Genomic DNA, 225163 nt, shown 5'->3' with positions numbered 1-225163 from the left:
ACCGGATTGGGGTTGGCTTTGGTTGCCAAAATCGTGGGGGATCTGGGGGGCATTGTCGAATTCGACAGCACGCCTCGCCGCACCGTGTTCAAGGTGATGTTGCCCATGGTTCAGGAAGGGGACGAGGGCTGATACGATGACCACCAATTCCACCATTCTGGTTGCCGACGATGATCGCGGCATCCGCACCGTTTTGGCCCAAGCCTTGGGCCGTGCCGGCTATGAGGTGCGCACCACCGGCAATGCCTCGACCCTGTGGCGCTGGGTGTCGGAAGGCGAGGGCGATCTGGTCATCACCGACGTGGTCATGCCCGATGAAAGCGGTCTCGATCTGTTGCCGCGCATCAAGAAAATCCGTCCCGACATGCGCATCATCGTCATGAGCGCGCAAAACACCCTGCTGACCGCCGTCAAGGCCACCCAGCGCGGGGCCTTCGAGTATCTGCCCAAGCCCTTCGACCTGAAGGAGCTGGTGGCTGTTGTCAATCGCGCATTGACGGCGCCGCGCTCGGCCCCGGCGGAAGGTCAGCCCGGCGACGATGACGAGGAAAAGCTGCCGTTGATCGGCCGCTCGCCGGCCATGCAGGAAATCTACCGCACCTTGGCGCGGTTGATGGGCACCGACCTGACGGTGATGATCACCGGCGAATCGGGTACCGGCAAGGAACTGGTGGCGCGCGCCCTGCATGATTACGGCAAGCGCCGCAATGGTCCGTTCGTCGCCATCAACATGGCGGCCATCCCGCGCGAACTGATCGAAAGTGAATTGTTCGGGCATGAAAAGGGCGCCTTCACCGGCGCCACCCAGCGGGCCACCGGTCGGTTCGAGCAGGCCGAGGGCGGCACGCTTTTCCTGGACGAAATCGGCGACATGCCGCCCGAGGCCCAGACCCGGTTACTGCGTGTGTTGCAGGAAGGCGAATACACCACGGTGGGCGGGCGGACCCCCATCCGCGCCAATGTGCGCATCGTCGCCGCCACCCACCGCGACCTGACCCAGTTGATCCGCCAAGGCCTGTTCCGCGAGGATCTGTTCTATCGCCTTAACGTGGTCCCTATCCGTCTGCCGCCGTTGCGCGAACGGACCGAAGATATTCCCGAACTGATCCGTCACTTCCTCGCCCAGGGCAGCAGCGAGGGCTTGCCGCAAAAGAGCATCGATTCCCAGGCCATGGACCGCTTGAAGCGTCATCGCTGGCCCGGCAACGTGCGTGAGCTGGAAAATCTGGTGCGCCGTCTGGCCGCGCTTTATTCGCAGGAAGTCATCGGTATCGAGGTGATCGAGGCCGAATTGGCCGGCGGTGCGCCGGCCAGCGATGCCATGAGCGCCGGCGACGGCGAGGGGCTGTCGGCCTCGGTCGAGCGGCATCTGCGCGAATATTTCGGCAGCCACGAAGACAGCCTGCCGCCGCCCGGCGTTTATGACCGGGTGCTCAGGGAGGTCGAGCGTCCGCTGATCGCCCTGGCCTTGGAAGTCACCCGCGGCAACCAGATCAAGGCGGCGCAGATTCTGGGCCTCAACCGCAACACCTTGCGCAAGAAAATCCGCGAATTGGATGTTTCCGTCGGGCGTGGCGGCTTCAAGTAACGGGGGATCGCATGGCCGTTGACCGCCGTCGCCTGGGGCTGCGCCTGATGATCTGGGCGCGCAATGTCGGGCTGGCCCGCAAGCTGGCTTTCGGCCTGACCCTGGCGGTGGTTCCATCGGTGGTGGCCACCTTCCTGGCCTTGACTGTTTCCGGTCCCATCGGCCCCGACCCCAAGACGGTGCTGTCGCTGATCGCCCTTGACGTCATGCTGCTGGTGGCGCTGGCGGTGGTCATCGGCGTGCGCATCATCGGTGTGTGGCGGGCCCGGCGGCGCGGGTCGTCGGGGTCGCGCCTGCATTTGCGCTTCATCGTGCTGTTCGCGCTGGTGGCGGTGACTCCGGCCATCGTCGTTTCGGTGGGCTCCACCGTGTTTTTCCGCTATGGCGTCGAAAGCTGGTTTTCCGACCGCGTGCGTACCGCGCTTCAGGCCTCGTTGCAGGTGGCACGGGCGTACTTGGAAGAACACCAGCAGATCATCGGCGGCGATGTCCTGGCCATGGCCAACGATATCAACCGTGAAGGGCTGTTGCTCAGCCGTAATCCCCAGCGCTTTTCCAGCTTCATTTCCAGTCAGGCGGCGTTGCGCGGTCTGACCGAGGCTTTGGTTTTCGACGGCCAGGGGCGGGTGCTGGCCCGTACCGGTCTGGCTTTTTCCATCGAATCCAGCCTGGATCAAATCCCGTTCTGGGCCTTGGAAAAAGCGCGATCGGGCGAGGTGGCGGTGCTGACCACCGAGGACGACGACCGTGTCCGCGCGCTGGTCCAGTTGCAGGGCTTTTTCGACGAGACTTTCTTGTATGTGGGCCGCTTCGTCGATCCCAAGGTCATTGGCCACATGGAACAAACCTCGGCGGCGGTGGCCGAGTATGAACACCTGGAGGGGCGGCGCCTGAGTCTGGAACGCGCCTTCTCCATGATCTTCGCCATCATCGCCTTGCTGCTGCTGCTGGCGGCGGTGTGGGTGGGGTTGAGCATGGCCATGAGCTTGGCCACCCCCATCGTCCGCCTGATCGATGCCGCCGAACGGGTCCGGTCCGGCGATCTGACGGCGCGGGTGGCGGAAGGCAAGGGGGCCGACGAGATCGGCTCGTTGGTCCGTGCCTTCAACCGCATGACCGAGCAATTGTCGGAACAGCGCCAGGAATTGATCGACGCCAACCGCGAGTTGGACGAGCGCTCGCGTTTCACCGAAACGGTCCTTGCCGGCGTTTCCGCCGGCGTGATCGGCCTGGACCGCGACGGCAATATCCATCTGCCCAATCGTTCGGCCTGCGACCTGCTGGCGGCCCCGCCTGAAGCGTTGATCGGCCAGCATCTGACCGAGATCGCGCCCGAATTCAGCACGGCCTTCGATGAAGTGGTGCGCCGTCCGGAAAAGCTGATCCAACACGAAATCAAGCTGGTGCGGCTGGCCCGCCAGCGGACCTTGCTGGTGCGGCTGGCGGCGGAGCGGCTGGAAGGCGAGACCATCGGCTATGTGGTCACCTTCGACGATATTTCCGAGTTGGTGTCGGCCCAACGCACCGCCGCCTGGGCTGACGTGGCCCGCCGCATCGCCCACGAAATCAAGAACCCGCTGACCCCGATCCAATTGTCGGCGGAGCGGTTGAAGCGCAAATATCTCAAGGAGATACAAAGCGACCCTGAGACCTATGCGACCCTGGTGGACACCATCGTCCGCCAGGTGGGCGATATCGGGCGCATGGTCGACGAGTTTTCCTCATTCGCCCGCATGCCGGCGCCACAAATGAAAAAGGCCGATCTCGCCGCCATCTGCCGTGAGGCCTTGTTCCTGCAAAAGACCGGCAATCCCGGCGTCCGCTTCACCAGCGCCATCCCCGACCATCCGGTGCCCATGCTGTGCGATTCTCGCCTGTTCGGTCAGGCCTTGACCAATCTGCTGAAAAACGCGGTCGAGGCCATTCAGGGCCGCGATGGAACCGATTTGCCTCCCGGTCAGGTCTCGTTGGCGCTGTTTTCCGACAAATCGCGCATTACCATCGAAGTCAGCGATAACGGCAAGGGCCTGCCCAAGGAAAACCGTGACCGTCTGACCGAACCCTATGTCACCACCCGCACCAAGGGCACCGGATTAGGGCTTGCCATCGTCAAGAAAATCGTAGAAGACCATGAGGGTGATCTTCGACTGGAGGACGCGCCATCGGGTGGTGCCCGAGTGTGTCTGGTCTTCCGCGAAGGTGACGATTCCTCGCAGGTTCCCGCTGCCGAAATGACGGCTCAACATGGCTCATGACATTCTGATCGTCGACGACGAGGCCGATATCCGCGCGCTGATCGCCGGCATTCTTGAAGACGAAGGTTATTCCACCCGCGAGGCCGGAAATTCTGATGCCGCGCTGGAAGCCGTGCGCGCGCGTCGTCCCAGCCTGATCATCCAGGACATCTGGTTGCAAGGCTCTGATCTGGACGGTTTAGGCATTCTGGCGGCGGTCAAGTACGACCACCCGGATGTGCCGGTGGTGATGATTTCCGGTCACGGCACCATCGAGACGGCGGTGGAGGCCATCAAGATCGGCGCCTACGATTTCATCGAAAAGCCGTTCAAGACCGACCGCCTGCTGATCATTGTCGAACGCGCCATCGAGGCCGCCAAGCTGCGCCGCGAAAATGCCGAGCTGCGCCTGCGCATCGGCAATCCGGTAGCGGTGGGCGATCTGGTCGGCGCCTCGCCCTTCATTCAGCAGATCCGCTCGGCGGTGGATAAGGTGGCGCCCACCAATTCCCGCGTTCTCATCACCGGTCCCGCCGGATCGGGCAAGGAAGTGGCGGCCCGTATCATCCATGCCCGCTCGCGCCGGGCCGAGGCCCCCTTCGTCGTACTCAACTGTGCCGCCATGCACCCCGACCGCATGGAAGTCGAACTGTTCGGCACCGAGCACGGTGACGGCACCGACGCGCCGCGCAAGATCGGCACCTTCGAGCAGGCCCATGGCGGCACGCTTCTGTTGGACGAAGTGGCCGACATGCCGTTGGAAACCCAGGGCAAGATCGTCCGCGTCCTCCAGGACCAGACCTTTGAACGTGTCGGTGGCGGCACTCGGGTCGAGGTGGATGTCCGCGTCATCGCCACCACCAACCGCGACCTTCAGGCCGAGTTGGCCGCCGGGCGGTTCCGCGAGGATTTGTATTATCGCCTGAACGTGGTTCCCATTCGGGTGCCGTCCTTGCGCGAGCGCCGGGAAGACGTTCCGGCCCTGGCCCGGCATTTCATGCAATTGGCGGCGCAAGCCGCCGGTACCCAGGGGCGCCCCTTGGGCGAAGACACCTTGGCGGCGTTGCAGGCCTATGATTGGCCCGGCAACGTTCGGCAATTGCGTAACGTGATGGACTGGCTTTTGATCATGGCCCCGGGCGAAGCGGGCGAGATGATCCGAGCCGACATGCTGCCGGGCGAGATCAGCGCCATCACCCCGGCGGTGCTGCGCTGGGAAAAATCCAGCGAGATCATGACGCTGCCCTTGCGTGACGCGCGAGAATTGTTTGAACGGGAATATCTTCTGGCCCAGGTCAATCGTTTCGCCGGCAATATTTCGCGCACGGCGGCGTTTGTCGGCATGGAGCGTTCGGCCCTGCACCGCAAATTGAAGCTTTTGGGTGTCAATACCGACGACAAGGCCAAGCCCTGAGCCGGGCATGGAGTAGGGGACGGATATGAAGGTTATCGTCTGCGGCGCCGGACAGGTGGGCTTCAACATCGCCCATTATCTGGCCAGCGAAAACAACGACGTCACGGTCATCGACCAGCGTCCCGAACTGATCCGCAAGATCACCGACACCGTCGATGTGCAGGCCGTGCTCGGCCATGCCTCGCATCCGTCGGTGCTGGAACAGGCCGGGGCGGGGGATGCCGATCTGCTGATCGCGGTGACCCAGTTCGACGAAGTCAACATGGTCGCCTGTCAGGTGGCGCATTCCCTGTTCAACGTGCCGACCAAGATCGCCCGTGTTCGTGCCCAATCCTATTTGCAGCCCATGTGGGCCAATCTGTTCACCCGCGACCACATGCCCATCGACGTCACCATCAGCCCGGAAATCGAGGTGGCCCGCGCCATCACCCGGCGCTTGCAGGTGCCCGGCGCCATCGACGTCATCCCCATGGCCGGCGACAAGGTGCGCCTGATCGGTGTGCGCTGCAACGAACAGACCCCGCTGATCAACACGCCGTTGCGGCAATTGACGGTGTTGTTCCCCGATCTCAACATCGTCATCATCGGTATCGTCCGCGACGGCAAGCCCATCGTGCCGACGGCAGAAGATCAGATGCTGGAAGGCGACGAAGTCTATTTCGTTGTCGACACCCAACAGGTGGACCGAGCGCTGGCCGCCTTTGGCCGCGAGGATTGCGCGGCGCGGCGCATCGTCATTTTCGGCGGCGGCAATATCGGCCTGTTCCTGGCTCAGCAGATCGAGGAGGCCCATCCCGGCGCCACCGTCAAGATCATCGAGATCAACAAGGAACGGGCCGAATACGTGGCCAAAAGCCTGCACCGCACGGTGGTGCTGAACGGCGACGTGCTGGACACCGAAATCCTGACCGAGGCCAACGTCGCCAATGCCGAAACGGTGGTGTCGGTCACCAATGACGACGAAACCAACATCCTGGCGGCGTTGCTGGCCAAACGTTACGGTGCCAAACGGGCCATGAGCCTGATCAACAAGACCACCTATAACGCCCTGATGGGACCTCTGGGCATCGACGTGGTGATCAGCCCACGGGCCATCACCGTCTCCAACATCCTGCAACACGTGCGCCGTGGCCGCATCCATGCGGTGCATTCCCTGCACGAGGGCTTCGGCGAACTGATCGAGGCCGACGCCCTGGAAACCTCGAGCCTGGTCGGCAAGCCGCTGCGCGAGGTCAAGCTGCCCAACGGCGTGCTGCTGGGGGCGGTGGTTCATAACGGCGCCATGATCAGCCCGCGCGGCAATACCGTGGTTCAGGCCGGCGACCGCATCGTCCTGTTCGCCGCCGCCGAGGCGGTGAAAAAGGTGGAAAAGATGTTCTCGGTCCGGCTGGAGTACTTTTAAGGTGCCGCGCGTCAGCTATGTGAACGGGCGTTATCTGCCCCACGCCCAGGCCACCATCCATGTGGATGATCGCGGTCATCACTTCGCCGACGCCGTCTATGAAGTCCTGCCGGTGGTCAAGGGCCGCCTTTGCCATCTGGATCAGCATCTCGACCGTCTGGAACGGTCCTTGGGCGCCCTGGCTATTTCCTGGCCGGTGCCGCGTCGGGTGTTTCCGCTGATCCTGAATCAAATCATTAGTCGGAACCGCCTGACCGACGGTTTGGTTTATATTCAGGCCAGCCGTGGCGCCGCCCCGCGCAATCACGCTTTCCCTCTGGACACGCCGTCCAGTCTGGTGGTCAGCGCCTGGCCCCATTCCGGCCCGGCGACCGCGCTGGTCGAACAAGGCGTGCGCGTGGTCAGCCAACCCGATCTGCGCTGGAAACGCCCCGATATCAAGGCCACCGGCCTGTTACCCAATGTGTTGGCCCGCCAATCGGCGCGCGAGGCCGGCGCCTCCGAGGCGTGGCTGGTCAACGATCGCGGCTTCGTCACCGAGGGCAGCGCCACCAATATCTTCATTGTCGCGCCCGATGGCGCGCTTTTGACCCACCCCGCCGACAATTCCATCCTGGCCGGGGTGACGCGGAGCAATGTCTTGAAGTTGGCCCGCAATTTGGGGCTGGAAGTGGGCGAACGCCCCTTTACCCTGGCCGAGGCCTTGCGTGCCCGCGAAGCCTTTATCACCGGCACCACCATGATGGTGATGCCGGTGGTGAAAGTGGATGAGAGCGTCATCGGCGATGGCTTTCCCGGCCCGATCACCCGCCGCCTGCGTGAACTTTATCAGGATTTGCGCCGTCCATGAGCCGACCGCACGCCATTTTGTTCGACTGGGACAACACCTTGGTGGATTCCTGGGACTGTATCCAAGCTGCCTATAACGGCACCTTCCGCCATTTCGGCATGCGCGAGTGGAGCCGCGAGGAAGTCGAACGCAATGTCGCCAAGTCGTTGAAGGATTCGTTTCCCGACATGTTCGGCGAAAACTGGATCGAAGCGCGCGACGTGTTCACCCGGACCTTCGAAGCCATCCATCTGGACTATCTGCGCCCGCTGCCCGGAATCGAGGATATGCTGCGGCGCCTGCACCAAGAGGGGCTCTATCTGGCGGTGGTGTCCAACAAACGTGGTACCTTCCTGCGCACCGAAGCCCGGGCCCTGGGATGGGACATCTGGTTCGGCGCCTTGGTCGGGGCCAGCGACGCCGCCGCCGACAAGCCGGCGGTGGACCCGGTGACCCTGGCCCTGGCCCCCAAGAATCTTCAACCCCAGATGCAAGTCTGGTTTGTCGGCGATTCGCCTATCGATATGCATTGCGCCGTCAATTCCGGTTGTACTCCGGCATTGTTACGGGCGGAACCCGCCCGACCGGGTGAGTTCGATGCCCACCCGCCGACTTATTACTTTCCCAGCCCTCAAACTCTTCTAAGCCGATTAGACGAACTATCGGTTCCCAAGCCCGCGATTTGATGATAACCAAGGGAATCTAGGGAGGTCTTCTCGAAGACCTACGAAGAACAATCTCGGGCAATAAGAACGGAACATCAACCATGTCCGCCGAAAAGTCGCAGAACGTGCAGGATGTGTTTCTCAATCACATCCGCAAGCAAAAGACCCCGGTTACCATCTTTCTGGTTAACGGCGTTAAATTACAAGGCATCGTCACCTGGTTCGACAATTTCTCGGTGCTGCTGCGCCGGGATGGCCATACCCAATTGGTGTACAAGCATGCCATTTCGACGGTGATGCCGTCGGCTCCCATTCAGCTGTTCGAGCCGCCCGTCAAGGACGGTGGCGAAGAATAAGTGTCTGAAAACACGAACGAAGGCATTGCCTCTCGTCAGCGGGCCATGGTCGTCCATCCGGCCATCAAGGTGGCCGATGGTGGCTTGCGCGATCCGCAATCGCGATTGGATGAAGCCGTCGGCCTGACCCAGGCCATCGATCTTGACGTGGTGGCCGCCGAGCTGGTTCCTGTATCCAAGCGGCGGCCCGCCACCTTGATCGGCAAGGGCGCGGTAGAGCGTCTGGCCATCATCGTCAAGGACCAGGACATTCAGGTGGCCATCGTCGACGGTCATCTGTCGCCGGTCCAGCAACGCAATCTGGAAAAAGAATGGGCGTGCAAGGTCATCGACCGCACCGGCCTGATCCTGGAAATTTTCGGCGCCCGCGCCCGCACCCGTGAAGGCTCGTTGCAGGTGGAACTGGCGGCGCTGTCCTATCAGCGCTCGCGGCTGGTGCGATCGTGGACCCACCTGGAACGTCAGCGCGGCGGCTTCGGCTTTTTGGGCGGCCCCGGTGAAACCCAGATCGAGGCTGACCGCCGCATGATCGGCGATCGCATCGTCAAGCTGAAGCGGGAGTTGGAAGAGGTCAAGCGCACGCGCGAGCTGCACCGCTCGGCCCGGCGCCGGGTGCCTTATCCCATCGTCGCCCTGGTTGGTTACACCAATGCCGGCAAGTCCACCTTGTTCAACCGCCTGACCCGGTCCGAGGTGCTGGCCAAGGACATGCTGTTCGCCACCTTGGACCCGACCATGCGCGGCCTAAAACTGCCGTCGGGCCGCCAGATCATCCTGTCGGATACGGTGGGCTTCATCTCGGACCTGCCGCATGAACTGGTCGCCGCCTTCCGCGCCACCTTGGAAGAGGTGCTGGAAGCGGACGTGGTCGTGCATGTGCGCGACATGGCCCATCCCGATACCGAGGCCCAGGCCTCCGACGTGGAACTGGTGCTGAAGGAATTGGGCCTGGGCGACATGGTCGATCGCGGCCTGGTCGAGGCCTTGAACAAGATCGACCTGCTGCCGGAAGGCGGGCGCGAAGGGGTGGTCAATCAGGCGGCGCGCAAGCCGACGGCCTTGCCCATTTCCGCCCTGACTGGGGCGGGGGTGGATGCCTTCTTGGCCTGTATCGATGAAAAGCTGTCGGAAAACCGCCTGATCATCGATGTCAGTTTCGATCTGGGCGACGGTGCCGCCATCGCCTGGATGTATCGGAACGGCGAAGTCTTGGAACGCAGCGACGACGATACACAAACCCATTTGAAAGTTCGCCTGGACCCGGCCAATATCCAAAGATACCAACAGATGCTGGCCAACGGGGGGATCGGGTGAAGGTTGATGTGGTCAAGGTTGCCGGCCTGATCCGTCAGGCGGCGGAAGCGGAGATCCTGCCGCGTTTCAAGAAGCTGAGCCGCGATCAGATTCGCGAGAAAAAGCCGAACCAACTGGTCACCGATGCCGATGTCATGGCCGAACGGCTGTTGACCCGGCTGTTGACCGAGGTCGTTCCCGGCGCGGTGGTGGGGGAAGAGGCGGTGGACGGCAATCCCGCCCTGCTGGAGGCCCTCAATCACCCCGGTGTGGTCTGGGTCATCGATCCGGTGGACGGCACCGGCAATTTCGCCAACAACAATCCGCGCTTCGCCGTCATCGTCGCCCTGGTGGTCGATGGCGTCACCGTCGCCGGCTGGATTCACGACCCCATCCCCAACCGGACGGTGATCGCCGAAATCGGGCAGGGGGCGTGGCGTGACGGCACCCGGCTGAAAGTGGCGGCGGAAGTGCCGCTGCCGCAGATGACCGGATCGGTGAAAAAACGCGGCAAAGTCGCCGATTGCGTCCTGCACGTGGCCCGGCGCGGCAGCGCCGCCCATGATTATCTCGATCTGGTCACCGGACGGCAGCATTTTGCCCATTTCCGCCGACTGATGCCGTGGGACCACGCCGCCGGTGTGCTGATCCATGTCGAAGCTGGCGGCCATGCCGCCATGCTGGGTGGCGAGGTCTATACCCCGGTGCTGCATGCCGATGGCCAATTGCTGCTGACCCCGGGGCCGGAAAGCTGGCGGCAACTGGCGCCGTTGGTGGATTAACCGCGAAACACCGTCAATCCGGCGGGCGCCTGTGACACCGGCATCAACTCGATGCGGTTGATGTTGACGTGGGCGGGTAGGGACGTCGCCCAAACCACTGATTCTGCTATATCTTCCGATGTCAGCGGCGTGGTGCCGTCATAGACCTTGGCCGCCGCCTCGGCATCACCCTTGAAGCGCACCAGTGAAAATTCCGACCCAGCGCACAGCCCGGGTTCGATATTGGTCACCCGCACCTTGGTCTTGACCAGATCGGCGATCAAATTCAGTGAAAACTGGGTCACCGCCGCCTTGGAAGCGCCATAGGCATTGCCGCCCGGATAGGGATAGGTGCCGGCGATGGAGGATATGTTGACCACATGGCCTTGATTGCGCTCGACCATGCCGGGCAGAACGGCGCGGGTGACATACATCAGCCCCTTGACGTTGGTGTCCATCATGGCATCCCAATCATCCAGATCAGCCTGATGCGCCGGTTCCAGCCCCAGGGCGAGGCCGGCATTGTTGACCAGAACATCGATGGCGGCAAAATCGGCGGGCAGGTCAGCAATAGCCTGTTGTACCGCCGGACGGTTGCGCACATCCAATTCCAGCAGGTGACACGGGACCGCCAACTCTGCCTGCAATTCACCCAGCCGCTCAGCCCGCCGCCCACACAGGATCAAGCGCGCCCCCAAGGCCGCATAGGCGCGAGCGATGGCGGTGCCGAAACCGGCGGTGGCACCGGTAACGAAAACGATGCGGTCGGTCCAATCGGCCATGGTGCGATCCTTCAAAGCGGGCGGTTGGGGTCGGGGTCGCGCAGCATCACCAAGGTGGGGGTGGCCGACAGCGCGTTTTCGATCTTCCAGATATAGACCTTGTACTGGCCATAGGGACGCACTTCGGTGGCATTGTGCCGCACCACATTGGCGTCGGTGGTGATGCGGAATTCACCTTCCATGCCGATGCCCAACTCGGCCATGCGCTGGGCATCACCGGACTTGACCCCGTTGGCATCGATGATGATGCTGCCGTCCTCATTGGATTTCAGGGACAACAGGCGGGCATCGCGGCGCAGGAACGAACTGAGCTGCACCTTACCCAGGCGACCCTGGCGCTCGAACTTGACGCGGAAGCGGCCCTTGCCGACGCGCTGGATGTCCTTGATGGCCGGATCGCGCACCAGATCCTTATAGATGTTGTCGTTCTTTTCCTGCTCGTTCTCGGGGGTGATCCGGCCACCGGCATAATCATGCATGATCGGTGCATAGATCAGGTCACCCTGATAGGTCAGGGCGTAGTCGCCATAACGCGACAGCCGCAATTCTCCCTTGAACTTGTCGGGGATATAGCAAGATGCCAAAGGCAAGGCGAGCAATGCCACGGTCAACAGCCGCAGCAGGGGCCGGATAGCGGCAATCATCGGCCATCTCCTTGGCGTTCCAGCATTTTGGCATCCAGCCACAAGGCTTCCATGGCCTCTAGCCCAGCTTCGCCGATGGGCTGGCCGTTGCTCTCAAGGCTTTTTTCGATGTGATTGAAACGGCGCACGAATTTCATATTGGCCCGGTTTAGCGCCCGTTCCGGGTCAACCGACAGCTTGCGGGCCAGATTGACGCAGACGAACAACAAATCGCCGACCTCGTCCTCGAGCCGCTCAAAGGCCGCATCGGCGTCGATTTCGGCTTTGATCTCCGCCACTTCCTCGGTGATCTTAGCGATCACATCCTTGGCTTCGGCCCAATCGAAACCGACGCGGGCGGCGCGGCCTTGCAACTTCAAGGCGCGGGTCATGGGCGGCAACGAGCGAGCGATACCATCCAGCACGCTGTCATGACCCTTGGCGGCGCGTTCCTCGGCCTTGGTCGCCTCCCAGGCGATGGTCTGGGTTTGGGCGTCGCGCTGTTCGGCGTCGCCAAAGATATGGGGATGACGGCGGATCATCTTGGCGGTGATGGCCCGGGCCACGTCGTCGAAATCGAAATCCCCGGCCTCGGCGGCCATGCGGGCGTGAAACACCACCTGAAACAGCAAATCGCCCAATTCATCCTTCAGCGCCGCCATGTCGCCGTGGTCGATGGCGTCGGCGACCTCGTAGGCTTCCTCGATGGTGTAGGGGGCGATGGTGGCGAAGCTTTGTTCGCGGTCCCAGGCGCAGCCGCGCACCGGGTCACGCAAGGTGGCCATCAGTTCAAGCAAATGGTCGATCGGGCGCATGGATAACTCGACAAGGAAACCGGGTCTTAGAATAAGGGCGGAAGCGCCGCGAGGCCACATGGATTTGTCTCTGCGGCGACCCTACACCACCACATCGCGGTGCCCCAGGCCAGCGCCACCGAAGATGGCCCGATAGCGGGCGACTTCCGCCGCCGGGCCGGTGGGTTTGGCCAGGTTGTCCGACAGCTTGATTGCCGGTCGGCCATTGGCCCTGGTCACCTTGCACACCAGACTGATGGGGGCAAGGTCGTCGGCGCCGCGCGGATGACAGCCACGGAAGTCGTTACCGAACAGCGTCCCCCAGCCGAAGCCCAGCCGGCAGCGGCCACGGAATGCCTTGTCCAAGGCCAAGATGTCGCCCACGTCGAGGCCGTCCGAGAACAGCACCAGCTTGCTGCGCGGATCGCGTCCCCTGGACGCCCACCAATCGATGGCCTCTTCGCCTGCTTCGAAGGGATCCTTGGAATCCACTCGCAAGCCGGTCCAGTCGGCCACCCAGTCGGGGGCGCCGCTCAGGAATTGGGTGGTGCCGAAGGTGTCGGGCAGGAACACCTTGAGCCGACCGTCATAGGTCTGCTGCCACAATTCCAGCACACGATATTGGCTGGCGCGCAATTCCGCCTCGGTCTCGGCCAGAGTGGAGAGGACCATGGGTAATTCGTGGGCATTGGTGCCGATGGCCTCGAGCCCCAGCTTCATAGCCAAGGCGACGTTGGAGGTGCCAAGAAAACCGTCGCCCAGATGGTCGGCAGCGGCCAGAAGCGCCCATTCCTGGTACAGGAAATCAGCCCGGCGCCGGGTGGAGAAATCGGCGATGCCGGTGATTCCGGCATCGGCCAGACGATCCAGCTTGCCCCACAGCTTGGCTTTGGCGCGAGAGTAGAGAACATCCAGTTCCAATTCGCTCATGCGGGCCAGACCGGCGCGGTTGCGCAGGGTGTTGACGATGGTGATGGCATAGACTTCCCACAACATCACCTCGGCCCATGGGCCGGAGAAGGTCAGCTCGTACTGGCCATCGACGACCTCGATCTCATATTCCGGCAGCCGTAAGGCGGAAAGCCAAGCCAGGAAATCGGGGCGGAAGATGCCTTCGGTACCATAGAAAGTGTTGCCGGCCAGCCAGATACGTTCCTGCCGGCCCAACTGCAAGGTCCGCACGTGGTCGAGCTGAGCCTCCAATTCGCGGCGCTCGACCATATCGGCCAGCCGCACCGTCCAGGTTCGGTTGATGAGCGAAAAAGTCACCGGTACCGCGGCAAAATGCCGGTGGATCAATTGCAGCATCAACAGCTTGTAGAAATCGGTATCGAGCAACGAGCGCACGATCGGATCGATGCGCCAGCGGCGGTCATAGGCGCGGGAAGCGAAGTTGATCATGACGGCGACTTCCGTTGGTGATGGGATTGGCCAAAACGGTCAAATGATCTGGTCGAACTCCATCAATGTTCGTTCGGCGGCCCGGTAAAGCTGGGCCGGGCGATGGGCGCCGTAGTGCTTTTCCCCCGGCACCGGAACGACGATGCCCTGGTTCTCGATCTTGCGGCGAAAGCTGACCTTGTTGATCCCGACCCCCATGACCTGCTGGTAAACGGCATGAAGCTCGTCGAAGGTGAATTTTTCCGGCAGCAGAAACGTGGGGAGGGATGAATAGGACGCCTTGCCCCGCAGCCGCCGTGAAGCGGTCGCCACGATTTGGTTGTGATCGAAGGGCAGGGCGGGCAATTCATCCACCGGTGCCAGCCGCAAGCTGGTGCCGACCAGTTCCGTCGCCGGCACCACGGCGTAATAGGCGACACTGAGCGACCACGCACGCGGGTCGCGGAACTTGCCGGAAAAGGTGCAGAGTTGCTCGAGGTAGGGGACGCGCAGTCCGGCCTTGCCGCGTAGAACGCGACGGGCGCAGGCCTCGGCGTCGTCGTCTTCGGTCACATGGATGTAGCCGCCGGGCAGGGCGAACACGCCGGGGAATATCTCGGAATCATCGGGCCGCTTGGCCAGCATCACGCAAAGCCGCCCCTCCGAGACGGTGAACAAGGCAACATCCACGGTCGCAATCGGCGTTTCGAACATCCCCATAGTTATTCCATGAGTGGTGTAATCGGAGGATGCTAGGGCTCCGCCATCAGAACCGCAAGTATAACATTGGCTGTTGACATGGATTAAAACTTAATCCAACTTCGGTTTATGTGTTTGGCCATTTTTGGTTTAACAGCCTGTTTCCCGCCCTGGCCGGGTTACCGGGAAGGAGATCGTCATGTCCGATCGCATTCGCCTGCTCATCATCGACCCGCAGATGGATTTCTGCGATGGACCGGCCAATGGCGCGCTGCCGGTGCCTGGGGCCTATGCCGACATGACCCGATTGGCGACCCTGATTGACCGCCTTGGGGGGCGGATAGGGGCCATTGATGTGACCATGGACAGTCACCACGCCCTTGATATCGCACATCCGACATGGTGGCAGAATGACATTGGTGAAAACCCGCCACCTTTCACCATCATCAGCGCCCAGGACGTCGCTGCCGGGCGGTGGCGGCCACGCAATTCGGCCTGGGGTCAGCGGTCGCTGGACTATGTCCGTAAATTGGAAGGCAACGGCAAATACGCCTTGGTGATCTGGCCGCCGCATTGCCTGATCGGCTCGTCCGGACATGCCGTCCAGCCGGAATTGTTCGGTGCCTTGCGGCGGTGGGAAGAACGCGCGCTCAGTCCGGTCAACTTCGTCGTCAAAGGCGCCAATCCGTTTACCGAGCATTACTCGGCAGTGGCGGCGGAAGTCCCCGATCCGGCAGATCCGGCGACGTCGCTGAACAGTGATTTGCTTGAAAGGCTGACGGATTGCGATGTCCTGCTGCTGGCCGGGGAGGCGCTCAGTCACTGCGTCAAAGCCACCGTTAGCGATATCGCCGATAACATTGACCAAGCGCATATCCACAAGTTCGTCCTCCTCACCGACTGCACCAGCCCAGTGCCGGCGATCCCTGGTGGACCGGATTTTCCCGCCGCCGGACAGGCCTTCATCACCCATATGCGGGCGCGCGGCATGCGGGTGTGCGCCAGTTCGGAATTTAATTGAAGCCCGAAGGACGAGGGGGCTCTCTCTTGTCCACCCCCGTTTGTCGCATAATATATATTATGACGCTACTGGGTATTGCATTTCCGCTGCCTTCATATCACTATATCAGCCATGACGCCCGTATCTGAAGCCATCGCCCAAATCTTTGCCGCCATCGATCTGATCGGTTTGGCGGTTTTCGCTATTACCGGCGCCTTGGTCGCCGCCCGCAAGGAAATGGACCCGGTCGGCTTCATGGTCGTCGGCACGGTCACCGCCATCGGTGGCGGCACCGTTCGCGATCTGATCTTGGGCGTTCGTCCCGTATGGATCGAAGATACCACCTATCTGGTCGTCAGCCTGGTGGCGTCGCTGGCGACGTTTTGGGCGGCCAAGCCGTTCACCCGCATCCTGCCCTTGCTGCTGTGGCTGGATGCCTTGGGTATGGCTCTGTTCGCCGTGGCCGGGACGCAAAAGGCCGCCGCGCTGCAAGCTCCGGTTCTGGTCTGCGTGATCATGGGGGTGATGACCGCCAGTTTCGGTGGGCTGATCCGCGATATCTTTTGCGGTGAAAAACCCTTGATGTTCCATCGGGAAATCTATGCCACCGCTGCGGCTGCCGGGTCCATGGTCTGGCTGGCGCTGCACCACTTTTCCACCCTGCCCGAGTTCGGACAGACGGTTCTGGCCATTGCCGCCGGCTTCGCCATACGCGGTGCCGCCATCATCTGGGGGCTGCATTTCCCCCAGTACAAGCCTCGATGATCAATCCGTCATGGGCCGGTCGCACGTGGGGCGGCAGGATATTGCACAAGGTGTCGTAGTCCAGGCTTGGCGTCATATGGGTCAAGATCGCCTGACGTGGACGGATACGCTCGATCCATCCCAGCACCTTGTCCAGATGAGCATGGGTCGGATGCGGATCATAGGTCAGACAGCCGACGATCCAGGTATCGATTCCGGCCAGGATGTCGAAGGACGTTTCGGGCAGTTCCACCGCATCGGTGGAATAGGCCAATGGGCCGAAGCGGAAGCCGGTGGTTCGGCAATAACCGTGATCCTGGTCGAAAGGAATCACCTCCGCCCCGCCCACAGAAAAAACCCCGTCGATGGGATACAGGTCCAGCAGGGGCTTGTATATACTCTGCCCCTCCCCTACCCCCCCGACCACATAGGGAAAACGGCTGCGGATACAGTCGAGAACCTCGGCGGTGGCGTGGATGGGCAGATGGGCGCGCATGGCCCGGTTGACCTCGCGCAGGTCGTCGATGCCGTGCATATGGTCGGCATGATCGTGGGTGTAGAGCACCGCCGCCAGCCGATTGATCCCGGTATCCAACAATTGTTCACGGCAATCGGGCGAGGTGTCGACCAAAATCGCCCCTTCCGGTCCATGGACCAGGATGGACGGGCGGCGGCGGCGGTTGCGTGGATTATCGGGATCGCAGGCCCCCCAGCCCCGGGAAATGCTCGGCACGCCGCCTGCGGCCCCGCATCCCAGGATGGTGGCTTTCATGGCCGGACCTTGGAAAACAGCGACAGAAAATTAGCGGTGCTGGCCGCCGCCAATGCCTCGGGGGAAATCCCTTTCAATTCAGCCACCTTGGCGGCGGTGTGGGCCACATAGGCCGGCTCGTTGCGCTTGCCGCGATAGGGGATGGGCGCCAGATAGGGGCAATCGGTTTCGACCAGCAAACGATCCAGCGGAACGCTGGCGATGACCTGCTGCAAGGCCTCCGCCTTCTTGAAGGTGACGATACCGGACACCGAGACATAAAGTCCAAGTTCAACAGTTAAATCAGCCAGTTGTTGGCCAGAGCTGAAGCAGTGGACCAATCCCGGAAACGCCCCCTTGGCCATTTCCTCGGTCAGGATTTGGGCCATGTCGTCATCGGCATCACGGGTGTGGATGATCACCGGCAGGCCGGTCCGGCGGGCAGCGTCGATATGGACACGGAAGCTGTCGCGTTGGCGGTCGCGCGGGCTTTTGTCGTAATAATAATCCAGCCCGGTTTCGCCGAAGCCGACCACCTTGGGGTGCTCGGCCAGGCGGATCAGGGTTTCGGCATCGGTGGCCGGTTCGCTGCCGGCTTCGTGCGGATGGATGCCGACGGTGCAATAGACGTCGTCAAAGCGTTCCGCCACCGCCAGAACCTGGGGGAACCGGCTGACATGGGTGTTGATGGTCAGCATCAACCCCACGCCGCCTTCGCGCGCCCGTTCCACCACCTGATCGAGTTCGTCGGCGAAATCGGGGAAATCCAAATGGCAGTGGCTGTCCACCAGCATCAATCGGCCCCCTGCTCTTCGACAAAGCGCGGAAAGACGCCTTGCGGCACCGGCAAGGGGGTGCCCGGCTTCAGGGCGTGATGCGAGCCGCACTGGGACAGATCGCGCTGATCGGCGGCGACGGCCAATTGATCCAGCAGCTTGGCCGAGCTATCGGGCATGAACGCCTGGGTCAGCAGGGCCAGATTGCGGATGGTTTCCGCCAGCACCCATAGCACCGTGCCCATGCGGGCCGGGTCGGTCTTTTTCAACGCCCACGGCGCCTGACGATCCACATAGCCGTTGGCGGCGCGGATCACCACCCAAAGTGCCTCCAGGCCTTCATGGAACAACTGGCGGTCCATGGCGTCGCGCAGCTTGTGCAGCAGGCCGTGGGCGGCATCCAGCATCTCGCGGTCGTCGTCGTTGAACGCGCCATGGGCGGGCACCGCATTGCCGCAATTCTTGCCGATCATGGACAGAACACGCTGCGCCAAATTGCCGTAATCATTGGCCAATTCGCTGTTCATGCGCATGACCATGGCGCGGTGGCTGTAATCGCCGTCATTGCCGAAGGGCACTTCGCGCAGCAGGAAATAGCGCACCTGATCCAGGCCGTATTTCTCGATCAGGCCCAAGGGATCGATGACATTGCCCACCGACTTGGAAATCTTCTGGCCTTCATTGGTCCACCAGCCATGGGCGAACACCCGATGGGCCGGCTTGATGCCGGCAGCCATCAGGAAGGCCGGCCAATAGACGGCGTGAAAACGCACGATATCCTTGCCGACCATATGCAGATCGGCCGGCCAATAACGGGCGTATGCGCCGTCCTGGTTGGGATAGCCGACGGCGGTAATGTAATTGGTCAGGGCATCCAGCCACACATACATGACGTGGTCGGCATCACCGGGGACCGGAATGCCCCATTTGAAGCTGGTGCGCGACACCGACAGGTCTTGCAGGCCACCCTTGACGAAGCTCATCACCTCGTTGCGACGCGATTGCGGCGCAACGCAATCCGGGTTGTCCTCGTACCATTGCAACAGCTTGTCCTGCCACGCCGACAGGCGGAAGAAATAGCTGGGCTCCTTCACCCATTCCACCGGCGCGCCGGTGGGGGCCAGCTTGCCGCCATTCGGGCCGGCGACAAGCTCGTCCTCGCCATAGAAGGCTTCATCGCGAACCGAATACCAGCCTTCGTAATGGCCCAGATAGATGTCGCCGGATTGCACCAGCTTGGTCCACAACGCCTGCACCGAGGCGACGTGGCGCGGCTCGGTGGTGCGGATGAAATCATCGTTCGAGCAGTTAAGACGGGCGGCCAACTCACGGAAATTGGCCGAGTTCATGTCGGCCAGGGCTTGCGGCGAAATCCCCGCCGCCTCCGCCGATTTTTCCACCTTCTGGCCGTGTTCGTCGGTACCGGTCAGGAACTTGACGTCATAGCCATCCAGGCGCTTGAAGCGAGCCAGGACGTCGCAGGCAAGCGTGGTATAGGCATGGCCGATATGGGGCTTGTCGTTGACGTAATAGATGGGCGTGGTCACGTAAAAGGTCTTCTTGGACCCGCTCATGATCGTCTCCTTGGTATTCTTGTTTCCATCGCCGGCGGTCAGGCGCGGGGTAATCTTTCAACGGCCAGGAAGGCCGTCAACAAGGCCTGCTTGCGATCCAGGTTGACCGCGTCGGTCCGGGCAAACAAGGCTCCGGTCTTTTCCCACAGGTCAAGCCAACGATCAAGGCTGGCGGCAGCCAACAGCCGCGCCATCAGTGCGGCTTCACCCGGCACCACCTCGGCCATGCCCCGGCCCTGACGCCCACCGGCGCGCACCAGACGGGCCAACCACCACACGGTCAATTCGGTCACCGTGCGCCAGGCGGTGTCGGCGTCGTTTTTGCCCACCCGTTCGGCGAAGCCGTGCAGTGCCGGGACATCCAGACGCGGCAAGGCCGACAGCAGGCCGATCAGATCGCGATAAAGGTCCAGCCCGCCCTCGGCGGCCAAGGCCAAGGCCTTACCCAAGCTGCCTTCGCCCAGATTGGCCAGGGCGGTCAGTTCGGCATCGGTCAGATCGGGGCGATTCCGGGCCAGCAATTGGCAAATGGTTTCTTGCGGCAGCGGATTCAATGCCAGCCGCCGACAGCGCGACCGAATGGTCGGCAACAATCGCCCCGGACTGTGCGAAACCATCAAAATCAACGCCTTGGTCGGTGGTTCCTCAAGAATTTTCAGAACCGCATTGGCGGCATTGCGGTTCATTTCGTCGGCGGCGTCGATCAGCACCACGCGCCAGCCGGCATCGGCGGTCTGATGGAACAGGTCGCCGATCTTGCGGACGTCGTCGATGACGATTTCCGTGCGCATCTTGGTTTTCTTATCGTCGGTGAAGCCGCGTTCGACCACCTTGAGGTCACGGTGGCCCTGGGCGGAAACCTGATGCACCACCGGATGAGAGGCGCTGATCGCCAGAGTATCGGGCGGCCCGCCGAACAGCACCCCGCCCTCGCCGCCACCGGACAGGACGAAACGGGCGATACGGTAGGCCAAGGTGGCTTTGCCGATCCCCTTGGGGCCGGTCAACAGCCAGGCATGGGCCATACGCCCGGAAGTCCAGGCATCGAGAAAATCCCGCTGCGCCTGGGCATGACCGATCAGATCCAGGACATCGCGGGGATGGGCGATCTCGGTCACGCCGAGAAGTCCAGCCGGGTGGTGATGGCGGCCAGGATATCCTGGTGCACTGTCTCTGGCGGACGGGCGGCATCGATCACGGCGCACCGCCTTGGCTCAGCGGTAGCGATAGCCAAAAAACCCTGGCGCAGCCGCTGGTGGAAGTCCAGGCCCATGCGCTCATAACGGTCCTCGGCGCCGCCGCGACCGCCGGCACGGCGCAATCCCTCTTCCACCGGTAAATCCAGGATCAGGGTCAAATCGGGGCGGAACCGCCCCATGGTCACCTCGACCAATTGCTCGATCAGGGCGCGGTCCAGACCGTGACCATAGCCCTGATAGGCCAGGGTCGAATCGGCGAAGCGATCGCAGATCACCCAGGCACCGCGCTCCAGCGCCGGCCATACCGTCTTGACCAGATGGTCACGGCGGGCGGCGCTGTGCAGCAGGGCTTCGGTACGGGCATCCCAGCGATCGACAGCGCCGCTGACCAGCAGGGTGCGAATGGCCTCGGCCCCGTCGGCCCCCCCCGGTTCACGCGTCAGCACCACCTCACGCTTCCGACCGCGCAGAGATTCGACCAGCAACCGCACCTGGGTCGACTTGCCGGCCCCCTCGCCGCCTTCAAAGGTGATGAAACGCCCGTCGGTCATCAGCGCTTGGGCCCCAACAGGATATGGCGCAGCGCCTCGGACATGCGTCCGGTAAAGCCCAGCTTGGCCACGTTGGCACCGGCCACCAGCGGCAATTCCACATTGGCCTGACCGGGCGCGGTGATCAGCAGCTTACCCAAGGTTTCACCCTTGCGGATGGGGGCGGCGATGGGGCCGTCGTAGACGGCGGTCACCTTCATCTCGCGCCGGGCCTTGCGCGGCATGGTTACTTCCAGCTTTTCGCCGGCGACCAGCGGCACGTTGGCGGCTTCGCCCAACCACACTTCGGCGTCGGTCACCATGTCACCCGGCTTGAACAGGGCGTAATTATCGAATTCGCGGAACGCCCATTCCATCAGCCGCGCACTTTCCTCGGACCGCTCCTTCATGGATTTCAAGCCGTTGATGACCATGATGATCCGGCGCTCGCCGCGCTTGACGGTACCGACCAGACCGTAACCGGCGGCTTCGGTATGGCCGGTTTTCAGGCCGTCGGCACCGGAGACGCCGTATAAAAGCGGGTTGCGATTGCCCTGGCGGATGCCGTTGAAGACGAATTCCCGCTCGGAATAAATGGGGAAGTATTCAGGAAAGTCGGAAATCAGGCGCCGGGCCAAGGTGGACAGGTCGCGCGCCGTGGTCAGGTGTTCCGGGTCGGGCCAGCCCGAGGCGTTGCGCAAAGTGGTGTGGAGCATGCCCAGGTCACGGGCCTTGCGGGTGGCTTCCTCGGCGAAGGCTTCCTCGGTGCCGGAATGGGCCTCGGCCAGCACGCTGCAGGCGTCGTTGCCGGATTGAATGATGACGCCGCGGATCAGATCGCCGACCTTGGCCGAAGACCCCACCGGCAGGAACATCAGCGAGCCGCCGGATTTGAAATGGCGCTTCCACGCGGTTTCCGACACCGGCAATTGGTCGTCCATCTTCCAACTGCCTTCCTTGAGCTTCTCGAATACCAGATAGGCGGTCATCAGCTTGCTCATGGACGACGGCACCATCAGCTCGTCGGCATTCTTTTCCAGCAAAATGGTGCCGGTCTTGTAGTCGATCAGGATGGCCTGACGCGCCTGGGTCTCGATGGTTTCGGCTCGGGCCGCGGCCCCGCCAAGGGTCAGAGCGGCGCAAACAAAGACAAAACGGGCCAGGGAAAACGGGGATTTCAACAACGCAATCATCCTTGAGGCTCGAAAAATAAGATCAATCGACGATGACGCGGGCATCTTGCTGCCCGGCGGCAATCACGCTTTCCAGCAAGCGGTCGGCTTCATCCACGTTGGTCATGGGACCAAAGCGGACGCGATACCAAGTCTTGCCCTTGACCGAAACCTGTTCGACATTGGGGCGACCGACCGCCGACAACCGGGCCGACAGCCTGAGCGCGTTGTCGTGGCGGCTGAACGAACCGGCCTGAACATAAATGCCGGTGCTGTGCACGGGAACCGACGACACTTCCTGCGAAGCCAACTTGCGTTCGGTCGCTTCCACCGCCGCCGCACTGCGCTGGGCCGAAGTATCGACCTTGGCGGCACTGGCGACAATCGGGCGCGATGGCTCGGAACTGCCGGGCGGCGGCAGACTTTCCGCCGTGACGCTGCCACGCGGGGCGGCAACGATTGCCGGCTCTTGCGGTCCACCCGATGGCGCCAGCTTGCCGGCCAGAACGCGGCTTTCCTCGGCCATGATCTCGACACGGACACGGGCGGTGCCTTGGCCTTCAAACCCCAACAACTGGGCGCTCCGCCGCGACATGTCGATGACCCGGCCATGGGCGAAGGGACCGCGATCGTTGACGCGCACCACCAGCGAACGCCCGTTTTCCAGATTGGTCACCCGGACCACTGACGGCATGGGCAAGGTCTTGTGGGCGGCAGAGACGGCGTTCTGGTCGAAAACCTCGCCGTTGGCGGTCAGTTTGCCATGAAAATCAGGGCCATACCACGAGGCGATGCCGGTTTCGTCATAGTCGAAATCTTCTTGAGGATAATACCACACGCCCTTGATTTGATAGGGCTTGCCGATCTTGTAGGTGGCCGCCGCCGAGGCGTTGGCCGGCGGCGGTTCAGAGGTGGCGCGCTTGGCGTAATGGCCGAACAGATTCATCTCGGCGCAGCCCGAAAGCATGGCGGCGGATAGGACGAGAACGGCCACACGCGTTCCGGCCCGCTGTCGCTTACGCATCATCTAGCTGCCCCAAATCTGTCTTACCCAAAGATGTTGTAGTCTACTTGCCGCCAATGCGCTCCGCAAGATGGCCGACGGCCAATGCGAAAAAGGTCGAGCGGTTCCACTTCAGCGTGGTGCGGAAATTGTCGTAAACCAGGAACGCGGCGCCATCGCCCCGATCGGGCATGACCAACGACGCTTCCAGATCGGCCTTGGGCAGCGGCTTGCCACCCGTGCTGGTCACCCCCAACTTGGCCCAATCCGCCAGCGGCTTACGGGTATCCAGACCGACCAGGCTCTTGTCGAAGCCCGCCGGCAGTTTCACCGCCCGGCCCCAGGTCTGATCTCCCTTCCACCCCGATTTGGACAGATAATTGGCGGCCGAGGCCAAGACGTCGGCCCGGGTGGTCCAAATGTCACGACGACCATCGCCATCCCAATCGGCAGCGAAACGCAGGAAGGATGACGGCATGAACTGGCATTGCCCCATGGCCCCAGCCCACGATCCCAGCATGCTGGCAGGGGCGATATGGCCTTCATCCAAAATCTGCAAGGCGTTCATCAACTCGCCGCGAAAATAGGTGGAACGGCGACCGTCATAGGCCAAGGTGGCCAGGGCCGAGACGACGGAATAACCGCCGGTGACCCGGCCATAATCGGTCTCGATCCCCCACAGGGCGACCACGTATTTGGGTTGGACACCGTATTCCCGTTCGATATGGGCCAGCACCGCATGGTTCTCGGCCAGCATCAACCGCCCCTTCTCCACCTTGGTCGGGCTGACCACCCGATCCATGTAGGTCTTGTAGGTCATGGTGAATTCAGGCTGGCGGCGGTCGAGCTCGATCACCTTGTCGATGTGCTCGACATTGGCCAGCGCCGTTTCCAGGGTCTCGGGGCGCATGCCCTTTCCCGCCGCCTCGGCCTTCACCCCTTGCAGGAAGGTGGCAAAATCGGGCACCGCCTTTTCCTGCGCCATGACCGGGCCGGCCAATAAGAGAAGCCCGCAGGCGAGGTATCCCGCTTGGGCCAGTTTAGCCAGGGTGGTCATGCTTTATCCCCAGGAATGGTGTCCAGATCCCCCTTTGTGCCACAATCCTTGTGGGGGCCGCAACCTCAGGGTCCGGGAAACATGGCGTGGGTCCACCCCCGCATCCGGTAATACAGCAAGCCCAACCATTCATGCAGGCCATTGCCGATATTGGAAAAGGCCGAGCCCAGGTCGAAGGCGAAGCCGCCCCCCTCCCCGGTGGTCAGGTAGTCGACGGGATAGGCGATCACCGGCCAATCCACGGCGGCGAAGGCCCCCATGGACCTGGGCATATGCATGGCCGAGGTCACCAGCAGCCATACCTCGCCGTTTTTGGGGGCCATCAATTTCTTGGTGTAGACGGCGTTTTCACGGGTATTGCGCGACTGATCCTCGAAAACGATGCCGCTGGTGTCGAATCCCAATTCATTGAGATAACGCCGCGCCACCGGCGCCTCTTTTTTATCCGGGGTGGTGACGCTGCCTGAACCACCACTGAACACCAGCCGCGCCTTTGGATAATGCCGCCCCAGCCAGATCAGGGCATTGACCCGTTCGACCGCACCGTTGGCGGCAACCTGATCCCGCGCGGCGCTCACCACCGGGTCGAGCGCGCCACCCAAGACGATCACCCCGTCTACCCGTTGTGGCAGGGAGGACGGGCCGGGAAAGCGGTTTTCCAGGGGCTGAACGAGAATCGCTGGCCAGGGCACGAAGGCGACAATTGCCAATCCCCCGACCAAGGCCAGCAGTAAGGGGCGCTGCCATGCTTTCCAACGGGTGAACCCCAGCAGGCAAAGCAAGGCCAGCAGAAGGAACAAAAGATTGGCTGGTGACGACAGCAGGCCGAACAGCTTGGAAAGCACGAACATGAAGGAAGCCTCATCCAACAATTACGGCAATGGGTTCCACCAAATGCGCATGGGTGTCAATCAAAGTCGGTGCAATCTGGGGGTGCTTTGTCACAGCGATCATGGTAAAGGGGTGCCGCGCCGACCATAGCGGAGGAATGCATGGACCAGATGATCGAAGGCTTTAAGCGGTTCCGCGACAATTATTTCGCTAAGAACCGGCCCTTGTTCGACAACCTGGCTCAGCAGGGCCAAACACCCAATGTATTGCTGATTGGCTGCTCGGATTCTCGCGTCGACCCGGCGATTATCTTTGATGCCCAACCCGGCGAAATGTTCGTTCTTCGCAACGTCGCCAACCTGATTCCGCCCTTTGCCCCCGACAACGGCCATCACGGTACCTCGGCGGCGGTGGAATTCGCCGTGCGCGGCTTGAAGGTGGGCCACATCATCGTCTTGGGCCACGCCCGTTGCGGCGGTGTCCGCGCCCTGATCGAAGGCAACCCCAACGACCAGTCCGACTTCATCCGCGGCTGGATGCAGATCGCGCGGTCGGCCCGCGACCGGGCCCTGGCCCTGACCCTGTCCGCCGGCCAACCCATCGAGGCGGCCCGGCGCATGTGCGAGCAGGAAACCGTGGCCATCTCGCTGGGTAACCTGATGACCTTCCCGTGGATCCGCGAACGGGTCGAGGCCGGCAACCTGATGCTGCACGGCTGGTTCTATGATATGGAAGACGGCCTGCTGTTCCGGCTTGACCCGGTGACCAACACGTTTCAGCAGGTGTGACGATAACGCGGATGGGTGGCCGAGTGGTTTAAGGCAGCGGTCTTGAAAACCGCCGTAGGTGCAAGCCTACCGTGGGTTCGAATCCCACCCCATCCGCCAGAACCTTAGGATTTCTGCGCCTTTTAGGCGTTTTCGGAAATCCTATCCATGTTCATACCCATGTTTTGATGCGCGCTCAATCTGATACGAAATGGCGTCTCAGGGCGTATTTTTTCTCTTGCTTCCTACAACCCCGAGGGGTTATGAACGAGGAACGCGAGAGCCATCCGCACCGCTTTGACCAGAGCGCAGAAAATAATGGTTTAGCCGAGGTAGCGCCTAGGCACGAGGACACGTTAGTCCGCCCCGTACATGGCTCGACAACCCCAAACGCAATTCATTGCGCGGGCGTCGTCGAGCCTTTTTGATTCAGGCCCACGTCACCGCGTTGACCGTGGAGTCTATTATGCTGCCCGCCTCCGCCTCGAACCATTCCAGCAGGATGTCGCCATGACCGATTTCACCGATGAAAAAATTCAGGCGACCTGGGAACTCGCTGAAAAAATCAATGATAACAACGTCGATCCGGCAACTCATCGGATGGTTGGGCTAAACCTCGCTACAATCATCCGTGACAAGTTCAATATCAAGGGGCGGGGCGGCTGGACGATCAAGGACGGGCGCCCTGAACAAATACTGACGCCCGGCCAAATCAAGGCCAAGGCTGAAAAGCAAAACAATCAACGTTTCCTGGAGTCCCGGTAACAGGGCACTGATCCTGGGAATGGTCGGAGTGCGCTGTCACCCACCCCACGCTGACGGCCCTCGTCAGGACGTGCGCCGTAAGGAAGGCATTGCGGGACCATAGCTGCGTTCTGGAATTTCGTCATCGCCGTTCTCTATAATTACGAAGAGGACCCCCGATGCGCCCGTCGGAAGGCGTTATCAGATACCGTGAGGCGCTGCAGGCCACCGCCGGACTCCGTGACCGCATCGTCCATGAATACTTCCGCACCAACACTCGGCGTATCTGGGATGTGGTGCAAGACGACCTTGATCCACTTGAAGCAGCCCTACAATCGGTCAGGCCGTTTCGCCCTAACTTCCCTGCTTCTTCGCCATCACGTATTGCAGCTTGCGCAAGGCGGTCTGCTTCAACATGGCCTCGCCCGCCTTGGGATCGCCGGCAATGGTGACCTCGGTCCCGGTCACCGAATCGATGGCGGAAACCCGCATATAGCTGCCGATGCGGCGGAACTCGAAATACACTTCCCTGCCCGTCATGCCACTGTCTCCGAACCGTCCTGGTCGCATTGTAATGCCGGCGTTTCGCCCTGCATAGATACCCACTCTATTTCACATATGATTACTGGTTAATATAATCCAGCCAACTTGACACACTTAATCGGCAGTGTTCAACTTCCGCCCCACGATTACCGGCCCACTGGGGTGGGCGTATATTCAAAAAGGGATGACACAGGCATGGCCATCAACAGCAAAAACCCGGAAACCATCGTTCTCCACGCTGGCTGGCGCGCCGATCCCACCACCGGGTCGGTGGCGGTTCCCATCCACCAGACCACGTCCTATCTGTTCCGCGATACCGACCATGCCGCCAATCTGTTCGCGCTGTCGGAGTTGGGCAATATCTATACCCGCATCATGAACCCGACCCAGGACGTGCTGGAACAGCGCATCACCGCCCTGGAAGGTGGCGTCGCCGCCCTGGCCACCTCGTCCGGCCAAGCCGCCAGCACCTTCGCGGTGACCAATCTGTGCCAGGCGGGCGACAATTTCGTCACCTCCACCGATCTGTACGGCGGCACCTGGAACCTGTTCGCCAATACCTTGAAGCAGTTCGGTATCGAAGCCCGCTTCGTCGACCCGACCGACCCCGAGGCCTTTGTCCGCGCCACCGACGACAAGACCCGCTGCTGGTATGCCGAGACCCTGCCCAATCCCAAGCTGCAGGCCTTCCCCATCAAGGAAGTGGCGGCGCTGGCGGAAAAGACCGGCGTGCCGTTGATCATGGACAATACCGCCTGCCCGGTTCTGTGCCGCCCGATCGAGCATGGCGCCCATATCGTCGTCTATTCCACCACCAAGTTCATCGGCGGTCACGGCACCTCCATCGGCGGCATGATCGTCGATTCCGGTAAGTTCGACTGGGAAAAGCATGGCGCCCGTTTCCCGCTGCTGACCCAGCCCGATGCCAGCTATCACGGCGCGGTGTGGACCGAGGCGGTGAAGCCCCTGGGCCCCATCGCCTACATCATCCGTGCCCGTGTCATCCTGCAGCGCGATATCGGCGCCGCCATGAGCCCGCTGAACGCCTTCCAGTTCATCCAAGGCCTGGAAACCCTGCCCTTGCGCATGCGTGTGCATTCCGACAACGCCGCCGCCGTCGCCCTGTGGCTGACCAAGCACCCCAAGGTGGAAAAGGTGATCTATCCCGGCGTCATGCAGGGCGAAAGCCGTCGCCGCGCCGATGCCATCTTGAAGCATGGTTACGGCGCCCTGTTGGGCTTTGAACTGAAGGGCGGGGCCGAGGCCGGCAAGCGCTTCATCAACAAGCTGGAAATGTTCTATCACGTCGCCAATATCGGCGATGCCCGCTCGCTGGCCATCCACCCGGCCAGCACCACTCATTCCCAGTTGTCGGATGCCGACAAGCTGGCCACCGGCGTCACTCCCGGCTATGTCCGCCTGTCGGTCGGGCTGGAGCACATCGACGACATCCTGGCCGACCTGACCCAGGCCTTGGACGCCGCCTGAGCCGTTTGACCTGATCATGGGGCCGGCCTTGAAAAAGGCCGGCCCTTCGTCTTTGATGGACAATTGTTCACTTGGCGGCAATGGGCGGACATGCGATGTCCGTTACCCGCCGTTATTCAGCCGGAGTCGCCCGCCGTGTCGCTGTTCCTGCCGCAAACCACCTGCCCCGATACCCGCTTGCGCCGCCCGCGTCGGCACGATTGGTCGCGCCGTCTGGTGGCGGAAAACGTCCTCACCGTCAACGATCTGATCTGGCCGTTATTCGTAGTCGAGGGCAATGGCGTGCGCCAGGATATCGCTTCCATGCCCGGCGTGCAGCGCCTCAGCATCGATTTGCTGGTGGATGCCGCCCGTCAGGCCGCCGATCTGGGAATTCCCGCCATCGCCGTCTTCCCCTCGGTCGAGGCGACCTTGAAGACGCCCGACGCGCGCGAGGCGCTCAATCGCAACAATCTGGTGTGCCGGGCGGTGAGCGCGGTGAAAAAGGCCGTGCCGCAGATCGGCATTATCTGCGACGTGGCGCTGGACCCGTTCAATTCCGACGGTCATGACGGCATCGTCCGCGACGGCTATGTGGTCAATGACGAGACGGTGGAAATTCTGGCCCGTATGGCCGTGGTCCAGGCCGAGGCCGGCTGCGACATCGTCGCCCCCTCGGATATGATGGATGGCCGGGTCAAGGCCATCCGCGACGCCCTGGAAGCGGCCAATCTGGTGGACGTGCAGATTCTGTCCTATGCCGCCAAATATGCGTCGTCGTTCTATGGCCCGTTCCGCGACGCGGTGGGGTCGAAGGGGGCGCTGAAAGGCGACAAGAAGAACTACCAGATGGACCCGGCCAACAGTGACGAGGCGCTGCGTGAAGTGGCCCTGGACATCGCCGAGGGCGCCGACATGGTCATGGTCAAGCCCGGCATGCCCTATCTGGACATCGTCCGGCGGGTTAAGGAAAGCTTCCGCCTGCCGACCCTGGCCTATCAGGTATCGGGCGAATACGCCATGATGAAGGCCGCCGCCCTCAATGGTTGGCTGGACTGGGACCGGGTTATGCTGGAAAGCCTGATGGGCTTCAAGCGGGCCGGGGCCGATGCGGTGCTGACCTATTGCGCTCCGGAAGCGGCCAGGATTCTTGGAAAATAAACAGACGAAAACTGTAGTTAGCCAAAGTCAATCAAAACTACTTCCCATAAGGATTAGCCTACCTGAATTCCACATAAAACATTAGCATATTGATTTATGCCGATGTTTGAATATCAGGAGGATGCGACCTTGCGGATTAATCCACCTCTCGTCTGCCTGCTTACCATGCTGGCGACATCGGCTTGGGCCAATGACAAGGAAAACGTCAACCCAAGTTGTCAACTGGTCCCCGAGGCTAATTGCGGCTGGGCCGAGTTGCGCAAACTGAAGGCGCCGGGTATTGACCTGCACGACGGCCAATTCATGGCGACGCGTCTGGATGAGGCGGAACTTGCCGGTGCCAACATGTCGGGGTCGCATCTGCAACTGACCAATTTTTACAAAGCCAATCTGCGCGGGGTGGATTTTTCCCAGTCGCACATGCATGCGGTCAACCTGATCGGCGCCAATCTGGAAGGCGCCAATCTCGAGGGCGTCAATCTGCTGGATGCAAATCTATCCGGAGCCAATTTGAAAGGCGCGAAAATCGACCGGGCGCTGTGGACCGCCGCCAATCTCAGCGGCGCCACCTGGGTTGACGGTCGTGTCTGCGCCCAGGGATCGAAGGGGGAGTGCCGTTAGGCCTCCCCTCCCCGTTTCGCAGCCAAGCGCCATTCGGCCAGGAACGGCAGGGACATGACCAGCACCATGGCCGCCCAGACCAGCATTTCGCCATTGGCTACGGCGATTTCCGCCATCAGCGGGATTTGTTGATCCAAATCCGGGTGCATGGTCTGGAAGTCCTCGCCCAAGTAAAGGGCGACGGCTTCCGACAGCGGCCCGGCGACGGCGGCGATCCACAGGCCGATGGTCATTTCCTTGGCCGGCCCCAATTGCGCCGGCATGGCCCCGGCGAACAGATGACCCACGGCGAAGGCCTCGGCCCACGGCCTACCCAGCACCAGCATGCGGATCAGCCCCCAGGCGGTCAGGCCCAGGCAGGGCACCAGGAATTCCAGATTGGGGATGTCGCGGTAACGACCGTTAAACAGCAGCAGCATGCTGATGGCGAAGGTGCACACACCATAGACGATGATCAGGCGCTCGCCCCAGCGACTGGGCTGGGAATGATCGTCGGGCCGCAGGGCCAAGGCGGCGGTCTTGAAGATGAGGCCCGCGAAAACCGCCTGCAAAACGATGCGCAATAGCGCCCAGCCGTCCTGAAACAGGCTATAGGCGATCCACAGGGCATTCAGCCCCTGCCAAACCACGGCAGTGGCAAGGATTTGCGCCAGTACCGCCAGAACGACGACGCGCAGCGGCGTATAGACCACCGGCTTGAGCAGGAAGAACAAGGCCGCCCCAGCCCCCAAGATGGTGGCGATCGCCGCGTGCATCAACCAATTGGCATTGGCTTGTACCGCCCCCGACATGCCGAATTTGACGTCGCGGTGGGTATCGACCACCCCCCAGAAGCCGCCGACGGTGCCTTCCAGTTTGGCTTTCCACGGTTGATCAAAGGCTTCGACCACGTTGTAATCAAAGCCGTTTTGCTTGGACACCTGAGCCAGGGTGCGAACGAAATAGGCGGCGTTTTCCATGTTCACCGCCGCCGGGCCGCGATTACGGCCCCGGGTCGGCCAACCGGCCTCGCCGATCAGGATTTTCTTGCCCGGAAACCTTTCCTGGATCATGCGATAAATCTTGACGATATGTTCGGCCGATTGCTCGACCCCGATGGGTTCGTCTTCCCAATACGGCAGGATGTGAATGGTGAGGTAATCCACCTCGTCCGCCACCTGCGGATAGCGTAAATAAAACGCCCAGACATCGGCATAGGACACCGGCTGCTTCACCGCCGCCTTGACCTGACGGATATAGGCGATCAGTTGTTCAGGCGACAAATCCTGGCGCAGCAGCACCTCGTTGCCGACGATCACCCGTTTGATCACGTCCGGGTTGGCGTTGGCGGATTTGATCAGTTCCTGCACTTCCTTAGCGTTGATATCGGTTTTCTTACCCAGCCAAGCGGAATGGGTGACCTCGATACCATGCTTGCGCGCCAGGGCCGGCAGTACGTCCAGACCTTCGCGGCTGGTATAGGTGCGGATACCCTTGGTCACGCCGACCAAGCTTTTCAAATCCTCTTCGACCTGGGCCGGCGACGGATAATCGCCGGTGATCGGGCTTTGACCGCGCCGGAAAGAGGCGAACGACACCGACGGAAACGGCTCGTCGAAGGTCAACGCCATGGGAACCGGACGATTGAACCACCACCAGCCGGTCAGGCTGATCAGGGCGGTGACGGCGACGGCAATCAAAACCAGCACAATGCGCATGAAAAAACTCGTTCCGATTCGGCGAAGACCAGACAGCCGGCATCATGCCAGCCAATGCGGCTTCATCAATAGGCTGGGTGGCCAGCCGCGTCAATCGCCGGATAGGATCAGGCTATCCCAGGCTGGCGGCGAAGGCGGCCAAACCGATCAAGGCCGAGACGATGAACAAGCCGCCGACGGCGGCAGCGGGAAAGACGGCCATGCCGCCGACCACACCCAGAGCGACCACCGCAATCCCGGTCAGGGCGGCACGCCAGGGAAAACCGTTTGGGGCGAGAATAATGGGATTCGCGTTCATGGACCTCTCCTGTGTTTCGGTCGTTTGTTTTTTCTTATCATGTCATTGAAATGACACATCTTCTAGCCGTGGATATCACTTAGACGGGAAATCGGCTATGATGTCCGTCAATCAGGACTGGAGAGATCATGTCCGCCATCGGCAGCGTCATCGCGACGCCCCATGGACCAGCCAGAATCCTTACCATCATGCCCGGGGTACAGACCGAAGCCGGACAACAGGTTTCCCGTGTGCTGACCACGCCGCTCAGTCAGGCGGGAACGCAGGCGGCGGGGGAAGGCGATCTCAGCCAAACCGAACGGCAGCAACTCAAGCAATTGCAGGATGCCGACCGGGCGGTCAAGACCGAGGAACGCCATCACGCCGCCATCGCCGGGGCCTATGGCGGTGCTCCGCAATACCAGTATGTGCAAGGGCCGGACGGCAAATATTATGCGGTGGCCGGCAAGGTCGAGGTGGGGGCGCCGGCCAATGCCTCGGATGAAGAGACAGCCCGCGCTCACAAGGCCATTGCCGCCGCCGCCACCTCGGTGGCCAGCCCCTCTTCCGCCGATTATACGGCGGCGGCGCAAGCCAGTCGTCAGGCCAGCGAGGCTTATGGCCGCTTCACCGCCGGGGATGGGCGCGGCAGCCTGTTCGATTTCAGCGGTTAGATTTCTTCCACATCGACCACGCCGGATACCGAGCGCAGCGCCCCCATGAAGCCGGGGCTGAGGCTGATGGTGTTCTTCAACCCCACCTCCACTTCGCGCGTGCCCAGTTGTGAGACGATGGTGATGCGGTTGCGGCCCTTGGCTTCCTTGGCGATCAATTGGACCAGAGTGGGAATGGGGGCATCATCGCGGATGAAGATTTTCAGCCCTGCCGCCGCCTTGGCCGCCTCCTGATCAAGCGAGGCGATGCGCTGGCAGGTCAGACGCAACTGCTCCTCTTCCAACCGGGCATCGACTTCGAACAACAAGGGCCCTCCGGCTTCCAGGATTTCCCGCGATGCCGCCAGCACCTCGGAAAAGCAGGTGACTTCGTACATGCCCGACGAGTCGGAGGCGGTGACGAAGGCATAGCGGCTGCCCTTGGCCGAGGTGCGTTCCTGCTTCGACAGCATGGAACCAGCCAGCTTGACCCGGCTTTTGCCGCCGGCCTGCAAATGCTTGGGTAGTTCCGATATCTTCAACACCCCCAGGCGTTTAAGGCTTTTGCTGAAAGCATCCAGGGGATGAGCCGACAGGTAAAAACCGATGGCGTCGAATTCCTGGGTCAGCTTTTCGTGCGGCGACCAGTCCGAGGCGTTCTCCAGCTTGGGCGGCGGGGCGACGTTGCCACCCAGCAGACTCATTTGCGACGATTGGCGCTGCTCGGCCTCGCCGGCACCGTAGCGCAGCAGGCCTTCGCAGTTCTTGAACACCTTGCCGCGATTTTTTTCCAAGGAATCGAAGACACCGGCGCGGACCATGTTCTCCATCTGCCGGCGGTTCAATTGCTTGGTATCCAGGCGGCGGGCGAAATCGAACAAATCCTTGTACGGGCCGCTGCGCTCGCGTTCCTCGGCGATGGAGCGGCACGCCCCTTCGCCCACATTCTTCAAAGCCGCCAAGGCATAGCGTACGGCATGGCTGCCATCGGCCAGCTTCTCCACCGAGAAGGTGGCCTGCGACTTGTTGATGTCGGGCGGCAGCAGCTTGATCTTCAAGCGATCCAGTTCCTGGCGGAACGAATTGAGCTTGTCGGTGTTGGCCATTTCATAGGTCATGGTGGCGGCCATGAACTCGGCCGGATGATTGGCCTTCAGCCATGCCGTCTGATAGGCGATCAACGCATAGGCGGCCGCGTGCGACTTGTTGAAACCGTATTCGGCGAACTTGGCCACCTTGTCGAAGATCATCGACGCCTGATCGCCATCGACGGCGCGGGCAACGGCGCCATCGACGAAGGTCTTGCGCTGGGCCTCCATCTCTTCCTTGATCTTCTTACCCATGGCCCGGCGCAGCAGATCGGCGCCGCCGAGCGAATAGCCCGACAGTACCTGGGCGATCTGCATCACCTGTTCCTGGTAGACCATGATGCCGAAGGTTTCCTTCAGGATCGGCTCCAGCAACGGGTGCATGTAATCGGGCTGTTCCAGACCGTGCTTACAGGCGATGTAGCGCGGAATCTGATCCATCGGACCGGGCCGGTACAGCGCCACCACGGCGATCAGATCTTCCAGCCGGTTGGGCCGCATCTTGCGCAGCACGTCGCGCATGCCCGAACTTTCCAACTGGAACACGCCGGCGGCATCGCCCCGGGTGAGCAGTTCATACGTGGCTTGGTCGTCCAAAGGCAAAGCGGAAAGATCGACATCCAAGCCCTTGGTTTTCTTTATATGTTTGATGGCGGTGATCATCACCGTCAGGGTCTTCAGGCCCAAAAAGTCGAACTTGACCAGACCGGCGGCTTCCACCCATTTCATGTTGAACTGGGTCACCGGCATGTCCGAGCGTGGGTCTCGGTACAGCGGCACCAATTCGTCGAGCGAGCGGTCGCCGATGACCACGCCGGCGGCGTGGGTCGAGGCGTGGCGGTACAGCCCCTCCAGCTTCATGCCCATGTCGAGCAGATGGGCCACTGCCTCGTCGCGCTCGCGCGCTTCCTTCAGCAGCGGTTCGATCTCCAGCGCCTGTTCCAGTGTCACCGGACTGGCCGGGTTGTTGGGCACCATCTTGCAGATGCGGTCGACCTGACCGTAAGGCATCTGCAAGACGCGACCGACGTCGCGCAACACGGCGCGGGCTTGCAATTTACCGAAGGTGATGATCTGGGCAACCTGATGATAGCCGTACTTGTCCTGAACGTAGCGGATGGTCTCTTCACGCCGGTCCTGGCAAAAGTCGATATCGAAGTCAGGCATGGAAACGCGTTCGGGGTTCAAGAAGCGCTCGAACAGCAGCCCCCAACGAAGCGGGTCGAGATCGGTGATGGTTAGCGCCCAGGCCACCGCCGAACCGGCACCCGAACCACGGCCCGGCCCAACGGGGATATCGTGGGCCTTGGACCATTGGATGAAGTCGGACACGATCAGGAAATAGCCGGGAAAGCCCATCTGCTCGATGACACCGATTTCGTATTCGATGCGCTCACGATAGGGCCGGGCGACGTGCTCGCGCTCTTCTTCGGTCATGCCGGGCTGGAAAACGTGCTTTTCCAGCCGTTGCGCCAAACCGTCCCAGCACATCTTACGCAGCACCTCGGCCTCGGTCAGGCCGTCCATGCGAAATGGCGGCAAGATCGGCTTGCGCTTGGCCACCATGAAGGCGCAGCGCTGGGCCACCACCAGGGTGTTGTCACAGGCCTCGGGCAGGTCGGCGAACAATTCGCGCATTTCCGCCGGCGACTTGAAATAATGTTCCGGGGTCAGCCGCCGGCGCTCATCCTGGGCCACATAGGCGCCCTCGGCGATGCAGATCAGGGCGTCGTGGGCCTCGTACATGCCGCGATCGGCAAAGAACGGTTCGTTGGTGGCGACCAGCGGCAGGTCATGCTTGTAAGCCAGATTGACAAGGCCGGGTTCGGCCCGGTTCTCGTTTTCCTCGCCGTGGCGCTGTAACTCCACATAAGCCCGACCGGGAAAACCTTGGGCCAGCCGCACCAGCAGGATTTCCGCCTTGTCGTTCTGGCCGTCGGCCAGCAACCGGTTGACCGGCCCCTTAGGGCCGCCGGTCAACAAAATCAGGCCTGCCGAGCGGGTTTCCAGGTCGTGCAGGGTCACCTGCGGCGTTTCACCGGCATCGGTTTCCAGATAGGCCTTGGATACCAGTTTCAGCAGATTGGCATAGCCGGTTTCGCTTTGGCACAACAGCACCAGCCAATCGGGATCGGGCTTGCGACCGTCGCGGGCCGGCGCCTCGCCCTCACGTCGCACGGCGACCTGGCAACCGATGATCGGCTGAATGCCGGCATCGGCGCATGAGGTGGAAAATTCCAGCGCCCCGAACAGATTGCCGGTATCGGCGATGCCGATTGCCGGCATCATCTGTTTCTCGCACAGCTTGATCAACTGCTTGAGCTTGATCGCCCCTTCCGACAGGGAATAGGCGGTGTGCGTGCGGAGATGGACGAAATCGGCATGGATCGGCATGGCCGCATCATGCATCCCTGCCCCCTGTTTCGTCCACGGCCTTTACGCTTTACCAACCCATTCCAAGCTCCTATCCTCTTTGCAAGATAAGGCTGTGAATGCCATGCCAGCGGAAAATCCCTCCACTTCCTTGCCGACGTTGAAGGCTTTGGCCGTCGCCAGCTTGGTGACGATCGCCGCCGCCGCTGCCGTGATGTGGATCGCGGTTTCTCAACATGAGCGGCAATTACAAAGTTTGCGGACGGAGACGGTGGAACGGCTGGGCCGCATTCGCGCCAATATCGAAAGCACCCTGAACGGGTCGCTGACCTTGACCCAAGGGGTGGCCGCAACCATCCATGCCCATGGCCAGTTGACCGATGCCGAATTTGCCACGATTGCCGAACAATTGGTGGGATCGCGCCGCGATGTCCGTAATCTGGGGGTGGCCTACGGCACCGTCCTGCGCCAGGTCTATCCCCGCTTAGGCAACGAAAGCGCCATCGGCCTGGATTACCGGCAAAACCCCAAACAATGGCCAAAGGTCGAACAAACCATCCAAAGCGGCAAGACCGTGGTCGACGGCCCCCTGCCCCTGGTCCAAGGCGGTATCGGTGTCATCAGCCGCACCCCGGTGGTGCGGCCCAGCACTCCGGGCGGTCCAGCCAGTTATTTCGCTCTTGTCTCCATCGTCATCGACCTTTCCACCTTGCTGGATCAGGCCGGGATATCGGCCCCCGATGTCGGGCTTAATTTGGCGATCCAGACCAATGGGCAAGTCTTTCACGGGGATTCAAAGCTGCTCGAGCAAAATCCTGTGGAACTCGACATCAGCTTCCCCGGCGGTGTCTGGCGGATTTACGCCGTTCCGGCATCCGGCTGGCCGTCGGATTGGTGGCGCCAAGACCCGGTTATCAGCACGATCGGGCTGGCCTTGATCCTGGCAGTGGCGGCCACGTCGTTTTATGCCGCTTTTGCCTGGCGGCACCGGACACGGTTGTACGAATCCTTGCGTGAAAGCGAAAGCCGTTACCGCCACCTGCTGGATACAGCACCGGCAGCCATCGTCCTACATCGTCAGGGCCGTGTTATTTTCAGCAACCGCGAAGCGGTCCGGCTGATGGCCGCCCACGGTCCCGAAGATTTGTTGGACCGCCCGGTCCTTGATCTGCTGCATCCGGATTACCATTCCGTCGTCACCGACCGCCTCGCCGCCTTAAAAGCGCCCGGTGACGAAGCCCCGCCCTTGCGACAAAAGCTGATCACCTTGGATGGCCGGGTGATCGATGCCGATATCGCCTCGTCCGCGGTGATGATCGGCGGCGAATTGGCGGTGCTGGCGATCGCCATTGACACCACCCGCTCGGTCCGGGCGGAAGCGCAGCGCCAAGCTATCCTCGACGACCTGCAGCGGTCGAACGACGAACTGCGTCAGTTTACCTCGGCCGCCAGCCACGATCTGCAAGAGCCGCTACGGCAGGTAGCCACCTATGTGCAGATGCTGGAACGACGTTACGGCCCGGTTCTGGATCAGGATGGGCGCGATTTCATTCAATATGCGGTGGATGGAGTGATCCATATGCGCCGGCTGCTGCACGATCTGGGCCTCTACGCCCAGGTCAAGGCGGCAGGGGCACCGCTGAAGCGGCTGGAGATCGGTCCGATCCTCGATCGGGTTCGCGAAACCCATGACGATCAGTTGCGCCGCCTCGGTGGACGGATCGACCACGACCCCCTGCCCCCGGTGATGGGTGACGAAGGTCAGATCCAACAATTGCTGAACAATCTGTTGGACAATGCCCTGCGCTACAGCCGTATCGGAATCCCCCCTCGGATCAATGTTTCGGCGACCCGTCAGGGAGCTTTCTGGTTGTTCCGATTCCGTGACAACGGCATCGGCATCGCGCCGGAATACCAATCGTCCATTTTCGATGTCTTCACCCGCCTGCACGGCATCAGTCAAAGCCAGGGGACCGGATTTGGCTTGGCCATCTGCCGCCGCATCGTCGAACGCCATGGCGGCCAAATCTGGGTCGAGTCCGAACCCGACCAGGGCAGCACCTTTCTGTTCACCCTGCCGACGGCCTAGCTTTCCGTCAGCTTGCCCTCGGCCAGCCGTACCACCCGATCCATACGCTTGGCCAGGTCGGGGTTATGAGTGGCGATCAGCGCCGCCACCCCGGTGGAGCGCACCAGATGCAGCAACTGGGCGAATACGCCATCGGCGGAATGCGGGTCCAAATTGCCGGTGGGCTCGTCGGCCAGCAACACTTTGGGTTGGTTGGCCAAGGCCCGGCAGATGGCCACGCGCTGCTGCTCGCCGCCCGACAACTGACCGGGACGATGTTCCGCCCGCGGCTTTAGCCCCATGCGGTCCAGCAGATCAAGGGCCCGCACCGACGCGGCCTTGCGCGAATGGCCTGCGATCATCTGCGGCAGGATGACGTTTTCCACCGCCGAGAATTCCGGCAGCAGATGGTGATACTGGTAGACGAAGCCCAGATGCGAGCGGCGCAATTGGGTGCGCTTGGTTTCCGACAGCTTGCCGCAAGGCTGGCCGGCCAGCCAGACCTCGCCGCCATCGGGACGTTCCAGCAGACCGGCGATGTGCAACAGCGTGGACTTGCCGGCACCTGACGGGCCGACCAGGGCAACGATCTCGCCCGGCTGGATGGCCAGTTCCGCCCCGTCCAGCACATGCAGGGCTTCCTTGCCCTGGGTGAAACTACGTCGGATATTTTCCAGACGCAGACCGGGGGCTTGCGGCTCACTCATAACGCAGGGCCTCCACCGGGTCCAGATTGGCGGCCCGCCAGGACGGATAGATGGTGGCGGCGATGGACAGGCCCAGGGCCATCAGCACCACCACCACCACTTCGCCGTATTCGACGCGGGCCGGCAATTGGGTAAGGAAATAGATTTCGGCGGCGAAGAGTTCTCGCCCGATGATCGACTGGATGAACTGGCGGATCTGTTCGATATGGGTGGCGAACCACACCCCCAAGATGGTGCCGAACACCGTCCCCACCACGCCGACCGAAGCACCGGCCAGGAAGAAGATGCGCATGATCATGCCGCGTGTCGCCCCCATGGTGCGCAAGATGGCGATGTCGCGCCCCTTGTCCTTCACCAGCATGATCAGCGACGAGATGATGTTGAAGGCGGCCACCAGGATGATCAGGGTCAGGATCAGGAACATGACGTTGCGTTCGACCTGGACAGCATTGAAAAAGCTGGCATTGGCCTGTTGCCAGTCATAGATGCGGACATTGCCCTGGGTCAGGCGGAAGATGGCGTTGCGGGTTTCGGTCACCTTGTCGTGGTTGTCGAGAAACACCTCGATCTGGGTGACGGCATCGGGAAATTTGAAATAGGTCTGCGCGGCTTCCAGCGGCATGAACATGAAGCCGGAATCGTATTCAAACATGCCGACATTGAAGGTGCCGGCCACCGTGTAGCCGCGCATGCGCGGCACCGTGCCGAAAGCGGTGGCGTTGCCCTTGGGGGAGATCAGGGTGACGGTGTCGCCGATTTGCAACCCCAGCTTCTCCGCCAGACGATAGCCGACCAGAACACCATCGCCATTTTTGAATTCTTCGCCGCTACCGCCCAGGCCTTTGGCGAAAATCTCGCGCGCCAGCAAATCATCAGGACGGACGCCACGGACAATGGCCCCCGAAGCGCTTGAGGCCGAGGTGGCCATCACTTGGCCCTCGACGGTGGGAATGACCCGGACCACGCCCGGCAACCCGCGAATGGACTGGGCCAACGGATCGAACTGCGCCAAGGCCGGACCGGTGCCATAGACGCCCATATGGCCGTTGATACCCAGGATGCGGGTCAGCAATTCCTGGCGGAAACCGTTCATCACCGCCATCACCACGATCAGCGTCGCCACCCCCAGGCCGATGCCCAGGAGCGAAAAGCCGGCGATAACGGAAATGAATCCTTCCTTGCGGCGCGCGCGGAGGTAGCGGAAAGCCACCATCCGCTCGAAGGCGTCGAAAATCATTCCTTCTCCTTACGCGGTCAGCTGGGCCAGGGCGGCCTCGACCGACAATTCCTGCTTTTCGCCGGTATGGCGGTTCTTCAATTCGACCAAACCGGCCGCCACACCCTTGGGGCCGGCCACCAATTGCCACGGCAGGCCGATCAGGTCCATGTCGGCGAACTTGACCCCGGCACGGTCGTCGCGATCGTCATACAGCACTTCGACACCCTGTTCCGACAAGGCCCGATACATATCCTCGCACACCCGGTCGCAAGCGCCGTCGCCGGCCTTCAGGTTGATCAGGCCGACCTTGAAGGGGGCGACCGCTTCCGGCCACTTGATGCCACGGTCATCGTGATAGGCCTCGATGATGGCACCAACAAGGCGGGAGACGCCGATGCCGTACGACCCCATTTCCACATGCACCGGGTTGCCGTCGGGGCCGGCGACCACGGCGCCCATCGCCTTGGAATACTTGGTGCCGAAATAGAAGATGTGGCCAACCTCGATGCCGCGCGCCACCTTCAGCCGGTCCGCCGGCGGGCATTCGGGCGAATTGGGGTCGTGCTTTTCGTCGGTGACGGCGTAAAGCTTGGACAGGGCTTCCAGATCCACGGCGTCCTTGGCCGCCAGTTCCTCGTAAGCCACGTCATAGAACACGCCCGATTCGCCGGTTTCGGCCAGGACATGGAATTCGTGGGTCAGATTGCCGCCGATGGCGCCCGAATCGGCGACCATGGGGATTGCCGTCAGGCCCATGCGCTTGAAGGTGCGCAAATAGGCGTTGAACATGGCCTCGTAAGACCGCTTGGCACCGTCGAAATCGATGTCGAAGGAGTACGAATCCTTCATCAGGAATTCGCGGCCCCGCATGACGCCGAAGCGCGGGCGCACCTCGTCGCGGAACTTCCACTGGATGTGGTACAGAATCTTCGGCAGCTCACGATAGCTTTTGACGTTGTCGCGGAAGATCTGGGTGATCAATTCCTCGTTGGTCGGGCCAAACAGCATTTCGCGGTCATGACGATCGACGATGCGCAGCATTTCCTTGCCATAGGCGTCATAACGGCCCGATTCGCGCCAGATATCCGCCGACTGGATGGTCGGCATCAGCAATTCCTGGGCGCCGGCAGCATCCTGTTCCTCGCGCACGATCTGTTCGATCTTCTGCAATACTTTCCAGCCCAAAGGCAGCCAGGTATAGATTCCCGAAGCCGATTGCCGGATCATGCCCGCGCGCAGCATCAGGCGATGCGAGGCGATCTGCGCCTCGGACGGGGTTTCCTTCAGGGTCGGCAGGAAAAAGCGGGACAGGCGCATGGGGATCCTCGAAGACAAGCGGAAACGCGGGCACCCGGCCCGCCAAGGCGCGTCACTTTAGGCAATGCCCACGCTTATGACAAGGTCGCGCCTGGACTTAGCGTACACCGCGCTTGGCACAGGCCTCGGCCAGAGCCTGCTGATCGGCCCCACCCATGGGTTCGCCATTAAAGGTAAAGGTGTTCTTGGTGATGTCGTAGCGCACGATGCCCAGTTGCGACGTGGTGTCGTCAAGTCCGTGGGTCGCATAAGCCTTACCCTGCATCGGCTTGATATTGATTGGTATTTCCAGAACGTCCGGGACCAGATTGGGAATGGCGCCGGCACCGCTGCCGGGAACGTCGGCAGGGGCCACCCGTTTCCCCCTCACGCCTTCGCCGGGGCGGAACGCCACGTCATCGGACGGCGTATGACGGACCAGCCGCGAGCAATCGGTCTTGGAAATGGTGATCCGCACCCCTCCCGGTCCGGCACTGTCGGCAGGAGCCTGGGCGAAAGCCGGGACGGACAGCGAAAAAACGGCGGCAATGATAGTTAACCGGTTGGTGGACATGGGCTTTCCCCATCGCTTTGACGTATGGACCAGCCTGCACCAACCCTATGGCAGCATCAAGGCATTCTACCGGTAATACCTTTTGCGAAACTTTCAGGAAAAAAAATGGTGACAAACGTCAGGAAATTACGTAGTTTCCTCCTCGACCCGTTTACGGGAGCGATGGGGCAAGTCGAAACTGACACCCATGCTGCGGCTCAAGTTTAGGGAGGAGGCCGCCGGATAGCTGCAAAGCAATCCAGGCGCGGAGACGCAGAGAAGGCAAGGCCGAAGGTCTTGCCTTTTTGCTTTTCAGGCCTTCATCCATGGCGGCTGTATTTTGGTGAGTTCGGCGAAGACCGGGCAATCCGGGTGATGGGCGCCGGGCATATAGCCGATGCTCATCAGGAATTCCCCCACCACCTCGCCCCCCATGAAGACGAAAGTCTGGCGAAACAGCTTTACCCAATCGGCCTTATCACGCGGATGATGGGCGGCCAGCCAATGGGAAAAAGACCCATGATCTACCTGTAACACCTTGAAACGTTTTGCGTTTTCGATAGTAGCGGCGATCTTGCGGCGATTGCGGATGATGCTGGCATCGGCCAGCAGGCGGGCAACGTCCCCATCATCATAGCCAGCAACACGGGCTGGATCGAAGCCGTCAAAGGCCGCGTTCAAGGCTGGGCGCTTTTTCAGTACGATCAGCCAGGACAGGCCGGCCTGAAAGATTTCCAGACACAACCGCTCGAACAGCACCCTGTCGTCGGCGACGGGAAAGCCGTACTCACTGTCATGATAGGGACCGTGGATCGGGTGACCGGGGGCGCTGTGGCAATATCCGCTCATGACGCCCTCCGGTTCCCGGTTGGATAATCAGGCCTGTTCCAACTCGACCAGGGTGCCGCAGAAATCCTTGGGATGCAGGAACAGGACCGGCTTGTCATGAGCGCCGATCTTGGGTTCGCCGTCGCCCAGAACACGGGCGCCCTCGGCCTTCAGCTTGTCGCGCGCGGCCAGGATATCCTCGACCTCGTAGCAGATATGATGGATGCCGCCATTGGCGTTCTTTTCCAAGAAGGCGGCGATGGGCGACTTTTCCCCAAGCGGATGGAGCAATTCCACCTTGGTGTTGGACAATTCGACGAACACCACGGTGACGCCGTGCGCCGGCTGCGGCACCGGATCGGAAACCTTGGCCCCCAAAGTATCGCGATAAAGCTTGGTGGCGGCGTCCAGGTCGGGGACGGCGATGGCGACGTGATTGAGTTTTCCGATCATCTGATCCTCGGTGGATGAATTGGCTGCATGGCTATACCACAGGGTTAAAGGTCTGGGAAATGCCATGCGGTCTGGCGTCATTATACTTGCGCGCCCGGCCCCTTCCAATTACCACTTGCCCCCAAGCCCTTTGCCCCATCCCTGGCCTTGGAGCCATTCGTGCAGGATTCACCTCTAGACTCTCAAAGCCCCAAGCAGGCGGAAACCGTCTTCTTCGGCAAAGAGATGAGCCATTGGGGCTGGATCGCCAATATCCTTGGCCTGACCTTCCTGGCCGTGATCTCCGTCGCCTTCGTCTGGATCATGAGTTCGCTGCCCCGGGTCGAAGGCCGGGTGCCAGCGCGTGGGATGGAATATTCCGCCTCGATCACCCGCGACGACGCGGGTATTCCGCACATCACCGCCCGTTCGGGCCACGACGCTTATTTTGCCATGGGCTGGATTCATGCCCAGGACCGGTTGTGGCAGATGGAATTGCAGCGCCGCATTGGCGCCGGTCGGCTGGCCGAAATTGTCGGCGAGGCGGGACTGAAAAGTGACCGTTTCATGCGCACCTTGGGGCTTTATCGGCTGGCCCAGGGATCGCTGGCCCAGTTGGACGACCCGACTCGTGACGCGTTGCGCGCCTATGCCGAGGGTGTCAATGCCTGGATTGACGACAATCGCCATCGGCTGCCGCCGGAATTTCTGCTGCTAGGCTTCTGGCCGGAACCTTGGACTCCCGCGGATTCCCTGGTCTGGGGTCGGATGATGGCGCTGCAGCTGACCGCCGATTGGCGCGACGAAGCCCTGCGCGGCAAGCTGGCGGGGCGCATCCCGGCCAAGCGGCTGGCCGAATTGTGGCCCGAAGCCACTGATAGCCCGATCACCGTCGCCGCCGGACTTATCGACAAGGTGCTGGCCACTCTGCCGGAAACGGCCGAGCCGCATCTGGCCTCCAATATCGTCGCCATATCGGGCAAGCGCAGCGCCAGCGGCGCGCCGATTCTGGCCAACGACCCTCACCTGCCCTTCCAGGCGCCGTCGCTTTGGTATCTGCTGTCAGTGGAAGCCCCCGGCCTGCGCCTGACCGGGGCCATGGTTCCTGGCATTCCCTTCCATCTGATCGGCCATAACGGTCGCATGGCCTGGGGCACCACCACCACCCATGCCGATACCGTCGATCTGTTCGTGGAAAACGTGGTCGGCGACAGCAGTTATCAGAACGGCAAGGGCGCCCTGCCCTTCACCGAACGCCAGGAAGTGATTGCCGTCAAGGATGGCCAGCCGGAAACCCTGACCGTGCGCGAAACCCGCCACGGTCCGGTACTTTCCGAGCTTAAGGCCGGGCAAAAGGACACCCAGGTCATCGCCTTGAAATCCACGGCGCTGGAGCCCGATGACCGCACCGCGCAAGGGTTGTACCGATTGGGCCGCGCCGTCGATTGGCGCAGCTTTGTCGGTGCCCTGGCCGACTTTCATGCACCGGTGCAAAACTTCGCCTATGCCGACCAAACCGGCAATATCGGCTTCATCACCGCCGGTCGGGTGCCGTTGCGGGGCAAGGGCGATGGTTTTTCGCCGGCAGCCGGCTGGACCAATGCCGGCGATTGGACCGGCTGGGTACCCTTCGCCAAGATGCCGCAAAGCCTGAACCCGAAATCCGGCACCATCGTCAATGCCAACAATCAGGTGGTTGGGGCCAAATATCCCTATCGCCTCACCACCCGCTGGCCGGAACCCTACCGCGCCCGCCGCTTTGACGAGTTGCTGGAAGATCAGACCAAGCTTGATGGGACCATGCTGCGCTCCATGCAGATGGATGCCCAATCGGTGGCGGCACGCGAGTTGAAGGAACTGCTTGAGGTGCCCGACACCTTGTCGCCCCAGGCCACCCAGGCCGCCAAGATGATCGCCGCCTGGGACGGCGGCATGGGCCAAGACCGACCCGAGCCGCTGATCTTCAACGCTTGGGTGGACAAGCTGTGGACACGCATCCTGGCCGACGAATTGGGGGAGGACATGGCGTCCATGCGGGCGGTCCGCCCCACCACATTGGGGGAGATCCTGACCGTCAACCGCCATTGGTGCGACGATACCACCACCGAGGTGGCGGAATCCTGCGACGACCTCGTCGCCCAGACCCTGGAATCGGCGGTGAGCGAACTGGCGGCGAAATATCCTGGCAAATCTCCGACCGAGTGGCGCTGGGGCGATGTGCATCAAGCCCGTTTCGCCCATCCGGTGCTCAGCCGGGTGCCGATTTTGCGTAATCTGTCGGACAGCCAGGTACCCAGCGATGGCGATGATTTCACCATCAATCGCGGCACCTTCGTCCCTGGCCAGTTCACCCAGGTGCATGGTGCCGGTCTGCGAGTGGTGTTTGATCTGGCCGACCTGAATAAAAGCACCTTCGCCCTGGCCACCGGCCAGTCGGGCAACCCGCTGTCGCGTCATTACCGCGACCTGCTGGCGCGCTGGCAGATCAATGACGGCGTCACCATCACCAAGCCGGCGGAAGGATCGGCCTCCATCAGCCTGGAGCCCAGCTATTGACCGTAACCATCGATCAGGTCAGAAGCGCCGCCGCCGCTCTTGACGGCAGCGTCGCCCTGACCCCGGTGGTGGCGGCGCCCAAGCTGGCCCAAATGACGGGAGCAGCGCAGGTTTGGCTGAAACTGGAAAACCTGCAGCATTCCGGCTCGTTCAAAGCCCGAGGCGCGCTCAACCGCATCCTGGCGCTGAATACGGCAGAACGACAAGTCGGCGTCATCGCCATGTCGGCGGGCAACCACGCTCAGGGTGTCGCCCTGCATTGTGCCCGACTGGGTATTCCGGCCACGGTGGTGATGCCACGCTTCACCCCACTGACCAAGGTGCAACGCACCCAAGCCTATGGTGCCACCGTGGTGCTGGTCGGCGAAACCCTGGCCGAGGCGCAACAGCACGCCCACATCCTCGCGACCGAACAGGGACTGATCTTCATCCATCCCTATGATGACCCGCTGATCATCGCCGGCCAGGGCACCGTCGGGCTGGAACTGGCCCGACAAGTCACCGATGCCGACGATGTCATCATTCCCATCGGCGGCGGCGGTCTGGCCGCCGGCATGGCCATCGCCTTGCACGACGCCCCCACCCCGCCCCGCCTGACCGGAGTACAAAGCGCCAGCTTCCCCACCCTCGTTCGTCAACCTGTGGCTGACGCCCCGCCTTCACCCCAGACCCTGGCCGAAGGCATTGCCGTCAAATATCCCGGCAGCCTGACCAAGCCGATCATCGACCAGCATTTCGACGACGTTTTCGCCGTGAACGACACCGCCATCGAACAGGCCATCGTCTGGCTGATGGAAGAACAGAAGATCGTCGCCGAAGGCGCCGGGGCAGCGCCCCTGGCCCTGCTGATGACCCAATCGGCGCGTTTTGCCGCGAGAAAGGTGGTTCTGGTCATTTCCGGCGGCAACATCGATAACCGGGTCATGGCGTCCATTCTGATGCGGGGACTTGTGCGAGCCGGTCGTCTGGCCCGCCTGCGCATCGAGATCAGCGACGCTCCAGGCACGTTAGCCCGCGCCACCAGTCTGATCGCCGAACATGGCGGCAATATCCTGGAAGTCTATCACCAACGCCTGTTTCAGGACGTGCCGGTGAAAAGTGCCGAATTGGACGTGGTGGTCGAAGCCACCGATTCCAGCCACGTGGAAGCCATGCTTGGCGCCTTGCGGCAAGCCGGTTTTCCGGCACGCAGGCTGGGGTCCATGGCCAGCCTGCCGGAATGAACGATCAGACCCCGGCGCCGCAATCCATGTAAGCACCACGGAAATACAAAAGCGGCGAACCGCCTTCCTGATAGTGGATGTTTTCCACCTGACCGATGAAAATCACATGATCGCCACTGTCAACCGTATTGACAAGCGAGCATTCCAGATTGGCGATGCAGCCGCCCAGCACCGGCACGCCCCCCAGGCCGCTCTCGGCGACGATTCCGGCCCACTTGTCCTCGACCCGACTGGCGAAGCGGATGGACAGGTCGCGTTGGCTTTCCGCCAGGATGTTGATGACGAAACGCCCGGAACGCTTGAAGGAATCCAGGCTGGACGTCTTATTGCCCAGGCAGAACAGCACCAGCGGCGGTTCCAGCGAGAGCGAAGAGAAAGCGCTGACGGTCACCCCGATGGGCGTGTTGTCATCGGGATTCACCGTTGTCACGACGGTGACGCCCGTGGCGAAACAGCCCAAGGCCTTGCGGAAGGAACGCGGGTCGACGGTCATTGCACTCGCTCGATGTTGATGATGACGGATATTGAGATTACTGGGGTTGACCGCCATAGGTCAAATGCCGGCTTTAACGTTTTCCCCCAAGGCCTGTCCGCATCATGTTTTTTTGCCAAGAACGCAGTTGACTCGGGACACAGGCGACGAAATATAGCATTCTCCGAAACGATCAAGTGGTCGTGTGGTGTCCCGATTGGACCGCAGCAGGGGAAGTGAATGTTCGCGATCATCGGCATCGTGGTGACAATTGCGAGTGTGATTGGCGGTTATGCCGCTGCGGGTGGTCACCTTGATGTGTTGTGGCAGCCTTTCGAGTTCATCATCATTCTTGGCGCGGCCTTCGGGTCAATGTTCTTGGGCAATCCCAAAGACATCGTCATGGGCGTGTTCAAGAAGATCGGCATGGTGTTCAAGGGGGCGCATTACAAAAAGGACGCATATATCGAGATGCTGTCCATGCTGTATGCGGTATTCAAACTAGCCAAGACCAAGGGCGACCTGGCCTTGGAAAGTCATGTGGAAAAGCCCGATGAAAGCCCGCTGTTCCAAAAGTTTCCCGGCTTTTCCAACGATCATCACACGCGGACCTTCTTTTGCGACTATCTGCGCCTGTTGACCTTGGGCACCTCCAACGCCCACGAGCTTGAATCCATCATCGATGGCGAGTTGGAAGCACACCACAAGCATTACCACGAGATTTCCCACGCGGTGAACCTGATGGCCGACGCCATGCCGGCCCTGGGCATCGTCGCCGCCGTGCTGGGCGTCATTCACACCATGGGGTCGATCACCGAACCGCCGGAAGTGCTGGGGCATCTGATCGGCGCGGCGCTGGTCGGCACCTTCACCGGCGTGCTCATCTCCTACGCCTTCTTCGCCCCCATGGCGCGCAACATGCAGATGTCGTTCGATTCCGATCACTATTATCTGCTGGCCATCAAGGCTGGCCTGCTGGCCCACATGCAAGGCTATGCCCCCCAGGTCTCCATCGAATTCGCCCGCAAGATCCTGCCCGACGAATTGCGTCCGACCTTCCAGGAGCTTGAAGAAACCGTCACCAATCTGCCGCCAGATTGATGAGCTGGTAAGGCGAAAGCGCGATGGCCGAAGGTCAGCAGATCATCATCAAAAGGGTCAAGAAGGTTGCGGCCGGCCACCATGGTGGCGCCTGGAAGGTGGCCTATGCCGACTTCGTGACCGCGATGATGGCGTTCTTTTTGCTGCTGTGGTTGCTGAACGCGGTGACGGAAGAACAGCTGACCGGCATTTCCAACTATTTCGCCCCCTCCATGGCCTCGAAAAGCGCCTCGGGTGCCGGCGGCCTGCTCGGTGGTCAGGTGATCGGTCAGGGCGCTCAGGTGTCGCAAACCAGTTCGCCCAGTCTGGTCCAGCATCTGCCGCCGTCTTCCATCGGTCCCGGCGGCGAGGACATGACCTCGGAAAACACCGAACCCATGGAGGGCATGAGCGAAGAGGATTTCCGCGAGAAGATGGCCGAACGCGAACAGCAGAAGTTCGACAAGGCCAAGGAAGTCCTGGATAACGCGCTCAAGGGCATCCCCGAACTGAAGCAGTTCGAGGGCTCGATGATGGTCGACAACACCCCCGAGGGCTTGCGCATCCAGATCACCGACCAGGAAGGCTTGGCCATGTTCCCGTCGGGCAGTTCGGCCATGTTCGGCCATACCCGCGCCTTGCTTGATCTGGTGTCGCGCATCGTCAACCAGATGCCCAACAAGATTTCCATCACCGGCCACACCGATGCCATCCCCTTCCGCGATCCCTCCGGCTACACCAATTGGGAATTATCCGCCGACCGCGCCCTGGCCAGCCGCCGGGCCTTGCTGGGCTCGGGCGTACCCGAAGAGCGCATTGACCGCATCGTCGGTCGCGCCTCGTCCGAGCCCTTGGTGGTCGACGATCCCAAAGCGCCGCGCAATCGCCGCATCAGCATCATTTTGCTGCGCGAGAACGACCTGACCGAACCGCCACAAACGCCTGTCCCTGCCACCTCGCCGCCCCCGGCACAAACGCCCGCCCCCTCCCCGGCCAATGGCGGCAAAAAGGGTTAACCCTGGCACGGCCCCCATGGCGAACCTAAATCCCAAGGGGACGGCAGGAGAAACAGCGTGAACACCCACATCACCATCATTCCGCCCGGGCAGGACATGGACCCCATGCGCCAGCCCGAATTGTTCAGTGGCATCACCTTGAAGCGGATATTCGCTTACCTCGTCGATCTGGTGGTGATCTCTATCCTGGTCGTGGTGGCATGGGTGGCCACCGGCCTGCTGGGGGTCTTAAGCTTTGGCCTGCTGTTGCCGCTGCAAGCCGTGGTCGTTGTCCTGCTGCCTTTGGCCTATCACACCTTGCTGATCGCCAGCCAAGCCTCGGCTACCTTGGGTATGCGCGTGATGGGGATCCAGGTTGCCACTGCCGCCGATGGGCTGCCGCCATCGCCGTTGCAGGCCTTGATTTTGACGGTGGCGTTTTTTGGATCGGTGGCGCTGACCGGCTTTCTGGTGCTGATTATCGCCTTGTTCAACCCACAAAGACGGACCTTGCACGACTTCCTGGCCGGAACAGTGGTTATCAACGCTAAAACCCGCTTATAATAGGCGCTCGCCCTGGCCGAGACCGGTTTCGATGGATCACATTCCGCTCAAGCGTCCACATTTCTTCTTCACGACGGCGGCTTTGCCCTGCCCCTATATCAATGGTCGGCTGGAACGCAAGATCGTTACCGAGTTGAATGGGCCGGATGCCGAAATTCTACATGAGGCCCTGTCGCGCGCGGGCTTTCGCCGCTCCCATTCCATCGCCTATACCCCGGCCTGTCCGGGATGTTCGGCTTGTATCCCGGTGCGCATCGCCGTCCGCCGCTTTCAGCCGGATCGAACCATGCGTAAGGTCTGGCGCCAAAATCAGGATCTGACCGCCGGCATGGTGCCGGCGCGGGCGACAGCGGAACAATACAAGCTGTTTTCTCAGTATCAGGAATCCCGTCACAGCGGCGGCGACATGGCGCTGATGGGATTCTATGACTACCGATCCATGGTCGAAGACAGCCCCATCGACACGTCCTTGCTGGAATTCCGCCAATCCGACGGCACTTTGACCGCCGTCTGCCTGACCGATCGCATGAGCGATGGTCTGTCCGCCGTCTACAGTTTTTATGCCCCCGACATGGACAGGCGATCGCTCGGCACCTTCATGGTGTTGTGGCTGATCGATGAGGCGCTGCGCCTGGGGCTCCCTTATGTTTACTTGGGCTATTGGATCGCCGAAAGCCGCAAGATGGCCTACAAATCCCGCTTTCAGCCGCTGGAAGCCTTTGGCGTCAACGGCTGGCAATTGCTGGAAGGGGATGACTTCCCCAATCCGGTTCCGCAATTCCGCTGACCCCTATTACGGAAATCCGTAATGCATGGGCCATCTGGCCTTCGTATTGACACCATGTCATAGTGCGATTGTCCAAGAGGTAATACCGGTACAGGTTCTAGGGAGGTTCCATGACGCTGCTGCTGAAACTCAGCGGCCTGATCGACCGTCTGAATACGATGGTCGGCAAGTCGGTATGTTGGCTGATCCTGCTGGCGGTCATCGTCAGTTCGGGTAACGCCGTGATCCGTTATGCGTTCAACGCCAGTTCCAACGCATGGCTTGAAGTCCAGTGGTATTTGTTCTCGGCAGTGTTCCTGCTGGCTGCGGGCTACACCTTGCTCCGCAATGAACATATCCGCATCGACGTGCTCAGCAGCGGGCTCAGTCAGCGGGCTCAGGCCTGGATCGACATTCTGGGGGGCCTGTTCTTCCTATTCCCCATGGCGATCATGATCATGTGGCTGTCGATCCCCATCTTCGTCGATTCGTTCGTCACCATGGAACATTCCAGCGATGCCGGCGGCTTGATCCGCTGGCCAGCCAAACTGCTGATCCCGGTGGGCTTCGCCTTGCTGGTGCTGCAAGGCTTGTCGGAAATCATCAAGCGCGCAGCCTTCCTGAGCGGACATATTGACTCATACGGCGCCCCTGCCGCCGGCCATCACGGAGGGGCCAAGGAATGACCGCCTTCATTATCGCCAATATGGCGCCCTTGATGTTTGGCGCCCTGGTTCTGTTCCTGCTGTGCGGTTATCCGGTGGCTTTCGCCCTGGGCGCCAATGGCCTGCTGTTCGGCCTGCTGGGCATGGAACTGGGCCTGTTCCATGTCGAACTGTTCCAGGCGCTGCCTGAACGTGTGTTCGGCATCATGCGCAACGAAACCCTGCTGGCCATTCCGTTCTTCACCTTCATGGGGTTGATCCTGGAACGCAGCGGCATGGCCGAAGACCTGCTGGACACCATCGGCCAGTTGTTCGGCCCCATCCGCGGCGGTCTGGCCTATGCGGTCATCTTCGTCGGTGCCCTGTTGGCCGCCACTACCGGTGTGGTCGCCGCCAGCGTCATTTCCATGGGTCTGATCTCGCTGCCGATCATGCTGCGTTACGGCTATGATCCGCGCCTAGCCACCGGCGTCATCGCCGCTTCCGGCACCTTGGCCCAGATCATCCCGCCGTCCTTGGTGCTGATCATCATGGCCGACCAGTTGGGCCGTTCGGTCGGCGACATGTACCAAGGCGCCATGTTCCCCGGTCTGGTGCTGACCGCCATGTATGCCGGCTTCATCGCCTTGACCACCATCTTCCGCCCCAGTGCCGCCCCGGCCCTGCCGCTGGATGCACGCACCCTGCGCGGCTTCAAGCTGGTGCAGAAGGTTTTGTTCTCGCTGGTGCCGCCGCTGGTGCTGATCTTCCTGGTCCTGGGGACCATCTTCATCGGCGTGGCGACGCCGACCGAAGCCGGCGCCATGGGGGCCGCCGGTGCCCTGATCCTGGCTGTCATCCGCCGCCGCCTGTCCGTGGATTTGATGAAACAGGCCATGGAAAGCACCGCCAAGCTGTCGTCGTTCGTGCTGTTCATTCTGATCGGCTCGACCGTCTTCGGTTTGGTGTTCCGCGCCGTCAACGGTGATTTGTGGGTCGAGCACCTGCTGACCGGCCTGCCCGGCGGCGTGTTGGGCTTTCTGATCGTCGTCAACATCCTGGTCTTCGTCCTCGCCTTCTTCCTCGATTTTTTCGAGCTGGCCTTCATCATCGTCCCGCTGCTGGGGCCGGTGGCGGAAAAGCTGGGTATCGATCTGATCTGGTTCGGCGTGTTGCTGGCGGTGAACATGCAGACCTCGTTCATGCATCCGCCCTTCGGCTTCGCCCTGTTCTTCCTGCGTTCGGTCGCGCCCAAGGATGATTACGACGACAAGGTGACAAGGCGCCGCATCAAGGGCATCAAGACAACCGATATCTATTGGGGCGCCATCCCCTTCGTCTGCATCCAGATCATCATGGTTGGCTTGGTCATCGCCTTCCCGTCGCTGGTGGAAGGCGGATTGGGCAGCCGGACCAAGGTGGATGTGAACACCATCCACCTGGAAATCGATGCCCCCGCCTATGGCGCCCCTGAAAGCAGCGACACCCCGTCGGAAGAGGGAGCTGCGGAAGATGCGCCGGAAGACCCGATGGAGGCATTGAAGCGCCAGCTTCAAGAACAGAAGTGATCTCTGTTCTCTCCCTTGGGTCCGCGCCCAAGGGAGAGGATTAGAGCATTTTCACATCGAGCGTCCATATCCGTCGTGGGCGAAGAAATTGGCGCATTCCTCGGGCGGAAACAGGTCGATGAGTTTTCCGATCACGTCCCATAAGGTGTTGATGGTGCGGGCTTGCGCCTTTCGCAGCAGGCTCTTGAGCTTGGCGAAGGCGAGCTCGATGGGATTGAGGTCTGGGGAGTAGGGCGGCAGATACCGCAGGGTGGCCCCTCGGGCTTCGATGAGTTGCTTGACCCCTGCCACCTTGTGGGCGGGCAGATTGTCCATTACGACGATGTCGCCGGGCCGCAAGGTCGGAGCCAGGACCTGCTCGACATAGGCCAGGAAGATCGCGCCATTCATCGCCTTGTCGATGACGAAGGGGGCGGAGATTCCGTCATGCCGGAGCGCCCCGACGAAGGTGGTCATTTTCCAATGACCGTGCGGCACCGCAGCCAGCAGCCGCTGACCGCGCGGCGCCCGTCCGTAGCGCCGGGTCATGTTGGTCGATGCCCCGGTTTCATCAAGGAAGACCAAGCGGGTTGGGTCCAGCGCCGGCTGCTCGGCTCGCCAGGCGATGCGTCCTTCGGCTACGTCGGGACGTTCCTGCTCGGCAGCATGCGCACTCTTTTTTTCAGACTGAGGTCGAGCCGCTCAAGCGTGTTCCACAGGCCGCCGACGCTGATCGACACGCCCAATTCGGCCAGAACCCAGGCGCGCAACTCAGCCAGCGTGGCATCGGGCTCGACCTTGATCTGCGCCTGCAACGCCTCAAGGTGAGCCGCCAGCTTCTGTCCTGGCCGCCCAGGCCGTGGCTTCACCGTCGTCTCGCCGGTGGCCCGGCGGCGGCCTTGGGCCTTGTAGATGTACGAAACGCTCACCCGGAACAGCGGCGCCACCTCGTAGGCGCTCATGCCGCTGTCCACAGCCGCCAAAACTCTATCGCGCAAGTCCTGAGAATAGGACTGCCCTGAGCGCCACGTCATCGCATCATCCTCGGGAGCGTTGTTACGTATCCCTCCGGCGTGGACCGCCTTCCCGGCCGGGTGAGCTTCGGCGAAGCTGATCGCCTGATTGGCGTTGAAGTTGGCGGAAGTGTCCACGGATTCATTTATGGACAGAAACTCGACCGGGCGGCGGCGGAACCGTTCTTGGCCTGAGGATCTGAAGCGGGAGATCGTCGCGGCGACCTACGAGCCCGGGGCCTCTGTGGCCGGGGTGGCGCGGCGGTACGGGGTCAACGACAATCAGGTTTTCACTTGGCGCAAGCGTTTCGGGGGACAACAGGGCGAGACGGTGCCGGCCCATATGGTGCCGGTGGTGGTGGCCGAGGACATGGCGGCCTCCGGGCGGAAGGAAGCCTCTTCTTCTGCCGGCGTGGTGGAGATCGATCTGGCTGGTGGCTACCGTGTCCGTGTCGGCGATGGTGTCGGTGCCCAGCTGCTGTGCCGGGTCTTGGACGTGCTGGAGCGGCGATGATCCCGGTTCCGACGGGCGTCCGGGTCTGGCTGGCGGTCGGGCGGACGGACATGCGGCGCGGCATGAACGGCTTGGCGCTGCAGGTGCAGGAGGCGCTCGGCCGCGATCCCCACGCCGGTGACCTGTTCGTTTTCCGGGGTGCTCGGGGGGATCTGATCAAGGTCCTTTGGCACGACGGCCTGGGCATGTCGCTGTACGCCAAGCGCCTGGAGAAGGGGCGGTTCATCTGGCCCTCTCCGGCTGACGGCGTGGTGGCGATCTCGTCGGCCCAACTGGCCTACATGCTCGACGGGATCGACTGGCGCAACCCGCGCCACACCTTCCGCCCGCGAAGTGCCGGATAGGGCGGAAACCCACATTTTTAGCGAGTCAGCGGCCGGGTTTTATGATTCCATTGGGGCATGGAAATCGGCCGCGAGACCCCGACAGACGACATCGACGCCCTGAGGGCGGAGCTGGCGGTCGCGCGCGCCAGGGCCGCCGAGGACCAGGCGCTGATCGCGCACCAGAAGCTGCAGATCGAGAAACTGAAGCGCGAACTCTACGGCCCCCGGGCGGAACGCTCGGCCCGCCTGATCGACCAGATGGAGCTGGCGTTCGAGGAACTGGCGGCGGCGGCCACCGAGGACGAGATCACCGCCGAGAAGGCCGCGGCGCGCACCACCAACGTGGCGGCCTTCACCCGCAACCGGCCTGCCCGCAAGCCGTTTCCCGAGCATTTGCCGCGCGAGCGGGTGGTCGAGCCGGCTCCGTCGGCCTGCTCCTGCTGCGGCGGTGACCGTCTGCGCAAGATCGGCGAGGACGTCACCGAGACCCTGGAGGTGATCCCGCGCCAGTGGAAGGTCATCCAGCGGGTCCGCGAGAAGTTCAGCTGCCGGGACTGCGAGAAGATCAGCCAGGCGCCGGCGCCCTTCCATGTGACCCCGCGCGGCTGGGCCGGCCCCAGCCTGCTGGCCATGATCCTGTTCGAGAAGTTCGGGCAGCACCAGCCGCTGAACCGCCAGGCCGAGCGCTATGCCAAGGAGGGTGTGCCGCTCAGCCTGTCCACGCTGGCCGACCAGGTGGGCGCCGGCTGCGCCGCCCTGGAGCCGTTGATCCGGCGCATCGAGGCCCATGTGTTTGCCGCCGCGCGTCTGCATGGCGACGACACCACGGTGCCCGTCCTGGCGAAGGGCAAGACCGACACCGGCCGATGTTGGGTCTATGTCCGCGACGACCGCCCCTTCGGCGGACCGGCACCACCGGCGGCCATGTTCTACTATTCGCGCGACCGGAGAGGTGAACACCCCCAGGCCCATCTCGCTGGGTATGCCGGGCTGCTCCAGGCGGACGCCTATGGGGGCTATGGCGCACTCTACCTGCCCGACCGAAAACCCGGGCCAATCCTGGAGGCCGCCTGCTGGGCGCATGCGAGGCGTCCGTTCTTCGCCCTAGCCGACCTGGCGGCCAATGCCCGCCGCAAGGCCGAGGGCCGGGCTGCCTCGGTGATCTCGCCCCTGGCGCTGGAGGCGGTCCGGCGCATCGACGCCCTGTTCGAGATCGAGCGCGCCATCAGCGGCCAGGACGCCGACCGGCGGCGGGCGATCCGCCAGGAGCTCAGCGCCCCCCTGGTCGCCGACCTGGAACGATGGCTGACGGAGAAGCGCGCCGGTCTGTCGCGAGGCAACGATCTTGCCAAGGCCATGGACTACATGCTGAAACGCTGGCCCGCCTTCACCCGCTTCCTCGACGACGGCCGCGTCTGCATGACCAACAATTCCGCCGAACGCGCCCTTCGTGGCATCGCGCTCGGCCGGAAGTCCTGGCTCTTCGCCGGGTCCGACCGCGGTGGACAGCGTGCCGCCTCCATGTACAGCCTCATCGTCACAGCCAAGATGAACGACATCGATCCGCAAGCCTGGCTGGCCGATGTCCTTGCACGGATCGCGGGTCACCCCGCCAGCCGCATCGACGAACTCCTGCCCTGGAACTGGCGGAACGCCAACCCGGCCTCCGCCGTCGCCGCCTGACGCCGCCCCCCCCCCTGCGTCCTTCACCGGATGGATACGTTGTTACCGAAGATGTTGAATCACAAAATGACCTCAGGGGGAATCCTCTACCGATTCCGCTCGGCGTGAAACCGCTCTAGACAACAAAAAAGCCCCGCCGAAATGGCGGGGCTTTCCTTTTGGGCGCTGCCCTTACTTCTTCTTCTTGCCACCCACCGGGTTGGACAAGACGAACGAGTCGTAATTGAACTCGGCCACCCGCCACCACAGGTGGATGTCCTCGCGGAACTTCTTCCAGTTGGCCAGGATGGCGGCAAAGCCGGGGTTTTCCTTGGCGATTTCGTCATAAAGCTCGAACGCGGCGTCCTGCGCGGCGATCATGACGTCCTTGGGATAGGCCCGCAACTGCGCACCTTGGCCGACCAGACGCTTGATGGCGTCGATGTTGAGCACGTCGTACTTGGCCTGCATGTCCAGATTGGCTTCGGCGCAAGCCGCCTCGAACGCAGATTGATAGTGCTTGGGCAGCTTGTTGAACTGATCCAGGTTGCAGTACTGGGAAATGGTCGGGCCACCTTCCCAGAAACCCGGATAGTAGTAGTACTTGGCCACCTTGTGGAAGCCCAGCTTTTCATCATCGTAGGGGCCGACCCATTCGGCGGCATCGATGGTGCCCTTTTCCAACGACGGATAGATGTCGCCGCCGGCCAATTGCTGCGGCACCACGCCGATCTTGGCCATAACGCGACCGGCAATGCCGGCGATGCGCATCTTCAGCCCCTGCATGTCTTTCAGCGACTTGATTTCCTTACGGAACCAGCCACCCATCTGCACGCCAGTATTGCCGGCGGGGAAATTGATGACGTTGTACTTCTTGTAGAACTCGCGCAGCAGCGGCAGGCCGCCGCCATGATAGAGCCAGGCATTGTTCTGGCGGGCGTTCAGGCCAAACGGCATGGCCGCTTCAAAGGCGAAGGTCGGATCCTTGCCCACGTAGTAATAGGAAACCGTGGCGCCGCATTCGACGGTGCCGGCCTGGACGGCGTCCATGACCTGCAAACCGGGAACGATTTCACCGGCGGCGAAGACGCGAATCTGGAACTTGCCGTCGGTCAGTTCGGCAACGCGCTTGGCGACGAATTCACCACCGCCATAGATGGTGTCCAAGCTTTTCGGGAAACTGGACGCCATGCGCCACTTGACCTCGGGATTGGTCTGCGCAATCGCCGGGGCGGCAATGGCGGAACCGGCGACGCCGATACCGGCAGCCTTCAGAAAGGAACGTCTTTCCATGCTTTCCTCCTGGTTATGGCAAGGCCATTAAACCTGCGGCCCTGCCTTAGTAATTACAGATGGGGCGATCCTGGCACGAAAGAACTGGTCTGACCAGTCCTCAGGTGAATTTATTGGCTCTCGGAAAACCCGTAGGCGGCAGACGACCAACCGAAGCCCGCTTGCCCAGCCACGGGGTCAAGTCTTGTTCGGTACGGGTGCGTTCACCTGACTTCCACGACAAGCCATCGGCCAGGGTGAATACCTTGATGTCGGCGACGCCACCATCGCGATACTTCTGCAAAAGCACGCCCCTACCCCGGGCCATGACCGGGATTTCCTCGGCCATGAACACCAGAAGCTTGCGGTTGTCGCCGATAATGGCCACCGCATCGCCCTCGGCCGGCAGGCAGAAGGCGGCCTTTTCGCCCTCGTCACCCAGATTCAGCACCATCTTGCCGGCCTTGGTCTGGGCCAGCACCTCGGCCTCCTCGACGATGAAGCCGCGCCCGCCCGACGACGACAGCAGCAACTTGCGTCCCGGCTTGTGGGCGAAGACACACAACACCTCGGCGTCGTTGGCCATGTCGATCATCAGCCGCAAGGGTTCGCCGAAGCCGCGCCCCGACGGCAGCTTGTCGCCGCCGATGGTGTAGAAGCGGCCATCCGAGGTGAAGACCAGCAGCTTGTCGGTGGTCTCGGCCTTCAGCGCCAGTTTCAATTGGTCGCCTTCCTTGAACTTGACGCCGTCCAACTGGTCCACATGGCCTTTCATGGCCCGAATCCAGCCCTTTTCCGACAGCAGCAAGGTGATCGGCTCGCGCTCGACGAAGGCTTCGATGGGGACCACCACCGCCGACGGCGCATCGGCCAGTTGGGTGCGGCGGTCGCCCAAGGGAGTACCGGGACCGAAGGCCTTGCGGGTAGCGGCGACCTGGGCCGCAATGGTCGACCAGCGCCGCGATTCGTCGGCCAGCAAGGCTTCAAGGTCGCTTTTTTCCGCCGAAAGCTGGTCGTGTTCCTTGCGGATCTCGAACTCTTCCAGCTTGCGCAACGAGCGCAGGCGCATGTTCAAGATGGCTTCGGTCTGCACCTCGGTCAGGCCGAAAGTGCGCATCATCACCGCCTTGGGTTCGTCTTCCTCGCGGATGATGCGGATAACCTCGTCCAGGTTGAGATAGGCGACCAGATAGCCTTCCAGTACCTCCAGCCGCCTTTCGATTTTGTCGAGACGGAAACGCGAGCGCCGTTCCAGCACCTCCATGCGGTGGTCGAGGAAGGCTTGCAGCACCTGCTTTAAATTCATGACGCTGGGCACCGCGTCACGGTCCAGAACGTTCATGTTGAGGCTGACGCGCACTTCCAGATCGGTCTGGCGGAACAATTGCTCCATCAGCATCTCGGCTTCCACCGTGCGATTGCGCGGCTCCAGCACGACGCGCACGTCTTCCGCCGATTCGTCGCGGATATCGGCCAACAGCGGCAGCTTCTTCTCGTTCAGCAACTCGGCGATCTTCTCGATCACCTTGGACTTCTGCACCTGATAGGGGATTTCGGTGACGATGATCTGGTAAAGCCCATGCGACAGCTTTTCCACTTCCCATTTGGCCCGCAGGCGGAACGAGCCGCGCCCGCTGCGATAAGCCTCGTGGATGGAAGCCTGGCTCTCCACCAGCACGCCGCCGGTGGGGAAATCGGGACCGGGCATGTGGCGGACCAGATCGTCCACGGGGCAATCGGGGGCGGCAATCAGATGGGTCAGCGCGTTGCAGATTTCGCCGACATTGTGGGGGGGGATATTGGTGGCCATGCCGACCGCGATACCGGCGGCGCCATTGGCCAACAGATTGGGGAAGGCGGCGGGCATCACCACCGGTTCCTCTTCCGACCCGTCATAGGTGGGGCGGAAATCCACCGTGTCGTCGTCGAGATTTTCCATCAAAGCGGCGGCGACGGCGGTCAGCTTGGCTTCGGTGTATCGCATGGCAGCGGCGTTGTCGCCGTCGATATTGCCGAAATTGCCCTGCCCCTCCACCAGCGGATAGCGCACGGCGAAATCCTGAGCCAGACGGACCATGGCGTCATAGACCGACATGTCGCCGTGCGGGTGGTACTTGCCGATGACGTCGCCGACGACGCGGGCGCATTTCTTGAAACCGCCCTCGGGGTCCAGCTTCAACTGGCGCATGGCGAACAGCAGGCGGCGGTGTACCGGCTTCAATCCGTCGCGCACATCGGGCAGCGAACGCGAGACGATGGTGGACATGGCATAGGCGAGATACCGCTCACCCAGGGCTTCGGACAGAGAGGTATCGCGGATATCGCCGCTGACGGCAGGTTGGGTCATGAGGTTCCTTCGATCTCTAGTCCAGATATAGTAGACGATGACCGCAAACGGTCAACCAGTCGCAAACGCGCCGGCGGCATGGCGATGTGCCGTTGCTGCAGAAGATGGCGTTCGATGAAATAGCCGGTCAGGGTCAGACCTGCCGCGATGTCGGTGGGATCGCCTTCACTTTTGCCCAGCAGAAAGGCCGGCAATGGCAGCAGCTTATGGGCATGAGGCTGCCCCGCCTGGGCACTGACGGCACGGGCCGATTTGGGGCTGACATAAATCAGGTCGGTGGTGGTGCCGGTGGCGGCGCAGGCCGAAAGATCCAGGCCATAGCCCAAGCCACGCAGCAAGGCCAGTTCCCAATGCACATAGACACTGGGCCAGGACGGCGCCGTCAGGCTGACCAATAGCGCGGACAGGGCATCGAACAACGGTGCGTGGGGCTGACGCTCGGGCAGCAGCGCCTCGCACAAGGCACATGCCGACGTCAGGGCGGCCAGACACCCGGCATCGTCCAGCGCCTTGGCCGAATGGGCCTCGGCCAGTTCCAGCCGATAGGTGCCCAATTGCTCGGGCAGCCGCGCCCGCCATGATGCCTGCACCAGATTGCCCGGTTGCAGGGCGGCGCGGTTGGCTCTGCCCGCCCCGCCGGGCACCATGCCGGGATGGCGGCCATGGCTGCGAGTGAACAATGAGGCGACGATGCCGGCCTCGCCCAGGCGACGAACCGCCAGAACGATGCCGTCATCGGTCCAGTCCATCAGACGAAGCTCCACATGACCAAGCCCGCTCCCGCCGCTGCCAGAATCATGCCGATGGCGGCGAGTGGCACCGCCCAACGTTCCACCGGCGGCGGATTCTCCAAGGCCTCCTGGCTCCAGGCGCCGGAACGGATGCGCTGTTGCAGCACCATTACCAGGGCCAAGGTGCCCAGCCAGATCAATCCGATTCCGATGGCACGCAGGCTCATGGATGGAAACTCCCCGGCGGCGCTGGATCAGGCGTCGAAATCCAGGCCCATTTCATTGTAATGGCCGCGCTTTTCCTGCCAGTCCTCACGCACCTTGACGTGCAGGAACAGATGCACCCGGCGTTCCAGCAGGGCTTCCAGCTCGGTGCGGGCGGCGGCACCGATGGTCTTGATCTGATGACCGCCCTTGCCGACGACGATGGCCTTTTGCCCATCGCGCTGCACGTAGATGACCTGATCGATGCGGGCGGAACCATCCTCGCGCTCTTCCCACTTTTCCGTTTCCACGGTCAGGGCGTAAGGCAGTTCCTCGTGCAGTTGGATGAAGGCCTTTTCCCGGGTGATCTCGGCGGCCAGCATACGCTGCGGCAGATCGGAAACCTCGTCCTCGGGGAACATCCACGGCCCCAGCGGCACCCGGTCGGACAGCACCTTGGACAGATCGGCCAAGCCGTCACCCTTCAAGGCCGAGACCATGAAGACGTCGGTAAAGATGCCTTCTTCGTGCAGGCGGGCGGTCAGATCCAGCAACCGTTCCTTTTTGACCATGTCGACCTTGTTGAGCACTAGGATCGCCTCGCGCTTGGCCCCCTTCAGCTTGTCGATGATGGCACGGGTATCGTCATCCAGGCCGCGATGAGCATCGACCATCAGGCAAATGATCTCGGCATCGCTGGCACCATGCCAGGCGGCGGCGACCATGGCCCGGTCCAAACGGCGCTTGGGCTGGAAGATACCGGGGGTATCGACCAGAATCACCTGGGCCGGACCGGTCATCAGAATGCCCAGCACCCGGAACCGGGTGGTCTGGACCTTGGGCGAAACGATGGAAACCTTGGTTCCAACCAAGCCGTTGGTCAGGGTCGACTTGCCGGCATTGGGGGCGCCGACGATGGCCACGTAGCCGCAGCGTTTCTCGTGTTCAGGCACCTCGGTCATGCTTTTACCTTCTCCAACAGCAAGGCGGCGGCGGCCTGTTCCGCCACCCGCTTGGACGCCCCGGTCCCATGGACCGGATCGACGCCCTCAACGGTCACCGATACCACAAAAGTGGGATCATGGGGTGGTCCATCCTGTCCAACCACGGCATAGACAGGCAACGGTTTGCCCAAGCCTTGCGCCCATTCCTGCAGCGCGGTCTTGGCATCCTTGGGCGGCTGGGCCGCCGCATCCATCAACGCCGTCCAGGCGGAGCGGACAAAACGGGCCGCCACCTCGAATCCGGCATCGGCATAAAGGGCACCGATCACCGCTTCGCAGGCGTCGGCCAGCAAGGCGGGATTACCGCGTCCACCGGCATCTTCCTCGCCCTTGGACAAGGTCAGGCAGGGCGGTAATCCGATCTGGCCGGCGACCACGGCCAAGCTTTCACGCCGCACCAGGGCGGCATGACGCCGGGCCAAGGCCCCTTCCGCCTCGGTCGGGAAACGATGAAACAGCATGTCGGCAACCACCAGTCCCAACACGCGATCGCCCAGGAATTCCAGGCGTTCGTACGGGGTGTTGCGCCGAGGGGCGCGGCCTTGTGCCACCGACGGGTGGGTCAAGGCCTGGGTCAGCAATTGCGATTGGGCGAATTCATGTCCAAGCCGCTGGCACAGATCGTGGATCGGTCCGGCATCCATGGTCTATTCGATGCCGTCGAGCAGCCGTGAGAAACGGACGGCCCACGGCCACTTCCACACTTCCCACAGGGCGGCGGAGCCGTCACCGGAGAAGAAGATCACCTCGGCCCGACCGACCAGACGGTTGGCCGGCACATAACCCACTTCGTCGAGGAAACGGGAATCGGCGGAATTGTCGCGGTTGTCGCCCATCATGAAGTAATGGCCGGCGGGCACGATGTATTCCGGCGTATTGTCGGCCAAGCCGTTATCACCCTGGAATTCGATGATGCGATGGGTGCGGCCCTCGGGCAGGGTTTCCACGTATTGCGGCGCCCGCATGATATTGCCCTCGCGGGTCAGCTCGACAAAATCCTCGATACGGTCACGCTTCACCGCCTGACCGTTGATGTGCAGAATGCCGCCCACCACCTGGATGCGGTCGCCGGGCAGGCCGATGACCCGCTTGATGTAATCGACCATGTCCTTGATCGGGCGGCCCTGGGCATCCAACACCGGACGGCCCAAGCCGTCACGCTTGGAGACGAAAACCTTGAACACCACCACGTCGCCACGGTCGGGGATGCGTTCCAACACCCGTCCGCCCTCTGGCCCCATGCTGAACGGCATGGAATGGCGCGAGAAACCATAGGCGTACTTGGAAACAAACAGATAATCGCCGATCAGTAAGGTCGGGATCATCGACCCGGACGGAATATTGAAAGGCTCGAAAGCGATTGTGCGGACAAAGCCCGCGATCAACATGGCGACCACGACCGTCTTGATGGTTTCCCAGGTTCCGCCGCTTTTCGCTTTCGACATGAAAATTATCGCCTAATATGTTGAGTTTTTTACAAAACAAAAAAAGCGGCGCTGCCGCTATATGGCGCGAGAAAACCAGCCCAGGGGCCGGCTGTCAAGTTCGATCCCGGTGCTCAGGCCATGCCACTCCGCCGCGCCTCGTCCATCAAATGGCGCATATGGCGGATCGAGGCCTCGAAGCCGATGAAAATAGCCTCGCCGACCAGGAAATGGCCGATATTCAACTCAGCGATGGAGCCGATGGCGGCGATGGGCTTGACCGTGTCATAGGACAAGCCGTGACCGGCATGGCATTCCAAGCCGATGGCCTGGGCATGAGCGGCGGCGGCAACGATGCGGGCCAATTCCCTGTCACGGTCGGCACCACCATGTTCGCAATAGGCGCCGGTGTGCAGTTCCACCACCGGGGCGCCGATTTCCGCCGACGCATCCAATTGCCGGGGATCGGCCTCGATAAACATGGAGACGCGGATACCCGCCTGGGTCAGTCGTGTCACCATGGGACGCAGACGCTCCTTGGCCCCGGCCACATCAAGCCCCCCCTCGGTGGTGCGCTCCTCGCGCCGTTCGGGAACGATGCAGGCGGCATGGGGGCGATGCCGGAGCGCGATGGTCACCATTTCCTCGGTCGCCGCCATCTCGAAATTGAGCGGCAAGTTGATTTCGTTGGCCAGCCGCTCGATATCGCGGTCGGATATGTGGCGGCGATCCTCGCGCAGGTGGGCGGTAATGCCGTCGGCACCGGCGGCGGCGGCCATGTGGGCGGCACGGACCGGATCGGGATGCTGGCCGCCACGGGCGTTGCGGATGGTGGCCACGTGGTCGATGTTGATGCCAAGACGCAGGGCGGGCATGGATTTTTCCTGTGATCGGGTCAGTTGCGGGCCCGTTCCACCGACGAGATGGACGGCGTTGCCCGCAGGGCGGCGATGACGTTGGTCAGATGCTTGACGTCGCGCACTTCGATGTCGATGAGCATCTCGAAAAATTCGGTGGTGCGGTTGGTGATCTTCAGATTGGTGATGTTGCCCACGTTCTTGGCGATCACCGTGGTCACCGTCGACAACGCCCCGGGTTCGTTGGCGACCACCAGATCGACCCGACCGATATGGGCGGCACCGTCGGTTTCTTCCCACGAGATATCCAGCCAGCGTTCCGGTGTTTCGGCATATTGTTCGAGGTTCTCGCAATCTATGGTGTGGACGGTGACGCCCTTGCCGGTACTGACGATGCCGACGATGCGGTCGCCGGGCAGCGGATGGCAACAGCCGGCGAAATGCATGGCCATGCCGGGGATCAGCCCCTTGATCGGCACGGCGTTGGCCTTGTCGCGCTTGGGCTGGGCCTTGTTGACACGTCCCAGCAGGACGATGTTGTCGGCATGCTGGGCCGGGCTGGTCTTCAGCTCGGGATAAACCTGCAGCACCACGTCCTTGCCGGTCAGAATCCCCTCGCCCACATCGGCGATCAGATCGTCGACGCTGGGAGCCTTGAATATCTTCAAGACGCCTTCCAGCGCTTTCTCGGTGAGATCATAGCCTTCCTGGCGGAAGGCGCGGACCAGGATGGCGCGCCCCAAATCGACGTATTGAGCCCGCTGCTGGGTGCGGACGAAGCGGCGGATACGGGCCCGCGCCTTGCCGGAAACGACGAAGCGTTCCCAGGTCGGGTTGGGCGTCTGCGCCTTCGAGGTGATGATTTCCACCTGATCGCCGTTATGCAGGCGCGACCGCAGCGGCATGATGCGGCCGTTGATCTTGGCGCCAACGCAGGTGTCGCCCACCTGCGAGTGGACGGCATAGGCGAAATCCACCGGCGTGGCGCCCGACGGCAACGAAATCAGGTCGCCCTTGGGGGTGAAGCAGAAGACCTGATCCTGGAACATCTCAAGCTTGGTGTGTTCCAGGAATTCCTCGGGGTTCGAGGCGTGTTCCAGGATATCCAGCAATTCCCTGAGCCAGCGATATTGCCGGCCATCGGTCTGACGGCTGCCACCTTGCTTGTATTTCCAGTGGGCGGCGACGCCCAGTTCCGACACTTCGTGCATCTCGTGGGTGCGGATCTGCACCTCGATACGGTGCCGCTCCGGCCCGAACACGCCAGTATGCAGCGACCGGTAGCCGTTGGGCTTGGGCGTCGAGATGTAATCCTTGAAGCGGTTGGGCACCATCGGATACTTGGAATGGATGACGCCCAAGGCCCGGTAGCAATCCTCGACACTGCCGACGGCGACGCGGAAGGCCATGATGTCGGACAATTGCTCGAAGCCGACATTCTTGCGCTGCATCTTCAGCCAGATGGAATAAGGCGTCTTTTCCCGACCCGACACGGTGGCCTGGACGCCGGCATCTTCCAGCGTCTTACGCAACTCTTCCAGGATGCGGCCGATCAGGTCGCCGCCTTGCTCGCGCAGGAAGTTCAGCCGGGCGATGATGGAGCCGCGGGCGTCACCGTGCAATTCGGTGAAGGCTAGGTCCTCCAGCTCCATCTTCATTTCCTGCATACCGATGCGTTCGGCCAGGGGAGCATAGATTTCCATGGTCTCAAGCGCGATGCGGCGGCGCTTGTCGGGGTTCTTGATGAAATGCAAGGTGCGCATGTTGTGCACGCGGTCGGCCAGCTTGACCAAGAGGACACGGATATCCTCGCTCATGGCCAGCACCAGCTTGCGCAGGTTTTCCGCCTGCTTGGCGTGGTCCGACTGCATTTCGATGCGCGAAAGCTTGGTCACCCCATCGACCAGTCGCCCGATTTCGGCACCGAACATGCGGTCGATGTCGTCTTGCGTCGCCGGCGTGTCCTCGATGGTGTCGTGCAGCAGCGCGGTGATGATCGAGGCGGAATCCAGACGGTATTTGGTCAGGATGCCGGCAACTTCGATGGGATGGGAAAAATAAGGGTCGCCCGAGGCTCGCAATTGCGAGCCATGCATCTTCATGGCGAAGACATAGGCGCGATTGATGGCGTCTTCGTCAGCGGCGGGATCGTATGACTTGACCCGCTCGACCAGTTCGAATTGACGCATCATCGGGTTGACACCTCCAGCCGGCGGCAACCCTTGATGGCAAGGTGCGGCGGCTCATGGCGCGGGTTGCTCGCCATGAGCACCACTCCTGGTCCTTACTCGTCGCCGTCGGGCAGATCGCCGGCGAAGTCCATGGGATCATCGGTGACGGTCATGCCGCCATCTTCCAGGTCTTCATCGGAAGCGATGTTCTCGAAGCCCATGTCGTTTTCCGGCATGAAGGCTTCCAGTTCGTCTTCCTCGGGCTCGTCCACTTCGACATGCTTTTGCAGGCCGGTGACCAGGGCGTTGCGCAAATGGTCCAGTTCGACCGTGTCCTCGGCGATTTCGCGCAGGGCGACCACCGGATTCTTGTCGTTGTCGCGTTCAACCGTGATGCGGCCACCGGTCGAGATGTCGCGGGCGCGCTGCGCCGCAATCAAAACCAGCTCAAAGCGGTTGGGAACCTTAGTGACGCAATCTTCAACCGTTACGCGGGCCATGGACCGTCCTTCATTTCATCAATGTGCATGCGCAAAAGAGTGTAGTTTATATAGCGGTGCTGACCCTGAAAGCAAGAGCGTAACCAATCGCCCCTTTCCGCTTTGTTCTTGCGGCGAAACCAAGCACCCCCTACCTTGTCCGCATTGTCGCAAAAATCATTTTCATGATCGGGTACACCATGCATTTCTATGATTCGGAACGGGTCGGCCTGTTCATCGACGGCTCCAACCTTTATGCCGCCGCCAAGGCCTTGGGCTTCGACATCGATTACAAGCGCCTGCTCGACCATTTCGCCACCAAGGGCCGGCTGATCCGTGCCTTCTATTACACTGCCCTGGTCGAGGATCAGGAATATTCCCCCATCCGCCCGCTGGTGGATTGGTTGGATTACAACGGCTACACCATGGTGACCAAGCCGACCAAGGAATTCACCGACGCCGCCGGACGCCGTAAGATCAAAGGCAACATGGATATCGAGCTGGCCATCGACGTCATGGAGATGGCCCCGCATCTGGATCACGTTGTGCTGTTTTCCGGCGACGGCGACTTCCGCCGGCTGGTCGAGGCGATCCAGCGCAAGGGGGTGCGCGTCACCGTGGTCTCCACCGTGCGCTCGCAGCCGCCCATGGTCGCCGACGAATTGCGCCGCCAAGCCGACAGCTTCCTGGAATTGCTGGACCTGGAAAGCATCATCGGTCGCGGCGGCCATCACCGCGACGACCGCCATTACGGCGACGACCAGTGACCCTTTTTACCGGTCCGGCGGCCGATTGCCGCCTTTGTCCGCGCTTGGTCGAGTATCGCCGGGCCAATCAGGCCGCCTTCCCCGACTGGCATAACGCCCCGGTGGACTCGTTCGGTAGCCTGGATGCCCGCATCCTGTTCATTGGTCTGGCTCCGGGGGTACGCGGCGCCAACCGCACCGGGCGCCCGTTCACCGGCGATTATGCCGGCGACCTTTTGTATTCCAGCTTGTTGAAATACGGTCTGGCCCGGGGCGAGTACCGTGCCGATCCTGACGACGGGTTTGAACTGGTCGGCGCCCGTATCTGCAACGCGGTACGCTGCGTGCCGCCCGAGAACAAGCCATTGCCGTCAGAGTTCAAGGCCTGCCTGCCATTCCTGAGCCAGGAACTGGCGGCCATGCCCCATCTTCGCGCGCTGTTCGCCATCGGTCGCAACGCCCACGAAGTGGCGCTGACCACCTTGGGGCTGAAGAAAAGCGCTTACCCCTTTGCTCATGGCGCCATGCACGAATTGGGCAAGGGGCTGGTCATGGTCGATAGCTATCATTGCTCTCGCTACAACACCAATACCGGACGGCTGACCGAGACCATGTTCCATCAGGCGCTGGAGACTTTGCTGGATTCCATCAAGTCTTAAGTATTTTGGCCCATAATGGCCACATCTTTGGATGATTGGGGGGCAATCATGGCTGTATTCCTGCAATGGAACAGTGAATACGAGTTAGGCGTTCCCGCCATGGATGCCGATCACCGCGACCTGATGGAAATGTGCAACCATTTCCTCACCCTGGTCGAGAGCCAATCATCCCCAACCCTGCTGGCCGACAGTCTTGACCGCCTGATCCTGCGGACCCGCGCCCATTTCCTGGCGGAAGAACGTATGCTTGATCGCCACGGCTATCCGGCCCTGGTGATCCACAAGGCGGAACATGAACGGCTGATCCGTGAGGCCGAATCGCTGAGCGATGGATTGCGTACGGACGATGGAGAAAGGGATTTGCCCACCATCATCGCCGAGACCTCGGATTTTCTGAAATCCTGGCTGCTGGAGCACATCCGCAACAACGACCGTCCCTACAAACCGTTCCTGCGCAGTTTGAATTAGCCGGATATTACGCGAATTCGAAGCTGTTCTTACCCCGGCGCTTGACCCGGTACATGGCCTCGTCGGCCATTTTCAGCAATTCCGCCCCATCAGCGCCATCATCTGGATAAAGGGCGATACCGACCGACCCCTGAACATGGGCGGGCTTACCGTCCAGGTCGAAGGGAGCGGCGAGACGTTCCAATATCTTGCGCGCCACCATGGAGGTGTCTGTACTGTCGTGCACGCCCTGAACGATGCAGGTGAATTCGTCCCCTGCCAGGCGGGCAACGGTATCGGACGAACGGACGCAATCGACCAGACGCTGCGCGGTCTGTTGCAGCAACAGATCGCCGGCAGCGTGCCCCAGACTGTCATTGACCTGCTTGAAACCGTCCAGATCGATGAAAAACAGAGCGAACTTCTTGCCGTCGCGCTTGGACTGACGGATGGCCTGGCTGAGACGGTCGACGAACAAGGCGCGATTGGGCAAGCCGGTCAGAGCGTCGAAATTGGCCTGCCGCCACACCCTTTCCTCGTCTTCCTTGCGATGGGTGATGTCCGAGAAAATGGCGATATAGTGGCTGACGACACCGGCATCATCCTTGATGGCGACGATGGACAGCCACTCGGCATAGAACTCGCCCGACTTGCGGCGGTTCCAGATTTCACCGCGCCAGCGCCCTGCATCGTTCAGGGCCGCCCACATGCTTTGATAAAACTCGGCATCGTGACGCCCAGAGCGCCACAGCGCCGGGTTTTGTCCCAAAACCTCTTCCGCCGTGTATTCAGTGATGGCGGTAAAGGCCGGGTTCACATATTCGATTTCGTTATAGGCGTTGGTGATGACCACCGCTTCGCTGGCACTTTCCACCACTTTGGCGGTCAGCTTCAGCTTTTCTTCCGCCGCCTTCATGGCGGAAATGTCGTAAATCCAGGCCAGATTGACCGGCTCGCCCTCGAAATGCGACGCCTTGACCGTCAGCAGGCTGTGAAACGGCTCGCCGTCGAAGCGGCGGAACTCCACCTCGGCATCATTGATCTCGCCCTTATCCTTCAACTCGTGGACGATGTCGGATAATTGCTGATTGTCCACGTACAGATTGCGAGCCCGCTGGCCCAACAAATTCTTCGCGTCGGTGCGCAGGATTTCACAAAACCGGGCATTGGCGAAGACCACCAAGCCGTCCTTGCGGCGCGAGGCGGAAACGCCGACGGGGCTTTCCTGCAACATGCGCCACAAGCGATCTTCCGATTCGCGCAGATTTTTTTCGATGCGCAGACGCTCGCCCAGATCGTCCCGAATACGAGTGACCATGGGGCGGAACACCGCCGCAGCCGACAGCACCAGCAAGAAAAGAACCAAAGCGACGACGGCAGCGTGATAGCCGAACATATGTCGCAGCCGATCCAGATTCTCTTGCTGGTAAAGCCCGGTCAGAGCGTCCAATTGCTGGCCCAGCCGCCCCTTCACCGCCTCGACCATGGCCGCCACGTCGCCAGCCATGGCCGCATCACCACGGCGCGAGACCAGCACGCCACGGCCATGTTGCAAGAACAGCCGCAAATCCGCATCCAAAGCACCATCGGGACCATAATACAAGGCCTTGACCCGACCCACGGGCGGTTGCGGGCGCTTCAATTCAGGCATGCCTTGCAGTAAACCCAAATGCACGGTTTCCAGGCGGTCCAAGGTGGCGTGCAAATCCTGCTCGATCTTGCCGGCCTGGACAGCGCCGGCCTGCACCTGCACCGCCAGATCGGCAGCGCGCTCGACCAAGGCCCGCTGCCGGGCCGAAGCGTTGACGATGGCCGTGCCGCTTTCCGCGTCCATCAGAACCCGTACCAGCCCCAGGAACGAGCCGACAGCCAGCGCGCCGATGATCACCAGCACGGCGACATAGCGAATGGTCAAAGCCCTGGTCAGGCGTTGGGCAAAATCCGACACGTGGCCTCCCCGGCCTTTTATACTCCGCCACCAGCGGTTGGGCTCGGTGATATCACGACCGACGCCTCGAGGCGACAGCGTAAATGAAAAGAGAGGCCGAAGCCTCTCTTTCCTGGGTATGTCACGCCCCCGACAGGCGCTGCAAGGCTTCTTGCAGCTTGGCTTTGGCGGCGGCCCATTCCTCGCGCCGTTCGCGATTTTCCTCGACCACCTCGGGGGCGGCCCGGGCGACGAAGTCAGGATTGGCGAATTTCTTATCGACCTTGGCGATTTCGCCATCGACGCGGGTGACTTCCTTTTCCAGGCGCTGACGCTCCTTGTCGACGTCGATGACGCCGGCCAAGGGCAAGACCAGCGTGGCTTCGTCCACCACCATCTGCGCCGCCCCGTGTGAAAAGGCCTGAGCCACCCGCTGCGGATCGGCGGCGGTTTCCAGCACCGCCAGACGGGCCAGACGGTTGATCAGTTCGGCATGGGTCTTGGCCCACTGCTTTTTGGTCGCGGTCAGGCCGGTGGCGAGCAAATCCACCTGGGTCGACGGCGGCACGTTCATTTCGGAACGAACGCCGCGAATGGTGGAAATCATCCGCACCACCCAATCCATTTCCTCTTCCGCCGCCGCATCGTGCAGGCCGGGCAGTACCGGCCATGGGCGCAGCATCAGCTTGACGTCGCGGCCATCGCCCATCTGCGCCCACAGCTCTTCGGTGATGAAGGGCATGAATGGGTGCAGAATGTGCAAGATGGTGTCGAAAACCCAGGCGGCGGTGGCGCGGGTCTCGGCCTTGGCCGCTTCGTCGCTGCCGCTGAAGATGGGCTTGGCGAATTCCAGGTACCAGTCGCAGAAAGTTCCCCACACAAACTGATAGGCGGCACCGGCGGCGGCATCGTAACGATAGCCGGACAAGGCTTGGGCCACCTTGTCGGCGGTCTCCGCCACCTTGCCGATAACCCAGCGGTTGACGATTTCCGTGACCCCACGGGGATCGAAACCATCGACCGGGGCACATTCATTCATCTGGCAGAAGCGGGCGGCGTTCCACAGTTTGGTGGCGAAGTTGCGATAGCCCTCGACCCGGCCCTCGGCCAGCTTGATGTCGCGGCCCTGGGCCGCCAGGGCGGCCAGGGTAAAGCGCACGGCGTCGCAGCCGTACTTGTCCATCAGATCCAGCGGGTCGATGACGTTGCCCTTGGACTTCGACATCTTCTGGCCCTTTTCATCACGGACCAGGGCGTGGATGTAGATATCCTTGAACGGCACGTCACCCATGAAATGGATGCCCATCATCATCATGCGGGCGACCCAGAAGAAGATGATGTCGAAACCGGTGACCAGCACGTCGGTGGGATAGTAACGGGCCAGTTCGGGCGTCTGCTCCGGCCAGCCCAGAGTCGAGAACGGCCAAAGCGCCGACGAGAACCAGGTATCCAGCACGTCGGTATCGCGCACCAGTTCGACGCTGTGGCCGTAATGGGCGGCGGCGGCGGCGTTTGCCTCGGCCTCAACTTCCTCGACGAAGACGTGGCCATCGGGGCCGTACCAGGCTGGCACCTGATGCCCCCACCAGATCTGGCGCGACACGCACCACGGCTGGATGTTGCGCATCCATTCGTAATAAGTGTTTTCCCAATGCTTGGGATGGAACTTGGTCTTGCCGGTTTCCACCGCTTCCAGCGCCGGCTTGGCCAAGGTAGCGGCATCCACGTACCATTGGTCGGTCAGCCACGGCTCGATGACGACACCGGAACGATCACCATAGGGAACGGTGTGGGGATTGGGTTCGATTTTGTCCAGCAGCCCCAGTTCTTCCATGGCCGCGACCACCTTTTTACGGGCGTCGTAGCGGTCCATGCCGCGATATTCCTCGGGCACCGCGTCGTTCAGCTTGGCGTCACGGTCCAGGATGTTGATCTGCGGCAGGTCATGGCGCTTGCCGACCTCGAAATCGTTGAAATCGTGGGCCGGAGTGATCTTGACCGCACCGGTGCCCTTGGTCGGGTCGGAATATTCGTCGGCGACGATGGGGATCAGGCGACCGACGATGGGCAGGCGCACCATCTTGCCGACCAGATGGGTGTAACGCTCGTCCTCGGGGTGCACGGCGACGGCGCTGTCCCCCAACATGGTTTCCGGGCGGGTGGTGGCGACGGTGATATAGGTGTCGGCCATGCCCTCGACCGGGTACTTGAAGTGCCACATATGGCCCTTCACTTCCCGCTGCTCCACTTCCAGGTCGGAAATGGCGGTGTGCAGCTTGGGGTCCCAGTTGACCAGGCGCTTGTCGCGATAGATCAGCCCCTGCTTGTAAAGCGTAACGAACACTTTACGGACGGCGGCGGACAGACCCTCGTCCATGGTGAAGCGCTCCTTGGCCCAATCGGGCGAGGCGCCCAGGCGGCGAAGCTGGCGGGTGATGGTGCCGCCCGATTCAGCTTTCCACTCCCACACACGCTCGATGAACTTGTCGCGGCCCAGATCGTGGCGGGTGATGCCCTTGGCTTCCAACTGGCGTTCCACCACCATCTGGGTGGCGATACCGGCATGATCGGTGCCCGGTTGCCACAGAGCGTCACGACCGGCCATGCGATGATAGCGGATCAATACGTCCTGCAAGGTGAAGGTCAGCGCGTGGCCCATGTGCAGACTGCCGGTTACGTTCGGCGGTGGCATCATGATGGTATAGGGCGATTGGTTGGACTCGGTGCGGGCGGCGAAGGCCCCCGAATTCTCCCATTGCTCGTAATGCTTGGGCTCAACCTCTGACGGGCGATACGTCTTGTCCAGCATGACCGGATTGGTCCTTAAATCCAGGTTTCGGTAGTGATTGATGGCAAGGACAAAAGAATGGCGGCCCGGGAAGCCCGGGCCGCCTTGTCCTCGGACCGGCAGAGACTAAAGGTTCTCTGCGCGATTTACCATCTTCTCGATTTCCTTCTTGACGATCCGCTCGATCATGTACGGCAGGTTTTCATCAAGCCATTCCTTGAGGATAGGGCGCAACAACTCGCGCACCATGTCTTCCAAGGTGACGCCGCCATTGCCAATGCCGATGGCGCGGGCACGCACGATCTCACGCGCCAGATCGGACAGCAACGAGGTGCTGCGGTCAGCCACCGGCGGCGACACCAGATGGTCGTCATCCACCATCGGCGCTGCACGGCGCGGCGGCGGCGGCATGACCACCGGCGGCGGCTCGGGTTCCGGTTCGTAATCGTAATCACCGGTATCGGCGGCAAAGTCATTGATGTTGAAGGCCGGCTCGGGTTCTTCGTCATCCAGAACCATATCATCGGTCAGCTCAAGGATGTCTTCATCCTCTTCCGGCTCACTCAGAATAAGCGGTTCTGGTTCCGGCTCAGGCTCGGGTTCCGGCTGCGGCGCCGCCTGAGCGAACAACGCATCGATATCGTCCTGAGGCAGCGGAGCCGGTTCCGGCTCGGGCTCCGGCTCGGGTTCAGGTTCCGGCATGGGAGCCTTGGCCTGCTCCTCCGCCTCGTCCTCCGACAAAATGCGTCGGATCGAGGCGAGGATATCCTCCATTGAGGGTTCTTGTTGGGCCTTGTCGTCGCTCATGGTTCGACTGTCCGATGATCCCCTGGTCCTAATCTTTAGGGATAATGCCCAACGATTCGGAACAAATCATTAAGATATTCACGCCCCACAAATGAAAACGGGGGCTTTTCAGCCCCCGCCCCATTTTATTCGTCGTATTTTTGATCGATCCCAGTGCCGATCCAGCGTCCGCGAACATCGTTATAGTTCTTGGTCGGGTCGTACACTTCCACCGACAAGGCCAATCCATCGGCGGTCATTTCACCCAAAGCCGACTTCAAGGTATAGGCGCTGACCGTTTCGTCACGTTGCGCCCGCACCAAATTGACGCGGGCCGTGAACAGTTCCTGTTCCGCGTTCAAAACGTCGAGAACGGTGCGCGAACCGACCTTGGCCTCTTCCTCGACACCGGCTAGTGCCAGCTCCGAGGCGCGCAGCTGCGCTTCCAGCGACCGGATCTTGCTGCGGTTGGACGCCAAGTCTTCCCAAGCCTTGGTGGCACTTTCCAGCGCGTCGCGCCGAGCCTTGTCGGCTTCGATCTTGCGGCGGCCATAGGTGTGCTTGGTTTCACGCACCTGCGAATAAACATCGCCGGCTTCGTAAATGGGCACACTCAACTTCAAGGCCGCTTCCAGGGTCTCGGTTTCGTTACCCTGCTGCGAGGTGTTATGCCCGCGGCTGGCTTCACCGACCAGCGAGACTTCCGGCAACAACTCACCGAACTTCAGGTCGATGTCGTGCTTGGCCGCCTCGGCAGTCCAATCGGAATAAATCACACTGGGGTTCTTGGCTAAGGTGGTCGACTTCACCTCGTCGAAGGAACCGGGCACGGCCACCGCCTGCTTGGGCGCCGCCGGCTTTTCCGCCGGACGTCCAACGACGGTGATGAACTTGGCGCGCGAGTTCTGCAATGCCCCCTCGGCGGCAGCACGGTCGGCGATGGCACCGGCCAAACGGGCTTCGGCCTGACTGACGTCGGTACGGGTGATTTCACCGACGCGGAAACGTTCCTGCGCGGCCTCCAACTGACGGCGCAACACCTGCTCGTTATTGACGTTCAGGTTCAGCACCGCCTCGTCGCGGACCACATCCAGATAGGACGAGGCGGCACTCAGCAGCACGGTTTGTTCGTTGACATGCAGATCGGCCCGATTGGCCAACACGCTGGCTTCGGCCTTGCGCGTTTCCGCCACGGTGCGACCGCCGCGATAAAGCGGCTGGGTCACCAACAAGGTGCCGGTCTCGGATGTACGCCCCTGCTCGCGCCCCTGCGAACTGGTATTGCTTTCGTAACGACCGCGCGCCACTTCGCCGGTGAAGGTCACCTTGGGGCGCCAATTGGACAGCGCCTGTGGCACCGCCTCGTCCGAGGCGCGCAACTGGGCGCGTCGCGCCAGCAAAGTGGGGTTCGTGGCATAAGCGGAAGCCAGAACCTCTTCCAGCGTTTCCGCCGAGGCGCCCAAGGGAGCAGCCAGACCGACGACGACAGCGGCAATACCCGCCAGCAAATACGCTTTCCTCATTCCGCACCTTCCAGAAATGTCAGCCCGCCCCAACCCTCTGCGGCACCAAGAATCTCCAGGTACATTAGCCAGCCAATCCGAAAGATCAAGTAATATTGCGTATCAAAGGAGCATGAACACCCCAAACCGTTGCGCTTCTGCAACAGGCCCTGAGAATCCAGGAAATCCGCCACGGAATCCCATAGCCGCAAACAAAAGGGCCGGTCGTTCAGCGACCGGCCCGGCAGATTGGATATTTAGGAAGTATTAACTATTATTGCGAAGCCGAGTCAGATCAAAAGACGAATTTAGGCTTGGCGGCAAAACCGGGCAGCAACGGGATGCGGGCGTCAAACAAGTGGCGGCGCCCCCAGGTATCGCCAACGCGAACGATCAGGGTTCCGCGACCGACGCCACGGCCGTTGTCGATGATGGCAACCAGACGTCCGCCTTCGGAAAGCTGGCGGCAGATGGAGGCCGGAACTTCATTGACCGCCCCCGAAAAGATGATGACGTCATAAGGAGCTTGGGCCGGATAGCCCTGGTCCAACGGACCATGGACGAATGCGGCATTGTCGATGCCCAGATCGTTCAGCGACGTGGTGGCCTTGACCGTCCATTCGGCGTCACATTCCAGCGCCACCACGGTTTGTGCCAGCTTGGACAGTACGGCGGTGGAATATCCCGGAGCATCGCCGATATTCAGCACCACGTCGGTGGACTTGATCTTGGCCGCCTCCAGCAGACGGGCCAGGGCCAGGGGCTCAATGATGACGCGACCGCCGCCGATATCCAGATCCTCGTCCACATAGGCAAAGCCCCGCATGGGCTTGGGCACGAAGCTTTCCCGCGGAATCTCGGCCAAGGCGCCGACCACGGCGGGGTCAATCACCCGATTGGTACGAATTTGGCTTTCGATCATGTTGTGTCGGGCGGCGGTGAAGTTCATCGCGGGCTCCTTGGTGGGAAACGGGGGCGGATATAAAAATATTACGGATATCAAGCCGCCTTATACCTTCCGAACCAAGGAAACTCAATGCCTCCAGCGGCGATGAAAATTTCCGCAAAAAAATCGCAAACACCCGCTTGACCGACACCGGCGGGGCGCGTATAAGCACGGTCCTCACGCCGGGCGCTTCTGGTGACGGCAGGTGGGCCGGATGGCAGAGTGGTGATGCAGCGGACTGCAAATCCGCGAACGTCGGTTCAATTCCGGCTCCGGCCTCCAACGCTTCGAAAGAAGCCGGGCGTGATGAAAGAGCGAGCTTCCAGGTTCCCGCCTTGGCGGGACACCTGATCCGGAGTAGCTCAGCGGTAGAGCAGCCGGCTGTTAACCGGCTGGTCGGGGGTTCGAATCCCTCCTCCGGAGCCAATGCAGGCCGGTCTCGAAAGAGACCGGCCTGTTGCTTTTCCACCCCTAACCACCGCCAATAGAGATGCTGCGTTTGCACAAAACGCAGTGGCCTTTTCGTTTGTTCAGACTGGGCGTAAGCTTACTTTTCGAGAGGGAGAAATTACGTCCGGAGAACCGCCATGATCGAAGTCCGGATACACGGACGGGGCGGCCAGGGCAATGTCGTCGCGGCCTATTTGCTGGCCACGGCGGCGTTCGAGACTGGCCAGCATTGCCAAGCCTTTCCATCTTTCGGTGCCGAGCGGCGCGGGGCTCCGGTCACCGCCTATGTCCGCATCGCCGCCCAGCCCATCCGCCGCCGCTGCCAGGTGGCCAATCCGGCTTTTCTGCTGGTTCAGGATGCCGGCCTGCTGCATATCCCCTCCACCTTGGAGGGACTGAAGCCGGGCGGCGGCATCCTGGTCAACTCCCCCCATTCGTCAACCGAGTTGACGGAAGAATACGGGCGCCCGATGGTTGCCGTGCCGGCCACCGCCCTGGCCCAGGATATCCTGGGCCGTCCTGTCCCCAATGTCGCCTTGTTGTCAGCTTTTCTCGCCTTGACCGGAATGATGCCGGCCAGCGCCTTGGTCAAGGCCTTGGCCCATCGCTTCAAGGGCGACGTGCTAGAGCGCAACACCCGTCTGATCGAAGCCGCCACCACCCAGGTCATTGCCGGAGCGTGGCAGGAGGTGGCCCATGCTTGAAGCCCTCGAGGGATCGGCCGCCATCGCCCGCGCCGTTGCCCGCTGCCGTCCCGGCGTGGTCGCCGCCTATCCGATCACACCGCAGACCCATATCGTCGAGAACATCTCGAAGCTGGTGGCCGACGGCAAGTTGCAAACCGAGCTGGTCAGCGTGGAAAGCGAGTTTTCCGCCGCTTCCGTCGCCTTGGGCGCGTCGGCCGCCGGCTCACGCGCTTATACCGCGTCGTCGTCGCAAGGTATTTTGCTGATGACCGAGGTCTTGTTCAACATCTCGGGCATGCGCCTGCCGGTGGTGCTGACCTGCGCCAACCGGGCCATCGGCGCCCCCATCAACATCTGGAACGATCATTCCGATTCCATGGCGGTGCGTGATTGCGGCTGGATTCAACTGCATTGCGCCGATAACCAGGAAGCGATCGACACCAGCATCCAGGCCTTCCGCATCGCCGAGGCCACCGAATTGCCGGTGATGGTGTGCATGGACGGCTTCATCCTCACCCATACCCTGGAACCCCTGGAAATCCCAGACCAGGACGTGGTCGATCGCTATCTGCCGCCATTTCGTTTCGACCGCATGCTCGACCCGAAAAACCCACTGTCCCTGGGCACCCTTGTGGGACCGGAATATTTCTCCGAGACCCGTCACCTCGCCCATCAGGCCTTGATGGCTGCCACGTCAACCATTGTTGACGTTGACCGCGAATGGCAAACCCTGACCGGGCGCAGCGCTGGCGGTCTGTTAACCGTGGAGGGGCCGGAAAACGCCAAGATCGGCGTTTTGGCCATGGGCTCGGTGGTGTCCACCTTCCGCGAGGCGCTGGACACGCTGAAAACCAGGAAGAAAGCCAAGCTGATCAACCTGCGCGCCTTCCGCCCCCTGCCCGATCAGGCCTTGCGCGAGGCCTGCGCCGGCCTGAGCGATCTGGTGGTGGTCGATCGCGCCTTGTCGCCCGGTTTCGGCGGCATCTTGGGCGGCGAGATCAAGGCGGCCCTGTCGGGCATGGCCAAGATGCCTCGCATCCACAACGTGGCCATCGGCCTGGGCGGGCGCGACGTGCCGCTGGAAATGTGGCCGCGTCTGCTCGACGTACCGAGCGAGGATGGCGGCTTCCGTATTCTCGACCTGGAACCGGCCAAGCTGGGAGAGGTGCCATGACCCAAGCCAACAACGATCCCCGTGCCCGTCAACCACGGTTTCGCGGGCTCGAGGCCGGCCATCGCGCCTGTCAGGGCTGTGGCGAGGCCCTAGCCGCCCGCCTGGTCACCGAATCCGCCGGCCCCGACGTCATCCTGACCAACGCCACCGGCTGCCTGGAAGTGTTCACCACGCCGTGGCCGCAATCGGCGTGGCGGGTGCCGTGGCTGCATTCCCTGTTCGAGAACTCGGCGGCCATCGCTTCGGGCGTCGAGGCGGCGTTGAAGGCGCAAGGGCGGCGCAGCAAGGTCATCGCCATGGGCGGTGACGGCGGTACCTTCGATATCGGCTTCCAGGCGCTGTCGGGCATGCTGGAACGCATGCACAACGTGCTTTACGTCTGCTACGACAACGAAGCCTATATGAATACCGGCATCCAGCGTTCGGGCTCGACCCCGCATGCGGCGATGACCACCACCTCGCCGCCGGGCAAGGAGCGCATGGGCAAGAGGCACCTGAAAAAGGACCTGCTGTCCATCATCGCCGCCCACCACATCCCTTATGCCGCCAGCGCCTCGGTCGCCTACCCCCAGGATTTGCGCCGTAAGGTACGCCGGGCCATGGAAATCGACGGTCCCACCTTCCTGCTGGTTCACTCCCCCTGCCCGCTCGGATGGGGCCATGACGGCAGCGAAACGATCCAGGTGGCCCGCCTAGCGGTGCAGACCGGACTGTTCCCGCTGGTGGAATTGGAACGGGGCGAAGTGGCCTCGGTGATGCCGCTACGGCAAAAGGTGCCGGTCACCGAATATCTGAAGCTGCAAGGCCGCTTCCGTCATCTGTTCGTTGACAGCGACCATCGGGCGCGGGAAGAGCGCGAGCATCTGCAAGCCCTGGCCGATTACAACATGGAACGCTATGGCCTGTTTGGCGACGGTGACGATCCGTTCGATGCCGACGGCGCCGACACGGTGCGCCGTGGCGGCCCAGCCCGAGCCTGAGAGAGGGAAAAGCCATGCCCATCACCATGAATCGCGGCGCCTTTGCCCACGCCGGCTCGTCCCTGGCCTTCAAGACCGGCACCTGGCGCAGCGCCAAGCCGGTGCATGTCCATGCCACCGCGCCGTGCCACGGCGCCTGCCCGGCGGGCGAGGATCAGCAGGCCTGGTTGGCGCTGTTGCAGGAAGGCAAACCGCAAAAGGCTTGGGAACAGTTGGTCACCACCAACCCATTGCCGGCAATCACCGGGCGTGTCTGCCCCCATCCGTGTGAAAGTGCCTGCAATCGCGGTCATCTCGACCAGCCCATCGCCATTCACGGCATCGAACGCTGGCTGGGCGACGAGGCCATCCGCAACAACTGGTCCTATCCGCGTCGGGGTGGGGAAATCCGGGCGGAACGGGTGGCGATCGTCGGTGCCGGTCCCGCCGGCCTGTCGGCGGCCTATCATTTGACGCAGCGAAAATACAACGTGGTGCTTTTCGATTCATTGCCCGAACCGGGCGGTTTGCTGCGTTCCGCCATCCCGCCCACCCGTCTGCCGCGTGCGGTCATCGACGCCGAAATCGGGCGACTGTTACGCACTGGCATCGAATTCCGTCCGCGCACCGCCTTGGGTCGAGACGTCACCTTGGATGAATTGCGCTCGGAATTCGATGCGGTGTTCCTGGGTGTGGGGGCTGGCAAAAGCCGTCACTGGGATGTGGACGGCGCCGTCCCCGCCGATCTGCACGAAGGCTTGGCGCTACTGCGCGAATGGCTGGCGGTGGGGGCTTTACCCAAACCTAATGCCGTGGTCATCCATGGCGGCGGTAATACCGCCGTGGATCTGGCCCGGGTCATGCGCCGAGCCGGCATCCGCGACGTCCATGTGGTCACCGCCTCGGGCCTGCCCGGCCCCGACACCGACGCGGACGACGTCTTGAACGTGGTGCCGCGCGAATTGGAACAAGCCATCGAGGAGGGCGTCCAGTTCCACCCACACCGCACCATCAACCGACTGATCATGCGTGGTTCGAAAGTGGTCGGCGTCGAGATGGTACGGCTGAAAAAACTGCCCGATGGCAGTGGCCGCAAATCCCGCGTGTCGTTCGAGGGCACGGAAACCGTGCTGCATGTGGACATGGTGGTGCCGGCCATTGGTGAAGTGGTCGATGCCACCGGTCTGGAATACATCTTGCGCCAGCGTGACTTTCTGCCGGTGGACATGTTCGGCCGCATCGAGGGACAACCCGGTCTGTTTGCCGGTGGCGACGCCCGCGACCGCCTGAAAGCCTATCCCAACGGCACGGTCAGTGCCGCCATCGGCGATGGTCGCCGCGCCGCCGAAGGGATCGATGCCCTGTTGTCTCGACGCGATCCGGTGGAAGAAAACCGTCCCCCCCTGCCCTATGCATCCCTTAATCTGTCCTATTACGAGTCCAGTCCACGCATCGACCTGCCGACCCTGCCGTTGGAACAACGCAACGACAGTGCCGAGATCGAGGGTGGACCGAACAGCGCCCAAGCCATGGCCGAGGCGCAGCGCTGTTTTTCCTGCGGCAATTGCCTGGCTTGCGACAATTGCTGGACCCTGTGCCCGGACAACGCGGTGCTGAAAACATCCGAGATGGCGAAGGACGGCAGCCACTATCTTTTCGATTACGAGTACTGCAAGGGCTGCGGCCTGTGCGCCAAGGAATGCCCCTGCGGCTTCATTTCCATGCAGGCGGAAGAATAGCGGGTTGGCGAAGCGGTCCACTCGGTGGATACTCGGCTCTGGTATCCACCGAGGATTTTGGGCATGAAAACACGTACCGCCTTGCTAGCCTTGACCTTGGGCTTGCTGGCAACGGATGGCTGGGCTGGAATCGAGGAAGGTCTGAGCGCCTATCAGCGCCGCGACTGGCCCGCTGCCTTGCGTGAATTCCAGCCCCTGGCCCAAAGCGGCGACGCGGTGGCGCAATCGCGCCTGGGCCACATGCTGCTGCATGGCAATGGCATCACCAAAGACGTGGCGCAAGCGGTCAAGCTGTTGACCGAAGCCGCCGACAAGGGCGATGCCCTGGCCCAAAATACTTTGGGGGGCCTCTATTTCCACGGCAACGGTGTGCCGCGCGACCCGGCCCGCGCCCTGATCCTGTTCAGCCGTGCCGCCGACCAGAACCAGCCCAATGCGCTCAATAATCTGGGGCAGCTCTATTTCCAGGGCAACGGCGTCGCCAAAAATGAAGCCAAGGCGGTGGAATACCTGCACAAATCAGCCGATATGGGCATTTCCGCCAGTTGGGAAACCCTGGGCATCGCCTATTGGCACGGTCGCGGCGTACCCGCCGACAAGGCCGTCGCCCTGCCCTGGCTGAAAAAAGCCGCCGAACGTGGTCATCTGGTGGCGCAAAACCTGTATGGCGCCGCCCTGTGGACCGGCAACGGCATCGCCCAGGACCGGGCCGAGGCGGTGCGCTGGTTCGAGCGGTCGGCCAATCAGGGCGACCCGGCCTCGCTGTTGAACATGGCCCACGCCAAATTCAACGGCGTCGGCAGCGCCAAGGACGTGGAAACCGCCTATTACTATTACATCCTGGCCGAACGTCAGGCTAAACCCAACGACAAGACCAAATATACCGAGGCCAGGGAAAAGGCCCGCCAGCAAGTCACCCCCGACCAGGAACGTACCGCCACAGAAAAAGCGGCGAAATGGTCACCGCGTCCGCAGGCCCCCGGCGATGCCAGCGACGCGGCCAAGACCGACAAGGCAACGGAAAGCGCGCCGCCGCGCCCGCAGCGCAACGCTGGCTCGGGTGTGGTGATCAACCGCGATGGTGTGGTGCTGACCAATTCCCACGTGGTCAAGTCGTGCCGCAACATCAAGGTCAGCTTGGGTGAAGGCACCCAGATCCTGGCTGCCAGCGTCATCGCCCGCGACGACGTCAACGATCTGGCGGCGCTCAACACCACCTTACGCTCCAGTGACAGCGCCCGCTTCCGCGATGGTGCGGCCATGCGCTCGGGTGACAGCGTCGTCGCCATCGGCTTTCCGCTGTCGTCCTTGCTGTCGCGTGAGCCCAACATCACCGCCGGTGTCATCAGCGCCCAGAACGGATTGCGCGGCGACAAACGCCACTATCAGGTCACCGCCCCCATCCAACGCGGCAATTCCGGCGGTCCGCTCACCGACATGAGCGGCAATGTGGTGGGCATCGTGGTGTCGACGCTGAACGCCATGAAGGTGGCCGACAACTCGGGCGCCATTCCGCAGAACGTCAATTTCGCCATCAAGGGCGAACTGGCGCGCAAATTTTTGGACGAGAATAAGATCGCCTATACCACCAACGCACCGGGGCCAGCCTTGTCGGTGGCCGATGTGGGTGACATGGCCCGCAAATTCGCCGCCTATGTGGAGTGCGAGAACTGACGGTAAACGTCACGTCGAAGACGTGCGGTCAGCCGAACTTATACAAAATGCCGAAGCCGCCGCGCGGATAAGACCATTCGATATTGAAATGGTCGTCGCAGATGACCCGACAGGTTCCGCATTCCAGGCAGCCATCGGTGGTCAGCACCACACGACCGTTCTCAATCGCATAGCAGGCGGCCGGGCAGCAATAGGTGCATTGTTTGGCGGTGCATTTGCCCTCGCACACATCGGCACTGATGATGGCGATATGCGGGCGCCCTTCGTCGACGCGATAGCGGTTCTCGAAAAGCTTTTCCTCGACCTTGCTCATCGGAACGACCTCACCAGCTTGATGGCGTCACCCAACAGCCCCAACCGCGACCGGCGCTTGACGAATTCGCCGGCGATTTCCTTTTCCTTGGTCTTCTTGTCGATGCCGTCGACCTTGAGAATGGTGGCGGCGGCCTTGTTGAGAAGCTCGGGATAGGTGGTAAAAAATTGAGGATTTGCATGAAAAATCTCAGGCATGTTCCTGTATTTTTTCAAATCCTTCATGACAAAGCTGTCTTCCAGCGCCGCCCGGTAACGCGCCAGATGCTGGGCGGTGAAGGGCTTGCCCTCGTCCTTCAGCTTCAGGATCGTTTCGGCAGCTAAACGACCAGAGGTCATGGCCAAATTCGACCCTTCGCGGTGCACGGCGTTAACGAAGCCACCGGAATCACCGACGATCAGCCAGCCGTCGCCATGAACCTGGGGGATGGCCTTGTAACCACCCTCGGGGATCAGATGGGCGGCATATTCCTTGACCTCGGAACCGGCGATCAGCGGCTTGATGGCCGGATGCGCCTTCATGGCATCCAGCAGGTCATAGGGGGTGATGCCGCCCTTCTTGAAATCGTCGGCCATGCAGCCGATACCCAACGCGATGGATTCGCGGTTGGTGTACAAGAAGCCGGTGCCCATCATACCCTTGGTGATCTTGCCGAACAGCTCGATGACCACGCCTTCGTCATTGGCGATGTTGAAGCGTTGTTCGATCACTTCCTTGGGCAGGAAATGCATTTCCTTCACCGCCAGCGCCACGTCGGCGGCCTTGATGGTCGGGCGCAGCCCGGCCTTGGTGGCGATCAGCGAGTTGACGCCGTCGGCCAGGACCACCACGTCGGCCAGGATGTCGCCGCCCAGGCGGTCGGTGCGCACGCCGACCACCTTACCGTCCTGCTTGATCAGGTCGAGCACGGTGGCCTCGCAGATCAGCAACACACCGGCATCGGTGGCCTTCTTCGACATCCAACGGTCGATATTGGCGCGGATGACGGTATAGCGGGTCGGCGGCTCGTCCTTTTTCTTGGTGCCGCGATAGTTGGAGCCCACATAGGATTCGTCGTCCAGCACCCACATGCGCTGTTCGATGATCGGACGTTCCATCGGCGCCTGGCGGCGACAATTGGGGATGATCTGCTCCAGCGCCTCGGCATAGAGGATGGCGCCTTGAACATTCTTCGAGCCCGGGTATTCGCCGCGCTCGAGCTGCAACACCTTCATGCCGGCGCGGGCCATGACCAGGGCGGCGGCATTGCCTGACGGTCCGGCGCCGATGACGATGGCGTCAAATTTCTCGGCCATGCTTCATTTACTCCTATTGAGCCGCCTTGCGGGCCGCCAGACGCTCTTGCAGCGCCTCGGTCAGGGCCGGCAGGATTTGCAACGCATCGCCGACGATGCCGAAGGTGGCGAAGTCAAAGATGGGGGCGTTGGGATCGCTGTTGATGGCGATGATGACGTCGGCGCCTTCCACCCCCACCCGGTGCTGAATGGCCCCCGAGATACCGGCGGCGATATACAGCTTGGGTCGGATGGTCTTGCCGGTCTGGCCGATCTGGCGGTCGGCGCTGATCCAGCCGGCATGGGTGACCGGGCGCGACCCACCGTAATCACCGCCGAGAACGGCGGCCAAATCCTGCACCAGCTTGAAGTTTTCCGGCTTGCCCAGGCCCCGGCCACCAGCGACGACAATGTCGGCATAAGCCAGTTGGGCCTTTTCCGCGTCCGAATCGGGGATGAAGGACAGGATCTTGGTGATCACGTCCTCTTCCGGCATCTTCGGCTGATGTTCGATGATCTGGCCGCGCTTACCGGGAACGCGGTCGGGCATGGCCATGACGCGCGGGCGCACGGTGGCCATCTGCGGGCGGTATTCCAGCGTATGGATGGTGCACAGCAACGAACCGCCGAAGGTCGGACGGGTGGCGGCCAGCGACCGGGTTTCGTCGTCGATACGCAATTCGGTGCAATCGGCGGTCAGACCGGTGGCCAAGGTGGTGGCCAAGGCGCCGGCCAGATCGCGCCCCAGGGTCGAGGCCCCCAGCAGCATGATTTCCGGCTTGAAGGTATTGACCAGATCGGTCAACCCAGCGGTATAGGGATCGGTGCGATAATCGGTCAGCACCGGGCCACGCATCAGATAGACGGTATCGGCGCCGTATTCGAAGGCATGGTCGCAGGCTTCCAGCGTCGCAGGCGCATCCGGCCCCAACACCACGCCCGACAGCGGTACGCCCAGATGGGTGGCCAGCTTGCGGCCCTCGCCCAGCAATTCCCACGATACCGGGTGGACCTTGCCGCGTTCCAGTTCCACGAACACCCAGACACCGTGATAGACGCTGAGATCGGCGCCATCGCCACGACGCGGCGCGGCGGCGACGGGGGTCTGTTCCTGATCCTGGTCCTCGGCGCTCATTGTCCGATCTCCATCTCAAGCTTGGGGTGTTTGGCGAACACGCTGGTCAGCAGGGCATCGGCCACTTCCCGCGGGGTCTTGCCCTCGGTCTTGATCATTTCCGCCTTCACCGCCTTGGCCGGCGGTGCGAACACCTTCTTCACCACGGTGGGCGAGCCTTTCAGGCCGCATTGGGCGGTGACGGAGATACCGGCGGCCTTGTGGTCCCATTCCGCCACCTCATAGCGGGCGGCGCGGAACAGATCGTCCATGCTGCCGTAACGCATCTCATTGCTGCCTTCCAGCATGGTCACCAGACAGGGCAGCCTGGTTGCCAGCACCTGCACCCCGCCTTCGGACCGGCGATGGACGACGATCTCGCCCTTGTCCAGGTCGACTTTTTCCACCTGGGCCACATAGGTCAACTGCTGCATGTGCAGGCGGCGGGCGATGCCCGGCCCGACCTGGGCGGTATCGCCGTCGATGGTTTGCTTGCCGCAGAACACCATGTCGACGGGGGCGGTCTCGCCGATCTTGGCGATGGCCGAGGCCAGCGCGAACGAGGTGGCCAGGGTATCGGAACCGGCAAACACCTTGTCGGTCAGCAAGATGGCGTCGTCGGCACCATAGCTGATGCACTTCTTCAAGGCCTCGATGGCCATTTTCGGCCCCATGGTGATGACGGTGACCTTGCCGCCCAATTGGTCGCGCAGACGCAGCGCCTCTTCCAGCGAGAAAAGGTCGTAGGGATTGATGATGGTCGGCACACCTTGACGCATGATGGTGTTGGTGACCGGATGCACGCGAATCTGCGCGCTGTCCGGAACCTGCTTGATGCAGACGACGATATGCATTTCGTTCCCTTTCCCGCCGGCCTGTGACCTTTTTCAGGCCGGACGCCAATCCCTAAGAAAGAACCCGGTGTTTATTCAGCAAGGACAGCCGCGAGTAAAGTGCTAATACGCTGCCGATTGCGGTGATAGCACGATGCCCACCCCTCTCGGCAGGCGTGGACAGAATGGGTGTCATGCGTCAAACGGATGTCACCGGGCCTGCAAATGCAGATCCACATCGCCGGAACGGTTGCGCGCCCTGACCATGCGGGCGGTATCGGGGGTCAGGTCGTATTGCACCTGATCGGCATAAGCGCGCCCGGCCCCCCGGCTTTCATCAACCAGAGCCCCCAGCACGGCGATGCCACCAGTGGCCAGCATGAAGGCGGAATTGCCCCAGATCCAACCGTCGCCCTTGGCATCCAAGGTATAAGTGGTGGTTCGGAACCCCGGTGCCAAGCAGCTGACCGTCACCGGGGCGGCGGAATGGGGAATGGTCACCTCCGCCGGGGTCTGCACCGAGGCGGAATAGTCGTACCCCTTGAGCTCGCACCGGGCCTGATCGGGATTGGTGCGAATCTGCACCGAGGATTCGGTTGATCCCACCACCGAGGCGCATGCCGCCACGGCTACCGAAGCGGCCACGGCTGCAACGCGAAATTTCCAATCCATCCGGTACGGCCCCCGCTTTATGACAGCCGGGTACTATCCCAAAGGCTGACACCCCCTGGCAAGCATTTAACCCGGGCGACCGTCGGCGCGCGGCTTGGTAAGGACGGGGAAATAGACGACAACGAACAACAACCAAGCAAAAGCCCAGAACGTGCCGCCGGCATGGGTCAGGGCCATTTGTGCGTCACTCAGCACCGGTGCCACCACCCGCAGCAAGGTGCCCGCCGACAACAGAACATAGGCGGCGACGGTCAAGGGCGACACCACCAGCGGACGCCCGGAATGGCCCAGCGAAGCCCGGCTCATCACCGCCAGGATCATGGTGCCCACCGCCCCGGCGGTCAATGCGTGCAGGGCGGCGGAAGCCGGCAAGGCATGAATGAAGCTGGAGAGCCCCAGCAAGGCCAGACCGATCACCAGCCACAGATAGCCCAGATGCAACACCCACAAGATCGGGCTGCGCAAGGTCTTATAGCCATGCCAACGGCCCAGCCGCAGGCCATGCACCGCCGCCGCTGCCAGCAACACCGCGCCGGTCACCGCCGCACCGGGCAGCGCGATGGTCAGCGCCATGCCGGCCACCAGCAGACCGACGGCGCCGCCCTTTTCCACCCAGGCCAAGGGGGTGACCTCGACCGCTTGGCCCTGCATACGCAGCCAGTTCTGGGTGAAGGACGGCACGATACGCCCGCCGACGATGGCGATCATGGTCAGTACCATGGTCAGGCCGACATAGACGCCCACCATGTCGCCCCGCAGATGCACGGTCAGATTGGCCAGGAAAAACACTCCGAGAATCGGCAGAAAGGCGATGTTGCGCCACTTTCCCGCCGACAGAAGCGGCTTGGCCACCATCCAGGCCAATAGCGGCAGAAAGGCTAGATCGATCACCGCCACCAGCAAGGGCGGCAAAAAGCCGGCCAGGGTGAAGGCCAGACGTCCACCCAGCCAGACGGCAAACAGCAGCATCAACGGCTTGCCGCTGACATGATGGGTATTGGTCCAATTAGGCACGGCGGTCAGCAGAAAACCGGCGATGGCGGCGCCGGCGAAGCCGAACACCATTTCATGGCCGTGCCACAAGGCAGCGGCGAATGGCAACTTCAGGTCGAGCCCACCGGCATAGATGGCCAACCATAGCGGCAGCGACAGCAAGGCCTGCAAGGCAGTGAACAGGAAGAACGGACGAAAGCCGCCGGCAAAGAACAAGGGGCCGGCATTGCCGCGATAAACCGGCTCTTGCAGGGGGATGGTAGCCATGAATTGGGGACTCCGTTACCAGGATGTGGCGACCCTATAGCAATTCGACGCATTCCAACCTTGATGGGCATCAAGAGCCAGAGAACAAGACCCAGACATAGACCCCATAGGCAGCCAGATACAATGCCCCTCTGCCCCGCCCGATTGGACCGCCCACGGCCATGCTCAGCGGTACCAAGGCGGAAACCGCGACCATCACCCAGACATCGCGCCCGGCCAGTTCCGCCGCCACCGGCAACGGGACCGCACCGGCGGCAATGCCGACGATCCCCAGCGTATTGAAGATGCAACTGCCGAAGACATTGCCGAGAGCCACCTGGGTATGCCCACGCCAAGCGGCGATCATCGATGTCGCCAGTTCCGGCAACGACGTACCCAGGGCGATCAGACTAAGGCCGATGACGGCTTCCGAAACCCCCAAGCTGCGCGCCAGCCCGGTGCCGCCCTTGACCAGAAGGGCGGCACCGATGACCAATCCGGCGACACCACCGATGGTCAGCAGCACGGCCAGCCACACCGGCATTTTCGGGCGTTCCAGATCGCGGGCCTCCTTTTCATGCAGGCTTTGGCGATGTTGCGGTTTTTCCCGCCGATAGGTCTGCCACAAATACCAAAGCAGGCACAAAACCAATACGGCGCCATGCCAACGTTCGATGGTGCCGTGAACGGCCAACCCGGCCAGCAGGGCGGCGGCGGTGAAATTGATGACACCGTCATGCAGAAGCAAGGATCGTGTCACATCCAAAGGACGCAGCAAGGCGGCAACGCCGACGACCAGCAGCAGATTGGTGATGTTGCTGCCGACCACGTTGCCCAAGGCCATGTCCGGTACCCCTTCGATGGCGGCACTGACCGAGACCATCAGTTCCGGGGCCGAAGTCATCGCGCCCACCAAGGTCAGGCCGATCACCAGTTCCGACACCCTGAGGGACCGGGCGACGGTAACCGCACCGCGCACCAAGCCTTCGCCGGCGACCAGCAGCAGAAACAAACCGACAAACGTAAGTAGGATATCGCTCACTCCATCCCCCTATATCGGTCTTGCCTTCGGCACGCCCTCCCCCCATGCTTTTAGCACAATAGCGGAAAAGACCTCATGAACACCGCCACCCTCGACGACATCAAGACCGGCGCTCAGCCGGGCCTGCGCTTCGCCGCCCTGCTGGACCGCAAGGGCGGTTGCCGCGACCTGGACTGGGACGGCATCCGGCAATGGAAGCCGGAAGACGGCTTTTTATGGATTCATCTGGAGCGCGATGACGAAACCGCCGCCACTTGGCTGCGCCGGGAAAGTGGCGTCGACCCGTTGGTCGCCCTGGCCTTGCTGGCCGATGAATCCCGCCCTCGGGTCGAGGATGTTGACGACAACCTTTTGGTGGTGCTGCGCGGTGTCAACGTGGACGAGGCCAGCGGCCATCCCGAATTGGTCCCCATCCACATCTGGGGAGAAGCCAATCGGTTGATTTCCCTGCGTGAAAAGGACCATCAGCTTTCCGCCCTGCGCAATATCCGTCTGGCACTGTTGACTGGCAAGGGGCCGCGCAGTCCGGGCGGATTGTTGGCCCAGATCGCCGAACGGGTGGTCGAACACCTGGAAATCATCCTGGAAAACCTGGAAGAGGAAATCGGTATCCTGGAGGATCAGGCCATCGAACGCACGGCCGATCCCGGCATGCGCGGCAAGCTGGCCCGTGCCCGGCGCAGCACCATTCAATTGCGCCGTTATCTGGGACCGCAGCGCGACGCGCTTTACCGTATCCAGCACGACGATTCGTCGTGGCTGTCACGCGACGCCCGCCTGCGCCTGCGTGAAGTCACCGACAAAGTGGTGCGCCATATCGAGGATTTGGACGCCTTGCGCGAACGGGCAACGGTGCTGCACGAAGATCTGTCGGCGCAAATCTCCGAACGCATCGCCCAAAATTCCAATCGTTTCACCGCCCTGACCGCGCTGTTGCTGCCGCCTTCCCTGGTGGCCGGTCTGCTGGGTGCCAATATCGGCGGCATCCCAGGGACCGGTGATCCCAATGCCTTTTGGGAATTGCTGGTGATCATCGCCGTGATGATGCCCGGATTGTGGCTGGTCCTGCGACGGATCAACTGGCTTTAGCCAAGAAAAACGGCCCCGTTTCCGGGGCCGTCTGCTGTTTTATTCGCTGCCTTCACAGTGATAGGCCGCCAACCGTTCCACCTCGTTCTTCGATCCCAGGATTACCGGCACCCGCTGGTGCAGATTGGTGGGCTCAACCTCCATCAGACGTTTACGCCCGGTGGTGGCGGCACCGCCGGCCTGTTCGACGATGAACGACATGGGATTGGCTTCATACATCAGCCGCAACTTGCCGCCCTTCTTGATGTTCTCGGCATCGGCGGGATACATGAAAATGCCGCCGCGCACCAAAATACGATGGACTTCGGCGACCATGGACGCCACCCACCGCATGTTGAAATCCTTACCGCGCGGGCCGTCCTTGCCGGCCAGGCATTCATCCACATAGCGCTTGACCGGAGCCTCCCAGAAACGCGAGCGCGACGCGTTGATGGCGAATTCCTTGGTGTCGGCCGGGATGGTCATGTTCGGATGGGTCAGGAAGAACATGCCGACGTCACGGTCCAAGGTGAAGCCGTTGACGCCGTTGCCGGTGGTCAGCACCAGCATGGTCGATGAACCATAAAGCGCATAGCCGGCACAAATCTGCTGGACACCGGGTTGCAGGAAGGCGTTGGCCGAATTGGGATCGGCCCCTTCGGGCAGACGCAGGATCGAGAAAATGGACCCGACCGAAATGTTGACGTCAATGTTGGACGACCCGTCCAGCGGATCGAACAACAGCAGGTACTTGCCGTCGGCCGACCCCTTGACCGCGTGCACGTCTTCCAGCTCCTCCGACGCCATGGCGGCATAATTGCCGCCCAGCGCGTTCATGTGCAGGAAAATGTCGTTGGCCAGAACGTCCAGGGGCTTTTGTTCCTCGTCCTGAACGTTAACGGTCCCGGCAACACCGTGATTGCCGACCAGGGCGCCGCGATTGACTTCGTGCGACACCATCTTGCAGGCGGTCAGGATGTCGTTCATCAGCGAGGTGAAGGCGCCAGAGCCGCCAAGACGACGCTGCTCCTGCAACAGGAAATGGGTCAGAGTGATCCGCTTATACGGCATGGTTCCCTCTCTTCTATGCATTCTTGTTACGCGCGCCCGCGCTGACCACGGGTCATAGCCCAGACGCGGCCCGGATGCAATGTCGCCTCGCAATCGTCGTGCCCCTTGGCTACACTTCCCGCCCCATTCCAGCGAGGTTTTTATGTACGAACCGCTTACTCCCCAGGAACTGGCCCGCGTCAACCTGCTGGCTGACATCTTCACCCGCATCGGCGACGAGCGCATGAAGGATATCGGCCTTTACAACCATGCCCTTAAGGTCGAAGCCGTCGGCTTCCGCCCGTGGGAAGACGATAATGGGGGAAAGTGGCTGGCCGGGGTGCTGGTCACGCCGTGGTTCATGAACTTCCTGCTGCTGCCCACCACGGCGGAACAGTTGCAGGGCGCGGACGTGGCCTCCAAGCGCCGGGTGGAAATGCCCTGTGGCGAAGTGGTGTTCACCATCGGCGAGGTCGAGGAAATCGGCCTGTATCTGGCGTCGTCGCTGTATTCGCCCATGGGCCGTTTCGACGTGCATGCCATGGCGGTGACCAATGCCTGGGCGGCGGTGGACAAGTTCTTCAAGGTACCGGAAGTGGAAGAACCCGGCGGCCCGGTCAAACCGTGAAACCGCTGGCCGGCATCATCCTGGCCGGCGGTCTGGCCCGCCGTATGGGCGGCGGTGACAAGCCGTTGCGGGAAGTGGCCGGCATCTCCTTGCTGCAACGAGTGATCGACCGCTTGCTGCCGCAGGTGCAATGCCTGGCTCTCAGCGCCAATGGCCCCGCTGACCGCTTTGCCCCTTTCGGCCTGCCGGTCATCGCCGACGTGATCCCCGGCCATCTGGGACCGCTGGCCGGTATCCTAAGCGGCCTTTACTGGGCCAAGGCACAGGGACTGGAGTATTGCCTGAGCGCCGCCGGCGACACCCCTTTGCTGCCCCTCGATCTGGCCCCTGGCCTGTGGCGGCAATCCCAGGAAGGGGGCAGAGCGGTCATCGCCATCAGCGGCGAGCACCAGCACCCGGTCTTCGGCTTATGGCCGGTGGGGTTGATTGAGGCCATGGAACAAGCGCTGGCAGCGCAACAGCGGGGGGTATGGCGCTTCGCCCAAGCCCAGGGGGCGGGCTTGGCCCCCTGGCCAGCCCAGCCCATCGATCCATTCTTCAATGTCAACACACCGGATGACATCGAGGTCTTGGCGAAAATTCTTAAACCGCGATAATGGCGGCGGCGACGTCACGGCCTTCGGTCAGCAGCACGTTGTAGGTGCGGCAGGCGGCGCCGCTATCCATAGGTTCGACGACGATACCGTGCCCACGCAAGGCATCGCGCAAAGCCCGGGGCACCGGCGCCATGGAACGACCGCAGCCCAGGATCAGGATAGCCGGACGCGGATCGGCCCCGATGATCGGTTGCAGGTTTTCCAAGGCAACGTCGCTGGCTGATTGCACTGTCCACGACAACGTCCGACGCGGCAAAATCAGCACAGACCCTTCATGACGGATGCCGGAGATGGAGAAGCCGCCATCGCCATAGCCGCCGATCAGTTGGAATTCCGAACTGACGACCGGAGTGATGTCCATCAGGGAGCGGCCTGACTGGCGGCTTCTTCCTCTTCACGCTCCTTGCCGACGCGGAGGTTGAAATAAATCAGCACCGGGATGGCCACATACATGGACGAGAAGGTGCCAACCACCAAGCCCCATAGCAACGACGCAGCGAAACCGTGCAGAACCTCGCCGCCCAGAAGCAGCAGGGCGATGACAGTCAGGAACACGGTGGCTACGGTCAGGAAGGTGCGCGCCAAAGTCTCGTTGACCGACTGGTTGAGCAGCTCGGACAAAGACAAGGTCTTGTACTTGCGCAGATTTTCACGCACACGGTCATAGATGACCACGGTGTCGTTGATGGAATAGCCAGCGATGGTCAGGATGGCGGCCACGCTGGTCAGGTTGAATTCCATGCCGGTGAGCGAGAAAAACCCAAACGTCAAAATGACGTCATGGAACGTGGCGATCAGGGCGCCGACACCAAACTGCCATTCAAAGCGAAACCACACATAGGCGGCGATGGCCAGAACCGACAGACCGACAGCCAACGCACCGTCGCGCTTCAACTCGTCCCCCACCTTGGGGCCGACGATCTCAACGCGGCGGTATTCATAGCCGCCGCCCAGGGTCTCCTTGACCTTGGCCAAGGCGGCCATCTGAGCCTTTTCGTCACCGTCTTGCTTTTGCACGCGGACCATGACGTCGCGGCCAGATTCGCCGAATTGCTGCAACGACACTTCGCCCAGACCCAGATTGCCCAAAACGTCGCGCATATGGGCCATATCCGCTGGCCCCTCGACCTTTTGCACCTCGACCAGAATGCCGCCGGCAAAGTCGATGCCGAAATTGAAGCCCTTGGTGGCGATGGACACGAAAGTGCCGATGATCAGGGCGGCGGTCAAAAAGAACGCCGGAATGCGCTTGCCGACGAAGTCGAACTTGGGCGTCCGGGCGATGAGATTGGCGTAAAAGCTCATGGCCTTATCCTTACAGCGGCAGCGTCTTGGGACGGCGCAGGCGAACCCAGGTGGCCACCATCAGACGGGTGACCATGATGGCGGTGAACATGGAGGTCAGCAGGCCCAAGGACAAAGTGACGGCAAAGCCGCGCACCGGCCCGGAACCGAACTGGAACAGCAGGGCCGCCGCCGCCAGGGTGGTCAGATTGGCGTCCAAAATGGTGCCGAAGGCCCGCTCGAACGATATCTGGATGGTGGAGATGATGCTGCGCCCGGATCGCTGTTCCTCGCGCATACGCTCATAGATCAGCACGTTGGCATCCACCGCCATGCCCATGGTCAGGACGATGCCGGCGATGCCCGGCAGGGTCAGCGTGGCCCCCAGCACCGACATCAAGGCCAGCAGGATAACCAGATTGAGCACCAGGGCGACATTGGCCAGGGCGCCCAAGGTGCCATAGATGACCACCATGAAGACCACCACCAGCAGCAAGCCCACACCGCTGGCGACGGCACCGGCCTGGATGGAATCGGCGCCCAGATCGGGACCGACAGTGCGTTCCTCCAGCACCACCAAAGGTGCCGGCAGCGCACCGGCGCGCAGCAGCAAGGCCAGATCCTGCGCCCCTTGGACGGAGAAGCTGCCGGAAATTTCGCCGGCACCGCCCAAGATCGGTTCGTTGATGCGTGGCGCGGAAATCACCTTGTCGTCCAGAACGATGGCCAACAGCTTGCCAGAGGCGGCGCTGGTGGTATCGGCGAAACGTTTGCCGCCAGCGACCGAGAAGCGGAACGACACCACCGGACGACCGTCGCGGAAGGTGGGCTGCGCATCGGTCAGCATGTCGCCGCCAACTTCGACCCGCTTTTTCACCACGTAATGGGACGGTAGCCCCCGTTCCTGCTCGACCGACGGCAACAGCATGGAACCGGACGGCACCCGACCGCGCACCGCTTCATCCGGCGTGGTGGTGTCGTCGACCAGATGGAAGGTCAGCTTGGCGGTCTTGCCCAGAAGCGACTTGATGTGCTCGGGGTTCTTGACGCCGGGCAATTGGACGATGATGCGGTCCACACCCTGGCGCTGGATCGACGGTTCACGCGTGCCCAATTCATCGACACGGCGCCGCACGATGCCGATGGATTGGTCAACCGCCTGATTGATGCGCTTGGCCATCACCGGGGTGGGATAGGTGAAGGTGAACAATCCCCCCTCGCCCGCCTCGAATTGCGCTTCCGGGTCGAGTTTGCGCAGCTCGGCCCGCACCCGCTCGCGCTCGGCCTCGTCGGAGATGCGGACCTTGACGCTGTCAAGGCCGCTGATCCCCAACTCGGAATAGCGGACCTTTTCCTTGCGGAGCGTGGCCCGCAAGGTTTCCACCATGGCCGACAGATGTTCGCGCTTTACGTAGGCGGTATCAACTTCGAGCAGCAGATAGGAACCACCTTGAAGGTCAAGCCCCAGACTGACCGGCTGCCACCAAGAGGGCATCCGGTCGGTGGTATCCCGCGAAAGCAGGTTGGGCGTCGCCCAGACTCCGCCCCAAAGGGCGACAAGCAACACCAAGGCGATCTTCCACTTGGGAAATTGGAGCATGACCGTTCCGTATCAGGCAGTAATAGCAGGTTTACTTGTCGGCCGGGGTTTCCGTCCCGTCCTTGGCTTCTTCCTTGGCGCCCGAGACCGGCTCGGTCTTGGCAACCACTTCCTGGATGGCGGAACGGACGACACGAACCTTGACGCCGTCGGCGATTTCCACCTGCACTTCGGTATCGCTGGTGACTTTGGTCACCAGACCCATGATGCCGGAAGCCAGAACCACACGGTCGCCGCGACGGAGGGCGGCCAGCATTTCCTTATGGACCTTCATGCGCTTTTGCTGAGGGCGGATCATCAGGAAATAGAAGACCACGAAGATCAGGACCAGCGGCAGAAAGGCCTCGACACCTCCGGCGATGCCGCCAGCGGAACCGGCAGCCTGGGCATAGGCGGGGGACACGAACATGGAACGACTCCTTGGATCAGTGGTCTTTCATGGCAAAGTCAGCGGAATATAGCGACAAGCCAAGCCGATGCAAACCTTAACTCCCGTCTGCGGTCAAACCCTTGCCCGATCCGGGGCGGGGCTTTAGGCTGTCGCCTTCCCGCCATCACCCAGGTTTTTCGTCATGACCCCCGACACTCTCGACCTGCTGAACCGCATCGCCAACGCCCTGGAACGGTTGGCGCCGCCGCCCTTGTCCAAGGTCGACCTGCTGGCCGCCGATGCCTTCATCTGGCACGCCAATCCGGACGGGCTGGAACCGGTGCCGCAGGTCAATCGGGTGGAACTTCAACTGTTGAAAGGCATCGAGCGCCAGATCGAACAATTGCTCAACAATACCCGTCGTTTCGCCCAGGGACTGCCCGCCAACAACGCCCTGTTATGGGGCGCGCGCGGCACCGGCAAAAGCTCGTTGGTCAAGGCGGCACACGCCACCATCAACGAAGAAGGCGCCGACAAGCTGCTGCTGGTGGAAATCCACCGTGAGGACATCCCGTCCCTGCCCCGGCTGCTGCGTATTTTGCGCGCCGACGGTCGCCGCACCATCCTGTTTTGCGACGATCTGTCGTTCGAGGGCCAGGACGAGGCCTATAAGTCGTTGAAGGCGGTCCTCGACGGCGGCATCGAAGGCCGTCCCGCCAACGTGATTTTCTACGCCACCTCGAACCGCCGTCACCTGCTGTCGCGCGACATGATCGAGAACGAGCGCTCCACCGCCATCAATCCCGGCGAGGCAGTCGAAGAAAAGGTGTCGCTGTCCGACCGCTTCGGCCTGTGGCTGGGCTTCCATCATGTGGGGCAAGACACCTATTTCGACATCATCCAGGGCTATGCCGACCGTTACGGCTTGCCTATCGATGGGGAATCGCTGCGGCGCGAGGCCAATGAATGGGCGGTCACCCGTGGCTCGCGCTCGGGCCGCGTCGCCTGGCAATTCATCCAGGATCTGGCCGGTCGCCTGGGCAAGCCCATCGCCTGAGGTTTGTCTATACGGCCCGTGACGGGCCCGCTCAAACGCCGCGCGGGCTTGATCAGCGCCGAGCCAGCCATCGCGTAGCGTAGACCACGGCAACGAACAGGGCGATGCCGCCCAAAATCACCAGACCGCCGACGATCATGGCTTCGTCGGGGGTCATTGTCGGGGCGGTGTCGAATCTTTGAAACATGCCCACAGCTTAAGGGCCGTCCCCAGGGGCGGCCCTTGTCTTTGGTCAAGCGCCGTTCAGATGAGCAACGGGATTGACCGCCTCGGTACCCCGGCGCAATTCGAAATGCAATTGTGGGCTGTCCACCCCGCCTGATGTACCGACGGTGGCGATCTGCTGGCCGCGCTTGACCGAATCGCCCTTGCGCACCATCAACTGATCGTTATGGGCATAGGCGCTGACCCAGCCATCGGCATGCTTGACCAACAGCAGATTGCCGAATCCCTTCAATTCGTTGCCCACATAGGCAACGACGCCGTTTTCCACTGCCCATACCGGGGTACCGCGGGCAGCAGCGATATTGATGCCGTCATTATGCTGGCCCTTGCTGCCCGCCATGGGGCCGAACTCCGCCACCAGATCGCCCTTGACCGGCCAGATGAAGCCCTTGCCGCCCATGGGTGGCGGTGGCGGCGGCAGGGTTTGCCGGGGTTCGAACGCCGGATGGCGGGCTTCCGGCGCCGTATTTCCCTCCGCTGTACCGACTGGGGCCGCTGCCTGTGACTGCACTCGAGTCGAGGCCGTCGATGGCTCTGCCCCCTTGCGGGTGGAATTGGGCGAAGCGATGACCAAGGCGCCGCCGGTTCCCGTGGTGGCCACTGTCGTGCCGCCACGCCCTCCCGGCAGCCTGAGCTTCTCACCGACGAAAATGGTGTAAGGGGCGGCTTTGCCATTCAGCCGCGCCAGAGTTTGGAACTCGACCCCCAGACGCCGGGCGATCAGGCTAAGGGCATCGCCACGCTGAACCACATATTCACCGCCGCCGGGCATGCGCAGTTGCATACCGGGCGAAATCACGTAAGGCGCCGCCAAGTTGTTGATCTCGATCAGGTCGCGCACCGAAACATTGCAGCGCCGCGCGATGGAATACAGGGTGTCGCCGGCATAGACCGTCACCGCACCGGAACATCCTTGCGACGACGGCGCGCCTCGGCTGACCGGCGCACCGCCTTGAAACGACGGCGAGCACCCCGCCAACAGCAAAGGCGGGGCAATCAGCACAATCAGACGTAACACCAGATGGAGTGTGGACGCGCGCATGCGCCGCACTATACGCGGCGAACTTGCAGGCGGCAACGTCAAGTCTCGGCAATTCCCTCGACCAAAGGCACGAAACGCACAGGCCCGAGATGCTGGATATCGATGCCGCGCTCCAGTTTGACGACGCGGACCAGATCCTGCTCGCCGCTGCTCGCCTCGCCCACCGGCAACACCATGATACCGCCCACCTGCAACTGATCGACCAGCAAGGGCGGGATGTCATGGGCGGCGGCGGTGACCATGATACGCTCGAACGGCGCCTGTTCCGGCCAGCCCTTGGCGCCATCGCCGAGGATCGAGGTGATGTTGTGGATGCGCAACGTGCGGAAGCGTTCTTCCGCCTGCTTCAACAACGGTTTGTGCCGTTCGATGGTATAGACGCGGCGACACAATTGGGCCAACACCGCCGCCTGATAGCCCGATCCGGTGCCCACTTCCAGCACCTTGGTGCGATCATTGACCTGCAAGGCCTGGGTCATCAGGGCGACGATGTAAGGCTGGCTGACCGTCTGACCGCAGGCGATGGGCAGCGCATGGTTTTCATAGGCCTGATCCAGGAACGGCGCCGCCACGAACAGCTGACGCGGCACCTTCTCGATGGCCGCCAACACCTTGGTGTCGGCAATCCCCATCCGGCGCAGTTCCATCAGCAGGCGGATGACGCGGGGGTCGGGGGCGGCCATGAGACTTTCAGCCAAACAAGGACTTGAGCGCCGCCATGGTCTGGCCATGGGTCAGGTCGACGCACAAGGGGGTGACGGTGACCCGGCCGCGTAGCACCGCCTCGATATCGGTGCCCTTTTCGCCCGGGTCTTCGGCCCGCTGGGCGCCGATCCATACATAGGGTTCGCCGCGCGGGTCGTGGCGCTCGATCAACTGGTCGCCGATCTTGCGCTTGCCCTGGCGCACCACCTCGACACCACCGACCTGAGCCGGCAAAACGTCGGGGAAGTTGATGTTCATCAGCACGTTCTTGCCCCAGCCGACCGAACAGACCGTGCGGATCACCTGCGGCGCCCAGTGTTCGGCGGTGGACCAATGCACCGGCTGATCCGGGCGCAGGAATTGCGACAGGGCAATGGAGGGTATGCCCAGGATGGTCGCCTCCATGGCCGCCGCCACCGTGCCGGAATAGGTGACGTCGTCACCCATATTGGCGCCGCGATTGATGCCCGACAGCACCAGATCGGGTTTTTTGTCGGCCAGCACCTTGTTGACACCCAACAGCACCGCGTCGGTGGGGGTGCCGTCGACAGAAAAATGCCGTTCCGACACCTGACGGATGCGCAAGGGCCGGCGGATGGTCAGCGAGTGGCCGGCGGCCGATTGCTCGGTATCGGGGGCAACCACCCAAACGTCATCGGACAGGGTGCGGGCTACCCGCTCAAGCACCTTGATACCGGGCGCGTTGATGCCGTCATCATTGCTGATGAGGATGCGGGCGCGGGACAAATCGGCGACGGGCGGATACATGGCGATTACGCGATCACCTCGAGCCCGCCCATATAGGGCTTGAGCGCCTCAGGCACGCGCACCGAGCCGTCGGCCTGCTGATAATTTTCCAGCACCGCCACCAAGGTACGGCCCACGGCCAGGCCGGAACCGTTCAGGGTATGGACGAAGCGGTTGCCCTTGTCGCCCTTGAAGCGGGCCTTCATGCGCCGAGCCTGGAAATCGCCGCAATTCGAGCACGACGAGATTTCGCGGTAGCGCCCCTGCCCCGGCAGCCACACTTCGATGTCATAGGTCTTCTGCGAGGAAAAGCCCATGTCACCAGTGCACAAAACGATGGTGCGGTACGGCAGTTCCAGCTTTTGCAGGATGGTTTCGGCGCAGGCGGTCATGCGCTGGTGTTCCGCTTCCGACTGGTCGGGATGGGCGATGGACACCATCTCCACCTTCCAGAACTGATGCTGACGGATCATGCCGCGGGTATCCTTGCCCGCCGCCCCGGCTTCCGAGCGGTAGCATAGGGTCAGTGCGGTCATGCGAATGGGCAGCGCCGCTTCATCGACGATGGAATCGCCGACCAGATTGGTCAGCGGCACTTCCGCCGTCGGGATCAGCCAATGGCCGGTATTGGTCTTGAACAGATCGTCGCCGAACTTGGGCAACTGACCGGTGCCGAACAAAGCGCCATCCTTGACCAGGGTCGGCGGGCTGACCTCGGTATAGCCGTGTTGTTCGGTCTGCACATCCAGCATGAACTGGGCCAGGGCGCGCTCCAGCCGGGCCAGCTTGCCTTTTAGAACGACGAAGCGGGCCCCCGACAGCTTGGCGGCACCGTCGAAATCCATCAACCCCAGCTTGGCGCCGATGGCGTCGTGTTCGAGCGGCTGGAAATCAAATGCGCCGGGCTGACCCCAGCGGCGGATTTCCACATTGTGCTCCTCGTCCGGACCATCGGGAACATCCGCGCCCGGCAGGTTGGGGATGGCGGCCAGAATGCCGTCGATCTCCTCGGACAGGGACTTTTCCTGGGCTTCCAGCAGCGGGATATCTTCCTTCAGCTTGGCGATCTCGTCCATGATGGCGCTGACGTCGCCGCCTTGCTTCTTGATGATGCCGATCTGCTTGGACGTCTCGTTGCGGCTGGCCTGCAATTCCTGCAAGCGGGTCTGGGCGGCGCGGCGTTCGCCATCCAGGCGGATCAGAGCGGCGGAACGCGGATCAAGCCCACGGCGCGCCAGACCAGCGTCGAAAGCGTCAGGGTTTTCGCGAATCCATTTCAGATCGTGCATGACAGGACATCCAGGCTTTAAAGGGTCAACCGTTGAAATCGGTTTCGTCCACAGGGTCGTCTTCGTCGGCCTCATCCTCTTCCGAGGGTTCGCCGCGCTTCTTTTCCGCCATACGGGCGGAAATGATCGACAATTCGTACAAAATCACCATGGGCACGGCCAGGGACAACTGGCTGACCACATCGGGCGGGGTGACCACCGCAGCGAAGACGAAGACGCCGACGATGGCGTAGCGGCGCTTTTCCTTCAGCCCCTTGGCGGTGACCAGACCGACGCGGGCCAAAAGCGTCAGCAGCACCGGCATCTGGAAGGCGAGGCCGAAGGCGAAGATCAGGGTCATGATCAGGGACAGCGATTCGCTGACCTTGGCTTCCAATTGAATGGGCAACTCACCCTGATGCGGCACCAGATTTTCGAAGCCCAGCAGATAGGTGTACAGCATGGGCAGGACCAGGAAGTACACCAGGGCGGCACCCAGGCTGAACAATACCGGGGTGGCGAACAGGAACGGCATGAAGGCCTGACGTTCGTTCTTGTAGAGACCAGGGGCGACGAACGCCCACAACTGGCCGGCCCACACCGGAAAGCAAAGGACGCCGGCGGCGAAGGCCGACACCTTGACATAGGTGAAGAAGGCCTCGGTCGGCGCCGTATAGATCAGCCGGCGCATGCCGCCCTTATCCAGGGCCACCTTGGCATAAGGGTCCATCAGGATGGAGTAGATGTCGGCGGCGAAATAGAAACAGCCGGCGAAGACGACGACGAAGGCCAGCACCGACCACAACAGGCGGCGGCGCAACTCGACCAGATGGTCGAGCAAGGGCATGGTCTTGTCGTCGCTCATGGGGCTCACGGTGCCGGGGGTTTTTCAGGGGCGGGCATGGACGGGGCCTCCGGTTCAGCCGCCGGCTGGTCCAGTTTGGGCGCTTCCAGGCTGCGGACGATGTCGCCGGTGGGATCGATGGTGTTTTCGATCTGCTGACGCAAGGCGTTGGTGTCGGCGACCTTTTCCACCTGACTTTTCAGGTCGGATACGCCGCTTTCGCGCACCATGTCATCGACACCGCGCTGAAACTCGCCAGCCATTTCGCGCGCCTTGCGCACCCATTGGCCGCACATGCGCAAGACCTGCGGCAAGTCCTTGGGGCCGATGACGATCAACGCCACCACGGCCACCAAAGCCATCTCATCCATGCCGATATCGAACATGCGTCAGCCTTTGCGCTTGCTTGCGGATGCGTCCGTCACCTCAGTGACGGGCGGCATCCTTTTCCGCCGGCTTGGCCGCGGCATCGGCTTCGATCTTGGCGGAATCGGCGGGCTTGGCCGGTTGAGCGGCGGCCTCGTCTTCCTCGTTCAGGCCTTTCTTGAACGCCTTGACGCCCTTGGCCATATCGCCCATCAGCTTGGGGATCTTACCCGCGCCGAACAGCAGAAGCACGATGACCAGAACGATCAGCCAGTGCCAAATGCTGAAGCTACCCATGAAATTAATCTCCGGCCCGAAGGTTTAGCGAAGGGTTGGGGGCGGATCATCGCAGACTTGGGCACGCCCCGCAACCGCCCTATTCCGCCAGACCCAGCACTTCGTCCTCATCCAACAAATCCAGTTCCGGCTCGGCCTCGTCGTCCTCATCGGTGTCCACCGGGACGAGGCCGTCAACCGCGCGATTGCCATAGGCGTCGGCGGCGGGACGGGTATCAAGCAGGCCGGCGGCCTTCAATTCCTTCAGGCTGGGCAAATCCTCGAGACTTTCCAGGCCGAAATGATCCAAGAAGCCGTCGCTGGTGCCCCATTGCAACGGCTTGCCCGGGCTGCGCCGCCGCCCGCGCGGACGAATCCAGCCGGCCTCGAACAACAGGTCCAGCGTACCCTTGGACAGGGCGACGCCACGCACTTCCTCGATCTCGGCCCGGGTGATCGGCTGGTTATAGGCGATGATGGCCAGAACCTCGATGGCGGCACGCGACAGCCGCCGGGTCTGGGTCTGCTCGATGACCAATTGCCCGGCCAGATCGGGAGCGGTGCGAAAGGCCCATTTACTGTCGCGACGGACCAGATTGACGCCGCGACCGGCATATTGCCCCTGCAATTCGGTCAAGAGCGCCACAACGTCGCTGCCCGGGGGCAGTTTTTCCACCAGATCGCGTTCGTCCAGCGGTTGGGCCGAGGCGAACAGCAGCGCTTCCAGCACCCGCAGATGTTGGGGATCGAAACCGTCGGTCACGCCGCCACCTCGCCGGCCTTGACGTAAATGGGGGAATAGGCGCCGCCATCCTGACGCAATTGCAGACGGCCTTGTTTGGCCAGTTCCAGGGCGGCGATGAAGGTAGAGGCCACCGCCGATTTCATCTTCAGCGGATCGCCGTGGATGGCGGGCAGATAGGCCGACAGCACCGACCAGTCGGGCATGGTCCCCAACATGTGTTCCAACCGACGCAAGGCGTCCTCGACCGAGTACAGATCGGGGGCCTCGATGTGAAGAGTTCGCACCGAAGTGCGTACCACATGGTCGGAATAGGCCTTCAACAGATCGAACAATTGCACGTCGAACAGGGAATGGGTGATGACGGCCACATTCTCGGGCTCGCCTCGGGCAAAGATGTCGCGGCCCAAGCGCGCCCGGTTGACCAAGGTGGTGCCGATCTTCTGCATGGCTTCCAGCCGGCGCAAGCGAAAGGCCAGGATATCGGCCATTTCGGCGGCGCTCAGTTCACCTTCTTGTTCCGGTTCCGGTTCGGGCAGCAGCAGGCGCGACTTCAAATAGGCCAGCCATGCCGCCATCACCAGATATTCCGCCGCCAGATCCAGATGGCGCTGGCGGATGCGATGGACGAATTCCAGGTATTGATCGGCCAGTTTCAGGATGGAAATCTTGGCCAGATCGACTTTTTGCTCGCGCGCCAGGGCCAGCAGCACATCCAGCGGCCCCTCGAAGCCGTCAAGGTCCAGCACCAGCCGATCCTCGGCGGATCGCTGGGGGGCACCTTCGTCTTCCTGGAAAACATCGACCTGCATATCATCCGCCGAAAATGGAAACCAGGATGGTCAGGAGAAAATTGATCACCGGCTGGATCAGCAGATCGAACGGATCGATGCGAAAGCCGGCCAGACCGGTCACGGTGGGCAGGATCATCAGCAGGCCGACGACGATCAGGATGCCCTTGTCCTCCAGCCGGGCCAGGGGAAAGGCCAACCGGCGCGGCAGTAGGCCGACCGCCACCCGTCCGCCATCCAAGGGCGGAATGGGGATCATGTTGAACACCGCCAACAGCAAATTCAGGTAAATGGCATTGGCCAGATTGAGCCGGGCCCAATCCACCGCCGCAGCCGGCAAGGCACCGACCCAAGTGATCAGCAAGATGGCGATGATGGCCATGGCCACATTGCTGGCCGGACCGGCGGCGGCGACCAACACCATGCCATAGCGCGGGTTGCGCAAACGGCGGAAATCCACCGGCACCGGCTTGGCCCAGCCGAACAGGAAACTGCCCACCAGCAACAGTACGGCGGGCACGATGATCGAACCGACCAGATCCACATGGCGCAGAGGATTGAGCGACAACCGCCCGGCCCGCTTGGCGGTATCGTCGCCCAGGGCCAGGGCGGCATAGCCATGGGCCGCCTCGTGCAGAGTGATGGCGAAAATCAGCGGCAACGCCACCACGGAAACCTGCTGCACCATGCCGATCAAATCGGTCATGTCAGCAACCGGGCGATTTCGGCGGCGGCTTCATCCTTGTTTAGCGCAACGGCCTGGCGCTTGAGACGTTGACCACGGGCCAGACGCTCGCGCGCGATTTCCGACAACGGCGAGACGGCGGCGGCAATGGCCTGCATTTCCGCCATATCGCCGTTGCAATGCAAGACGGCATCGCAGCCGGCCTCCAGGCTGGCGGTAGTCCGGCTGGCGAAATCGCCGCCCAGGGCCTTCATGGACAGATCATCGGAAATCAGGAAACCTTCAAACCCGATCACGCCCCGGATGATCTCGCCGATGACCTTGGCCGAGGTAGTGGCCGGGGCATCGGCATCAAGGGCGCCATAGACCACATGGGCGGTCATCGCCCAGGGCTGATCGCTAAGGGCGATAAAGGGCGGAAAATCCTGGGCTTCCAATTGGGCGCGGCTGGTTTCCACCACCGGCAGGGCCAGATGGCTGTCAACCATGGCGCGGCCATGGCCGGGAATGTGCTTGATCACCGGCAATACGCCCTGATCGAGCAGGCCATCGCAGACGGCGCGACCCAGATCGGCGACCATGTCGGCGGTCAGGCCGAAGGCACGGTCGCCGATGACGTCATGGGCGCCAGGGATGGGAACATCCAGAACCGGGGCGCAATCCACGTCGATGCCCAATTCGGCCAATTCCTGCCCGATCAGCCGGTAATTGAGATGAAGCGCATGAATGGCGGCATCGCGGTCGCGCTCGGCCAGTCTGGCGAAATCGGCCCCAGGGGGGGCTTTACGCCAATGGGGCGGACGCAGGCGCTGCACCCGCCCGCCTTCCTGGTCGATCAGCACCGGCGCGTCATCCCGACCGACGCTGTCACGCAACTGGCGCACCAAATCCCGCACCTGATCGGGAGTATCCACGTTGCGGGCGAACAGGATGAAGCCCAGCGGATTGACGCGGGCGAAAAAACGCCGTTCGTCCTCGCTCAGGGTCAGGCCGGCACAGCCGAAAATGGCGGCGGCGGGAATGGGATTATTTGCGGACAACCATGCACCCCTGGCTACGATTCTTCAGTTCGCCACACACCTGACGGGCGGATTGCTCGCTCAGCGGACCAGCGCGCAAGCGCCAGAACACACCCTTGGCGCCCAAATCCACCTGCACCACGTCGGACTTCAGTCCCCCTAGTACATCGGCATTGCTGCGCTGGATGCGGCCCCATTCCTTTTCGGCATCGGGGGCGGAACGCAACGCCCCCAATTGCACCAGATAATCCCCACCGGCCAAAGCCGCCGGTTTGACCACCGGCGCCGGGGGGACAGGCGGAGGCGGAGCCGGAGCAACGACCGGTGCCGCCTTGACCGGCGCGGGAGCCGGAGCCGGGGCCGGAAGCGGAGCCGAAGCCACCTTGGCCGGAGCCGGAGCGGCAACCGGAGCCGGCGGCATGGGCTCGACCGGACGGACGACCGCTGGGGCCGGGGCCTGAACCGGTGCCGCCGGAATTGCCGGCTTCAACACTTCCGGCGCCACCGGAGCGACCGGCTTGGGCGGAGCCACGGGGGCAGCGGGCGGCGGCACCGGTTGCTCGGCTGCGGGCAGCAGACGTTCCACCTTGGCGTCACCATCGCCTTGTTCCAAGCGGCCATAGACCAGCTTGTCCTGGTTGGGCACCTGCATGCCGCCCCGATCATCGGGACGGATCTTGATGGGGCGCTGGTCGGCGGAAATCACCGGAATGCCGTTGGCACTGTCGCCACCACCGGCGACCACCCGCCATCCCACGGCCACCGCGACGCCGACAGCGAGAACGGCGGCGCCCAGAATCAGCCAGTTGCGCAAACGACTGCCGGCACGCGCGTGATAGGAATCGGCGTCGGCGTCGAAACGTTCAGGAATGATGTCCAGGATGTCGCGATCGAAATCGTCGTCGGAATGTCCCGCCATGTCAGCGCATCTCCTCCACCGGTTCCACACCAAACACCGCCAAACCCGATGCGATGACATCGGCGACGGCGCGTACCAGCCCCATGCGGGCCAGGGACAATTCGGCATCGCCTTCGATCAGGAAGCGCAATTGCGTGTCGTCCTTGCCCTTGTTCCACAGACCGTGGAAAGCGGCGGCCACGTCGTTGAGATAGAAGGCCACCCGATGCGGCTCATGGGCTTCGGCGGCGCTTTCCACCAGACGCGGCCAACCGGCCAGCAGCTTGATGACAGCAAGCTCTGCCGGATCGGTCAAGCGGCTCAACGGACCCGTGGCCAAAGCGGCAGCGGACAGATCGGCCCCAGGCAACGCCTGGGCGCCGTGGCGCAGCACCGAATGGCAGCGGGCATGGGCGTATTGCACATAGAAGACCGGGTTGTCGCGCGACTGTTCCAGCACCTTGTCCAGGTCGAAATCCAGATGGGCGTCGTTCTTGCGGGTCAACATGATGAAGCGGACCACGTCTTTGCCCACCTGATCGACCAGATCGCGCAGAGTGACGAAGGTGCCGGCCCGCTTGCTCATCTTGAACGGCTGTCCGCCCTTCATCAGATTGACCATCTGGCACAATTTCACGTCCAGGTCACCGCCGCCCTCGCTCACTGCCTTGACGGCGGCCTGCATGCGCTTGACATAGCCGCCGTGATCGGCACCCCAGATGTCGATCATGGCGGGGAAGCCTCGCCGGTACTTATCCAGGTGATAGGCGATATCCGAGGCGAAATAGGTCCACGAGCCGTCCGACTTCTTCAACGGACGATCGACGTCGTCGCCAAAGGCGGTGGCGCGGAACAGGGTCTGCGGGCGCGGCTCCCAATCATCGAGAACCTTGCCCTTGGGCGGTTCCAGCACGCCTTCATAGACCTGGCCCAGACCGGCCAGAAAGTCGAGCGCCGCATCCACCTTGCCACTTTCCACCAGCCCGCGTTCCGAGGTGAAGACGTCGTGCTTGACGCCCAAGGCGGCGAGATCGTCACGGATCATGTCCATCATGGCATCGACGGCGAACAGGCGGAACCGGGCCAGCCATTCGCTTTCCGGCGCATCCTTGAAATCGTCGCCATGGATCGCCGCCAGGGTCTTGCCCGCCGGTTGCAGGTAATCACCCGGATAAAGGCCTTCGGGGATTTCGCCGATCTCTTCGCCCAGGGCCTCGCGGTAACGCAGATGGATGGACCGGGCCAGCACGTCCACCTGGGCACCGGCATCGTTGATGTAATATTCGCGGGTGACGGCATAGCCGGCCTTGGCCAGCAACGAAGCCAAAGCGTCGCCGATCACCGCGCCACGGGCGTGGCCGATATGCATGGGGCCGGTGGGATTGGCCGACACGTACTCGACGTTGATGGGACGGTTGCCGCCCATGTCGGAATCGCCATAGGCCGCGCCGGCCTGCAGCACTTCCGCCAGACGCTCGGCCCAGAAGCTGTCGACCAGACGCAGATTGATGAAGCCGGGACCGGCGATTTCCACTGCCGCCACCGCCGGATGCGCCCGCAATTGCGCCGCCAAAGCCTCGGCCAGATCGCGCGGCTTTTGCCCGGCGGCCTTGGACAGCACCATGGCCGCGTTGGTCGCCACGTCGCCATGGGCTTCCTCACGCGGGGGTTCGGCGGTCACCTTGCTGGTGTCCAGGCCCGACGGCAGGTCCAGGCGGGACAGGGCGGCGATGATCTCTTGGCGGAAATACTTGAACAGGTTCATTCAGGGCTTCTCTTGCATGTCAAACAGACGACGGTGCTCGTCCAGGGCGAAACGGTCGGTCATGCCGGCGATGTAATCGCCGACCACGCGGGCGGTCTTGGCGGTACCGGCGCCATCGGTCAGGCGGCGCCATTCCGGCGGCAGACAGCCGGGCTCGGCGAACAGCAGATTGAACAGGTCCTTCACCACCCGCCGCCCCTTGCTGGTCATGCGATTGACGGTGAAGTGGCGGTACATGTTGGGGAACAGGAATTTCTTCAAGGCGCGGTCATTGGCCCGCATCTCATCCGAGAACGACACCAAGGGCACCTTCAGCCGGCGCACGTCGTCGGCCGATCGAGGGGCGAAATCATCGATGCGGCGCTTGGTCTCGGCGATGCAGTCCAAAATCATCATGCCGATCATGCGCCGCACCGCTTCATGGATGTGCAGACTGATATCGGCATCGGGATGCTCCCGCATCACCGCATGGAACACCGGCCCGACCAAAGGCACGTCGGCCAGATCCTTGATGGTGAACAGGCCGGCGCGCAGGCCATCATCGATGTCGTGGTTGTTATAGGCGATGTCGTCGGACAGGGCCGCCGCCTGCGCCTCGGCGCTGGCAAAGGTGTCCAGCTCCAGATCATGGCGGGCGACATATTCGGTGATGGCCCCGGGCAAATCGTCTTCGCGCGGGCTGGCCTGCGGTCCGGTCAGCGGGCCGTTATGCTTGACCAGACCTTCCAGGGTTTCCCAGGTCAGGTTGAGGCCGTCGAATTCGATGTAACGGCGTTCCAGCTTGGTGACGATGCGCAGCGACTGGGCGTTATGATCGAAGCCGCCGAAGGCCGACAGCACATCCTGCAACGCGTCCTCGCCGGCATGGCCGAAGGGGGTGTGCCCCAGATCGTGGGCCAGGGCCAGGGATTCCGCCATATCCTCTTCCAGCCCCAGCACGCGGGCGATGGAGCGCGCGATCTGCGACACTTCCAGCGAATGGGTCAGCCGCGTCCTGAAATTGTCGCCTTCGTGATAGACGAAGACCTGGGTCTTGTATTGCAGGCGACGGAAGGCGGCGGAATGGATGATGCGGTCGCGGTCGCGCTGAAACGGCGAACGGGTGCCGCTTTCCGGCTCGGCATGCAGACGCCCGCGCGACTCCTCGGGCCGGCAGGCGAAAGGAGCCAGGATTGCGGATCGGGACGACAAATGTTCGCTCATGCCCGGACACTACCGCCCGCATGGCCTGAACGCAACCTCTTGCCCTTCGGCTACCACCCACCATATTGCGTATGCTAAGGTGTTTCCAATTCCGCCGGGCCAGTCACATCGCAATCGAGGTTCATCCATGTCCAACGTCATCCTGACCGAAAGCGCCGCCCAGCGCGTTCAAGCCCTGATCGCCATGGAGGGCAAGCCCAACATGATGCTGCGCGTGGCCGTTTCCGGCGGCGGCTGTTCAGGCTTTCAATACAATATCGAGCTGGACGACAAGACCGGCGAAGACGACGTCGTCACCGAACATCACGGCGTCAAGCTGGTGGTCGACCAGACCTCGCTTGATCTGCTGGACGGCACCGAGGTGGATTTCGTCGAGGATCTGATGGGCGCCAGCTTCCAGTTCCGCAATCCGCAAGCGACCTCGACCTGCGGCTGCGGTTCCAGCTTTTCCATGTAACTCATTCCCAGCGCGGGCACTTGGCGGTTTCCGCCTTGTAGTTCTGCGGCGTGTCGATGGCGGCGTTGGCGCGGGCGAGGTCCCGTTCGAACGCCGCCAGCGTCGTCTTAAGCCCCTCCATCAACTGGTCGCGCAGCACTTGCGTCGCCTGGGCCGGGGCCAAGGCGGTGATGGATGGGCGCGATTGCGCCACCAATTGCCCCAGCCGGGCGCGGATAGTGCCGGCATGGCGGATGAACATGCGTTGCGCCATGGCCACGTGCTGATCCTCGTGGGCCCGGATCACCGCGTGCGGGCAGGTGCCGGGCGGGTGTTCGCGCACGATATCCACCTCCAGCTTGCTCAGACGCCACACGCCCCTGGCCTCACCCAGCGCCACGCAGGTGCGGCCTGACTCCAGCACGGCAGCATTGACGGTGATGGTCAGCGAGAACTCGGTTTCCGAATGGGTCAGCCCTTGCTGGCTGTGACCGGGCAGGCCGGGACCGGCCAGCCGCGATACCTCGGCGCGTGAACGATCGTTGCGGTAAACCGGGCTGCCGTGATCCAATTGCAGGCTATAAGTCGGCTTGGGCATGGGCGGACAGGATTGCGCCCGGGCCGGTCCCCATGCCAAAACCAAGCCCACCACCGCCAATCCCGTCATCCACCACCGAGGCATCATGGTCCGCATCGCCACCTGGAACATCAATTCGGTCAAAGCCCGCCTGCCCAACGTGATGGATTGGCTGCAATCCGCCAAGCCCGATGTGCTGCTGTTGCAGGAAATCAAATGCCAGGACGACGGCTTTCCCACCTTGGATTTTCAATCCGCCGGCTGGCAGGTGGCCGTGCATGGGCAGAAATCCTATAACGGCGTCGCCATCTTGTCGCGCCACACGCTGGACAATATCCAAATCCGCCTGCCCGGCGACGAAGCCGACGAACAGGCCCGCTATATCCAGGCCGACATCCGGGGCTTGCGCATCGCGTCCTTGTACCTGCCCAACGGCAATCCCTGCCCCGGTGAAAAGTTCGATTACAAATTGCGCTGGATGCGCCGGCTGGTCGACCACGCCAAGACCTTGCTGGACCAGGGCATGCCCTTTGTGCTGGGCGGCGATTACAACATCTGCCCCACCGATGCCGACGTCTATGACCCGGCGGGCTGGGCCGACGACGCCCTGTGCCGCCCGGAAAGCCGCGCCCTGTTCCGCGAATTGTGCCATCTCGGCCTGACCGAGGCCTTCCGCGCCCTCCACCCCCAGCCCGGTCTTTACACCTTCTGGGATTATCAGGCCGGGGCATGGCCGCGCGGCAACGGCCTGCGCATCGACCATTTCCTGCTGTCGCCCGCCGCCGCCGACCGATTGATCGCCTGTGACATCGACAAGGAACCGCGCGGGCGGGAAAAGGCCAGCGATCACACCCCCATCTGGATCGACCTAAATTAAACACAAAATAAATGTTATAAATTTAGAAACTACATTTATCTTGATGTTTTGTCATCGAGGCGCTATGTAGATAAGCGTTCCGCCATATTGCGGCGCGCCAATGGTGTTACTCTGGTCAGACGAGCAAAGGTCCATGTCGAACATTCTGGAAAAGACGGTTCTGGACGTCCATCACTGGACGGATTCCCTGTTCACCCTGAAGCTGAACCGTGATCCCGGTTTTCGGTTTGAAAACGGCCAGTTCGCCATGATCGGCCTGATGGTGGACGGCAAGCCGCTGATGCGCGCCTATTCCATGGTCAGCGCCAATTACGAGGAACACCTGGAATTTTTGTCGATCAAGGTGCCCAACGGCCCGTTGACCTCGCGCTTGCAGCACATCAAGCCGGGCGACACCATCTTGGTCAACAAGAAGACCACCGGCACCCTGGTGCTGCCCAATTTGCTGCCGGGCAAGCGCCTTTACCTGCTGTCCACCGGCACCGGCCTGGCCCCCTTCCTGTCGCTGATCAAGGACCCGGAAGTGTATGAACGCTTCGATCAGGTGGTCCTGGTGCACGGCGTGCGCTTCATCCACGATCTGGTCTATGTGGATTTCATCACCGAAGAACTGCCGAAGAACGAATTTTTCGGCGACGAAGCCCGCCACAAGCTGGTCTATTACCCGACGGTGACGCGTGAAGATTTCCGCAACCAGGGCCGCATCACCGATCTGGTCAAGTCGGGCAAGCTGTTCAGCGATCTGGGCGTGCCGCAGCTCAACCGCGAGGAAGACCGCATCATGATCTGCGGCAATCCCAACATGATGAACGAACTGGCCGACCACCTGGACAGCATCGGCTTCAACCAGGGCAGCCATGCCGGGGCCGGCGATTACGTCATCGAAAAGGCCTTCGCCGAGAAGTAAGTTTTTCAGGCAAAGACCAAAGGTACGTCGGTGCGGGCGCGATACTCATCACCCCGCACCACCCGTTGGGGGGAAATGCTTTGCCGGGCCGCCCGCAAGGCGGTTTCCATGCGGCGATCGGTCAACTGATAACGCGGCTCCAGGCCGATCTCGGCCAGAGCGGGGCAGCTTTCGCCGAAGACATGGGCGTAGACGTCGCCCATCATGGCGTAGCGCCCGGCCATCAGGGTGTTACAGGCGTTCTTGACCACCGCCACATCCGCATCATCCTTCATGTGCAAGCTGGTGACCAGCATCACCGATACGGCGTGCAGCACGTCATAGCGCACATGGGCGATGAACACTTCCAGATCGCGGGCCGTCAGGGCCAAACGCTCGCGCCGGCCCACCCGAATCATGCCGCCCAGCAGCAGCGAGAAGAATTCCGGTACTCCCCATTCCATGCCCAGACCGACCGAGGACAAGGCCTCGAGCGGGGAAAAGGCCGGATCGCCGGCCACCAGCCGTTGGATCAGCACATTGTCGGCGACACCCCACAGCATGGGCTGATCCTGGTCATCGGCGGCGATTCCCAAGCCGTCGAACAATTGCCGGTACAGGACGATATGGGTGCGCGAGCGGAAGAGATGACCGAGATCAGGGTAATCTTCCACGTCGTGCGCACCGACGCCGTATTCGTCGGCGACCAGTTGGGCCAGGGACACCTGGGTGATCTCGGCCACCCTTTCGTTCAAGCCGCCATAGGGCAAATCCATCAGGCCGTGAAAACGGCCGATGGCCATGGCCACGCATTGGCGGGTGTTCTTGATCTGGTTGAAATAGCTGGTGGAAAAACGGCGCAAGCCATCCACATCGATGCCGCCGTCGAAGACGCGGACGAAGAACGGATGGCGCCAGACCGGATGACTCATCACGTGGTCGTGCAAATCCAGGAACATGCGTTCCAAGGCGCCATCACGAAACAACGCCACCCGGTGGAACGGATTGTCCGGCGCGGCCCGCTGCTTCAAATCGGCGAAGACCTGATGCAGAATCGTACCGGGGCGGTTGACGTCGCCGATGATGGCGGAAAAATCGGCGCGCTGGCTGTCACGGAAGGCGGCCAACACCTGCTCCGCCGATTGATCCAGCAAATCGGGCATGGGATGGACCGAAGCGGGCAAGCGCCCGTCAACCACCAGATCGCTGTAGGATTGGGTCATGGGGATTTGTCCTTGCGCATCAGCCGCGACAGGCAGATCAGCAGGCCACGGGCGGAAATGGGCTTCTCCATGAACTCGTCGGCACCGGCGGCCAACGCCACGTCGCGATTGGCGATACGTTCATGCCCCGACAGCACCAACACCGGCAGTTGGGCCAAGGCCGGCTGACGCCGGATCCAGGCCACCAGATCCAGGCCGTTTTCCGTCCCCACATGCCAGTCGGTGACCACCACATCGATGACCGAAGCCTGCAACCGGGTCTTGGCCGCATCCAAATCCATGGCGACACCGATAGTGGTGACGCCGACGCCTTCCAGGATGGTGCGCAGGACTTGGGCGAAGTTCTGGTTGTCGTCGACCACCAGCACCCGCAATTGCCGCCAATCCAAGCTGGCATTGGTCTTGGGGCCGGTCATGGACAGGGCTTCCGCCGCGCTCAGGGCTTCGCCGTGGCCAATCACCCACGAGCGATAATCCATGTCGGTCGAGCAAATATGCTCGATCAGCCATTTATGCAGAAAATCCAGGCAATCCTTGGCCCGCACCGCCGTACGGTCGCTGTCGTAGCCGTTTTTCAGATCGCTCACCTGCTTGGACAGGCGCTGGTGCATGCGCCGATGCACCTCCATCGACGGATAGCGGCAAATCTCCATCACCCGTTCCTCGCGGGCGAAATGGTGATCGGCATATTCCTGCAACGCCTTCAACACGCTGCCCAGGGTGGCGTATTCCTCGTCGTCGCCGACGGAATGGTGCAGGTCGTTGATCAACCCCACCAAGGTCCGATGGTCGGCGTCCAAGATAGGGACACCGACGCTCATCATCGGGTTCCAGGTGATGGTGGCCATGACGGATGGCCCCCCGCCCTTACGACCGCTCCAACTGGGACACGTCGCGCACGGCGCCGCGGGCGGCGGAAGTGGTCATGGCGGCATAGGCGCGCAATGCCGGGCTGACCGGACGGTCGCGGCCCACCGGCTTCCAGGCGTTTTTGCCCTGTGCTTCCATTGCGGCACGGCGCTTGGCCAGTTCGTCATCGGACACATCGACCTTGATGACACGGTTGGGGATGTCGATAACGATGGTGTCGCCTTCCTGCACCAAACCAATGGCGCCGCCCTCGGCCGCTTCCGGCGAGGCATGGCCGATGGACAGACCCGAGGTGCCGCCGGAAAAACGGCCATCGGTGATCAAGGCGCACTTCTTGCCCAGGCCCATGCTTTTCAGATAGCTGGTGGGGTAGAGCATTTCCTGCATGCCGGGGCCACCCTTGGGGCCTTCATAGCGGACGATGACCACATCGCCTTCCTTGACCCCGCCACCCAGAATCTTGGCCACCGCCTCGTCCTGGCTTTCACAGATCACCGCCGGACCGGTGAAGGTCAGGTTGGATTCGTCGACGCCGGCGGTCTTGACGATGCAGCCGTCCAAAGCAATGTTGCCGAACAGCACGGCCAAGCCGCCATCCTTGGAAAACGCCGCACCGGCAGAGCGGATGATGCCCTTTTCCCGGTCCTTATCCAGAGCATCCCAACGCTTGGACTGGCTGAACGCCTCGGTGGTACGCACGCCGCCGGGGGCGGCACGGAAGAAGTCGTGCACGCTGGCGTCGTCGGAGCGGCTGATGTCCCACTTGGCCAGGGCTTGCGCCATGGTGCCGGAATGGACGGTACCGCAATCGGCGTGCAGCAGACCGGCTTGTTCCAACTGGCCCAGGATCGACATGATGCCGCCGGCGCGGTGTACGTCCTCGATGTGGACGTCGGCGATGTTGGGGGCGACCTTGCACAGGCAGGGCACGCGGCGGCTGAGGCGGTCGATATCGGCCATGGTGAAATCGACACCGGCTTCCTGGGCGGCGGCCAGCAGATGCAACACGGTGTTGGTGGAGCCACCCATGGCGATATCCAGGGTCATGGCGTTTTCAAACGCCTTGAAGGTGGCGACGGAACGCGGCAGCACCGATTGGTCGCCCTGTTCGTAATAGGCCTGGGTGATGGCGACGATGCGCCGCCCGGCTTCCAGGAACAATTCCTTGCGGTCGGCATGGGTGGCGACCACGGTGCCGTTGCCGGGCAGTGACAGGCCCAAAGCCTCGGTCAGGCAGTTCATGGAATTGGCGGTGAACATGCCCGAGCACGAGCCGCAGGTGGGGCAGCTTTCGCGCTCGAAGGCCATGGCCTCTTCGTCAGAAACGTTCTTGTCGGCACCCTTGATCATGGCATCGATCAGATCGACGGCGTGGGTTTCGCCCTTATAGACCACCTTGCCCGCTTCCATCGGTCCGCCGGAAACGAACACCGCCGGGATGTTCAGGCGCAACGCCGCCATCAGCATGCCGGGCGTGATCTTGTCGCAATTGGAGATGCATACCATGGCGTCGGCGGTGTGGGCGTTGCACATGTATTCGACCGAATCGGCGATGATCTCGCGCGACGGCAGCGAATACAGCATGCCGGCATGGCCCATGGCGATGCCGTCATCGATGGCGATGGTGTTGAATTCCTTGGCGATGCCGCCGGCCTTTTCAATTTCGCGCGCGACCATCTGGCCCAGATCCTTCAAGTGCACGTGACCGGGCACGAACTGGGTGAAGGAATTGACCACGGCGATGATCGGCTTGCCGAAATCCTCGTCCTTCATACCGGTGGCGCGCCACAGGCCGCGGGCGCCCGACATGTTACGGCCATGGGTGGAGGTGCGAGAGCGATATTCCGGCATTGAATTCAACCTTTACTGAACAGGTGCGGCAAGACGCGGGGAAAATACCGCCGCCATGGCGCAGAAACTAGAAAAATCACGACGAACGGCGCGCCCATCGTTTCAGATCGGATTCAAACGAGGTTCCGTCAACCTGCCCCAGCTTACGGCGATAGATGGACAGGCTTTCCATCACCCGCTGTACATAGCCCCGGGTCTCGGTGAACGGGATCATCTCGATCCAGTCGATGACATCGACGGTCGGGTCGCGCGGGTCGCCATATTCCTTGACCCAGCGGCGCACGCGGGCCGGACCGGCATTATAGGCGGCCAGGGCCATGACGTACGAGCCCTCGAAATTGTCGATCATGTCGCCCAGATAGGTGCTGCCCAGGCGGATGTTGTAATCGGGATCATCCAGTTTCGACGGATTGAAGGCGACCTTGATTTCCCGTGCCACCTGCTTGGCGGTGGCCGGCATCAACTGCATCAGGCCACGCGCCCCCACCGGTGACTGCACCGCCTCCATGAAGCCGGATTCCTGGCGGATCAGCGCCAGAACCAAGGCCTTTTCCGGTCGGGTTTCCACCCCGATATGGGGTACCGGCCAACCGGCACCGACCAGGAACACGCTTTCGCGGTCGGCACGGCGGGCGATGGTGACGGCCAGATCGTTGCGGCCCTGCTCCAGCGCCAGCTTACCGACCAGAACGCGCTCGCCGGGCGAACCGGCCACTTCGTTCAGGCGCAGGAAGAAGGCGCGCAGATATTCGGTTTCGCCCATTTCCAGCATGATGCGGGTGGCGCGGACCATATCGCGGTTTTCAAACCGCTTGATTTCCTCGGCGCTGGCCTTGGGATCGGGCGGCAGCGGCCAATGATGGTCGTCCAGGCGCGATGCCGCCAACTGGCCGTAATAGGCGGTGAAATACTGAGCGCCGCGTCCATACCAATCCTTGGCGCCCTTGATGTCGGCGCGGGCCTCGGCGGTGCGCCCGGCCCAATAGGCGGCGCGTGAGCGCGACAACGGCGTCGTCACCTTGTCCCACAGCTTCTGGAAATGCACCGCCGCCGTTTCCTTGTCGTCCAGGAAGCGAAGCGCGATCCAGCCGGCCAGGAACTCGGCCTCGGCGAACTGGCTGTTGTCGTCGGCCAAAGCGTGATCGGCGGCCATCTGATAAGCGCGCGAGATCAGGCCTTTTTGCAGGGCACGCCGGGCCAGGATGCCACGCTCCTGCCACCACAGATCGGGCCGCACCTGATTGCGGGCGGGATGCGACAACAGGTCGATGGCGTCTTCGTCCATGTCCTTTTGCCGGCGCCAGCGCACCAGGTCGTAAATCAGGCCGGGATCGTTCTTCAACTCCTTCGGCACTTTGGCGATCAGGCCTTCCGGGTCGGACTTGCCGGCTTGCAGCGCCAGCCGCGCCTGGGCCAGCAGCCGGCGTTCCGGCGTCACCCGCAGCAACATGTGTTGCACCGGGCCATCCTGCTTGTCCCACAACAGCCGGTCCAGCCGCCGCCAATGATCATCGGGGTGCAGATAGTCGGCGAACTGGTCGAGGAACTGCTTTTCCTGAATGGTGCCGAAACCGCCGTCGATCCATGCCTTGCGCAAGACCTCGACCGCGCGCTCCTGCTGACCGGAACCGATCAGCGCCTTGGCCAGGGCCATGGCGCCGTCGACGGTGACCGGGTCACGACGTTTATACCAGTTGAGCACATGATCGGCGGGAGTGGCGGGACCGATGGCCTCTTCCGCCCGGCGATGCAGCGAATTCATCATCGGCCAGTCGGGCGACGAATCGATGAACGAGCCGATTTCCTCGAAACTGGCGCCCGACCTGGGATTGGCATAGGTCATCCAGCGGATCAGCTTGGGCAGCAGCCGGTCGGACGCCTGCATGGCCAGACGCTCGGCTTCGGCGAAGCGATCCTTGCGCGCAGCGGCGAACACCTGATCGTACAATTTGCGCTCGCGCGCCGGGATATCGGCGGCGGCAGGCAGTGCGAACGCCAGGGACACGCCAAGCACCAACAGGGCAGCGACGGTACGGACAAACAAAACAACACCTCCGACTAGCCGTCCGACCAAAGGCTGGACAGGTGGGCGCCATTCTAGGGAACCCTTGGGCTTACAAGCAAGCTGGACGGCGCCCTTGTACAGCGATTGGCTTGTCTGTAATGTGCCGGGTTCACAAATGTCCATTGTTTCAGGATGTCAACCATGTTCAAGGGATCGATCACCGCCCTCATCACCCCCTTCCGCGACGGAAGCGTGGACGATAGCGCGTTCCAGGACTTCGTCGCCTGGCAGATCGCCGAGGGCACCCACGGTGTCGTGCCCTGCGGCACCACCGGCGAGTCCCCGACGCTGTCCCATGATGAACACAAACGGGTTGTCGAACTGTGCGTGGAAGTGGCCAAGGGCAAAATCCCGGTCATCGCCGGCACCGGCTCCAACTCCACCGACGAAGCCATCGCGCTGACCCGCCACGCCAAGGAAGCCGGCGCCGATGCCGCCTTGGTGGTGGCACCTTATTACAACAAGCCGACCCAGGAAGGCCTGTTCCGCCATTACGAGGCCATCGTCAACGCGGTGGACCTGCCGGTGATCGTCTACAACATCCCCGGTCGCTCGGTGGTCAATATCAGCGTCGAGACCTTCGCCCGTCTGGCCAAGCTGCCCAATATCGTCGGCGTCAAGGACGCCACCGCCGATCTGGCCCGCCCGCTGCAAATGCGGGTCGCCCTGGGCGACAAGTTCTGCCAGTTGTCGGGCGAAGACGCCACTGCCACCGCCTTCAACGCCCAAGGCGGTGTCGGCTGCATCTCGGTGACCTCGAACATCGCGCCGAAGCTGTGCGCCGACATGCAGAACGCCTGGGCCAAGGGCGATCTGGCCACCTGCTTCGCCATCCGCGACAAGCTGATGCCGATCCACGATGCCATGTTCTGCGAAACCAGCCCCGCCCCGGTCAAATACGCCGCCAGCCTGCTGGGCAGGTCCACCGATCAGGTGCGCTTGCCGCTGGTGCCGGCGTCGGATGCGGCGCGGGCCAAAGTCAAGGCGGCCCTGGCGCAAGCCGGGCTGATCTGAACCCATGTCCCTGCCCGAACGCATCGCCGCCCAAAACCGCAAGGCACGCCACGAATACACCATCGTGGACACCATCGAGGCTGGCATCATGCTGGTGGGCACCGAGATCAAGTCCCTTCGGGCCGGTAAAGGCAACATCAGTGAAGCCTTTGCCGGACCCAACGGGGATGAATTGATCCTCTACAATGCCTATATCCCTGAATATCAGGCGAAGATGCCGTTCCCGCATGAAACCCGCCGCCCGCGCAAATTGCTGCTGCATCGCCGCGAATTGCGCAAGCTGGTGGGGGCCATCGCCAAGGACGGCATGACCCTGGTGCCGCTGGATATTCATTTCAACAATCGCGGCATCGCCAAGGTCCAGCTTGGACTCGCCAAGGGCCGCAAGGCCCACGATAAGCGCGAGGCCATCAAGCAGCGCGACTGGAACCGTGAAAAAGCACGGGTCCTGCGCAACCGGGACTGACGCTTTGCCGCCTGCCGACGAGGACTGATGTGAGCGAAGACGATGTGCCGCTTGCGGGCAAGATCAAGGACAAGCTGGTTGCCACCAAAGAGGCTTGGGCACGCGAAGGCCGCGGCCTGACCGGCAGCCATTCGCAAAATCGCCTGCCGCCGGGCCAACACGAAACCGTGGATTGGCCGGTACTGGATTTGGGCATCCAGCCCAATCTGGCGGAAAAGGACTGGTCGCTCAGTGTCGGCGGTGCGGTGGAAAATCCGCTCAAATGGTCGTGGGATGATTTCCTGGCCCAGCCGCAGACCGAACTGGTCAGCGACATCCATTGCGTCACCACCTGGTCGCGCTACGACAACACCTGGAACGGCGTTTCCGCCCGCCATCTGCTGGCCATGGCCAAGCCACGCGCCTCGGCGCGTTTCATCATGTTCCGCAGTTACGACGGCTATACCACCAACGTGCCGCTGGCCCGCTTCGCCGATGACGACGTGTTGTTGGCCCATTCCTGGCAGGGCGAGAAACTGACGCGGGAACATGGCGGGCCGGTGCGCGTGGTCATCCCCAAGCTCTACTTCTGGAAAAGCGCCAAATGGCTGCGCGCCATCACCTTCATGGATCAGGACAGCCCCGGATATTGGGAATTGCGCGGCTATCACGACGAAGGCGATCCGTGGACGGAGCAGCGTTACGGCTGATCAGATGTCCCAATTGGGCCCCGGACCCTTGCCACTGTTCTGATTGAGCGGCAGCCAGAACGCCACCTCGGTGCCTTCGCCCTTGCGGCTGTTGACCACCAGCGAACCGCCATGCAGTTCAACCATGGACTTGGCCAAGGGCAACCCCAGGCCGGTGCCTTCGTACTGACGTGACAGCGAGCCGTCGACCTGACGGAAGGGTTCCAGGGCCACCTGAATTTCGCTTTCGCTCATGCCGATGCCGGTATCTTGGACCTTGAGACGGATGCCGTCGTTTTCACGGCTGGCGCCGATGGTCACTTGCCCGCCTTCCGGGGTGAACTTGATGGCGTTGGACAACAGATTGACCAGGATTTGCAGGCAACGGCGGCGGTCGCCGTCGATGACCGGCAAATCCTTGTCCACTTCGCTGCGCAGCCTCAAACTATTGGCTCTGGCCCGGGTCTCCACCAGTCGCACGGCGGAATCGATCACCGGCGGGATTTCCACCGGGCCGAAATCCAGCGACATCTGGCCGGCCTCGATCTTCGACACGTCGAGGATGTCGTTGATCACCGCCAGCAGATGGCGGCCCGACTGGACGATGTCGCCGGCATATTCCTGATAACGGCTGTTGCCCAAGGGGCCGAACATGGAACCGGCCATCACCTCGGAAAAGCCGATGATGGCATTCAAGGGCGTGCGCAATTCATGGCTGATGGTCGCCAGGAACTCGCTTTTCGACCGGCTGGCCAGTTCCGCCTGTTCCTTGGCCCGGACCAGATCGCGGGTGCGTTCCTCGACCCGGCGCTCCAAATCCTCGTTGGCATCGGCCAGTTGCCGTTCCGCCGCCACCCGGTCGGATACATCGGTGGCATAGATGTTCACATAGCCGGCGCCTTTTACCGGCACCAGGGTCAGCGACAAAACCCGCCCGATAACCGGTAATTCCGCCTGAAGTTGGCGACCGGTGGCGAGAACCTCGGTAATGATTCCATGCCATTCGTCGGGTACCTTACGGCCCATGCCGGTGGCCCACTCGCTCAACAGCGGTTCGCTGGCAGGATTGGCGTGCAAGATAGCGCCATCGATGCCGATGCGCAGCACCGGATAGGGGCTTTGCGCCGGAAACAGCGCCAGGGAGTGGATCATCTGCTCGGCCCGGCGCTGTTCGGTAACCTCGGTCACCAGAATCAGATCATGGTCGATGCCGTCGGCGGAAAGCAGCTCATAGATACGTTCGGCACCATGGGTATCCAAGGCCACCAAGTCCTGACTGCCCCTGTTGCTGGCCTGGACAAAGGGGGAAAGACCGCCGCAGGTCTGCGACATCTCTTCCATCGCCCGGTTTTCCGCCACCGGACCATCATGGCCCAGACGCACGACCCCCACCCGCAGCAGATCGGTGACCGTCTGCAACAGACGCAGACGAGCGTTTTCCTCACGCACCAGAATGCGTTCCTCGTTCAGGCGCATTTTTTCGGCGGCTTCCGATTGCAAGGCCTGGCGTGAACGGCGCACCTCGGTGGCCAAGGTGTGAACCTGACGCACCAGCCCCAACAACTCGTCGCCGCCCTTGAACGCCGGCTCCTGCTTGCCGTTGACCGATTCGATCACCAGGGCAACCTGATCGATGATCTGGCGCAGCCGCAACGCCACCACCACCAGAACCAGCAGGAACAGACCGATCAGAGTGGCCGCCAGCACCGTGCGCTGTTCGCGTTCCTGGCGCAGCAAAGGCTCAGCCTGACGATCGGCATAGGCATGGGAAACGATGGTGACGAAGGCCGGCAGAAAGTCGATGCCGCCATGGTCGGGCAGTTCCTGGTAAACCGCCAGCCAATCGGTTTCCAACCGGGCCAGGGGCAACCCCATGGCAATCGCCGCCGGATCGCTGGAGGCGGCGACGACGCCATGGAACATGTCGGCGATGGCCACGGTCAAGTCACTGCCGGGAGCGAAACCGTGAGCGCGGGTCAGCAGGCCGGAATCCCAGCGGGTCAACACCACCAGACTGGCCCTTTGACCGGCGATGGCATGGACTGACACAACGTAAACATCGCCCCCCAAACGCTGGACGATGGCGCGGTGGGCGGCGTTGACCGGCAAGGCGGCGACGAAATCCTGCAACCCGGCCGGTGGAGGATGGGCACCATCGGACATCAGCCGACGGATGCGGTTGTTGCCGTCGATCACCGCCAGAAAGCTGATATCGGCTCGACTGATGGGGTCATGCAACAGGGGCAATTCCGACAACAGGCCGTCAACCGGCTTCTCCGTCGGAGAGAACCGCAATGACTGGCCCGCCAAATCGGAAACCGGAGATGAAGCTGCCAAAAACGCAGTATAGGTAAAATGGTTCTGCAAAATGGCCTGAAAGCGGGCCTGCCCAGCCTCGGCCTGAACCTTCAACTGATGATCGACGCTTGCATGAATGATGGCGTCGGTACGGGCCGACTGGACCATGTCCAAGCCGAACCACAGAATGACGGCGACCACGGTTCCCCCGGCCATCAACCTGTATGTCATGCTGAAACGGGAAAGCAGTCCCCCACCCGCCATCGATCCCCCCCGATAAATCCCCTTGATCGCCAGTCTCCCACGGTGTAGCGACAATGCCAGTGTGGCAAAGGGAAAAAGAGTTCGTCCAAAAGTATTAGACGCATATACTGACGGGCATAAACTGTCCGTCGCGCCGGATTGAAGGATGCATTCCTTGATATTTTTGACGCCGCCCAGGCCAGGGATTTCCCCCCTGCATCCGGCCTTTCTGCTGTCCACCTGGTTTGGTGCCGGCCTGCTGCCGCGGGCGCCGGGCACCTGGGGATCCTTGGCCGCCCTGCCTTGCGCCTGGCTGTTGATGGGCTGGGGCGGCACCATCGCCCTGCTGGGGGCCGCCGTGATCGCCGCCCTGGTCGGCTGGTGGGCGGCGGCGGTCTATGTCCGCCTGACCGGCGAGGATGATCCCAAAGAGGTGGTCATCGACGAAGTCGCCGGCCAATGGCTGGTGCTGGCGGCGGTTCCGGCCGAGCCCATGCTGTATCTGGTCGGCTTCATCCTCTTCCGCATCCTCGATATCTGGAAGCCGTGGCCGGCCAGCTTGGCCGACCGCGCGGTCGGTGGCGGATTGGGGGTCATGCTCGACGATCTGCTGGCCGCCCTTTACGGTGCCGCGATCCTCGCCCTGTTTTCCCTGTGGTGGAGCTTGCCATGACCGTGTTGCCCCCTGCCCTGCTGGCCTCGGCCCAGACGGTCATCACCCGCCACAGCCAATATCACACCATGGTCGCCACCGCCGAATCGTGCACCGGTGGCTTGGTTTCGGCGGCGCTGACCAGCATCGCCGGGTCGTCGGCGGTGGTGGAACGCGGCTTTGTCACCTATTCCAACCAAGCCAAGGCCGACATGCTGGGCGTGCCCATGGCCCTGATCGAACAAAGGGGTGCGGTCAGCGCCGAAGTGGCCGCCGCTATGGCCATCGGCGCGTTGGAACGTAGTCTGGCCCATATGGCGGTCTCGATTACCGGTATCGCCGGTCCCGGTGGCGCCAGCCCGGGCAAGCCGGTGGGGCTGGTCCACTTCGCCCTGGCCCGCCATGACGTGCCGCCGTTGACCCAGCATCGGGTATTCAGCGGCGACCGCGATGCGGTCAGGCTGGCGGCGGCTCTGTTTGCCCTGGAGCTTCTGGCGGGCTGACCGCCTGCATCAGGCATCGCAGGATGGCCAGGGGCACGGTCCCCGCCTCGGCCTCGCAATGGCGGTCACCCAGGCTAAGGGCGGCATAGGGTAAAACGCCACTGGCACCAAACCCCAGATGCAGATGCCAATCGGGCAACACTTGGCGAACCAAAGCCCGACTTTGATCGGTGGATTCGCTGTAAGCCAGGCAAGGCTGAGCGAAAAAATCGGCGATGAGACGATCCAGATCGGCAGCGCCGCCCTGGGCCACATTCAACCGGTGGGACAACTCATGATGATCAACCATTGGTAACACCAAACTTTGTACGGAATCTAAGGTCTTTAATATTATAATTGTGTCATCAGTTGTTTTGTCGCAAGATTCGCGCTTGGCAGGATTTTGGAACAAACAAATCATGGAAGAGTCCGCTTTTGGCGGCACTATTCAACTGGAACGGCAGATCATTCCCACCGGGGAACGTATCTTTGCTCAGGGCGACAACGGTGACTGTGCGTATATCCTGCTGCGCGGCAAGGTCACCTTGTTCCACCACCATGAAGGCCACCGTACCGAGGTCGGCGACATCTCGCCGGGCGAGATTTTCGGCGAGATGGCGGTTCTGGACGGCGGCAACCGCTCGGCTTCGGCCGTCACCACCGAGGAAAGCGAAGTTGCCCTGGTCCCTTACCCCATCTTCCGTCGCAAGCTGGAAGGGGCCGACCGTTTCCTGCAAGCCCTGATCGAATTGTTCATCCGTAACATACGCAATTCGTCACGGCTGTTTCTGCGCCGCCCGCGCTCGTTCCGCGATCACGTCAAGCAAATGCGGGTCTTTTCCTGGAACATGCGCCGCTTTGCCGGGCGCATGGACGACCCGGCCATGGCCGACGACGTCCTTGACGTCCTCGACCGCCTGGACACGGTGCTGACCGATTTGCAAAACGTGTCCGATCTGTGCCCGGACAAACGCCACGATCTGATCTTGGACGAAGAACTGAACGGCGTCGGCTTCGGCGACGTGATCAGCAGCGAAGGTCAGCGCAAACTTTAGGGTCAGTTCAGCGGTTGTGACTGGATCGTGCCACCGGCAGAGGCGGGCTCGACCGACGGCCCATAACCGACATCACGCATGGGCTCGTCGTTACGGCTGGTTTCCACCGCCGCCGGCTGTTGGCCTGACGCCCCCGCCGTCTGCTCCTGTTCCTTGGTTTTTTCGTAGCGCTTGACCCCATGCGCCGCCAAATCGACGACGGCGCATCCGGCCAAAGCGATCACCGACAAGAGGGAAACGGACAAACGCAGCATGGGAACCTCGAGGTTATCGGAGGCCGCACGCTACACCCGTTGGATTTTTTTTCGCAAGCGCGAAAGACGCCCCCAATCCTTTGTACTGGGGGCGCTTCAGCCTATTGCGCCGCCTGACGGATCTGCTTGAACACGTTGCGGGTGTGCTTGGCGATCATCATTTCCTCGTCGGTGGGAATGACGAAGACCGGAATACCGCTGTCGGCCTGGGTGATGGTCTGGGCATTGGCCAGATTGGCCGCCCCATCCAGGCTGATGCCCAGCCAACCGGCACCGTCGCACACCATCCGCCGCACCGGGGCGGAACGTTCGCCGATACCGGCGGTAAAGACAACACCGTCCAGCCCGCCCATGGCGGCGGCCAGCGACCCCAGCTCGCGACGGATGCGATAACAGAACAGGTCCACCGCCTCGGCGGCATGGGGATCGCTGCTTTCCAGCAATACCCGCATATCGTTGGAAACGCCGGAAACCCCCAAAAGACCGGATTGCTTGTACAGCAGGTTCTCGATCTGCTTGGAATTCATGCCTTTTTCATCCAGCAGATAGAGGATGACGCCGGGGTCCAGATTGCCGGTACGGGTGCCCATGGGCAAGCCGTCGACAGCGGTGAAGCCCAAGGTCGAGGCGACCGACCGGCCATTGTCGATAGCGCACATGGATGCACCCGAGCCCAGATGGCAAACCACCACCTTGCCGGCGGCGATCTTGGGGGCGATCTCGCCCAGGCGGCGGGCGATGAACTCATAGGACAGGCCGTGGAAGCCGTAGCGGCGCACGCCTTCGTCGGTCAGTTCGCGCGGCAAGGCGAAGGTGGTGGCTACCTTGGGATTGGTGGCATGAAAAGCGGTGTCGAAACACGCCACCTGCGGCAGGCCGGGATGGACCTTGGCCAGGGCACGGATAGGGGCGATGTTGTGCGGCTGGTGCAAGGGCGCCAGCGGGATCAGCTTTTCCAGGCCGTTCAACACCAGTTCGTCCACCAGCACCGGCTGCGAATAGCGCGCCCCGCCATGGACCACGCGGTGACCGGCGGCCACCAACCGGGCGTCGTCGAGATTGTCTTCCACCCAATCGATCAGGTGTTTCAGCAGATCCTCGTGGTGCAGATTGCTGTCCGCTGGCCAATGTTGCTCGGCCAGAACGGCGCCATCCGCCGCTTGGGCGATGAAATGGGGGGCAACATTGATGCCCTCGACCTGCCCCTTGGATTGCAGGCTGGGCTTGCCGTCGCCGTTCGACAGATAAAGCGAGAACTTGATCGACGAAGAACCGGCGTTGATGACCAGAATACCGTCACGCATGACCTGTTCCTTTCTATTGGGCGGCAACCTTGCCGGCGACGCGGCGAGCATGGGCGAACAACACGGCGACGGCGCAACTGGCCAGACGGGCCTTGGCCGAATCGGCGCGGCTGGTCAGCACGATGGGAACCCGCGCCCCCAGCACGATACCGGCGGCATCGGCATCGGCCAGATAGGACAATTGCTTGGCCAGCATGTTGCCGGCTTCCAGATCGGGCACCAGCAGGATGTCGGCCTGACCGGCGACGGGGGAATTGATCTTCTTGATCTTGGCCGCTTCCGCCGAGATGGCGTTGTCGAAGGCCAAGGGGCCATCCAGAATGGCACCGGTGATCTGGCCGCGATCGGCCATCTTGCACAAAGCCGCCGCCTCGATGGTGGAATTGATCTTGGGATAGACGGTTTCCACCGCCGACAGGATGGCCACCTTGGGCATCACCACGCCCATGCACAGGGCCAGGTCGATGGCGTTCTGGGCGATGTCCACCTTGTCTTCCAAGGTCGGATAGATGTTGATGGCGGCGTCCGAGATCAGCAGCATCTTGGGATAGGTCGGCACGTCCATGACGAAGACATGGCTGATGCGCCGCCCGGTGCGCAGGCCGGTGGCGCGGCTGGCCACTTCATGCATCATCTCGTCGGTGTGGAGGCTGCCCTTCATCAACGCCTCGGCTTGGCCGGTGCGGCACAGCTCCACCGACTTTTCCGCCGATTCGTGGCTGTGCTGGGTGTCGATGATGCGCAGGCCGGTCAGGTCGAAGCCGAATTCGGCGGCAAGCGAGCGAATCTTGGCTTCCGGCCCCACCAGGATGGGGTTGATCAGACCCAGCTTATAGGCCTCGATCGGGCCTTCCAGCGACACCTGATCGCACGGATGGCACACCGCCACCGAAATGGGGTCCAAGGCCGCGCAGCGCTCGATGATGTCCTCGAACACATGATGGCGGCGACGCAACGACACTTCATGCAATTCGGTGCGCGGCTGGATCACCTTTTGCGTCGGCGCCGTCACCCGGGCGATACCGGTGAACACTTGGGCGCCGTTCTGGTTGACCGCCTTGCAGGAGAAGACCACATCGGTGGGCTCGATCTTTTCCGTCACAATGATGAAAACGGTGACGGTGTCCCCCACCTCGACCGGCAATTGGAAATCGAAGCTTTGGCTGCGATAGACGGTGCCGGCACCGGGCAATTCGTTGCCCAGAACCGCCGACAGCAGCGATCCGGTCCACAGCGAATGCGCCATCACCTTGCGGTGATGGGCCAGGCTTTGCGCCTGCTCGGCATTGTAATGGGTGGGGTTGAGATCGCCGGTGGCGACGCCGAACAGTTCGACATCCTCCATGCGGCAGGTCCGGGTGACGCTGGCGCTGTCGCCGATCTTGATTTCAGCCCAGGTGCGGTTTTCCATCATCTCGACCATTGCCAACTCCATTTCCGGCACATCATGTTGCGTTGCGGAATATACCCACGAACCATGGGCCTGTACATCCGCCTGAACCAATCCTTCATCAATCGGTCATTCAGGGCCGAAATCAAGCAAGGCAAGGCAGCTTCGCGCATGGCACGCCTGCGCACCACCCCCTTGCCGACAGAGCCGCAAAACATTAGATACGCCTAATATCAATTTCCGGGACCGCCGCCATGAATGTCGCCGCCGATCATTCCCCCCTGCCCCACGTACCCGTCACCTTGTTCGCCTCGGTCATGGGCTTGGCCGGATTGGGATTGGCTTGGCGCAAGGGTGCGGCACTGATGGGGTTGCCATCCATGGTCGGAGAAGCGGTCCTCGCCGTCGCCGCCGTGGCCTTCATCGCCGCCGCCCTCACCTACGGCGCCAAGGCGGCGCGCTTTTTTCCGGCGGTAGTGGGGGAATTCAACCACCCGGTCCGCTCCGCCTTCTTCTCCACCATCCCCATCGCCATCTTATTGCTGGCCAGCGGGCTTTATCCTTATGCGGCGCCCGCCGCCTTCGCCCTTTGGGTCGTGGGGGCGGTGCTGCAACTGACCCTGACCGTTCGCCTGATCGTGCGCTGGATGGTGCACAAGCAGGAAATCAATCATGTGAATCCGGCTTGGTTCATCCCCATCGTCGGCAACATCATCGTCCCCATCCTGGGCGTGCGCCTGGGCCAGATGGAAATTTCCTGGTTCTTCCTGTCGGTGGGCTTGCTGTTCTGGCTGCCCATGCTGACCATCATCCTGTATCGGGTGATCTTTCACGACGCGCTGCCGCCGCGGCTGATGCCCACCTTGTTCATCCTGTTGCCGCCGCCGTCCATCGGCTATGTCGCCTATGTGGGGCTGACCGGAGCCGAGGATGCTTTCGCCCTGGTGCTGGTCAACGGCGCCCTGTTCCTGACCCTGGTGTTGCTGGCCAAGGCCAAAAGCTTCATCGGCCTGCCCTTTGCCCTGTCGTGGTGGGCCTTCACCTTCCCGCTCGACGCCGTCGCCCTGGCAGCGCTGGAACACGCTGGCCACGCCCCGGCGGGCGCATGGCCGGTGGTGGCCCTGGTCCTGCTGGCCCTGGCCAGCGTGGTCGTCCTGATCGTGGCGGCACGGACCATGGCGGCGATCCTGAAACGGACGCTGTTCGTGCCCGAGTGAACAGCCATCCACCAATTAGGGTTTTCCGTATATTGCAGCGCACAACATACAGGTCTAAGGTTGCGGTCCAAGACTATTGGTCGTACCGAGGGAAATCATGGGTGTGCGCAATTTGAAGGCGTTGTTCCGTCCGCAATCAGTTGCGGTGATTGGGGCCAGCACCAAAGCTAATTCCCCCGGCGCGGTGGTCATGCGCAATCTGATCCAGGGCAATTTCCAAGGCCCGATCATGCCGGTGGGGACGGAAAAGTCCATTTGCGGCGTCTTGGCCTATCCCGATATCGCCAGCCTGCCGGAAGCGCCCGATCTGGCGCTGGTCTGTTCGCCCGCGCCCGAAATGGTGGCGACCATGCGTGCCCTGGGCGAAAAGGGGGCCAAGGCGGCCTGCATCATGACCGCCGGCCTGCAACACAGCGCCGATTCCAGCTCGGGTCTGTCGGTGTTCGACAGCGTCCGCGCCGAGGCCAAGATCCACGGCATCCGCGTGCTTGGCCCCAATTCCATGGGCATGCTGGTTCCCGGTATCGGCCTGAACGCCAGCTTCGCCCCCGATATCGCCCCTGCCGGCAAGATCGCCTTCGTCTCGCAATCGGGCGCGCTGTGCAGCGCCGTGTTGGATTGGGCCTGCGCCAAGGGCATCGGCTTCTCCCATTTCATCCATACCGGCGAAAGCATGGATGTGGATTTCGGCCATATCCTTGACTACCTGGGCAGCGACCCCCACACCCGGGCCATCCTGCTTTATCTGCAAACCGTGGACGAACGGCGCAATTTCATGTCCGCCGCCCGTGCCGCCGCCCGCAACAAGCCCATCCTGGCCATCAAGGCCGGGCGCTCGACCGAGGGCGCCCTGGCCGCCTCGTCCCATACCGGGGCGCTGGCCGGTTCCGATCTGGTGTTTGACGCCGCCATCCGCCGCTCGGGCATGCTGCGGGTGCAGGACATCGAGGAAATCTTCGGTGCCGTCGAAACCCTGGCCCGTTCGCGCCCGATGAAAGGCAAGCGTCTGGCCATCGTCACCAATGGCGGCGGCCTGGGCGTCATCGCCGCCGATGATCTGGCCGATGGCGGCGGCGAACTGGCCGATTTGCCGCTCGACGTGGTCGACAAGCTGAACGCGCTGTTGCCGCCCAACTGGTCGCGCGGCAACCCCATCGACGTGGTCGGCGACGCCGGCGGCGAACGCTATGCCAAGACCTTGAGCATCCTGCTGGATTGCAAGTGCATCGACGCTGTGCTGGTGATGTACGCGCCCACCGCCATCTCCAACCCGGACGAAGTGGCCGAGGCGGTGATCAAGGTCTACAAGGACAAGCCGCGCGCCAATATCATGACCTGTTGGGTCGGCCATCAAAAGGTCGCCGGCGCCCGCCGCAAATTCGCCGATGCCGGCGTCCCCACCTTCGAGACCCCGCGCGCCGCCGTGCAGGGCTATCTGCATTTGCTGGAATACCGCAAGAACCAGGAAATGCTGATGGAAGTGCCGGCCTCCGCCGCCACCGATTTCGTCCCCGACGTGGCCTTGGCCAAGGGGGTGATCGCCGAGGTGATGGAACGCGGTGACAACATCCTGACCGAGGCCGAGGCCAAGACGGTGTTGTCCGCCTATGGCATTCCCACCGTCCCCACCCATATCGCCGGCACTCCGGCCGAGGCCAGCCGCATCGCCAAGACCATCGACGGTCCGGTGGCGCTGAAGATTCTGTCCACCGATATCGTCCACAAATCCGACGTGGGCGGCGTGGTGCTGAACCTGACCGGGCCGTTCGATGTGGAAAAAGCCGCCTATGCCATGCTGGACCGGGTCAAGGCCACCTATCCCGAGGCCCGCATCGAGGGCTTTACCGTCCAGCCCATGATCACCCGCCGCCCCGGCACCCAGGAACTGATCGTCGGTGTCGCCACCGACCCCATCTTCGGCCCGGTCATCCTGTTCGGCCAAGGCGGCGTGGCGGTGGAAGTGATCGGCGACCGCGCCGTCGCCTTGCCGCCCTTGAACCTCAATCTGGCCGCCGAACTGATCCAGCGTACCCGCGTCGCCCGTCTGCTCAAGGGCTATCGCGGTCGTCCGCCGGCCAATCTGGATGCCCTGCACATGACCCTGATCCAGGTGTCGCAGATGGTCATCGACCTGCCGGAAATCATCGAACTCGACATCAATCCGTTGCGCTGCGACGCCGATGGCGTGCTGGCCCTGGACGCCGCCATCAAGGTGGCCCCGGTCCCCGCCGGGTCCAATGACCGTCTGGCCATCCGCCCCTATCCGGCGGAGCAGGAGGAATGGTTCACCATGACCGACGGGCGTCAGGTGCTGCTGCGCCCGATCCGCCCCGAGGATGAACCCAATCACCACGTGCTGGTGTCCAAGCTGACGCCTGAGGACATCCGCTTCCGCTTCTTCGGTCTGGTGCACGAATTGCCGCACAGCGAGATGGCGCGGTTGACCCAGATCGATTATGACCGCGAAATGGCCTTCATCGGCGAGTTGACCTTGCCCGATGGCGCCAAGGAAACCCTGGGCGTGGTCCGCACCGTCACCGACCCCGACAACGAAGCGGCGGAATTCGCCGTGGTGGTCCGTTCCGACCTCAAGGGATCGGGCCTGGGCAAGCGCCTGCTGGTCAAGATGATCGAATATTGCCGGTCGCGCGGCACCCATGCCATCGTCGGTCAGGTGCTGAAGGACAATCGCCGCATGCTCAAATTCGTCGAGCACCTGGGCTTCGTCCAGACCAAGACCATCGACGGCGACATCGTCGAGGTAGAATACGATCTGAAGAAACCGGCGGTGACCGAACCGGAACCGCCGGAAACGGCGTGAATTTATCCGCTCCCTTTTACCGTCACTCCCGCGCAGGCGGGAGTCCAGGGGGTGCACCCACCAGCTTTTCCGCGACTCCTGGATACCCGCCTACGCGGGTATGACGGCCATTGTCCGCTATGGGCTGAAGCGAGCGCCGGGGAAAATTTTCCTAATCCAATCCCGGTGCGGGGAAACCCGGGTGAACCACGACGAATCGCCGTAACTGGCGGTGCCTGAGCCGTTGGAATTGACCGCCACGATCACCCATTGCCCGCCCACCTTCATCCAGGCCGAGCCGCCGCTGTCCCCCGATCCCAGCAGGCCGACCAAAGGATTGGCCGGTTTGTCGTCGCCGCCATAGGGGTTGGACAGGCTGCCGTCTTCGCGCCCCAGCCAGATTCCCAGATAATTGCCGCCATCGTCGTTGCGCGGCATGGGGTCGACCAGATCGACCCATTGGTCGACCACGCCTTGGGCCGCGGCCTTGTCGGACCCTTGGTAATAGCGGTCCTGCTCGCCGGTCGAGCCGATGCCGCGGCTGCCATAGCCGACAAAGGTGATCAGCTTGCCCGCCTCGCCATCACCGCCATACAGCACCGGCGGCGAACCGGCATCTTCCACCGGTCGCTTCAGCCGCAAGATGGTCAGGTCATAGCCGGTCCGCTCGTCGGTGCTGCCGTTCCAGCCCGGATGCATCCATAGCCGGTCCGGCTTGGCGATGCTGCCGTCGGGCAGCCGCACCACGTAATCGCCGGGCTTGGCCGGCTTCTCGAAGATATGGGCCGAGGTCAGGATATAGGCGTGGTCGTCATCGTTGCCGATCCAGGTGCCCGAGGCCTCGCCCCAGCTCTCGCCATCGGTGGACAAGGCCAGCACCGAGCGGAATTGCGGTTCCGCCGCCAGCCGCAGACTGGCGCCGAAACCGGCCCAGGCCTTGCTGCGCGTCCCCCCCTCGCGCCGCCACAGACTATCTTGGATGACCACGGCGAAAGCCGGTGCGGTGGCGGCGACAACCGCCAGCATAGCCATGCCGACGGCAAAACCCTGATGAAAAAAACGCATCGACCGCCCTTTGTTGATTGCCCCGCATGGGGTCAACATACACCACGGCGCAGTAATTCCGCCGCCTGATCGGCGGGCACGGCGCGACTGAACAGAAAACCCTGGATGGCGTCGCAGCCGGCCTCGGCCAGGATGGCCAATTGCTCGGGGGTTTCCACCCCTTCGGCCACCACCTTCAACCCCATGGCGTGGCCCATGGAAATGATGGCTCGGGCGATGGCGGCGTCGCCTTCATCCTCGGCCAGATCGCCGACGAAGGAACGGTCGATCTTCAGCTTGCCCACCGGAAAACGCTTGAGCCGGGCCAGCGACGAGTAACCGGTGCCGAAATCATCCACCGCCAGCCGCACCCCCAGGCCAGCGATATCGGCGAAGATGCGCTGGGCGGCATCGGCGTCTTCCATCACCGTGGTTTCGGTCAGTTCCAGTTCCAGCCGGTGCGACGGCACCCCGGCTTCGGTCAGCATCTTGCGCACCAGCATGGGCACATCCTGGCGCTTCAACTGCAACGCCGACATGTTGACCGCCACCGGCACCGGCGGAATGCCCATGCGGTCCCAATCGCGCATCTGCTTGCAGGCATGGCGCAACACCCATTCACCGATAGGGCCGATCATGCCGTTGCCTTCGGCCATGGGGATGAACTCGACCGGCGAGATCCAGCCGTCATCGGCGTGATTCCAGCGCAGCAAGGCCTCGAACGAGATGATGCGGCGGCTTTGGGTATCGACGATGGGCTGGTAATGCAATTCCAACTCGTTACGCTGGATGGCCTTGCGCAGGTCGCTTTCCAGCCGTCGGCGCTGGGCCAGTTCGGCATCCATGGTCGGCGCGAAAAAGCGATAGCCGTTCGGATTGTCCTCGATGGCCCGGTACATGGCCATGTCGGCATTCTTCAGCAAGGTATCGGCGTCGGCGCCGTCATCAGGGTACAAGGTGATGCCGATGGCCGCCCCCACCTGCACGTCGTGACCATTGATGTCGAACGGGCGGCGCATGGCCTTGGTCAGGCTGCCGGCCAGTTCCACCACCGTTTCTCCTCCATCGGTAGTCAGCAGCAAAAAGCCGAATTCGTCGCCACCGACCCGAGCCAGACTTTCGACGCCGCGGGCCGTGCTCATCAATCGCTCGGTAATGGCCAGCAGCAGATGGTCGCCGCCGTCATGGCCCAAAACGTCGTTGTAATGGCTGAAATCATCCAGGTCCAAGATCAGCACCGCCAATCCGTGGCGTTCGGTCTTGGCTCGACCGATGGCGCGCTGGATCTGTTCGCGGAACAGCAGGCGGTTGGGCAGCGCCGTCAGGGCATCGTGGTTGGACAGAAAGCGGATGCGTTCCTCGGCCCGACGGCGCTCGGTGACGTCTTCCTGCACCACCACGTAATGGCTGATGCGCCCCTGATCGTCGCGGATCGGCGTCACGTTCTGATCGACCACATAAAGGGTGCCGTCGCGGCGACGCAAATTAAGCTCGCCGCGCCAGTTCTCGCCTCGTTTCAAAGCTTCATCCATGCGGCGGTCGCGCTCCGCGCCCATCAGCAGACGGCGGGCGCCCCGGCCCATGGCCTCGTTTTCGGCCCAACCGGTCAACTGGCTGAAGGCCTGATTGCACCATTCGATGCGCCCGGCGCGATCCGTGATGAAGATGGCGTTGGCGGTGGCGGCCATGGCCTCGCCCTGCAAACGCAGCAAAGCCTGCGAGCGGCGGCGGCCTTCGCTTTCACGCGCCCGGCTTTCGCGGTCGGCGGCGATCAGCAGGGCGACGCCCAGGCCAATGGACAAAACCTGGGTCAGCATGAAGCCATAGGGCACCGCCTGCGGCACTGCCGCCAGCCAGGGGTAATCCAGCTTGTGCAGCCCCCACAGGGCGAACAGCAGCGCCACCAGGCTATAACCGTTCCCCGGAATCCGGCGGGCGCGGCGCCAGAACACCAGGGCAGCGGCAAGCATGGCGGCACCGATATAAAGTGAAGAGGGAATGATGGCGGCCATGGGGGCGATATGGATGCTGGCCCACACCACCCAACCCATCAGCGAAACCGTGGTCACCGCGATCAGCAGCCACAGACGGCGACACCCCTTGTGCGGACACAATCCGGCCAACAACACGGTGCCTGCGGCCACGTGAATGACCTCGGCCCACAGAATCACCTGTTGCGGTGCCACCGAGCCCGATATGGCCATGAACAGGAAGCGGAAGGCGAACAAGGCGAAGGCAATGGCGAAAACCGGCATGGCCCTGGTCGAACCATGCCCCCGCCCGACAAAGGCCAAGGCGACCGCCAACACAAGATTGCCAAGAAAGGCGCCAAAGATCACCGTGGGCGCGGCTGCGTCCATTCCCATCCCTTCTAACCCGTCGCCCCACCCTGTGCGGAACTCTAGCGATTTGGCCGAATGATGCAAGCATCGCCTGACTATTGCCCTTGTCGCCTATTTGCCTCAAGATACGAACAGGCGCCGCCTTCGACCGGCGTAGTGTTTGGGGGAAGGTCCGGGAATGTCGCTGGCAACCTTGATCGGCTTCATTGCCGGTATCGTTCTGTTCCTCGGCTCGATTTACCTGGCCACTGACAATTACTTGGTCTTCCTCGACTTCCCGTCGTTTTTGATGGTTGTCGGCGGCACCTTCGCATCGACCTTCATCTCGTACGAACCGCGTTACGTCATGCAGGCCTTCCGCCTGATGAGTTCGATTTTTTTCGCCCCCAAGATTCAGCGCGGCGTATTGCAAGGCGAAGTCGGGCGTTGCATACGCTGGGGCTACCTGATCCAGAAGACCGGCCTGAATGCGCTGGAAGCCGACACCGCCAAGCTGAAGAAACAGGACCGTTTCCTGGGTTTCGGCGTCGATCTGGTCATCGCCGGCTATACCGGGGCCGAAGTGCGGCAGATCATGACCAATTCCATTGAAACCACCTTTCAGCGCAATTGCGTGCCCGCCGACATCCTGCGCAACATGGCCGGCACGGCGCCTGCCTATGGCATGATCGGCACCCTGATCGGTCTGATCATCATGCTGGGCAAGATGGGTGCCGATCCGGCGGCCCTGGGTCCCGGCATGGCGGTGGCGCTGATCACCACGCTTTACGGCGTGCTGCTGCCGCGACTGGTGCTGCTGCCCGCCGCCAGCAAAATCCAGCAGCGCGAGGAAATCGTCCGCTTCCGCAATTATCTGGTGGCCGAAGGGTTGTGCCTGCTGGCCGAGCGCAAGAATCCGCGCTTCATCCAAGATGCCATGAACAGCTTCCTTGATCCCTCCATCCACTTCGACATCGACAAGCAGATGAAGAACAAATGAGTCTGTTCGAAAAGAAACAGTCCCAGGAAGTCGATGCGTCATGGATGGAAACCTATGGCGACATGGTCACCTTGTTGCTGTGCTTCTTCATCATGCTGGCCTCCATTTCCAAGATCGATACCGTGTTATTTGAAAAAGTCCAGTCGGGCATGACCAGCGAGATCGGCAAGCAACCGCCGCAGCGCCCGATCGAGAATATGCGTCAGGAATTGACCCAGGCCGCCGCCACCGTGCAAGGCTCCGACGATGCCGTCGATGTGGGTACCGATGATCGCGGTGTGGTCATGAACTTGGATGCTGGGGCCATGTTCACCCCGGGTTCGGCCGATATCAAGCCGACCATGGTGCCGCTGCTGAAGGAACTTGCCGGCACCTTGAACCAGCCCCGCTTTGACAATTACCGCCTGGAAATCCAGGGCCATACCGACAGCACGCCGGTGAAGACCGCGCAATTCCCTTCCAATTTCGATCTGGCCTCGGCCCGCGCCCTGGCGACCATGCGCGCCTTCGTCAGCCTGGGGGTGGCAGAAAGCAAGATGATCGTCGCCGCCTATGGCCAATACGCCCCGCGCGTGCCCAACACGCTCGAAGACGGTACGCCCCTGCCCGCCAATCAGGCGCTGAACCGCCGCGTCGCCATCCACATCTATCCGCGCTGATACCAAGTCTCGAGGGGTGCGGAGCATCCCGCCCGCCGATTGAGGGCGCCGCTGATCGGTTCCGATCAGCGAGACAATGAGTCTCTCAGGCGACGGTCACTTCCATACCGTCGCGGGCGACCAAGGTACCATCCCAGGCCTGCTTGGCCTCAGCTTCCAGCTTGGCCATGAAGACGTCGTCATGCTCGGGGTCATGGTGGAAAATGGCCAGCCGCCCGACCCCGGCGGCCCGACACAGCCGGACACCCTCCTGCCAGGTGGAGTGGCCCCAGTGGATTTTGGCCTGAAACTCGTCGTCGGTATAGGTGCTGTCATAGATGACCAGATCTGCCCCTTGGATCAGGCCCAACACGTTCTCGTCAGGTTGTCCCGGCACGTGTTCGGTATCGGTGACATAACACACTGATTTGCCCTGGTATTCCACCCGATAGCCGGTGGCCTGATTGGGATGGCGCAAGGGGGCGGTCTTCACCACCACGCCGTCCACCGGATGCAATTCGTCGCCGGCACGGAAATCGTGAAAGCTCAGGCGACTGCGCATGGTTTCCAAGGGCACCGGAAAAGTCGGGTTTTCCATTTGCTTGGCCAGCACCGCCTCGATGGCGCCGGCTTGACCGTTCAAATGACCAGCCATCACCTGCAAGCCGAAGGCCGGGTTGAAGGCGGGGGCGAAAAAGGGAAAGCCGTTGATGTGGTCCCAATGGGTATGGGTAAACATCAGCGTCGCCGACGAAGTACCACGGTTGAACAGATCGCGCCCCAGCATGCGGATACCGGTACCGGCATCAAAGATCAGGACGTTGTCACCCAGACGGAATTCGACGCACGAAGTGTTGCCGCCATAGACCACATGGTCGGGCGAAGGACAGGCGATGCTTCCGCGCACGCCCCAGAACTTCACCACATATCCCATTGCTTACAACCCCCGACCATTCCGAAAAAACATTATAATTTCCCATATGGGATGGCATCGGAATTTTCCCCTATATGGAAACATTTTTTTCGCCCCAAACGACGACATCCCCCACATTCAGCGTCAATTGCCGGGCGGCATGACCACGATTGACCGATATTTCCACCAACCCGATGGAATTCACGTACCAAAAGCCCGCCCCCGGCACAGTGTCGGAATAGGTCCGTGCCGGCGGCAAGGCATAGTTCCCAACGTGCAGGAATTGATCGGCGAGCACACAAGATTCGCGCAAACCGGTCATGGCGTTGCCGTAGGGGTCGATATAGACGATGCGGGCCAGATCATCGGGCCAATCGCCGCCGACCATGCCCTGGCTCAACGGAGCGGCCAGATCATCGGGACGGGTACCGGCGGCCAGCGCCGCCGCTACAGGGGCGAACAGGTCACGGCCATGAAAGGTGGCGCTTAATGTTTGCGGTCGCCAAGTGATGGCCCAAACCCGGCTGTTCACCGCCCTGCGCAGGACTAACGCCAACAGGCCGTTATCGGGACCGACCAAAAAACGCCCATCGACCTGAACGATCAGCGGCAATCGGGCGCCGCCGACACCGGGATCGACCACCGCCATGATCACCGCATCCGCCGGCATCTGCGGCAACAGCGCCGCCAGCAGATAGGCCGAGGCCATGGGGTCGAATGCCGGAGCGTCGGCCATCAGGTCGATCACCGGCACGCCGGGGGCATGAACATGAAGGGCCGCCTTGACCTGCCCCACATAGGGACCGGTAGTGCCGAAATCGGTGAACAGACAGATGGGCCGCATCAGTGCAGATGTACCGACGGTCCCGGCCCCCGCTCATCCAGCCCGAAACGATTGTCGAGCAGGGCGAAAATCTGCTCCGCCGGCACCGGACGGCTGAACAGATAGCCCTGGGCTATATCGCAGCCGATGGCCCGCAGCCTTGCCAATTGTTCGGCGGTTTCCACCCCCTCGGCGATGACCTTCAGCCCCAAGCCGGTGGCCATGGCGACGATGGTATCCACCAAAACCTTGCGTTCGTGCCGCTCGAGCATGCCGATCATGAACGAGCGGTCGATCTTCAGGGTATGGAACGGATAGCGCTCCAGGTAACTCAACGACGAATAGCCGGTGCCGAAATCGTCGATGGCCAGATGGACGCCCATGTCATGCAGGCCCTGCAACAGGCCATCGATATCGCCGCGCTCCTTCAGCAACAGGCCCTCGGTGATCTCAAGTTCCAGATTGCCGGCGGGAAAGCCGGTTTCGCGCAAGATGGTGCGGACGTCATCAAGGAAGGCACCGTCCTGGAACTGCCGGGGCGAGACGTTGACGCACAACAGCAAATCGGGGTGGCCACCTTGCAACCAGGGCAGCGCCGTCTGGCAGGCCTGGCGCAACACGTCACGGCCAATGGGCACGATCAGACCGCACGTCTCCGCCTGGGGAATGAAACGGTCGGGCGGCACGCTGCCCAGCTCCGGATTGTTCCAGCGCAACAAGGCCTCGATTCCAGCAACGCGCCCGCTTTCCACATGCACCAGCGGCTGGAAATGCAGGAACAATTGCTCGGTGCCGACGGCGCGGCGCAATTCGCTTTCCAGCCGCAAGCGGGCCTCGGCCTCGTCGTTCATGCGGGCGGTGAAACAGCAATAGCGGTTCCGCCCGGCCAGCTTGGACTGGTACATGGCGATATCGGCGTTGCGCAGCAGGGTTTGCGGCGTCCGTCCGTCTTCCGGGTACAGCGCCACGCCGATACTGGCGGTGGTGATCAGGTCACGGCGGCTGATGGTGAAGGGTTCGACAAAGGCCTGGACGATTCGATCCGCCGCCCACTCGGCCTGCTCTGGCGACACCAGCGGCAGGATGACCAGGAATTCGTCACCGCCAAAACGCGCCACCATCCCCCCCTCGCCCACCGCCTGACACAGGCGCTCGGACGCCAAAATCAGCAATTCGTCGCCATATTCGTGACCAAGGGAATCGTTGATGCCTTTGAAATCATCCAGATCGACGAACAGCAGGCCGACACGGGTACCGGCATCACGGGCCTCTTCCGTCGCCACCGTCAGGCGATCCAACGCCATGGCCCGATTGGGCAGATCGGTCAGGCCGTCATAAAGCGCCTGATGCAGGATTTTGCGGTCCTGTTCCTTACGCAGGGACACATCCTCGACCACCACCAGATGGTGGGTGATCTCGTGCCCTTGCGGTGCCACCGGCGAGGCGAAAATCTGCTGCCAGCGCAGCTTGCCGTCTTCAGCGACAACCGGCACCTCGCCGCCCCAATCGGCACCACGACACAAGGCCTGCCACATCTCGCCAAACCAGGCCCGGGACTGCCCCGGATACAACCCAGCCAACGGATGCCCGATAACGGTATCGGCGGCATGGCCGGTGATGCGCTGGTGGGCCGGATTGACATATTCGACCAATCCCTGATCAGTCACCACCGCCACCGCCACCGGACTTTGCTCGACCGCCTGCGATAGCAGATTAAGGCTGGTTTCGGCCTTCTTCTGCTCGGTCAGGTCGCGGATACAGGTGACGCGCACGGCGACGTCGCCCATCCAGCTTTCCTTGGAATGGATTTCCATGGGAAAGACCGAGCCATCCTTGCGCACGCCACGGACTTCATAGGGCTTCTGATACTGGATACGGACCATTTCCCTGGCCAGCGGCAAATCATCGGTATGAATGACGTTCCAGGCGGTCAAGGTGTCGAAATCGGCGCGCTCATAGCCGAACAGATCGTGGAAAGCACGATTGCAGTCGAGGATGCGGCCTTGGAAATGGATGCAGATGGCTTCGTTGGTGACGTCGGACAAACGACGGAAGCGATCTTCGCTGTCTTCCAAGGTCTTACGCATGCGGTGGTTTTCGCTGATGTCGCGCAGCACGCCGCGCACACCGTTGAAGCGGCCCTGGTCGTCGAAGACGGCGCAGCCATAGGCCACCACCCAAACGTCGCTACCGTCCTTGGCGCGGGCCTGGAACTCGACCCGCACGGCCTCTCCCTGACCGGCACGGACCAGATCAAGCACGACCTTGCGATCGGACGCCACGGCGTAAATGACGCTGACATCATGGCCAACCAGTTCCGTCGCGTCATAACCAAGCAGGCGCCTGACGTTGGGACTGACCCACAAAATACGCCCATCACCACCGACGCTGATCACCGCATCGGGCAGACGCCCCAGGATGATGTCCAGCATGTCGGATGGCAAGTCACTCAGCCCGGACGCTTCCGGTCCTGCCGCCATTTCCACCCCCAAATGTTGCCTGCCGGAATTAAAGGCTGTTTCCGCCTTCTTTTCTGTTACTCCGGTCAAGGGGCTCAAGGATGAACAAAACATGTTAAGCTTGTCCACCTTTTCTTGGTGGGGCATCTTTCGGTCATGTCGGAACAGTGGCGTCGGGCCCGTTGCCAGCAATTGTGGGAAGAACAACAGGGCCTGTGCTTTTATTGCGGCGCGACCATGGCCGCCCCCATAAGCCAAAGGCTGCGCCACCGCAAGCGCCCGGATGCCGCCACCATCGACCATGTGGTGCCGCAATCCCAAGGCGGCGCGGCCGAATGGCCGAACGAAGTCGCCGCCTGCCGTGCCTGCAACGCCGCCAAGGCGGACACAGCGCCCACAGCCAACGACCTGGAACGCTTGCAGGCATTAAAAACCTAACGCTTGCTACGGTGACAGTGATACTCGCCGGTCTTGCGATTGTGGTGACAGCCATCCCTATCCAAACCACCCGGATGGGCCTGAGCCGGCAGGCTGTCGACAATAAAAATAGCGGCGACAAACAAAGCGATCAGACGCATCGCATCACCATAATGATGTCTACGCAGACATAAAAACTACTTTAAATTGCCGATGAAGCCAACACAAACCAACGCGGGGCGCGCTGTCGGCATTCACGAATCGGACGTTTCCCAGTGATCGGCCAGGGAGGTGATGGCATCGGACATCAGACGATGATCCTTGGCCTTTTCCAGCACGGCCATGACGATGGCTGCTTCGGTTCCGATCAGTTCCGCCGCCAGCAAGGCGGGGACGAATCCGTCACTTTCCAGCACCTGGCCGGCCTGACGCCATTGACGATGCCGCCCGCCCCGGCCTTCTGCCTCGAAGCAATCGCGCAGCGCCTCATCGGCGGGTTCCTTGCGGTGGATGCGAAAGGCCAGCGACCGCAATAGCCTTATTTTCTCTTCGTGGCCGTTGCGCGCCATGACGATCTCCCGGCAATGGGGACAGCCCCCGTTGCGACGAACGCACTATTGGCCGCAATGTCTGAATAAGCAAGGGCTTGCAGCCCTGCCATGCACGGATACCCTATCTTGGGATAGGATAAGAAAAAGGGCTTGGAGCATCGGCCCAAGCCCTTTTTCTTCGTTTTTGGTGAGCCCGATGGGACTCGAACCCATGGCCCCATGATTAAAAGTCACGTGCTCTACCGACTGAGCTACGGGCTCTCACCTTCAAAACGGGGGCACACCATAGGGATATGATGCGCCCCGGTCAACCGTGGAAAACGATCACTTCACATCGGCGGCGACGCGCATGCGCACCACCTTGTCGGGATTGGGGACGACGCCGCTGCTGTCCGTGCCCTTGGTGATGCGGTCCACGTGTTCCATGCCCTGGATGACGTTGCCCCAGATGGTGTATTTGCCATCCAAGGACGGCGCGCTGGCCAGCATGATGTAGAACTGGGAATCGGCGGAATTGGGGCTGCTGGCCCGAGCCATGCCGACCACGCCACGGACGAAATGCTCGCCCGAGAATTCAGCAGCCAACTTGGTGCCGGAACCACCGGTGCCGGTGCCGGTGGGATCGCCACCCTGGGCCATGAAGCCTTCGATGACCCGATGGAACGGCGTGCCGTTATAGAAGCCCTTGCGGGTCAATTCCTTGATCCGCTCCACGTGCTTGGGCGCCAGATCGGGGCGCATCTCGATCACCACCTGGCCCCAGGGCAGGTCCATGATCAAGGTGTTTTCCGGGTCGGCGGCCTGGGCCGGCTGGAAAGCCGCGGCCAGCACCAGCACGGCGGCGAGGACGATCTTTTTCAGCATGGACTTATTCCTCGACATCGGCGGCGACGGTCAGCTTGACGATGCAATCGGGATCTTCCACCGAGCCGTTGCGGGACGCGGCGCCCTTCTTGATGTTGTCGACGAGGTCCAGTCCCTCGACCACCTGACCCCAGATGGAATACTGGTTGTCCAGATGCGGCGCCCGGTCGAACATGATGAAGAACTGGGAATCGGCGGAATTGGGATTGGCGGCGCGGGCCATGGAGCAGGTGCCGCGCACGTGCTTTTCCTTGGAGAATTCCGCTTCCAGCTTCTGGCCCGAGCCTCCCATGCCGGTGCCCTGCGGACAGCCGGTCTGGGCCATGAAGCCGGGGATCACCCGGTGGAACTTCAGGCCGTCATAATAGCCCTGGCGCACCAATTCCTTGATGCGGGCCACATGCTTGGGAGCGAGATCGGGGCGCAGCTCGATCACCACTCGACCATCTTTGAGGTCGAGAAACAGGGTATTTTCGCGGTCCAAATCGATCCTCCCATAGGCGGGGTGAGGGCCTTGCGGCCTAATTGCTTTCGCTTATGAATTTCTCGTCCAGGCTGGCCCGCACCCGCGGGCTGACAAAGGACGAAATGTCGCCGCCCAAGCGGCCGATTTCCTTGACGAAGCGCGACGAAATAAACTGGCACCGTTCCGACGCCATCAAAAACAAGGTCTCGATCTGCGGCGACAGCCGGGCATTCATGCCGGCCATCTGGAATTCGTACTCAAAATCAGACACCGCCCGCAAGCCGCGGATGATGATGCGGGCGCCGCAATCACGGGCAAAATCCACCAGCAGATTGTCGAAGGCGCGGACTTCGATGATGACGTTGTGTTGTTTCGCCACCTCGGCCACTTCCGCCTCGACCAGGGCCACCCGCTCGTCCAGCGAGTAAAGCGGCCCCTTGCCGGCATTGATGGCCACCGCCACGATCAACTTGTCCACCACCTTGGCCGCCCTGGTGACGATGTCCAGGTGGCCGTTGGTTATGGGGTCGAAGGTACCAGGATAAAGACCGATCCGTTCACTCATCATCCCCTCCGGGTGGTGTGGCTGCGGTATCGTCTCCCTCGTCGAATTCTTCTTCCGACTCTTCGTTGGAGCCGTTCAGATCACACAGACGGGCGGTGGAAACCACTCGCTCGTTCTCGGCGGTGCGCAAGACGATGACACCCTGGGTCTTGCGTCCGGCGATACGGATATCGTCCACCGGCATGCGGATCAGGGTGCCGCCATCGGACACCAGCATGATTTCATCGTCGTGGCCGACCGGGAACGACGCCACCACCGGCCCGTTCTTTTCCGTCAGGTCGATATTGGCGATACCTTGGCCGCCGCGTCCGGTGATGCGGTATTCATAGGCCGAGGTGCGCTTGCCGTAACCGTTCTCGGTCACCGTCAGGATCATCTGCTCGGATTCGCTCATGCGTTCGGCCTCGGGGCCGGTCAGGTCATTGCGCAGGTAAGCGTCGCGGGTTTCCATGTCGAATTCCACATGGCGCAGCACCGACATGGAGATGACCTGATCGGCGTCATCCAGGCGGATACCACGCACGCCGGTGGAATCGCGGCCCTTGAACACGCGGACGTCGCCGACCTGGAAGCGGATGGCCTTGCCCAGACGGGTGGCCAGCAGAATGTCGTCACTGTCGGAACAGGGCTGAACGGCGATCAGTTGCTCGCCGTCATTGAGCTTCATGGCGATCTTGCCGTTGGCGCGGATATCGACGAAATCCGACAGCAGATTGCGGCGCACGTCACCCTTGGAGGTGGCGAAGGCCACGTGCAGATCTCCCCAGGTGCTTTCATCCTCGGGCATGGGCATGACGGTGGAGATGGTCTCGCCCTCGCCCAAGGGCAGGATGTTGACCATGGCCTTGCCCCGGGCCTGCGGTGTGCCCAGCGGCAGACGATAGACCTTGAGCTTGTAGGCGATACCGGTGGAGGAGAAGAACAGCACCGGGGTATGGGTGCTGGTGACGAAGACCTGACTGAGGAAATCCTCGTCCTTCATGCTCATGCCCGAGCGGCCCTTGCCGCCGCGCTTTTGGGCACGGTAGGTGGACAACGGCACCCGCTTGATATAGCCGGTGTTGGTCACCGTCACCACCATGTCCTCGCGGGCGATCAGATCCTCGATATCGGCCTCGAATTCGGAATCCTCGATGGTGGTGCGGCGCGGCGTGGCGAACTGGTTGCGCATGTCCACCAGTTCGTTGCGCATGACCTCCAAAAGCTTGGGCCGCGACGACAGGATTTCCAGGAATTCCTTGATCTGCTCGCCGATCTCGCGCAGTTCGTCGCCGATCTTGTCGCGTTCCAGCCCGGTCAGGCGGTGCAGACGCAGATCCAGGATGGCCTTGGCCTGGACTTCCGACAGCGAATAGGTGCCGTCGACGATGCCGCGACCGGGTTCATCGATCAGACGGATCAGCGGTTCCACATCCAGCGCCGGCCATTTGCGCGCCATCAGCTGCTCACGCGCGACGGCCGGGTCCGACGCTTCGCGGATCAGCTTGATCATATCGTCGATATTGGCAACGGCGATGGACAGCCCCACCAAGACGTGGGCGCGGTCGCGGGCCTTGCCCAGTTCGAAGATGGTGCGCCGGGTGATCACTTCCTCGCGGAAGCGCAGGAAGGCGGCGATGATCTCGCGCAGCGTCATCATCTGCGGCCGACCGCCGTTCAAGGCCAGCGAGTTGACGCCGAACGAGGTCTGCAAGGGCGTGAACTTGTAAAGCTGGGCCAGCACCACGTCGGCGATGGCGTCGCGCTTGATCTCGATGACGACGCGTACGCCGTCGCGGTCGGATTCGTCACGCAGGTCGGAGACGCCCTCGATCTTCTTGTCGCGCACCAGTTCGGCGATCTGCTCGAGCATGCGCGCCTTGTTGACCTGATAGGGCACCTCGGTGACGATGATCGCCTCGCGGTCCTTGCGCACTTCCTCCACGTGGCAGCGCCCGCGCATGACCACCGAGCCGCGCCCGGTCAGTTGGGCGGCGCGAATGCCGGAGCGGCCCAGAATGGTGCCGCCGGTGGGGAAGTCGGGACCGGGCACCAGTTCCATCACCTCTTCCGGGGTGATGTCGGGGTTATCGATCATGGCGCAGCAGGCGTCGATGACCTCGCCCAGATTGTGCGGCGGAATGTTGGTGGCCATGCCGACGGCGATACCGCCGGCGCCGTTGACCAAAAGATTGGGGTAACGTGCCGGCAGGACCAGCGGCTCCACCGACGAATCGTCGTAATTGGGACCGAAATCGACGGTGTCCTTGTCGATGTCCTCGATCAGGAAATGCGCCGACCGGGCCATGCGGGCCTCGGTGTAACGCATGGCCGCCGCCTTGTCGCCGTCCATGGAACCGAAATTGCCCTGGCCGTCGATCAGCGGCAGACGCATGGAAAAGCTTTGCGCCATGCGCACCATGGCATCGTAAATGGCCGAATCGCCATGGGGGTGATACTTACCCATGACGTCACCGACGATGCGGGCCGATTTGCGGAACGGCTTGTTGTAGTCGTAACCGCCTTCCTTCATGGCGAACAGGATGCGGCGGTGCACCGGCTTCAGGCCATCGCGCACATCGGGAAGCGCGCGCGACACGATCACGCTCATGGCGTAATCGAGATACGAGCGGCGCATCTCTTCCTCGATGGTGACCGGGGTAACGTCGAATTGGGACGGAGACGGAATGGCGGTCAAAGGAGATATCCCTAAAAAACCAGAACTTGGCGGCGGGCACTTGGCGGCCCGCGGTGGCGCACGCTACCAGATATCGTGCATTGCGACAACAGGGGGTCGGGTGTTGAACCCTTGACCGACAAGGGACTATTGTCCAGCCCCAAGTTTCAACAGGAGAGTCGGGGACATGGCTGGGTCCGTCAACAAAGTCATTCTGGTCGGCAATCTGGGACGCGACCCCGAGGTCCGCACCGCCCAGGATGGCTCGAAGATCGTCAATCTGAACATCGCCACCTCGGAATCCTGGAAGGACCGGTCCAGCGGCGAACGCCGGGAAAAGACCGAATGGCACCGCGTGGTGATCTTCAACCCCAATTTGGCCGACGTGGCCGAGCGCTTTTTGCGCAAGGGCTCCAGCGTCTATATCGAAGGGGCATTGCAGACCCGCAAGTGGACCGATCAGCAGGGCGTGGAAAAGTATTCCACCGAAGTGGTCATCGGTCGCTTCAAGGGTGAACTGACCTTGCTGGGCGGTCGCGGCGAAGGCGGCGGCGGCCAGGGCGGTGGCGGCGGCTATGATGATGGCGGCTATGGCGGCGGCTCGGGCTGGGAACCGCCGCCGGATCTGGACGACGACATTCCGTTCTGAGCTTTACCGCATTCGGTTTTGCAAAGCACCCCTGGGGCGTAAACCCCAGGGGTGCTTTCTTTTGCCCTAATCAACCCATTCATCGTTGATGACGATGGTCCGGCAATCGTCGGCGTGTTCCTCGCACGCGGCCAGCGCCGCCTTCTCGGCATCCGCCGCCGAAGACCGCCCGCTACGCCAACCGTAGGAGCCATCCGCCGCCGATGCCCAAGCCTTGTGGCCAGCGGCTTTCAGATACTTACCGAACGCCTCTTTGCCACTGGCGGACAAGCCGTCGGGATAAGTATTCGACGAGGCCCGAGCCGCGCTGTCCGGCTTGTCGCAGAACGCCGTGCACACCTGTTTGCTGGTCACCTTGCCGCCGCAAAGCTGCCAGCACCGATTGCTGGTTTGCACACATTCATTGCGGCAAGCCGAGGACGAGGTTGAACACTGATAGGTCTTGAGGAAGTGACTTTCGTCGTACTTGATCGGGGCGTTGTTGCGGCGCTGTTCGCGGACGTATTGATTATATTTCGCCCGCGCATCGTCGCGCGCGTCGTCTTCGCATTCCCGCTTCTTGAGCTGGGCGGAATAGTCGCAATTCTGGGTACAGGCGTTTCGTGTGTTTTCGCATTGCGAGGTACAGACCCGCCCTTCCGCCGTGACCGCCGGCGTATATGCATACTGGGTTTCGTAAATCGGGCCGCACCCGGCAAGCGCCAAGCCGAGTACACCCATCATCATCACAGCGATAATCCGCATCTCTCCCCCCTGAACTGACAACAGCCGCCTCCATCGCGACCGGAATCCATCTTCTCAGGGAAATTGCCTGGGCTCAAGCCCACCAGGATAGGGGAAAATCGCCAACACCTTGCCACTTTCCCGCTCGGCCAGCACTGCTTGCGGTCCACGCGGCAAGGCAGGGAAAGCCTGCGCCACCGCATCATTCCACGACACCACCAGCAGGTGACGGGCATTGCCCACCCTGGATAAATAGCGATCCGGAGTGAAATCGTCGAAGCCGGTGGTATAGACGCTCAGATCGGGGCTGCCATCCCATTCATAACTGGCCATCACGTGACTGAGCCCGCTGCCCCTGGCATCGATCAGGGCGATTTCATCGAGGTTCATGCCGTTAACCTGCTGCAAGGTGGCGCGCAGGAATACCTTGGCCGGCTCCAGGTCGAAGCGGATGTGGCGAATACCCACCAGCGGCGCCGCCACGATCAGCATTACCGCCAGGATGGTGGCGGGGCGGCCCAGGCGCGGCTGCGGCCAACGGCGCAGGGCCCAGACCGCAAAGACGGCGATCAGCAACGCCGTCAGCAGGCCGAGATGGGTGTTGTAGCGCCAATAGCTGGCCACCCGCTCGCCCTCACCTTTGATGAAGATGGCGATATAGGCCAACAACAGAAAGGCATTGTAGCCGACGAAAACCAGGGCCACGGCGCGAACCAGCCGCCCGCTCTCACCCAAGGGGCGAAACAGTCCGACCACAGCGACGGCGCAGGCCGCCAGCATGGCGCCGAAATAGCCGCCCTTGTTGCCGGCCACTTCGGCCATGCCCAGGGCGACCACTCCCAGGATGTCGAAATGCCATTGCGACAGCGGGCGCAGGGCCATTTCCTCGCCGGCCAGATTGCCGGCGACGAAATGACGCCACAACCACCACACCGCCATCCCCGGCAGCGCCGCCACCACCAGCTTCAGCAAAGTACCGGCGGGGGGAAAACGCCAAGCCCGGAACATCAGCACGAAGGTGCTGCCCAACAACAGCACCACCAGCACCAGATTGGACGGCTTTTGCGTCACCAAGGTGGCGCAGCACAGGCCCAGGGCCAAGGCCAGCCGCCAGCCCGGCTGCTCAGCCAGTCGCCAGCCCAGCCACAGCCCGGCCAGCACCATGGCCGAGGTCGGCACGTCGGCATAGGCGGTGAACACCAGCTTGGGCACGAAAGTGGTGCCCAAGGCGGTGACCAGCAGCGCCCCCCAGGCGTGATGGCCCCAGCCGGGCTTGTCCCCGGCGGCCAGGATGCGGGCCAGCAACTCGGCGCACAAGGCCAGTTGGAACAGATTGAGCAGGCCGGGCACCGCTTCGGAAAAACCGATCAGCCGTGACGACAGCCAACCCAACAGCGGCCAGCCATAGGGATAGGCGGCGCAGCACGATTCAATGGCCGGACGGCCCTTGCCCGGCAAGGTGGCGAAGGCATCGAGATAGCGGAAAGCATGCAGCCAATGGGAAAACTCGTCCCATTCCGAGGCGATGCGGCCCGAGATCAGCAAAGCCAGCGGCAGCACCAGGACCAGACTCATCCACCCCGTCGGCAGCCGACGGGCGCGGATCTCCAGCCCCAGCGCCAGTGCGGCCAAAGCCCAGATCAAGTAAGGCAGCAAAACCAGCGAGCCGTCGCCCATGGTCCCCAGCACGGTCATCGCCAGCACCGCCGCCCCCCAGCCGGCGCCGAAGGTGATCAGGTCGGGTAATTGCGCCCCCACCAGCAGGCGCCCGACCAGCCATAATTGGGCGATGGCGGCCAAGGCCCCGAGAACGGGCAACAAAGAAATCCCGGCAAACGCGCTTTGCAACAAGTCCAGCATGATACCGATCCGACGAAGTACGGCGGCAAGGTAACGGGCGGCTTGCCCCCTGCCTAGCCCCTTTCATCCCGCATCCGGGCCATGCCCAAAGCCCCACTTTACCCGGTCCTTGAATCTCTCTACACTCCGCCCGCCGGAATGAAAGAGGAACAAACCCCCATGAACAGCTTCATCCGTGTCCGGGGCGCGCGTGAGCACAACCTGAAAAACGTGGACGTGGATATCCCCCGCGATCAGCTGGTGGTGATCACCGGGCTGTCGGGTTCCGGCAAATCCTCCCTGGCCTTCGACACCATCTATGCCGAGGGCCAAAGGCGTTACGTGGAATCGCTGTCGGCCTATGCCCGGCAGTTCCTGGAGCTGATGCAAAAGCCCGATATCGACAGTATCGAGGGTCTGTCGCCGGCCATTTCCATCGAACAGAAGACCACCTCGAAGAACCCGCGTTCCACCGTCGGCACGGTGACCGAGATTTACGATTATATGCGTCTGCTGTGGGCGCGCGTCGGCGTGCCCCATTCACCCGCCACCGGCCTGCCCATCGAAAGCCAGACGGTCAGCCAGATGGTCGACCGCATCCTGGAAATGCCGGAAGGCACCCGCCTGTACCTGCTGGCGCCCTTCGTGCGCGGGCGTAAGGGCGAGTACAAAAAGGAAATGCTGGACCTGCAAAAGAAGGGGTTCCAGCGCGTCAAGGTCGACGGCACCATCCATGAAATCGATGCGGTGCCGGCGCTGGACAAAAAGAAGAAGCACGACATCGAGGTGGTGGTCGACCGTCTGGTGGTCAAGCCGGGCCTGGGCAACCGACTGGCCGATTCGGTGGAAACGGCGTTGTCCATGGCCGACGGTTTGTGCATCGCCGAAAATGCCGAAACGGGCGAGCGCACCACCTTTTCCGCCAAATTCGCCTGTCCGGTCTCGGGCTTCACCATCGAGGAGATCGAGCCCCGGCTGTTCTCCTTCAACAACCCCTTCGGCGCCTGTCCGGCTTGCGACGGCTTGGGGGTCAAGCTGTTCTTCGACCCCGCCCTGGTCATCCCCGACGAGGATTTGACCCTGCGCGAAGGCGCCATCGCCCCTTGGGCCAATTCAACCTCGCAATATTACCATCAGGCGTTGGAGGGGCTGGCCAAGCATTACGGCTTCGACCTGCACACGCCGTGGCGGCGCCTGCCCTTGGCCGCGCGCGAGGTCATCTTGTACGGCTCGGGCAAGGAGGTGGTGCCGATCCAGTTCGAGGACGGCTTCCGCGCCTATACCACCAACAAGGCCTTTGAAGGCGTCATCAGCAACATGGACCGGCGCTATCGCGAGACCGATTCGTCGTGGGTGCGCGAGGAATTGTCGCGCTTCCAGGCCACGTCGTGCTGCGAGGCCTGCCAGGGCGCACGCCTGAAGCCGGAAGCGCTGGCGGTGAAGATCAGGGGCCAGCACGTTTCCCAGGTGGCTGAATTGTCCATCGCCAAGGCCCATCACTGGTACGGCGAGTTGGAACAGCACCTGAAGCCCAAGGACCGCGAGATCGCCCGGCGTATCTTGCGCGAGATCAACGACCGCCTGGGCTTTTTGATGGATGTGGGGCTGGATTACCTGACGCTGGCGCGTGGCTCGGGCAGCCTGTCGGGCGGCGAATCCCAGCGTATCCGTCTGGCCAGCCAGATCGGTTCCGGCTTGACCGGCGTGTTGTACGTGCTCGATGAACCCAGCATCGGCCTGCACCAGCGCGACAACGACCGCCTGTTGGGCACGCTGAAGCGCCTGCGCGACATCGGCAACACGGTGATCGTGGTCGAACACGACGAAGACGCCATCCGTACCGCCGATTACCTGATCGACATGGGACCGGGGGCCGGCATCCACGGCGGCGAGATCGTGGCGCAAGGCAGCCCGGACGAGGTGATGGCCAACCCGGCCAGCCAGACCGGCCTGTACCTGACCGGCCAGCGCAGCATCCCCATCCCGGCGGAACGCCGCCCCGGCAGCGGCAACATGCTGCGGGTGATCGGCGCCAGCGGCAACAACCTGAAGAACGTCGATGTGGACATCCCGCTGGGCACCTTCACCTGCGTCACCGGCGTCTCGGGCGGCGGCAAGTCGACCCTGGTGATCGAGACCCTGTACAAGGCCCTGGCCCGGCGGCTGATGAACGCCAAGGAACAGGCCTCGCCTTTCGACCGCATCGACGGCATCGAGCACCTGGACAAGATCATCGACATCGACCAGTCGCCCATCGGGCGCACGCCCCGGTCCAATCCGGCCACCTATACCGGCGCCTTCACCCCCATCCGCGACTGGTTCTGCGAATTGCCCGAAGCCAAGGCGCGCGGCTACAAGCCGGGCCGCTTCAGCTTCAACGTCAAGGGCGGACGTTGCGAGGCCTGCCAGGGCGATGGCGTCATCAAGATCGAGATGCACTTCCTGCCCGACGTCTATGTCCAATGCGACGTGTGCAAGGGCAAGCGCTATAACCGCGAAACCCTGGAAATCACCTTCAAGGGCAAAAGCATCGCCGACGTCCTCGACATGACCATCGAAGAGGCCGCCGATTTCTTCAAGGCGGTGCCGTCCATACGCGACAAGATGATCACCCTGCAACGGGTGGGGCTGGATTACATCCATCTGGGCCAGCAGGCGACGACGCTGTCGGGCGGCGAGGCCCAGCGCGTCAAACTGGCCAAGGAACTGTCGCGCCGGGCGACGGGCCGCACGCTCTATATCCTGGACGAACCGACCACCGGCCTGCATTTCGAGGATGTGCGCAAGCTTTTGGAAGTGCTGCACACCCTGGTCGAGGGTGGCAACACCGTGTTGGTGATCGAGCACAATCTGGAGGTCATCAAGACCGCCGACTGGATCATCGACATGGGGCCGGAAGGCGGCGACGGCGGCGGCAAGGTGGTGGTGGCCGGCACGCCCGAGGATGTGGTGGCCTGCAAGACCAGCCATACCGGCCATTATCTCAAGCCATACCTGGACAGAAGATAGGCCGACACCACCAACGGCGGCGATACTGCAACATCAACACCAACCATAGGTATTTTGACGCTCATCCCCCAGGCCCATGCGATGCTTTTTTATCGTTTGATGACATCACAAAACTGAAAAATTGTTGCATCGCCAGAGGCGCACAGGTACAAAGTTTCAATCGGACGCCACCGAATGGAAATATAATTACTTGCCTTCTCATGTTCTCTGGGGTTGAAAGGGGTTATCATGTTGGGACCGGCGGAACTGCGTGAAATCGACGAGGCCTTGTCGGAAGAACGGGCCGAGGGCATCCGCGCCGAAAAGTCAAATCCCTATCTGACCCCGCATTTCGCCATGGGCATGGCGGTGACCCGCGCCGCCGCCAATTCGGCGACCAAGCTGCATCTGTCGGCTTTCGGCTTCAAACGCTGATCTGAAAATCTCCAGGGCATAGCCTTGCTTGCGGATAAAACCGGCCGCAACACGGATGGACGCGGATGTTTTTTCATCCGCGTTTATCCGTTCCTATCCGCGTTGCGGCCGGTTGCTGGCCTTCTGGAAAGGCTTATCCGCCATCATCAAGGCGCCCCCAATCCGCCGCCAAGGCATCCAGGAACAACCGCACGGCGGGCACCAGACCGCACCGCGACGGATAGACGGCGTGGATCAGCCCGCGCGGCGGCGTCCAGGCGGTCAAAATCTTCTCTAACACCCCTGCGCGCAAATCTTCCGCCACCATCAGACTAGGTAACTGCACGATACCGATGCCGGCCCGAGCGGCATGACGCAGTGCCACCATATCGTCGGTGACCAGCCGCGGCTGGTGCGCCACCTCGATGCCCTCGCCCGCCGCGTCCACTAGAGCGGTTTCACGCCGAGCGGAATCGGTAGAGGATTCCCCCTGAGGTCATTTTGTGATTCAACATCTTCGGTAACAACGCTCCCGAGGATGATGCGATGACGTGGCGCTCAGGGCAGTCCTATTCTCAGGACTTGCGCGATAGAGTTTTGGCGGCTGTGGACAGCGGCATGAGCGCCTACGAGGTGGCGCCGCTGTTCCGGGTGAGCGTTTCGTACATCTACAAGGCCCAAGGCCGCCGCCGGGCCACCGGCGAGACGACGGTGAAGCCACGGCCTGGGCGGCCAGGACAGAAGCTGGCGGCTCACCTTGAGGCGTTGCAGGCGCAGATCAAGGTCGAGCCCGATGCCACGCTGGCTGAGTTGCGCGCCTGGGTTCTGGCCGAATTGGGCGTGTCGATCAGCGTCGGCGGCCTGTGGAACACGCTTGAGCGGCTCGACCTCAGTCTGAAAAAAAGAGTGCGCATGCTGCCGAGCAGGAACGTCCCGACGTAGCCGAAGGACGCATCGCCTGGCGAGCCGAGCAGCCGGCGCTGGACCCAACCCGCTTGGTCTTCCTTGATGAAACCGGGGCATCGACCAACATGACCCGGCGCTACGGACGGGCGCCGCGCGGTCAGCGGCTGCTGGCTGCGGTGCCGCACGGTCATTGGAAAATGACCACCTTCGTCGGGGCGCTCCGGCATGACGGAATCTCCGCCCCCTTCGTCATCGACAAGGCGATGAATGGCGCGATCTTCCTGGCCTATGTCGAGCAGGTCCTGGCTCCGACCTTGCGGCCCGGCGACATCGTCGTAATGGACAATCTGCCCGCCCACAAGGTGGCAGGGGTCAAGCAACTCATCGAAGCCCGAGGGGCCACCCTGCGGTATCTGCCGCCCTACTCCCCAGACCTCAATCCCATCGAGCTCGCCTTCGCCAAGCTCAAGAGCCTGCTGCGAAAGGCGCAAGCCCGCACCATCAACACCTTATGGGACGTGATCGGAAAACTCATCGACCTGTTTCCGCCCGAGGAATGCGCCAATTTCTTCGCCCACGACGGATATGGACGCTCGATATGAAAATGCTCTAATTGCCAGGAATGACGATCACCGGCCCGGGTCATGCCCAGGCTGGGCAACGCGGACAATTGGTCCGGGCTTTGCGGACGGCCCAGGCGGTCAAGCAAATCAGGCGCACCGACGAGATAGCCCTGGTGGCGCTCCAATACCTTGATGATCAGCCCGCTGTCCTCCAGGGGCGGCATGCGCACGCGGATGGCTAGGTCGAACCCTTCCTCGATGACATCGACACGGCGGTTGGTGGCCTCCAGGTGAATGCGCACACGCGGATGATCGGCGAGAAAGCGGGCGATGATCGGCCCCACCTTGCTTTGCGCCACCGCCACCGGGCAGGACAGACGGATCAGCCCCTGCGGCTCGGCCTGGGAATGCTGCACCGCCTCTTCCGCCGCCTCGGCCTCGATGACCATGGCACGGCAATGACGGTAATAGGCTTGGCCGAACTCGGTCAGGGCGAAACGCCGGCTGGACCGCTGCAACAGGCGCACACCCAAACCGTCTTCCAACTGCGCCACCCGGCGGCTGAGTTTGGATTTAGGCAGGCCCAAGGCGCGACCGGCGGCGGAAAAGCCCCCATGCTCGACCACCTGGGTGAAATAATACAGATCGTTCAGGTCACGCATGTCGCCTCATCGTTCCATCCATGGAACGCAGCGTGCCGAAAATGCCGACTATTGGCAACATCGTCATGGGAATAGGGTGTACGGCAGATCAGAACCCCATTCCCGACGAGGCCCGACATGAACATCCTGCATATTGACTCCAGTGCCCTTGGCGACGCTTCGGTGTCGCGCCAGTTGACCGCCGGCATTGTTGCCCAATTGCGCCAGGGCAATCCCGCCGCCACCCTCACCTATCGCGATCTGGCCCTCTCCCCGCCCGATCATCTGAGCGGCGAGCTGATGCAGGTGGTCAAGTTCCAGACCATCGACGGCCTGACCGCGCGCCAGCAGCAGGAACTGGCCCTGACCAACCAACTGGTCGAGGAATTGCTGGCCGCCGACACGGTGGTGATCGGTGCGCCCATGTACAATTTCAGCGTTCCCACCCAGTTGAAGGCATGGATCGATCGCGTCGCCCAGCCGGGCCGCACCTTCCGCTACACCGCCAACGGCCCCGAGGGTCTGGCCGGCGGCCGCAAAGTGATCATCGCCTCGACCCGTGGCGGCCTTTATGCCGGCACCGCTTATGAGACCGCCATGGACCATCAGGAAGCCTTCCTCAAGGCCTTCTTGGGTTTCATCGGCATCAGCGACGTGCAGGTGATCCGGGCCGAGGGCGTGGCCATGGGGCCGGAAGCCCGCGACAAGGCCCTGGCAGCCGCCCAGGGTGAAATCGTCAAACTGGCGGTCTGAGTTTTTTCTGACGGCCCCCGGCGACGGGGGCCGTCACCTCGCGCCATTGCCCCGGCGCCAAACCATCCAAATTCCAATCGCCCACCGCCCAGCGGATCAGCCGCAGGGTGGGGAAACCGACTGCTGCCGTCATTCGCCGCACCTGCCGGTTTCGCCCTTCGTGCAAGGTCAGCTTGACCCAGGCGGTGGGAATGGCGGCGCGCCAGCGGATGGGCGGGTCGCGCGGCCACAGCCAATCGGGCTCGGCCACCAGTTCCGCCCCCGCTGTCAAGGTCGGCCCATCCTTCAGCATCACGCCCTGGCGCAATCGCGCCAAAGCCTCTGGCGTGGGAATGCCTTCGACCTGAGCGAAATAGGTTTTCGCCAGCTTGTGGCGCGGCTGGGCGATGCGGGCGATCAGCGGCCCGTCATCGCTCAGCACCAGCAATCCTTCCGAATCCCGATCCAGCCGTCCCGCCGGGTAAACCCCCGGCACATCCACGTAATCGGCCAGGGTCGCGCGCCCGGCTTCGCGGTCGGTGAATTGGGTCAGAACGTCATAAGGCTTGTTGAACAGGATCAACCGAGGCAAAACACGTCTCCACGCCAATTCCGACGGATATCGCCCCATGGCCCAGCCGAAACTGCACCGCATTGGTGGCCTGCCCGCCGTCGCCGCCTTGTTCCAGCGCGATCCCGGGCGGGTGGAACGGCTGTTCTTCGACGACCGCATGAAAGCCGAAGCCCAGCCCATGTGCAAGCAGATGGCGACGGCGCGCAAGCCGTTCCGTCATGTGCCCACCGAGGAACTGACCAAAGTCGCCGGCACGCCCTTGCACGGCGGCATCGTCGCCGTTTGTCAACCCAAGGGGTTGACGCCGTTCGAAGCGGTGAAAAGCTTCAACTGGGCCAAGGCCAAGGAACCACTGGTCATCCTGGACGGTATCGGCAATCCGCACAATCTGGGGGCCATCGCCCGGACCATGGCGTTTTTCGGCCTCGGCCGCCTGATCGTCTCTGACCACCCGGAACAGGCGCTGCCGTCGGACGCCGCCTTCCGCATCGCCGAAGGCGGGTTGGAATGGGTGGATGTCTATCAGGTCGCCAACCTGGGCAAGGCGCTGCCGCGTCTTAAACCACATTATCAGGTCATCGGCACAGCGCTGGGAGCGCACCGGTCGATGAAAGACACTTTTTCAAACAATGACAAGCCGTTGGCGCTCGTTCTTGGCAACGAGGAAGAAGGCCTGCCCGCCACCACCCTGGCCGCCTGCGACGACATCGTCACCATCCCCGGCTCTGGCCGGGTGCAGTCGCTGAACGTGTCGGCCACCGCCGCCATCCTGATCCATCTGCTGGCCGGCGGCATGGGATAAAGGCCATTGTCGGCCAGCGGAAGAAGGCATACGCTTGATGGTTGACCGACCGAATAATAAACAGGGGGAACCATGCAAGACGATGTCAAGGCAGCCGCACCCAGCCAAGCGGATGCCAAGGTGGAAACCGCCGATACCGCCGTGACCCAGCCTGAGTCCGAGCCCGCGCCGTCTCCTGCCGCCAAGGGCGCCGCCACCCGCCACAAGCTGGCGACCATGCGTCACGACCCGGAAGCGGTCCGCCATGCCTTTGAAACCGGCGAATACCCCTATAAGACCAAGATGCGCCGGGATGAGTACGAAAAGAAAAAGGCCCAGTTGCAGGCCGAATTGCTGAAGGTGCAATTGTGGTCGCGCAACACCGGGCAGAAGTTCGTGCTGTTGTTCGAAGGCCGCGACGCCGCCGGCAAGGGCGGCACCATCAAGCGCTTCATGGAACACCTGAACCCGCGCGGCGCCCGTGTCGTCGCCCTGGAAAAGCCCAGCGAGGTCGAGCGCGGCCAGTGGTTCTTCCAGCGTTATATCCAGCAATTGCCCACCGCTGGCGAAATGGTCTTCTTCGACCGCTCGTGGTACAACCGCGCCGGTGTCGAACGGGTCATGGGCTTTTGCAGCCCGTCGGAATATCTGGAATTCATGCGTCAGACGCCTGAATTGGAGCGCATGTTGGTGCGTTCGGGCATCCAGCTTTACAAATACTGGTTCTCGGTGACCCAGGACGAACAGCGCCGCCGCTTCGAATCGCGCGGTAACGACCCGCTGAAGCAATGGAAGCTGTCGCCCATCGACGTGGCCTCACTCGACAAGTGGACCGATTACACCGAAGCCAAGGAAGCCATGTTCTTCTACACCGACACCGCCGATGCGCCGTGGGCCATCGTCAAGTCGGACGACAAGAAGCGGGCACGCCTGAACTGCATGCTGCACTTCCTCAATTCCATCGATTATCCGGGGAAGGATCATGCGGTGGTCCACCAACCCGACCCGCTGATCGTCGGCAAGGGATCGCACGTGGTGCAGAAAAGTGAACACATCCTGGGGGCGACGCTGCACCCCGATCTGCGTAAGCCGTAAAGACAGGGCCGGGGGAAACCCCGGCCTTTTGCTTATTGACGCGTCAGCTTTTTGATGAAGATCCAATAGGTGCCCAGGATCGGGCTGGTCTTCAGGTGAATGCGCACCTTATAAGGCAGACCGCCAATGGCGCAGTCGAACACCGCATTCATGGCGCCCGCCTCGACGCCACGGCAAAATTCCTGCTGGATTATGGATTGTGCCGCCCACGGAGCGGTACGGGCAAAGAAACTCACCCCGGCCCTGGTGACAGCGGCGGCGGCATCGTCACCCGGTTCAGTGTCGATATAGCTGACAACCGCACCGTCACGGTCAAGTTCCATGGCGCCAAAAGGCAATGCCTGAATTTCGGCGATGGACAATCGTGTCAACGGATTTTCATGATCATCTTGCGTAAATGCAAAGACGGTCATATTCCAAGGTCCGGCCTGAGTAGTGATGCTTGCCATTTTTAGTTCTTTTAGCCCTATTCCCAAGGCGGAAATTTGCCGTATTATCCGGCTTTGGTCCACAAGGAAAACACGGCCTAGCCTTATGGAAATCGTCGAGCACAATGGAAGACTTCTGATCGATCTGCCGGCAGTGCTTGATCTGCCCACCGCGGCGGAGCTTCGTGACTTGTTGATCGACGCCGCCGCCCGCGATACCGCGGCCGACGTTGTGCTTAATTTTTCTCAGGTCGAACGTGTTTCAACCGCAGCGACCCAAGTGATCCTGGCCGGTGCCGCCGCCTTGCGTCTGGCGGCACGCCGCATGGATGCCGAAGCGGTGCCGGAACCGGTGACCGCCGCCTTCACCAGCTTGGGCCTGACAGCTCAACTGAACCAACTGACCACCCCTTGACAGCTGACAGAGGATGAACATGGCTAAGTGCGTTCTGGCCGTCGACGATTCTAAGACCATGCGCGACATGGTGTCGTTCACCCTTCGCGGCGCCGGCTACACCGTGGTCGAGGCCGAGCACGGCGTCGCCGCGCTGAAGGTTTTGCAGGGCCAGAAGGTCGACGTCATCATCACCGACGTCAATATGCCGGAAATGGACGGCATCACCCTGGTGCGCCGGGTGCGTGGCCTGCCCACCCATGCCGGTACGCCCATCCTGATTTTGACCACCGAAAGCGACCAGAGCAAAAAGGATGAGGGCCGGTCCGCCGGTGCCACCGGCTGGATCGTCAAGCCGTTCAGCCCCGACAAGCTGTTGCAGATCGTTGCCAAGGTCTGCCCCTAAGGCCTATCCCTTTAAGAAAGGAACGGCGTGATGTCCGACGACCAAGGCTATGACCTGTCACAGTTCAAGGCGACCTATTTCGAGGAATGCGCCGAACTGTTGGCCACGGCCGAGGAAACCATCGCCCGCTTGCAGGAAGGCACCGGCAGCGACGAGGATTTGAACGCGGTCTTCCGTTGCGTCCATTCCATCAAGGGGGGCGCTGGCGCCTTCTCGTTCGAGGCGTTGGTTCATTTCGCTCATGTGTTTGAAACCGCGCTCGACCATCTGCGCTCGGGCAAGGTGGAAATGTCCTCGCACGTGGCCGATCTGATGGTGCGCGGCAATGACATTCTGGGTGATTTCGTCCGTGCCGCCCAGGCCGACACCGCCCTGCCCGCCGATCATGGCGCCGACATCCTGGCGCAATTGGCCGCCCTGACCGGCGCGACGGTCCCGGTTTCGGCGAAAAAGCCCGCCGCCATCGCCAGCGCGCCGCCGCCAACAGCCGAAAAGACCTTCATCATCCATTTCCAGCCCAGCCCCGATATGCTGCGCACCGGCAACGAGCCGCTGCTGATGCTGCGTGAACTGGGCAGCCTGGGACGGATGAGCGTGGTTGCCGACACCAATGGCTTGCCCACTCTGACCGAAATGGATGCCTTGCGGTCGTATCTGTCGTGGACCTGCACCTTGGTCACCAACCGAGACCGTGACGCCATCGACGAGGTCTTTGAATTCGTCGCCGGCGACACCGCCCAGGTGATCGTCGAGGAAGAAGGCGCCGCCGCCGTGATTCCGCCCCAGGGCGAGGAAGGCGATGGCTGGGGCTTGTTCGCGCCGCCCGCAGCCATGACCGACACGGGTGAGGAAGGCGACGGCTGGGGGCTGTTCGCGCCGCTGCCCGGCACCGCCAAACCGGCGGAAGCCACGCCCAAACCCGCCGCAGCCACTCCCCCCGCCAATACGGCCAATGCCCCGGCGGCGGGCGGCAACGCCGTCCATACCGCATCGATCCGCGTCGATCTGGACAAGATCGACCGTCTGGTCAACATGGTGGGCGAACTGGTCATCACCCAGGCCATGCTGGGCCAGCAGGCCAGCGGCTTCACCGTCGAATCCCACCCCGAGCTGATCCAGGGCCTGCAAGAGCTGTCGCACCATACCCGCGAATTGCAGGAAAACGTCATGGCCATCCGGGCCCAACCGGTCAAGGCGCTGTTTTCCAAGGCCCCGCGTCTGGTCCGCGACCTGTCGACCAAGCTGGCCAAACAGGCCCGCCTGGTGATGAGCGGCGAGAACACCGAGGTGGACAAGACCGTCATCGAACAATTGTCCGACCCGCTGACCCACCTGATCCGCAATGCGCTGGACCACGGCATCGAGACGCCGGAAGAACGCATGGCCGTGGGCAAGCCGGCGGAGGGCACCATCCACCTGGCGGCGCAACATCGCTCGGGCCGCATCTTCATCGAAATCCAGGACGACGGTCGCGGCATCAACCGCGAGCGCGTGCTGGCCAAGGCCCTGGAAAAGGGACTGGTGGAGCGCGGCCAGCAATTGACCGACGAACAGATCGACATGCTGATCTTTGCCCCAGGTTTTTCCACCGCTTCCGAAGTGTCCGACGTGTCGGGCCGCGGCGTCGGCATGGATGTGGTGCGCAAGAACATCCAGGACGTGGGCGGTCGCGTGGTGGTGCAATCCACCCCCGGGGCCGGCTCGCGCTTCATCCTGTCGCTACCGCTGACCCTGGCGGTGATGGACGGCATGCTGGTGCAAGTGGGCGGCCAACGCTATGTGCTGCCGCTGACCAACATCGTCGAATCGCTGCGCCCCAGCGCCCAACAGGCCCGCTCGCTGGTGGATGTGGGCGAGGTGCTGACCATTCGCGGCGAATACATCAACCTGATGCCGCTGCACGCTATTTTCGGCATCGACGGCGCCATCACCGACCCGACCAAGGGGTTGGTGGTGATCGTCGAAACCGAGGGCGGCGAACGGGTCGGCCTGCTGGTGGACGAATTGCTCGGTCAGCAGCAGGTGGTGATCAAGTCGCTCGATTCAAATTTCCGCCCGGTGCGCGGCATTTCCGCCGCCACCATCCTGGGCGATGGTCGCGTCGCCCTGATCCTGGATGTCAGCGCCCTTCGGCAGATGGGGGCATTGGCCCTGGCGGCGCAATGAGAGTACCTATGAACACATGCAGGGGCGTCGGTTTTAACGGCAGCCTGCATCACCTTGATGATATATCTTTGGTTAGCACCTGCGAGAGGGATGGATAATGCAGAACGCTACCCCCGCTTCCGAAATTCAGGCCGGAGGGACACGCCAATTCATCTCGTTCACCATCGGGGACGAGGAATACGGCGTCGACATCATGGCCATCCGCGAGATCAAGGGCTGGACGGCGTCGACCGAACTGCCCAACACGCCCGAATACATGCGCGGCGTCATCAATCTGCGCGGCGCCATCGTGCCCATCTTCGACCTGCGGTCGCGCTTTTCCGGCGGCTTGACCCAGGCCTCGGCCCGACACGTCATCATCGTCGTCTCGGTTCATGACCGGGTCATCGGCATCCTGGTGGACGCCGTCGCCGACATCATCACCGTCTCCGCCGCCGACATCCAACCGGTGCCTGAACTGGATCATCATGATCATTCGGGCTTCCTGACCGGTCTGGTCACTGTCGATGGCCGCATGGTCGCCCTGCTCGACCTGCATCAACTGTTCGATATCGAATTGGTCGCCGACGCCATCACCGCGGCCGCGTGATCCAAGGGGGAATTAACATGTCGACCAAAACTTCCGGCCTGACGGTCAAGGGCCGCATCTATGGCGGTTTTCTGCTGATCCTGGTCTTCCTGGCCGTCGTCGCGGGCGTCAGCTTCTTTGGTTTCTCCAAGATGGAAACCGGCACCCATCAATTCGCCGATGTGGCGCAGAACAGCGCTCGCGTCGCCCAGATCGAACGCGATGTGGTGGGATTGCGGCGCAATGCCTTCCTGTACACGGACAAAGGCGACAAAAAGTCGCTGGACCGTATCCGTGAACTGGAACCGTCCTTGCGCAAGAACCTGAAGGAGGCCATTGCCGCCACCGCCAATGCCGAGCGCAAGGCCAGCCTGGAACGCATGTCCCAGTTGTTCGAGCAGTACATGAACAACCTCAATCGCGCCGTCGAGACGAAGACCAAGCGCGACGAGGTGTATAGCGCCAAGCTGGTGCCCGTCGCCAACGACCTGACCAAGGCCTTGTCCTCGCTGGTCGACATCACCTTGGACGCCAAGGATTGGGAAACCGGCAGCTATGCCGGCAAAAGCCAGGAACAGTTGCTGCTGATGCGCATCCAGGCCCTGCGCTTCGTTGACAGCCCGTCGCAGGCCATCGTCGATGTCTACAAGGATCAGTTCGCCGCTGCCAGCAAGGCGATCAGGTATCTGGCCGACACCGAAAAGGACGAGGCTCATCGCCGCATCATCGAATTCGTGCGCGATACCCTGCCCAATTACGACCGCTATTTCCAGGAAATGGCGCAGCTCAGCTTTCAGGTCGACACCCTGGTCAACAAGGAAAATGCTGCCCTGGCCAACGAGTTCGCCGAGCTGGCGTCCAAGACCAAGGCTTCGCAGCAAGTCTACATGACGGAACTGGAGGACCAGACCCTCGAAACCGCTGCGGCGCAAAAGCTGACCGCCGTCATCGTTCCCGCCATCATCATCGGCTTGGGTCTGCTGTTCGCCTGGCTGATCGCGCGCTCCATCATCACCCCGATCTCGGCGATGACCGGGGCCATGGCTGAACTGGCCGGCGGCAGGCTGGACGTCATCATCCCCGCCTTGGACCGTACCGACGAAATCGGTGAAATGGCCCAGGCGGTACAGGTGTTCAAGCAGAACGCCAACGACAAGAAGCGCATGGAAGAAGAGCAGCGCGCCCGCGAGGAAGCGGAACGTCAGGCCGAGGCGGCCCAGCGTGCACGCGAGGCGGCCATCGTCGCCGAAGTGGCGGAAGTGGCCAAGGCGGCGTCGGAAGGCGACCTGGATCGCCGCATCGATCTGGCCGGCAAGGACGGTTTCCTGCTCAGCCTGTGCGATGGCGTCAACAATCTGGTCAAGCTGACCGGCATCGCCCTTAACGACGTCGCCTCGGTGCTGTCGTCGGTGGCCCGTGGCGACCTGACCCAGCGCATCACCAACAACTATGCCGGCGTGTTCGGCCAGCTCAAGTCCGACGTCAACCAGACCGCTGACAAACTGTTCGAGATCGTCACCAACATCAACTCGGCCGCCGGTCAGATCGGCTCGGCCGCCTCGGAAGTGGCCGCCGGTTCGCAGGATCTGTCGGAACGGTCGGAACAGCAGGCCAGCGCCCTGGAAGAAACCGCCGCCAGCATGGAAGAACTGGCCGCCACCGTGCGCCAGAACGCCGCCAATGCCCAGCAGGCCAACCAACTTGCCGCCGGCGCCCGCGAAGTGGCCGCCGGTGGCGGCCAAGTGGTCGCCGACGCCATCGGCGCCATGGGCCGCATCGAATCCTCGTCGCAGAAGATCGAGGACATCGTCGGCATGATCGACGAAATCGCCTTCCAGACCAATCTGCTGGCGCTCAACGCGGCAGTGGAAGCGGCGCGTGCCGGTGATGCCGGCAAGGGCTTCGCCGTGGTCGCCCAGGAAGTGCGTAATCTGGCCCAGCGATCGGCCCAGGCGTCCAAGGAAATCAAGACCCTGATCGCCGAAAGCTCGACCCAGGTGCGTTCCGGCGCCGATCTGGTCAAGGGCGCCGGTAAAACCCTGGAAGACATCCTGGGCAGCGTCAAACGGGTGGCCGACATCGTCGCCGAAATCGCCGCCGCCAGTTCCGAACAGGCGTCGGGCATCGATCAGGTCAATTCCGCCGTCAGCCAGATGGACGAAATGACCCAGCAAAACGCGGCCCTGGTGGAAGAATCCGCCGCCGCCGCCCACGCCTTGGAAGATCAGTCGCGCGAACTCAACCGGTTGATGGGCTTCTTCCATACCGGCAACGACAATTCCGCCGCCCAGGTGGAACAGGTCGTGGCGCGCAGCACCAAGCCCGCCGTCAAGGCCAAGCCGGCGGTGAAGCTGGCGGTTAAGGCTGCACCCATGCGCAAGCCGGCGGTCAAATCCGCCTCGGCGTCCCCCTCGCCTACGCCCTCTGCTTCGAAGGATGAAGATTGGGCCGAATTTTAGTAGGATTATAAAAGTATCCCCCGCCGCGATCGTCGCGGCGGGGACGTTCCCTGGGGGGGGATGTTTGTGAGCAGCCGGCAAGAAACCGCCAACGGTCCACGCCGTGAATTTGAACTGGGCGACGAAGAGTTCCGCTTTCTGGCATCGTTCATGTCGAAAGAGACGGGTATCGTCCTGTCCGATCACAAGCGCGACATGGTCTGTGGCCGTCTGGTCAAGCGCCTGCGCGCCCTGGGGTTGCGCGAATTCAGCCAGTATTGCGATATGTTGCGCGGCCCCCAGGGCCACGCCGAGGTGGAAAATCTGGTTAACGCCATCACCACCAACATCACCAATTTCTTCCGCGAACCCCATCACTTCGATCACCTGCGCGATCAGGTACTGGCGCCGCGCCTGAATGAACAGCCCCGCCGTCCACGCGTGCGCATCTGGTCGGCGGGCTGCTCCACCGGGGAAGAACCCTATTCCATCGCCATGACCATGGCCGACGCGCTGAAGGGCTGCGACGGCTGGGATGCGTTGGTGCTGGCCACCGACATCGATACCAACGTGTTGCGCCGGGGCGAGGCCGGGCTTTATCCCCTCGCCGCCCTCGACCATATCCCGGAAAGCTATCGCAAGCGCTTCGTCCGCCGCGCCCACGAAGCGGACAAGGTGCAGATGGCCGACGAAATCCGCCGGCTGATCCGCTTTCGCCGCCTGAACCTGCATGAAAACTGGCCGATGAAGGGATTGTTCGACGCCATTTTCTGCCGCAACGTCGCCATCTATTTCGACAAGCCGACCCAGCGCCAGTTGTTCAACCGCTATGCCGACCGCCTGTTCATGGGCGGCATCCTCTATCTTGGCCACGCCGAAAGCCTGATCGGGGTTTCCGACCGCTTCGAGGCGGTGGACAAGACATCGTACCGGCGAATCAAATGAGCAGCGAAACCTGGGGCGCATCGGCGGACGAAGCCGAAAGACGGCGCTGGTTCGACCCCACCTTCAAGATCATGGCCGTCAAGGTGCTGCCGGGCGAACATTACGTTTCCACCGCCGGACAGGAGATGATCGTCACCGTGCTGGGCTCGTGCGTCGCCGCCTGCGTCTGGGACACCCGCATGCGCATCGGCGGCATGAACCACTTCATGCTGCCCGATTCCGGCTCAGGCGGAGATGTGCCGGTGGACAAGGCCATGCGCTTCGGCAATTTCGCCATGGAAGAATTGATCAACGACGTGTTGCGCCGGGGCGGCCGCCGCGACAGCCTGGAAATCAAGGTGTTCGGCGGCGGCAACGTATTGCCGGGCATGGGCGGGGCCGGCACCGGCTCGGCCCCCATCGGCGACCGCAACGCCATCTTCGTCCGACAATATCTGTCGGAGGAAGGTTATCGCATCACCGCCGAGGATCTGGGCGGCCCCCATCCACGCCGCATCCATTTCTTTCCGCGCCTGGGCAAGGTCATCCGCCTGTTCCTGAAAAAGGACGTGGAACGCGCCGTGCTCAACCGCGAAATGTCCTATCGTTCGCGCCTGCAGACCGTCCAGGTCGAAGGCGAGATCGAATTGTTCGATTAGAGGCCCGCCATGCCCACCCGTATCGCCCGCGTGCTGATCGTCGATGATTCCGCCCTGATGCGGCAGATGCTGACCAGCATCCTGTCGTCCGATCCGGGTATCGAGGTGGTCGGCACCGCCCCCGACCCGCTGGTGGCGCGGGAAAAGATCAAGGCACTGAACCCGGACGTGCTGACCTTGGATGTGGAAATGCCGCGCATGGACGGCTTGGCCTTTCTGGAAAAGTTGATGACCTTGCGCCCCATGCCGGTGGTGATGGTGTCGTCGCTGACCGAAAAGGGCGCCGAGGTGACCATGCGGGCCATGGAACTGGGCGCCGTCGACGTTTTCTGCAAACCCGTGGACATCGCCGGCGGCGGCTTGCAGGCCCAGGCCCAGATTCTGATCGACAAGGTCAAGGCGGCGGCTTTCGCCCGTGTCCGCTCGCTCAGCGATCGCCCGGTACAACAACCGGCCCGGCTGGCCGTCACCACCCTTTACAAATCCACCGACCGGTTGGTGGCTATCGGTTCGTCCACCGGCGGGGTCGAGGCCTTGCGCGACATCATCCTGGCCCTGCCCGCCGATTCACCCCCCATCGTCATCACCCAGCACATTCCGCCGAAATTCTCGGCCAGCTTCGCCGAGCGGCTCGACAGTCTGGCCGCCGTCCGGGTCAAGGAGGCCAGCGACGGCGAACGCATCATGGCCGGCCATGTCTATATCGCGCCGGGCGACCGCCATCTGGCGGTGCGCCGCTCGGGCGCCCAATTGATCGCCCAATGCTATGACGGCCCGCTGGTCAGCGGCCACAAGCCCAGCGTCAGCGTCTTGTTCAATTCGGTGGCGGAAACCTGCGGCGCCAAGGCGGTGGGGGTGATCCTCACCGGCATGGGCCGCGACGGCGCCGACGGCCTGCTGGCCATGCGCAAGGCCGGCGCCGCCACCATCGGCGAGGACGAATCGTCGTGCGTGGTTTATGGCATGCCGAAAGCGGCATTTGATTTAGGGGCGGTGGAAAAACAACTTCCGCTATCGCACATCGCCGAAGAAATCCTTAGGCTGTGCCGCCAGGACGTGGCAAGGACATGATATGAACGATAATACCTCTCTTCTTCAGTTGCTGGCCCACTGGCAGGCCTTTTCCCAGTTACAGCAACGCGCTTTCGAGTTCCTTGCCTCGGAAGCCATGGCAACCGGTCAGGAATTCGAGAACTCCACTGCCGGGGCCACCGGCGTGCTGATCCGCATCGGCCAGTTCGCTGGCGAAAGCGAAGCCGGCGAATTGCAGGTGCAGACCAACGAAGTGGTGCACCGCCTGCAAGCCGCCGACCGCTCGCGCCAAGGGCTGGAACAGGTGGCCTCGGTGTTGACCACGCTGCGCCGCCAGCACGAGGAATTGGAAGCCCAGACCCGTCATTGCGCCCAAGCCCCCATGGATGACGCCATCACGGCGCAGTGGATCGAGGCGCTGAGCCAAAACGTCTCGCTGGCCGATTGGCGGCGCCGGCTGACCGACGCGCTCAATGGCCGCACCTCGGAATGTGTGCAAGCCGCCGAAGACGAGATGGAATTGTTCTGACCACCCCCATATGACAAGCTATCCCATCCTTGGACACAACGGCATGAGTGGGCCCACCATGACACAAGGCTGCGACAATCGTTGTGCGACGCCTTTGGATTTTTCCTTCGTCATGGCCTTTCAGCCGGTGGTGGATGTGGTACAGCGCCGCATCTATGCCTATGAAGCCTTGGTGCGCGGTACCGACGGCGCCGGGGCCGCCGCCATCCTGGCCCGGATCACCGATGACAACCGCTATGCCTTCGATCAGGCCTGTCGGGTCAAGGCCATCGAAACGGCGGCGGGGCTGGGCCTGGACCGTCGGCTCAACATCAACTTTCTGCCCAATGCCGTCTATCACCCGGAAGCTTGCCTGCGCCTGACCCTGTCGGCGGCCAAGGAACATGGCTTTCCCGAGGATTTGATCACCTTCGAGTTCACCGAAGATGAACAGATCCACAACCGCGCCCATCTGCGATCCATCATCGAAACCTACCGTCAGCACGGTTTTCATACCGCACTCGATGATTTCGGCGCCGGCTATGCCGGGCTGTCGCTGCTGGCAGATTTCCAGCCTGACACCATCAAGATCGACCGCTGCCTGATCACCTTGGTTGACCAAAGCCCGGCCCGTCAGGCGATCATCGCCGGGCTGGTCAAAACCGCAGAAATGCTGGGATTATCGGTCGTCGCGGAAGGCACGGAACGCATCGAGGAAGTGCGTATGCTGCATGACATGGGCATCAATCTGTTCCAGGGCTATTACTTCGCCCGCCCACAGATTGGGCAATTGGTCGATGACGATCAGATTCCGTGGATATAAAACAGGCATACACCTACCTATATGTGAAGTTTATGTGACACCCCTCCCCCCAGCTTGCGCACATCCGACCTAAGGACTAATCCTCACCTACTTTCGTTTGAGTAGGATGCGAAGATGTCCCGCCTGCTGTCCCGTCTGTCGCTGAAATCGCAAATCTCGGCCATCGTCATCCTGGCCGCCATGGTGTTCATCGTCGTCGGCGGCGTGCTGGTGTTGAGCGGCACCCGTCAGCAACGATTCGACCAAGACCAACAGCGTTTTGTCGAACTGGAGCGGGTGACCGCCGCTTTGGCCTTTGATCTGCTCGATGCTCGCCGACGGGAAAAGGACTTCCTGGCTCGACGCAATGACACGGAACGGCAAAAGCATGCCGCCAGCTTGGCCGATGCCCGCGCCCAGCTCGCCCATCTTTCCGGTCTTCATGACGGCCCGGAGATCGCCCGCATCGGCCAAGCTCTTGATACCTATGGCCAGACTTTCGATCAGGTGGTGACGGCTCAACACCTGATCGGCTACAGCGAAAAAGACGGGGCCTTGGGCAATCTGCGCAATTCGGTCCATGCGGTCGAACAATTACTGAAGGATCACGACGAGCCGCGTTTGTCGGTGCTGATGCTGATGATGCGCCGGCACGAAAAAGACTTTCTTGCCCGCCGTGACCGCAAATATATGGACGACATGAGCAAGCGCGCCGCTGAATTCGCCAACCTGTTGCCCCGCTCGGGCATTCCGCCGGCCATTCAGGACGATATCAGCGCCAAGATGCGCGTCTATCATCAGGATTTCGAGGCGATGGTCCAGGCGACCTTGGCCCTGACCGCCCATACCGAAACCCTGTCGACCGTCTATTCCGGCATGGAACCCGATATCGACAGCCTGCGCCAGTTCTCCAACCAGAAAGCCGCCCAGGCCCAAGCCGCACGCAACGCAGCCGCCCAATTCGCTCAACTGGCCGTGCTGGTCGCCATCGTCATTGGTGGCGGCTTGATCGCCGTGCTGGGCTCGGCCATTGCCCGTGGCATTTATCTGCCGCTCAAGGCCATGACCAAAGCCATGGGGGAACTGGCCGAAGGCAAGCTGAACAGCACCATCCCGTCGCTGGAGCGACACGACGAGGTGGGGGAAATGGCCCGTGCCCTGCAAGTGTTCCAAAATAACGCCCAGGCCGCCGAAACCCTGCAACGGCAACAAGAAGACATGCGCCGGCAGGCGGAACAGACCAAGCTGGCGGCCTTGACCACCATGGCCGAAACGGTCGAGCGCGAATCCAGACTGGCGGTGGATCGGGTGGCGGAACGCACCCGCTCCATGGCCCACAACGCCCAGGCCATGGCACAATCCGCCGAAATCGTGGGCGGTGACGCCCAGGGCGTGGCCTCCGCCGCCGATCAGGCCTTGGCCAATGCCCAGACCGTCGCCGCCGCGTCGGAACAGCTCAGCGCCTCCATCGCTGAAATCGCCCATCAGGTCACCACCGCCACTAGCGTCACCCACGACGCGGTGCAATCGGCCCGCACGGCCCAGACCACCATCACCCATTTGTCCGATGCGGTGGGCCGCATCGACGAAATCACCGTGCTGATCAGCGAAATCGCCGGCCAGACCAATCTATTGGCCCTCAACGCCACCATCGAGGCGGCCCGCGCCGGCGAGGCCGGCAAGGGTTTCGCCGTCGTCGCCAACGAGGTGAAGAATCTGGCGGCGCAAACGTCGAAGGCCACCGCCGAGATTTCCACCCAGGTGGAAGCGATCCAGGCGACCACCCGCAACGCGGTGAATGCGGTGGGGCAGATTGCCGGCGCTATCGACGCGGTGGAAAGCATCGCCGCCGCCATCGCCGCCGCCATCGAGGAACAGGGCGCCGCCACCGGGGAAATCTCGCGCAATGTCAGCCAGACCTCGGACGCCGCCAACGAGGTGTCCAGGCGCATCGCCGCCGTCAGCAATGAGGCGCAAACCACCCGCAGCCAAGCCAGTCAGGTCAGTATCATTTCAACCGAAGTGGCCGATGCCATCCAGAACCTGCGCGATACCCTGATCCGGGTGGTGCGCACCTCGACCCGCGAAGTCGATCGCCGCCAGGACGAACGCCACAGCATCGACCGCGGGGCGATCCTGAGCGTGAATGGCCGCGAACATGGCGGGCGCGTCACCGATTGCAGCCGCAACGGCGCTACCTTGATGCTGGCCGATGATGCCGCCCTATCGCCGGGACAACGCTGCCGCCTGAGCATGGATGGCATTGCCGGCGCCATCGAGGTGGAGGTTGTAGCCCTGGATCAAACCCTGGCCCACCTGCACTTTCTCGCCCCGCTGATGGCGGATGTCGCCTAAAGCGGCGTGCCCTTAATCGGCAACACGTCTACCACAACACCCGTCATGCCCGCGCAGGCGGGCATCCAGGAGTCGTACGCTTATGCGCCGACACGGTTCGCTGGATTCCCGCCTACGCGGGAATGACGCTTAAGACGATGGATGGCTCGTATTTAACTCTAATCCTCGCCGTGGCCGTTGACCAGGGCGCGACGCAGACGGCGCACGCCCAGGATCACCGCGCCGATGATCACCGGCAGGGCGACCAGGGCGGCGATGTCGGCATCCACCGGCAGGCCGGCGCCCTTCAGGCCCTTGGCGGCGTAAAGCACCAGCCCCAGCAGATAATAGCTGATGGCCACCACCGACAGGCCTTCCACCGTTTCCTGTAAACGCAATTGCAACTGGGCCCGGCGGTTCATGCTGCGCAGCAGATCGCGGTTTTTCTCCTCGAGCGCGATATCGACGCGGGTGCGCAACAGATCACCGGCGCGCGCCGCCCGTCGGGCCAGCAATTGCTGGCGTTCCGCCGCCGATTCGCAGGTCTTCATGGCCGGGGCCAGACGGCGATCCATGAATTCGCCGATGGTTTGCAGACCGGGGATGCGGTCCTCGCGCAATTCGGCGATGCGCTGGTTGACGATGGCGTAATAGGCCCGCGCCGCCCCCAGCCGGAACGAGGTGGCGGCGTCCAGCCGTTCGGCCTCGGCGGCCAGGGCGGTCAGGCGTTCCAGCAATTCGCGGTCGTTCTGGGCAATGGCCGGGTCGGCCAGTTCGGTGACGATGGCGGCCAGACCGCTATCCATGCGAAACATCTCGGCATTGGCCTGACGCGCCGGCGGAAAGGCCAACAGCGCCATCATGCGATAGGTCTCGATTTCCAGCAGACGCTGCATCACCCGACCGCTTTGGCCCTTGGTCAAATCCTTGTCGCGCACCCAGATGCGACCGAAACCATCGGCATGCAGGCGGAAATCGGTCCAGCATTCCGCCGCCGAGCCGATGATCTTGGCGGCGATCAACGGATTGCCGTCGAACAACGTACTGATGTCGTCGGCGGAACGCGGGGTCTTTTCCATGGCCAGATGGGTGGCGGTCAACACCTTGCCGGGCAACCGCTCCAGCCATTCCGCCGGCACCAGGGCCAGGGCCGGATCATTGAACGGATGGTCATAGCCATCGAAGCGCAGGAAGGTATAGGTGGAAAACTCGGCATGGCGTTCCCAACGCAGGCGCAGCGCGCCCAAGTCGCGGGAAAAATAAGTGGTGGTTTCCGCCGGTGCCTCGGCGCCGTGGATGGACAGCAACTCGGTCAGGTAAGCGTGTTCCTCGCCGGCACTCAATCCGTCGTGCAGCACCGCCAGATGGCTGGCGCGGATTGGGGCGGCGATCTGCTCGTAGGGGCGGGCGTGCACCTCGCCGGCCAAGGCCCGGCGCATGGAATGTTCGTTCAAGGCCCAGGTTCGCCCTGGCATCATCTCGGCCATTGCCTATATTCCTTTTAACGACAAGTTTTGGTGTACACTTTGGGTCACGACCTGCCAATACCTGACCGGCTTGCTCATGCCCTACCCGCGCCCCCTACCCGCCCCGCAGGAGCCTTCATGCCTCACGTGTCCCAAGCCCATCAATTGTTCTTCACCCGCGCTGGGCTGGACCAGGACAAAGTGACGGCCATCGTCGGCGATGCCTTGACCGGGGCCGATGACGGCGAGTTGTTCCTGGAATACCGGCAGTCGGAAAGCATGGTGCTGGACGACCGTCAGATCAAATCGGCCAATTTCGACACCGCCCAGGGCTTCGGCCTGCGCTCGGTGGTGGGCGAGGCCCATGGTTACGCCCATGGCTCGGTGCTGTCGGAAGAGGCCATCCGCCGCGCCGGCGACACGGTCAAGGCCGTGCGCAACGGCCATTCCGGCACCATGGCGGCGGCGCCCATGGGCACCAATTCCGCCCTTTATACCGACATCAATCCGCTCAATCTGGTCCCGTTCGCGGACAAGGTCAAATTGCTGGAAGCCATGGATACCTATGCGCGGGGTAAGGAAGCTCGCCTGCGGCAGGTCTCGGCGTCGCTGACCGGATCGTGGCAGGCGGTGTTCATCCAGCGCGCCGATGGCAGCCATGCCGCCGATATCCGCCCACTGGTGCGCCTGAACGTCTCGGTGGTGATGGGCGACGGCGACCGCATGGAAACCGGCAGCCACGGCATCGGCGGACGCTTCACCTATGAACGGATGATCGACGAGGGCTCGTGGCGGGCTTGCGTCGACGAGGCCATCCGTCAGGCCGCCATCAATCTGGACTCCATTCCCGCCCCGGCGGGGGAAATGAGCGTGGTGCTGGGGCCGGGCTGGCCCGGCGTCATGCTGCACGAAGCCGTCGGCCATGGGCTTGAGGGCGATTTCAACCGCAAGGGCACCTCGGCTTTTTCCGGCATGATCGGGCAAAGAGTGGCGGCCAAGGGCGTCACCGTCGTCGATGACGGCACCATGGTCGACCGCCGTGGCTCGCTGTCGGTGGATGACGAAGGCACGCCCACCAGCCGCACCACCCTGATCGAGGACGGCATCCTGGTCGGTTATATACAAGACCGCCTCAACGCCCGGCTGATGGGGGTCAAACCCACCGGCAACGGACGGCGCCAATCCTATGCCCATGCGCCGATTCCTCGCATGACCAACACCTTCATGGTGGCGGGCGGGCATGATCCGGCGGAAATCATCGCCTCGGTGAAAAAGGGCATCTATGCCGTCAATTTCGGCGGTGGTCAGGTGGACATCACCTCGGGCAAATTCGTCTTCGCCGCCACCGAGGCCTATCTGATCGAAGACGGCAAGATCGGTCCGGCGGTCAAGGGCGCCACCCTGATCGGCAACGGCCCCGACGCCATGAACAAGGTGACCATGATCGGCAACGACCTGGAACTGGACCCCGGTATCGGCACCTGCGGCAAGGACGGCCAGGGCGTGCCAGTGGGCGTGGGTCAACCGACGCTGCGCATGGACGGCCTGACCGTCGGCGGCACGGCGGTATAACCCCCATGCCGGGCAGCGCCGATTACGGCAAACTGTACATCTCGTTGCTGATGCGCAAGCTGGCGGAAGCCGGCGGCATCAGCACCGTGGTCGATTGCGGCTGCGGCTGCGGCACCTATCGCACCTTGCTGGCGCCCTGTCTGGGCCAGGCCACCTGGATCGGCATCGAGGCCTGGGCGCCCTATATCGCCCAGTTCGGCCTGCACGACCTGTACCACCGGGTGATCAACAGCGACCTGCGGCAAGTGGATTTCGCCACCCTCGCCCCGGTGGATCTGGTGATCTTCGGCGACGTGCTGGAACACATGAAGAAAGACGAGGCGCAAGCGGCGGTCGGCAAGGCTCTGGCCGTCGCCTCGTACGTGCTTCTGTCCATTCCGGTGGTGGATTATCCCCAAGACGAGATCAACGGCAATCCGTTTGAAATCCACGTCAAGGACGATTGGGACCACCAGCAGGTGATGGCGGCTTTCCCCGGCATCACCGCCTTTTTCATCCACGACCATATCGGCGTGTATGTACTCACCGGCAATGCCCTGGCCACCAGCCGGGTCACCGCCTTGCAGGCGGTGTTGCCGCCCCTATTGCACCAGCAATTGCCCAATGACCGCATGGCCTGGGGTGGCTGGGCCATCGAAAGCCATCTGTGAACGTGGGTTAAGACGCCTTGCGCCCATCCGGGCGTCCATCCGGCCCGTGCAACTGACCGGCGCGCTTCTCGAAGGCGCCGACCATCAGCTTGACCGCTTCGTTGAACAGCGAGCCAATGACCTTTTGCAGGATTTTCGACTTGAACTCGAAATCGACGAAAAAGTCGATGGTGGTGGTGCCGTCGGCGTTGGGGACGAAGCTCCAGTGGTTGTTCAGGTACTGGAACGGCCCTTCGGTATAAGTGACGTCGATACGCATGGCGGCGCGGTCCAGCACCACCTTGGAGGTATAACGCTCGCGGATCATCTTGAAGCCGATGACCAGATCGGCGAAGAACATGTCGCCGTCGCGCTTGCGGATACGCGCACCGACGCACCACGGCAGGAATTCCGGGTAACGTTCCACATCCGCCACCAGATCGAACAACTGGTCGGGGGTATAGGGCAGCGGGCGCTTTTCCGCGTGGGTCGGCATGATCGTCCCTATTCCGCCGCGCTTTGGGCGGCGGCGCGGGCTTTGCGCAATTCATCGAAATCGCGGTCGGCATGGTGCGACGACCGGGTCAGCGGCGTCGCCGCCACCATCAGAAAGCCCTTGGCCTTGGCGGTGGCGCGATAATCGTCGAACTCGTCCGGGGTGACGAAGCGGTCGATGGCGACGTGCTTGAGCGTCGGCTGCAAATACTGGCCGATGGTCATGAAATCGATGCCGGCGGAGCGCATGTCGTCCATCACCTGCAAGACTTCGGCCCGGGTTTCACCCAGGCCCACCATGATGCCCGACTTGGTGAAGATGGTCGGGTCAATTTCCTTAACCATCTGCAACAGCCTAAGCGAATGGAAATAGCGCGCCCCGGGGCGGATGCCCGGATACAGACGCGGCACGGTCTCCAGATTGTGGTTGAAGACGTCGGGCCGGGCGCGGGCGACGGCAGCGATGGCGCCGTCCTTGTCGCGGAAATCCGGGGTCAGCACCTCGATGGTGCAATCGGGACTGGTGGCGCGAATGCGCTCGATGCAGGCGACGAACTGGAAAGCGCCGCCATCGGCCAGATCGTCACGATCGACCGAGGTGATAACCACATGCTTCAAGCCCATGGAGGCGACGCTGGCGGCCAGATTTTCCGGCTCGGACACATCGACGGCGCCGGGCTTGCCGGTCTTCACGTTGCAAAAGGCGCAAGCGCGCGTGCAGGTGTCGCCCAGGATCATGAAGGTGGCGTGCTTGTGCTTCCAGCATTCACCGATATTGGGACAGGCCGCTTCCTCGCACACGGTGTGCAGGTTCTTGTCGCGCATCAGCTTGCGCACTTCGGCGGCTTCGGCGGAGGTGGGCGCCTTGACCCTGATCCAATCCGGCTTCTTGGGCGACGGATTGTCGGGACGGCGGGCCTTTTCGGGGTGGCGGAGAACGGGCTTGTCAGTCATGGCTTGGGTATCGTCCACGTTGCGGCCAAGGTCAAGAATTTCATAGCCCTTCCAGAACAAAGGGCACGGGGATATACGCGCCCCCGTGCCCCCACCCTTTGCCCGAAAGGCATTTCGTTCCAACGTCATACCCGCGCAGGCGGGTATCCAGGAGTCGCGGAAAAACCGGACGTGCCCCCCTCTGGACTCCCGCTTTCGCGGGAGTGACGAAAAGCAAAACTAAAAATGAATGGCCCGACCGTAAGCCGACAACACCGCTTCATGCATCATTTCCGACAGGGTCGGATGCGGGAAGACGGTGTGCATCAGCTCGGCCTCGGTGGTTTCCAGGGTCTTGGCGATGGTATAGCCCTGGATCATTTCCGTCACCTCGGCCCCGATCATGTGGGCGCCGAGAAGCTCGCCGGTCTTGGCGTCGAACACGGTCTTGATCAGGCCCTCCGGCTCGCCCAGCGCAATGGCCTTGCCGTTGCCGATGAAGGGGAAACGACCGACCTTGACCTGATAGCCCTTCTCGATGGCCTTCTTTTCCGACAACCCGACGCTGGCCACCTGTGGGTGGCAATAGGTGCAGCCGGGAATCTTGGAATTTTCCAGCGGGTGCACGTCCTTGATGCCGGCGATCTTCTCGACGCAGATGACGCCTTCATGGCTGGCCTTGTGCGCCAGCCATGGCGGCGCCGTCAGGTCGCCGATGGCGTAAACACCCGGCTCGTCGGTTTCGCACCACTTGTTGGTGACCACATGGCCGCGATCGACCTTGATCTTGGTGCCTTCCAGGCCGATGTCTTCCACGTTGGCGACGATGCCGACGGCGGAAATCACCCGGTCGACGACGATGTCTTCCACCTTGCCGCCCACATCCACCTGCACCGAGACGTTATTGGCTGATTTCTTCAGGCCCTTGACCGTGGCGTTGGTGATGATGCGCATGCCCTGCTTCTCGAACTGCTTGCGAGCCAGGGCGCTGATTTCCTCGTCCTCCACCGGCATCACCCGGTCCATCATCTCGACGACGGTGACCTGGGCGCCCAGGGCGTTGAAGAAGCTGGCGAACTCGATGCCGATGGCGCCCGAGCCGATGACCAGCAAAGCTTTCGGCACGGTATCGGGGACCAGGGCTTCCTTGTAGGTCCAGACGAACTTGCCGTCGGGCTCCAGGCCGGGAATGATTCGCGCCCGACCGCCGGTGGCCAGGATGATGTGCTTGCCCGACAGCGTCACGTTGTTCTTGCCGGCCACGGCGACCTTACCTTTACCGGCCAGCTTGCCGACACCGTCGAACACGGTGACCTTGTTCTTTTTCAGCAGGCCCTTGACGCCGGCCGACAATTGCGCCGACACCCCGCGCGACCGCTTGACGATGGCGGCCAGATCGAAGCTGGCGCCCGGCGCCGACAGGCCATAGGCGGAAGCATGCTGCATGGTGCGGAAGATGTCGGCGGAGCGCAGCAAGGCCTTGGTCGGGATGCAGCCCCAGTTCAGGCAGATGCCGCCCAGATGCTCGCGTTCCACCAGCGCGGTCTTCATCCCCAGCTGCGCCGCGCGGATGGCGGCCACATAGCCGCCGGGACCGCCGCCGATGACCACCACGTCGAAAGTGTTGTCGGACATGTGATGTCTCCACCAAAATCAGTTATGTCGGCCCGGTATCAGTCGCGGGCGGCGGGAAAAAACGCGGCCAGTCGGCCATCGACGTCCAGATCGTGCAGATCGGCCAGACGCCACAGATAGATGCCCATGACGTCGCGGAAGGCGCCGAGCAATTGATAAAAGCGGTAGCTGGGCATGGCGTGACGCCGCCCGGCCTGACGATCCCACGCCTCGGCGGCGTCCAGATAACGGCGGCAGGCGGCGCGCATGGCCAGCAACGTGTCATGGGCGACGGAATCGTCGCCGATCAGCTGGTTGGTGTCGCCGATCAAGCGGCGCAGATCGCAGATGGCGCGATAGCAGCTTTCCTGTTCTTCCGGCAGCAACAGATGTTCGCCGAACAGAGCCGAGCCGCCGACCATGTCGATCAGCCCGGCCACCGCCTGGGATTCCGCCGGTGACGGATCAACCGTCCGGGCAGCGAATCCGGCCAAGGGCCGGTCCAGTTCACGTACGCGGATCCGCATCAGATCCCCCCCTTTTCCACCAGCGGGCGCCAGGCCCGATCCATGTCGAATGCCAGATCGTGGTCGGCGACGTAACGCCACAAGAAGGCATCGAAATCGCCGCAGAAACGTTCATTGATAAAAGTGTCCATGGCCTGGGCCTTGGTCTGATAGACGCTCATCAGATCGAAGCGCCAGCCCTGATGGCCCTTGTCCACTTTCAGGCGCGAGCCATCCATGGTGCCGGCGATGATCTTGCTGACCAGCCAATTACCGTCTTCGTCAAAGCCCATATGATCGCCGACCGACATCTCCGTCATCAGGGCGTCCAGATAGGGGAAGGCGGAAAACGCCAGCAGAAAACAAGTGCCGCCACTGGCGCTGACGATATCCGCATCGCCTTCCTGACCGCGAAAGCGGGTGACGAAAAAGCGGGTCAGCGGATCGCGTTCCGACAGCGCCTGACGGTCGTCGCGGGCATAGATGGAACGCAACTCGTCGCCCCAGCTCAGGCAGCCGCCGAACAGGGCCGAGGTGGCGGATGGCATCCGCCCCTCGCCCAAGGCTTGCTTCAGGGTCTCGAACTCCTGACGGATGGCCGGCATGGCCAGGGCGATTTTCTCCCGGTCCATGACCTTGGCCTCCCCTACAGCAGCATGGAAAGCGGATCTTCGACCAGCTTCTTGAAGGCGGCCAGGAACTCGGCACCGACGGCGCCGTCGACGACGCGATGGTCGACCGAAAGCGTGCAGGTCATCACCGTGGCGATGGCCAGGGCGCCGGCCTTGACCACCGGGCGCTGCTCGCCCGCGCCCACCGCCAGGATGCAGCCCTGCGGCGGGTTGATGATGGCGGCGAAGTCCTTGACGCCGAACATGCCCAGGTTGGAGATGGTGAAACCGCCGCCCTGGAATTCCTCCGGCTTCAGCTTGCCGTCGCGGGCCTTGGCCGCCAGTTCCTTCATTTCATTGGAAATGGCCGCCAGACCCTTATGGTCGGCATGGTGGACGATGGGGGTGATCAGACCGTTGGGGGTGGCCACCGCCACCGACACGTCCACATCGGTATAACGCTTGATCGCCTCTTCGCCCCACGACGCATTGGCCGCCGGCACCTTCTTCAACGCCAGCGCCACGGCGCGGATGATGAAGTCGTTGACCGACAGCTTATAGGCATCGGACCGGCCATTGAGATCGGAACGCACCTTCAACAGGGCATCCAGCTCGCAATCGATGGACAGATAGAAATGCGGAATGGTCGACTTGGCTTCGGTCAGGCGACGGGCGATGACCTTGCGCATGGAGGAATTGGGGATTTCCTCGAAAGCCGGCTCGAACGGATTGGCGACAGCCGGGGCCGGAGCGGCCTTGGCAGCGGCCACCGGCGCGGCGGCGGCAACAGCCGGGGCGGCGGCGACACCGCCCTTGAGCGCCTGTTCGACGTCGGCCTTGACCACCCGGCCATAGGGGCCCGAGCCCTTGACCGCCTTCAGGTCCAATCCAGCATCGGCAGCGATGCGCTTGGCCAGCGGGCTGGCGAAAACGCGCTCACCCCCATGGGACGGCGCCGGAGCGGCGGCGGCGACCGGGGCAGCCGCAGCCACCGGGGCAACGGCAGCCGCCGGGGCGGCGGCTTTCGGCTTGGCGACGATGCTGGACGCATCCTCGCCCTCTTCCAGCAGCACGCCGATGGGAGTGTTGACGGCGACGCCAGAAGTGCCGTCGGCGATCAGGATTTTCCCCAACACGCCTTCATCCACGGCCTCGAATTCCATGGTCGCCTTGTCGGTTTCGATCTCGGCCAGAACATCGCCGGACTTCACCGCATCGCCTTCCTTCTTCAACCACCGGGCCAAGGTACCCTCGGTCATGGTGGGCGAAAGCGCGGGCATCAAAAGTTCGATGGGCATTTCGCGCTCTCCTTACTTGGCGTAGCAGACCTTGCGGGCGGCATCGGCGATGCCATCCGGGGTCGGCAGATACAGGCGTTCCAGATTGGCGGCATAGGGCATGGGCACATCGGCACCGCACACCCGGATCACCGGGGCATCCAGCCAGTCGAAGCAATGCTCCATCATCAGCGCGGCGATTTCCGAGCCGATGCCGGCATAGGCCCAGCCTTCCTCGACCGAGATGATGCGATTGGTCTTCTTCACCGAGGCGACGATGCTGTCGATGTCGATGGGGCGAAGCGACCGCAGGTTAAGGACTTCGGCGGAAATGCCGTCCTTTTCCAACAGCGCCGCGGCTTCCAGCGAAGTGCCGACCATGCGGGAATAGGTGACGATGGTCACATGCTCGCCCGACCGCTCGATCTTGGCCTTGCCGATGGGGACGATGAAATCCGGGTCGTCGGGCACATCGAAGGACTGGCCGTAGAGGATTTCATTTTCCAGCACCACCACCGGGTTGGGGTCGCGGATGGCCGCCTTCAGCAAGCCCTTGGCGTCGGCGGCAGACCACGGCGCCACCACCTTCAAGCCGGGGCAATGGGCGTACCACGAGGCGAAATCCTGGCTGTGCTGGGCGCCGACGCGGGCGGCGGCACCGTTGGGACCACGGAAGACGATGGGGCACGGTTGCTGACCGCCCGACATGTACAGGGTCTTGGCCGCCGAATTGATGACGTGGTCGATGGCCTGCATGGAGAAGTTCATGGTCATGAACTCGACGATGGGCTTGAGACCGGCAAAAGCCGCACCCACGGCCAGACCGGCGAAGCCCATTTCGGTGATCGGCGTGTCGATCACCCGCTTGTCGCCGAACTCGTCCAGCAGACCCTGCGACACCTTGTAGGCGCCCTGGTACTGGGCCACTTCCTCGCCCAGCAGGAAGACGCCTTCGTCGCGGCGCATTTCCTCGGCCATGGCGTCGCGAAGCGCTTCGCGCACGGTCTGGCGGTTGTACTTGGCATATTCCTTTTCCACATGCGCCGGGGCGCAGACCGCCGGGGCCTGGGCCATGATCGCCGCCTGCGGGCCGGCATCGTGGATGACCGGGGTGACGCTGGGGCCAGCCTTTTCCATCACCTTGCCCAGATCGGCGGCGGTTTCGCCCTCTTCCAGCATGATGGCGATGGCGGTGTTGACGGCCACACCCTCGGTGCCGCCGGCAATCAGAATCTTGCCCAAGGTGCCTTCCTCGACCGCTTCCATTTCCATGGTCGCCTTGTCGGTTTCAATCTCGGCCAGCACGTCGCCCGACTTCACCGCATCGCCCTCGGCCTTCAGCCACCGGGCCAGCTTGCCTTCAGTCATGGTCGGCGACAGCGCCGGCATCAGAATTTCGATAGCCATCGTCTCGTCTCCCCCTCAGGCTTCAATCAGCACGTCGGTCCACAATTCGGACAAATCCGGCTCGGGGCTGGTTTGCGCGAATTCCGCCGCTTCGGTGACGATGACCTTGACCTCGCGGTCCATTTCCTTGAGCGCCGCCTCGTCCACCAGACCGGCATCCAGCAAGCGGGCCTTCAAGGTGTCGATGGGGTCGTGCTGCTCGCGCATCTTGGTCACTTCCTCCTTGGTCCGGTACTTGGCCGGATCGGACATGGAATGGCCGCGATAGCGATAGGTCTTCATTTCCAGGATATAGGGACCGTTGCCGGAACGGGCATGGTCCAGCGCCCGGCTGCCGGCTTCGTAAATCGCCTGCACGCTCATGCCGTCCACCGCTTCGCCGGGGATGCCGTAGGCAGCACCGCGCTTGAACAATTCGATACCGGCGGCGTGCCGCTCGGACGAGGTGCCCATGGCGTATTTGTTGTTCTCGATCACATAGACAACCGGCAGCTTCCACAGGGCAGCCATGTTGAAGCTTTCGTAAACCTGACCCTGGTTAAGCGCGCCATCGCCCAGATAGACGTGACAGACGCCCTGGTCGCCGGTGTATTTGTGGGCGAAGCCCAGGCCGGTGCCGATGGGCACCTGGGCGCCGACGATGCCGTGACCGCCGTAAAAGCGCTTTTCCCGGCTGAACATGTGCATGGAACCGCCCTTGCCGCGGGAATAGCCGCCGCTGCGCCCGGTCAGTTCCGCCATCACGCCCTTGGCATCCATGCCGCAGGCCAGCATCTGGCCGTGGTCACGGTAAGAGGTGATGACCGAATCGGTATCGCCCGCCGCCGATTGCATGCCGACGACCACGGCTTCCTGGCCGATATACAGGTGGCAGAAACCGCCGATCAGACCCATGCCATACAACTGGCCGGCCTTTTCCTCGAAACGACGGATCAGCAGCATGTCGCGGTACCAGCCGATCAGCTGGTCCGGTCCGATCTCCGCCGACTTGGCTTTGCGCTTGGACGTGGTCGCCATGGTTCCTCCCAGGGCAGGATGATGTGAGTGCGTAGACAGATAGGTAAACCAACCTTCCCTTTTAGGCAAGGCGTTTCGCCGTCAAAAATGCTTATATTGCAATGCAATAATGGCAATTAACTGGATAATAGTTATTTATCAAAACCTAACCAGATGGGCGGGCAACGGGTGGTGCGATGCAGCAATCCTTTTGCCTCATCGGGTTAGCGCCTGACAGGGATATTGGGAGCGGGCAAACACTTGAAAACCCACCCGGCGGACAAAATCGCGCCAACCGGTCCATTTCACAATGCACCCATTCAGAGCAAACGCATGACAACAAAGCAAACAAGACTACCATGAACACAGAACCCGCCCAGCCAAGGGGGGCTGTCATGCTGAAGAATTTGAAGGTTCTCTATAAGGTCGCCCTTATCGTGCTGGTTCTGAGTTCAGCTCTGGCGGTCGTGTCGGCGACATCGATTTCGTCGTTGCAATCCCTGGGTCGGCAATTACATGCCGTCGCCGATGACGGCTCCGCCGCGTTGCTGGCCGCCCGCATGAACACCAATGTTCAGGCCATGAATGCCATCCAGGCCATGGCGGCGGCCGACCCCAGCCCCGCCGCCCTGACCGATGCCGAAGCCAAACTGAAGGCCGAGTTGGAGCTGTTCCAGCAGCGCATGGACAAGACACGGAAACTGACCAACGACACCAAGGCCTTGGCGTTGATCGACGGCATGGAACAACGCAAATCCGGCTTTGAACAGGCGGCCCACAAGGTGCTGAGCCTCGCCCGCGACCAAGGCAGCCGCGACGCCCTGCGCGACCAGGCCCGCGCCGCCAGCGCCGAAGCGGCGTCGCTGCGTGAAATCGTCCGTACCTTCTTCCGCCTGCAAGAAGACACGCTGGCCGCGCGCACCGACACCGCCCACACCCTGGTCGATAGCCGCACCACCCTGACCATCGCCGCCGCCCTGATCGCCCTGGGCGCCGGGATCGCCGTCAGCATCGTCATCGCCCGTAACGGCATCGCCACGCCATTGCGGGCCAGCGTCGCCGATGTCCACGCCCTGGCGCAAAACCAATTGGACATCGCCATCACCGGAACCGACCGTCGCGATGAATTGGGAGACGTGGCCAAGGCATTGCTCACCCTGCGCGACCATCTGCGCCGTGACCGCGATCTGGAACAGGCGGCCCTGCGGGAACAGGAAAGGAAACTCGCCCACGCCGAGCACGTGCGCCAACTGGTCCTGAGCTTTGAACAGCACAGCAAGGACAGTCTCTATCAGGTCAGCACCGCTTCGGGCGCGCTTGAAGAAACCTCAAGCGGATTGCAAGCAGATGCCGATCTGACCAGCAGCCGCGCCACCAGCGGCAGCTCCGCCGCCACCCAGGCCGCCAGCAACGTCGAAACCGTGGCGGCGGCAGCCGAGGAACTCGCCGCCTCCATCAACGAGATTTCGCGGCAGATCACCTTGTCCGCCGATGCCTCCTCCCACGCGGTGGAAGCCGCCGACAGCGCTACCGCGTCGGTACGCGCCCTGGATCAATCGGCATCGCAGATTTCCGCCATCGTCGAGATGATCCGCTCCATCGCCAGTCAGACCAATCTGTTGGCACTCAACGCCACCATCGAGGCGGCCCGGGCCGGCGAGGCCGGCAAAGGCTTTGCCGTCGTCGCCAATGAAGTGAAATCTCTGGCGACCCAGACCGGGCGCGCCACCCAGGACATTACCGCCCAAATCACCACGGTGCAGAACCAAACCCGCGCGGTAGTGACCGCCCTCGATCAGGTCATCGCCGCTATTCGCCGCATGGAAAGCGTGGCCAGCGGCATTTCCGCCGCCATGGAGGAACAGAACGCCGCCACCCAGGAAATCGCCCGCAATGTCGAGCAGGCGGCTCTGGGGACCAACGCCGTATCCGAGATCATGGAAGGCATTCAGCAGGCCGCCAGCCACAGTGGTGCCGGTGCCGGCCAAGTCCGGCAAGCGGCCAGCCACCTGACGCGGACGTCGGCAGCGTTGAAACAGGCTATCGAGACATTCCTGCACGCAATCTCGGAAGAATGATTACTTACCGAAGATCACCATCTCGTCGCTGCGGCCCATGTTGAGCATGGCGCGCGCGCGTTCTTCCAGCATGTCGGGGTCAAGATGGTCGGGGCGCAGCAGCAGCACCCGGTGTTCCAACGCCTGACGCTCGGTCGAGACGTTGGCCAGTTGCATTTCAGCGGCCAGGATTTCCTTGTCGAGCCGAACCCAGGCCAGCACTCCGCGATCGCCTTCCACCGTGTGGTAGGCGAAATAAGCCAAGGCACCGACCCCGATCAACGGGCCCATGACATGGCGCAGATAGCGGTTGAGTTCTTTCAACATGGGAGAGATGGGATCACAGCAGGATTCGTGACGTCAACAAGATGTGAACGACTTGATTCATTTTCTTGAACGAAACGTCACTTCTGTGACGAAAAAGACTCACTTCGTCACCGACAAAGGAGAACAGCGCATGAACCTAGCACGCGCTGGTTAACTTGACGTTAGTATGTGGAGTTTGCTTAAAATTTTAAACAAAATGGCCGGGATTTCTCCCGGCCATCACTTTTGCTCTCAGGACTGAGTGTTGATCAGCGCGAGCAATAGGCGTCCCACACGGTCCAGTACTCGGCCCCCTTGCCGTCGGCGGTAGCGACGATGCCGACCATGCCGGCACAATTGCTGTTGCAACCGATATCAGCCTGCGAACCGGCCTTGGGGGCCAAGGTGGTCGGGCCGAAATTGGGGCCGCTGGCACTGACGATCACCTTGAAAACACCCGACAGGCCAGGGGTTTGCAGTTGTTGGGTCGGGTTATCCGAGGTGATGGTCCCGGTCCAGTTGCCGTTCAACTGTTGCAGCGTCACCGACCACTTGGTGACCACGGCGCTGGTGTTGTTCTGCGGCGAGATATAGGCCCAGAAACTGGCGCCCTTGCCCAATTGCAGGTTTTCAGCGATGTCGGCGGTGTTGTGATCCAGAAGCGGAGAAGAAACATTGGACATTGAAGCCTCCCTAATGAAGTTTTCTCCGCTTAAATCTCTATCTATTATTGTTTATTGAGTCAATAAATACAATCATTGCGATTAAACTTGTCACAAACGAAAGCGGCTGGGGTTGCCCCCAGCCGCTTCGTTTGATCGACAGAAAAAGCCGCGATCAGCGCTTCATGATGGAGAGGCCGGCGTAACGGGCTGCCGGGCCCAACTCCTCTTCCAGGCGGATCAGCTGGTTGTACTTGGCCAGACGGTCGGAGCGCGACAGCGAGCCGGTCTTGATCTGGCCGCAATTGGTGGCCACCGCCAGATCGGCGATGATCGAATCCTCGGTCTCGCCCGAACGATGGCTCATGACGGCGGTGTAACCGGCCTTATGGGCCATGTCCACGGCTTCCAGGGTCTCGCTCAGGGTACCGATCTGGTTGACCTTGACCAGGATGGAATTGGCCAAGCCCTTGTCGATGCCCATGGACAGGCGGGCCGGGTTGGTGACGAACAGATCGTCGCCGACCAATTGCACCTTGCCGCCCAGTTCCTCGGTCAGCATTTCCCAGCCATCCAGATCGTCTTCCGAGCAACCGTCCTCGATGGAGATGATCGGGTAGGACTTGGCCAGCTTGGCATAGAACTTGACGATGCCCTTCTGGTCATAGGTCTTCTTGGCCCCGACCATCTCGTACTTGCCGTCCTTGAAGAACTCGGTGGAGGCGCAGTCGAGCGCCAGCATGATGTCCTCACCCGGCTTGTAGCCGGCCTTTTCGATGGACTGCATGATGAAGTCGAGCGCTTGTTCCGCCGACTTCAGATTGGGGGCGAAGCCGCCTTCGTCACCGACATTGGTGTTGTGGCCGGCGTCCTTCAGCTGCTTCTTCAGCGCCTGAAACACTTCCGAACCCATGCGGATGGCGTCCGAGCAGGTGGGCGCGCCCACCGGCATGATCATGAATTCCTGGATGTCGATGGGGTTGTCGGCATGGGCACCGCCATTGATGATGTTCATCATCGGCACCGGCAGCAAGCTGGCGAAGGCGCCGCCCACATAGCGGTACAGCGGCAGGCCGGCTTCCTCGGCGGCGGCGCGGGCGCAGGCCAGCGACACGCCCAGAATGGCATTGGCGCCCAGGCGCGACTTGTTGGGGGTGCCGTCCAGGTCGATCATGGTCTTGTCGATGACCACCTGTTCCTCGGCATCCATGCCCGACAGGGCGTCATAGATTTCGCCGTTGACGCTTTCCACCGCCTTCAGCACGCCCTTGCCGCCATAGCGCTTCTTGTCGCCGTCGCGCAGTTCGGCGGCTTCGTGGGCGCCGGTCGAGGCGCCCGACGGAACGGCGGCGCGGCCCATGACACCGCTTTCCAGCACCACGTCGACTTCGACGGTGGGATTGCCGCGCGAATCAAGGATTTCGCGGGCGTGGATATCGATAATGGCAGTCATCGGAAATCTCCAGACTTCGGACGGTTGGATTGTCAGGCGATGCTAAGGGGATCGGCCTTGGCCAAACGGTCAAAGGCCATCAGGGAAGAAATCAGCGCCGGCATGTCGGCCAGACGGATCATGTTGGGTCCGTCGGACGGCGCATGGTCGGGATCGGGATGGGTTTCAATGAAGACGCCGGCCAGCCCCAAGGATACGGCGGCCCGCGCCAGGATGGGGGCGAAGCGACGATCACCGCCGGAGGAAGCCCCCTGCCCGCCCGGGCTTTGCACCGCGTGGGTGGCGTCCATGATCACCGGAAAACCGGTGCTAGCCATGATCGGAATGGCCCGCATGTCGGCGACCAGATCGCCATAGCCGAAGCAGGCGCCGCGCTCGGTCAGCAGGATGCGGGAATTGCCGGTGCTTTCCACCTTGGCGGCGACGTTGGCCATCTGCGACGGTGCCAGGAACTGGCCCTTTTTCACGTTGATGACCGCACCGGTGCGCCCGGCGGCCACCAGCAGGTCGGTTTGGCGGCACAAAAAGGCCGGGATTTGCAACACGTCCACCGCCTTGGCGACGGGAATGCATTGCTCTTCGTTATGGATGTCGGTCAGCACCGGCAACCCCAGGCTTTCGCGGATCTCGGCGAAGACCGGAAGCGCCGCCTCCAGCCCCAGGCCACGCCGGCCCGACAGCGAGGTGCGGTTGGCCTTGTCGAAGGAAGATTTGTAGATCAGGCCGATACCGGCCTTTTCGCACATGTCCTTGAGCGCGCCGGCGCATTCCAGCGCGTGTTCACGGCTTTCCATCTGGCACGGGCCGGCGATCAGAACCAAAGGCAGGTCATTGCCCAGAACCAGAGTGCGACCGACGGCGACGTGATGATGGGTCATGCTGCTTACACCAATCGCGATTGCCGCACCGCCGCTTCGATGAAGCTGGTGAACAGCGGATGGGGATCGAAGGGCTTGGACTTCAGCTCGGGGTGGAATTGTACACCGATGAACCACGGATGGTCGCTGTATTCGACGATTTCCGGCAGCACACCGTCGGGCGACAGGCCCGAGAAGGTCAGGCCGGCGGCTTCCAGCTTCTCGCGGTAATCCATGTTGACTTCATAGCGATGGCGATGGCGCTCGGAAATACGGTCGGACCCATAAATCTCACGCACGCGTGAACCGGCCTTGAGGTCGCAATCATAGGCGCCCAGGCGCAGCGTGCCGCCCAGATCGCCGGATGCATTGCGCTTTTCCAGGGCGTTGCCCTTCAGCCATTCGGTCATCAGACCGACCACCGGTTCCTCGCAAGGGCCGAACTCGGTCGAACTGGCCTTGGCCAAGCCGGCCAGATTGCGGGCGGTTTCGATCACCGCCATCTGCATGCCGAAGCAGATGCCGAAATACGGCACCCGACGTTCGCGGGCGAATTTCACCGCCTCGACCTTGCCGAGCGCGCCGCGCTCGCCGAAACCGCCGGGGACCAGGATGCCGTGGCAGGGTTCCAGATGCTGCACCGCGTCTTCGCGTTCGAAAATCTGGCTGTCGATCCAGTTCAGGCGCACGCGCACATTGTTGGCGATGCCGCCATGGGTCAGCGCCTCGGCCAGCGACTTGTAGCTGTCGAGCAGGCTGGTGTACTTGCCGACGACGGCGATGGTCACCTCACCTTCCGGCTGGCGCACGCGCTCGACGATGTTGACCCAACGATCCAGGTTGGGTTCCTTCGACTCGATGCCGAAATGGCGGCACACCTGCTCGTCCAGGCCCTGCTCGTGGTAGCTGATCGGCACCTGATAGATGGTGTCGACGTCAAGGGCCGGGATGACGGCTTCGCCGCGGACATTGCAAAACAGGGCGATCTTCCGGCGCTCACCTTCGGGGATGTCGCGGTCGGACCGGCACATCAACAGATCGGGCTGGATGCCGACGCTCAGCAATTCCTTGACCGAATGCTGGGTCGGCTTGGTCTTCAACTCGCCCGCCGACGGAATATAAGGCAGCAGCGTCAAGTGGATGAACATGGTGGCTTCGCGCCCCAGTTCATTGGCCAACTGACGGATGGCCTCCAGGAAGGGCAGCGATTCGATGTCGCCCACCGTGCCGCCGATTTCACACAGGATGAAATCCTCGTCGGTGACGTCCGACTTGACGAATTCCTTGATGGCGTTGGTAACGTGCGGAATGACCTGGACGGTGGCACCCAGATAATCGCCACGACGTTCGCGGGCGATGACGTCGGAATAGATGCGACCGGTGGTGATGTTGTCGCTCTTGCGCGACGCCACCCCGGTGAAACGCTCGTAATGGCCCAGATCAAGATCGGTCTCGGCCCCGTCGTCGGTGACGTAGACCTCGCCGTGCTGATAGGGGCTCATGGTGCCGGGATCGACGTTGAGATAGGGATCAAGCTTGCGCAGGCGCACCTTGAACCCACGAGCCTGCAAACAGGCACCCAGGGCAGCCGAAGCCAAGCCCTTGCCCAAGGACGACACGACGCCGCCAGTGATAAAGATGAAACGCGTCATTGGCCCCTTGCTTTCAAGCTTACGGCTGTCACACGCGAAGACCACCGGCCCGGAAAGGGCCGGCGAAATCCCCAAACATAACCCTGCATTCGCGCTTTGATCAGCGCGCCAGCGGGGCGGCGGGCTCGGCCGGAGCCGCCGGAGCGGTCACCGGGGCGACCGCCTTGACCTTGTCGAACGGCGAACCGCCGCCGGTACGGTTGTTGGCGATGATGGCCAGGGCCAGACTGGTGACGAAGAAGGCAGCGGCAAGGATGCCGGTGGTCTTGGTCAGCAGATTGCCTGCCGCCCGACCGCTCATCAGGCCACCGCCGCCGCCGCCACCGATCCCCAGCGCCCCGCCCTCGGAGCGTTGCAGCAGGATGATGCCCACCAGACCCACGGCCAGCAGGAGATGAATGACGAGGATGATCGGAAAGACGTCCATGAGCACACCAAAAAGGCCAAACCACCAAAACGGTCCGCCCGGAGCCGCCACCTGGGTTCAGGCAGTGGCACCGGGCGCCGGAATGTTCGACGGCGTTTTTAGCCCTCCGCGTCGCGGAAGGCTAGTGCAAAAGTGACATGGTCAGGCGCAGTTGCGGGCGATGGCCCAGAAATCCTCGACCTTCAGCGCCGCGCCGCCGATCAGACCGCCATCCACGTCGGGAAGCGCGATCAGTTGGGCGGCATTTTCCGGCTTCATCGAGCCGCCATAAAGAATACGCATCTTGCCCGCTTCGCTTTCACCGATCAGCTTGACCAACTCGGCGCGGATGGCGGCGTGCACTTCCTGGGCCTGTTCCGGGGTGGCGACACGACCGGTGCCGATGGCCCACACCGGCTCGTAGGCGATCACGGTGTTATCCGCGTTGGCGCCCTCGGGCAGCGAACCCTTCAACTGGCTCTTGTTGATGTCGATGGTCTGGCCGGCATCGCGCTGGGCCAGGGTCTCGCCAATGCAGACGATGGCCAGCAACCCGGCGGCATGGGCGGCAGCGGCCTTGGCCTTGACTTGGGCATCGGTCTCGGCGTGGTCGGTGCGGCGCTCGGAATGGCCGAGGATGACGGCGGAACAGCCCACGTCCTTCAACAGCGCCGGCGAGGTGTCGCCGGTATGGGCGCCCGAAACCTTGGCATGACAATCCTGCGCCCCCAGGGCGACGCCGGAACCGGCCAGGGCGGCGGCGACCGCGCCCAACAGCGGAAACGGCGGGCACACCAGCATGTCGCAGGCCAGATCTGGCTGGGACTTACGCTTGGCGGCGACACCTTCGGCCAGGGCGATGGCATCGGCCAGCAGGCCATTCATCTTCCAGTTGCCGGCGATCAGCGGACGTCTGCTCATTATCATTAACTCCCACAAGGATTTTTGGGCGATTAAGGCGCGTATAGCACCAACCGGCGCCTTCGTCCAAACAAAGGCAACGGCCTGTCGGCAACACAAGCGGATTCCGCTGTTGCGGGGCCCGCCCCCCCCTCTTATGATGCCGGTCACTTTGCCTGGGGCCGATCCGCGCCCCGGCTGCCTCTTGCTTTCGCCGGGAACCATGCTCGATTCTTTCCGTAACGCCTCGAAGTCCTGGGTCATCAAAGTCCTGTTCGGCCTGCTTGTCCTAAGCTTCCTTGCCTGGGGCGTCGAAGACGTGGCCCGCAACGGCCTGTTCGGTCGCGGCCCGGCCATCACCGTGGGCGACCGCGATTTCGCCGCCGCCGAGGTGATGGTGGAATTCAAGCGCGACATGGACCAGTTGCAACCGCAATTCGGCGGCAAGCTGAGCATGGCCGACGCCCGCAAGCTGGGGCTGATGGACCGCACCATCGACAGCATCGTCACCCGCACCTTGGTTGACGAAGCCGCACGCGGTCTCAGCTTGGCCACCTCGGACGACGAAGTCATCGCCAAGGTGGCGGCGGAACCCAGCTTCCGCAACCAGTTGGGCCAGTTCGACCGCGACTTGCTGCGTCAGGCGCTGTCGCGCGCCGGCTGGAGCGAACAGGAATTCATGCGCCAGGAAAAGGACAACATCCTGCGCACCCAATTGGCCGAATCCTTGAGCGGCGGCCTCACCGCCCCGCAGACCCTGACCGAACCGTTGATCCGCTGGAAGCGCGAAACCCGCCAGGCCGAGACCGTTTCCATCAAGGCCTCGTCCATGCCCCAACCCGCCGCCCCCGATGCGGCCACGCTGGAACAGTATTACAAGGCCAATGCCAACAGCTTCATGGCGCCGGAATTCCGCGCCATCACCGCCTTGCTGCTGCGCACCACCGATGCCGGACGCGGTCTGACCGTCACCGACGAGATGCTCACCGAAGCCTACAAGGCGCGTGAAGACGAGTTCCACAGCCCTGAACGGCGCACGGTCAGCCAGATCGTCCTGGCCGACGATGCCAGCGCCGACAAGGCGGCGGAAATGGTCAAGGCCGGCAAGGACATCAAGGTCATCGCCAAGGATCTCGGCGTCAACGTCATCGAGCTGGGCCTGGTGGAAAAGGGCGACCTGCCCGAGGAACTGGCCGGACCAGTCTTCGACGTGGGTCAGGGCGCCCTGACCCAGCCGGTGAAGTCGGCCTTGGGCTGGCATGTGGCCAAGGTCACCGCCATCACCGCCGAAAAGACCCGGTCGCTGGCCGAGGTCAGGGAGATGCTGGCCGCGGACATCCTGCGCGAAAAGTCCATGGACCGCATAACGGAACTGACCAATCAGGTAGAAGATTCCTTGGGTGGCGGCGCCACCTTGGAAGAAACCGCCACCCGCTTCCAGTTGCCGCTGGTGCGCATCGCCGCCATGGATGCCAAGGGCCGCGCCCCCAATGGCAAGCCGGTCACCGATTTGCCGGGCGGCGAATCCTTCCTGGACGTGGCCTTCCATACCGAACAGGGTACCGAAAGCCAGTTGACCGAGATGGATGGTAACGGCTTGTTCCTGCTGCGCGTCGATTCCATCACCCCGCCCCAGCCCAAGGTGCTGTCGGAAGTCCGGGCCGAGGCCGTCGCCGCTTGGCAGGCGGAACAGCGCCAAGCCGCCGCCAAGGCTTTGGCCGACAAGATCGCCGAGCGGGTCAAGGCCGGCGAACCCTTAGCCAAGGTGGCTCAGTCGCTGTCGTTGAAGGCCGAGACCTCCGCCCCCTTCACCCGCGAGGGCGGCGAGGCCAGCAAGATGCCGCCGGCCATTGTCACCGCCCTGTTCGACGGCAAGCCCGGTCGGGTCGAGGCCGCCCCCAGCCGCGACGGTTGGATGGTGGCGCAATTGGACAAGGTGATGGCCTTCGACGCCAAGGCCGATGCCAAGGCCGCCGAACAAATCCGCAAACGTACCAACAGCGCCGTTTCCGTTGACCTGATCGACCAATACATCGCCGCCTTGAACGTCGAGATGGGCGTCAAGGTGGACCGCAGCCAGCTTTCCCGCGAAGAGTAACCATGACCGCCAATCCCGAATACGCCGCCTTCCGCCAGACCTATGACGCGGGCAAACCGCAATTGGTGTGGCGGACCATGGTGGCCGATCTGGAAACGCCGGTTTCCGCCTTCATGAAGCTGGCCGGCGGCCAGCCCCATTCGTTCCTGCTGGAATCGGTGGAAGGCGGCGCCGTGCGCGGTCGGTATTCGGTGTTGGGCATGAAGCCCGATCTGTTGTGGAAATGCGTGGGCAACATGGCCTGGGTCAACCGCAACGCCCGCACCGACGCGGATGCGTTCGAGCCCTGCCCGGTGGCCGAGGCGCGCGGTACCTTGGAATCCTTGCGCGCCCTGATCGCCGAAAGCCGCGTCGATATTCCCGCCAACCTGCCGCCCATGGCCGCCGGTCTGGTCGGCTACATGACCTATGACACCATCCGGCTGGTGGAAAAGCTGCCCGACAACAACCCCGACACCATCGGCATTCCCGACGGCATCTATATGCGGCCGACGGTGATGGCGGTGTTCGACAACGTCAACGGCACCTTGACCGCCGTGGTGCCGGTGTGGCCGCGCCCCGGCGTCGACGCCCGCGCCGCCTTTGAACTGGCGCAGGAACGCCTGGGTTTCGTCGTCGAGGCGCTGGAAAGCCCGCTGCCCCACGTGATTTCCGCCAGCGACCGCGCCAGCCATGCGCCCAATCCGGTGCCGTCGATGACGGCGGAGGAATATTGCGCCAAGGTACTGAAGGCCAAGGAATACATCGCCGCCGGCGACATCTTCCAGGTGGTCCTCAGCCAGCGTCTGGCGGTGCCGTTCAAATTGCCGCCGTTTTCGCTGTACCGGGCGTTGCGCCGCCTCAATCCCAGCCCGTTCCTGGTCTACATGAACATGGACGGCTTTCAGCTGGTGGCATCGAGCCCGGAAATCCTGGTCCGCCTGCGCGACGGCAAGGTGACCATCCGCCCCATCGCCGGCACCCGCAAGCGTGGCGTCGATCAGGCCGAGGACGATGCCCTGGCCGCCGATCTGCTGGCCGATCCCAAGGAACTGGCCGAACATCTGATGCTGCTGGATCTGGGCCGCAACGATGTGGGCCGGGTGGCCAAGATCGGCTCGGTCAAGGTGACCAAGAAGATGTTCGTGGAATATTATTCCCACGTCATGCACATCGTCTCCAACGTGGAAGGCGACATCCGCGACGATTGCGATGCCATGGACGCGCTGATGGCTGGCTTTCCCGCCGGCACCACCTCGGGTGCGCCCAAGATTCGCGCCATGGAAATCATCGACGAGTTGGAACCGGAGCGCCGGTCGTTCTATGCCGGCTGCATGGGCTATATTTCCGGCAACGGCAATATGGATACCTGCATCGCCCTGCGCACCACCTTGGTCAAGGACGGCACCATGTATGTGCAGGCCGGCGCCGGCATCGTCGCCGATTCGGTTCCCGAAAAGGAACACGAGGAATGCATGAACAAGGCCCGCGCCCTGGTCCGCGCGGCGGAAGAGGCGCTGGAATACACGCTGACCCGCCAATAAAAAGTCGAGAATAAAAACCCCGCCGCAGGCACCCTGCGGCGGGGTTTTTTGTGTTCAGGTTGTCAGTTACGCCGTCGCCGGCAGGAAACCGGCGGATACCAGGGTGCGGACTTTCTCGAACGCCTTGACCTCGATCTGGCGGATGCGTTCACGGCTGACACCGAAACGCGCCCCCAATTCCTCCAGGGTCATGGGTTCATCGCGCAAACGGCGTTCGACGAAGATTTCACGCTCACGCTCGTTCAGGCTGCCCAGGGCCTGGGCGATCAGCTTGCGCCCCTTGGACAATTCCTCGTGCTTGGCCAGACCGGTTTCCTGGTTGTCGGTCTCGTCGGGCAGCAACTCGATGATCTCGGTGCCGCTTTCCCCCACCGGGGTGTTGAGCGACGAATCGCGTCCGCCCATGCGCCGGTTCATATTGACGACGTCGGTTTCGGACACCCCCAATTCCTTGGCGATGGCGCGGACATCGGCGGGGGCCAGTTCGGTGGCGTCCAGCAGCCGCAGCTTGGTCTTCACCTTGCGCAGGTTGAAGAACAGCTTCTTTTGCGCCGCCAAGGTGCCGATTTTGACCAAGGACCAGGAATTGAGCACGAATTCATTCAACGACGCCTTGATCCACCACATGGCATAGGTGGACAGGCGGAACCCGCGTTCCGGCTCGAACTTCTTTACCGCCCGCATCAGGCCCAGATTACCCTCGGAAATCAGATCGGCCATGGGCAGGCCGTAATGGCGGTATCCCATGGCGATCTTGGCCACCAGACGCAGATGGCTGGTCACCAACTGGTGGGCGGCGGCGGTGTCTTCATAATCGACCCAGCGCTTGGCCAGCATGTATTCCTGTTCCGGCTCCAACACCGGAAAGTCGCGAATTTCGCGCAGATACTTGGACAAGCCGCTATCGTCAGCGGAAATGGCGGGCACAGTGGCACGCATGGCGGTCCTCCCTTCAGAGCAACACGTCCGGCCCACCAGCAAACGGTCGGGCCATCACATCAAGGCAGCCTTGCAATAAGCACCGCCCTTCAGGAAACATTATGATCATGCTGCTCAAGCAGGTCAATATGTAACCATGACGATGTCAAATAAGGAATCCACCATGAACAAGCCCCGCCTGGTCCTGACCCGCCGCCTGCCGCAACAGGCGGAAGCGGAATTGGCGGTTCATTTCGATCTCTTGGGCAACCCGGAAGATCGGGTGCTGGAGGCAAGCGAAATCGTCGCCCGCGCGCACGCGCATCAGGCCGAGGCCCTGCTGGTCACCCTGACCGAGCGCCTGGAGGCGACGACCATCGACGCCCTGCCCGCTTCGGTTCGGATCATCTGCACCTATTCGGTCGGCACCAATCATCTCGACCTGCAGGCCGCCCGCCGGCGCGGCATCGCCCTGGCCTACGCGCCGCAAGCGGTGACCGAAGCCACCGCCGACACCGCCATGCTGTTGTTGCTGGCCGCCTGCCGCCGCGCCCACGAATTCCAGGCGCAATTGCGCCAGGGCCGTTGGGGGGCTTGGAATGCCTGGGAAAACCTGGGCTGGGATCCCGGCGGCCAGATTCTGGGGCTGGTGGGCATGGGCCGCATCGGTCGCGCCGTCGCCCGCCGAGCCCGGGCCTTCGGCATGGACATACACTATTTCCAGCGCAATCGCCTGGAATCCAGCCTGGAAGACGGTGCCACCTATCATTCCAGCCTGGACTCCCTGTTCGCAATCAGCCGCTTCGTTTCCCTGCACACGCCGACGACGCCGGAAACCAAGGGGTTCATCAATGCCCAGGCCCTGTCCTGGCTGAAGGACGGCGCCATTTTCCTCAACACCGCCCGTGGCGACCAAGTGGACGACGACGCCCTGATCGCCGCTTTGCGATCGGGCAAACTGGCCGCCGCCGGCTTGGACGTGTTCAACAACGAACCCGCCTTCGACCGTCGTTACCTGGACTTACCCAACGCTTATTTGCTGCCCCATATCGGCACCTCGACCGAGCAAACCAGGATACGGATGAGTCGCGATTGCATCGCCAACTTGTGCGCATTTTTCGCTGGAAAGCCAATACCTTGGCCCATCTGAATGGATGCGTATAATTATCTGAAAAATTCATGCTAATTGTAGCCATCAGGGCTGGCACAATTTGTCACAACCGTGCTACCTATAACCGAAGAGGTATATCCTAATTCAGATAAACGAAGTGCCCGGAACTCGCTCGTGAACGAATGTCATAACCCCACCCGCCGCCGTCTGCCCCGTAACGAACGTGAGAAACTGATCGTCGAGGAAGCCATCCGCTTTTTCGCCGAAGTGGGTTTCGAGGGCCAGACCCGCGCCCTGGCCAGCCGCCTGGGAGTAACCCAGCCGCTGCTGTACCGCTATTTCCCCGACAAGGAATCGCTGATCGACCGGGTCTACACCGAGGTCTTCGTCGGCGGCTGGGAAAATGGCTGGACCGCCCTGCTGATGGACCAATCGCGCCCGCTGAAGGACCGGCTGATCAGTCTTTACGTCAGCTATACCCAGGCGAATTTCAGCTACGAGCGGGTCCGCCTGTTCATGTTCGCCAGTCTGAAGGACCGGGATATCGCCAATCGTTATCTGGGCTTCATCCGCGACGCCCTGTTCGTGCCGTTGGTCCGCGAAATCCGCCGTGAAGCCGGCCTGAACCTGGATCGTCCGGTTTCCGAATTCGAGATCGAATGCGTCGCCGGTCTGCATGGCGCCATCGGCTATGTGGGCATGCGGCGCTGGATTTATGACGCCCCCGTCCCCGACGAGGTCAGCAAGGTCATCACCAGCCTGATCACCACCTTCCTGCAAGGAGCACCGGCGGCTTTCGCCGCCTTGGAAGACGGTCGCGCCTAAAGCCGGTCCAACCGTTCATTCACTCGTGGCAACCAAAGCGCGTGCAACAGGGCGATCACTTCCTCGCGCGCGGATTGATTGGATTTGCTGGTGCCCATGGAGATGCCGGCCTGCTCCATGTCCAGCACCGTCAGCCCCCACAGGAACAGATAGCGGTAAATCACTCGCTCGCCGAAACCGTCGGACAGGCGAAAGCCCAGCACCTTGCTCATGCGCGGCAGGATTTCCGCCATTTTCTGTTTGTTACGGTCGGTCAGCGCCGATAGCCGCGACCGCGTCACCAGCCAATCGATACCCGAGCGGTGGGCTTGGCGCCGCTCGCGCCGCAACTCCCACACCAGATTGGCGTAAACGCCCGCCGCGTTCAGTTCCCAGCTGACCGGGTCGAGCCGGCCCAGCAGATCCAGATCCAACAGACTGTCATTGATGGGGGTGATCAGGGTGTCGGCATGCACATGGGCATGGCGGGCCAGGGCGACGTCCGAGCCCGGGCAGTCGATGACGACGAAATCGCATTGCCCCGACAGATGGTCCAAAAGCGCGGTCAACCCCGCCTTTTCCTGGGCCACCGCCTGCGCCTTCAGTTCCGCTGAAGACGGCTGCATCACCACCATCACCGGAGTGGGCAGGTCGATCTTGCTGCGCTCCATCCAGGCGCGGCGGTTGGCGAAATAGCGCCCCAGCGATTGCTGGCGATGGTCCAGATCGATACAGCCGACCTTGAACCCCATCCGCAGCAACCCCACCGCCAGATGCATGGATACGGTGGTCTTGCCGCAGCCGCCCTTTTCGTTGCCGACGACGATGACATGGGCGGTGCGCCCGGACATAGCGTGATCCCGTTGTTGTTCGCTGCCGGCATGCTACACTATCGCACCCGACACTCCACCGCTCGTTTCACCAAAGGCAGTCCCCCATGAACCCGCAACCAGCGCCCGCCCCTTTTCCGGCGACCCTGGTCGATCTGATGGCGGACATGGCCTGCGTGCTGTTCCGCCGCCGCATGAATGGCGACGGCCACATCCGCTATGAGTGGTTTTCCCCCAATGTGGAGACCATCTTCGGCTTCGCCCCTGCGGAAATGAGTGTCACCCAAGCCGGAGCACTGAACGCCCTGCATTGGGCCGACCGCGACGACCATGTGCGCGCGGTCCGCCGCTCCGCCGATGACGGTCGGCCTTGTGTCGAGCTGTTCCGCATCATTTCCGCCGATGGCCAGACCCATTGGCTGCGCGGCTCGGCCCGCCCGCAACGGCAGGCCGACGGCCATGTAGTCTGGGACGGCGCCTGGATGGACATCACCCGGTGGATGCGGGCCGAACACCATTTTCAGACGGTCATGGACCACGCCGAGGATTGCATCCTGACGGTGGATTGCGAAAGCGGCATCGAATGGGCCAATGCCGCCACCGAACGCCTGTTCGGCTGGGCCGAGGGCGGCTTGCGCGGCCAATGCCTGATGGAGCTGATCCAGCAATCCTGTCCGCCTGGGCGACCGTCATGCCATGGCGATCAGATGTTGGCATGTTTTCAGCGCGGCACCGGCGAAGTGGTGGCGATCAGGACCGACGGCAGCACCTTTCCCTTTGAAATGACCGTCTCGGAAGTACGCAGCGACGGACGGTTGTCGCTGATCGTCATCGGCCGCGACATCAGCCGCCGCAAACAGACCGAAAGCGTGCTGGCGGAAACCGAACAGCGCCTGCGCCTGACCTTCGAGGCCGCGCCCCTGGGGATTCTGGTCGCCGATGCCGATGGCCGCATCCGCGAAAGCAACCCGGCCTTCCATTTCATGAGCGGCAGCCACGGCAAAATCACCGACACGGCCAAGCTCACCGATTTCATCCCCGCTTCCGCCCTGCCCGCCCTGGAAACCGCCGTCGACGGCGTGTTCTGCCGCGAGATCGCCGTCACCGGCCCCAAGGGCGACGAGCGGCGCTGGCGCCTGACCGGCAGCCACTTCCACGCCTCGGAAAAGGCCACCTTGCCGTCGCTGTTGCTGTTGGTCGAGGACATCACCGAAACCATCCGCGCCGCCGAGGAGCGCCGGCAGATGGAACGCGTCCTTACCGAGGGACAGAAGCTGGAAGCCCTGGGCCGGCTGGCCGGCGGTATCGCCCACGAACTCAACAACATGCTGGGCCCCATCCTGATGGGAGCGGAAATGCTGCTGCGCTCCGCCACCCTGGACGACAAGAACAGCAGCCGCTGCGACCGTATCATCGAGGCGGCCAAGCATGGCCGCGACATCGTCCGCGGCGTGCTGGCCTATTGCCGACAGGAGCGCCAGGATCTGAGCGCCGTCGATCTGGTGGCGGTGGTGCGTCAGTTCAGCGAACTGGCCGGCTCGATCCTGCCGCCGGCCATCCGCCTGGATCAGCATATCGGCCCCGATCAGGCCATGGTCATGGGCAATGGCGGCCAGATCACCCAGATTCTGCTGAACTTGGCCAATAACGGGCGGGATGCCATGGGCGGCAAAGGCGCGCTGGCGGTCAGCCTGGAAGTGGTCGACGGCGACGCGGTACTGAAAGTGTCGGACACCGGCTGCGGCATGAGCGAAAAGGTGGCCGCGCGCATCTTCGACCCCTTCTTCACCACCAAACCGGTGGGCCAGGGCACCGGCTTGGGCCTGTCGGTGGTCCACGGTCTGGTCACCGCCATGGGCGGCAAGGTCGGTGTCAAAAGCGTCAGCGGCCAGGGCACCACCTTCACCATCACCCTGCCCTTGGCCGACATGGCTTGCCCGACACCGTGAATCCGATTATCAAACACCTGAACGCCAGAACCGGGAGAACATCATGAGCCGTATCCTCATCGTCGAAGACACCCGGCTGATGCGCGATTCCCTGGTCGATGTGCTGACCGAGCTGGACCACGAGGTGGTCACCGCCGAAAACGGCGCCGAAGCGGTGAACATGATCGCCGCCGGCCAGGTTTTCGACCTGATCATCACCGACATCATCATGCCGGAAATGGATGGCATCGAAGCGATCATGGAAGTGCAGACCATGAGCCCCGAGACGCCGATCATCGCCATTTCCGGCGGCAGCGCCCGGCTGGAAAAAGCCGCCGGCCTGGATACCGCCAAGCGCCTGGGCGCGGTGGCGGTGCTGGAAAAGCCGTTCGAGATCGATTCCCTGCTGGCCGCCATCCAGGTCGCCACCGGCGGCTGAACCTGCCGATCAATCCAGCTTCATGCCGCGCCGATGGCGGGTGTCGGCGCGAGCGCGGGCCACCGCCTCGCCGGCGGCGATGGTTTCGGTCACATAAGACCAATATTGCCGTGCCGCCGCCAGGGATTGGCGCAAGGATTCGTCGCTGCTGGCCGCGTCCGACTGGGCGAAGTTGACGGCGCTGGCCGCGTCGACGCCACCGAAAGCCCGCCACGGCTGACCGCCATCGTAATCCGCCGGAGCGATCAGCCGTACCGCCACCGTCCCATCCGACGGGGCTGTCGCCATTTCCGCCGGTCGCAATATTTCAGTCAGGCCCAAATCCTGCCAATCGCACCAGCGCGAATAAATCCATTCGCACAGCGTCCGGCTCCAGGCGATGAAGTCGTCGCGCTTGGCCGCATCGCCGAATTCCGCCACGTGCGGGGCGAACTTATAGGTGATCTGGGCAAAGGCCCGGCCATCGGCAGCCAGGTTGGATTGGGCCAGATGGCGCAAGGTGCGGGCCTTGTCGAAATGACGGTTGGCTTCCAACACCGAGCGATTCTTTTGCTGCGCCAAGGCCTCGCGCCCGGCGATGGGAGTATCGAGCGCATAGCAATGCCCGCCCATGCAACCGCCGGCATCGCGGAACACACCGATCAGCGGACGCCCCAGATGGATTGCCAAGGCTTCGAGAAAATGGTCGATGGCCGAAGCCGGGCGCGGTTCGGCCAGCAGAATATAGATGTAGATGGGTGGCAGATCGGCCAAGTCCTGGGTCACCAGGGCGTCGATGACCGCTTCGGGGATATCTTCCGAGACCGAAAACAGCGACCCGTCGGCAAAGCCCACGCACACCCCGTCGATGGCACCGATATCGGGGTCGATGTAGCTGTACTCCACCAGCCGGAAGGGGGCCAGTTCGCGGAAAATCGCCCGGTTGGCCGGATTTGCCGGCGCCGCCGTTTCCCCTTCCGCCGCCTGTTCGGCCAGTTGCGCCAGAAATTCAGCGACGGCAAGCGTCGCATCGATTCGGATGCGGATAACGTCGTCCATCAGCTTCGCCACCACGCTCGCCCCCCACATAGGCCCTAGCCCGCTCCGGCATTTTAGCAGGGACGGGGGCCACAGTATCGTGAATTCCCCACCATCGGGCCATTGACGATTGACACGATCCGGGTGAAGAGTAGGTTTACCTATCCCGCGCAAAAAACGGGCTATTCAAGGTGGGCGGATGGAATATTTCCTACAGCAGCTTATCAACGGGCTGACATTGGGGGCCATATATGGCCTGATCGCCATCGGTTACACCATGGTATATGGCATTATTCGCATGATCAATTTCGCCCATGGCGAGATTTACATGCTGGGTGCCTTCATATCGTTGATTGCCTTTCTCACCGCCACCACCATCGGCGGCACCTCGGTCGCCCTGGGGTTGATCCTGGCCTTGATGTCGACCATGATCCTGACCGCCTTATGGGGTTGGGCGGTGGAACGCGTCGCCTATCGCCCGCTTCGCAACGCGCCCAAGCTGGCGCCGCTGATCTCCGCCATCGGCATGTCCATCGTGTTGCAGAACTTCTCGCAACTGACCCAAGGGGCGCGCGTCAAGCCGCTGCCGCCTTTGTTCAAGGGCGGGATCGAGATTTTGCACGGTGACAGCTTCACCGTCAGCCTGTCCTATCTGCAAATGGTCATCATCGCCCTGACCGTGGCACTGATGGCGGTGTTCACCTGGATCATCACCCGCACCTCCTTGGGCCGGGCGCAGCGCGCCACCGAGCAGGACATGAAGATGGCGGCGCTGCTGGGGGTCAACACCGACCGCATCATTTCCGCCACCTTCGTCATGGGCGCCACCCTGGCCGCCGTCGCCGGGCTGATGGTGACGCTGTATTACGGCGTCATCGACTTCTATATCGGCTTCCTCGCCGGCATCAAGGCCTTCACCGCCGCCGTTCTGGGCGGCATCGGCTCGCTGCCCGGCGCCATGCTGGGCGGCTTGCTGATCGGCCTGATCGAGGCCTTCTGGTCCGGTTATTTCTCCATTGAATACAAGGATGTGGCCGCCTTCTCCATCCTGGTTCTGGTGTTGCTGTTCCGCCCCACCGGCCTGCTGGGCCGGCCGGAAGTGGAGAAGATCTGAGCATGGCCGCCGTCAACTTTCCCCGCGCTTTGCGTGATGGCGTGCTGGGGGCCGTGGTCGCCGCCGCCCTGGCGCTGCCGATGATGGGCTTCCGGCTGGTGGATTCGTCCCAGGCGCTGACCCTGGGGTTCCGCTTCGACTGGGTGTTGTGGGCGGCGCTGGTGGTCGGCATCGGGCGTTTTGTGCTATCGCTGTCACGTGATGCCCTGCCCGGTCGCCTGCCGGTTCTGGCCCTGCCCAATTGGGGCGAACGTTTCCCGAAAGCGCGGCTTTACGTGGGCTGGGGGTTGGCCGGGTTTGCCATCGCCCTGCCGTTCCTGCCCTTCGCCGACCGTTCGCTGGTGGACAAGGCCACCTTGGTGCTGATCTACGTCATGCTGGGCTGGGGGCTCAACATCGTCGTCGGCCTTGCCGGCTTGCTCGATCTGGGCTTTGTCGCCTTTTACGCCGTCGGCGCCTATTCCTATGCGCTGCTGGCGACCAAGCTGGATTTGTCGTTCTGGCTGTGCCTGCCGCTCGCCGGACTGTTCGCCGCCGGTTTCGGTGTCGCCCTGGGCTTTCCGGTACTGCGCCTGAGGGGCGATTATCTGGCCATCGTCACCTTGGGCTTCGGCGAGATCATCCGCGTCATCTTGCAGAACTGGCAGGATTTCACCAATGGCCCCGCCGGTATCAGCGCCATTCCGCGCCCGACCCTGTTCGGCCTGACCTTCACCGCCAACGCGCCCGCCGGCAAGACCACCTTCGCCGATTATTTCGGCCTGGATTTTTCCGGCGACCATCGGGTGATCTTCCTTTACTTCGTCATCCTGGCCCTGGCTTTGTTCACCAACCTGTTCACCCTACGCATCCGCCGCCTGCCCATCGGCCGCGCCTGGGAGGCCCTGCGCGAGGATGAGATCGCCTGCCGCTCGCTGGGCTTGAACCCGACCACCATCAAGCTGTCGGCCTTTGCCACGGGGGCCATGTTCGCCGGTTTCGCCGGTTCCTTCTTCGCCACCCGCCAGGGCTTCATCAGCCCGGAAAGCTTCACCTTCATCGAATCGGCGGTGATCCTGGCCATCGTCGTGCTGGGCGGCATGGGCAGCCAGATCGGCGTGGTGCTGGCGGCCTTGTTGCTGGTCGGCCTGCCGGAATGGTTCCGCGAGTTGCAGCAATACCGCATGCTGGCCTTTGGCGGCGCCATGGTGCTGATCATGCTGTGGAAACCGTCGGGGCTGCTGTCGCACCGCGCCCCCACCATCCGCCTGGGCAAGGAGAAGGCGGCATGAGCCACACTCCGCTGCTCGAGGTGGAACACGTCACCATGCGCTTCGGCGGCCTGTTCGCCGTCAACGATCTGTCGTTCACGGCGCGGCCCCGGCAGATCACCGCCATCATCGGCCCCAATGGGGCCGGCAAGACCACTTTGTTCAACTGCATCACCGGCTTTTACAAGCCGCAGGTGGGCCGCATCACCCTGCACCAGGAGCGGGGGCCGGTCTATCTGGAGCGGCTCGACGATTTCGACATCGCCAAAAAGGCCCGGGTCGGTCGCACCTTCCAGAATATCCGCCTGTTCGCCCGCATGAGCGTGCTGGAAAACCTGATCGTCGCCCAGCACAACACGTTGATGCGGGCCAGCGCCTTTTCCCTGGCCGGTCTGCTGGGGCTGTCGCGGTACAGCAAGGCGGAAAAGCTGGGTGTCGACAAGGCCCGCTATTGGCTGGACAAGGTCGGCCTGCTGCACTTGGCCGACGAGGATGCCGGGTCGCTGCCCTATGGCTCGCAACGTCGGTTGGAAATCGCCCGCGCCATGTGCACCGACCCGCTGCTTTTGTGTCTGGACGAGCCGGCGGCGGGTCTGAACCCGCGTGAATCGCTGGAGCTCAACACCCTGCTGACCGGCATCCGCGACGAACACGGCATCGGCCTGTTGCTGATCGAACATGACATGAGCGTGGTCATGGGTATTTCCGACTGGGTGGTGGTGCTGGATTACGGCAAGAAAATCGCCGAGGGCACACCCGGCGAAATCCGCGCCGACGAGGCGGTGATCCGCGCGTACTTGGGCGAACCCGACGAGGCGGAGGCCTGACATGCTGGCGGTGGAAAACCTGCATTCCGGTTATGGCCGCATCCAGGCCCTGCACGGCATCGACGTCGAGGTCCGGCAAGGCGAGATCGTCACCCTGATCGGTGCCAACGGCGCCGGCAAGACCACGCTGTTGATGACCATCTGCGGCGCGCCCCGGGCAAGCAAGGGCCGGGTGCTGCTGGACGGCCAGGACATCACCCAGATGCCCATGCACCAGATCGCCCGCCTGGGTCTGGCCCACAGCCCCGAGGGCCGGCGCATCTTTGGCCGCATGAGCGTGCTGGAAAACCTGCAAATGGGCGCGGTGGCCGGCGACCCCGCCCATTACGCCGAGGATTTGGACAAGGTGCTGGGCTTGTTCCCACGTCTGCGCGAACGCCTGAACCAGCGCGGCGGCACGCTTTCCGGCGGTGAACAGCAGATGCTGGCCATCGGTCGCGCCCTGATGAGCCGTCCGCGTGTGCTGTTGCTGGACGAGCCGTCGCTGGGTCTGGCGCCGCTGGTGGTCCGCCACATCTTCGACCTGATCCGCCAGATCAACCAGGACCAGGGCATGACGGTGTTCCTGGTCGAACAGAACGCCCATCACGCGCTGAAGCTGGCCCATCGCGGCTATGTGCTGGTCAACGGTCGGGTCACCCTGGCCGGGACCGGGGCGGAGTTGCTGGCCAACCCGGAAATCCGCGCCCATTACCTGGAAGGCGGGCACGGAGCCACGGCATGATCCATTCCATCCCCGTCTTCATCGGTGTAACCCTCGGCTTCATGGGCGGCTGCGCCTTCATGACCGGCCATTCCATTTCCAACACTTGGCGCCCGCTGTGGCAGGTGTTGGCCTATGCCCTGCTGCTGGGTGCCGCCGACCGCTTCTTGGTGTTCGCCCTGTTCGGCGGGCCGTTGCTCAGCCTTGCCGGCTACATACTGGACACGCTGGTGCTGGCCGCCATCGGCGCCGCGGCATGGCGCGCCACCCGGGCGCGGCGCATGTGTCTGCAATATCCCTGGCTTTATGAGCGGGTCGGCCTGTTCGGCTGGCGGGAAAGACTGCACCATCACCTATAGATGGATGTCATTCCCCAAACCCGGTGTTAGTGTTTTTGCATCAACCAGACGGAGGGTTACGGGAGATGAGGACTTTCAAGACTTTGGCCTTAGCCACCACCATCGCCGCCATTGCCGGTACGGCGCATGCCGACATCCTGCTGGGCCTGGCTGGCCCGATGACCGGACCGGAAGCCCAGTTCGGCGAACAGTTCAAGCAAGGCGCCGACAAGGCCGTCGCCGACCTCAACGCCAAGGGCGGCGTGCTGGGTCAGCAGGTCAAGATCGTCGTCGGCGATGACGCCTGCGACCCCAAGCAGGCCCGTTCGGTGGCCGAAGAGCTGTCGTCGAAGAAGGTGGCGGCGGTAATCGGCCATTTCTGCTCGGGTTCGTCCATCCCCGCCTCGGAAGTCTATCAGGAAAACGGCATTCCGCAGATTTCCCCCGGCTCGACCAATCCGACCTATACCGAACGCGGCCTTAACAACGTCTTCCGCGTTTGCGGTCGTGACGACCAGCAGGGCCCGACCGCCGCCAATTACATCGCCAAGAAGTTCCCCGGCAAGAAGGTCGCCATCATTCAGGACAAGTCGGCTTACGGCAAAGGCCTGGCCGACGAGTTCAAGAAGGCGCTGAACGCCGCCGGCGTGCAGGAAGTGTTCTACGAAGCCATCACCGCCGGTGAAAAGGACTATTCCGCCCTGGTCACCAAGCTGAAGGCGGCGGGCGCCGACTTCGTCTTCCTGGGCGGCTACAAGACCGAAGGCGGCCTGATCGTGCGGCAGATGCGCGACCAGGGCCTGAAGACCACCCTGGTCGGCGGCGACGCCTTGCTGGTGGAAGAATTCTGGGCCATCACCGGCGCCGCCGGCGAAGGCACCTTGGTCACCTTCAGCCCCGATCCGCGCCTGCTGCCGCAAAACGCGGCTTTGGTGAAGTACTATCGCGACAAGAAGTACGAGCCCGAGACCTATACCCTGTACTCGTTCGGCGCCATCCAAGCCTGGGCCATGGCCGCCGAAAAGGCCGGCAGCCTGGACGGCAAGAAGGTGACTGCCGCGCTCAAGGCCAACAAGTTCGACACCGTCATCGGCAATATCGGCTTCGACGCCAAGGGCGATGTCGTCGGCCCCAATTATGTCATGTATGTGTGGAAGAACGGCAAGTACGTTTACGCCGATTGACAAGCCTATCCAAGGCTTTGACGGCAGGCCCGGCGCGCAAGCGCCGGGCCTTTCGCATTGACGGTACCGTGGTTTGGGATCAGGCTTTCAACCCAGAGGAGACACCACAGGGAGGGTTGAACCGATGCCGATGATGAAAGATTGCATCAACGCCTGCGACCTTGCGCACCGTACCGCCACCGAGGCGGCCATCCACGGCATGCAGCAAGGCGGCGATCTGGCCAATTGGGAATTGGTGCAATTGCTGCTGGATACCGCCGACATCACCGAAACCGCCGCCGACTTCCTGTTGCGCTCGTCGCGCCAATATACTTCGGTGCTGCGGGTGACGGCGGAAATCGCCGACAAATGCGCCGATGCCTGCGAAAAGCTGGCCCCGATCGATCTGCGCATGAAGGAATGTGCCGAATCCTGTCGACGGGCGGCAACCCAGTGCCGCAAGGTGCTGTAACCGATACCCCCGCCCCGATCCGTTCGGGGCGGGTTTTTTCATGGAACCGTAGCCGTTCTTCATGGCACCTTGCCGGCAGCCACCACAACCGAGGTCACCATGGACGAAACCACCATCACCGGCACCTTGCCCAACATGAGTGTGGAGATCCGCCATCATAGCGACCCCGATGGCGGCGCCGAGATCATGACCATCAATCTGCGCGCCACCCCCGATTTTCAATCGGCCCTGCCGCTGATCGGCGGCCTGGGGCAGATGTCGCCGCTGTTCGCCCCCATGGCGCTGTGGGGCCAAGCCATGGAAGCCTGGACCGCGCCCTGGCGCCAATTGGCCGAGGCCAACCCATTGCTGCGCCTTCTGCGGGAACAAAACGACCGCACGTAAATCAGTCATGCCCCCGGCGCATCCCTCGATGTCGCCGGGCGACATTGCAGTAGCGAAGCGAATTGGCTATTTCGGTAGGCACAGGTTAGCCCAATTTGAAAGTGTCGCCCCGTCATGGCCTTTATTCAGTGGGACAAGTCGTTCAGCGTCGGAACCACCGCCTTGGATGCCGATCATCGCCGGCTGATCGAAATCCTCAACCGTATCTATGATTCCTGGCAGATCGATCCGTCCAAGGTCGAACTGGATCAGTTGTTCGATGAGTTGCTGGACTACACCGACGGTCACTTCAACCGCGAGGAAAGCAAACTGGCCGCCCGCGATTACGCCGATCTGGCGGCTCACCACGCCCAGCATGAGCGCTTGCGCGAAATGGTCATGGCGTTCCGCGCCCGTCATCTGGCCGGCAACAAGCCCGATGCCCTGACCGAGGACATGGCTAAGTTCCTGAAGACCTGGCTGATGGACCACATCCTGGTCGAGGACATGAAGTACAAAAGCCTGTTTACCGCTCAGCCCTGACGATTACGCATGGAATCGGCCATCTGCGAGGCCAGCCAAGTACATTCCAGCCGATCACTGCACCGGACCAGCTTGTCACAGGCCAGGACATCGTCGATCACCCGGCGCATGGCCAGGGAATCCCGTTCGGCCACAGCGCCACCCACACCCATAAGCGCGTTAAAGCAGCTATTCCTGCCGTGATGAAGCATTTTCCGTCACCATCATTGGCTGCAACGGCTCATTTGTAGCGGCAATGGGCGGTGGGGAAAAGTGACAGCTTCTCGCGTCAACAAAGGTTCATGCTGACGTTAAGGGAAAATTGACACCTGTACGGGCAGGCAAGGGGCGAAAAGCCTTGCATGGCGCGGGCAACGCCTGGATGTGGGACGGGGCGGTCCCGCAAGGCTTTTCGCGGCGCCCATTATATGACATCACTCTAATTCAAACCACTGCCCTGCCGGGCAGGCAAGCCGCCTACCTGTTGCGCCAGGATCGCACCACCAGGGGGGCCAACCACATCATGGCGGCCACGGTCAGGACCACCGGCACCCAGAGCGCCACCTGATGGGCCAAGGGCGGCCAGCCGCCATCGATCTTGGGCCACAGATTGATGATAGCGCCCAAGCCCCATTGCACGGCGAAGGCGACGGCGAAGATGATCAGGTTCAAGGTGGTGGTCGCCCGTCCCGACATGGTGGACGGCACCAGTTGCGCCACCACCACATAGCACAAGGACACCGACGCCCCGGCAAAACCGAAATTGGCGGACAGAAACACCGGCGCGCCGCCCCAGCCCAGGGCCATGGCCGTCATGGACAGCCCGTACCAGACCATGCCGAAGGCGGCGACCACCAGGATATGGATGCCACGGCGACCGAGAAAATCGCTGACCGCGCCCCAGGCCAGATAGCCGGCGGCCATGCCGGCAGCCATGGCCAGCAGCGATTGAGCGACGGCGTTGCTGTCCAGGCCGGCGACGTCGCGCAGCCACGGCCCGGCCCATAACCCCTGGATGGCCATGAATGAGCCCAAGGCGATGGCGGTGACCGGCATCACCCGCAGGAAATCTGGGTTGCGGAGAATGGCGGCAACATCGCCCATCTGCGCCAGCAGGCTGCCGCCCCCTGCCCCGCTGCCCTTGTCGGGCACGGTGACGAACAAAATGACCGCCATGGCCAGACTGAGTCCGGCCAAAATCCAAAAGATGCCGCGCCAGTCGGTCAAGGCCAGCGCCGCCTGTACCGGCTGGGTCGCCGCCACCGCGCCCAAGCCGCCGGCGAACAGGATGATACCGTTGACCAAGGCCAGCTTTTGCGGCGGATAGAATTGCACGTTGGCCTTGATGGCGGCCATCAGACAGGCCGATACCCCCAGGCCGACCAGGGCACGGCCCATGATCAGCGCCGACGGTTGTTCGGCGATGGCGAACAAGGCGGAGCCAGCGGCGGCAAACAGCAGAAGCGCCGCTTCCACCCGGCGCGGGCCGTAACGGTCGAGCAGAATGCCCAAGGGCAATTGCACCGAGCCGAAGGCCAGCAGATACATGCCGGTCATCAGGCCCAAGGCACCGGCATCAAGCATGATGTCGGCAGCGATATGGGGGGCCAGCACGGCGTTGACGGTGCGGTACAGATAGGACAGGAAATAGCCGCCGGCAAACGGCAGCAAGACCCGCAGGGCCAAGGTGGTGGCGGAAGGCGTTACACTATTCATAACCCCGACCTTGGCCGCTTGGTCACGACCGGTCAACCTTGTGATTGAACCGGTTTAATCAGTCATACCGGTCGCCCCTTGAAATGATCCGTTCAGGCGACCGGCAAGCCCGCGCGGCGTTGAGCGTTGCCGTCTCGGCGTGAACTGATCCAACGGATCAGTTCATTGGCCGGGCGGTATTAAAGTATCGGTGTTGACATTGATATGTGTCCGCGTGGCCGCCGCCGCCGCGTCCAAGCTGGTGTGGGCGGCGCGGGCGGCATCCAGATCACCGTCCTTGCACAAACGTTCCACCGTGCTTGCGGCATCGGCCAGCCACACATATCCCAGATTGGCGGCGCTGCCCTTGATGGAATGGGCGGTACTGGCAGCCCAGGCGGAATCGCCGGACTGAAGGGCCGCTTCCACATCGCCGAGCTTGTCAGGGAGCGACGCGGCGAAGCTGACCAGCAATTGCCGGCAATATTCTTCCCCCAGGGCATCGACCAGATCGGCCTGAATCTCGGCATCGACGACGATGCCCGACTGAGGCGAAGGCATACCCTGATCGCTGACTTTGGCGGCATTTTCCAGCCGTCCCTGCCAGCGCGACAGTAAGGCGGCAAGGCGTTGCCGATCGATGGGCTTGGAGATGTAATCGTTCATACCGGCGGCCAGACAGGCATTCCGGTCCTCGTCCATGGCATTGGCGGTCATGGCGATGATGGTGATGGCGGAGATGCTGCCATCCAGGGCGCGAATGGCCCGGGCGGCGGTCAGGCCGTCCATGTTGGGCATCTGCATGTCCATCAACACCAGATCGTAATCACCCTGCTGAACCTGAATCAAGGCCTCGGCCCCGTCATGGGCGACATCGGCGCGATGCCCCAGTTTGGTCAGCAACCCCACCGCCACCTGCTGATTGATGGCATTGTCCTCGGCCACCAGGATGCGCAGCGCCCGTTCGCCGCCGCTGCCGTCAGCACCCTGGGTTTGCGTCTGGCGCGGAGCCAACGGCATCAGATTGTCCAGCAACTGGCTTTGCCGTACCGGCTGGTCCAGCACCGCGGTCAGGGCCAGCCGACGGCGATCGTCGGCGCCGAAATCCTGGGGATTGTGGCTGAACATCAAAATCCTGAGCCCGGACAGGGCCGAATCGGCGCGCAGGATGCTGGCCAGATCACGGCCGCTCATGCCACTCATACCCGCCTCGATCAGGATGACATTGAACGGATTGCCGTCCTGCATGGCGTCGCGGGCAGCGGTCAGGCCGGACAGGGCGTCGCTGGCCTGGCCGACCCTTGCCCCCCAATCGGTCAGGGGCGCATCCAGGCTTTCGCGCAGTTCCTCATCGGCGGCCACCACCAGGATGGACAGACCAACCAGCGGCGTGCCCTGAACGTCCAAGCTCATGTGCGGATCCCCCAGGCGCAAGGGAAATTGGAACCAGAAGCGGCTACCCTGGCCGGGAATACTGTCGAAACCGATAGCCCCGCCCAGCGCCTCGACGATGCGCTGGCAGATGACCAGTCCCAGACCGGTACCGCCGAATTTGCGGGCGGTGGAGGAATCGGCCTGGGTAAACCGGCTGAACAGACGGTCCTTGGCCTCGTCGGCGATCCCGATCCCGGTATCGGTGATGGCGAAGCACGCTTCGACGCAGGTTTCATCCTTGGGCTCCAGCGTGACGGTGATGGCAACGCTGCCCTTTTCGGTGAACTTCACCGCGTTTCCGGCCAGATTGAGCAACACCTGACGCAACCGACCGGCATCGCTGATGAACACGCGGGAGGCGTCGCGCGGCACGGCGAAGGTCAGGCCGATCCCCTTGGCCTTGGCCCTGGGCGCCAGAATGTCCACCACCCCTTCCACCAGGGGCGTCAGCAGGAAGGGGGTTTCCTCGAATTCCAGCTTGCCCGCCTCCATCTTCGAGAAATCCAGGATATCGTTGATGATGGTCAGCAACGATTCCGCCGAGACCCGGATGGTGTTGGTGTAATAGTTCTGCTCCGACGACAGATGGGTGTCCAGCAACAGGCTGGTCATGCCGATGATGCCGTTCATGGGGGTGCGGATTTCGTGGCTCATGGTCGCCAGGAAATCGGATTTGGCCATGTTGGCACGTTCCGCCGCGTGCTTGGCGGCGATCAGGGCCTGTTCGGTTTCCTTGCGCGGGGTGATGTCGCGGAAGGCGTTCACCGACCCGGTCAATTGACCATCCTGCACCAGCGGCATGGAGGCCACGTCCATGGCGATGACGCGGCCATCCTTGTGGCTGAAATATTCCTCGCCCGCATAGGGCTTGCCGCCGCTCACCGCCTTGAACACCGGGCATTCCGAGATGGGCAGGTGGTCGTTGACGGCATGGGAATGGAACAGAGCATGGGCCTGATGGCCCAGCATTTCGTTTTCCTGATAGCCCAGCATGGCGCAGGCCGCCGGGTTGGCCAGGACGATCAGACCGTGATTGTCCATGACGAACAAGCCGTCGGCCATGGTGTCGGTGATGGCCTTCAGGCTGGCCCGTTCATGTTCGAGCGCGGTGGAACTGCGTTTGAGGCGTCCGAACAAAACGCAGGCCGCCGCCAACATCACGGTCGCCACCACCAGCGAAACCATGAATTCGCGCATGATCAGCCCGGCCAACGGCGCCGGGGCATAGGAAATCACATAACCCGCCGCTTTGCCGCCCACATCATTGACCGCCACCAGCGACACCGCATAAATGGAATTGCCGCTGGTGGCCTTGATGGTGAAGGTGTCGCCCCGCTGCATGCGGCGGCTGATTTCCGGCTTGGTCGCCAGATCCACATTGACCGCCTGGGCGCTGGAACTGAGCTCGGGCAGCGAATCGGCCAACCGTACGCCGGAATCCTCGACCAGGAAGTCGTTGCTGAGGGCCGAGGGCTTGTACAGATTGGCTTGACTGGCAAACAAGATACCCTCGACCACCTCGCGGCGGACGACGAAGGCGTATTCGCGGGTGGCATCCAGTTCGGCCATGGCGTTGCGGATGGCCTTGAAGGTCAGGCTGGTTTCGACGCTGCCCACGTGGCGGCCCTCACGCAGCACCGGATGAACGAAGCGAAAGCCAGACCCCACCCGCCCCGCTTCAAACCCCTGGACGCTGCGCAATTCCGTATTGGCGACCCGTACCGACGGACGGATGTCGAACAACGGATCGCCGAAGCGGTCGGGCTGGTGAAAGCGCAAAAAGCTGGTGCCGTCGGGCAGATGGAAATGCAATTGCCGCAGGTCGCGCTTTTGCAGTTCGCGGTAAAACGGATAAAGAGTGCGGTACAGCCGCCCGCGCAGGATGGCCTTTTCCTGGTCGTCGGCGGTAATGGCGCGTTCCATCAATTCCGCCACTTCCGGCTTGGCCATCAGATCGAAATAAGACAGCTCCATGGCCAGCCGATACATCTGCAGGCTGGAACGATAGGCGGTTTCCAGCACGGCGGTGTATTGGTCGAAATGCTGCTGTTCCTTGTCCAGCCGTACCATGTTGAGGAACAGCACGACCAAGGCTTCCAGCACCACGAACACGGCCACGATACGGCCCATTTCCAAATCCCCCCGCCCCCGAAGTGAGATTTAGAAATTGCCGTTATTGGGAATATTCGCCTTGCGGCGCAAACGCCGTAGCGCGTCGTAATCGCCGTCAAAGGCGGCGACGGCACCGTGGCGGATGTTGTCGCCCCAGCTCTTGGCGGTTTCGCTGTCCATGCCGACCAGGGCGTCACGCAATTGGTTCATGCGCTCCTTCGAAACGGTCTTGGCATTGGCAACCAGGGCGAAACCGGGCAAGGGGGCCGATTCGGCCACCACCAGCAGGCCCATATGGGCGTATTTCCGACCGATGGCGGTCTTGAGGCCGCCCAGGTCGAACTCGCCCCGGATAACGGCCAAGGCCACTTCGTCGTGCTTGTCAAGATAACGGTACTTGTTGTCTTCCAGGCTCGAGCCGGCCTGGCGCAGCAAGCCGTCGGTGGACAGATAGCCGCAGGTGGACAAAGGCTGGGTCAGGGCGACCTTGCGGCCCTTGACCTTGGCCAGATCGGTCTTGGCATCGGCGGCGGCGACGATGGCGCAGGTATAGGTGGCGCTGCCCGAGGCTTCCTTGAAATGGACCAGGGGGGTGGCGGCGGCGACACGGTCGCGTAGCGTCAGGTAAGGCAGCGGCCCCAGATAGGCCAGATCCAGCTTGCCGCTTTCAAACTTGCTCAGGATCTCGGCGTAATCCGAGGAAAACTCGATCTTGACCTGGATGTCCAAGGCCTTTTCCAGATGGTTCAGCATGGGCTTGACCTGCTTGACCACGGTTTCCGGCGTTTCCATGGGCAAGGGCGCGAAGGTCAGGGTTTCCGCCCCGGCCTGCGACAGACCGGCCAGCAGGATCAGCGCCGAGGTCATCACCGAACGTAGAATCATCGCCCCATACTCCACTTTGGTATCTGCCGATGCATATAAAGCCAAAGCTTGAACAGCGTTTGCGCCCCGCATGAACCGATCGTAAACACCTATGCGGAAGGCTTACACCAGCTTTCCTCGGGCTGCCAAGCCGCCAGCCAACCAAGGAAATCACCGGCCGGCATCGGCGGCGCGATGCGATAGCCCTGGCCCAATTCGCAACCCAATTCCAACAGCATGTCGCCATGCTCGGTCTTTTCGATGCCTTCGGCCAGAACATCGCGGCCAAAGCCGGCGGCCAGCACGATGACACCGCGGACGATGGTCAAGTCATCGGCGTCATCGGGCAGATTGAGGACGAAGGAACGGTCGATCTTAAGAGTGTCGATGGGCAGATGGCGCAGATAGGTCAGCGACGAATAGCCGGTGCCGAAATCATCGAGCGCCACCGAAACCCCCAAGGCCCGGCACGCCTCCAGCACCTCGCGCGCCCGGCCGATGTCTTCCAGGGCGGCGGTTTCCACCACCTCCAACTGCAACATACGCGGCGGCACGTCGGGGAACTCGGCCAGGATTTCCGCCAGACGTCCGGCGAAATCATTGGACAGAAGATGGCTGGCGGCAACGTTGACGCTGACCGGAATGACCGCACCGGCCCGCTTCCACGCCGCCATCTGCGCCAGTGACGAGCGCGTCACCCATTCGCCGATGGCCAGATCCAGGCTGTCATCCTCGATCAACGGCAGGAATTCCGCCGGCGGCAGCAAGCCGCGTTCCGGGTGCAGCCAACGGATCAGCGCCTCGGCCCCCACCACCGTGCCCAGGCGCATGTTGACCTTGGGCTGGTAGAACAGCACGAACTGCCCATCCTCCAGCGCCAACCGTACCGATTTCATGGTGTTGCGGCGCAAGGTGCCTTGCAGATCCAATTGGGGATCGAACATGGCGAAGCGGTTGCGGCCCTCCTGCTTGGCCTGGTACATGGCGCGGTCGGCATGGCGCAGCAAGGTATCGGGATCGGCATCGTCGTTGGGATAAAGGGCGGCACCGATGCTGGCGGTGATGCTGATGGCGGAATCCTCGTCGGTGAAACGCATGGGTTCGGCCATGGCCGTCAACACCTGCGACAGACGCTGGCGACATTGCTGGTCGTCATCCAGATCCTGCATCACCAAGACGTATTCGTCGCCGCCCAGGCGGGCGACGGTGTCATCGGCGGCAACGCTGTCCAACAGCCGCCGCCCGGCCTGGATCAGCACCGAATCGCCCACATGGTGGCCCAGACGGTCGTTGACGGGCTTAAACCCATCCAAATCCACATAAGCCACCGCCACCATCTTGCCGGTGCGACGGGCCTTGGCCAGGGCCACATCCAGACGGTCGGCCAGCAGCAGGCGATTGGGCAGACCGGTCAGGGCGTCGTGATGGGCCATATGGCGCAACGCCTCTTCGTGCCGCTTCAGCGCCGAAATATCCATGTAGACGCCGACGTAATTGCCGACGCTGCCGTTGGCGTCGCGCACCGCCGAAATGCTGACCCATTGCGGGATGACGTCGCCATCGCGGCGGCGATTGCAGATTTCGCCGCTCCAATGGCCGTCGCGGTGCAAAACCTCCCACATATCGCCGTAGAAATCGTCGGGATGCCGCCCTGATCTCAGGAAACCGGAAGGGCTGCCCACCAACTCGTCCAGTTCATAGCCGGTCATGCGGCAAAAGGCCGGATTGGCGCTGAGGATGGTGCCGCTGGTGTCGGTCACCAGCACCCCTTCCTGGGCATGGGTGAAAATCTCGCCATGCAGGCGGCTTTCCGCCTCGGCCACCTTGCGCGCGGTCAGGTCCTGGATACTGACCACCCGATAGGACTCGTCGCCGAAATGCAAGGCGCCGACCCGCACCTGAATGGGAAAGAAACCGCCGTCGCGGCGCAGACCCACGGTTTCACCGGCATCGGCGGGCAGATCGGGGACCAGAATGGGCAATGGCTTGCCCAATAGCGCTTCCGGCCCGTGGCCGAACAAGGCGGCGGCGTGGGCGTTGGCGCGGATTACCTTGTCATCGGCATCGATGACCAGCATGGCCTCGGGGGCGGTATGCAGGATCATCGCCGCCAGTTGTTCACCCTGGCGGGCCTTTTCCTCGGCCGCCAGCCGCGCCTGATCCAGACGATGACGCAAGATGGAATGCAAGATGGTCTGGCGGATCAGCGGGCCGTCGGTGCGGCCCTTGACCAGGAAATCCTGACAGCCGTGGCGCAGCGACAACAGGCCGGTTTCCTCGTCGTCATTGCCGGTCAGGATGACGATGGCGGCGCCCTGGGCAGCGGCGCGAACCGCGTCGATCAAAGCCGTGCCGGCGCCGTCGCCCAAATTCAGGTCCAACAGCAGGGCATCGACCCGATGCACCGACAGGAAAGCCAGACACCCGGCCAGGCTTTCCACCCAATGAAAACGCATGTCGGCGAAATGCCGCATGCGTCCCAACACCACCGAGGCGTCGATCTGATTGTCTTCGACCAGCAGGACTTGCATGGGCGCCACACTCACCGGAACCAACATTACATACCAAAGAATAATTACCACAACGTATAGGTATGGCTAAAGCGTATTTGTCATACCAGCCATCCCAATAAAAAACCCGCCGGCGGCACCGGCGGGTTTGATGGTTTGATACGTCGTTTACAGCGGCGACAGCCCCAGACGCCCGAACAGACTTTTGTCCGAACCCGGCGCCGCGTTCTTGGCGGTCAGCAGCTTGTGGCCGCAGAAGATGGAATTGGCGCCGGCCATGAAGCACAGGGCCTGCATTTCCTCGCTCATGCCCTCGCGGCCCGCCGACAGGCGGACATAGGATTGGGGCATCATGATACGGGCGGCGGCGATGGTGCGGATGAAGTCGAAATTATCGGGCTTCTCGGCGTTTTCCAACGGCGTGCCGGGGATGGCGATCAACAGGTTGATGGGCACGCTATCGGGATGCTTCTCCATGTTGGCCAGGGTCAGCAGCATCTTGGCGCGGTCATTGTTGGTCTCGCCCAGGCCGACGATGCCGCCGGAACACACATGCAGGCCGACTTCACGCACGGTGTCCAGGGTATCCAGGCGATCCTGGAAGGTCCGGGTGGTGATGACTTCCTTATAGTGTTCCGGGCTGGTGTCGATGTTGTGGTTGTAATAATCCAGGCCGGCATCCTTCAGGCGCTGGGCCTGCCACTTGTCGAGCAGGCCGAAGGTGGCGCAGGTCTGCATGCCCAGGGCCTTGACGCCCTCGATCATGGCCACGGCCACCTCGAAATCGTCGCCCTTGGGGCCGCGCCAAGCGGCGCCCATGCAAAAGCGCGAGGCGCCTTCTTCCTTGGCCTGGCGGGCGGCGGCGACCACCTCTTCCACCGCCATCAGCTTTTCCTTTTCCAGGCCGGTGGCGTAATGGGCGGATTGCGGGCAGTAGGTGCAATCCTCGGGGCACGAGCCGGTCTTGATGGAAATCAGCCGCGACACCTGGATCTTGTTGGCGTCGAAATTGGCCCGGTGCACCTGCTGCGCCTGGAACATCAAGTCCATGAACGGCATGGAGAAGAAGGCCTGCACCTCCTCCGCCTGCCAGTCGTGTCTGAGCCCGTCGCCCAAAGGCTTGATCTGCGCCGCTTGGTTCACCTTGCCAATCTCCTTATAAACCCTGTTGGAAACGTGGTTTTTCGCCACTTTCCGGGACCGCAATGTAGAACCGTGAACACTGGCTTTGCAAGAATCCCGATAAGGCGTTAGAAGGTCGGCCATGCAAAATCTTGACGCCACCCTTTCCCGCGTGCTCGACGATCTGGCCCAAACGGGCCGGCGGCGGTGTTTGCGCGTGGTCGAGCACCTGTCCGGCGGACGTGTCCTCAAGGACGGACGGGAATTGCTGAACTTCTCCTCCAACGACTATCTGGGCCTTACCCACCACCCGCTGTTGATCGAGCGGGCGCGGGAATGGGCGGCCAAGTATGGCGCCGGATCGGGGGCGTCGCGGCTGGTCACCGGCCACAACCGGGCGCTGGAGGCGGTCGAGGAAAAGATCGCCGCCGCCAAAGGGGTGGAAGCCGCCGTGGTCATGGCCAGCGGCTGGCAATGCAACGCCTCGGTGTTGCCGGCCCTGCTCGACCGTACGGTGTGGGGGGCGGAACCGCTGGTCTTCGCCGACCGCCTGAACCATGCGTCGCTGCACATGGGCTGCCAGTCGGCAGGCGTCAAGCAGACCCGCTTCCGCCATAACGACCTGACCCATCTGAAGGAATTGCTGGACCGCACCGGGCGCGGCGAAGGGCCGCGCTTCATCGTCACCGAATCGGTGTTTTCCATGGATGGCGATGCCCCCGACGTCGACCAGTTGGTGGCCATCGCCGAGGAATGGGACGCGTTTCTGTACCTGGACGAAGCCCACGCCACCGGTGTTCTGGGGTCCAACGGCTTCGGCCTGTCGGTGGGCACCCATGTGGATCTGGCCATGGGCACCTTCTCCAAGGCCATGGGCGGCTTCGGCGCCTATGTGGCCGGGTCGCAGGCTTTGAAGGACTTTCTCGTCAACCGCGCCTCGGGCCTGATCTATGCCACCGCGCTGCCGCCGGCGGTGCTCGGCGCCATGGATGCCGCCATCGATCTGGTCCCCACCCTGACCAACCACCGCGCCCGCCTGCAAGCCATGGCCCAACGGCTGCGGCTGCGGCTCAACGATGCCGGGCTTGATACCGGACATTCCACCACCCAGATCGTGCCGGTCATCCTGGGCGACGAGGACCGCACCTTGAAGGTGGCGGCACGGCTGGAGGAACTGGGTTTCCTGGGCATCGCCATCCGCCCGCCGACGGTGCCGCCGGGCAGCAGCCGCATCCGCTTCGCCCTGTCCGCCGGCCATGCCGAAGAGGATGTGGAACGCCTGGCCGACGCAATCATCACCGCCGCCGGAACCATTGCATGAAGACCCTGGCCTTTGTTCACGGATGGGGCTTCGACGCCCATTTCTGGCGCCCGGTAGCCGACCGCCTGCCGGAATTCGCCCGCATCTTCGTGGATTTGGGCTTCCGCGCCGAAGCCGTGCGGCCCGGGGCCAACAATCCCATCATCATCGGCCATTCCATGGGATTCGCCTGGGCCTTGGCCGGTTTTCCCCGTCCGTGGGCCGGGGCGGTGGCGGTCAACGCCTTTCCCCGCTTCACCCGCGCCCAGGATTTCGTCGCCGGCACGCCGCCGCGCAGCCTGGACCGCATGATCGACCGCTTCGCCACCCATCCGCACGAGGTGACGGCGGATTTCATGCAACGCTGCGGCATCGACACCCCCGACACCGAAACCATCCGCCCCGCCCCCATGGCCGAGGCGCTGAAATGGCTGGCGGAATGCGATGAACGCCAAACCATGGCCCAGTTGGACTGCCCGCTGCTGGCCTTGGCCGGCACCCGCGATCTTGTCGTACCCGAGGCCATGAGCCGCGATTCCTTCCCGCCGCAATGCCTGACCCTGGTGGAAGGGGCCGGCCATCTGCTCCCCTGGACCCACCCCGACTGGGTGGCCAGCCAGATCAGATTGTTCGCGTCCACCATCCCATGACGCGCAAGGATCAGGTGGCCGCCGCCTTTTCCGCCGCCACCGCCACCTATGAAGCCGCCGCCCGCGCCCAAGCGATCAGCGCCGATCATCTGGCCGCCATGGTTGCCGCCCTGCCCCGCCCGCCCCAAGCCACGGTGTTGGAATTCGGCTGCGGCACCGGGCTGTTGACCCGCCGCCTGCTGCCGCTGGTCGCGGGCGACTGGCTGATCACCGATCTGTCGCCCACCATGCTGGAAACCGCCCGCACCATCGCCGCCCACGCCCGTTTTCAGGTCATGGACGCCGAATGGCCGGAGGTGGGCGAGCAGCGTTTCGACCTGATCGTGTCCAATCTGGCGGCGCAATGGTTCCATGATCTGGGGGCGGCGATCGCCCGCCTGACCGCCCTGCTCGCTCCCGGCGGGCATCTGGTGTTTTCCACCTTGGGGGCGCAATCGTTTCGGCAATGGCGCGACGCCCATGCGGCTTTGGATCTGCCCTGCGGCATCCCCGCTTTTCCCAGCCGGGCCGCATTGCAAAACATCTTGCCCGCCGCCCGCATCGACGAGCAGTTGTTCACCCTGCCCTACGACCATGGCCGCGCCTTCGCCGCCGAATTGAAGCGGATCGGCGCCGGCACCCCCAGCCCCGGCCATCGCCCGCTGAAGGTGGCGGACATGCGCGCCGTGCTGCAACGCTTGGGGCAGCCGGCCAGCATCACTTATGATGTGCTGCATGTCGTGATCGGCCCAAGGTAAGCCCATGGCCAAAAGCCCCTCTGTGCAAGGCGTGTTCGTCACCGGCACCGACACCAATATCGGCAAGACCCTGGTTTGCGCCTGGCTGGTCCATCACTGGCGCGCCGGCTATTGGAAGCCGGTGCAGACCGGTGCGACCGAGGATTCCGATTCCGCCACCGTGGCCAAGCTGGCGCCCGCCGCCATCATCCATCCCCCCGCCTATGTGTTCCAGGCGCCCTTGTCCCCGCACGAGGCGGCTAGGCGCGAGGGCGCGCGCATCGAACTGTCCGGCCTGAAGCCGCCCGCCACCCCGGGCCCGCTGGTGGTGGAAGGGGCCGGCGGAATCCTGGTGCCGTTGAACGAAGTGGCCCTGACCATCGATTTCATGGAAATGCTCAATCTGCCGGTGGTGGTGGTGGCGCGCTCGGGCCTGGGCACCATCAACCACACCTTGTTGACCCTCGACGCGCTGCGCCGCCGCCATATCCCGGTGTTGGGGGTGGTGCTGAACGGCCAGAAGAACCCGGCCAACCGCCAGGCCATCGAACATTTCGGCTCGGTGCGCGTGCTGGCGGAAATCCAGCCCTTGCCGGCAGTAACGCCGGCCCTGGTGGCCAGTCTGCCGCCGCCCGACTTTTCCTGTCCCCCCGACCTTACCCGCCCCGAAGGCTGAGACCATGTCCGACGACATCCTTGCTCTTGACGCCAAACATGTGTGGCACCCGTTCACCCAGGCGGCCACCGCCGCCCCCGCCCTGCACGCGGTGCGCGGCCAGGGTGCGGTGATCGAAACCGCGGACGGCAAGCAATACGTGGATCTGGTGTCGTCGTGGTGGGTCAACCTGCACGGCCACGCCAACCCAGTGATCGCGCGGGCCGTGGCCGAACAGGCGGGTACGCTGGAACAAGCCATCTTCGCCGAATTCACCCACGCACCGGCAGCCCGGCTGGCGGCCAAAATCTGCGCCCAATTGCCCGGCGACCTGGACCGGGTGTTCTATTCCGACGACGGCTCCACCGCAGTGGAAGTGGCCATGAAGATGGCCCGGCAATATTGGGGCAATATGGGCCAGGATCGCCGCGTCTATGTGGGTTTCGACGGCGGCTATCACGGCGACACTGTCGGCGCCATGTCGCTGGGTCGGACCTCGGGCTATTTCGGCGCCTGGGAAAGCATGCTGTTCCCGGTGGAGATCGCCCCCTTCCCCCATACCTGGGACGGCGACGATACCATCGAGGCGCGCGAGGCGGCGGCGCTGGCTGACTTCGACGCCATCTTGGACCGCAACCAGGGCCAGATCGCCGCCATCATCATCGAGCCGTTGATCCAGGGCGCCGCCGGCATGCGCCTGTGCCGGCCCGAATATCTGCGGGCGGTGGCCGAGCGGGCCAAGGCCGCCGGCACCTTGCTGATTTTGGACGAGGTGATGACCGGTTTCGGTCGCACCGGCGCCGTTTTCGCCTGCCAGAAGGCCGGCATCACCCCGGACATGATCTGCCTGTCCAAGGGGCTGACCGGCGGTTTCCTGCCCATGGCCATGACGGTGACGCGCGACTTCATCTATCAGGCGTTTTTGGGCCAGGACGTGTCGCGCGCCTTCCTGCACGGCCATTCCTATACCGCCAACCCCTTGGGCTGCGCCGCCGGTCTGGCGTCGCTGGAGTTGCTGCTGGGGGCAGAATGCCAAGCCCGCATCCAGGCCATCGAAGCCGTGCACCGCGCCCGCCTCGACCGCATGGCCGGGCTTGCGGCAGTATCCAAGCCGCGTCTGTGCGGTACCATGGCCGCCTTCGACCTGCCCAATGGCGAAGCGGGCGCCAAGCTGAAGCTGATCTTCCGGGAACGCGGCCTGCTGCTGCGGCCCATGGGCAATGTGCTTTATTTATTGCCGCCCTATTGCATGAATGATGGTGCACTGCACCAAGCCTGGGATATCATCGAGGACGAGGTTTCCAAGATTTCAGGAGCGGACCCGTGCTGCGCATCGAGGAAATCGTCGGGGCCATGGATGACGAATTCCGTTATTCCCTAGACGCCCTGAGCGACGAAAAGTTGGCGGCCCTGGCCGCCGACAAGGCGGCGTTGCGGCGGCTGCGCCCGGTGGGGGTTTCCAACGCCGAGGCCTTGGCCATGATCGTCGCCATCCAGGACAAGCGGGAAAAGGCCCGTAATGCCCCGCCGACAAAGCCGAAAAAACCGCGCACCCCGCGCAAGGCCAAGGTCGTGGTCGAGCCGGGGCCAGAACCAGAGCCAGAGCCCGAACCACCCGTCGCCGCCTTACCGCCCGCTCCGGCCAGTCTGCCTGCTCCGGCCAAAACCGCTTGCCTGCCGCCGCCCACGGCCCACGGCCCAGCCATCCGCCTGGGACCGCCGGCGCAGGACGGACCGGTGCTGATCACCGAACCGCCGCCCAAGCCGGTGACGCCGATCCCTCCGAGGTTCCGCCACGGCGGTCGGGATTTTCTGGTCCTGCTGTCCCTGTGCGTGGCCGCCGGCGTGGTCATCGCACTTCTTTAGCAACGTTGCGGATACGCATGGCTTGAAGCCAAAGGTGGTGTATCCTGACACTCATGAACACCCGCAAACCCGCCCGGATCATCCCGGTCATCCTGGTCGTCGCCGCCTTG

218 protein-coding genes, 4 tRNA genes and 2 pseudogenes (2 of these 224 cut by a window edge) are annotated in these 225163 nt (G+C 62.5%); 103 read left to right on the top strand and 121 right to left on the bottom strand.

Annotated features, from left to right (window positions below):
• From MGMSRV2_RS05660 to MGMSRV2_RS05615, 10 genes are all read left to right on the top strand, one after another.
• Positions 1-132: the 3' portion of a two-component system sensor histidine kinase NtrB gene (locus MGMSRV2_RS05660; RefSeq protein WP_024079394.1), read on the top strand. It extends 987 nt beyond the left edge of the window; the window shows 132 of its 1119 coding nt (coding positions 988-1119); its start codon lies beyond the left edge, outside the window; the stop codon is at positions 130-132.
• Positions 133-136: 4 nt separating this feature from the next.
• Positions 137-1588: a nitrogen regulation protein NR(I) gene (ntrC, locus tag MGMSRV2_RS05655; protein WP_024079393.1), complete on the top strand. Its 1452-nt coding sequence runs from the start codon at positions 137-139 to the stop codon at positions 1586-1588.
• Positions 1589-1599: 11 nt separating this feature from the next.
• A complete protein-coding gene (locus MGMSRV2_RS05650; RefSeq protein ID WP_024079392.1) occupies positions 1600-3843 on the top strand; it encodes a sensor histidine kinase NtrY-like in 2244 nt (747 codons plus the stop codon).
• A complete protein-coding gene (ntrX, locus tag MGMSRV2_RS05645; protein ID WP_024079391.1) occupies positions 3833-5236 on the top strand; it encodes a nitrogen assimilation response regulator NtrX in 1404 nt (467 codons plus the stop codon). Before MGMSRV2_RS05650 ends, ntrX begins: the two co-directional genes overlap by 11 nt.
• 25 nt (positions 5237-5261) lie before the next feature.
• Positions 5262-6638 (top strand): Trk system potassium transporter TrkA, encoded by a 1377-nt coding sequence (gene trkA, locus MGMSRV2_RS05640; protein ID WP_024079390.1) that lies wholly within the window; start codon positions 5262-5264, stop codon positions 6636-6638.
• A gap of 1 nt (position 6639) precedes the next feature.
• The gene (locus MGMSRV2_RS05635; RefSeq protein WP_024079389.1) at positions 6640-7488 is read left to right on the top strand and encodes a D-amino-acid transaminase; all 849 of its coding nucleotides are present in this window, start codon (positions 6640-6642) and stop codon (positions 7486-7488) included.
• Positions 7485-8153, top strand: coding sequence for an HAD family hydrolase (locus MGMSRV2_RS05630; protein ID WP_024079388.1), 669 nt, complete (start codon positions 7485-7487; stop codon positions 8151-8153). The genes MGMSRV2_RS05635 and MGMSRV2_RS05630 overlap by 4 nt, the downstream gene beginning before the upstream one ends.
• Positions 8154-8233: 80 nt before the next feature.
• Positions 8234-8488: an RNA chaperone Hfq gene (gene hfq / locus MGMSRV2_RS05625; RefSeq protein WP_024079387.1), complete on the top strand. Its 255-nt coding sequence runs from the start codon at positions 8234-8236 to the stop codon at positions 8486-8488.
• A gap of 45 nt (positions 8489-8533) precedes the next feature.
• Positions 8534-9802 (top strand): GTPase HflX, encoded by a 1269-nt coding sequence (hflX, locus tag MGMSRV2_RS05620; protein ID WP_024079386.1) that lies wholly within the window; start codon positions 8534-8536, stop codon positions 9800-9802.
• Positions 9799-10563: an inositol monophosphatase family protein gene (locus MGMSRV2_RS05615; RefSeq protein WP_024079385.1), complete on the top strand. Its 765-nt coding sequence runs from the start codon at positions 9799-9801 to the stop codon at positions 10561-10563. Before hflX ends, MGMSRV2_RS05615 begins: the two co-directional genes overlap by 4 nt.
• Here MGMSRV2_RS05615 and MGMSRV2_RS05610 read toward each other — a convergent pair.
• From MGMSRV2_RS05610 to MGMSRV2_RS05590, 5 genes are all read right to left on the bottom strand, one after another.
• Positions 10560-11324 carry an SDR family oxidoreductase gene (locus MGMSRV2_RS05610; protein WP_041634120.1) on the bottom strand — a complete coding sequence of 255 codons (765 nt, stop codon included), beginning with the start codon at positions 11322-11324 and terminating at the stop codon, positions 10560-10562. The genes MGMSRV2_RS05615 and MGMSRV2_RS05610 overlap by 4 nt on opposite strands.
• Positions 11325-11335: 11 nt before the next feature.
• Positions 11336-11968 carry a hypothetical protein gene (locus tag MGMSRV2_RS05605; RefSeq protein ID WP_024079383.1) on the bottom strand — a complete coding sequence of 211 codons (633 nt, stop codon included), beginning with the start codon at positions 11966-11968 and terminating at the stop codon, positions 11336-11338.
• Positions 11965-12762: a nucleoside triphosphate pyrophosphohydrolase gene (gene mazG, locus MGMSRV2_RS05600; protein ID WP_024079382.1), complete on the bottom strand. Its 798-nt coding sequence runs from the start codon at positions 12760-12762 to the stop codon at positions 11965-11967. The genes MGMSRV2_RS05605 and mazG overlap by 4 nt, the downstream gene beginning before the upstream one ends.
• Before the next feature lie 81 nt (positions 12763-12843).
• A complete protein-coding gene (locus MGMSRV2_RS05595; RefSeq protein WP_024079381.1) occupies positions 12844-14142 on the bottom strand; it encodes a nicotinate phosphoribosyltransferase in 1299 nt (432 codons plus the stop codon).
• 39 nt (positions 14143-14181) lie between these two features.
• Complete coding sequence (locus tag MGMSRV2_RS05590; RefSeq protein WP_041633461.1) at positions 14182-14835, bottom strand: NrtR DNA-binding winged helix domain-containing protein; 654 nt, start codon at positions 14833-14835, stop codon at positions 14182-14184.
• A 184-nt stretch (positions 14836-15019) separates the two neighbouring features.
• Here MGMSRV2_RS05590 and MGMSRV2_RS05585 point away from each other — a divergent pair, with 184 nt between their 5' ends.
• Both MGMSRV2_RS05585 and MGMSRV2_RS05580 read left to right on the top strand, forming a co-directional pair.
• Positions 15020-15841: a cysteine hydrolase family protein gene (locus tag MGMSRV2_RS05585; protein WP_024079379.1), complete on the top strand. Its 822-nt coding sequence runs from the start codon at positions 15020-15022 to the stop codon at positions 15839-15841.
• Positions 15842-15952: 111 nt separating this feature from the next.
• Positions 15953-16585, top strand: coding sequence for a trimeric intracellular cation channel family protein (locus MGMSRV2_RS05580; RefSeq protein ID WP_024079378.1), 633 nt, complete (start codon positions 15953-15955; stop codon positions 16583-16585).
• On the opposite strand, the gene MGMSRV2_RS05575 is transcribed toward MGMSRV2_RS05580, so the two are convergent.
• From MGMSRV2_RS05575 to MGMSRV2_RS05535, 9 genes are all read right to left on the bottom strand, one after another.
• Entirely contained in the window at positions 16545-17336 is a 792-nt protein-coding gene (locus tag MGMSRV2_RS05575; protein WP_024079377.1) for an MBL fold metallo-hydrolase, read from the bottom strand. The two genes, MGMSRV2_RS05580 and MGMSRV2_RS05575, sit on opposite strands and share 41 nt — an antisense overlap.
• On the bottom strand, positions 17333-18109 hold the full coding sequence (locus MGMSRV2_RS05570; protein WP_024079376.1) for a TatD family hydrolase: 777 nt from the start codon (positions 18107-18109) through the stop codon (positions 17333-17335). Before MGMSRV2_RS05570 ends, MGMSRV2_RS05575 begins: the two co-directional genes overlap by 4 nt.
• A complete protein-coding gene (gene metG, locus MGMSRV2_RS05565) occupies positions 18109-19665 on the bottom strand; it encodes a methionine--tRNA ligase (RefSeq protein ID WP_024079375.1) in 1557 nt (518 codons plus the stop codon). Before metG ends, MGMSRV2_RS05570 begins: the two co-directional genes overlap by 1 nt.
• 38 nt (positions 19666-19703) lie before the next feature.
• On the bottom strand, positions 19704-20783 hold the full coding sequence (locus tag MGMSRV2_RS05560) for a DNA polymerase III subunit delta' (RefSeq protein WP_024079374.1): 1080 nt from the start codon (positions 20781-20783) through the stop codon (positions 19704-19706).
• Positions 20780-21415 (bottom strand): dTMP kinase, encoded by a 636-nt coding sequence (gene tmk, locus MGMSRV2_RS05555; RefSeq protein ID WP_024079373.1) that lies wholly within the window; start codon positions 21413-21415, stop codon positions 20780-20782. The genes MGMSRV2_RS05560 and tmk overlap by 4 nt, the downstream gene beginning before the upstream one ends.
• Complete coding sequence (locus MGMSRV2_RS05550; protein ID WP_024079372.1) at positions 21415-22587, bottom strand: D-alanyl-D-alanine carboxypeptidase family protein; 1173 nt, start codon at positions 22585-22587, stop codon at positions 21415-21417. Before MGMSRV2_RS05550 ends, tmk begins: the two co-directional genes overlap by 1 nt.
• A 22-nt stretch (positions 22588-22609) precedes the next feature.
• On the bottom strand, positions 22610-23560 hold the full coding sequence (locus MGMSRV2_RS05545) for a septal ring lytic transglycosylase RlpA family protein (protein WP_242410719.1): 951 nt from the start codon (positions 23558-23560) through the stop codon (positions 22610-22612).
• 73 nt (positions 23561-23633) lie between these two features.
• Positions 23634-24626 carry a lytic murein transglycosylase gene (locus tag MGMSRV2_RS05540; RefSeq protein ID WP_024079370.1) on the bottom strand — a complete coding sequence of 331 codons (993 nt, stop codon included), beginning with the start codon at positions 24624-24626 and terminating at the stop codon, positions 23634-23636.
• A gap of 65 nt (positions 24627-24691) precedes the next feature.
• Positions 24692-25477, bottom strand: a complete 786-nt coding sequence (locus MGMSRV2_RS05535) for a YdcF family protein (RefSeq protein WP_024079369.1) — start codon at positions 25475-25477, stop codon at positions 24692-24694.
• A 141-nt stretch (positions 25478-25618) separates the two neighbouring features.
• Here MGMSRV2_RS05535 and MGMSRV2_RS05530 point away from each other — a divergent pair, with 141 nt between their 5' ends.
• The 4 genes and pseudogenes from MGMSRV2_RS05530 to MGMSRV2_RS22370 form a co-directional block, all read left to right on the top strand.
• Entirely contained in the window at positions 25619-26245 is a 627-nt protein-coding gene (locus MGMSRV2_RS05530; RefSeq protein ID WP_024079368.1) for a carbonic anhydrase, read from the top strand.
• Between the two features lie 9 nt (positions 26246-26254).
• A tRNA-Ser gene (locus tag MGMSRV2_RS05525) sits at positions 26255-26344 on the top strand.
• 390 nt (positions 26345-26734) lie between these two features.
• A complete protein-coding gene (locus tag MGMSRV2_RS20970) occupies positions 26735-26989 on the top strand; it encodes a hypothetical protein (RefSeq protein ID WP_024079366.1) in 255 nt (84 codons plus the stop codon).
• 158 nt (positions 26990-27147) lie between these two features.
• A pseudogene (locus tag MGMSRV2_RS22370) lies at positions 27148-27294 on the top strand (HepT-like ribonuclease domain-containing protein); the annotation flags it as partial.
• Between the two features lie 28 nt (positions 27295-27322).
• Here the strand turns inward: MGMSRV2_RS22370 and MGMSRV2_RS05515 are convergent.
• Complete coding sequence (locus tag MGMSRV2_RS05515; protein WP_024079365.1) at positions 27323-27508, bottom strand: DUF6898 family protein; 186 nt, start codon at positions 27506-27508, stop codon at positions 27323-27325.
• Positions 27509-27706: 198 nt separating this feature from the next.
• Between MGMSRV2_RS05515 and MGMSRV2_RS05510 the strand changes: the two genes are divergently transcribed.
• The 3 genes from MGMSRV2_RS05510 to MGMSRV2_RS05500 all read left to right on the top strand — a co-directional run bounded on the left by MGMSRV2_RS05510 (position 27707) and on the right by MGMSRV2_RS05500 (position 30760).
• Positions 27707-28999 carry an O-acetylhomoserine aminocarboxypropyltransferase/cysteine synthase family protein gene (locus tag MGMSRV2_RS05510; protein ID WP_024079364.1) on the top strand — a complete coding sequence of 431 codons (1293 nt, stop codon included), beginning with the start codon at positions 27707-27709 and terminating at the stop codon, positions 28997-28999.
• A 135-nt stretch (positions 29000-29134) separates the two neighbouring features.
• Positions 29135-30139, top strand: a complete 1005-nt coding sequence (gene hemB, locus MGMSRV2_RS05505) for a porphobilinogen synthase (protein ID WP_024079363.1) — start codon at positions 29135-29137, stop codon at positions 30137-30139.
• Positions 30140-30304: 165 nt separating this feature from the next.
• A complete protein-coding gene (locus tag MGMSRV2_RS05500; protein ID WP_052588876.1) occupies positions 30305-30760 on the top strand; it encodes a pentapeptide repeat-containing protein in 456 nt (151 codons plus the stop codon).
• Here the strand turns inward: MGMSRV2_RS05500 and MGMSRV2_RS05495 are convergent.
• Both MGMSRV2_RS05495 and MGMSRV2_RS20965 read right to left on the bottom strand, forming a co-directional pair.
• Positions 30757-32457: a glycoside hydrolase family 17 protein gene (locus MGMSRV2_RS05495; protein WP_024079361.1), complete on the bottom strand. Its 1701-nt coding sequence runs from the start codon at positions 32455-32457 to the stop codon at positions 30757-30759. The genes MGMSRV2_RS05500 and MGMSRV2_RS05495 overlap by 4 nt on opposite strands.
• 112 nt (positions 32458-32569) lie before the next feature.
• Positions 32570-32755, bottom strand: coding sequence for a hypothetical protein (locus MGMSRV2_RS20965; protein ID WP_024079360.1), 186 nt, complete (start codon positions 32753-32755; stop codon positions 32570-32572).
• A 128-nt stretch (positions 32756-32883) separates the two neighbouring features.
• Here MGMSRV2_RS20965 and MGMSRV2_RS05490 point away from each other — a divergent pair, with 128 nt between their 5' ends.
• On the top strand, positions 32884-33408 hold the full coding sequence (locus tag MGMSRV2_RS05490; protein WP_024079359.1) for a putative metalloprotease CJM1_0395 family protein: 525 nt from the start codon (positions 32884-32886) through the stop codon (positions 33406-33408).
• Here MGMSRV2_RS05490 and dnaE read toward each other — a convergent pair.
• Positions 33405-36869, bottom strand: a complete 3465-nt coding sequence (dnaE, locus tag MGMSRV2_RS05485) for a DNA polymerase III subunit alpha (protein WP_041633459.1) — start codon at positions 36867-36869, stop codon at positions 33405-33407. The genes MGMSRV2_RS05490 and dnaE overlap by 4 nt on opposite strands.
• Before the next feature lie 103 nt (positions 36870-36972).
• On the opposite strand from dnaE, the gene MGMSRV2_RS05480 reads away from it, so the two are divergent.
• Entirely contained in the window at positions 36973-38937 is a 1965-nt protein-coding gene (locus MGMSRV2_RS05480) for an ATP-binding protein (protein ID WP_024079357.1), read from the top strand.
• Here MGMSRV2_RS05480 and MGMSRV2_RS05475 read toward each other — a convergent pair.
• The 6 genes from MGMSRV2_RS05475 to mce form a co-directional block, all read right to left on the bottom strand.
• On the bottom strand, positions 38934-39623 hold the full coding sequence (locus MGMSRV2_RS05475) for an ABC transporter ATP-binding protein (RefSeq protein ID WP_024079356.1): 690 nt from the start codon (positions 39621-39623) through the stop codon (positions 38934-38936). The two genes, MGMSRV2_RS05480 and MGMSRV2_RS05475, sit on opposite strands and share 4 nt — an antisense overlap.
• Entirely contained in the window at positions 39616-40860 is a 1245-nt protein-coding gene (locus MGMSRV2_RS05470; RefSeq protein ID WP_024079355.1) for a lipoprotein-releasing ABC transporter permease subunit, read from the bottom strand. Before MGMSRV2_RS05470 ends, MGMSRV2_RS05475 begins: the two co-directional genes overlap by 8 nt.
• 9 nt (positions 40861-40869) lie before the next feature.
• Positions 40870-42159, bottom strand: coding sequence for a proline--tRNA ligase (proS, locus tag MGMSRV2_RS05465; protein WP_024079354.1), 1290 nt, complete (start codon positions 42157-42159; stop codon positions 40870-40872).
• Positions 42160-42256: 97 nt separating this feature from the next.
• Positions 42257-42712, bottom strand: coding sequence for a hypothetical protein (locus MGMSRV2_RS05460; RefSeq protein ID WP_024079353.1), 456 nt, complete (start codon positions 42710-42712; stop codon positions 42257-42259).
• 291 nt (positions 42713-43003) lie between these two features.
• A complete protein-coding gene (locus MGMSRV2_RS05455) occupies positions 43004-43540 on the bottom strand; it encodes a DNA-3-methyladenine glycosylase I (protein ID WP_024079351.1) in 537 nt (178 codons plus the stop codon).
• 27 nt (positions 43541-43567) lie between these two features.
• Positions 43568-43972 (bottom strand): methylmalonyl-CoA epimerase, encoded by a 405-nt coding sequence (gene mce / locus MGMSRV2_RS05450; protein WP_024079350.1) that lies wholly within the window; start codon positions 43970-43972, stop codon positions 43568-43570.
• Positions 43973-44131: 159 nt separating this feature from the next.
• Here mce and MGMSRV2_RS05445 point away from each other — a divergent pair, with 159 nt between their 5' ends.
• Both MGMSRV2_RS05445 and MGMSRV2_RS05440 read left to right on the top strand, forming a co-directional pair.
• Complete coding sequence (locus MGMSRV2_RS05445; protein WP_024079349.1) at positions 44132-46507, top strand: penicillin acylase family protein; 2376 nt, start codon at positions 44132-44134, stop codon at positions 46505-46507.
• A complete protein-coding gene (locus MGMSRV2_RS05440) occupies positions 46504-47730 on the top strand; it encodes a threonine ammonia-lyase (RefSeq protein ID WP_024079348.1) in 1227 nt (408 codons plus the stop codon). The genes MGMSRV2_RS05445 and MGMSRV2_RS05440 overlap by 4 nt, the downstream gene beginning before the upstream one ends.
• Before the next feature lie 4 nt (positions 47731-47734).
• Here the strand turns inward: MGMSRV2_RS05440 and MGMSRV2_RS05435 are convergent, their stop codons facing one another.
• The gene (locus MGMSRV2_RS05435; protein ID WP_024079347.1) at positions 47735-48223 is read right to left on the bottom strand and encodes a flavin reductase family protein; all 489 of its coding nucleotides are present in this window, start codon (positions 48221-48223) and stop codon (positions 47735-47737) included.
• 219 nt (positions 48224-48442) lie between these two features.
• Here MGMSRV2_RS05435 and motA point away from each other — a divergent pair, with 219 nt between their 5' ends.
• The 6 genes from motA to MGMSRV2_RS05405 all read left to right on the top strand — a co-directional run bounded on the left by motA (position 48443) and on the right by MGMSRV2_RS05405 (position 53819).
• Positions 48443-49303 carry a flagellar motor stator protein MotA gene (motA, locus tag MGMSRV2_RS05430; protein WP_024079345.1) on the top strand — a complete coding sequence of 287 codons (861 nt, stop codon included), beginning with the start codon at positions 48443-48445 and terminating at the stop codon, positions 49301-49303.
• A gap of 23 nt (positions 49304-49326) precedes the next feature.
• Positions 49327-50298 carry a flagellar motor protein MotB gene (locus MGMSRV2_RS05425; protein ID WP_024079344.1) on the top strand — a complete coding sequence of 324 codons (972 nt, stop codon included), beginning with the start codon at positions 49327-49329 and terminating at the stop codon, positions 50296-50298.
• A 57-nt stretch (positions 50299-50355) separates the two neighbouring features.
• The gene (locus tag MGMSRV2_RS05420; RefSeq protein ID WP_024079343.1) at positions 50356-50841 is read left to right on the top strand and encodes an RDD family protein; all 486 of its coding nucleotides are present in this window, start codon (positions 50356-50358) and stop codon (positions 50839-50841) included.
• 31 nt (positions 50842-50872) lie between these two features.
• Positions 50873-51628 (top strand): arginyltransferase, encoded by a 756-nt coding sequence (locus MGMSRV2_RS05415; protein WP_024079342.1) that lies wholly within the window; start codon positions 50873-50875, stop codon positions 51626-51628.
• A 110-nt stretch (positions 51629-51738) separates the two neighbouring features.
• Positions 51739-52293, top strand: a complete 555-nt coding sequence (locus tag MGMSRV2_RS05410) for a TRAP transporter small permease subunit (RefSeq protein WP_024079341.1) — start codon at positions 51739-51741, stop codon at positions 52291-52293.
• Positions 52290-53819: a TRAP transporter large permease gene (locus tag MGMSRV2_RS05405; protein ID WP_024079340.1), complete on the top strand. Its 1530-nt coding sequence runs from the start codon at positions 52290-52292 to the stop codon at positions 53817-53819. The genes MGMSRV2_RS05410 and MGMSRV2_RS05405 overlap by 4 nt, the downstream gene beginning before the upstream one ends.
• A gap of 51 nt (positions 53820-53870) precedes the next feature.
• Here MGMSRV2_RS05405 and MGMSRV2_RS05400 read toward each other — a convergent pair.
• A protein-coding gene (locus MGMSRV2_RS05400; RefSeq protein ID WP_144084247.1) for an IS630 family transposase occupies positions 53871-54832 on the bottom strand; the annotation gives its coding sequence in 2 pieces (ribosomal slippage) (positions 53871-54484 and positions 54484-54832; 963 coding nt in all).
• A gap of 127 nt (positions 54833-54959) precedes the next feature.
• Here MGMSRV2_RS05400 and tnpA point away from each other — a divergent pair.
• The 3 genes from tnpA to tnpC are packed head-to-tail and all read left to right on the top strand — an operon-like array spanning position 54960 to position 57334.
• A complete protein-coding gene (gene tnpA / locus MGMSRV2_RS22365) occupies positions 54960-55325 on the top strand; it encodes an IS66-like element accessory protein TnpA (protein ID WP_024079338.1) in 366 nt (121 codons plus the stop codon).
• Positions 55322-55669: an IS66 family insertion sequence element accessory protein TnpB gene (gene tnpB, locus MGMSRV2_RS05390; RefSeq protein WP_024078582.1), complete on the top strand. Its 348-nt coding sequence runs from the start codon at positions 55322-55324 to the stop codon at positions 55667-55669. Before tnpA ends, tnpB begins: the two co-directional genes overlap by 4 nt.
• Positions 55670-55726: 57 nt before the next feature.
• Complete coding sequence (tnpC, locus tag MGMSRV2_RS05385; protein WP_024078583.1) at positions 55727-57334, top strand: IS66 family transposase; 1608 nt, start codon at positions 55727-55729, stop codon at positions 57332-57334.
• 171 nt (positions 57335-57505) lie between these two features.
• On the opposite strand, the gene MGMSRV2_RS05380 is transcribed toward tnpC, so the two are convergent.
• The 10 genes from MGMSRV2_RS05380 to rpoZ all read right to left on the bottom strand — a co-directional run bounded on the left by MGMSRV2_RS05380 (position 57506) and on the right by rpoZ (position 67823).
• Positions 57506-58606, bottom strand: a complete 1101-nt coding sequence (locus MGMSRV2_RS05380) for a TRAP transporter substrate-binding protein (protein WP_024079337.1) — start codon at positions 58604-58606, stop codon at positions 57506-57508.
• Between the two features lie 100 nt (positions 58607-58706).
• Positions 58707-60932 (bottom strand): DNA topoisomerase IV subunit A, encoded by a 2226-nt coding sequence (gene parC / locus MGMSRV2_RS05375; RefSeq protein WP_024079336.1) that lies wholly within the window; start codon positions 60930-60932, stop codon positions 58707-58709.
• Positions 60929-61684, bottom strand: coding sequence for a DNA repair protein RecO (gene recO, locus MGMSRV2_RS05370; RefSeq protein WP_197538570.1), 756 nt, complete (start codon positions 61682-61684; stop codon positions 60929-60931). The genes parC and recO overlap by 4 nt, the downstream gene beginning before the upstream one ends.
• The gene (locus MGMSRV2_RS05365; protein WP_024079334.1) at positions 61681-61890 is read right to left on the bottom strand and encodes a hypothetical protein; all 210 of its coding nucleotides are present in this window, start codon (positions 61888-61890) and stop codon (positions 61681-61683) included. The genes recO and MGMSRV2_RS05365 overlap by 4 nt, the downstream gene beginning before the upstream one ends.
• A 27-nt stretch (positions 61891-61917) precedes the next feature.
• On the bottom strand, positions 61918-62829 hold the full coding sequence (gene era, locus MGMSRV2_RS05360) for a GTPase Era (RefSeq protein ID WP_024079333.1): 912 nt from the start codon (positions 62827-62829) through the stop codon (positions 61918-61920).
• Positions 62826-63515, bottom strand: coding sequence for a ribonuclease III (gene rnc, locus MGMSRV2_RS05355; RefSeq protein WP_024079332.1), 690 nt, complete (start codon positions 63513-63515; stop codon positions 62826-62828). Before rnc ends, era begins: the two co-directional genes overlap by 4 nt.
• Before the next feature lie 3 nt (positions 63516-63518).
• Positions 63519-64316 carry a signal peptidase I gene (gene lepB / locus MGMSRV2_RS05350; RefSeq protein WP_024079331.1) on the bottom strand — a complete coding sequence of 266 codons (798 nt, stop codon included), beginning with the start codon at positions 64314-64316 and terminating at the stop codon, positions 63519-63521.
• 113 nt (positions 64317-64429) lie between these two features.
• Positions 64430-65170: a pyridoxine 5'-phosphate synthase gene (locus MGMSRV2_RS05345; RefSeq protein WP_024079330.1), complete on the bottom strand. Its 741-nt coding sequence runs from the start codon at positions 65168-65170 to the stop codon at positions 64430-64432.
• A gap of 20 nt (positions 65171-65190) precedes the next feature.
• Positions 65191-67344 (bottom strand): RelA/SpoT family protein, encoded by a 2154-nt coding sequence (locus MGMSRV2_RS05340; RefSeq protein WP_024079329.1) that lies wholly within the window; start codon positions 67342-67344, stop codon positions 65191-65193.
• Between the two features lie 92 nt (positions 67345-67436).
• Positions 67437-67823, bottom strand: a complete 387-nt coding sequence (gene rpoZ / locus MGMSRV2_RS05335; protein ID WP_024079328.1) for a DNA-directed RNA polymerase subunit omega — start codon at positions 67821-67823, stop codon at positions 67437-67439.
• A gap of 179 nt (positions 67824-68002) precedes the next feature.
• Between rpoZ and MGMSRV2_RS05330 the strand changes: the two genes are divergently transcribed.
• Genes MGMSRV2_RS05330 through MGMSRV2_RS05320 form a run of 3 tightly spaced genes read left to right on the top strand, consistent with a single transcriptional unit; the run spans position 68003 to position 69675 of the window.
• Positions 68003-68569: a LabA-like NYN domain-containing protein gene (locus tag MGMSRV2_RS05330; RefSeq protein WP_041634105.1), complete on the top strand. Its 567-nt coding sequence runs from the start codon at positions 68003-68005 to the stop codon at positions 68567-68569.
• Positions 68566-69207, top strand: a complete 642-nt coding sequence (locus tag MGMSRV2_RS05325) for a uracil-DNA glycosylase (protein WP_024079326.1) — start codon at positions 68566-68568, stop codon at positions 69205-69207. The genes MGMSRV2_RS05330 and MGMSRV2_RS05325 overlap by 4 nt, the downstream gene beginning before the upstream one ends.
• A gap of 48 nt (positions 69208-69255) precedes the next feature.
• Entirely contained in the window at positions 69256-69675 is a 420-nt protein-coding gene (locus MGMSRV2_RS05320; RefSeq protein ID WP_024079325.1) for a bacteriohemerythrin, read from the top strand.
• A gap of 7 nt (positions 69676-69682) precedes the next feature.
• Here the strand turns inward: MGMSRV2_RS05320 and MGMSRV2_RS05315 are convergent, their stop codons facing one another.
• The 5 genes from MGMSRV2_RS05315 to MGMSRV2_RS05295 all read right to left on the bottom strand — a co-directional run bounded on the left by MGMSRV2_RS05315 (position 69683) and on the right by MGMSRV2_RS05295 (position 77606).
• On the bottom strand, positions 69683-71602 hold the full coding sequence (locus MGMSRV2_RS05315; protein ID WP_024079324.1) for a diguanylate cyclase domain-containing protein: 1920 nt from the start codon (positions 71600-71602) through the stop codon (positions 69683-69685).
• 121 nt (positions 71603-71723) lie between these two features.
• Complete coding sequence (locus MGMSRV2_RS05310; protein WP_024079323.1) at positions 71724-74390, bottom strand: valine--tRNA ligase; 2667 nt, start codon at positions 74388-74390, stop codon at positions 71724-71726.
• A gap of 105 nt (positions 74391-74495) precedes the next feature.
• Entirely contained in the window at positions 74496-75176 is a 681-nt protein-coding gene (locus MGMSRV2_RS05305) for a DUF2497 domain-containing protein (RefSeq protein ID WP_024079322.1), read from the bottom strand.
• Between the two features lie 125 nt (positions 75177-75301).
• On the bottom strand, positions 75302-76678 hold the full coding sequence (locus tag MGMSRV2_RS05300; RefSeq protein WP_024079321.1) for a TolC family outer membrane protein: 1377 nt from the start codon (positions 76676-76678) through the stop codon (positions 75302-75304).
• Positions 76679-76952: 274 nt separating this feature from the next.
• A complete protein-coding gene (locus tag MGMSRV2_RS05295) occupies positions 76953-77606 on the bottom strand; it encodes a protein-L-isoaspartate O-methyltransferase family protein (RefSeq protein WP_024079319.1) in 654 nt (217 codons plus the stop codon).
• Positions 77607-77811: 205 nt separating this feature from the next.
• Between MGMSRV2_RS05295 and MGMSRV2_RS05290 the strand changes: the two genes are divergently transcribed.
• From MGMSRV2_RS05290 to MGMSRV2_RS05260, 7 genes are all read left to right on the top strand, one after another.
• Positions 77812-77885: transfer RNA gene (locus MGMSRV2_RS05290), tRNA-Cys, on the top strand.
• A 69-nt stretch (positions 77886-77954) separates the two neighbouring features.
• Positions 77955-78029, top strand: a tRNA-Asn gene (locus MGMSRV2_RS05285).
• Positions 78030-78190: 161 nt separating this feature from the next.
• On the top strand, positions 78191-78757 hold the full coding sequence (locus tag MGMSRV2_RS05280) for a 2-oxoacid:acceptor oxidoreductase family protein (RefSeq protein WP_024079318.1): 567 nt from the start codon (positions 78191-78193) through the stop codon (positions 78755-78757).
• Complete coding sequence (locus MGMSRV2_RS05275; protein WP_024079317.1) at positions 78750-79913, top strand: pyruvate synthase subunit porA; 1164 nt, start codon at positions 78750-78752, stop codon at positions 79911-79913. The genes MGMSRV2_RS05280 and MGMSRV2_RS05275 overlap by 8 nt, the downstream gene beginning before the upstream one ends.
• A complete protein-coding gene (locus MGMSRV2_RS05270) occupies positions 79910-80893 on the top strand; it encodes a thiamine pyrophosphate-dependent enzyme (RefSeq protein WP_024079316.1) in 984 nt (327 codons plus the stop codon). The genes MGMSRV2_RS05275 and MGMSRV2_RS05270 overlap by 4 nt, the downstream gene beginning before the upstream one ends.
• Before the next feature lie 14 nt (positions 80894-80907).
• Positions 80908-82611, top strand: coding sequence for an FAD-dependent oxidoreductase (locus tag MGMSRV2_RS05265; protein WP_024079315.1), 1704 nt, complete (start codon positions 80908-80910; stop codon positions 82609-82611).
• Positions 82612-82674: 63 nt separating this feature from the next.
• Positions 82675-84285, top strand: coding sequence for a trypsin-like peptidase domain-containing protein (locus tag MGMSRV2_RS05260; protein WP_024079314.1), 1611 nt, complete (start codon positions 82675-82677; stop codon positions 84283-84285).
• 28 nt (positions 84286-84313) lie between these two features.
• On the opposite strand, the gene MGMSRV2_RS05255 is transcribed toward MGMSRV2_RS05260, so the two are convergent.
• From MGMSRV2_RS05255 to MGMSRV2_RS05225, 7 genes are all read right to left on the bottom strand, one after another.
• Positions 84314-84598, bottom strand: a complete 285-nt coding sequence (locus MGMSRV2_RS05255) for a ferredoxin family protein (RefSeq protein WP_024079313.1) — start codon at positions 84596-84598, stop codon at positions 84314-84316.
• The gene (locus MGMSRV2_RS05250) at positions 84595-85893 is read right to left on the bottom strand and encodes an FAD-dependent monooxygenase (RefSeq protein WP_024079312.1); all 1299 of its coding nucleotides are present in this window, start codon (positions 85891-85893) and stop codon (positions 84595-84597) included. The genes MGMSRV2_RS05255 and MGMSRV2_RS05250 overlap by 4 nt, the downstream gene beginning before the upstream one ends.
• A 13-nt stretch (positions 85894-85906) precedes the next feature.
• Positions 85907-87007: an electron transfer flavoprotein subunit alpha/FixB family protein gene (locus MGMSRV2_RS05245; protein WP_024079311.1), complete on the bottom strand. Its 1101-nt coding sequence runs from the start codon at positions 87005-87007 to the stop codon at positions 85907-85909.
• Positions 87004-87840: an electron transfer flavoprotein subunit beta/FixA family protein gene (locus MGMSRV2_RS05240; RefSeq protein ID WP_024079310.1), complete on the bottom strand. Its 837-nt coding sequence runs from the start codon at positions 87838-87840 to the stop codon at positions 87004-87006. The genes MGMSRV2_RS05245 and MGMSRV2_RS05240 overlap by 4 nt, the downstream gene beginning before the upstream one ends.
• 189 nt (positions 87841-88029) lie before the next feature.
• Positions 88030-88491: a hypothetical protein gene (locus MGMSRV2_RS05235; RefSeq protein ID WP_024079309.1), complete on the bottom strand. Its 462-nt coding sequence runs from the start codon at positions 88489-88491 to the stop codon at positions 88030-88032.
• Between the two features lie 66 nt (positions 88492-88557).
• The gene (locus MGMSRV2_RS05230) at positions 88558-89751 is read right to left on the bottom strand and encodes an NnrS family protein (protein WP_024079308.1); all 1194 of its coding nucleotides are present in this window, start codon (positions 89749-89751) and stop codon (positions 88558-88560) included.
• Between the two features lie 70 nt (positions 89752-89821).
• Positions 89822-90772 carry a calcium/sodium antiporter gene (locus MGMSRV2_RS05225; protein ID WP_024079307.1) on the bottom strand — a complete coding sequence of 317 codons (951 nt, stop codon included), beginning with the start codon at positions 90770-90772 and terminating at the stop codon, positions 89822-89824.
• 75 nt (positions 90773-90847) lie between these two features.
• Between MGMSRV2_RS05225 and MGMSRV2_RS05220 the strand changes: the two genes are divergently transcribed.
• A complete protein-coding gene (locus MGMSRV2_RS05220) occupies positions 90848-91861 on the top strand; it encodes a zinc transporter ZntB (RefSeq protein ID WP_024079306.1) in 1014 nt (337 codons plus the stop codon).
• A 39-nt stretch (positions 91862-91900) separates the two neighbouring features.
• Here MGMSRV2_RS05220 and MGMSRV2_RS05215 read toward each other — a convergent pair whose 3' ends face one another.
• Complete coding sequence (locus MGMSRV2_RS05215; protein ID WP_024079305.1) at positions 91901-92911, bottom strand: class 1 fructose-bisphosphatase; 1011 nt, start codon at positions 92909-92911, stop codon at positions 91901-91903.
• Between the two features lie 142 nt (positions 92912-93053).
• Here MGMSRV2_RS05215 and hybE point away from each other — a divergent pair, with 142 nt between their 5' ends.
• A complete protein-coding gene (gene hybE / locus MGMSRV2_RS05210) occupies positions 93054-93518 on the top strand; it encodes a [NiFe]-hydrogenase assembly chaperone HybE (RefSeq protein WP_024079304.1) in 465 nt (154 codons plus the stop codon).
• Positions 93515-94114, top strand: coding sequence for a molybdenum cofactor guanylyltransferase MobA (gene mobA, locus MGMSRV2_RS05205; protein WP_024079303.1), 600 nt, complete (start codon positions 93515-93517; stop codon positions 94112-94114). The genes hybE and mobA overlap by 4 nt, the downstream gene beginning before the upstream one ends.
• Here mobA and MGMSRV2_RS05200 read toward each other — a convergent pair.
• Genes MGMSRV2_RS05200 through yajC form a run of 4 tightly spaced genes read right to left on the bottom strand, consistent with a single transcriptional unit; the run spans position 94101 to position 97407 of the window.
• Positions 94101-94475 carry an Mth938-like domain-containing protein gene (locus MGMSRV2_RS05200; RefSeq protein WP_024079302.1) on the bottom strand — a complete coding sequence of 125 codons (375 nt, stop codon included), beginning with the start codon at positions 94473-94475 and terminating at the stop codon, positions 94101-94103. The genes mobA and MGMSRV2_RS05200 overlap by 14 nt on opposite strands.
• Positions 94475-95419: a protein translocase subunit SecF gene (secF, locus tag MGMSRV2_RS21590; protein ID WP_024079301.1), complete on the bottom strand. Its 945-nt coding sequence runs from the start codon at positions 95417-95419 to the stop codon at positions 94475-94477. Before secF ends, MGMSRV2_RS05200 begins: the two co-directional genes overlap by 1 nt.
• Before the next feature lie 10 nt (positions 95420-95429).
• A complete protein-coding gene (gene secD, locus MGMSRV2_RS21585) occupies positions 95430-96998 on the bottom strand; it encodes a protein translocase subunit SecD (RefSeq protein WP_024079300.1) in 1569 nt (522 codons plus the stop codon).
• Between the two features lie 31 nt (positions 96999-97029).
• Positions 97030-97407: a preprotein translocase subunit YajC gene (gene yajC, locus MGMSRV2_RS05190; protein WP_024079299.1), complete on the bottom strand. Its 378-nt coding sequence runs from the start codon at positions 97405-97407 to the stop codon at positions 97030-97032.
• A 163-nt stretch (positions 97408-97570) separates the two neighbouring features.
• Here yajC and MGMSRV2_RS05185 point away from each other — a divergent pair, with 163 nt between their 5' ends.
• Positions 97571-98425: an ATP-binding protein gene (locus tag MGMSRV2_RS05185; protein ID WP_024079298.1), complete on the top strand. Its 855-nt coding sequence runs from the start codon at positions 97571-97573 to the stop codon at positions 98423-98425.
• A 52-nt stretch (positions 98426-98477) separates the two neighbouring features.
• On the opposite strand, the gene MGMSRV2_RS22145 is transcribed toward MGMSRV2_RS05185, so the two are convergent.
• From MGMSRV2_RS22145 to MGMSRV2_RS05115, 15 genes are all read right to left on the bottom strand, one after another.
• Complete coding sequence (locus tag MGMSRV2_RS22145) at positions 98478-98612, bottom strand: hypothetical protein (protein ID WP_277911518.1); 135 nt, start codon at positions 98610-98612, stop codon at positions 98478-98480.
• A gap of 45 nt (positions 98613-98657) precedes the next feature.
• Complete coding sequence (locus tag MGMSRV2_RS05180; RefSeq protein ID WP_041633458.1) at positions 98658-99692, bottom strand: LysM peptidoglycan-binding domain-containing M23 family metallopeptidase; 1035 nt, start codon at positions 99690-99692, stop codon at positions 98658-98660.
• 38 nt (positions 99693-99730) lie between these two features.
• Entirely contained in the window at positions 99731-100375 is a 645-nt protein-coding gene (locus tag MGMSRV2_RS05175) for a protein-L-isoaspartate(D-aspartate) O-methyltransferase (RefSeq protein ID WP_024079296.1), read from the bottom strand.
• 7 nt (positions 100376-100382) lie between these two features.
• The gene (surE, locus tag MGMSRV2_RS05170; protein ID WP_024079295.1) at positions 100383-101165 is read right to left on the bottom strand and encodes a 5'/3'-nucleotidase SurE; all 783 of its coding nucleotides are present in this window, start codon (positions 101163-101165) and stop codon (positions 100383-100385) included.
• Between the two features lie 5 nt (positions 101166-101170).
• A complete protein-coding gene (gene serS, locus MGMSRV2_RS05165; RefSeq protein ID WP_024079294.1) occupies positions 101171-102433 on the bottom strand; it encodes a serine--tRNA ligase in 1263 nt (420 codons plus the stop codon).
• Positions 102434-102458: 25 nt separating this feature from the next.
• Positions 102459-103277, bottom strand: a complete 819-nt coding sequence (tatC, locus tag MGMSRV2_RS05160) for a twin-arginine translocase subunit TatC (protein ID WP_242410718.1) — start codon at positions 103275-103277, stop codon at positions 102459-102461.
• A 5-nt stretch (positions 103278-103282) separates the two neighbouring features.
• The gene (gene tatB / locus MGMSRV2_RS05155; protein WP_024079292.1) at positions 103283-103642 is read right to left on the bottom strand and encodes a Sec-independent protein translocase protein TatB; all 360 of its coding nucleotides are present in this window, start codon (positions 103640-103642) and stop codon (positions 103283-103285) included.
• A gap of 40 nt (positions 103643-103682) precedes the next feature.
• Positions 103683-103919: a twin-arginine translocase TatA/TatE family subunit gene (locus MGMSRV2_RS05150; RefSeq protein ID WP_024079291.1), complete on the bottom strand. Its 237-nt coding sequence runs from the start codon at positions 103917-103919 to the stop codon at positions 103683-103685.
• A gap of 79 nt (positions 103920-103998) precedes the next feature.
• Positions 103999-104661: an SMC-Scp complex subunit ScpB gene (scpB, locus tag MGMSRV2_RS05145; RefSeq protein ID WP_024079290.1), complete on the bottom strand. Its 663-nt coding sequence runs from the start codon at positions 104659-104661 to the stop codon at positions 103999-104001.
• On the bottom strand, positions 104658-105452 hold the full coding sequence (locus tag MGMSRV2_RS05140; protein ID WP_024079289.1) for a segregation and condensation protein A: 795 nt from the start codon (positions 105450-105452) through the stop codon (positions 104658-104660). Before MGMSRV2_RS05140 ends, scpB begins: the two co-directional genes overlap by 4 nt.
• Before the next feature lies 1 nt (position 105453).
• The gene (locus MGMSRV2_RS05135) at positions 105454-106137 is read right to left on the bottom strand and encodes a site-2 protease family protein (RefSeq protein WP_024079288.1); all 684 of its coding nucleotides are present in this window, start codon (positions 106135-106137) and stop codon (positions 105454-105456) included.
• The gene (gene nagZ / locus MGMSRV2_RS05130; protein WP_024079287.1) at positions 106134-107156 is read right to left on the bottom strand and encodes a beta-N-acetylhexosaminidase; all 1023 of its coding nucleotides are present in this window, start codon (positions 107154-107156) and stop codon (positions 106134-106136) included. The genes MGMSRV2_RS05135 and nagZ overlap by 4 nt, the downstream gene beginning before the upstream one ends.
• The gene (locus MGMSRV2_RS22140; protein ID WP_024079286.1) at positions 107143-108054 is read right to left on the bottom strand and encodes an SPOR domain-containing protein; all 912 of its coding nucleotides are present in this window, start codon (positions 108052-108054) and stop codon (positions 107143-107145) included. Before MGMSRV2_RS22140 ends, nagZ begins: the two co-directional genes overlap by 14 nt.
• A 1-nt stretch (position 108055) precedes the next feature.
• Positions 108056-109798 carry an arginine--tRNA ligase gene (argS, locus tag MGMSRV2_RS05120; RefSeq protein WP_024079285.1) on the bottom strand — a complete coding sequence of 581 codons (1743 nt, stop codon included), beginning with the start codon at positions 109796-109798 and terminating at the stop codon, positions 108056-108058.
• Positions 109799-111001 carry a deoxyguanosinetriphosphate triphosphohydrolase gene (locus MGMSRV2_RS05115; protein ID WP_024079284.1) on the bottom strand — a complete coding sequence of 401 codons (1203 nt, stop codon included), beginning with the start codon at positions 110999-111001 and terminating at the stop codon, positions 109799-109801.
• Between the two features lie 127 nt (positions 111002-111128).
• Here MGMSRV2_RS05115 and erpA point away from each other — a divergent pair, with 127 nt between their 5' ends.
• Positions 111129-111458 (top strand): iron-sulfur cluster insertion protein ErpA, encoded by a 330-nt coding sequence (erpA, locus tag MGMSRV2_RS05110; protein WP_024079283.1) that lies wholly within the window; start codon positions 111129-111131, stop codon positions 111456-111458.
• Between the two features lies 1 nt (position 111459).
• On the opposite strand, the gene MGMSRV2_RS05105 is transcribed toward erpA, so the two are convergent.
• Entirely contained in the window at positions 111460-112035 is a 576-nt protein-coding gene (locus tag MGMSRV2_RS05105; RefSeq protein ID WP_024079282.1) for a hypothetical protein, read from the bottom strand.
• 85 nt (positions 112036-112120) lie between these two features.
• Here MGMSRV2_RS05105 and MGMSRV2_RS05100 point away from each other — a divergent pair, with 85 nt between their 5' ends.
• Both MGMSRV2_RS05100 and MGMSRV2_RS05095 read left to right on the top strand, forming a co-directional pair.
• The gene (locus MGMSRV2_RS05100; RefSeq protein WP_041634095.1) at positions 112121-112891 is read left to right on the top strand and encodes an exodeoxyribonuclease III; all 771 of its coding nucleotides are present in this window, start codon (positions 112121-112123) and stop codon (positions 112889-112891) included.
• Positions 112892-113024: 133 nt separating this feature from the next.
• Positions 113025-113798: a ferredoxin--NADP reductase gene (locus MGMSRV2_RS05095; protein ID WP_024079280.1), complete on the top strand. Its 774-nt coding sequence runs from the start codon at positions 113025-113027 to the stop codon at positions 113796-113798.
• A 5-nt stretch (positions 113799-113803) separates the two neighbouring features.
• Here MGMSRV2_RS05095 and MGMSRV2_RS05090 read toward each other — a convergent pair whose 3' ends face one another.
• The 4 genes from MGMSRV2_RS05090 to MGMSRV2_RS05075 form a co-directional block, all read right to left on the bottom strand.
• Positions 113804-115000, bottom strand: a complete 1197-nt coding sequence (locus MGMSRV2_RS05090) for a heme oxygenase-like domain-containing protein (protein ID WP_024079279.1) — start codon at positions 114998-115000, stop codon at positions 113804-113806.
• Positions 114997-115848, bottom strand: coding sequence for a bacteriohemerythrin (locus tag MGMSRV2_RS05085; RefSeq protein WP_024079278.1), 852 nt, complete (start codon positions 115846-115848; stop codon positions 114997-114999). Before MGMSRV2_RS05085 ends, MGMSRV2_RS05090 begins: the two co-directional genes overlap by 4 nt.
• 19 nt (positions 115849-115867) lie before the next feature.
• Positions 115868-117721: a dihydroxy-acid dehydratase gene (gene ilvD, locus MGMSRV2_RS05080; protein WP_024079277.1), complete on the bottom strand. Its 1854-nt coding sequence runs from the start codon at positions 117719-117721 to the stop codon at positions 115868-115870.
• Between the two features lie 76 nt (positions 117722-117797).
• The gene (locus MGMSRV2_RS05075) at positions 117798-119765 is read right to left on the bottom strand and encodes a lytic transglycosylase domain-containing protein (RefSeq protein WP_024079276.1); all 1968 of its coding nucleotides are present in this window, start codon (positions 119763-119765) and stop codon (positions 117798-117800) included.
• 162 nt (positions 119766-119927) lie between these two features.
• Between MGMSRV2_RS05075 and dapA the strand changes: the two genes are divergently transcribed.
• From dapA to MGMSRV2_RS05060, 3 genes are read left to right on the top strand one after another with little or no spacing between them, the layout of a single operon-like run.
• Positions 119928-120800 carry a 4-hydroxy-tetrahydrodipicolinate synthase gene (gene dapA / locus MGMSRV2_RS05070; RefSeq protein WP_024079275.1) on the top strand — a complete coding sequence of 291 codons (873 nt, stop codon included), beginning with the start codon at positions 119928-119930 and terminating at the stop codon, positions 120798-120800.
• A gap of 4 nt (positions 120801-120804) precedes the next feature.
• Positions 120805-121266, top strand: coding sequence for an SsrA-binding protein SmpB (gene smpB, locus MGMSRV2_RS05065; RefSeq protein ID WP_024079274.1), 462 nt, complete (start codon positions 120805-120807; stop codon positions 121264-121266).
• A 29-nt stretch (positions 121267-121295) separates the two neighbouring features.
• Positions 121296-121955, top strand: a complete 660-nt coding sequence (locus MGMSRV2_RS05060) for a sulfite oxidase-like oxidoreductase (protein WP_024079273.1) — start codon at positions 121296-121298, stop codon at positions 121953-121955.
• On the opposite strand, the gene MGMSRV2_RS05055 is transcribed toward MGMSRV2_RS05060, so the two are convergent.
• Positions 121956-124433: a sensor histidine kinase gene (locus MGMSRV2_RS05055; protein ID WP_158497738.1), complete on the bottom strand. Its 2478-nt coding sequence runs from the start codon at positions 124431-124433 to the stop codon at positions 121956-121958.
• A gap of 208 nt (positions 124434-124641) precedes the next feature.
• Between MGMSRV2_RS05055 and MGMSRV2_RS05050 the strand changes: the two genes are divergently transcribed.
• A complete protein-coding gene (locus MGMSRV2_RS05050) occupies positions 124642-125148 on the top strand; it encodes a phosphatidylglycerophosphatase A family protein (protein ID WP_024079271.1) in 507 nt (168 codons plus the stop codon).
• Complete coding sequence (locus tag MGMSRV2_RS05045) at positions 125145-125630, top strand: CinA family protein (protein ID WP_024079270.1); 486 nt, start codon at positions 125145-125147, stop codon at positions 125628-125630. Before MGMSRV2_RS05050 ends, MGMSRV2_RS05045 begins: the two co-directional genes overlap by 4 nt.
• Here MGMSRV2_RS05045 and MGMSRV2_RS05040 read toward each other — a convergent pair.
• Positions 125584-125919: a hypothetical protein gene (locus MGMSRV2_RS05040; protein WP_024079269.1), complete on the bottom strand. Its 336-nt coding sequence runs from the start codon at positions 125917-125919 to the stop codon at positions 125584-125586. The genes MGMSRV2_RS05045 and MGMSRV2_RS05040 overlap by 47 nt on opposite strands.
• Before the next feature lie 109 nt (positions 125920-126028).
• Here MGMSRV2_RS05040 and MGMSRV2_RS05035 point away from each other — a divergent pair, with 109 nt between their 5' ends.
• A complete protein-coding gene (locus MGMSRV2_RS05035) occupies positions 126029-126664 on the top strand; it encodes a cyclic nucleotide-binding domain-containing protein (protein WP_024079268.1) in 636 nt (211 codons plus the stop codon).
• A 2-nt stretch (positions 126665-126666) separates the two neighbouring features.
• On the opposite strand, the gene MGMSRV2_RS05030 is transcribed toward MGMSRV2_RS05035, so the two are convergent.
• The 3 genes from MGMSRV2_RS05030 to MGMSRV2_RS05020 all read right to left on the bottom strand — a co-directional run bounded on the left by MGMSRV2_RS05030 (position 126667) and on the right by MGMSRV2_RS05020 (position 129645).
• Positions 126667-126918, bottom strand: coding sequence for a hypothetical protein (locus MGMSRV2_RS05030; RefSeq protein WP_024079267.1), 252 nt, complete (start codon positions 126916-126918; stop codon positions 126667-126669).
• Positions 126919-127019: 101 nt separating this feature from the next.
• Entirely contained in the window at positions 127020-128222 is a 1203-nt protein-coding gene (locus MGMSRV2_RS05025) for an acetate/propionate family kinase (protein ID WP_041633457.1), read from the bottom strand.
• 13 nt (positions 128223-128235) lie between these two features.
• A complete protein-coding gene (locus MGMSRV2_RS05020; RefSeq protein ID WP_024079265.1) occupies positions 128236-129645 on the bottom strand; it encodes a bifunctional enoyl-CoA hydratase/phosphate acetyltransferase in 1410 nt (469 codons plus the stop codon).
• Between the two features lie 221 nt (positions 129646-129866).
• Here MGMSRV2_RS05020 and MGMSRV2_RS05015 point away from each other — a divergent pair, with 221 nt between their 5' ends.
• On the top strand, positions 129867-130829 hold the full coding sequence (locus MGMSRV2_RS05015) for an SLAC1 anion channel family protein (RefSeq protein ID WP_024079264.1): 963 nt from the start codon (positions 129867-129869) through the stop codon (positions 130827-130829).
• 97 nt (positions 130830-130926) lie between these two features.
• Positions 130927-133650: a bifunctional acetate--CoA ligase family protein/GNAT family N-acetyltransferase gene (locus tag MGMSRV2_RS05010; protein WP_024079263.1), complete on the top strand. Its 2724-nt coding sequence runs from the start codon at positions 130927-130929 to the stop codon at positions 133648-133650.
• Between the two features lie 117 nt (positions 133651-133767).
• On the opposite strand, the gene MGMSRV2_RS05005 is transcribed toward MGMSRV2_RS05010, so the two are convergent.
• Together MGMSRV2_RS05005 and MGMSRV2_RS05000 are read right to left on the bottom strand one after the other, a co-directional pair.
• Positions 133768-134694, bottom strand: coding sequence for a serine protease family protein (locus MGMSRV2_RS05005; RefSeq protein WP_041633456.1), 927 nt, complete (start codon positions 134692-134694; stop codon positions 133768-133770).
• A gap of 32 nt (positions 134695-134726) precedes the next feature.
• Complete coding sequence (locus MGMSRV2_RS05000) at positions 134727-137033, bottom strand: putative bifunctional diguanylate cyclase/phosphodiesterase (RefSeq protein ID WP_024079261.1); 2307 nt, start codon at positions 137031-137033, stop codon at positions 134727-134729.
• A gap of 160 nt (positions 137034-137193) precedes the next feature.
• Here MGMSRV2_RS05000 and MGMSRV2_RS04995 point away from each other — a divergent pair, with 160 nt between their 5' ends.
• Together MGMSRV2_RS04995 and MGMSRV2_RS04990 are read left to right on the top strand one after the other, a co-directional pair.
• On the top strand, positions 137194-137994 hold the full coding sequence (locus MGMSRV2_RS04995) for a motility protein A (RefSeq protein ID WP_024079260.1): 801 nt from the start codon (positions 137194-137196) through the stop codon (positions 137992-137994).
• Entirely contained in the window at positions 137991-138653 is a 663-nt protein-coding gene (locus tag MGMSRV2_RS04990) for an OmpA/MotB family protein (RefSeq protein ID WP_024079259.1), read from the top strand. The genes MGMSRV2_RS04995 and MGMSRV2_RS04990 overlap by 4 nt, the downstream gene beginning before the upstream one ends.
• An 85-nt stretch (positions 138654-138738) precedes the next feature.
• Here MGMSRV2_RS04990 and MGMSRV2_RS04985 read toward each other — a convergent pair whose 3' ends face one another.
• From MGMSRV2_RS04985 to MGMSRV2_RS04975, 3 genes are all read right to left on the bottom strand, one after another.
• Positions 138739-139566, bottom strand: coding sequence for an MBL fold metallo-hydrolase (locus tag MGMSRV2_RS04985; RefSeq protein WP_024079258.1), 828 nt, complete (start codon positions 139564-139566; stop codon positions 138739-138741).
• Positions 139567-139636: 70 nt separating this feature from the next.
• Positions 139637-140389, bottom strand: coding sequence for an SAM hydrolase/SAM-dependent halogenase family protein (locus MGMSRV2_RS04980; protein ID WP_024079257.1), 753 nt, complete (start codon positions 140387-140389; stop codon positions 139637-139639).
• Positions 140389-142848, bottom strand: a complete 2460-nt coding sequence (locus tag MGMSRV2_RS04975) for a sensor domain-containing protein (RefSeq protein ID WP_242410716.1) — start codon at positions 142846-142848, stop codon at positions 140389-140391. The genes MGMSRV2_RS04980 and MGMSRV2_RS04975 overlap by 1 nt, the downstream gene beginning before the upstream one ends.
• Positions 142849-142983: 135 nt before the next feature.
• On the opposite strand from MGMSRV2_RS04975, the gene MGMSRV2_RS04970 reads away from it, so the two are divergent.
• On the top strand, positions 142984-143265 hold the full coding sequence (locus tag MGMSRV2_RS04970; RefSeq protein ID WP_024079255.1) for an HNH endonuclease: 282 nt from the start codon (positions 142984-142986) through the stop codon (positions 143263-143265).
• On the opposite strand, the gene MGMSRV2_RS22290 is transcribed toward MGMSRV2_RS04970, so the two are convergent.
• The 7 genes from MGMSRV2_RS22290 to gyrA all read right to left on the bottom strand — a co-directional run bounded on the left by MGMSRV2_RS22290 (position 143262) and on the right by gyrA (position 148367).
• Positions 143262-143405: a YHYH domain-containing protein gene (locus tag MGMSRV2_RS22290; RefSeq protein ID WP_024079254.1), complete on the bottom strand. Its 144-nt coding sequence runs from the start codon at positions 143403-143405 to the stop codon at positions 143262-143264. The two genes, MGMSRV2_RS04970 and MGMSRV2_RS22290, sit on opposite strands and share 4 nt — an antisense overlap.
• A 93-nt stretch (positions 143406-143498) precedes the next feature.
• A complete protein-coding gene (locus MGMSRV2_RS04965) occupies positions 143499-143813 on the bottom strand; it encodes a hypothetical protein (protein ID WP_024079253.1) in 315 nt (104 codons plus the stop codon).
• Positions 143814-143980: 167 nt separating this feature from the next.
• Positions 143981-144056, bottom strand: a tRNA-Lys gene (locus MGMSRV2_RS04960).
• A gap of 63 nt (positions 144057-144119) precedes the next feature.
• Positions 144120-144659 (bottom strand): peptidylprolyl isomerase, encoded by a 540-nt coding sequence (locus MGMSRV2_RS04955; protein ID WP_024079252.1) that lies wholly within the window; start codon positions 144657-144659, stop codon positions 144120-144122.
• 4 nt (positions 144660-144663) lie between these two features.
• Positions 144664-145143, bottom strand: coding sequence for a peptidylprolyl isomerase (locus MGMSRV2_RS04950; RefSeq protein WP_024079251.1), 480 nt, complete (start codon positions 145141-145143; stop codon positions 144664-144666).
• A 37-nt stretch (positions 145144-145180) separates the two neighbouring features.
• Positions 145181-145690, bottom strand: coding sequence for a pantetheine-phosphate adenylyltransferase (gene coaD / locus MGMSRV2_RS04945; RefSeq protein ID WP_041633455.1), 510 nt, complete (start codon positions 145688-145690; stop codon positions 145181-145183).
• A complete protein-coding gene (gene gyrA / locus MGMSRV2_RS04940; RefSeq protein ID WP_024079249.1) occupies positions 145683-148367 on the bottom strand; it encodes a DNA gyrase subunit A in 2685 nt (894 codons plus the stop codon). The genes coaD and gyrA overlap by 8 nt, the downstream gene beginning before the upstream one ends.
• 166 nt (positions 148368-148533) lie before the next feature.
• On the opposite strand from gyrA, the gene ssb reads away from it, so the two are divergent.
• The gene (gene ssb, locus MGMSRV2_RS04935) at positions 148534-148995 is read left to right on the top strand and encodes a single-stranded DNA-binding protein (protein ID WP_024079248.1); all 462 of its coding nucleotides are present in this window, start codon (positions 148534-148536) and stop codon (positions 148993-148995) included.
• A 66-nt stretch (positions 148996-149061) separates the two neighbouring features.
• On the opposite strand, the gene MGMSRV2_RS04930 is transcribed toward ssb, so the two are convergent.
• Positions 149062-149739, bottom strand: a complete 678-nt coding sequence (locus MGMSRV2_RS04930) for a hypothetical protein (protein ID WP_024079247.1) — start codon at positions 149737-149739, stop codon at positions 149062-149064.
• A 54-nt stretch (positions 149740-149793) separates the two neighbouring features.
• Positions 149794-151578: a hypothetical protein gene (locus MGMSRV2_RS04925; RefSeq protein ID WP_024079246.1), complete on the bottom strand. Its 1785-nt coding sequence runs from the start codon at positions 151576-151578 to the stop codon at positions 149794-149796.
• Between the two features lie 159 nt (positions 151579-151737).
• Here MGMSRV2_RS04925 and uvrA point away from each other — a divergent pair, with 159 nt between their 5' ends.
• Positions 151738-154566: an excinuclease ABC subunit UvrA gene (uvrA, locus tag MGMSRV2_RS04920; protein WP_024079245.1), complete on the top strand. Its 2829-nt coding sequence runs from the start codon at positions 151738-151740 to the stop codon at positions 154564-154566.
• 228 nt (positions 154567-154794) lie between these two features.
• Positions 154795-154980: a hypothetical protein gene (locus tag MGMSRV2_RS04915; protein ID WP_024079244.1), complete on the top strand. Its 186-nt coding sequence runs from the start codon at positions 154795-154797 to the stop codon at positions 154978-154980.
• 133 nt (positions 154981-155113) lie between these two features.
• On the opposite strand, the gene MGMSRV2_RS04910 is transcribed toward MGMSRV2_RS04915, so the two are convergent.
• A complete protein-coding gene (locus MGMSRV2_RS04910; protein WP_024079243.1) occupies positions 155114-155407 on the bottom strand; it encodes a LysR substrate-binding domain-containing protein in 294 nt (97 codons plus the stop codon).
• 98 nt (positions 155408-155505) lie between these two features.
• Here MGMSRV2_RS04910 and MGMSRV2_RS21850 point away from each other — a divergent pair.
• Positions 155506-156467, top strand: a protein-coding gene (locus tag MGMSRV2_RS21850) for an IS630 family transposase (protein WP_144084263.1) whose coding sequence is annotated in 2 segments (ribosomal slippage) — positions 155506-155854 and positions 155854-156467 — 963 coding nt in all. Because the reading frame shifts where the segments join, the coding sequence is not laid out codon by codon here.
• An 11-nt stretch (positions 156468-156478) separates the two neighbouring features.
• Here the strand turns inward: MGMSRV2_RS21850 and MGMSRV2_RS04900 are convergent.
• Positions 156479-157090 (bottom strand): annotated as a pseudogene (locus MGMSRV2_RS04900) (LysR family transcriptional regulator); the annotation flags it as partial.
• Positions 157091-157207: 117 nt separating this feature from the next.
• On the opposite strand from MGMSRV2_RS04900, the gene MGMSRV2_RS04895 reads away from it, so the two are divergent.
• Positions 157208-157822: an FMN-dependent NADH-azoreductase gene (locus MGMSRV2_RS04895; protein ID WP_024079240.1), complete on the top strand. Its 615-nt coding sequence runs from the start codon at positions 157208-157210 to the stop codon at positions 157820-157822.
• Here the strand turns inward: MGMSRV2_RS04895 and MGMSRV2_RS04890 are convergent.
• On the bottom strand, positions 157806-158393 hold the full coding sequence (locus MGMSRV2_RS04890; protein WP_024079239.1) for an rRNA large subunit pseudouridine synthase E: 588 nt from the start codon (positions 158391-158393) through the stop codon (positions 157806-157808). The two genes, MGMSRV2_RS04895 and MGMSRV2_RS04890, sit on opposite strands and share 17 nt — an antisense overlap.
• A 37-nt stretch (positions 158394-158430) precedes the next feature.
• Between MGMSRV2_RS04890 and MGMSRV2_RS04885 the strand changes: the two genes are divergently transcribed.
• Entirely contained in the window at positions 158431-159177 is a 747-nt protein-coding gene (locus tag MGMSRV2_RS04885) for a TrmH family RNA methyltransferase (protein WP_024079238.1), read from the top strand.
• Positions 159178-159249: 72 nt separating this feature from the next.
• Positions 159250-160251, top strand: coding sequence for a polyphosphate kinase 2 (gene ppk2 / locus MGMSRV2_RS04880; RefSeq protein WP_024079237.1), 1002 nt, complete (start codon positions 159250-159252; stop codon positions 160249-160251).
• A 32-nt stretch (positions 160252-160283) separates the two neighbouring features.
• Here ppk2 and MGMSRV2_RS04875 read toward each other — a convergent pair whose 3' ends face one another.
• On the bottom strand, positions 160284-160700 hold the full coding sequence (locus tag MGMSRV2_RS04875; protein ID WP_024079236.1) for a Chain B, Strong Hydrogen Bonds In Photoactive Yellow Protein: 417 nt from the start codon (positions 160698-160700) through the stop codon (positions 160284-160286).
• Between the two features lie 85 nt (positions 160701-160785).
• On the opposite strand from MGMSRV2_RS04875, the gene MGMSRV2_RS04870 reads away from it, so the two are divergent.
• The 11 genes from MGMSRV2_RS04870 to MGMSRV2_RS21380 all read left to right on the top strand — a co-directional run bounded on the left by MGMSRV2_RS04870 (position 160786) and on the right by MGMSRV2_RS21380 (position 172931).
• Positions 160786-161094, top strand: coding sequence for an STAS domain-containing protein (locus MGMSRV2_RS04870; protein ID WP_024079235.1), 309 nt, complete (start codon positions 160786-160788; stop codon positions 161092-161094).
• Between the two features lie 19 nt (positions 161095-161113).
• On the top strand, positions 161114-161479 hold the full coding sequence (locus MGMSRV2_RS04865; RefSeq protein ID WP_041634081.1) for a response regulator: 366 nt from the start codon (positions 161114-161116) through the stop codon (positions 161477-161479).
• Between the two features lie 30 nt (positions 161480-161509).
• A complete protein-coding gene (locus MGMSRV2_RS04860; RefSeq protein ID WP_024079233.1) occupies positions 161510-163645 on the top strand; it encodes a chemotaxis protein CheA in 2136 nt (711 codons plus the stop codon).
• Between the two features lie 97 nt (positions 163646-163742).
• Positions 163743-164234, top strand: coding sequence for a chemotaxis protein CheW (locus MGMSRV2_RS04855; protein WP_024079232.1), 492 nt, complete (start codon positions 163743-163745; stop codon positions 164232-164234).
• A 17-nt stretch (positions 164235-164251) separates the two neighbouring features.
• A complete protein-coding gene (locus tag MGMSRV2_RS04850; protein WP_024079231.1) occupies positions 164252-166672 on the top strand; it encodes a methyl-accepting chemotaxis protein in 2421 nt (806 codons plus the stop codon).
• Positions 166673-166738: 66 nt separating this feature from the next.
• Positions 166739-167596, top strand: coding sequence for a CheR family methyltransferase (locus tag MGMSRV2_RS04845; RefSeq protein ID WP_242410715.1), 858 nt, complete (start codon positions 166739-166741; stop codon positions 167594-167596).
• Positions 167593-168234: a chemoreceptor glutamine deamidase CheD gene (gene cheD / locus MGMSRV2_RS04840; protein WP_024079229.1), complete on the top strand. Its 642-nt coding sequence runs from the start codon at positions 167593-167595 to the stop codon at positions 168232-168234. The genes MGMSRV2_RS04845 and cheD overlap by 4 nt, the downstream gene beginning before the upstream one ends.
• Before the next feature lie 9 nt (positions 168235-168243).
• The gene (locus tag MGMSRV2_RS04835) at positions 168244-169305 is read left to right on the top strand and encodes a protein-glutamate methylesterase/protein-glutamine glutaminase (RefSeq protein WP_024079228.1); all 1062 of its coding nucleotides are present in this window, start codon (positions 168244-168246) and stop codon (positions 169303-169305) included.
• A 1-nt stretch (position 169306) separates the two neighbouring features.
• A complete protein-coding gene (locus MGMSRV2_RS04830) occupies positions 169307-169795 on the top strand; it encodes a hypothetical protein (protein ID WP_024079227.1) in 489 nt (162 codons plus the stop codon).
• Positions 169796-169838: 43 nt separating this feature from the next.
• On the top strand, positions 169839-170597 hold the full coding sequence (locus tag MGMSRV2_RS04825; protein ID WP_024079226.1) for an EAL domain-containing protein: 759 nt from the start codon (positions 169839-169841) through the stop codon (positions 170595-170597).
• Between the two features lie 114 nt (positions 170598-170711).
• Positions 170712-172931: a methyl-accepting chemotaxis protein gene (locus tag MGMSRV2_RS21380; protein WP_024079225.1), complete on the top strand. Its 2220-nt coding sequence runs from the start codon at positions 170712-170714 to the stop codon at positions 172929-172931.
• A gap of 158 nt (positions 172932-173089) precedes the next feature.
• Here the strand turns inward: MGMSRV2_RS21380 and MGMSRV2_RS04815 are convergent, their stop codons facing one another.
• The gene (locus MGMSRV2_RS04815; protein WP_024079224.1) at positions 173090-174397 is read right to left on the bottom strand and encodes a DUF3422 family protein; all 1308 of its coding nucleotides are present in this window, start codon (positions 174395-174397) and stop codon (positions 173090-173092) included.
• A 117-nt stretch (positions 174398-174514) separates the two neighbouring features.
• Here MGMSRV2_RS04815 and tldD point away from each other — a divergent pair, with 117 nt between their 5' ends.
• Together tldD and MGMSRV2_RS04805 are read left to right on the top strand one after the other, a co-directional pair.
• Positions 174515-175948, top strand: a complete 1434-nt coding sequence (gene tldD / locus MGMSRV2_RS04810) for a metalloprotease TldD (protein WP_024079223.1) — start codon at positions 174515-174517, stop codon at positions 175946-175948.
• A gap of 5 nt (positions 175949-175953) precedes the next feature.
• Positions 175954-176598, top strand: a complete 645-nt coding sequence (locus MGMSRV2_RS04805) for a methyltransferase domain-containing protein (protein WP_024079222.1) — start codon at positions 175954-175956, stop codon at positions 176596-176598.
• A 7-nt stretch (positions 176599-176605) separates the two neighbouring features.
• Here the strand turns inward: MGMSRV2_RS04805 and MGMSRV2_RS04800 are convergent, their stop codons facing one another.
• The 8 genes from MGMSRV2_RS04800 to pdhA form a co-directional block, all read right to left on the bottom strand.
• Entirely contained in the window at positions 176606-177073 is a 468-nt protein-coding gene (locus MGMSRV2_RS04800) for a type II toxin-antitoxin system RatA family toxin (RefSeq protein ID WP_024079221.1), read from the bottom strand.
• Positions 177074-177081: 8 nt separating this feature from the next.
• Positions 177082-178026, bottom strand: coding sequence for a lipoyl synthase (lipA, locus tag MGMSRV2_RS04795; protein ID WP_041634075.1), 945 nt, complete (start codon positions 178024-178026; stop codon positions 177082-177084).
• Between the two features lie 219 nt (positions 178027-178245).
• On the bottom strand, positions 178246-179640 hold the full coding sequence (gene lpdA, locus MGMSRV2_RS04790) for a dihydrolipoyl dehydrogenase (RefSeq protein WP_024079219.1): 1395 nt from the start codon (positions 179638-179640) through the stop codon (positions 178246-178248).
• A gap of 38 nt (positions 179641-179678) precedes the next feature.
• Positions 179679-180146 (bottom strand): hypothetical protein, encoded by a 468-nt coding sequence (locus MGMSRV2_RS04785; protein WP_024079218.1) that lies wholly within the window; start codon positions 180144-180146, stop codon positions 179679-179681.
• Positions 180146-180757, bottom strand: coding sequence for a hypothetical protein (locus tag MGMSRV2_RS04780; RefSeq protein WP_024079217.1), 612 nt, complete (start codon positions 180755-180757; stop codon positions 180146-180148). The genes MGMSRV2_RS04785 and MGMSRV2_RS04780 overlap by 1 nt, the downstream gene beginning before the upstream one ends.
• Before the next feature lie 14 nt (positions 180758-180771).
• Complete coding sequence (locus MGMSRV2_RS04775; protein ID WP_024079216.1) at positions 180772-182034, bottom strand: pyruvate dehydrogenase complex dihydrolipoamide acetyltransferase; 1263 nt, start codon at positions 182032-182034, stop codon at positions 180772-180774.
• 12 nt (positions 182035-182046) lie between these two features.
• Positions 182047-183420 (bottom strand): pyruvate dehydrogenase complex E1 component subunit beta, encoded by a 1374-nt coding sequence (locus MGMSRV2_RS04770; RefSeq protein ID WP_024079215.1) that lies wholly within the window; start codon positions 183418-183420, stop codon positions 182047-182049.
• 15 nt (positions 183421-183435) lie between these two features.
• The gene (gene pdhA / locus MGMSRV2_RS04765) at positions 183436-184437 is read right to left on the bottom strand and encodes a pyruvate dehydrogenase (acetyl-transferring) E1 component subunit alpha (RefSeq protein WP_024079214.1); all 1002 of its coding nucleotides are present in this window, start codon (positions 184435-184437) and stop codon (positions 183436-183438) included.
• Between the two features lie 374 nt (positions 184438-184811).
• Between pdhA and MGMSRV2_RS04760 the strand changes: the two genes are divergently transcribed.
• Positions 184812-186494: a methyl-accepting chemotaxis protein gene (locus MGMSRV2_RS04760; protein ID WP_024079213.1), complete on the top strand. Its 1683-nt coding sequence runs from the start codon at positions 184812-184814 to the stop codon at positions 186492-186494.
• Here the strand turns inward: MGMSRV2_RS04760 and MGMSRV2_RS04755 are convergent, their stop codons facing one another.
• The 7 genes from MGMSRV2_RS04755 to tpiA all read right to left on the bottom strand — a co-directional run bounded on the left by MGMSRV2_RS04755 (position 186495) and on the right by tpiA (position 192733).
• Complete coding sequence (locus MGMSRV2_RS04755) at positions 186495-186800, bottom strand: FtsB family cell division protein (RefSeq protein ID WP_024079212.1); 306 nt, start codon at positions 186798-186800, stop codon at positions 186495-186497.
• Between the two features lie 248 nt (positions 186801-187048).
• On the bottom strand, positions 187049-187462 hold the full coding sequence (locus MGMSRV2_RS04750) for a hypothetical protein (protein ID WP_024079211.1): 414 nt from the start codon (positions 187460-187462) through the stop codon (positions 187049-187051).
• A gap of 154 nt (positions 187463-187616) precedes the next feature.
• Complete coding sequence (eno, locus tag MGMSRV2_RS04745; RefSeq protein ID WP_024079210.1) at positions 187617-188894, bottom strand: phosphopyruvate hydratase; 1278 nt, start codon at positions 188892-188894, stop codon at positions 187617-187619.
• Positions 188895-188926: 32 nt separating this feature from the next.
• A complete protein-coding gene (kdsA, locus tag MGMSRV2_RS04740; protein WP_024079209.1) occupies positions 188927-189772 on the bottom strand; it encodes a 3-deoxy-8-phosphooctulonate synthase in 846 nt (281 codons plus the stop codon).
• A gap of 5 nt (positions 189773-189777) precedes the next feature.
• Complete coding sequence (locus tag MGMSRV2_RS04735) at positions 189778-191403, bottom strand: CTP synthase (RefSeq protein WP_024079208.1); 1626 nt, start codon at positions 191401-191403, stop codon at positions 189778-189780.
• Positions 191404-191503: 100 nt separating this feature from the next.
• Positions 191504-191830 carry a preprotein translocase subunit SecG gene (secG, locus tag MGMSRV2_RS04730; protein WP_024079207.1) on the bottom strand — a complete coding sequence of 109 codons (327 nt, stop codon included), beginning with the start codon at positions 191828-191830 and terminating at the stop codon, positions 191504-191506.
• A gap of 141 nt (positions 191831-191971) precedes the next feature.
• Entirely contained in the window at positions 191972-192733 is a 762-nt protein-coding gene (gene tpiA / locus MGMSRV2_RS04725; protein WP_144084370.1) for a triose-phosphate isomerase, read from the bottom strand.
• Between the two features lie 199 nt (positions 192734-192932).
• Between tpiA and MGMSRV2_RS04720 the strand changes: the two genes are divergently transcribed.
• On the top strand, positions 192933-194807 hold the full coding sequence (locus tag MGMSRV2_RS04720) for a peptidylprolyl isomerase (protein ID WP_024079205.1): 1875 nt from the start codon (positions 192933-192935) through the stop codon (positions 194805-194807).
• A gap of 2 nt (positions 194808-194809) precedes the next feature.
• On the top strand, positions 194810-196330 hold the full coding sequence (gene trpE, locus MGMSRV2_RS04715; RefSeq protein ID WP_024079204.1) for an anthranilate synthase component I: 1521 nt from the start codon (positions 194810-194812) through the stop codon (positions 196328-196330).
• 66 nt (positions 196331-196396) lie between these two features.
• Here trpE and rpoH read toward each other — a convergent pair whose 3' ends face one another.
• Positions 196397-197269: an RNA polymerase sigma factor RpoH gene (rpoH, locus tag MGMSRV2_RS04710; RefSeq protein WP_024079203.1), complete on the bottom strand. Its 873-nt coding sequence runs from the start codon at positions 197267-197269 to the stop codon at positions 196397-196399.
• A gap of 163 nt (positions 197270-197432) precedes the next feature.
• Here rpoH and MGMSRV2_RS04705 point away from each other — a divergent pair, with 163 nt between their 5' ends.
• Positions 197433-198398: a 2-hydroxyacid dehydrogenase gene (locus tag MGMSRV2_RS04705; RefSeq protein ID WP_024079202.1), complete on the top strand. Its 966-nt coding sequence runs from the start codon at positions 197433-197435 to the stop codon at positions 198396-198398.
• A gap of 135 nt (positions 198399-198533) precedes the next feature.
• A complete protein-coding gene (locus tag MGMSRV2_RS04700; RefSeq protein WP_024079201.1) occupies positions 198534-199184 on the top strand; it encodes a TetR/AcrR family transcriptional regulator in 651 nt (216 codons plus the stop codon).
• On the opposite strand, the gene mipZ2 is transcribed toward MGMSRV2_RS04700, so the two are convergent.
• Positions 199181-200014 (bottom strand): accessory cell division ATPase MipZ2, encoded by an 834-nt coding sequence (gene mipZ2, locus MGMSRV2_RS04695; RefSeq protein ID WP_024079200.1) that lies wholly within the window; start codon positions 200012-200014, stop codon positions 199181-199183. The genes MGMSRV2_RS04700 and mipZ2 overlap by 4 nt on opposite strands.
• Positions 200015-200100: 86 nt before the next feature.
• Between mipZ2 and MGMSRV2_RS04690 the strand changes: the two genes are divergently transcribed.
• Positions 200101-201942, top strand: a complete 1842-nt coding sequence (locus tag MGMSRV2_RS04690; RefSeq protein ID WP_024079199.1) for a PAS domain S-box protein — start codon at positions 200101-200103, stop codon at positions 201940-201942.
• A 43-nt stretch (positions 201943-201985) separates the two neighbouring features.
• Positions 201986-202360, top strand: coding sequence for a response regulator transcription factor (locus tag MGMSRV2_RS04685; RefSeq protein ID WP_024079198.1), 375 nt, complete (start codon positions 201986-201988; stop codon positions 202358-202360).
• Positions 202361-202369: 9 nt separating this feature from the next.
• Here the strand turns inward: MGMSRV2_RS04685 and MGMSRV2_RS04680 are convergent, their stop codons facing one another.
• On the bottom strand, positions 202370-203398 hold the full coding sequence (locus MGMSRV2_RS04680) for a hypothetical protein (protein WP_144084271.1): 1029 nt from the start codon (positions 203396-203398) through the stop codon (positions 202370-202372).
• Between the two features lie 178 nt (positions 203399-203576).
• Here MGMSRV2_RS04680 and MGMSRV2_RS04675 point away from each other — a divergent pair, with 178 nt between their 5' ends.
• From MGMSRV2_RS04675 to MGMSRV2_RS04635, 9 genes are all read left to right on the top strand, one after another.
• Positions 203577-204491, top strand: a complete 915-nt coding sequence (locus MGMSRV2_RS04675) for a branched-chain amino acid ABC transporter permease (RefSeq protein WP_024079196.1) — start codon at positions 203577-203579, stop codon at positions 204489-204491.
• A 2-nt stretch (positions 204492-204493) separates the two neighbouring features.
• Positions 204494-205762 (top strand): high-affinity branched-chain amino acid ABC transporter permease LivM, encoded by a 1269-nt coding sequence (gene livM, locus MGMSRV2_RS04670; RefSeq protein ID WP_024079195.1) that lies wholly within the window; start codon positions 204494-204496, stop codon positions 205760-205762.
• On the top strand, positions 205759-206568 hold the full coding sequence (locus MGMSRV2_RS04665) for an ABC transporter ATP-binding protein (RefSeq protein WP_024079194.1): 810 nt from the start codon (positions 205759-205761) through the stop codon (positions 206566-206568). Before livM ends, MGMSRV2_RS04665 begins: the two co-directional genes overlap by 4 nt.
• Before the next feature lies 1 nt (position 206569).
• Entirely contained in the window at positions 206570-207292 is a 723-nt protein-coding gene (locus tag MGMSRV2_RS04660) for an ABC transporter ATP-binding protein (RefSeq protein WP_024079193.1), read from the top strand.
• Positions 207289-207630, top strand: coding sequence for a DUF6867 family protein (locus tag MGMSRV2_RS04655; RefSeq protein WP_024079192.1), 342 nt, complete (start codon positions 207289-207291; stop codon positions 207628-207630). Before MGMSRV2_RS04660 ends, MGMSRV2_RS04655 begins: the two co-directional genes overlap by 4 nt.
• A 65-nt stretch (positions 207631-207695) precedes the next feature.
• Positions 207696-208793 carry a branched-chain amino acid ABC transporter substrate-binding protein gene (locus MGMSRV2_RS04650; RefSeq protein ID WP_024079191.1) on the top strand — a complete coding sequence of 366 codons (1098 nt, stop codon included), beginning with the start codon at positions 207696-207698 and terminating at the stop codon, positions 208791-208793.
• A gap of 124 nt (positions 208794-208917) precedes the next feature.
• On the top strand, positions 208918-209244 hold the full coding sequence (locus MGMSRV2_RS04645) for a four-helix bundle copper-binding protein (protein WP_024079189.1): 327 nt from the start codon (positions 208918-208920) through the stop codon (positions 209242-209244).
• A gap of 99 nt (positions 209245-209343) precedes the next feature.
• A complete protein-coding gene (locus tag MGMSRV2_RS04640; protein WP_024079188.1) occupies positions 209344-209628 on the top strand; it encodes a hypothetical protein in 285 nt (94 codons plus the stop codon).
• Between the two features lie 114 nt (positions 209629-209742).
• Positions 209743-210150 carry a bacteriohemerythrin gene (locus MGMSRV2_RS04635; protein WP_024079187.1) on the top strand — a complete coding sequence of 136 codons (408 nt, stop codon included), beginning with the start codon at positions 209743-209745 and terminating at the stop codon, positions 210148-210150.
• Here the strand turns inward: MGMSRV2_RS04635 and MGMSRV2_RS21375 are convergent.
• The 6 genes from MGMSRV2_RS21375 to bioB all read right to left on the bottom strand — a co-directional run bounded on the left by MGMSRV2_RS21375 (position 210141) and on the right by bioB (position 219887).
• On the bottom strand, positions 210141-210284 hold the full coding sequence (locus MGMSRV2_RS21375; RefSeq protein WP_158497737.1) for a hypothetical protein: 144 nt from the start codon (positions 210282-210284) through the stop codon (positions 210141-210143). The two genes, MGMSRV2_RS04635 and MGMSRV2_RS21375, sit on opposite strands and share 10 nt — an antisense overlap.
• Positions 210285-210606: 322 nt before the next feature.
• Positions 210607-211845 carry an MFS transporter gene (locus tag MGMSRV2_RS04630; RefSeq protein ID WP_024079185.1) on the bottom strand — a complete coding sequence of 413 codons (1239 nt, stop codon included), beginning with the start codon at positions 211843-211845 and terminating at the stop codon, positions 210607-210609.
• A 162-nt stretch (positions 211846-212007) separates the two neighbouring features.
• Complete coding sequence (locus MGMSRV2_RS04625) at positions 212008-215388, bottom strand: response regulator (RefSeq protein ID WP_024079184.1); 3381 nt, start codon at positions 215386-215388, stop codon at positions 212008-212010.
• A gap of 30 nt (positions 215389-215418) precedes the next feature.
• A complete protein-coding gene (locus tag MGMSRV2_RS04620; RefSeq protein WP_024079183.1) occupies positions 215419-216255 on the bottom strand; it encodes a PhnD/SsuA/transferrin family substrate-binding protein in 837 nt (278 codons plus the stop codon).
• Between the two features lie 89 nt (positions 216256-216344).
• Complete coding sequence (locus MGMSRV2_RS04615) at positions 216345-218765, bottom strand: EAL domain-containing protein (RefSeq protein ID WP_158497736.1); 2421 nt, start codon at positions 218763-218765, stop codon at positions 216345-216347.
• Between the two features lie 147 nt (positions 218766-218912).
• A complete protein-coding gene (gene bioB / locus MGMSRV2_RS04610) occupies positions 218913-219887 on the bottom strand; it encodes a biotin synthase BioB (protein ID WP_024079181.1) in 975 nt (324 codons plus the stop codon).
• A gap of 121 nt (positions 219888-220008) precedes the next feature.
• Between bioB and MGMSRV2_RS04605 the strand changes: the two genes are divergently transcribed.
• The 7 genes in view from MGMSRV2_RS04605 to MGMSRV2_RS04575 are tightly spaced (at most 53 nt apart) and all read left to right on the top strand, a layout consistent with a single transcriptional unit that may run on beyond the window.
• Positions 220009-221187 carry an aminotransferase class I/II-fold pyridoxal phosphate-dependent enzyme gene (locus MGMSRV2_RS04605; protein ID WP_024079179.1) on the top strand — a complete coding sequence of 393 codons (1179 nt, stop codon included), beginning with the start codon at positions 220009-220011 and terminating at the stop codon, positions 221185-221187.
• Positions 221184-221816, top strand: coding sequence for an alpha/beta fold hydrolase (locus MGMSRV2_RS04600; protein ID WP_024079178.1), 633 nt, complete (start codon positions 221184-221186; stop codon positions 221814-221816). Before MGMSRV2_RS04605 ends, MGMSRV2_RS04600 begins: the two co-directional genes overlap by 4 nt.
• Positions 221813-222553, top strand: coding sequence for a methyltransferase domain-containing protein (locus MGMSRV2_RS04595; protein WP_024079177.1), 741 nt, complete (start codon positions 221813-221815; stop codon positions 222551-222553). The genes MGMSRV2_RS04600 and MGMSRV2_RS04595 overlap by 4 nt, the downstream gene beginning before the upstream one ends.
• Positions 222554-222557: 4 nt before the next feature.
• Positions 222558-223208, top strand: a complete 651-nt coding sequence (bioD, locus tag MGMSRV2_RS04590) for a dethiobiotin synthase (RefSeq protein WP_024079176.1) — start codon at positions 222558-222560, stop codon at positions 223206-223208.
• 4 nt (positions 223209-223212) lie between these two features.
• A complete protein-coding gene (gene bioA, locus MGMSRV2_RS04585; protein ID WP_024079175.1) occupies positions 223213-224568 on the top strand; it encodes an adenosylmethionine--8-amino-7-oxononanoate transaminase in 1356 nt (451 codons plus the stop codon).
• A complete protein-coding gene (locus MGMSRV2_RS04580; RefSeq protein WP_024079174.1) occupies positions 224511-225053 on the top strand; it encodes a hypothetical protein in 543 nt (180 codons plus the stop codon). Before bioA ends, MGMSRV2_RS04580 begins: the two co-directional genes overlap by 58 nt.
• 53 nt (positions 225054-225106) lie before the next feature.
• On the top strand, positions 225107-225163 hold the start of the coding sequence (locus tag MGMSRV2_RS04575) for an efflux RND transporter periplasmic adaptor subunit (protein ID WP_024079173.1). 954 nt of this gene lie beyond the right edge of the window; only the first 57 of its 1011 coding nucleotides appear in the window; its start codon is at positions 225107-225109; its stop codon lies off the right edge, out of view.

The organism is Magnetospirillum gryphiswaldense MSR-1 v2, from assembly GCF_000513295.1.
GTDB classification, from domain to species: Bacteria; Pseudomonadota; Alphaproteobacteria; order Rhodospirillales; family Magnetospirillaceae; genus Magnetospirillum; species Magnetospirillum gryphiswaldense.
The sequence above is the reverse complement of the archived record's forward strand: the minus strand, read 5'-3'. Positions and strand labels throughout refer to the sequence as shown.

Excerpts from the sequence above, each read along its gene's own strand:
- dapA (WP_024079275.1), top strand. The coding sequence starts at position 119,928 with ATGTTCAAGGGATCGATCACCGCCCTCATCACCCCCTTCCGCGACGGA.
- MGMSRV2_RS05105 (WP_024079282.1), bottom strand. The coding sequence starts at position 112,035 with ATGCCCAAGCCGACTTATAGCCTGCAATTGGATCACGGCAGCCCGGTT.
- MGMSRV2_RS05260 (WP_024079314.1), top strand. The coding sequence starts at position 82,675 with ATGAAAACACGTACCGCCTTGCTAGCCTTGACCTTGGGCTTGCTGGCA.
- ilvD (WP_024079277.1), bottom strand. The coding sequence starts at position 117,721 with ATGCCGGAATATCGCTCTCGCACCTCCACCCATGGCCGTAACATGTCG.
- MGMSRV2_RS04915 (WP_024079244.1), top strand. The coding sequence starts at position 154,795 with ATGTTGGGACCGGCGGAACTGCGTGAAATCGACGAGGCCTTGTCGGAA.
- MGMSRV2_RS05590 (WP_041633461.1), bottom strand. The coding sequence starts at position 14,835 with ATGTTCGAAACGCCGATTGCGACCGTGGATGTTGCCTTGTTCACCGTC.
- MGMSRV2_RS05305 (WP_024079322.1), bottom strand. The coding sequence starts at position 75,176 with ATGAGCGACGACAAGGCCCAACAAGAACCCTCAATGGAGGATATCCTC.
- MGMSRV2_RS04750 (WP_024079211.1), bottom strand. The coding sequence starts at position 187,462 with ATGTCCAATGTTTCTTCTCCGCTTCTGGATCACAACACCGCCGACATC.
- mce (WP_024079350.1), bottom strand. The coding sequence starts at position 43,972 with ATGATCGGAAAACTCAATCACGTCGCCATCGCCGTCCCCGACCTGGAC.
- ssb (WP_024079248.1), top strand. The coding sequence starts at position 148,534 with ATGGCTGGGTCCGTCAACAAAGTCATTCTGGTCGGCAATCTGGGACGC.
- MGMSRV2_RS04675 (WP_024079196.1), top strand. The coding sequence starts at position 203,577 with ATGGAATATTTCCTACAGCAGCTTATCAACGGGCTGACATTGGGGGCC.
- MGMSRV2_RS05215 (WP_024079305.1), bottom strand. The coding sequence starts at position 92,911 with ATGCCGTATAAGCGGATCACTCTGACCCATTTCCTGTTGCAGGAGCAG.
- MGMSRV2_RS04630 (WP_024079185.1), bottom strand. The coding sequence starts at position 211,845 with ATGAATAGTGTAACGCCTTCCGCCACCACCTTGGCCCTGCGGGTCTTG.
- tnpA (WP_024079338.1), top strand. The coding sequence starts at position 54,960 with ATGGACAGAAACTCGACCGGGCGGCGGCGGAACCGTTCTTGGCCTGAG.
- MGMSRV2_RS04615 (WP_158497736.1), bottom strand. The coding sequence starts at position 218,765 with ATGCAAGTCCTGCTGGTCGAAGACAATCAGATCGACGCCTCGGTGGTG.
- MGMSRV2_RS04970 (WP_024079255.1), top strand. The coding sequence starts at position 142,984 with ATGTCGGAACAGTGGCGTCGGGCCCGTTGCCAGCAATTGTGGGAAGAA.
- MGMSRV2_RS05050 (WP_024079271.1), top strand. The coding sequence starts at position 124,642 with ATGCATTCCTTGATATTTTTGACGCCGCCCAGGCCAGGGATTTCCCCC.
- MGMSRV2_RS04855 (WP_024079232.1), top strand. The coding sequence starts at position 163,743 with ATGCAGAACGCTACCCCCGCTTCCGAAATTCAGGCCGGAGGGACACGC.
- MGMSRV2_RS22290 (WP_024079254.1), bottom strand. The coding sequence starts at position 143,405 with ATGCGTCTGATCGCTTTGTTTGTCGCCGCTATTTTTATTGTCGACAGC.
- secF (WP_024079301.1), bottom strand. The coding sequence starts at position 95,419 with ATGAGCTTTTACGCCAATCTCATCGCCCGGACGCCCAAGTTCGACTTC.
- MGMSRV2_RS05455 (WP_024079351.1), bottom strand. The coding sequence starts at position 43,540 with ATGAGCGGATATTGCCACAGCGCCCCCGGTCACCCGATCCACGGTCCC.
- MGMSRV2_RS04885 (WP_024079238.1), top strand. The coding sequence starts at position 158,431 with ATGGCCCAGCCGAAACTGCACCGCATTGGTGGCCTGCCCGCCGTCGCC.
- MGMSRV2_RS05235 (WP_024079309.1), bottom strand. The coding sequence starts at position 88,491 with ATGGATTGGAAATTTCGCGTTGCAGCCGTGGCCGCTTCGGTAGCCGTG.
- mazG (WP_024079382.1), bottom strand. The coding sequence starts at position 12,762 with ATGCGCCCGATCGACCATTTGCTTGAACTGATGGCCACCTTGCGTGAC.
- MGMSRV2_RS05365 (WP_024079334.1), bottom strand. The coding sequence starts at position 61,890 with ATGAGCCTGCGTGCCATCGGAATCGGATTGATCTGGCTGGGCACCTTG.
- cheD (WP_024079229.1), top strand. The coding sequence starts at position 167,593 with ATGAGCAGCGAAACCTGGGGCGCATCGGCGGACGAAGCCGAAAGACGG.
- hflX (WP_024079386.1), top strand. The coding sequence starts at position 8,534 with ATGGTCGTCCATCCGGCCATCAAGGTGGCCGATGGTGGCTTGCGCGAT.
- MGMSRV2_RS04930 (WP_024079247.1), bottom strand. The coding sequence starts at position 149,739 with ATGCGGATTATCGCTGTGATGATGATGGGTGTACTCGGCTTGGCGCTT.
- MGMSRV2_RS04760 (WP_024079213.1), top strand. The coding sequence starts at position 184,812 with ATGCTGAAGAATTTGAAGGTTCTCTATAAGGTCGCCCTTATCGTGCTG.
- MGMSRV2_RS05255 (WP_024079313.1), bottom strand. The coding sequence starts at position 84,598 with ATGAGCAAGGTCGAGGAAAAGCTTTTCGAGAACCGCTATCGCGTCGAC.
- MGMSRV2_RS05460 (WP_024079353.1), bottom strand. The coding sequence starts at position 42,712 with ATGTCCACCAACCGGTTAACTATCATTGCCGCCGTTTTTTCGCTGTCC.
- rnc (WP_024079332.1), bottom strand. The coding sequence starts at position 63,515 with ATGGATGCCGGACCGATCCACGATCTGTGCCAGCGGCTTGGACATGAA.
- MGMSRV2_RS04720 (WP_024079205.1), top strand. The coding sequence starts at position 192,933 with ATGCTCGATTCTTTCCGTAACGCCTCGAAGTCCTGGGTCATCAAAGTC.
- MGMSRV2_RS04785 (WP_024079218.1), bottom strand. The coding sequence starts at position 180,146 with ATGCGGATCCGCGTACGTGAACTGGACCGGCCCTTGGCCGGATTCGCT.
- MGMSRV2_RS05200 (WP_024079302.1), bottom strand. The coding sequence starts at position 94,475 with ATGGACATCACTCCGGTCGTCAGTTCGGAATTCCAACTGATCGGCGGC.
- MGMSRV2_RS05230 (WP_024079308.1), bottom strand. The coding sequence starts at position 89,751 with ATGGCTACCATCCCCCTGCAAGAGCCGGTTTATCGCGGCAATGCCGGC.
- secG (WP_024079207.1), bottom strand. The coding sequence starts at position 191,830 with ATGGACGTCTTTCCGATCATCCTCGTCATTCATCTCCTGCTGGCCGTG.
- livM (WP_024079195.1), top strand. The coding sequence starts at position 204,494 with ATGGCCGCCGTCAACTTTCCCCGCGCTTTGCGTGATGGCGTGCTGGGG.
- MGMSRV2_RS20965 (WP_024079360.1), bottom strand. The coding sequence starts at position 32,755 with ATGAACGCGAATCCCATTATTCTCGCCCCAAACGGTTTTCCCTGGCGT.
- MGMSRV2_RS04595 (WP_024079177.1), top strand. The coding sequence starts at position 221,813 with ATGACGCGCAAGGATCAGGTGGCCGCCGCCTTTTCCGCCGCCACCGCC.
- ppk2 (WP_024079237.1), top strand. The coding sequence starts at position 159,250 with ATGCAAGACGATGTCAAGGCAGCCGCACCCAGCCAAGCGGATGCCAAG.
- MGMSRV2_RS04985 (WP_024079258.1), bottom strand. The coding sequence starts at position 139,566 with ATGGGATATGTGGTGAAGTTCTGGGGCGTGCGCGGAAGCATCGCCTGT.
- MGMSRV2_RS04660 (WP_024079193.1), top strand. The coding sequence starts at position 206,570 with ATGCTGGCGGTGGAAAACCTGCATTCCGGTTATGGCCGCATCCAGGCC.
- MGMSRV2_RS05470 (WP_024079355.1), bottom strand. The coding sequence starts at position 40,860 with ATGATTTTCGACGCCTTCGAGCGGATGGTGGCTTTCCGCTACCTCCGC.
- MGMSRV2_RS04860 (WP_024079233.1), top strand. The coding sequence starts at position 161,510 with ATGTCCGACGACCAAGGCTATGACCTGTCACAGTTCAAGGCGACCTAT.
- MGMSRV2_RS05095 (WP_024079280.1), top strand. The coding sequence starts at position 113,025 with ATGTCGAACATTCTGGAAAAGACGGTTCTGGACGTCCATCACTGGACG.
- MGMSRV2_RS05510 (WP_024079364.1), top strand. The coding sequence starts at position 27,707 with ATGGCCATCAACAGCAAAAACCCGGAAACCATCGTTCTCCACGCTGGC.
- MGMSRV2_RS05310 (WP_024079323.1), bottom strand. The coding sequence starts at position 74,390 with ATGCTGGACAAGACGTATCGCCCGTCAGAGGTTGAGCCCAAGCATTAC.
- MGMSRV2_RS04635 (WP_024079187.1), top strand. The coding sequence starts at position 209,743 with ATGGCCTTTATTCAGTGGGACAAGTCGTTCAGCGTCGGAACCACCGCC.
- MGMSRV2_RS05265 (WP_024079315.1), top strand. The coding sequence starts at position 80,908 with ATGCCCATCACCATGAATCGCGGCGCCTTTGCCCACGCCGGCTCGTCC.
- MGMSRV2_RS04735 (WP_024079208.1), bottom strand. The coding sequence starts at position 191,403 with ATGACGCGTTTCATCTTTATCACTGGCGGCGTCGTGTCGTCCTTGGGC.
- MGMSRV2_RS05415 (WP_024079342.1), top strand. The coding sequence starts at position 50,873 with ATGGATCACATTCCGCTCAAGCGTCCACATTTCTTCTTCACGACGGCG.
- bioD (WP_024079176.1), top strand. The coding sequence starts at position 222,558 with ATGGCCAAAAGCCCCTCTGTGCAAGGCGTGTTCGTCACCGGCACCGAC.
- MGMSRV2_RS05380 (WP_024079337.1), bottom strand. The coding sequence starts at position 58,606 with ATGGAAAGACGTTCCTTTCTGAAGGCTGCCGGTATCGGCGTCGCCGGT.
- ntrC (WP_024079393.1), top strand. The coding sequence starts at position 137 with ATGACCACCAATTCCACCATTCTGGTTGCCGACGATGATCGCGGCATC.
- MGMSRV2_RS05005 (WP_041633456.1), bottom strand. The coding sequence starts at position 134,694 with ATGCGTTTTTTTCATCAGGGTTTTGCCGTCGGCATGGCTATGCTGGCG.
- MGMSRV2_RS04770 (WP_024079215.1), bottom strand. The coding sequence starts at position 183,420 with ATGGCTATCGAAATTCTGATGCCGGCGCTGTCGCCGACCATGACTGAA.
- argS (WP_024079285.1), bottom strand. The coding sequence starts at position 109,798 with ATGAACCTGTTCAAGTATTTCCGCCAAGAGATCATCGCCGCCCTGTCC.
- tmk (WP_024079373.1), bottom strand. The coding sequence starts at position 21,415 with ATGACCGACGGGCGTTTCATCACCTTTGAAGGCGGCGAGGGGGCCGGC.
- MGMSRV2_RS05480 (WP_024079357.1), top strand. The coding sequence starts at position 36,973 with ATGCCAGCGGAAAATCCCTCCACTTCCTTGCCGACGTTGAAGGCTTTG.
- MGMSRV2_RS04995 (WP_024079260.1), top strand. The coding sequence starts at position 137,194 with ATGTCGCTGGCAACCTTGATCGGCTTCATTGCCGGTATCGTTCTGTTC.
- MGMSRV2_RS04780 (WP_024079217.1), bottom strand. The coding sequence starts at position 180,757 with ATGGACCGGGAGAAAATCGCCCTGGCCATGCCGGCCATCCGTCAGGAG.
- MGMSRV2_RS05045 (WP_024079270.1), top strand. The coding sequence starts at position 125,145 with ATGACCGTGTTGCCCCCTGCCCTGCTGGCCTCGGCCCAGACGGTCATC.
- MGMSRV2_RS22145 (WP_277911518.1), bottom strand. The coding sequence starts at position 98,612 with ATGTTTCAAAGATTCGACACCGCCCCGACAATGACCCCCGACGAAGCC.
- dnaE (WP_041633459.1), bottom strand. The coding sequence starts at position 36,869 with ATGCCGATCCATGCCGATTTCGTCCATCTCCGCACGCACACCGCCTAT.
- MGMSRV2_RS04650 (WP_024079191.1), top strand. The coding sequence starts at position 207,696 with ATGAGGACTTTCAAGACTTTGGCCTTAGCCACCACCATCGCCGCCATT.
- coaD (WP_041633455.1), bottom strand. The coding sequence starts at position 145,690 with ATGAGTGAACGGATCGGTCTTTATCCTGGTACCTTCGACCCCATAACC.
- tldD (WP_024079223.1), top strand. The coding sequence starts at position 174,515 with ATGCCTCACGTGTCCCAAGCCCATCAATTGTTCTTCACCCGCGCTGGG.
- ntrX (WP_024079391.1), top strand. The coding sequence starts at position 3,833 with ATGGCTCATGACATTCTGATCGTCGACGACGAGGCCGATATCCGCGCG.
- MGMSRV2_RS04800 (WP_024079221.1), bottom strand. The coding sequence starts at position 177,073 with ATGCCGACCCACGCGGAAAAGCGCCCGCTGCCCTATACCCCCGACCAG.
- proS (WP_024079354.1), bottom strand. The coding sequence starts at position 42,159 with ATGCGCCTGTCCCGCTTTTTCCTGCCGACCCTGAAGGAAACCCCGTCC.
- MGMSRV2_RS04895 (WP_024079240.1), top strand. The coding sequence starts at position 157,208 with ATGAACATCCTGCATATTGACTCCAGTGCCCTTGGCGACGCTTCGGTG.
- MGMSRV2_RS05300 (WP_024079321.1), bottom strand. The coding sequence starts at position 76,678 with ATGAGGAAAGCGTATTTGCTGGCGGGTATTGCCGCTGTCGTCGTCGGT.
- MGMSRV2_RS05220 (WP_024079306.1), top strand. The coding sequence starts at position 90,848 with ATGAACACCGCCACCCTCGACGACATCAAGACCGGCGCTCAGCCGGGC.
- tatB (WP_024079292.1), bottom strand. The coding sequence starts at position 103,642 with ATGTTCGATATCGGCATGGATGAGATGGCTTTGGTGGCCGTGGTGGCG.
- MGMSRV2_RS04835 (WP_024079228.1), top strand. The coding sequence starts at position 168,244 with ATGCCCACCCGTATCGCCCGCGTGCTGATCGTCGATGATTCCGCCCTG.
- MGMSRV2_RS05010 (WP_024079263.1), top strand. The coding sequence starts at position 130,927 with ATGGGTGTGCGCAATTTGAAGGCGTTGTTCCGTCCGCAATCAGTTGCG.
- MGMSRV2_RS04805 (WP_024079222.1), top strand. The coding sequence starts at position 175,954 with ATGCCGGGCAGCGCCGATTACGGCAAACTGTACATCTCGTTGCTGATG.
- MGMSRV2_RS04965 (WP_024079253.1), bottom strand. The coding sequence starts at position 143,813 with ATGGCGCGCAACGGCCACGAAGAGAAAATAAGGCTATTGCGGTCGCTG.
- MGMSRV2_RS04680 (WP_144084271.1), bottom strand. The coding sequence starts at position 203,398 with ATGGACGACGTTATCCGCATCCGAATCGATGCGACGCTTGCCGTCGCT.
- MGMSRV2_RS05025 (WP_041633457.1), bottom strand. The coding sequence starts at position 128,222 with ATGCGTGACGGTATTCTGGTCATCAACGCCGGTTCTTCGTCGATCAAG.
- MGMSRV2_RS05530 (WP_024079368.1), top strand. The coding sequence starts at position 25,619 with ATGGACCAGATGATCGAAGGCTTTAAGCGGTTCCGCGACAATTATTTC.
- MGMSRV2_RS05090 (WP_024079279.1), bottom strand. The coding sequence starts at position 115,000 with ATGACCCAATCCTACAGCGATCTGGTGGTTGACGGGCGCTTGCCCGCT.
- MGMSRV2_RS05435 (WP_024079347.1), bottom strand. The coding sequence starts at position 48,223 with ATGACCGTCGACCCGCGTTCCTTCCGCAAGGCCTTGGGCTGTTTCGCC.
- MGMSRV2_RS05595 (WP_024079381.1), bottom strand. The coding sequence starts at position 14,142 with ATGATCAACTTCGCTTCCCGCGCCTATGACCGCCGCTGGCGCATCGAT.
- MGMSRV2_RS04625 (WP_024079184.1), bottom strand. The coding sequence starts at position 215,388 with ATGGGCCGTATCGTGGCCGTGTTCGTGGTGCTGGAAGCCTTGGTCGTG.
- MGMSRV2_RS05100 (WP_041634095.1), top strand. The coding sequence starts at position 112,121 with ATGGTCCGCATCGCCACCTGGAACATCAATTCGGTCAAAGCCCGCCTG.
- MGMSRV2_RS04990 (WP_024079259.1), top strand. The coding sequence starts at position 137,991 with ATGAGTCTGTTCGAAAAGAAACAGTCCCAGGAAGTCGATGCGTCATGG.
- pdhA (WP_024079214.1), bottom strand. The coding sequence starts at position 184,437 with ATGGCGACCACGTCCAAGCGCAAAGCCAAGTCGGCGGAGATCGGACCG.
- MGMSRV2_RS04925 (WP_024079246.1), bottom strand. The coding sequence starts at position 151,578 with ATGCTGGACTTGTTGCAAAGCGCGTTTGCCGGGATTTCTTTGTTGCCC.
- lepB (WP_024079331.1), bottom strand. The coding sequence starts at position 64,316 with ATGTCGAAAGCGAAAAGCGGCGGAACCTGGGAAACCATCAAGACGGTC.
- MGMSRV2_RS05030 (WP_024079267.1), bottom strand. The coding sequence starts at position 126,918 with ATGCTGCGTTTGTCCGTTTCCCTCTTGTCGGTGATCGCTTTGGCCGGA.
- MGMSRV2_RS05275 (WP_024079317.1), top strand. The coding sequence starts at position 78,750 with ATGCTTGAAGCCCTCGAGGGATCGGCCGCCATCGCCCGCGCCGTTGCC.
- MGMSRV2_RS05425 (WP_024079344.1), top strand. The coding sequence starts at position 49,327 with ATGGCCGAAGGTCAGCAGATCATCATCAAAAGGGTCAAGAAGGTTGCG.
- MGMSRV2_RS05495 (WP_024079361.1), bottom strand. The coding sequence starts at position 32,457 with ATGCGCATTGTGCTGGTTTTGATTGCCGTCGCCGTCACCGCCCTGATC.
- MGMSRV2_RS04645 (WP_024079189.1), top strand. The coding sequence starts at position 208,918 with ATGCCGATGATGAAAGATTGCATCAACGCCTGCGACCTTGCGCACCGT.
- MGMSRV2_RS04815 (WP_024079224.1), bottom strand. The coding sequence starts at position 174,397 with ATGGCCGAGATGATGCCAGGGCGAACCTGGGCCTTGAACGAACATTCC.
- surE (WP_024079295.1), bottom strand. The coding sequence starts at position 101,165 with ATGTATCCGCCCGTCGCCGATTTGTCCCGCGCCCGCATCCTCATCAGC.
- hybE (WP_024079304.1), top strand. The coding sequence starts at position 93,054 with ATGTACGAACCGCTTACTCCCCAGGAACTGGCCCGCGTCAACCTGCTG.
- MGMSRV2_RS04665 (WP_024079194.1), top strand. The coding sequence starts at position 205,759 with ATGAGCCACACTCCGCTGCTCGAGGTGGAACACGTCACCATGCGCTTC.
- trkA (WP_024079390.1), top strand. The coding sequence starts at position 5,262 with ATGAAGGTTATCGTCTGCGGCGCCGGACAGGTGGGCTTCAACATCGCC.
- tnpC (WP_024078583.1), top strand. The coding sequence starts at position 55,727 with ATGGAAATCGGCCGCGAGACCCCGACAGACGACATCGACGCCCTGAGG.
- MGMSRV2_RS05535 (WP_024079369.1), bottom strand. The coding sequence starts at position 25,477 with ATGTTCGTGCTTTCCAAGCTGTTCGGCCTGCTGTCGTCACCAGCCAAT.
- MGMSRV2_RS05015 (WP_024079264.1), top strand. The coding sequence starts at position 129,867 with ATGAATGTCGCCGCCGATCATTCCCCCCTGCCCCACGTACCCGTCACC.
- MGMSRV2_RS05295 (WP_024079319.1), bottom strand. The coding sequence starts at position 77,606 with ATGAACTTCACCGCCGCCCGACACAACATGATCGAAAGCCAAATTCGT.
- lipA (WP_041634075.1), bottom strand. The coding sequence starts at position 178,026 with ATGACTGACAAGCCCGTTCTCCGCCACCCCGAAAAGGCCCGCCGTCCC.
- MGMSRV2_RS04685 (WP_024079198.1), top strand. The coding sequence starts at position 201,986 with ATGAGCCGTATCCTCATCGTCGAAGACACCCGGCTGATGCGCGATTCC.
- MGMSRV2_RS05475 (WP_024079356.1), bottom strand. The coding sequence starts at position 39,623 with ATGAGTGAGCCGCAAGCCCCCGGTCTGCGTCTGGAAAATATCCGACGT.
- MGMSRV2_RS05515 (WP_024079365.1), bottom strand. The coding sequence starts at position 27,508 with ATGACGGGCAGGGAAGTGTATTTCGAGTTCCGCCGCATCGGCAGCTAT.
- kdsA (WP_024079209.1), bottom strand. The coding sequence starts at position 189,772 with ATGACCCATCATCACGTCGCCGTCGGTCGCACTCTGGTTCTGGGCAAT.
- MGMSRV2_RS04975 (WP_242410716.1), bottom strand. The coding sequence starts at position 142,848 with ATGGCGGCAGGACCGGAAGCGTCCGGGCTGAGTGACTTGCCATCCGAC.
- MGMSRV2_RS05410 (WP_024079341.1), top strand. The coding sequence starts at position 51,739 with ATGACGCTGCTGCTGAAACTCAGCGGCCTGATCGACCGTCTGAATACG.
- MGMSRV2_RS05610 (WP_041634120.1), bottom strand. The coding sequence starts at position 11,324 with ATGGCCGATTGGACCGACCGCATCGTTTTCGTTACCGGTGCCACCGCC.
- MGMSRV2_RS05115 (WP_024079284.1), bottom strand. The coding sequence starts at position 111,001 with ATGAGCGAACATTTGTCGTCCCGATCCGCAATCCTGGCTCCTTTCGCC.
- motA (WP_024079345.1), top strand. The coding sequence starts at position 48,443 with ATGTTCGCGATCATCGGCATCGTGGTGACAATTGCGAGTGTGATTGGC.
- MGMSRV2_RS05245 (WP_024079311.1), bottom strand. The coding sequence starts at position 87,007 with ATGAGCGCCGAGGACCAGGATCAGGAACAGACCCCCGTCGCCGCCGCG.
- MGMSRV2_RS05575 (WP_024079377.1), bottom strand. The coding sequence starts at position 17,336 with ATGAAAGCCACCATCCTGGGATGCGGGGCCGCAGGCGGCGTGCCGAGC.
- MGMSRV2_RS04825 (WP_024079226.1), top strand. The coding sequence starts at position 169,839 with ATGAGTGGGCCCACCATGACACAAGGCTGCGACAATCGTTGTGCGACG.
- MGMSRV2_RS05630 (WP_024079388.1), top strand. The coding sequence starts at position 7,485 with ATGAGCCGACCGCACGCCATTTTGTTCGACTGGGACAACACCTTGGTG.
- MGMSRV2_RS05240 (WP_024079310.1), bottom strand. The coding sequence starts at position 87,840 with ATGCATATCGTCGTCTGCATCAAGCAGGTTCCGGACAGCGCGCAGATT.
- MGMSRV2_RS05570 (WP_024079376.1), bottom strand. The coding sequence starts at position 18,109 with ATGCTGGTGGACAGCCACTGCCATTTGGATTTCCCCGATTTCGCCGAC.
- MGMSRV2_RS05040 (WP_024079269.1), bottom strand. The coding sequence starts at position 125,919 with ATGGTTGATCATCATGAGTTGTCCCACCGGTTGAATGTGGCCCAGGGC.
- secD (WP_024079300.1), bottom strand. The coding sequence starts at position 96,998 with ATGCTCCAATTTCCCAAGTGGAAGATCGCCTTGGTGTTGCTTGTCGCC.
- MGMSRV2_RS04600 (WP_024079178.1), top strand. The coding sequence starts at position 221,184 with ATGAAGACCCTGGCCTTTGTTCACGGATGGGGCTTCGACGCCCATTTC.
- MGMSRV2_RS05345 (WP_024079330.1), bottom strand. The coding sequence starts at position 65,170 with ATGCCCGCCCTGCGTCTTGGCATCAACATCGACCACGTGGCCACCATC.
- MGMSRV2_RS04755 (WP_024079212.1), bottom strand. The coding sequence starts at position 186,800 with ATGTTGAAAGAACTCAACCGCTATCTGCGCCATGTCATGGGCCCGTTG.
- MGMSRV2_RS05270 (WP_024079316.1), top strand. The coding sequence starts at position 79,910 with ATGACCCAAGCCAACAACGATCCCCGTGCCCGTCAACCACGGTTTCGC.
- bioA (WP_024079175.1), top strand. The coding sequence starts at position 223,213 with ATGTCCGACGACATCCTTGCTCTTGACGCCAAACATGTGTGGCACCCG.
- MGMSRV2_RS05490 (WP_024079359.1), top strand. The coding sequence starts at position 32,884 with ATGTCCGCCATCGGCAGCGTCATCGCGACGCCCCATGGACCAGCCAGA.
- MGMSRV2_RS05135 (WP_024079288.1), bottom strand. The coding sequence starts at position 106,137 with ATGACCGATTTGATCGGCATGGTGCAGCAGGTTTCCGTGGTGGCGTTG.
- smpB (WP_024079274.1), top strand. The coding sequence starts at position 120,805 with ATGTCCCTGCCCGAACGCATCGCCGCCCAAAACCGCAAGGCACGCCAC.
- MGMSRV2_RS22140 (WP_024079286.1), bottom strand. The coding sequence starts at position 108,054 with ATGGCGGGACATTCCGACGACGATTTCGATCGCGACATCCTGGACATC.
- MGMSRV2_RS21380 (WP_024079225.1), top strand. The coding sequence starts at position 170,712 with ATGTCCCGCCTGCTGTCCCGTCTGTCGCTGAAATCGCAAATCTCGGCC.
- MGMSRV2_RS05550 (WP_024079372.1), bottom strand. The coding sequence starts at position 22,587 with ATGATTGCGTTGTTGAAATCCCCGTTTTCCCTGGCCCGTTTTGTCTTT.
- MGMSRV2_RS05340 (WP_024079329.1), bottom strand. The coding sequence starts at position 67,344 with ATGATGCGTCAATTCGAACTGGTCGAGCGGGTCAAGTCATACGATCCC.
- MGMSRV2_RS04690 (WP_024079199.1), top strand. The coding sequence starts at position 200,101 with ATGAACCCGCAACCAGCGCCCGCCCCTTTTCCGGCGACCCTGGTCGAT.
- MGMSRV2_RS05330 (WP_041634105.1), top strand. The coding sequence starts at position 68,003 with ATGCATTTCTATGATTCGGAACGGGTCGGCCTGTTCATCGACGGCTCC.
- MGMSRV2_RS20970 (WP_024079366.1), top strand. The coding sequence starts at position 26,735 with ATGACCGATTTCACCGATGAAAAAATTCAGGCGACCTGGGAACTCGCT.
- MGMSRV2_RS05175 (WP_024079296.1), bottom strand. The coding sequence starts at position 100,375 with ATGGCCGCCCCCGACCCCCGCGTCATCCGCCTGCTGATGGAACTGCGC.
- MGMSRV2_RS05500 (WP_052588876.1), top strand. The coding sequence starts at position 30,305 with ATGCTGGCGACATCGGCTTGGGCCAATGACAAGGAAAACGTCAACCCA.
- yajC (WP_024079299.1), bottom strand. The coding sequence starts at position 97,407 with ATGTTCGTGTCCCCCGCCTATGCCCAGGCTGCCGGTTCCGCTGGCGGC.
- mipZ2 (WP_024079200.1), bottom strand. The coding sequence starts at position 200,014 with ATGTCCGGGCGCACCGCCCATGTCATCGTCGTCGGCAACGAAAAGGGC.
- era (WP_024079333.1), bottom strand. The coding sequence starts at position 62,829 with ATGACCGAGGTGCCTGAACACGAGAAACGCTGCGGCTACGTGGCCATC.
- rpoZ (WP_024079328.1), bottom strand. The coding sequence starts at position 67,823 with ATGGCCCGCGTAACGGTTGAAGATTGCGTCACTAAGGTTCCCAACCGC.
- trpE (WP_024079204.1), top strand. The coding sequence starts at position 194,810 with ATGACCGCCAATCCCGAATACGCCGCCTTCCGCCAGACCTATGACGCG.
- MGMSRV2_RS05020 (WP_024079265.1), bottom strand. The coding sequence starts at position 129,645 with ATGGTCGAGATGATGGAAAACCGCACCTGGGCTGAAATCAAGATCGGC.
- MGMSRV2_RS05320 (WP_024079325.1), top strand. The coding sequence starts at position 69,256 with ATGGCTGTATTCCTGCAATGGAACAGTGAATACGAGTTAGGCGTTCCC.
- serS (WP_024079294.1), bottom strand. The coding sequence starts at position 102,433 with ATGCACGATCTGAAATGGATTCGCGAAAACCCTGACGCTTTCGACGCT.
- MGMSRV2_RS05150 (WP_024079291.1), bottom strand. The coding sequence starts at position 103,919 with ATGGGTAGCTTCAGCATTTGGCACTGGCTGATCGTTCTGGTCATCGTG.
- hfq (WP_024079387.1), top strand. The coding sequence starts at position 8,234 with ATGTCCGCCGAAAAGTCGCAGAACGTGCAGGATGTGTTTCTCAATCAC.
- erpA (WP_024079283.1), top strand. The coding sequence starts at position 111,129 with ATGTCCAACGTCATCCTGACCGAAAGCGCCGCCCAGCGCGTTCAAGCC.
- lpdA (WP_024079219.1), bottom strand. The coding sequence starts at position 179,640 with ATGTCCGACAACACTTTCGACGTGGTGGTCATCGGCGGCGGTCCCGGC.
- eno (WP_024079210.1), bottom strand. The coding sequence starts at position 188,894 with ATGACTGCCATTATCGATATCCACGCCCGCGAAATCCTTGATTCGCGC.
- MGMSRV2_RS04850 (WP_024079231.1), top strand. The coding sequence starts at position 164,252 with ATGTCGACCAAAACTTCCGGCCTGACGGTCAAGGGCCGCATCTATGGC.
- MGMSRV2_RS05280 (WP_024079318.1), top strand. The coding sequence starts at position 78,191 with ATGATCGAAGTCCGGATACACGGACGGGGCGGCCAGGGCAATGTCGTC.
- MGMSRV2_RS05405 (WP_024079340.1), top strand. The coding sequence starts at position 52,290 with ATGACCGCCTTCATTATCGCCAATATGGCGCCCTTGATGTTTGGCGCC.
- MGMSRV2_RS04655 (WP_024079192.1), top strand. The coding sequence starts at position 207,289 with ATGATCCATTCCATCCCCGTCTTCATCGGTGTAACCCTCGGCTTCATG.
- metG (WP_024079375.1), bottom strand. The coding sequence starts at position 19,665 with ATGAGCGGGTCCAAGAAGACCTTTTACGTGACCACGCCCATCTATTAC.
- MGMSRV2_RS04605 (WP_024079179.1), top strand. The coding sequence starts at position 220,009 with ATGCAAAATCTTGACGCCACCCTTTCCCGCGTGCTCGACGATCTGGCC.
- uvrA (WP_024079245.1), top strand. The coding sequence starts at position 151,738 with ATGAACAGCTTCATCCGTGTCCGGGGCGCGCGTGAGCACAACCTGAAA.
- MGMSRV2_RS04620 (WP_024079183.1), bottom strand. The coding sequence starts at position 216,255 with ATGATTCTACGTTCGGTGATGACCTCGGCGCTGATCCTGCTGGCCGGT.
- MGMSRV2_RS05000 (WP_024079261.1), bottom strand. The coding sequence starts at position 137,033 with ATGGACGCAGCCGCGCCCACGGTGATCTTTGGCGCCTTTCTTGGCAAT.
- MGMSRV2_RS05085 (WP_024079278.1), bottom strand. The coding sequence starts at position 115,848 with ATGGCCACCATCACCTGGAACCCGATGATGAGCGTCGGTGTCCCTATC.
- MGMSRV2_RS05185 (WP_024079298.1), top strand. The coding sequence starts at position 97,571 with ATGACCCCCGACACTCTCGACCTGCTGAACCGCATCGCCAACGCCCTG.
- MGMSRV2_RS05035 (WP_024079268.1), top strand. The coding sequence starts at position 126,029 with ATGGAAGAGTCCGCTTTTGGCGGCACTATTCAACTGGAACGGCAGATC.
- tnpB (WP_024078582.1), top strand. The coding sequence starts at position 55,322 with ATGATCCCGGTTCCGACGGGCGTCCGGGTCTGGCTGGCGGTCGGGCGG.
- MGMSRV2_RS04775 (WP_024079216.1), bottom strand. The coding sequence starts at position 182,034 with ATGCCCATCGAACTTTTGATGCCCGCGCTTTCGCCCACCATGACCGAG.
- tatC (WP_242410718.1), bottom strand. The coding sequence starts at position 103,277 with ATGAGCGACGACAAGACCATGCCCTTGCTCGACCATCTGGTCGAGTTG.
- MGMSRV2_RS04955 (WP_024079252.1), bottom strand. The coding sequence starts at position 144,659 with ATGCTGAAAAAGATCGTCCTCGCCGCCGTGCTGGTGCTGGCCGCGGCT.
- MGMSRV2_RS05605 (WP_024079383.1), bottom strand. The coding sequence starts at position 11,968 with ATGATTGCCGCTATCCGGCCCCTGCTGCGGCTGTTGACCGTGGCATTG.
- MGMSRV2_RS05250 (WP_024079312.1), bottom strand. The coding sequence starts at position 85,893 with ATGGCCGAGAAATTTGACGCCATCGTCATCGGCGCCGGACCGTCAGGC.
- MGMSRV2_RS04705 (WP_024079202.1), top strand. The coding sequence starts at position 197,433 with ATGAACAAGCCCCGCCTGGTCCTGACCCGCCGCCTGCCGCAACAGGCG.
- MGMSRV2_RS05585 (WP_024079379.1), top strand. The coding sequence starts at position 15,020 with ATGTCCGATCGCATTCGCCTGCTCATCATCGACCCGCAGATGGATTTC.
- MGMSRV2_RS05180 (WP_041633458.1), bottom strand. The coding sequence starts at position 99,692 with ATGCGCGCGTCCACACTCCATCTGGTGTTACGTCTGATTGTGCTGATT.
- MGMSRV2_RS04830 (WP_024079227.1), top strand. The coding sequence starts at position 169,307 with ATGAACGATAATACCTCTCTTCTTCAGTTGCTGGCCCACTGGCAGGCC.
- MGMSRV2_RS04980 (WP_024079257.1), bottom strand. The coding sequence starts at position 140,389 with ATGCGGCCCATCTGTCTGTTCACCGATTTCGGCACTACCGGTCCCTAT.
- MGMSRV2_RS04640 (WP_024079188.1), top strand. The coding sequence starts at position 209,344 with ATGGACGAAACCACCATCACCGGCACCTTGCCCAACATGAGTGTGGAG.
- MGMSRV2_RS05140 (WP_024079289.1), bottom strand. The coding sequence starts at position 105,452 with ATGCAGGTCGATGTTTTCCAGGAAGACGAAGGTGCCCCCCAGCGATCC.
- MGMSRV2_RS04865 (WP_041634081.1), top strand. The coding sequence starts at position 161,114 with ATGGCTAAGTGCGTTCTGGCCGTCGACGATTCTAAGACCATGCGCGAC.
- MGMSRV2_RS05580 (WP_024079378.1), top strand. The coding sequence starts at position 15,953 with ATGACGCCCGTATCTGAAGCCATCGCCCAAATCTTTGCCGCCATCGAT.
- MGMSRV2_RS04875 (WP_024079236.1), bottom strand. The coding sequence starts at position 160,700 with ATGGCAAGCATCACTACTCAGGCCGGACCTTGGAATATGACCGTCTTT.
- MGMSRV2_RS05650 (WP_024079392.1), top strand. The coding sequence starts at position 1,600 with ATGGCCGTTGACCGCCGTCGCCTGGGGCTGCGCCTGATGATCTGGGCG.
- parC (WP_024079336.1), bottom strand. The coding sequence starts at position 60,932 with ATGACCCAACCTGCCGTCAGCGGCGATATCCGCGATACCTCTCTGTCC.
- rpoH (WP_024079203.1), bottom strand. The coding sequence starts at position 197,269 with ATGCGTGCCACTGTGCCCGCCATTTCCGCTGACGATAGCGGCTTGTCC.
- MGMSRV2_RS04870 (WP_024079235.1), top strand. The coding sequence starts at position 160,786 with ATGGAAATCGTCGAGCACAATGGAAGACTTCTGATCGATCTGCCGGCA.
- MGMSRV2_RS05540 (WP_024079370.1), bottom strand. The coding sequence starts at position 24,626 with ATGACCACCCTGGCTAAACTGGCCCAAGCGGGATACCTCGCCTGCGGG.